Raw genomic sequence first — 195,889 nt, forward strand, 5'->3', positions numbered from 1 at the left:
TGCGCTCTTCGCCCAGACAGCCGTCCGGATCTCCCGGCGGGGTGAGGCATCGGTGGTCTCGGGGGGATTCATGCTCACGGACACCTCGCAGCCGGGTGAGGGGGCGCGCGCCGACGATGCGCTCGCATCGGTGGTCGTGCACATTCCCCGTCAGGCTCTGGCACTCGGCCCGGACCGCCTGGACGGCCTCCTCGCACGGAATCTGCCCACGGGAACCGGGGCGGGAGCGATCCTCGCCGACTTCATGAAGTCGCTGATCGCGAAGGCCCCGCACTGCCGCCCGGAGGAGCTGCGCGGGCTGGGGGCCGTCACCCTCGACCTGGTCACCATGTTTCTCGCTGGGCAGCTCGGGGACCCCGGCGCGCCGCCCGCCAAGGCCCGTGCGCGGGAGGCGCTCCGGCAGGTCCACCGCTTCATCGAGAACAACCTCGGCGACCCGTACCTGACCCCCCGGGTCATCGCGGACCGGCACAACATCTCGCTACGGCGCCTCCACGCCCTCTTCGACGAGCAGCCCCTGACCGTCTCGGCGCACATCCGCCGGAGCCGCCTGGAGCGCGCCCGCACCGATCTCGCCCGCGCGGAGCTCAGCGGCCATCCCGTCCAGGCGATCGCGGCGCGCTGGGGTTTCGCCAGCGCCACCGGGTTCAGCCGGGCGTTCCGCGAAGCCTACGGAATCACGCCCACCGAGCATCGTGCGCTGTCCTTGGAGGCCGGGCGGCGCGGCAGCGGCGGGCCCTCGGCCGCCGCGTCCCGGTAGGGCCGGTCGGGATGGGCGAGCGCCGGCAGAGGTGGGTAGACAGGGGCTTGGCCTTCTGCGAGACCCCGCTGAGGCCCTCCGTCTGTCCACCGCGTGCTGGAGCAGCATGCACCGCCGCACCCTGCTGACCGGTGGCCCGCTCGCCATCGCCGCCTACCACACCCCCGTCAGGCGCTGGCCCGCCAAGCCGACCGCCCCCTCACGCCGCGCACCGGAGGCCGAGAGGCCGGGCGCGCGGACCTCGACGAGTCGTGGCTCACCGCTGACGACGCCCGACGCTGAGACTCCAAGTCCGGCGGTGGCAACGCCATGGCCTCTTCCGTCTCCGACGTGCTGCCGAACCGCGCAGCCCCGCTCCTATGCGGCACCTACACCGCGAAAACCGGCTCCGACCTGTTCTCCGCCACCGCCGGACTCGCCCGCGTCGCCGCGCGGGCCACCGTCGACATGGGCCACCACAACACGGCCCAGCAGCACTTCATCCAGGCCCTACGCCTGGCCCGCTCAGCCGACGCCGTCCAGACCGGTGCCTACGTCCTGGCCACCCTGAGCCTGCACGCTACCTCCTGGGCCGCCTCACCGAGGCCGTCGACATGACCGAAGGCGCCTACGAGCAGGGCAAACACCATGCCGTTGCCGGTGGCGCTCGTAGACGGTTTTCCGCGGCCCGTAGCGTTCAAGCAGGTCACGCCACTGCACCCCGGTTCGCACCCGGTGCAGGATGCCGTTGGCCCTGACGATGATCGCGCCACCGCCCGCAGCGGTTGTTGCCCGTGGGCAGGAGCGGCTCCAGACGTCGCCACTCCGCCACTGTCAGATCCCCCCCGGCCAGTCGCGCAAGAGCCGACGAACCCGTGGGCGACACGGGTACGGTCAGCACCTGCGATGCCACCACGCCGACTCCGGGTCTTCCATCGGCTCGTGATGCGTTCGCCTGAGGAGCACCGCGTCCAGGCGCTCGACCTGCACCCGAAGTTCGCCGGCGGCGCTTGGCGGAAGCATGAACAGAGCATCTTGCAGCTTGTCCCGGGCCCAACCCTCACCGCAGCAGGGGCAGGTGAACTCTGCCTCCCATCGTCTCCACCGGCGCCTCGTGCCGTAGACGCGCACGGACCACACGCTCAGCGCCACCGCCACGATGCCCGGAGACAATCGCTCCCGTTCGAGCACACGGACAGCTGCATTCGCCGCTCCCGACAGACCTGGGACATCGCGATACCGCACCCAGGGTCTACCCCAGCCGCGTTCCCGCGGCCGAAGTGAAGCTGGTCTTCTACGAGGCACGGCCCCTTCGGAGATAAGTCATGGCGGCATCCTCCCACAATCCATGATCGGCGGGACAGAACCCAACTCGTTGTGACGTTCATAGATCTCGCTGCCGAAGCCCGGCCGCCGCCGTACCCCGCCCTTGGCCAGCCACTCGGGCGGCACGGTGTCCGGGGAGTCCTCGACCCGGCGCAGGGGGAACTCCCGCAGGCCCGGGGGCAGGGCGTAGGTGCCGGACTCCGGCAGCCTCAATATCCGGGTAAAACGGATCTGCGCCTCTTCACCAAGGAACAGTGCATTTCTATCGACCCGCACCAAACATGTCACCTCGGACGTCCCTCTTTATGCCGTTCAGAGATGTAATCGCCGGAGAAACGCCGGTCGAGCCGAATCGTTACCTCAAGTTTTGCCAAGATCGAGTGACACCGCGGCGGCAGAATTCTTAGCTTCCTCGTACACGCGTCTTGACGCTTCTACGTACCCCGCGGTCCACGCGCACCGGCGATCCCGCTCCGCGTCCCGCGTCCCGAGGAAAGAGTTGCAACATGAAGGTCCCCAAGGCTGGTGCGATGGCCGCTGTGATCGGCCTCGCCCTGACCGCCACCGGCTGCGGCGGCGACGAAGGACCCAAGGGGACCCTCTCCATCGGCATCGCCTTCGACCAGCCCGGTATCGGCCTGCGCGAGGCCGGGGGCACCTTCTCCGGCTTCGACGTGGACGTCTCCAGGTACATCGCCAAGGAACTCGGCTACAAGCCGGAGCAGATCGAGTTCAAGCGGGTCGACAGCTCCGAACGCGAGCTGCTGCTCCAGTACAACGAGGTCAAGTTCGTCGCCTCGACCTACTCGATCAACGACCAGCGCCGGGAGAAGGTCGACTTCGCGGGCCCGTACTTCACGGCCCACCAGGACCTGCTCGTCCGCGGCGACGACGCCACGATCACCAAGGCCGAGGACCTCAACAACAAGAAGCTCTGCTCCACCACCGGCTCCACCTCGGCGCAGAACGTCAAGCAGAAGCTGGCGCCGAAGGCCAGCCTGCTCGAGCTCGACGGCTACTCGGAGTGCGTGATCGCCCTCCAGGACGGCCTGATCGACGCCATGACCACGGACAACGCGATCCTGGCCGGTTACGCCGCCCAGAAGGGCAACACGGGCAAGTTCCGCCTCGTCGGGCTGAACCTGAGCAACGAGAGCTACGGCATCGGCATCAAGAAGGGCAACCGGGATCTGCGCGCCAAGATCAACGCCGCGCTCAAGAAGATGGTCCAGGACGGCTCCTGGGACGCGGCCGTGAAGAAGAACTTCGGCCAGGCCAACTTCAAGCACGACCCCGCCCCGCAGCTCACCTCCGCGAGCAGCTGACGCCGCCACGTCCCGGGCGCGGCAGGAGGGAACATGCCCCCCTGCCGCGCCCAGGTCAGGTCGCCGGCGCTTGTCTGCCAGCCGGCACCTGAGGAACCCCCGCGTCCATGCCGGGTGGGGCGACTTCTCGGCACTGGCCCGAGACGTCCTGCCGCAGACGTTGTCGTTCGTGGCTGCGGGCTCCGGTGCCCATGAGCCGGGTGCAGAAGGCGCGGGCCTGGGAGACCGGCGCCGGACCCACGCTCAGGGGGGTCTGGAGCCGCCTTCTGCCGGCCCGCGCTTCGCGACCGAATGCGCGCGAAGACCAAGCGCGGACGACGCGTCTGACGCCGTGAAGGTATCCCGTGCGTAAGGTCGTGACATCGGCGTTCGCGGGCGACGGCACTGAACTCGTGAGCGAGGTCACGGGCGGTGGCCAGGTGGGGGCAGGCGTCCAGAACCCTCGCCGGCCGGGCCTTCATTAGGATCCGGCCCTATGACCAGTGATCTCGGGTTCACGTGCGCATGCTGCGGGACCCACCACCCTGAGCTGCCGATGAACTACACGGCCGAGGCCCCGGCCGTGTGGGATTCGGCCTTTGCCGACGCCGACGACTGCTCGCTCTCGTCGGACCAGTGCGTGATCCGCGCGCAGCACTACTTCGTCAAGGGCCTGATCGAGATACCGGTCATCGACAGCGATGAGGTGTTCTCCTGGGGTGTGTGGGTCTCGCTGAGTCGAGAGAATTTCTCCCGGGCCGCGGAGCTGTGGGAAAGCCCCGGCCGGGAGTCCGAGAAGCCGTACTTCGGCTGGCTCACCACCGGCCTGCCGGTCTACCCGGCCACAACCCTCAACCTGAAGACCTACGTCCACACCCGCCCGGCGGGTGAGCGCCCCTTCGGCGAGCGCACAGGCATCACCCTGGACCGCGTGCGGGAGATCGCGGCGTCTGTGCTCCACGCCGGCGACGGCGCGCAGCTGTGACGGCCGGCAGCCCGGTGTCGCCCATCCCGGTCGGGCCCGCCGGCCTGAACGCCAGGGCCCGGCGCTTCGTCGAGGTGGCGGGCATCCGCGTCCCAGGCCAGGACATCCGGCGACACCGCGAGGCGTGGATCGGGCACGGTGTCCCCGCTCCGGAAGTCGATCGGGTCACCGCCTTCCAGGACCGCTGGGGCGGCCTCGCCCTGCCGCCGGCCCCGTTCTACGAGGGTGGCCCCCACATCCTGGACGCCAACTGCCCCGAGTGGATGCCCGGCCAGGGCTGGTCGTTCGAGGCGGGGGATTGCCGGGTCTCCATGGCCTATAGGTTCATGATCGGTCCCGACGGGGCGTTCGGCATCGACGCCTACCGCTGGACACCCCTGCACGCCGACACTGACGGCTGGGTGGAATCCCTGGCGCTCGCCGACCACGCCCGCCGCTGGGCCAGAACCGTCACACGGATCAAGGGCAAGGCGGTCGAGGCCCTGGACCTCGGTGGCTTTGAGCCCGTGCATGAAGTGCGGGGAGTGACCGACAACTGGTGGCGGGGCGAGGACTCCCTCATCGCCGTGTACCGGGGTGAGGCCGTCGGCCTTGACGCCCCGCAATGCCTCGAAGCCCACATCTACAGCGGCCTCGACGGGTGGGGCCTCCACGGCGGCTGACCCGTAGGGCCGCATCTCGAACGTGCCAAGCTTCGGACGCTGTGCGGCGATACCAGGGGTCAGACGGTCGGCGGGCTCAGGCGTTCCACCACTCGTCAGTGCCAGACCCGACCTCGTAGTGCCACCATCCCTCTGTCTGCCCCCGCGCCAGGAGAGTCTTGATCCCGGCGAAGTCCGCACCCGCCGGTGCGGTGAAGGCCACCATGGGAAAGTCCTCGCTGAAGACCTCGCCTCCGAGCTCGAACGCTGAAAGGCGCTGACACACCGCCTTCGGATTGCGTCCCAGGGGACCGGTGGGCACAGGCACCACACGGATCGTGCAGTTGCCGGACGCACTGACCCGCCCGACAGCCCAGTGGATGCCGTCGGCGTCGGTCTGGTATCGCACTACATCACCCTCGGCGACCCCATCCTGGAGAAACGGGATGTTCCGCACACACGCCGTGTCATCGCCGAGCGGCATCGCCCACAGACCCTCGGTGTCCTGGGGGAACCATCCCTCACGAGGGACGAACCGGAACCAGATCTTGATCTTCTCAACCGCGTTCTCCATGACGGCCATCATGCGCCGACCGCCGACGAGGCCTCGCATCGGGTCCGAGCTGGAGATCAACCTCGGCCGTCACCGAGCTCAGGTGCCCAGGATGCAGGTGTCCGTACCTGCAACTGAGGGGGCCGCTGCCTTCGTCGAACAAAGCCAGGAGGCGCTTTCTGAGGGGGAAGACTGTGGGACCCCAGACCATGGCTGCTATTGCGGCAATCGTCGGTACGTGCACAGGCATGCTGGGCGCACTCGGAGCTGCACGGCTGAACGGCACCATGCAACGCCGCTCACAGCACGAGCACTGGCGCCGAGATGGACGGCGGCAGGCGTACGCGGCGTTCGTGGAGGCTGCCGTCGATTACAGCGAGGCGATCGGCACCGTCCAAGCGAATGGTGGAGCACTCGGCAACCACCACGGACCGGAAGCCGAAGCCCTCTGTCGGCGAGTCGATGAGATGCGCCCTGCCGTGAGCAAGGCATTGGCACTGGTCCTGGTGGAGGGCCCGGAGGAGGTGGCCCACGCCGCCCACCAGGCGGTGCGCACTATGACGGCCTGGGCATGTGTGGCCGGGGTGTATCCGCCTCAGCACCCCCTTGCAGGGTCTCGCTCCGTACGGTCAGTGTTTCGCGACGGCCTGACCGACGTGGGTGAACTGTCCGACACGGCTTGGGAACGGATTCGCGAGTTCGAGACACAGGCCCGGACAGCACTGGACCATCCGTTACCTGTCAGGTAGCGAGCTCGGTCCAGCCCGCCCGCACGCGCCATGTCCGACGCACAACCCGACAGATCTCGCGCTCATCCGCTATCTGTAGTGGCGAGCGGGTGTGCCGACGGCGTGGTCGGCGGTCGGCCATTCGTCGCTCAGGGGTGTGGGCCCAGGGGTCCCCAAGGAAGGGACGTCGAGCACGGCTCCGTCGAAGGTCCCGGGCTCGATGGCCCCACCACAGCCCGGACGTCGAACGGACCTCCCGCGAACGAGGCCAGATCCGCCCGTCTGCCAGAGCCCGGCACATTGCGACGTCGGATCGGTCCGCCAGTCCCCCACACGACGCCATCCCACCGTCGAATGGACAGACGTTTGATCATGGGTGATCCGGACGATGCGACGCTGCCCAGCATCCAGGGCGCTGCGTGCCGTAAACGATCCCGAGGTCCGCGCTCAAGCCGGGGGAAGACCCCGCAGACGTCCTGACAGGTCAGGGTGTGGGCGAGGCCTCGGTAAGCAGCATCCAGTCTCGGACCGTCTCCTGGTGCGAGCCGCTCGCCGTGCTCGCCGCCACTGCTTCACCGTCCTCGGCGGAACACGGCATCTCCCCTCGGGTGAGAAGGGTGAGCGGCCACGCCGGGCCCTCGCCGGCCGGCTCTCCGTCGAAGGCCACCCAGTGCCAGGGGCCGTCGAATCGCCATGCCCGGCCGAAGCTGTCGGCGACTTCGTCGCCCACCTGGAGAGACGCGTAGGGACGCATCAGCAGCTCGAAGGTGAAGGGGATCCCGTCGCCGGGGTGAATGGTGTAGCCGGAGCCGTCGAGGTGGCTCGCGTCCGGGAACTCGCGATAGGACAGTCCTCGGGGCAGGACGGTCACCGTCCGGGTGGGGCGCGGCAGCCAGACCGTCTCCAGCGGGGGATCATGGTGGTCGACAGCCGTTACGTGCACCACGGTGGGCGGCACTCCGACCCGACAGAGGTCTCCGGCCTTCAGCTGTTCGGGCGAAGGGTCCGTCCGGAACAGTTCAGGCCCCACTTCAGACGCGGTACCTCGGCCGCTGTCCACGCCGAGGGCAACGACCCCGTTCCACTGCCCGAACTCGTTGTCGCCGTCGATCTCCCACCACGGCCATCGCACCGACACGTAATCCCACGTGACACCCTGCTCGACCCTGGTAACCGTGAAGGGGCACGCGACCGACAACACGTCACCGACCCGGAAGTCCCCCTCATCCATCATTCGGCCAGGGTAGACGGGTCCCTTCGACGGCCCACGAGGGCCTGCCAGCCGGGGCCATATCGAGCCCGGGGGGCTCCGCCACGGAAAACCCCGGGGCACCTTCCAAGGGTTCGCCCTCCGAAGGAATCGGCCCGTCAGGGGGAAACCCGGCCGGTCAGGTTGGTCTCCCCGCCCCCGACCGGGACCGCTGCGCGCCGTCACCCGCCTCGCCTTGGGCCGGTGGCGGTCACTGTCCGGGCAGGGTGAGGTCGGCGGCGTCGAGCGGGGTGGGGCTCCAGGTGGTCTCTTCGTGGTGGCCGCCGCCAGGTGGGGGTGCCAGGTTGAGAGCGGCCGCGGCGCACGCTGTGGTGAGGCGGTGCCACAAGGGGGCGTCGCGGATCATGGTGTGGTGGCCGCCGGGCATGCGGATGCCCAGGACGCGGGCACCGGCCGCGTGAGCGCGGGCGAGGTGGTTCCAGGTGCCGGTGGCGGAGGTGATCCGGTCGGCCTCGTCGTGGAGGGCCAGGATCGTGCGGTCTGCGAGGTGGGCGACGGGCTCGCCGGGCGGGCACCACGGGGCCAGGGCGACGACGCCCCGGACATGGGGGTCGGCGGCGGCGCGCAGTGCCGCTCTGGCGCCCATGGAATGCCCGACGAGTACCACGGGCAGCGGCCCGGCAACGCGCCGCAGTTCTTCCAGGGCGTGTCCGGTGTCCTGGACGGGGTCGGCCCGGTGCCCGTTCCAGCCGCGTAGCCGATAGCGGACGGAGGCGATGAGAACGTCCTCGAGCAGGGGGTCTCGGTTCAGCGCGCGGGCGAAGAGACGCATGCGCAGTCCGGGCAGGTTGAGCAGGGGTGGTGGTGCGAGGGAGTCGGCGCGGCCGCCGTGCAGGACGAGGATCGCCGCGGAGGCGGGCAGGGAGAGGGGCCGCGGCAGCTGGAGGGCGCGGTGGTCCCCTGGGCCGTCGGAGACGTGCCCTCTCATCTCGTGCCCTTGGCCGGCGCGGGCTTCTTCGGGGGCAGCGGCAGGAAGCCGCTGGTGCGTGCGGCGTATGCGGCGTAGCCGGGGCGGTCGGCCATGTGTTTCTCCAGGAGGCGTTTGCCACTGCCGACGGTCAGCAGCAGGGTCATGAGGACCGGGGACGGAAGGACGGCAAGGGCCGGCTGCCAGGCGGTGCAGGCCAGGAGGTACAGCCCCCACCAGACGAGGCTGTCGCCGAAGTAGTTGGGGTGCCTCGTCCAGGCCCACAGGCCCTGGTCCATGATGCGTCCGCGGTGGGAGGGGTCCTGCTTGAAGCGTGCCAGCTGGTGGTCGCCGACGGCCTCGAAGCAGAGCCCGAGGGCCCAGACCGCGATCCCGCAGAAGGTCAGGGCGTTCAGGGGCACGGAGCTGTAGGAGGCGGCCTGCACGGGCAGGGAGATCAGCCAGACCAGGGCCGCCTGCGCGAGGTAGACGGTGCGCAGGGCGTACCGGGTGCGGTTGCCGCGGGCCTTGTCCAGGAGGGCGGTGTAGCGCGGGTCCTCGCCGTGGCCGCGGGAGCGCCGGGCGATGTGCGCGGCCAGCCGCAGCCCCCAGACGGCGGTGGCCGCGCACACGAGCAGCCGCCGCCAGTCGTCGCCGTGTCCGGCGGAAAGGAGCCAGGTGGCGAGGGCGACGGCGGTGAAAGCGAGGCCCCAGGCGATGTCGACGATGCGGTGCAGCCTTCGGCGGACGGCCACGGCGAAGGTGGCGAGGAGCACCGCTCCCGCCACGGCGGCGGTGACGGCGAGGTTGAGGCCGAGGGCACCCCAGTCGGTGCCGGTCATGCCGGGCTCTGGGCGGTGTACCAGGGGGCGGGGGTGGCCGGCATGGCGGAGTTTCCCTCACGGGTGGGGCGTACGGCGAGGATCTGGTCGACCCCCATACGGCGTTCCGCGAAGGCGAGGGAAGCGCCGGCCAGGTAGAGGCGCCACACCCGGCCGGTGGTCTCCCCCACCAAGGCACGGACCTCGTCCCAGCGGTCTTCGAGGGTGGCGCGCCAGGCGTCGATGGTGGTGGTGTAGTGCTCGCGCAGGGATTCGGTGGCACGGACCTCCAGTCCGGCGTCCTCCAGCAGGTCGACGGTCCGGCCGACGGGGCGCATGTGCATGTCGGGGGCGATGTACGTCTCGATGAAGGCTCCGCCACCGGGTGCGTGGGCGCCCCGGGACATCTGCTGGATCAGCAGCCGGCCCCCGGGGCGCAGCGCGTCGTGCAGCTTCGTGGCGAACGCGGGGTATGCGGCGTCGCCGACGTGTTCGCCCATCTCGATCGCGGCGGCCGCGTCGTAACCGCCGCCGTCGATGTGCCGCCAGTGCAGCAGCCGGACGTCGACGAGGTCGGCCACGCCCTCGCGTGCGGCCCGTTCGGTGACGAAGTCGCGCTGTGCCCGGGAGAGGGTGACGGCGGTGACGCGTGCCTCGTGCTCGCGGGCGGCGTGGACGGTGAGGGAGCCCCAGCCGCAGCCGACGTCGAGCAGCCGGTCCCCGGCACGCAGTCCGAGCTTGCGGCAGACCAGTTCGAGTTTGTCCCGCTGGGCGTCGGCGAGGGTGTACGCGGGGTCGTCGGGCCGGGTCCAGTAGGCGCAGGAGTACGCCATGGACGGGTCGAGGAGGAGGGCGTAGAAGTCGTTCGACAGGTCGTAGTGGTGGCTGATCGCGGCACGGTCGCGGGAGGCGCTGTGCGGGGGGCCGCTCAGCCGGGCCCGCCCGTGCGGGCGCGGCGGGGGCGGACCGGCGGCGCCGAGGCGTACGGCCAGTGCGGCGGCCGCTGCCATGCCCGCGGGCCGGGGGCGGGCTGCGGGCCGGTCGCGGACGGTCCGGCCGGCCTGGGAGAGGGCGTGGACGAGGTCGCCTTCGACGTCGAGGTCACCGGTGACGTACGCCTCGGCCAGGCCGAGTTCGCCCGGCTGCCACAGCAGACGGCGCAGCGCTCGGGGTGAGCGGAGCGTGACGAGGGGGGCGTCGGCGGGTCCCGTACGGCTGCCGTCCCAGGCACGGATGCGGACGGGGAGGGGGCCGGGGAGGACGTGGCCGAGGAGCTGGGCGAGTCGGTCGGCGGCGGGCCTCACGGTCGGGTCCCTTCGGTGAGGAGGAGCTGGCGCACGTCGAGGTAGCCGGAGCGGAATCCGGCTTCGGAGTAGGCGAGGTAGAACTCCCACATGCGCTGGAAGACGGTGTCGAAGCCGAGGGCAGTGACGGCGGGGCGGTGGGCGGCGAACCGCTGCCTCCACAGGCGCAGGGTTTCCGCGTAGTGGGCGCCGTAGCCGTCGTCGGCGACCGTGCGCAGGCCGGCGGCCTCGGAGTGCTGGGCGATGGCCTCGCGGGAGGGGATCAGCCCGCCGGGGAAGACGTACTTGCTGATGAAGGTGTGGGTGGCGGCGGTGTGCAGCATCTGCTCGTGGCCCATGGTGATGGACTGCAAGGCGATGCGGCCGCCGGGGGCGAGGGCGCGGCGCAGCGCGGTGAAGTAGGAAGGCCAGTACTCGGCGCCGACCGCCTCGATCATCTCGACGCTGATCACGGCGTCGTGGCGGCCCTCGGCGTCGCGGTAGTCGCGGAGCTGGACGTCGACCCGGTCGGAGAGTCCGGCGGCGGAGACGCGGGCGCGGGCGAGGTCGGCCTGTTCGGCGGAAAGCGTCAGGGTGGTGACGTGGGCGCCACGGGTGGCGGCTCGCAGGGCGAGTTCGCCCCAGCCGGTGCCGATCTCCAGCAGCCGGGTGCCCTCGCCCACCCGGGCGAGGTCCAGGAGGCGGTCGATCTTGCGGTGCTGGGCTTCGGGGAGGGCGGCGAAGCGGGCGGGGAAGGCGGTGAAGAGTGCGGAGGAGTAGGAGAGGGTGGGGTCGAGGAAGGCGGAGAACAGGTCGTTCGACAGGTCGTAGTGGCGCTGGATGTTCTCGCGGGCGCCGGCGCGGGTGTTGCGGTCGGCGGCCGGGCGGCGCGAGACCCACAGGCCGCGCAGCCGGCGCAGCGGGGCGGGTACGAGCTCGTCGACGTGCTCGGCGAGGACGGTCAGGACGCCGGCCAGGTCGTCGCTGTCCCATTCCCCGGCCATGTAGGACTCGCCGAACCCGATCAGGCCGTCGCGGCCGATGCGCCGGTGGAGGGCGTCCGGGTCGTGGAGGGTCAGCAGCGGGCCGGCGCCGGCGCCGGATGGCGTGGTCAGGCCGAGGCGGTCCAGGGCGCGGCCCACGAGGTGGCGGGCGATGGCGGTCCGGACGGCTCCGGCCGACGGCGGGCGGGCCACGTCGGCCCAGCGCTCCGCGTCGGCCTCGGTGCGGCGGACGGCGCTGGGACCGCTGGTGCGGGCCCTCCGTCGGCGGGACTCGGTCTGCGGGGGGATCCCGACGGCGCGGCCCGGGGGCCGGGTGCGGCCGGGGGACGTGGTGGCGGGCTGGGTCACGACGGCGTGCCTTCCTGCGGGGTGGACCGGGGACGGGGGTGGACGGGCAGACCGCGCAGCAGCAGGGCGATGCCGTGGCGGCGGATGCCGGCCCAGACGGCGGCGGTCGACCACGGCCTGCGAAGCGCGGCGGACAACAGGGCGGGGACGGTGGCGGGACGCCGGCGGCCCCGGACGACGGCGGTGAAGGCGCGGCCTTCAGCGAGGTCGAGATGGACGGTGAGCCGTAGCCCGTCTCCGGGCAGCGGCAGCCGCATCCGGTAGCCGCCCTCGACCGCGAAGAAGGGCGAGACGTAGAACTCCTTGTCGGCCGTTGCCTCGCCGCTCTCGTCCGTGCGCAGCAGGTAGCAGTGGCGCTGCCCGTAGGTGTTGTGGACCTCGGCCACGACGCAGACGAGGGCGCCGGAGCGGTCGTGGCACCAGAACACGCTGAGCGGGTTGAAGACGAAGCCGAACACGCGGGCGTGCGCCAGCATGATGACGCGCCCGCCGTGCAGGTCGATGCCGCGGGCGGCGAGGTAGGCGTCGAGCCGGGCACGGATGGTGCCGCCCTCGCCGGTGAAGTGGTCGCGGGCGTCGAAGTGGGCGAGCGGTCGTACCGGGCGGGGCAGCACCGGCAGCCGGTCGAGGTCCACGCACCACAGGTAGGTGCGGTGCCGGAAGGAGTGGCGCAGCGGGGTGGTGCGCGTGTGGGTGATCACGCAGTCGTAGAGCGCCGCCGTGGGCGGCCCAGCGGCCTGCGGTCCAGCGGCCTGCGGGGCTGCGGGCGCCGTGGGTGCGGCGGGCGCCGTGGGTGCGGCGGGTCGCGCGGGCCGGGTCACCAGCGCGCTCCCAGGGAGTGGGCGGCAGCGGCGCCGGAGCGGCAGCCGTCCTCGTGGAAGCCCCAGCCGTGCCAGGCCCCCGCGTACGCGGTGACCCCGTCGTTCAGGCGGGGCAGCTGCTTGTGCGCCGCGACGGAGGCGGGGGTGTACACCGGGTGCTCGTAGACCATCCGCTCTACGACGCGGTCGGCGGCGATGCCGTCGTCCGCACCCAGGGTGACGATGTAGTCGGCCCCGTCGGGCAGGTGCTGGAGGCGCCGCATGTCGTAGCTGACGCGCACGGGTTCCGTGGAGGGGTCGCAGCCGGTCATCCGGTAGTTCCAGCAGGCGCGGGCCCGGGGCGAGCGGGGCAGGACGGCGGTGTCGGTGTGCAGCACGGTGGGGTTGCGGGAGTACGTGAACGCGCCCAGGAGCCGCTTCTCGTCGGCGGTGGGGTCGGCGAGCAGGCGCAGGGCCTGGTCGGGGTGGGTGGCGATGACGAGGGCGTCGAAGGCTTCGGTGTCACCGTCGCCGGTGGTGACCAGTGCGCCGCGGCCGGCGCGCCGGACCGTCTCGACCGGGCTGGAGGTGCGGACGCGCTGGATGTGCTTGGCGGCGGCGGTGACGTAGGCGGCGGAGCCGCCGGTGACGGTCTTCCACTGCGGTGAGCCCGTGACGGACAGCAGGCCGTGGTGGTGCAGGAACGTGAACAGGTAGGCGGCCGGGTAGGACAGGGCGGTCCGTGCGGGGCAGGACCACACCGCGGCGACCAGCGGCAGAGCGAAGTGGCTGACGAAGTAGGGGGAGAATCCGCCCTTGCGCAGGAAGTCCCCGAACGTGAGGCCCAAGCGGGCCCCGCGGGCCAGGAGACGGCGGGCGCTGCGGTGGAAGACCGGTACCTCGGCCAGCAGCCGCAGGTGCCGTCCCCGTAGCGCGGCCCGCGAGGCGAACAGGGCGGCAGGGCCGCGGGCGCCCGCGTACTCCAGGCCGCAGCCGTCGCAGCGGACCGACATGCTCATCTCGGCGTCCTGCGTACCGATGTCCAACTCGCGGAAGAGCCGGAGCAGGGTGGGGTAGGTGCGCTCGTTGTGGACGATGAACCCCGAATCCACGGCTACCGCGCCCCCGTCGGGGGCCGGCAGGTCGCGGGTGTGGGCGTGACCGCCGAGCCGCCCGTCGGCCTCGTACAGGGTGACCTCGTAGGAGGAGGCGAGGACGTAGGCGGCGGTCAGGCCCGCCACCCCGCCTCCCACGACGGCCGCTTTCCGCAGTTCCACCACAACCGCTCCCGCCACTCGACACGCCGCCCGACTGCTGCGCTTCACCTGTACTTCGCAGCGGCCGGGCGACCGGATTGGAGGAGATCCTCGGGGCGGACCCTTCGTGGTCGTCGAGCCCTCCCGGGCTGATGCCCCACACGCCGGCAGGCGGCGCGGCGTCCCCGGCGGACGGTGTGGCTGGGCGGGTCAGGCGGGTCAGGCGGGAAGGGTCATCAGGAGCAGTGGGTCGGTGGTGGGGTGGGGGGAGCCTCCGGCGGGTTCCAGGGTCAGCCCGACGGCCCCGGCACCGGTGGGGTCGCCGGCGAGGATGACGGTGCCGTCGTGGTCGATGAGTCCGGCGGGGCGCATGGTGCCGTCGTGGTCGAGCCATAGCTGGTAGGTCTTTCCGGCTCCGGGTGCCGGGAGGTTGGCGGCGGTGAAGACGGCCTTGTTCTGACGGGCGGAGGCGACCACCGTGGTCAGCGCGCCGTTGGCGGCTCGTCCGTGGACGGTGCGCGCGTCGGGGGCGGCCAGAACCGTGCTGATCGTGTCGAGTTGCCGCTGAGCTTGGCGGGCCCGGGCCTTGAGGTCCTGTCCGTTCTGCGTCTGCCACACGGCGATTCCGCCGAGTACGGCGGCGGCCACACTGGCGGCCAGCGCCAGGGGCAGGGCCCGCCGGGTCAGGAGGCCGCCGAACGCGGGCGCGTGGGAGGCGGGGGCGGGGGCGGGTACACGCGGCGGTAGTTGGCGAACCCCGTCGATGGCGGCCATGACCTGGGTCTTCGCCGAGGGCGGGGGCGGTTGGGAGACGGCTGCCGCCAGGCGGGCGGCGGTCGTCTGGAACTCGGCGGCTTCCTGCCGGCAGGCCTCGCAGGACTGAAGGTGGGCGTCGAAGGCGCGTCGTTCGTCGTCTTCGAGTGCCCCGAGGGCGTAGGCGGCGGCGAGGGTATGGGCGTCGGCGGCGTGGTGTTTCATGTGGTCACCCCCATGCAGTCGCGGAGCCGGATGAGCCCGTCGCGCATGCGTGTCTTGATGGTGGGCAGCGGCGTACGCAGGGCTTCGGCGACTTCACGGTAGGTCAGCCCCCGGTAGTAGGCCAGGGTGACCGCCTGGCGTTGGAGTTCGGTCAGGCCGCGCAGGCAGCGGCGGACCTGCTCGGCCTCCAGGCGTGTCTCGACCTGTTCGGCGACCTCGTCGAAGGCGGTGGTGTGCTCGCGGGCGGCCTGGGCCTGCTCCCGGTCGGCGGCCGCCTGGGCGGAGCGGACCCGGTCCACCGCCCGCCGGTGGGCGATGGTCGCCGCCCAGGTGGTGACGGAACCGGCTTCGGGGCGGTAGCGGGCGCCCTGGCGCCACAGGTCGATCATGACCTCCTGGGCGACCTCCTCGGACTGCGCCCGGTCGCGCACGACCCTGAGGACGATTCCGAAGATCATCGGGGCGAGGACGTCGTAGAGGACGGAGAAGGCCTCTTTGTCGCCGTGGGCGACGCGTCGCATGACGTCGTTGAGGTCGCCGTGGGCAGGTTCCGCGGGACTGCTGCCGTGGAAGGGGATCGGTTGGTTCACCTGCGGGGCTCCGGCAGTGGTGAGAAGGCGAAAGGGCCTCCGGGGGTGGCCGTCGGGGGGCGGGGCGTCCATCGCATGCCGGTCCTCGTGTCGTCACTCGTGCGGGGCCGTGCCGCCCGCGCGGGACGGTCCGGCCTTGGCAGACCTGTAGGTGTGTCGCCCTTTCTTCGTAGCCGACGCGGCTGCGGATGGGAGGCCACTTCATCACCCGCACGAGCCGGGTTTGACCCATTGGAGGGAACCCGGCCCCTTGGGGCAAGCCGGTGGGAAAGCGGCGGCGAAGACCGGGTGTGTGGGATCCGGAAGGCGTTCACGCGGCCCCTCACCGGCGACGCTGCTGAACCCGTCCTTCGGAACACCTGCATGAACGCCTGACCGTCTGACGCGGGCACAGCCCCGGTCCGGCGCCTCACGACGGGGAGGCGCCGGACCGGTGACCCGACCCGCTGCGGTGCCGGGCGCGTACCTGGGGACGCGCCGCGTGCGATGCCGCTGCCGGCCGGGTCGGCTGCGGGTGGCTGGCGGCACAGCCACCCGCAGCCCCCTTCCTGTCATTCGGCCTGCCCGGCGAGAACCGCGATGACCTGCTCACCGCTGCCCGACCGGCTGACGAACAGGTCCGCGCCAAGAGCCCGGACGATCTTCAGCCCGCGGCCAGCCGGCCCGATCCGCCGCACCCCGCCACCCGGGCGTCGACTGCCATCGCGCGGCGAGCGTCGGTCTGCCCGTCGCCCGCCTCGATCGAGGACCGCAGAGCGGGGCCTTCACTCTTTCGGGGTCGGACCAATCCGCCGGATGGATGCTGCCGAATCGGGGGTGTGAGCAGCTTCCGCAGGATCCTCTCCCGCAGCGCCCTTGGCGCGCTGGCCGGACTTCTGGCCGCGTTCACGGCCCTGTCCGTGGCCGAGCTGGTCGCCGGCGCGCGGCCCGCCGCTGGACCGGTGACGGTGGTGGGCGGGGCGGTCGTCGACCGCACACCGGCGGCGGTGAAGGACTTCGCGATCCGCACGTTCGGGGAAAGCGACAAGTTCGTTCTCCAGCTGGGCATCCTCGCTGTCGTCGCCGTTCTCGCCGTCGGTCTGGGCGTGCTCAGCCTCTCTCATCGGCGGACAGGGGCCGCAGGCGTGCTCCTGTTCGGGGTCCTCGGCTCCGCAGCGGCCCTCAGCCGCCCCGACTCCGCCGGCATCGGTGACGCACTCCCCTCGATCGCCGGAGCCCTCACAGGGGCACTCGCCCTGTACATCCTCGCGGCGAAAGCCATCCCCGTCCCCGCCCCCGCCGGTGCGGACGGCGAGGGGGCCGGGATGTGGAGCAGGCGCGGTTTCCTCGCCGCGGCCGGTGTGACCGCTGTAGCGGCGGCCTCGGCGGGAGCACTGGGCCGGTTCCTCACCGGCCGGCAGGGCCAGGGGGCCGTCGCCTCCCGCGAGAGCCTCATCCTTCCGGCTCCTGCCTCCGCAGCCCCGGCGCTACCGCGCGGAGTTCAGCTGAAGGCCGCCGGGATCAGTGCCTTCACCACCCCGAACGCCGACTTCTACCGCGTCGACACCGCGCTGACCGTTCCCCGGGTCGACGCGGCCACCTGGCGCCTGCGCATCCACGGCGAAGGGGTCACCCGGCCCCGTACCTACAGCCTCGACCAGCTTCTGGCCCGCCCCCTGATCGAACGCGACATCACATTGACCTGCGTCTCCAACGAGGTCGGCGGCCCCTACATCGGCACGGCCCGCTGGCTCGGCGTCCCCCTCGCAGACCTCCTCCGGGAAGCCGGAGTCCGGCGCCCGTCCCAAGGGGGCCAGGCGGACCAGCTCGTGGCCCGCTCCGTGGACGGGATGACCCTCGGATCCCCGGTCGAGGACGTCATGGACGGCCGGGACGCCATGCTCGCCGTCGGTATGAACGGCCAACCCCTGCCCTTCGACCACGGCTTCCCCGTCCGGATGCTCGTCCCCGGCCTCTACGGGTACGTGTCGGCCTGCAAGTGGATCACCGAGATCGAGCTCACCACCTTCGACGCCTACGACCCCTACTGGGTCAAGCGGAACTGGGCCCGGAAGGCGCCCGTCAAGACGCAGGCACGCATCGACACCCCCAAACCGTTCGCCCGACCGGCCGCCGGCCCCGTCGCCCTCGCCGGCGTCGCCTGGGCCCAGCATCGCGGCATCACCCGCGTCGAAGTCCGCGTTGACGACGGCCCGTGGCAGGACGCCGACCTCGCCCCCCAGGCCACCGTGGACACCTGGCGCCAGTGGTCCTTCCCCTGGACGGCCACACCAGGCGGACACACGGTCACCGTCCGCGCCACCGACGGCACCGGTCAGGTGCAGACCGAGCGGCGCGCGCGGACCATCCCCGACGGAGCGAGCGGCTGGCACAGCGTCTTCGTCACCGTCACCTAGACCACCCGGGCGGACGGCCGTAGGGCCGTGTCCCGGGCAGCACGACCAGCTACCCCAACACCCCATGGAAGACCACGAGGAGCAATCGATCATGAACAGCCTGAAGATCCGCCGTACCGCGATCGCCGTCGCCGCAGCCGCCCTGCTGCCCTTCTCCCTGGCCGCGTGTTCCGACTCCGGCAGCGACGCCAAGGCCTCCCCCACCGCGGCCGCCGGCGACCAGGCCAAGACCGGTGAGAGCGCCCCCGCCGGTGACGCGATGACCGGCGGCCAGCCCTTCGGCCCGGCCTGTGCCGGCGTTCCCAAGGACGGCGCCGGCTCGTTCGACGGCATGGCCAAGGACCCCGTCGCCACCGCCGCCTCGAACAACCCGGCCCTGTCCACCCTGGTGGCCGCGGTCAAGCGGGCCGGCCTGGTGGACACCCTGAACAACGCCAAGGACATCACCGTCTTCGCCCCGACCAACGACGCCTTCGCGAAGATCCCGAAGGCCGACCTCGACAAGGTCCTCGCCGACAAGGCCACCCTGACGAAGATCCTCACCTACCACGTCGTGGGCCAGAAGCTCACTCCCAAGCAGCTGGAGAACGGCAGCTTCGAGACCCTCGAGAAGGGTGTGGTCACCACGGCGGGCTCCGGGGAGTCCTACAAGGTCAACGGCACGTCCAACGTGGTCTGCGGCAACGTCAAGACCGCCAACGCCAACGTGTACATCGTCGACACCGTCCTGATGCCCAAGTAACCCGTACCAGGGGCGCGATCCGCCACGGCCGACCGCTGTGGGCGGGCGTGGCACGCCACCTCGCCCGTCGCTGAGCTGGGAGGTCACCGAAGTGGAGGCCCCGGGACGTCATGGCACCCGGGGCCGTCGCGTTGTCCTCCGGAGCCTTGAGTGGGGCAGCCGGGCGCAGTATCAGGTCCCCTGGGGGCGCTGGAGTCCCTGGAGGAGGAGGGCGATCAGGCGTCTGGGGTCGTAGCGGGGGTCGTCGTCGCGTCCGATGCAGAGGTTGCCGATGCCCCGCATCAGCTCGTAGGGCTGCGTGCCGGGCCTGATGTCGCCCGCCTCGACCGCGGCGTCGAGCAGTTGGGCGCAGACGGGCAGCAGTCGGTCGAGGAAGTAGGCGTGCAGCGCGGCGAAGCGGTCGCTGTCGGACTGCAGGGCGTCGGCGAGGCCGTGCTTGGTGACCAGGAAGTCGACGAAGAGGTCGGTCCATTGGCGGAGTGCGTCGAGTGGGGAGTCGGCGCCGGCCAGCAGGTCCGGGCCGGCTTCGGCGCACGCCTCGATCTGATGCCGGTACACGGCGGTCACGAGGTCGGCCCGGGTCGGGAAGTGACGGTAGATCGTGGCCATCCCCACTCCTGCCCGGGCCGCGATCTGCCGGATCGGTGCGTCGACGCCGGAGGTGGCGAACACCTCGGCGGCTGCGGTGAGCACCGTCTCCCGGTTGCGCTGAGCGTCGGCCCGCTTGCTGCGGGACGGCGACTCCCCTCCAGGGCCCTCGGCGGCCATCACGTTCTCTCCTTCGACACCGGTTGACAAAACGGAGCAGCGCTCCGGATAGTAAATGGAGCAGCGCTCCGTTTCAGCTTAGCCGAACGGACACCCCTGACCGCCTTGCCCACCCGCCGACGGCACGAGCCCAGCGGGCGGCAGGCGCCACCGAAAGGGAACCCACACCGTGAGCACATCCCCCACCGCCGACGCCTTGGGCACGCCCGTTCCGGTCCTGTCCTTCAGCCCCGTAGTCCTGGCCGTGCCCGGACGTCCCGTCGAGCTCCAGGTGCGCGTCTCCGCACCCGTCACCGGCACCGGCCTTCCCGTCATCCTCCTCTCCCACGGCCACGGCCCCTCGAACAACCTCTCCTCGCTCAACGGCTACGCGCCGCTCGCCGACTTCTGGGCGGCACACGGATTCGTCGTCATCCAGCCCACCCACCTCACCTCCAGGACACTGACCGACCTGGTCGCGGACGCACCCGGAGCACCCGACTTCTGGCGCTCCCGCGCCGAGGACATGACCCACGTCCTCGACCGGCTCGAGGTGATCGAGAACGCCGTGCCGCAGCTCGCCGGGCGGATCGACCCCACCAAGGTCGCCCTCGCCGGACACTCGCTCGGCGGCTTCACCGCCGCCCTCCTGCTGGGCGCCGGACTCACCGACCCCGACACCGGGAACCTGGTACACCTCCTCGAGCCGCGCATCAAGGCGGGCGTACTGCTCGCCCCGCCCGGCAGGGGCGGCGGTGTCTTCAACGGACCCATGGCCGCGCACTGGCCGGTCATCGGGGCAGTCGACTTCTCCACCATGACCGCACCCGCGCTGGTCGTCACCGGCGACAAGGACGACCCCCGCCACTTCACGGACATGGGCCCGGACTGGCACGCCGACCCCTACACCCTCGCCCCGGGCCCCAAGACCCTGCTCACCCTGTTCGACGCGGAGCACGGACTCGGCGGGATCGCCGGATACGACGCAGCCGAGACAACCGACGAAAACCCCGAGCGAGTCGCCGCCCTCGCCCGGCTCACCGCGGCATACCTGCGCACCCGGCTCCACCCCGGCGACAACGCCTGGCAGACCACGCACGAGGCACTGACGACCGGACCCAACCCGGTAGGACGAGTCGAATCCAAGTAAGTCCCCTGCCGCGCCGGCCTGAAGGGCGAAGGGGTCACGGCATCCGGTGGGCCTTGGGCGCCTCGTCCGCTTGCCTGGCCTGTGTGTGGATCCCGATCGCACTGTCACCGGTTCGGCGCATGACCACCCTCGGAACCACACACACCGAGGCCGGCCGCCCCGTCCTGGCACGATCGGCACCGCCGGGGCCCCGGTCGGGGTACTGACCTCTCTACCTGGCGGTTCAGGGGCGCCAGTCGGCTTCCAGGTCATGGGAACCGGTCTTGGTGAGCTGGGTCAGTGCGGTGCCGTCGGCCCGTACGAGGTAGAGGTGTTCGGGGTCCGCGTCGTCGGTGCCGCCTCTGGTGAAGACCAAAGTGCTGCCGTCCGGGGACCAGGAGGGGTACTTGTCGTTGAAACGCGCCGAGGTGACGCGGTGGAGTCCGGTGCCGTCGGGGCGGACGACGTAGAGGTGGGCGAAGCCGGAGGCGTCCACGCGGCTGAAGGCGATCCGGCCGCCGTGCGATGCCCAGTCGGGCGTCCCGTCGTGGGAACCGGGGCCGGTGACCGCCGTCTGGGCCAGGGTGGACAGCCGGATCTTCATCAGCCTGCTGTTGCCGGCCGCGTCCGCGCGGCTGAACGCCAGGTACTTGCCGTCCGGGGACCACGTCGGATGGAGGTCGTCGTCGGCGGTGTGGGTGAGCCGGGTGGCGGAAGTGCCGTCGATGCCGGCCACGTAGATCTCGCGCTGGGTGCCGACCGGCTTGGCGTAGGCGAGCCGCTTTCCGTCCGGGGACCACGCCGGGTCGGAGGCACCCTTGGTGCCGGGGACGGCCTTCAGGTCGCTGCCCGTGGCGCTCATCGTCCAGATGCCGTCGATGGCGCCGCCGGCTCCGTAGCGGACGAAGGCCACTCGTTTGCCGTCCGGGGACCAGCTCGGCATCACGTCACTGACGGTGGAGGTGTGGGTGAGTTTGACGGTCGCGCCACCGCTGGGAGAGATCGCGTAGAGGTCTTCCGTGGGCGCGGCGGCGGTGTAGCGGGCGAAGATGATCCGGTGGTCCCCCGCCGCCCCCGCGTCTCCCGCGGCACCGAGGGTCAGGGGTACGGCCATGGCCAGCACGGTGGCGGTCACCGCCGCCCAGCGGCGCCGCGGTGTGCGGGTGGAACGGTTCGCGCTGCGTACGCCGGTCTCCTCGGTCCCCGGAGTCCTTCCTGCGGTTCTGCCTTCGCCGGTGCGGTGTTGATGACGTCTCAAGGTATCCACCCGATCCCTCCCTACGGCCTGCTGCCGGCCGCTGCAGCCCGTAACGTCCCACTGATGGGGCTCGGGGGGAAGCGAGGGCACCCGGCGGTGCGCGCCCTGTGACATGTTCCGTACACCGCTGTCACACTCTTCGACATCGCCTACGACAGGGTCGACAGCCTGTGCGACGGGCGGGCGCGTTGCCGGGATCGGCTCGTCACCGACGCACACGGCCTCCCCTGCGGCCGTGGGGACTGAGCGCGCCACCTGGGCCCGCTGGCCGACGGTCTGAGCGGGGCATGATTCCGGAGCGCTCGAAGTAGCGGGCGCTAGTGTTCGAGCGTGATGAACGGGATGAAGCTGGGAACAGAGGCAGCCCGCCTCCTTGCGGCTGCCGACTGCTGCGAGATCGAACGGGGTCTGAGCGACGCCGAGTTCCGACGTATTGAGCGGGAGTACGGCTTTGAGTTCGCCGACGACCACCGTGCCTTTCTGGCCGCTGGTCTGCCGGTCAGCGAGCCGCCCGAGGAGGGTGCCACCTGGGAAAACCCTTGGCCGGACTGGCGCCATGGCGAGCCGGAGGCGATCCGGCAGCAGCTGGACTGGCCGGTCGAGGGCATCGTTCTGGCAGTCCAGCACGGGTACTGGCACTCGGCGTGGGGCCAGCGTCCAGCAGATCCCGACGACGCCTTGGCGGAGGCCCGGGCCTTGTTGGCGCGGGTGCCCAAGCTCGTTCCTGTGTACGCTCACCGGTTCCTACCCGCCGGTGCCGGCTCGTACGGACATCCGGTCCTGTCGATCTGGGGCACCGACATCATCTGCTACGGCACTGACCTGCTCGACTACGTGAACCACGAGTTCGACGACTTCGCCGCCCACACCCCCGACAACTGGCGGCCACAGGCAACCGTCGGCTTCTGGCGGGACTTCCTTTCGAGCATCTGACAAAGACCCGAGTGGTCCGTCTCGATCGACGTACCCACGGACCGCCCGCCCGGGCAGTCCGACCCGCCAGCTACGGCAGCCCAGGGAGACCGGTCGGGACGAAGGCAATCCATGCCACGTGATGCCGATTCCTCCACCGGCCTCAGTCGGGGCGCAGACCAGGACACCGGCCGGCGGACGACCGGAACGCCCGCCCCCCCTGCCGATCGGGCACGGTCCGATGACGGTGACAGGCCTTGACCCCGACCTTTCATGACGGCACGTCGGTTCGTCTGGCGGGGCGCTTCGGTTCTTCGGCCTGATGGCCAGCACGTCTGCGGACCGGCTGTGGCGCCGGGCGGGCGCCGGCGCCCTGACACGCGACGCGTCGGCACGCCCACCCCTGCGTCGACGGGGTCGCCCAACACGTTGCTTGCCGAACGCGGCCCCGCTGCCCGCCGCCGGGCGGGATCCCCGCCGACGCCGTTCTTACCTCACCCATAGGCGCCGGTCGGGTACACGTTCCGGGTGTCCGCCAGGCACCCGGAACGAGAAGGTCACGGACCGTCCTTACAGGGCAACGGCTACCTGACGCCCGTCTCTCCACGCTCCCAGACGCGGAAGGCCAGCCACCGATGACACCGTGCGCACTCCGACCACTCGGCGACCTCCAGGTCGTCGTTGCAGCCGTGGACGAGCTCGGTATAGGTCAAGCGCGGCGTGTCCTCCCCGCACTGCGGGCATGCCGCGACGCGACCGCCAGACGTCATCGCCGTCCCCTCCCACCGGGTCGTCCGGCGATCAGGAGGCAGGCGAGTGCCGGCAGCGGCCATTCCCCCTGGAGAGCGGCCACCTGAGCCGAGGGGGACATCACCAGCACGATGCCCAGCACCAGCGTGGCCACGAAGGCCACGCTCATACACGGCAGGTCTATCCTGAAGTTGACGAGCACGAGGATCTCCTTGTGTTTGAGCAGAAGGCCGGCCGCTCCCTGCTTCCGCCCAGAAGCACCAGGGGGCGGCCATGGCCTTTGTCGTAAGGCCTCACGATGCGGGCCTACGGTCCAGCGCTTCGAAAGGTCACATGGAGGAGGCGCCTCCTTCCTCTTGTCGACGCGGGCCGCCGCCGACGACGACCGCTGCCCAGAGTCTGGAGCCAGGTCCACCTGAGGACAACGGCTGGGAGACGCGCGTAGAACACACCGGACGAAGGAGAACACTCCCAAACGCTGGCGAAGCCCTGTAGCGCTGACGAACAATGACGAACCGACAGTGCCGTTCTGTGTCATTCACGGGGGTGGACATATGCCTGGCCAGCGAACTTCGCCGGAGCCGCCGGATGCCCAACTCGCTTTCGCCGCTGAGCTGCGCGAACTTCGACGGCGGACCTACAAGAAGCCGACCGAGGAAGCGTTCGCCCGGAAGATGGGGTGCGGTCGCAGCACCGTCTCGGCGATCCTGAACGGTCGGCGATTCCCGAACTGGGAGCACACGGCGGCCTTCGTCGAGGCATGCGGTACGGATCCGTCGAAGTGGCGGGAGCGATGGCTCCAGGCGAACCGGCAGATCGAGGAAGCCGCCAAGGGCCACCCCTCCCCCTTGGCGCAGTTGCCGTTCATCAGCAAACCGGAGGCCAATGGGGACGCCCTGCTGGCTGCGCACTGGTACCGGAACAACCGCGAGTTCTACGAGGCGGCTTCCGCGCGTGCCCAACAGGCCCGCTCAGAGATCCGGGTCACGTACACGCGCCGGTACCCGCCCACTCAGTACACGACCCCGGCCTCCGCTGAATACTTCAGGACCATCTTGAACTGGGCCAGCGAAGACAGTGACGACGAGCGCAGCGTACGGCGCATCATCGGCATCCCCGAACGTGACGGCGCACCTGACGGTGACATGCTCTCCTGGGCTCGCCAGCACTACGAGGACAGCAAGCACATCCTCACCTACGAGGCGAGCGTGTTGCGGTGGACCGCGGCGGCTGACGGTCTGAACATGGCGCTGATCGACGACAGCGTGGTGTTCTTGGCGTTCTCCGGAGGGCCGCGTCAGAAGTTGAACGGCTTCAGTGTCGAGGACCCCACGTTCATGACCTACTTCGCCGCGTACTTCGACCAGCTTTGGGCCGCTCTCCAGCCCCTGGGGACTTACCTCAGCGCAGTAGACGGCAGCCGCACCGACAAGCCTGGCGGGTAGGTCACGCGCGGCGGCGGGACTCGGGCGAGGCGTTCGCGAGCTGCGGGGGCCAGGACGTGGTTGGGGTGGTGGGAGTTGGCCAGGGTGAACTGCCGCAGGGGTCTGAAGTGGGCGTAGACGGGGCTGCCCCAGGGTACGTGGGTCGGGGTGAAACAGCGGTGACCGTGCTCGCGTGAGACCGCTGCTGACTGCTCCGGGCGGCCGCACGGGCTGGAGCTGAGGGGTGGCCGTCTGTTATGGCCGCTCGGCTTCTGCTGGCGTTGAGGGCAGGTTGTACCACTTCGAGGCGTACGAAGGGACCGGGGCCCACATGCTCGACCCGCGCTAGTGGGGGGTGGGCAGAGGGGTGGTGTGTTCCCAGGTGTCTCGATCACGGCAGGGGTCAGGTGGGGGACCTCGCTGGGCCCGGTGAGGCCGGAGCTGGGGGCTCCGGCATACGCTTACAGCACTGATGAGGGAGGACAGTGGAGCTCACCACGCCGGTTCCGGAGCGAAAGCTTGGGCCGTATCCGTTGGATGAGGACGGAATCGCGTCCCTGCTTGCCCGCTATGCCTTCGGTGACTCCTGCCTGCGCCGCGTCATCCTTGATCAGGAGTACGGTGCCCGGGCAACACGGGGCCGGGCCGTCCGGCTCGTGATCGATGCCAGGGTGGTCAGCGATGAGCTGCGCTGGGAGCCCGTGTGCCTGGATCTTGTGGACGTGCGGCGGTTTCGCATCGACGAGAGCGTCGGGTTCAGCTGGGTGCTGTACGACCCACCGCAATTCACACACTTCGATGGACTGTTGCAGGTTGATCTTTGCGCCGAACGCTTCGACGGTCCACCACCCGTGAGTTCCGAGGAAGTCTTCGAGGGGTCGGAGCTGGTCTTCGCGGCAGCCGGCGGCACCTGGAGTGCCCTGCATCCGTGGGCTCAGTGAGACTGCTCTCCAGGGCCTGCGTCGGGTATCCGACGCTGACATAGGCGAGCCACTTCGCGGCGTCCGCCCCGCCGCGGCCGGAATTCCTGCACCAGCAGCACGTGCGTGACCTTGCAACCCGGACAGCGCGTACGGAGTGGCCGCAGAAACAGCCGCGCCCACAGATCACCCCGGATCGACCGCGGCCTGCCATGACACCACGGCGCCAGAACCTCACCGCAGGACGGACACGTCGACCGGCCGAGCCACACCCGAGCCACGATCAGCACCGAGATCCTCCACCTGGCCTGCAACGATCGGCCGGAACCTCTCCAGACGGGCCAGTATGTATGTTCGGATCGCCCGGTTGGCGGCCTCCACCGGAAGACGACCTCACCTCGCCACCGTGCCTTCATCTGATAGCAGCGATGATGCCCCCGTGGCGACAAACCTTGAACTCTTCGCGGACTATCACCAGATCCACGTCATGGACGAGGAATCCGAAGGCGACTTCGGGGACGTATGGACCGACCAGACCATCCTGGACGGGCTCGGCGTCACCGACGGCGCTCTGGCCATCGGCACCGCCGTCAACGTCACCGTGGCAGTCAGCGTCCATGTCCTCGCGGAACGGCCCCACGATGACAGGGACAACTTTGATCACGTCGTCGAGGCCAGCCTCCACCTGGCTTCGGGACGCCTCGTCGTGATGGGCTGCACCGACTACCTCCCCGACGCGGCACGCTTCGCCATGCCCGCCGACTGGATTCGGGTACGAGCCTCCCGGCGGAACCTCGCTGCTGCCGTCGATGCGGACATCGACTCGTATGAGTCACCCGAGACCGCCGAGCAGCTCCGCCTGCAGGCCTGGCCCGCTCTGTTCTCCCCGCCGCACATCATCAAGCGGTGGGTACGGCCCGAGATGTAGTCGGCCCTCGCGCGTCGGCTCTTCGGGCACACCGTGTCGTCGCACACCAAAGAACATCCCGGAGATCCGGCCCTTACACGAACGTCGCCACCGCGACGGTCGCCAAGCCGAGGTTCCCGTTCATGCAGAACATAGCTCGATGGGCTGCGGCGCGCGCTGACGCGTGAGGCCAGTGCCGGACTCCGCGCCGCAGTAAGACCGCCACGGTGCGTCGGACGTCGTCCATCGCCTCGCGCAGCATGACCGTGGTATCCCGGGCGCGGGCGACGGTTGAGCGGCGGCCGCAACGGTTCGACCGTGCTCCTGGTCCCGGTCGTGCTCGCCCACGCCTCCGTCGTCCTCCGCGCCGGTGGGCCGCATCAGGGCGTGTGGAATGTCCTCAGGTAGGTGATCTCGACCATGTGGCAACTGACTTCGACAACCCGGCCCATCGGCTTCGCGGCCCGGACGGATCAATCACTTTCCCCCTCGTAGACCTGGCTGGACTACCCGAGAGGGGTGATCCACAGTCGTACGCTGCCGTCGGCTCCGGTGGTGGCGAGGAGCTGGCCGTCCGGGGAAAACGCGACTCCGGTACTGCTCCCACGGTGGCCGGTAAAGACCGTAGCCGGTCTACGCGATACGGCTTCCCAGAGTCGTACGGTGCCGTCGGCTCCGGTGGTGGCGAGGAGCCGGCCGTCGGGGGAAAACGCCAGCCCGGTGCTGCCGCCGGGGTGGCCGGTGTGGTGACGGTGCGCGGCCACCGGTCTATGGGTTCCGGTTTCCCACAGTCGCACGGTGCCGTTCGCTCCTGTGGCCGCGAGGTGCTTGCCGTCGGAGGAGAACGCCAGCCCCGTACTGCCGCCGGGGTGGGAAGCGAGGGCGGCGGTCACTTCTTTGGCGAAGGGGTCCCAAAGCACCAGTTCGTCGTCCGGGCCGGTGGTGGCGAGGAGCTGGCCGTCGGAGGAGAAGGCCACCACGCCGCTGCCTCCGGAGCGACCGATGTAGTGGCTGAGCACGTCCCCGACCAAGGTGTCCCACAGGAGGACCTCGCCGCTGCTTGCGACGGTGGCGAAGTGCCGGTTGTCAGGGCAGAACGCGATCCCGATGATGTCCAGGGAATCCCCGATGAAGGTGATGGCATCGCTCACGGGGTCCCACAGCCGCAACCCTCCGTCCCCGCTGGTGGCCACGAGGAGCCGGCCGTCGGGGGAGAACGCCACCCGCGATATGCCGCGGGCGCGCCAGTCGTGGCTGGTGATCAGTTCGTGAGCGATGGGGTCCCACACCCGTACGGTGCCGTCCACGCCGGTGGTGAGGAGAAGCCGGCCGTCGGGGGAGAACGACACTCCGACGCTGCCTCCGGTGTGGCCGAAAAGGGGCTCCAGGTCGAAATACTCACCCCGTCCCAGCGCGCTGAGGACGACACGGGCGGCCATGCCCCGTAAGGCGACGACCTGCCGCAGGCTGGCGATCTCCGCAGGGCCGGGGTGCGAAGTGCCGGCTTCGTCGGACGCAGGCTCGTCGGCGGACCCCGTGTTCCCCTCGCCTGCGGGGAGGTTCCGCTCCGCTGTCGGGCTGCCGGTAACCGTCGTGCCAGCCACAGCGTCGCGACGGTTGACAACCGACGTCTTCCCGTCGAGCTTGCCCCGGTCCTGGAGGACTTTGAGCCGGCCCCACCGGGACTTCCACTCAGCGAGCCGTGGGTCGCTGAGGGAGGGGAGCGGCCCCCGCTCCGTGTCGAAAGCGAGCAGAGTCCGGACCAGAGCCACGAGGAAGTCGATGCTCGGCAGGTACTCGCCGGCCATCACGCTGCCGATCCCGGTGACGGAGAGAGGTCTGCCCACCGGGGCACGTCTGCTGATTCTCCGGTAGGAGGGATGGCCTTGCTCGATCCGTAGAGCCCGCAGGGCCTCCGCTAACGCCGCCAGCGCCTGATCGAAGTCCTCGTCCTCCCTGTCCCTGCTCCCGTTCGCCACTTCGCCCCCCCTGACGTCCCCGACCTCGTGTCGGAGCAACGGTAGAGCCGCTCCACCGGAAACTGCCGGACTATCCCGGAAACCGCCGGACGTTCGAGCGGATTCCGCCGCGCGGACCGGCCTTTCACGGCGGCGATCGGCTTTCCCCGGGTTTGTCCGCCCAGTGGTGGATCCGGCCAGCGACTGAGCTGAGCTGGAGCCATGACGGAAAACACGAGCGACTCTGCCGACCGCTCCACCTCCACCTCCACCTCCACCTCCACCTCCACCTCCACCTCCACCGGGAGCGTGCCGTTCCTCGCCGCGCGCACTGCCCTCGTCCTTCTTGCCGCAGTCTTCATCGGGATCGTCGTCGGTGGCCTGAGCTTCCTCAGCGGCGCCTCGACGGCCGGCGCCGTGCTGGCCGGTCTGACCGCCTTCGGCGCGACCGTGCCGGTGTTGCACAAGCTGATCAGCTGAGCCCCGAGAGCCACACATGGGGCGGGAGGGACGGTTATCCGTCCCTCCCGCCACGAGATCCGGGCCGAACCCGCCGCCTGAGCCGGGCGGTCGCACCGGGGCTCGTGGGTCTGTCACGCTGATCCACGACGGCGGGCGCAGACCTCCCGCCGCACGATGCGAGGGGGCCGGGTGGCGGGGTTCGAGCGGGAGCCGGCGGAGGTGCGGATACCCAAGAGGGCGCTGGACGCCTTCGCCGCAGCGCTGAGCGTGCGCACGGTGGCGATGCGGACCTGGCCCGACGGCATCGAGTGGATGTACCCGGTGGGCACGTGGGACGAGGCGCACCTGGAGGTGGCGCTCGTGCCCGGCGGCGAGGAGGTGTGGCTGCGGATGTCCACCGACCGCCCCAGCGTCGCCGTGTGGACCATCGAGCAGTGGTGGGCCTTCGCCCGGGAGCTGCCCGGCGCGACGCCGCCGCAGGGATGAGACGCGAGAGCGAGCATCCGGGAGCGGCCGTGGCGTGGCCAGGGAACCGGCCGCACCGCGCGTGTGTTGGCGGCCGACGTTTCCGGATCGGTGTGCTCCGTCCCTCGGTCGTGCGCAGGACGTCGAACTGGCGGCGGCGGCAGTGAGTTTGACGGTGTGCCATACGCCGTAGGGTGGGGCATCGTGATGAACGGCAGCGACGACATACTGACCCCGCTCAGCCCCCTCGACCCGCGCGAGGCCTCCGGCTACCGGCTGCTCGCCCGGCTCGGTGAGGGTGGGATGGGCACCGTGTACCTCTCCCGCACTCGGGGCGGGCAGCCGGTGGCGTTCAAGGTGATCCGCCGCGAGTACGGCCAGGACCCTGACTTCCGGCGCCGCTTCGAGCAGGAGGTGCGGGCGGCGCGCCGGGTGCAGGGCTACCACCTGGTGCCGGTCGTCGACCACGACACGACGGGGCCGCTCCCCTGGATCGCCTCGGCCTTCGTTCCCGGGCTCACGCTGGCGGACGTGCTCGCCTCCTTCGGCCCCCTCCCCCTACCCGCCGTCTTCCAGCTGGTCGGCTGTGCGGCCAGGGCGCTGGGTTCCATCCACGCGGCGGAGGTCGTTCACCGTGACCTCAAGCCGGCCAACATCCTGCTCGGCTCGACCGGCCCGTACGTCATCGACTTCGGCATCGCGCGGGCGGCCGAGAGCACACAGCTGACGCACAGCGGCGGCATCGTCGGCACCCCGCAGTACATGTCGCCCGAACAGGCCCTGGGCGAGCCCGTCACCGCGGCCGCCGACGTGTTCTCCCTCGGCCTGATCGCGGCGGTCGCGGCGACCGGCCGGCACCCGTACGGGGAGGGCGGGGCGACCGCCCTCGCCGTGCGGATCGCCAACACCGGGCGGGCGGCGCCCGATCTCAGCGAGTACCCGGCCGCGCTGCGGACCCTGCTGGAACGCTGCCTCGCCGCCGAGCCCGCGGCGCGCATCACGACGGACGAGCTGGCCGTGCTGTGCGAACGGGCTGCGGGGCGGCCGCTGCGCGCGTTCGACGGCTGGCTGCCGGCGCCGCTCATGGAGCGCATCGCCCGCCGGGAGGCGGCCGCCGCCCGCCCTCCGGAGCCCACGCCGACCCCGACCCGGCCCGATGCCGACGCCCACTGGTCGGGGCAGTCCACGGTGACGGCCCCGCCGAGGCGCGGACCGGCCCACCCCCCGCAGCCGGCACAAGCCCCCTCTGCGCGATCTGCCCCGGGGGTGCGCCCCGTCGTGCTGGCCGCGGGCCTCGCGGTGGCCGTGGCCCTCACCGCGGTCGTGACCCGGGCGATCGTCAGCCCCGACGGCGGCGCGGGCGCCTCCGGCGGGTCCCAGACGGACCGCAAGCCCACGGGGGCGTCGGCCCCCGCCTCCCCGGCGGCCTCCGGCTCCCCGTCCAAGCAGGCCGCGTACACACTCGTCTTTGAGGACAAGCCCCTCACCCTGCGCGCACCGGCCTTCAACACCGGCACGCACGTCGACCTGGACGCACCGAAGCTGTTCCCCGACGGCAAGATCGGCGTGACCGACGGAATGGAACTCACCTATCAGGACTGGGGCGACGCCGACCTGAGGTTCCTCACTCCCATGGGCAAGAGCGGCGGCACCACGCCCGAGGCGTGCAGGACCGGTGTGGACACCGACACCCTGCCGGCCGCACTCCCCCGCAAGGACCTGAACCTGGGCACGCCCCTCGCCAAGGGCACCGTGTTGTGCACCGTCACCAGCGAGGGCAACCTGGCGATGCTGCGGATCACCGACGTCGTGCCGCCCGCCAAGGGGGGCGGCCTGTCCTCCGACATGCCCGACTACGTCACCACCCTGACCCTCTGGAAGATCTCCAAGTAGGCCCGAGCGCGGCGTGTGCGGCGTGCGCGCGCAGGCGTGTCTCCCGCAGCAACATGGTGTTCACCGCACGGCGCGCCCGGGGTAACAACCGCTTCCTAGCGTGGCCGACCGCAGCGCAGCGCTGGCACCCACCCCCACCGGGAGGCGTCGCACATGAGCACCACCGAGTCACCGTCATCCCAGACCGTGCCGGACCCGGCGAGGACCGCTCCCGACCAGGCGGTCAAGGAGACGCTGGAGGACTACACCCTCCGTTTCGCACCGCGCGGTTACCGCCGCTGGACGCCCATGGTGGTGGCCACCACGGCCCTCGGCGGCATCGCCTACATGGCCGACTTCTCCATCGGAGCCGGCATCGGCCTGGCCCACGGCACCGGCAACGCCCTCGTGGCCATCGCCGTCGCCGCGGTCGTCATCTTCGTCACCGGCTTCCCCCTGGCCTACTACGGCGCGCGCTACAACATCGACCTCGACCTCATCACCCGCGGCTCCGGCTTCGGGTACTACGGTTCGGTCCTCACCGGCATCATCTTCGCCAGCTTCACCTTCATCTTCTTCGCCCTCGAAGGCTCGATCATGGCCCAGGGCCTCAAGCTCGGCCTCGGCCTGCCGCTGTGGCTCGGTTACGCCGTCTCCACCCTCATGGTGATCCCGCTGGTCGTATACGGCATGAAGGCGCTCAGCAGGCTCCAGGTGTGGACCACCCCGATCTGGCTGCTGCTCATGGTCGGCCCGCTGGTCTACCTGGTCGCCGAGGACCCCGGCACGGTCGGCCGGTTCCTGTCCTACGCCGGTACGGACGGCGACGGCGCCGTCAACGCCGCCTCCGTCATGCTCGGAGCGGGCGTGTGCCTGTCCCTGATCGCGCAGATCGGCGAACAGATCGACTACCTGCGCTTCATGCCGCCCAGGACCGAGGCGAACAGGCGCGCCTGGTGGACCGCGGTGGTGCTGGCCGGCCCCGGGTGGGTGCTGCTCGGTGCGCTCAAGCAGGCCATCGGCGTCTTCCTCGCCGTCTACGTCCTCGCCGAGGCCGGACCGGCCGCCGCGCCCGAGCCCATCCGGCAGTTCCGCGGCGCCTTCGACGCGATGATGCCGCCCTGGGCCGTCGTCCCACTGGCCGTGCTCCTGGTGGTCATCAGCCAGATCAAGATCAACGTGACGAACGCCTACTCCGGCTCGCTGGCCTGGACGAACGCCTTCACCCGCGTCACCCGGCACTACCCCGGCCGCATGGTCTTCGTCCTGGTCAACCTCGCCTTCGCGCTCGCCCTGATGGAAGCCGACATGTTCAGCTTCCTGAGCGGCGTCCTGGGCTTCTACTCGAACTGCGCGATCGCCTGGGTGGTCACCGTCGCCACCGACATCGGCATCAACAAGTACGTGCTGAAGCTGTCCCCGCTCCGGCCTGAGTTCCGCCGGGGCATGCTCCACGCGGTCAACCCGGTCGGCGTCGTGTCCTTCCTCTCCGCCTCCGGCCTGTCGATCGCCCTGTACTTCCACCTCTTCGGCGACGGCCTCCAGCCGTACTCGCCCGTGGCCGCGGCCGTCATCGCCTTCATCGCCACCCCACTGGTGGCCGTCGTCACCAAGGGCCGCTACTACCTGCGCCGCGCCGACGACGGCATCGCCGAGCCCCTGCTGGACACCGACGGCAACCCGAGCGCGGTCACCCTCGACTGCCACGTCTGCCACCAGCGCTACGAGCGCCCCGACCTCACGGCCTGCTTCGCCCATGCCGCGGTCGTCTGCTCCCTGTGCCTGAGCACCGACAAGACCGGCGAACACGTCCTCCCGGCCACCGTGTAGGGCGCACCCGGTCTGCGACGCGGGCCCGGCCGAAGAGCCGTCGTGGGGCTTCTAGAAGGGTTCGGCGGTCCTCAGGAGGTACTGCGGCAGGTAGGGGGACTCCACGCGGATGGCCCAGCCCCGGCGGCGGGCGTGGCAGGTCAGGGCGAGGACGTCGAGGTCGATGGAGACGTCGGGGCCGTCGGCCCGGTCGGCGACCTGGTGGTAGGCGCGGTGGGCTTCGAGCGCGTCGGCCAGGGCGAGGTTGAAGCTCTCCTCGTCGCCTTCCACGAGCTGCGACAGCAGCACGGCCGGCGGCAACGCGATGCCCCAGTCCTTGGCCTTCTCGGCCTCCTCCAGCGCCCGCCGCGCGGCCGCTTCGGGGTCGGCGCCCTTCAGGTAGGCGTGGAGCGCTTGGCGGTACGCGGTGAACGCGGATCCGTCCGCGCCGGCGAAGGCGGGACCGGTGAGGACCAGGGGAGCGAGGTCCTCGCGCACGCCGGTGGTCAGGGCGAAGGCGGTGGCCATCTGCCAGTACCCGGCGCCGGCTTCCCTGCCCCGCTTGGCGGGGTAGCGCAGGGTGCGGCCGCCGATGGACACCTCGACCTCGGTGTCCGGCTCCGCCAGCGCGATGCGGAACAGGGCCGCCCCCATCTGGGAGGCCAGCCGGAGAGTGGCGAGCTGGGCGTCCGCGAGGTCGCCGGGATTCCCCGCCCGCCACTGGAACAGGCGCTGCTGGTCCGCCAGCAAGCCGGCCAGCTGCCCGACGGCGAGGGGCTTGCCGTCGACGGCGGTGAACGCTTCGTGGAGGCGCTCCTCGTACATGACCTCGATCCGCTGGATCCCCTCCCGCTCGCAGGCCGGCCGTTCCACCACGAGCGGGCCTGCGGCGAGCGCGGCGACGGCGTCCGGCCGCCGGTTCCGGCCGAACCCCGCGACCCGAGGTCCCCGCGACGACTCGAAACCGGTGACCAGGGCGTGCGGGAGGTAGTCGCTGCTGACGGCCGGCGCCCAGCCCAGCGTGCGGTACGCGAGGGCGGCCAGCGCGATCGGGACGAGCGGGAGGAGGCTGCGCGGGGAGGTCGTCGAGCCGTGCAGGGCGGCGTGCCGGGTCAGGAGGCCGGCCAGCGCCGCGTCGAAGGCGTCCCGGTCCTCGGCCGCCAGGGCGCGCAGGGCCTGGAGCGCCACGCCGTCCGGCCCGTCCAGGAGGGGTTCGCCGGTCTCCTCGGCTCGGGTCCGGATCCGCCCCAGGGCCGCGTCGACGGCGGCGAGCTTGGCCTGGGCGCTCGGCGGGTACGCGCTGCCCTCGTCGCCGGTGTCGTCCAGGACCACGGCCGTCAGCCCGGTGGCGAGCTCGCCGACGGGGATTCCCTCCGTCCGCCCGGCGAACTTCCGCCGGGCGAAATGGAAGGCCTCGCCGTGCCACTTCGCCCTGTCCCGGAGCACCGACAGGCACAGTGCGTCGATCCACTCCCCCGGTGTGACGCTCTCCTCGGGGGCGCCGTCACCGGGTTCGTAGCTCATGCCGAAGTTCACGTAGGCCAGGAAGACGTCGAACGTGCAGTGCGGGTGGTACGCGGCATAGGCGACCGCACCGGCCGCGGCTTCGCAGGCGTCCTTGAGGGCGGCCTCGGCCTCCGGGGTGTCGAGGCCGGGTGTGCCGACGGACACGGCGCCCAGGTAGTCGAGGAACTCCTCCGAGATCGACCGCCATGCGTACGTGTCCATCCGCCCGGCCTTCGCCATGGAGTGGACCTGCCGTCCGACGCGGTTCGTGAAGTCCTCGCGCGCCGCCGACACGGCGGCCCCGCTCACCTGGTGACGCTCTATTCGCACTGCCCCAGCTCCTTGATCGAATCTCCGCTACAGCCTAGGGGCACGGGCGGGCTGTCACGGGGTCGCGGTACCGAGGTTTTCTCCGGGCTCGTCGGGGCTCGTCAAGAAGCGTATTTGTGGGACTTTCGGGGCCGTCCGGCGGTCGCGGACAGTGGCCTCACGTCGTCGTTGATCGACCGATCCGACTGAGGAGACTGACCACCGCATGGCCACTCACGACCGCCGGCCGCTGCCGCTCACCCCGCCGCAGAACGGCGTCTGGTTCGCACAGCAACTCGACCCCACCCGCCTCGACTACACCATCGCCGAGTACCTGGAGATCCGCGGGGCGGTGGATCCGGAGCTGCTCGCCGAGGCGGTGCGCACGATGGTGGCCGGAACCGAGACGCTGTGCGTCCGCTTCGCCGAGGTGGACGGGGTGGTGCGGCAGATACCCGCCGGGCCGCCGCCGCTGCGGATGGAGACGGCCGACGTCGGCGACCACCCGGATCCGGACGCCGAGTGCGAGCGGCTGATGCGCGCCGAGCTGGCCCGGCCGACGGACCTGGCGTCCGGGGACGTGTGCCGGTACCTCCTGGTGCGGACCGGTCCGGCGGCGTACCGCTGGATGCAGGGCTACCACCACCTCGTCGCGGACGGGGTCACCGGCTCGATCCTCGCGCGGCGGACCGCGCAGGTGTACTCGGCGCTGGTCGCGGGCGAGCCCGTGCCGGCCGTCGAGAGCGCGCCGTGGCAGCGGATCGTGGCCGAGGAGGAGGAGTACGCGGACTCGGAGCGGTGCGCGCGGGACCGGGAGTTCTGGCGGGCCCGGCTGGACGGGGCCCCCGAGCCCGTCTCCTTCACCGGCAGCGTCCCGGCGCCCGCCTCGGGTACGACGGTGCGGGTGAGCGGCGACCTCGACCCCGCCGACGCCCGCGTCCTGCGCGAGGCGGCCCGCCGGCACGGCACGCGCTGGTCGGCGCTGGTGATGGCGGCGGCCGCCGCCCACCTGCACCGGGCGGGCGGTACGGAGGACGTGGTGCTGGGTCTGCCGGTCACCGGCCGCACCACCCCGGACGCCCGCCGGACGCCCGGCATGTTCTCCAAGGTGCTGCCGCTGCGGCTGACGGTCACCGCGGAGACGACGGTCGGCGAGCTGGTGCGCGGCACCTCGGCCGGTATCAAGGAGGCCCTGCGCCACCAGCGGTACCGCATCGAGGAGTTCACCGGGAGCGGACCCCGGCTGTGGGACGCGGCCGTCAACCTGATGTCCTTCGACTACGAGCTGTCCTTCGCCGGGGCTCCCGCCTCCGCGCACAACCTCTCGGTCGGCCCGGTGGAGCACGTCTCGCTCAACGTCTACGACCGCGGCGGCGACAGCCCGCTGACCGTGCAGGCCGAGGGCGACGCCGCCGACGTCGACCGCGTTGAACTCGACGCGCTGCGGGTGCGGTTCACCCGGTTCCTGGTCGCCCTCGCCTCGGCCGGGGACGAGGCCCGGGTCGGCTCGCTGCCCTTCCTGACCTCCGAGGACGAGGAGCGGCTCGCCGTGTTCGCGGAGGGCGGCGCCGGCCCCGTGGCAGGGGACGCGTCGCTGCACACGCTCTTCGAGGAGGTGGCGGCGCGCACCCCCGAGCGGGCCGCCGTGGTCTGCGCCGGCCAGGAGGTCACCTACCGGGAGCTCGACGTCTGGGCCGAGGACATCGCGGACCGGCTGCGGACGGCCGTCGGACCCGGCACCCCCGTCGGCGTCTGCGTGGAGCGCTCCCCGGCGATGGTCGCGGCCCTGCTCGGCGTCCTGAAGGCGGGCGGCTGCTACGTACCGCTCGACCCCGGCCTGCCGGCCGAGCGCATCGCGTACATCGTGCGCGACGCCGGGCTGCGCACGGTCGTCGCCGGGCCGGGCGGTCGCGACCGGCTGCCGCACGACCTGACGGGCGTGGTCGACGCGAGCGCGCCGGCCGAAGGGCCGCGCTCCGGCCGGAGGTCCGTGCCGGTGCCGGGCGCGTCCGCCGCGTACCTGCTGTACACGTCGGGCAGTACGGGCGAGCCGAAGGGCGTCGTCGTCCCGCACGCGGCGGCCGTGGACTTCGTACGCGGCCACCTCGCGCTGTGCGGCGCGGGCGACGGGCCCGGTGGGTCCGGGCGCACGGAACGGTTCCTCGGGTTCGCCTCGCTGTCGTTCGACGTGTCGGTCCTGGACGTCTTCGGTTCCCTGCTGAGCGGTTCCACCCTGGTCCTGGCCACCGACGCCGAGCGGGTCGACGTCGACCGGCTCCAGGCGCTGCTCGCCGGGCAGGCGGTGACGGTCGCCGACCTGCCGCCCGCCCTCCTGCCGCTGCTGGATCCGGCGGGCCTGCCGGCGCTGCGGTTCCTGTCCACGGGTGGTGAGGCCCCGTCCGGGGACGCCGTGGACCGCTGGGCGACGGACGGCCGCGAGGTCTGGAACGCGTACGGGCCCACCGAGGCGGCCGTGTCCGTGACCATGCACCGGGTGGCCGCGCCCTCGCACGGCCGGATCCCGCCGATCGGGCGCCCGATGGTCAACCACCGTGCGTACGTGGTCGACCGGGGGCTGCGGCTGCTGCCGCCGGGAGCGACCGGCGAGCTCTGCGTGGCCGGTGCGGGTCTCGCCCACGGGTACGCGGGGCGGCCCGCCATGACCGCCGACCGTTTCGTGCCGGACCCCTTCTCCGGTGTGCCCGGTGCGCGGATGTACCGGACGGGCGACCTCGTGCGCTGGACGGCGGGGGGCGAACTGGAGTTCGTGGGGCGGGTGGACCGCCAGGTCAAGATCAACGGTCACCGGATCGAACTGGGCGAGATCGAGGCGGTGCTCGGCCGGCAGCCCTCGGTCGGGCAGGCCGCGGTCGTCGTGCACGCCCCCGCGGGCGGAGCCCGCCGGCTCGTCGCCTTCGTGGCACCGCCGGCCGACGGCGGCCCGGTGCCCGCACCGGACGCGCTGGCGGAGGAGCTGGGCCGCATCCTGCCGGGCTACATGGTGCCCCGTACCTTCGTGGCGGTGGACCGGCTGCCCCTCACCCCGGGCGGGAAGGTCGACCGCGCGCGGCTGCGCGTCCCCGAGGCCACGGCCCGTCCGGAGCGTCCCGAGCGGGCGTACGGCGCCACCGAGCTGGCGCTCGCGGAGCTGTTCTCCGAAGCCCTCGGCACCACCGCGACCCCGGACGACAACTTCTTCGAGCTCGGCGGCGACAGCATCACCGCCCTCGGCCTGACCAGCCGGGCGCGGGCCCGGGGCTTCTCCTTCACCCTGCGCGAGGTGTTCGCGCACAAGACCCCGGCGGCCCTCGCCGCAGCCGTCGGCGAGCCCGGCCACGGGACCCCGGCGGCCACCGCCGGTCCGGCCGTCGCGGAGTGCGGTCCGCTCCCCGCGACACCGGTCATGCGCTGGCTGCTCGACGGGCCCGGGCCCTTCGGCCGGTTCAGCCAGTCCATGGTGCTGACCCTGCCCGAGGGCGCGGACGACGCGACGCTCGTACGGGTACTGCAGTCGGTCGTGGACCGGCACGGGGCGCTGCGCCTGGGCGTGACCGCCGGCCCGGAGGGCCCGCTGTGCACGGTCGGCGAGCCCGGTTCGGTCGACGTGGCCCGGCTGTACCGCACCGTCGACGTGGCCGGATCGGACGAGTCCGCCCGCGCCGCCGTCATGGCGGAGGCGGCCCGGGAGGCGGCCGGAGAGCTGGACCCCGAGGCCTCGGTGATGCTCCGGGCCGTGCGCTTCGACACCGGTGGGGCGGCGCCGGACCGGCTGCTGCTGTGCGTGCACCACCTGGCGGTGGACGGGGTGTCGTGGCGGATCCTGGCGGCCGACCTGGCCACGGCCTGGGAGGCCGCCGTCGCCGGGCGTCCGCTTCCCGCCCCGGACGGGGAGGTCTCCTTCCGTGCCTGGGCCCACCATCTCGAACTCCAGGCGGGCTCCCCGGAGGTGCGGGCCGAGCTCCCCTTCTGGCGCTCGACGCTGGAGGGCTCCGGGGAGGCCCCGGACCCGCGGGAGCCCTGGCAGCGGATCCCCGACCCGGTGCGGGACACCGCCGGTGCCACGCGCACGCTGACGCTCGGCCTGCCCGCCGAGGTCGCCGGCCCGCTGCTGGCCGGGGTGCCCGGCGCGCTGCGCACCGGCCCGGCCGAGGTGCTGCTCGCGGGGCTGGTCCTCGCGGCCCACCGGCTGCGCTTCCCCGGCAGTGCCCCCGGGTCGCTGCTGGTCGACCTGGAGGGCCACGGCCGCGTCGACCGCACCGGCCGGCACGACCTGGCGCGCACCGTGGGCTGGTTCACCACCCAGTACCCGGTCCGGTTCGACCTGGCCGGCCTCGACCTGGACGCGGCTTCCCGGGGCGGTGACGCGCTGGCCGAACTGGTCGCGCGGGTCCACTCGACGGTCGCCTCCGTCCCGGACCACGGCACGGGCTTCGGGCTGCTGAGCCGGCTCGATCCGCGCAGCGCCGAGGAACTGTCCGCCCTCCCGCGCCCCCGGATCCTGTTCAACTACCTGGGCAGGTTCGCCGGCGGCGACGAGGCGCCCTGGAGCCCTGCCCCCGAGGCGGGCGGCCTGCGGGCCGAGGTGGACCCGGCGATGCCCGTCGAGCACGCCCTGCAGATCGACGCCATGGCCGTGGACGGCGCCGGCGGTCCCGCCTTCACCGCGGTCGTCACCCATCCCGCGGAGCTGCTGACCGAGGCCGAGGCGGACGCCCTGGTGTCGGCCTGGGGCGAGGCCCTGCGCCTGCTGGCCGGCTGGACGGGCGCCGCCCGGCCGCGCCGCCTCACCCCCCGTGACCTGCCGCTGGTCCGGCTGACGCAGCCGGAGACGGACGCCCTGGCCGCGCGCTACGCCGGGCTCTGCGACGTGCTGCCGCTCTCGCCGCTCCAGGAGGGGCTCTTCTTCCACTCCGCCTTCGACACGGGGGCGATGGACGCCTACACCGGCCAGATCGTCCTGACCCTGGAGGGCGCCCTGGACGAGGACACCCTGCGGGCGTCCTGCGACCGGCTGCTGCGCCGCCACAGCGCGCTGCGTTCCGCCTTCACCGACCAGGGTCTGGACGGGCCGGCGCAGGTCGTCGTCGAGTCCGTCGAGGTGCCGTGGGAGGCCGTGGACCTGGGCGGACTCGGTTCCGCCGACCGGGAGCGGGAGTGGCGGCGGCTGCTCGCGGCGGACCGGGCCCGGCGCTTCGACCTGGAGCGGCCGCCGCTGGTGCGCTTCACCCTGGTCCGGTTCGGCGCGGCCGAGCACCGCCTCGTCATGACGAACCACCACATCGTCTGGGACGGCTGGTCCTCGGCGGTGCTGCTGCGCGAACTGCTCACCGGATACGCCGGACAGGCCTCGGGCGCCGGGTCCGGCGCGGTGGCGGAAGCGGTCCCGTACCGCTCGCACCTGGACTGGCTGGCCCGCCGGGACGACGGCGCCGCCGAGACCGCGTGGAGGACCGCGCTGGCCGGGCTGGAGGAGCCCACCCTGCTGGGCGCGGCCGATCCCAACCGGATCGACGCGCTGCCCGAGCGGGTCGCGGTGGAGCTGCCGGCCGAGCTGACGGCCCGGCTCACCGCGCGGGCCCGCAGCGCGGGCGTGACCCTCAACAGCGTGGTCCAGGGCGTCTGGGCGATGCTGCTGGGCCGGGTGACCGGGCGGGACGACGTGGTGTTCGGCGGGACCGTCTCCGGGCGCACCGCCGACGTCGCGGGCATCGAGGACATGGTCGGGCTGCTGATCAACACCCTGCCCGTGCGGTTCCGGATCCGCGAGGACGAGCCGCTGCTGGCCGCCCTCGGCCGGTTCCAGGACGAGCAGGCCGAACTGATGGACCACCAGCACGCCGGACTCGCCGGCATCCAGCGGGCGGCCGGGCTGGGCGCCCTCTTCGACACCACGGTCGTCGTCGAGAACTACCCGCTCGACCTGGAGTCGATGCGGGAGCTGGCCGGCGGACCGCGACTGACCGGGGTGGAGGGCTCGGACGCCACCCACTACACCGTCAACCTCATCGTGCTGCCCGGGGAGCGGCTGCGGCTGCACCTCGACCACCGCATGGACGTCCTCGACGCGCGGACGGCGCGCAGCCTGGGCGAGGCGCTGGAGCGGCTGCTCACGGCCGTCGCCGACGCCCCCGACACCGCGGTCGGGGAGGTGGACCTGCTGTCCGCGGAGCAGCACCGGCTGATCCGGGAGTGGAACGGCACCGCCGTGCCGGTCCCCGACACCACTCTGGTGGAACTGTTCGAGCGGCAGGTGGCCCGGACGCCGGACGCCCCGGCGACCGTCTTCCGGGGCGAGCACCTGACGTACGGGGAGCTCGACGCCCGGGCCGAGCGGCTGGCCCGGGCCCTGCGCGCCCGGGGCGCCGGCGCGGAGAAGATCGTCGCGGTCGCCCTGCACCGCTCCACCGAGATGGTGGTCTCGCTGCTGGCCGTGCTGAAGGCGGGGGCCGCCTACCTTCCGGTGGACCCCTCGCTGCCGGCGGACCGGATCGCGTACCTGCTGTCCGACGCCGGGCCGGTGCTGCTGCTCGCGGACGACGCGGTGGCGGCGACGCTGCCGGTCCCGGCGGACCTGCCCCGGCTGGATCCGCGGGCCGTCCACGACGGGGACCCCGGTGCGGCGGGGCCGGGGCCGCTGCCCGGGCACCCCGCGTACGTGATCTACACGTCCGGGTCGACGGGGCGGCCCAAGGCCGTCGTCGTGGAGCACTCGGCCATCGTCAACCGGCTGCTGTGGATGCAGGACCGGTACCGGCTGGGTGCGGACGACCGGGTGCTGCAGAAGACCCCGTTCGGCTTCGACGTGTCGGTGTGGGAGTTCTTCTGGCCGCTGATCACCGGCGCGGCCCTGGTGGTCGCCGAGCCCGGCGGGCACAAGGATCCCGCCTACCTGAGCCGGGTGATCCAGGAGGAGTCGGTCACCACCGTCCACTTCGTCCCCTCCATGCTGGCGGCGTTCGTCGAGGATCCCGGGGCGGGCCGCTGCCGGTCGCTGCGGCGGGTCGTGTGCAGTGGCGAGGCCCTGCCGGAGGAGCTGAAGAACCGGTTCCTCGATGTGCTCGACGTGCCCCTGCACAACCTGTACGGGCCCACGGAGGCGGCCGTGGACGTCACGCACTGGGACTGCCGCCGCGAGGACGCCGGGCCCGTGCCCATCGGCCGGCCGATCTGGAACACCTCGCTGTACGTGCTCGACCCGCGCGGCCGGCCCGTCCCGGTGGGGGTCGCCGGGGAGCTGTTCCTGGCGGGGGCGGGCCTGGCCCGTGGCTACCTGCGGCGCCCGGCGCTGACCGCGGAGCGCTTCCCGCTGGACCCGTTCGGCCCGCCGGGCTCGCGCATGTACCGCACCGGTGACCTGGCCCGCCACCGGGCCGACGGCTCGGTGGAGTACCTGGGCCGCACCGACGACCAGGTGAAGATCCACGGCTTCCGGATCGAACTCGGTGAGATCGAGACGGCGCTGGGCCACCTCGACGGCGTCGGCCGGGCCGCGGTCGTGGTCCGCGAGGACGTCCCGGGCGAGCGCAGGCTCGTCGGGTACGTCGTCCCGGAGGCCGGGGCGGACCCGGCCCCGGACACCGAGGCGATGCGCGCCGAACTGGCCCGCTCCCTTCCGGAGTACATGGTGCCGGTGCTGGTCGTCGTGGACGGGCTGCCCGTCACACCGAACGGCAAGCTCGACCGCAGGGCGCTCCCGGCTCCCGCCGCGCCCGCCGCCACCGGGTACGAGCCGCCCGCCGGGGAGACCGAGGAACTGGTCGCCATGGTGTGGGCCTCCGTCCTGGACGCGCCGCGGATCGGCCGCCACGACGACTTCTTCGCCCTCGGGGGGCACTCGCTGAGCGCCACCCGGGTGGCGGCCCGGCTGCGCCAGTCCCTCGGCCTGGACCTGCCCCTGCACACCCTCTTCGAGCAGCGGACCGTCGCCGCCCTCGCCGTCGCCGTCGAAACGGTGCTGCTGGCCGATCTGGAGGCCGAACCGGCCCCGTTCGCCGACGCCGACGCCGTTCCTTCCCTCGTACTTCAAGGAGAGACCTCGTGACCACCCAGGAGAGCATGCCGGCCGCCGGCACGGACAGCCGCCTGGCCGCCGCCCGTGAGCTGCTGCGCCGCCGGGTGCGCGCCGCGCTGGACGAGACGGCGGCCGGTCCGGCCGCCGCGCCGGCGCCGGTGCCCGCTCCGGCGGCCGGCGGGCCGGGCGCCGAGCCCGTCGCCTCGTTCGCCCAGGAGCGGATGTGGCTGGTGGACCGGATGGCGGACGGCACCCCCGGCTACGCGATCCCCGAGGTCGTACGGCTGCGCGGCCGCCTCCACCCGGAGCCGCTGCGCCGCGCCCTGACGGCCGTCGTGGCCCGTCACGCACCGCTGCGGACCGTCTTCGAGGAGCGCGACGGCGCCCCGCACCCGGTGGTCCTGCCCGCCCCGGAGGCCGTCCCGCTGCCGGTGCTGGACCTGGGCGACGCCCCCCTCGCGGAACTGGAGGAGCGGGCCCACGGCCTGGCCCGGGAGGAGGTCCGCAGACCCTTCGACCTCGCGGCCGGCCCGCTGCTGCGCGCCCTGCTGATCCGGCTCGGCGCCGAGGACCACCTGCTGGTGCTGGTGGTCCACCACATCGCCACCGACGGCTGGTCCATGGGCCTGCTGTGGCGTGAGCTGTCCGAGGGTTACGCGGCCCTGATCGCGGGGCGGCCCCTGGCGCAGGCGCCGCTGCCGCTGGACTACCAGGGGTACGCCCGTGCCCAGCGCGACCGGTTCGCGAGCGGCGCGATGGACGGCCGGCTGCGCTGGTGGGAGAAGTCCCTGGCGGGGCTGGAGGCTCTCGATCTGCCCGCGGACCGGCCCCGGCCGACCCGTCGCAGCGGCGACGGCGCGAGCCTGGAGTTCACCCTCGACGCCCGCCTCACCACCCGGCTGCGCGGGATCGCCGAGGGCGCCGGCGCCACCCTCTTCATGACGCTCCTGGCCGGTTTCCAGGCCACCCTGGCCCGCTACGCGGGCAGCACGGACATCGCCGTCGGCACTCCGGTGGCCGGGCGCGACCGGGTGGAACTGGAGCCCCTGGTCGGGTTCTTCGTCAACACCGTGGTGCTGCGCGCCGACCTGTCGGGCGAGGTGGGCTTCCGTGAGCTGCTCGGCCGGGTCCGCCGGGCGACGGTGGACGCGTACGACCACCAGGAGGTGCCCTTCGACCGGCTGGTGGAGCACCTGAGCCCCGAGCGGGTCGGCGACCGCAACCCGCTCGTGCAGGTGATGTTCGCGTCGGCGCAGGACGAGACGGCCGGGCTGCGACTGCCGGGACTGGACGCCCGGGCCGAGCGGATGGACTTCGGCGGTTCCCTCTTCGACCTGAGCGTCTTCGTCTCCGAGGGCGCCGAGACCTGCTCCGGCTCGCTGGTCTTCGACACCGACCTGTTCGACCGGGCCACGGCCGAACTCGTCCTCGGCCACTACCTGGAGCTGCTGTCCTCCGCCGCCGAGGAGCCCGACCGTCCCCTGGCCGAGCTGCTGCCCTCCGCCCCGACCGTGGCCCGGATCGCGGCCGGGGGGCACGGCACGGCCCGCCCGGACCTGGCCCCGGTCTCCCTGGTGGAGCTGTTCGCCGAGCAGGTCCGGCGCACCCCCGGCGCCGAGGCCGTGGTCTGCGGCGCCGACCGTCTGAGCTTCGCCGAACTCGACTCCCGGTCCGACCTGCTGGCGGCCCGGCTGGCCGCCGCCGGGGTGGAGCGCGAAACCCCGGTCGCCCTGCTGATGGAGCGCTCGGTCCACCTCCCGGTGGCGATCCTGGCCGTCCTGAAGGCCGGCGGACTCTACGTCCCGCTCGGCGAGGGGTTCCCCGTCGCCCGGCTGCACTGGATGCTGGAGCGGACCGGCGCCCGCCTGCTGCTCGCCGATCCCGCGACGGCCGGCCACGAGGCCGTCCGCACCTCGCCCGTTCCGGTGCTCGACGCGACGGCCCCGGCGGACGGGGATACGTCCGCCGCACCGGCCCCGTACCCGACGTGCTCCCCGGACCAGCTGGCGTACGTGATGTACACCTCCGGTTCCACGGGCGAGCCCAAGGGCATCGGCGTCACCCACGCCAATGTCGCGGCGCTCGCCCGTGACACCGCCTTCGGCGCCGCGCACCGACGGGTGCTGGCCCACTCCCCGCTGTCGTTCGACGCCTCGACGTACGAGCTGTGGGTACCCCTGCTGTCCGGCGGGCTGGTGGTCGTGGCACCGCCCGGCCGGGTGGACACCGCCGCCCTGGCCCGGCTGGTGGAGGAACACCGGATCACCTCGATGTTCCTCACGGCCGCCCTGTTCAACCTGGTGGTCGAGGAGTGCGTGGAGCTGCTGACCCGGGTGCGGGAGGTGTGGACGGGCGGCGAGGCCGCCTCCCCGCACTCCTTCGCCCGTGCCCTGGAGCAGGCTCCGGACACCGTCCTCGTCAACGCCTACGGGCCCACCGAGACCACCACCTTCGCCACGCGCCACCGGCTGGACCCCCGCGCCGGCGCCGTCGTGGACGGCCGGGTCCCCATCGGCACCGCCCTGGACGACACCCGCCTGTACGTCCTGGACGGGCGCGGCCGCCCGGTGCCGCAGGGCGCCGTCGGCGAACTGTGCGTCGGCGGTACCGGCGTGGCCCGCGGCTACCTCGGCCGGCCCGGCCTGACCGCACGGCAGTTCACCCCCGACCCGTACGGCGCCCCGGGCGCCCGCATGTACCGCACGGGCGACCTGGCCCGGCGGCGCCCCGACGGCACCGTCGACTACCTCGGCCGGAGCGACCAGCAGGTCAAGATCCGCGGCCACCGGATCGAGCCGGGCGAGATCGAGGCCGAACTGGTGCGCGGCCCGCAGGTCGGACACGCCGCGGTGGTGGTCCGCGAGGACACCCCCGGCGAGCAGCGTCTGGTCGCCTACGTGGTGCCCTCGGAGGGGCAGGTGGCGGACCCGGCGGAGCTGCGCCGGGCGCTCGCCGAACGGCTGCCCGCGTACATGCTGCCCTCGGCGATCGTCACGCTCGCCGCGCTGCCGGTGACACCGAACGGCAAGCTGGACCGGCGCGCGCTGCCCGCGCCCCCCGAGGAGGGGCTGCTCCGGGCCGAGTTCGCGGCGCCGGCGACCGCGACCGAGGAGCTCGCCGCGGCCGTGTGGGGCGAGGTGCTGGGCACCGGGCGGATCGGCCGTCACGACGACTTCTTCGCCCTGGGCGGCCACTCGCTGCGGGCCACGCGCGCCGTGTCCCGGCTCGGCGCCCGGCTGGGCACGGGCGTGCCGCTGCGGCTGCTGTTCGAGCACCCCACGCTGGAGCGGTTCGCGGCGGCGCTGGACGCCCTGCGCGGCGACGGCCCCGGCGCCGCCGCTCCGGCGGCGGCCCCCGTCACCGCGATCGGCGCCCGGCCGGCCGGGGAGAGCGCGCCGCTGTCGTTCGCGCAGCAGCGGCTGTGGTTCCTGGACCAGCTCCAGCCCGGCCGGCCCGACTACAACATCCCCGTCGCGGCCCGGCTGCGGGGCCCGCTGGACGCCGACGCGCTGGACGCCGCGCTGTGCGCGGTGGTGACCCGGCACGAGGTGCTGCGCTCGCGGATCACCGAGGGCCCCTCGGGCCCCGTCCAGATCGTGGAGGCGCCGGAGGTCTTCGTCCCCGTCCGCACCGACCTGGGGGACCTGCCCCGCGAGGAGGCCCGTTCACGGGCGCTCGGCCTGGCCCACGCCGACGCCGCCGCCCCCTTCGACCTGGGCGCGGCGCCCCTGCTGCGGGCCCGCGTGGTGCAGGTCGCGGACGACGAGCACCTCCTCGTCCTGGTCCTGCACCACACCGTCGGCGACGGCTGGTCGATGCCGGTGCTGTGGCGGGAGCTGTCCGGGGCCTACGCGGCCCTGCGCCTCGGGGAGCGTCCGGTGCTGCCGGAACTGCCGGTGCAGTACGGGGACTTCGCGTACTGGCAGCAGCGCCGGCTGGCGGACGGCGAGGCCGACGCGGGCATCGCGCACTGGCGGGCGGCCCTCGGCGGGCTCCCGGCCCTGGAGCTGCCCACCGACCGGCCGCGGCCGCAGGTGCGCTCCGGTGCGGGTGACGCCTTCGTCTTCGAGGTCCCGGCCGAGCTCGCCCAGCGGCTCGGGGCGCTGGCCCGGGAGCGCGGCGCCACCCTGTTCATGGTGCTGCTGGCCGGTTTCCAGGCGGTGCTGGCCCGCTACACGGGTCAGGCCGACATCGCGGTGGGCTCGCCCATCGCGGGTCGCGACCGCACCGAACTGGAGCCGCTCGTCGGCTTCTTCGTGAACACCCTCGTGCTGCGCACCGACCTGTCGGGCGACCCGGCCTTCGGTGAGCTGCTGGGGCGGGTGCGCCGGACCGCGCTGGCCGCGTACGAGCACCAGGACGTCCCGTTCGACCGGCTGGTGGAGGAGCTGCGGCCGGAGCGCGACCTCAGCCGCAACCCGCTGTTCGACGTGCTGTTCCAGCTGCATCCCGAGCAGCTCGCGGCCCTGCCGCTGGAGGGGGTGGAGGTCGAGAGCCTCGACACCTCCAACGGGACGGCCAAGTTCGACCTCAGTCTGGCGATGACCGAGCACCCCGGCGGTCTGACCGGCACCGTGCAGTACGCGACGGACCTGTTCGACCGGGCCACCGTCGAGCGGTTCGGCGCGCACTACCTGCGGCTGCTGGCCGGTGCGGCCGAGACCCCCGACGCACCGCTGTCCCGGCTGGACGTGCTGTCCCCGCAGGAGCACGCCGCCCTGCTCGGCGAGGAGTGCGCGCCCCGGACGGACGGGCCGGCGGCGCGGACCCTGCACTCCCTGGTGGCGGAGCAGGCCCGGCTGCGGCCGGACGCCCCGGCCGTGACCTGCGAGGGCCGCACCCTCGGTTACGCGGAGCTCGACGCGGCCGCCAACCGGCTGGCCCACCGCCTGAGGGAGCTCGGCACCGGCCCCGAGACCCGGGTGGCGGTACTGACCGGCCGGGACCCGCGCATGCTGGTGTGCGTCCTCGCGGTGCTGAAGGCCGGCGGCGCCTACGTGCCGCTCGACGCGGGACACCCGGCCGAGCGGATCCGGACGGTCCTCGCCGGCAGCGGAGCCCACCTGGTGCTGACGGCGGGCCTGCCCGGCGGGCCGCCCGCGGGCCTGACCGGCGACGTACCGGTCCTGGACCTGGACGCCGAGCAGCACGTGGTGGACACGCTGCCCGCCACGGAGCCGCCCGTCGCGGTCTCCCCCGCGCACCTGGCCTATCTGCTGTACACCTCCGGGTCCACCGGCCGCCCCAAGGGCGTGGCCGTCACGCACGGCGCCATCACCGGCTACCTGGCCGCGCTGACCTCCACCTTCGGCCTCGGTCCCGAGGACGCGGTGCTCGCCCGTACCGCGCTGACCTTCGACCCTTCGGTGCGTGACCTGTTCGCCCCGCTGACCACCGGCGGCCGGATCGTACTGGCCTCGCAGGACGAGGCCGGGGACCCGGAGGCGCTGGCCCGGCTGCTGCACGGCGAAGGTGTGACGGCGCTGCTGTCGATCGTCCCGTCGATGCTGGAACCGCTGGTCGCCGCCGTCACCGAGCCCGCGACCGCGCTGCGGCTGGTGATGACCACCGGCGAGGCGCTGACCCCCGGCCTGGCGCGCGCCGCCCACACCCTGGGCGTGCCCGGCCGGCTGCGGCTGGTCAACCAGTACGGTCCGACGGAGTGCACGAACACCACCACGTACCACGTGGTGACGGACGCCGACATCGAGGCGGGCCGCATCCCCATCGGGCGGCCGCTGCCCGGCGCCCGGGTCCTCGTGCTCGGCGAGCACCTCGAACCGCTCCCCCGGGGCGCGATCGGTGAGCTGTTCATCGCCGGGCGCGGGGTGGCCCGCGGCTACCTGGGCGATCCGGCGCGCACCGCCGAGGCCTATCCGCCGGACCCGTACGGGCCTCCCGGAGCGCGCATGTACCGCACCGGCGACCTGGCGCGGCTGCGGTCCGACGGGGTGCTGGAGTTCCACGGCCGCCGGGACAACCAGGTCAAGGTCCGGGGTCACCGGATCGAACTGGGCGAGGTCGAGGCCGCGTTGCTGCGTCATCCGGACGTGGCCCGGGCCGTGGCCGCCGCGCACGGCGAGGGCGCCGACCGGCTGCTCGCCGGGTACGTGGTGTGGCGGGAGGGCGGCGGTGATCCGGCCGCGGTGCTGGACTTCGTCCGCGCGGCCCTGCCGGCGGCGATGGTGCCGTCCGCGCTGGTGGTGCTGGAGGCGCTGCCTCTGACCCCGAACGGGAAGACCGACCGCCGCGCGCTGCCCGCGCCCGAGGCCGGCGCGGCCGGCGGGCACCGGGCGTACGTGGCCCCGCGCACCCCGCTGGAGCGGACGGTCGCCGAGGTCTGGGAGGAGGTGCTCGGCGAGGGCCCGATCGGGGTCCGTGACCACTTCTTCGAGCGCGGCGGGCACTCCCTGCGCGCCACCCGGGTCATCTCCCGGCTGCGCGCCCTGCTGGACCTGGACATTCCGATGCAGCTGCTCTTCCGGCACCCGGTGGCCGGGGACCTGGCCCGGGCGCTGGCCTCACCGGCCGGGGCGGACGCGGCGGGAGCGCCGATCCCCGCGCTGCCCGAGGGGCCCGGCCCGCTGTCCTTCGGGCAGCAGCGGCTGTGGCTGCTGGACCGGCTCCAGCCGGGCCGGCCCGACTACAACATGCCCGGTGCCGTACGGCTGACCGGGGAACTCGACACCGCCGCCGCCCTGGGCGCGCTGACGGACGTCGTCGCCCGGCACGAGGTGCTGCGCTCCCGGATCGAGGAGACCGGGGAAGGCGGCGACGCGGGGGTCTTCGCGGCCCGTGTCGTGCCCGGTCCGGCCTCCCTGTTCGCTCCTGACTTCACCGACCTCTCGGAGCTCGGTGCGCCGGCGGCCGAGGAGCGGGCGCGGGAGCTGGCCGTGCACGACGCCGCGCAGCCCTTCGACCTGACGGCCGGGGGCCCGCTGCGGGCCCGGCTGGTGCGGATCGCGGCGCGGGAGCACCTGCTGGTGATCGTGGCCCACCACATCGCCTTCGACGGCTGGTCGGTGGGAGTGTTCTGGCGGGAGTTCTTCGCCGCCTACCGGGCCCGCACCGTCGAGGGGGCCGAGCCCCTGCCGGAACTCGCCGTCTCCTACCGTGAGTTCGCCTCCTGGCAGCGTGACCGCCTCGGCGACGCCGCCCTCGCGGACACCCTGGGGTACTGGCGCGGGCGACTCGGCGGCCTGGCCCCGCTGGACCTGCCCACCGACCGGCCCCGGCCGGCCACCCCGTCCGGGCGGGGCGAGCAGTTCTCCTTCGAGCTGCCCGAGCCGCTGCTGCGGCGGCTGCGCGACCTGGGGCGCCTGCACGACGCCACGCTGTTCATGGTGCTGCTGGCGGGCTTCCAGGCCCTGCTGGCCCGCTGGTCGGGCGGCGAGGACGTGGCCGTGGGCTCCCCCATCGCCGGCCGCGACCGCACCGAACTGGAGCCGCTCATCGGCTTCTTCGTCAACAACCTGGTGCTGCGCACCGACCTGTCCGGCGACCCGGCGTTCGGCGAGCTGCTGGACCGGGCCCGGGAGACCGCGCTGGGGGCCTACGCCCACCAGGAGGTGCCGTTCGAGCGCCTCGTGGAGGAGGTGCGGCCGGAGCGCGACCTGAGCCGCAACCCGCTGTTCCAGGTGATGCTGGTGCTCGACGAGGAGGCCGCCGCGCCGCCCGCGCCGGCCGGCCTGGACGTCGAACCGCTCTCCCTGGCCAGCGGTGCCTCGAAGTTCGACCTCTCGCTGTACTTCGTCGAGGAGGCCGGCGCGCTGCGCGGTGAGGCCGTGTTCGCCACCGACCTCTTCGACCGGGCGACCGTCGAGGGCATGACCTCGGCGCTGACCGAACTGCTCACGGCCGCGGTGGCCGATCCCACGACCCCGCTGGGCGCCCTGCCCCTGATGGGGCCGGCCGAGGAGCGCCGGATCCTGGACGAGGGCACCGGCTCCGCCGCGCCCGCCGACGGCCGGCCGCTGCCCGTGCTCGTGGGCGAGCAGGCCTCCCGTACGCCGCGCGCGGTCGCCGTGGACGACGGCGACCGGAGCCTGACGTACGCCGGGCTGTGGGAGGTCTCGGGCCGGCTGGCCCGGGAGCTAAACCGCCTCGGCGTCGGTCCGGAGTGCGCGGTGGCGGTCTGCGCGGAGCGCTCCGTGCTGCTCCCGGCGGCGCTGCTGGGCGTGCTGCGCTCCGGCGGCCTGTACGTGCCGGTGGACCCCGGCTATCCGGCGGACCGCATCGGCTACATGCTCGCGGACAGCGGCGCCCGGGTCATGGTGGTGTCGGGGCTCTCCGGCCCCGCGCAGGCCCCGGACGGGGTCGCCGTGGTGGACCTCGACGCCCTGGCCTCGGACGGGGACGCGCCGGCCGACCCCGCACCCGTGCGGCTGGAGCCGGAGCAGCTGGCGTACGCCCTCTACACCTCGGGCTCGACGGGACGTCCGAAGGGGGTCACCGTCCCGCACCGGGCGCTGGCCAACTTCACCCGGGACATGGTGCGCCGACTGGAGCTGACGGCCGGTGACACGGTCGCGGCCGTCACCACCGCCTCCTTCGACATCGCCGTGCTGGAGCTGCTGGTCCCGCTCGTGTGCGGAGCGACCGTACGGGTCGTCGACCGCGAGACCGCGCGGGACGGCATCCTGCTCGCGAAGGAGCTGGACTCGGCGCCGGTCACGGTCGTCCAGGCCACTCCGGCCACCTGGCACCAGCTGATGGAGTCGGGGTGGCGTGCACCGCACGTGCGGGCGCTGTGCGGCGGCGAGGCGCTGCCGTCGGCCCTGGCCGAGCGGATGCGTACGGCGCTGGGCACCGTCCGGAACGTGTACGGGCCGACGGAGACCACCGTCTGGTCGACGGCCCACCGCCTGTCCGGCCCCGTCGGCGACGGGCCGGTGCCGATCGGCACGGCGCTCGCCAACACCCGGCTGCACGTCCTGGACGCGCGGCTGCGCCCGGTGCCGGTGGGCGTGTTCGGCGAGCTCTACATCGGCGGTGCCGGGGTGGCCCGCGGCTACCACGGGCGGCCGGGGCTGACCGCGGACCGGTTCGTGGCCGATCCGTACGGGGCGGGCGAACGGCTGTACCGCACCGGTGACCTCGTACGCCGGCTCGCGGACGGCACCCTGGAGTACCGGGGCCGGGCCGACGGCCAGGTGAAGGTGCGCGGCCACCGCATGGAGCTCGGCGAGATCGAGTCGGCGCTCGCCCGCCACCCTCGGGTGCTGGCGGCGGCCGTGGCCGTCCACGGCACGGGGGTGGACGCCGTCCTGGCCGGCTACGTGACCTGGCGGGACGAGGAGGGCGACGTGCGCGAGCTCGGCGACTTCCTGCGCCAGGACCTTCCCGAGTACATGGTCCCGGCGGTCCTCACCGCGCTGGAGCGGCTCCCGCTCACCCCGAACGGCAAGCTCGACCGCAAGGCGCTGCCCGCGCCGTCGGCCGACGCGGCGCGCGGCGGGGGCGCGGGGCGGGTCGCCCCGCGCGACACGACCGAGCTGCGGATGGCCCGGCTGTGGGAGCAGACCCTGGGCACGGCCCCGATCGGGGTGCGTGACGACTTCTTCGCGCTCGGCGGCCACTCGCTCAAGGCGTTCGCCCTGATGGCGGCCGTGCGCCGGGAGTTCGGGGTGGAGCTGCCGCTGAACCTGGTGTTCCGCCGGCGCACCGTGGAGCTGCTGTGCGAGGCGCTGCCGGACGCGGGGGCGGCCGCCGCCAGGCTGCTGGTCCCGCTGGCCGACGGTGACCCGTCCAGGCCGCCGCTGGTCCTCGTCCACCCTCGGGGCGGCGATGTCGTCTGCTACCGGGACCTGGTGCGGGACCTGTCCGCCCGTCCCGGGGGCGACCGGCGGATCCTCGGTCTGGAGTCGGTGGGCTACAACACCGGCGAGAGGCCGCTGGAGACGGTGCCCGAGATGGCCGAGCGGTACCTGGCCGCCCTGCGCGAGGAGCAGCCGCACGGCCCGTACCTGCTGGCCGGCTGGTCGTTCGGCGGAACGGTGGCCTACGAGATGGCCGCCCGGCTGGAGGCCGCCGGCGAGGAGGTCGCCTTCCTCGGCCTGATCGACGCGGCCGCGCCGGGCGCGGCGCCCGGGAACCGGGCCGGTACGGATGCCGGGCCCGGCGATCCGGACCTGCTGCGGTACGGCCTCGCCGCCGGGATCGACGCCGGCTCGGCGCGCGAACTGGACGAGGAGGAACTGCTCGACGTCCTGGTGCGCCGGGGCCGCGCGGAGGGCACCCTCCCCCGCACCGCCCCCACGGAGGCCCTGCGCAGAGTGCTGCGGGTCGCCGAGGCGAACGGAACGGCCTCCGCCGCCTACCGCACCGACGCCGTGCTCGCCGTCGGCCTGCACCTCTTCACCGTCGACGAGCGGCACCCGGAGCTCGGGACCCCGCTGGTCGACCCGGGGGCCTGGCACGCACGCACCGCGGGCCACGTCCTGCGGGCGGCGGTCCCCGGCAACCACCACGACCTGGTGGACCCCCCGCACTGCGCGGTGCTGGCCGGGCTGCTGGCCGCGGCCCTGCCCTGCTGACCCGCTCCACCCCGCTGCACCACCCACCCTTCCGCATTCCTGATCCATCGAGGAGAACACCGTGAACGACACGTCCCCGCAGCAGTACCTGGTCGTGGCCAACGACGAGGAGCAGTACTCCCTCTGGGAGGCCGGCCGGGCCGTCCCGCTCGGCTGGCACGACCAGGGCGTACGCGGCACCAAGGAGGAGTGCCTCGCGCACATCGAGCGGGTGTGGACGGACATGCGCCCGCTCAGCCTCCGCGTGAGCATGGCCGGCTGACCCGACGATCCCCGGGCACCACGCCGCCCGGCAGACCCCACCGCGGGCTGCCGGGCGGCGCGGCGGTGCCGGAAGGAAACCCCTGATGACCAGCTCGTACCCCGGCGGCTCCGCGTCATCGCGCCGCCGCACCCCGCTGGGCGCCCTGGTGGCGGCCTCCGGGATCTCCTCACTCGGCATGGCGGCGACCCTGGTCGCCGTGCCCTGGTTCGTCCTGCACAGCACCGGCAGCGGCACCCGGACGGGTCTCGTCGCCACCGCCGAGGTGCTGGGGCTGCTGTGTTCCGCCGTGCTCGCGGGTCCGGTGGTCGACCGGCTGCCCGTCCGCGCGACCGGCGTCGGAGCGGATCTGCTGACGGCCGCGGCGATCGGCCTGATCCCGCTCCTGCACGCCTGGGACGCCCTGCCGCTGCCCGTCCTGATCGTGCTGGTCTTCCTGGTCGGGGCGGCACGCGGCCCGTCCGACACCTCCAAGCAGCTGCTCCTGCCCGGGGCGATGGAACGCGCGGGCGTCACGGCGGAGCGGGCCACCGGAGCGGTCGAGGGGGCCCGCCGGATCGGCATGATGGCGGGCGCGCCGCTGGCCGGACTGCTGATCTCGACCGTCGGCCCCGTCCGCACCCTGTTCGCCGACCTGGCGGCCCTGGCGTCGTGCGCCCTCGTCGTGGCGACCCTGGTGCCGGCTACGGCCCGTCCGCGCCCGGTCGCCCACGGGCGAGCACGCGGTTCCTATACGCGGGAACTCCGCTTCGGAATCGGCCAGTTGCGCAGGGACCGGCTGCTGGGCGCGATGGTGGGGGTCCTGATGCTGACCAATGCCCTGGACGGGGCGCTGAACGGGGTGCTCTACCCGGCGTACGGGACCGAGGTGCTGCGCAGCAGCGCTCTGTTCGGGGCGATGGTGACCGCGATGGGGGCCGGCGCGCTGCTCGGGGCGGCCCTGTACGGCTGGGCGGGGCACCGGATGCCGCGGCGCGCCGTCTTCGTCGGGGCCTTCGTCCTGGTCGGGGCGGTGCGGTGTGCCGCCTTGGCCGCCGAGCCCCGGGCGACGGTACTGCTGGCGGTGCTGGCCCTGTCCGGCATCGGGTCGGGGATCGTGGGCCCGCTGATGATGTCGGTCGCCTACGAGCGGGTGCCCGAGGCGGTACGGGGGCGGGTGTTCGGGCTGCTGGTCGCCGCCGCGCTGGCGGCGACGCCGCTGGGCATGCTCGGTGCGGGGCTGGCCCTGGACGCGGCGGGGCTGGTGCCGGCTCTGCTGGGGACGGGGGCGCTGTACCTCACGGTCACCCTGGCCCCGTTGGTGTTCCCCGTGTGGCGGGAGCTCGACAGCCGGGGCTCGGCGGAGCGCGTCGAGCGTGCGGAGCCGGCGGAGTCGGCGGAGTCGGCGGCCAAGCAGGAGTCTCCGGCCCCTGTGGGCGCGGGGATCGTGCCCGAATAGTACCTGTACGGCAGGTTTCGCGGCCCCTCACCATCGCGCCAGGCAGCTTGATGAACAGTCTGATCGATCACCGAGGGGCCTTCCGCACGGCAAGGTTGGTCCTGCACCGACCGGCGCGGACGGCCCACGAAGTGGTCCACGCCGGGACCTGACCGCTCGTACTCCTGGGGGGAACCCATGCTCAAGCGTTACGTCTTCGCCCTGTCCGTAGCCGCGTCCGCGCTGCTGCTGTCCACCGCCGGCGCCGCGCAGGCCGCCGAGGGCGACACGGCCACGACCACCGTGACGACCACCACCGGGAGCGAGGGCGGCACCACCACGCAGACGCCGCGTCACATCGTCCTGCCCGGCGGCCGGGTGGCGACGGTCGGCAACACGCCCCCCGGCGGCCGGGGCCGCGACACGGCCGACAGCTCCTGGGGCGGCTGATCCCACCGGCCCGTAGGGGCCGCCGGGAAAGGGGGGAGGGAGGATCGCGTCGCGATCCTCCCTCCCCCCTTTCCCCCTCCCGCTCCGTCAGTCGCCCTCGCTGCCGAGGCAGATGACCGCGTAGCGGGCCCGCGGTGCGCCGACGCGGCGACGCGCCCAGCCGGCCGGTACGTACAGCACCTCGCCGGGGAGCAGCCGGCACTGGAAGGACTCCGGCCCGCCGCTCTCACCGGCCCCGGTCAGCTGCCAGGTCACGGCGCCGGCGATCTGATGGATCAGCAGGTGCTCCCGGCCCCCGGCCTGCCCCGTCCAGGCGGCGTCCACACCGACGCCCGGTGCCGCCACGGCCGTCTCCACCCGGTCCAGCCGCACGGACAGGCCCGTCAGCGAGGCCAGTTCGGCGGCGAACCGGGCCACCTGCGCCGGGCACACACCTGCGCCCGTCGGGCCCGCCCCGGTGCTGTAGGCGCCCTCGGCCTCGTCGGCCTCGTCGGCTTCTTCGGCGTCGACGGTGTCGTCGACGTCACCGAACGCCGGGTTGTCGTACTCGGGCCACAGCACACCCGGTGCCCGGTCCAGGTGGACCGAGAGGAACAGGAGGATCTCCCGCAGGTGCGGGGCCTCCCGCGCCCAGGCTTCATCCGGTATGTCCATCACGTGCCCCTCTTGTTCGACGGCTCCACAGCTCCCGTCCCAGCAGCATGCGACACGCCCGCCGACCACGACAGACACGAAAAGGCGTGACACCGGGTCAGGGAAGCTGTACCGGGTCGCCGTCCGCCTCGCCCCGCGGGTCCAGCAGTCCGCGCGTGGCGGCGGCCACACCGGCCTGGAAGCGGCTGCCCGCACCCAGCTCCTGCATGATGTCGGCGATGTGACGCCGGGCGGTGCGCAGCGACATGCCCAGGCGACGGGCGATGGCCTCGTCCTTCAGCCCCGCCGCGAGCAGCCGGATGATCGTCTCGTGGATCTCCCGGGCCACCTCCTCCAGCCCCTGCCCCGCGGCGGCCGAGAACGGGGAGGCCAGGTCCCAGGTCTGGTCGAAGATGTCGCACAGGTAGGCGACGGTCGACGGCTCGCGGATCACGACGGCACCCCAACTGCCGTCGGAGACCGGTATGAAAGCCAGTTTCCGGTCGAAGGCGATGAGCCGGCCGAACAGCTCGTGCGCGGTGCGGTACTGCGCCCCCAGTGCGGAGGTGGTCGCGACGTAGGCCTGACTCGGCCCGTTGAAGCGGGCCGTGTGGTGGTAGAGGGTCCGGATCGAGATCCCCCGCTGGAGCATCGCCTCGTCCCGCCGCAGCGCCTCCTGCATCGCCTCCGGCACCCTGCTGCCACCCCCGGGCTGCGAGCTGAGCATCTCGATCGTGCAGGTGAGGGAGGCCCGGTTGAGTGCCCCGCGCACGTCCTCCAGGCTTTCCAGGACCTCCAGCGACTCCCCCGTGGAGCGGCGGCCCAGGTAGTGCGGCAGGAAGCGGCCCAGGTCCTCGCGGATCGCGCTGATCGCCCGCTGCTGCTCGCGGATCTGCGCCTCCAGAGGCGCGACGAGTTGCTGGGCGGCCGTGTCCGGCGCCACCGCGAAGGCGACCGTCGGGTCGATCGGGTTCACGTGCAGCAGACGCGCGGCGTGCAGGCGGGACACACTGCGGCGGACCTCGTCCGCCTCGCGCCCCGTCCCGGCGGCCACCACGTCCACGTCCACCGTGCGGTGTTCGAGAACCCAGCCGTAGACATCGATGTCCACATCGGCGTCCTTCGGATCCGGCGCCACGTCAGATATCCGCATTGCCCCACTCTGCCCTTTTCGCCCCTGGTCGCTTTCCTGCCAGGCACTTTGGTGAGGTGCCCGCCCCCTGGCGCCAGGATAAGCAGGACGGAAGGCTGGACCCCACGAACAGCAGCGGCTGCCCGGCCACTTCAGGTCCCGGACGTCCGAAAGCGGTGCGATCACGTCCCAAGTGACCGCACCGCCTCCGGGGCGCCGGGCCCCGCCGCTTCCCTTCCCCATCGATCCGGAACCCGGAGCCCCCATGCTGCACACCACGCCCGCCACCCGCGCGCCGGAGCTGCCCGACCTGACCCCCCGCGAGCAGGAGGTCCTCGCCTACCTCGCGCAGGGGGACACCTACCGGATGATCGCGAGCCGGATGGGGCTGAGCCCGCACACGGTCGACACCTACCTGCGCCGGCTGCGCAGCAAGACCGGCGCGGTGAACCGGACCCAGCTCACCCACCTCGCCTTCCGGATGGGCTACTGAGCCGGCCGCGCACCCGTGGCCTCGGCCCCGGCCGCCGGGGCGTCGTCCTCGAACGTGCGCATCCGCCGCAGCGGGGAGCAGAGCAGGACCATCGGGGCCGCCGACAGGGCCACCGCGCACACCCACAGCGCGTCACGCACGCCCAGGAGTTCACCGAGGAGTCCCGCCAGCAGGCCGCTCAGGGGCAGTACGCCCCACACGAGGAAGCGCATGGTGGCGGTCATCCGGCCGAGCAGGTTCGGCGGGCAGACCGTCTGCCGGTAGGTGACCTGGCAGATGTTGTACAGGGTGACCCCGGCGGACTGGACGAGCGATCCGAGCACGAACAGGCCGATCCGCCAGTCCTTGTCGGCCAGCGGGAGCAGCAGCCCGAAGGGCATGGTCACCAGCAGGGACAGCCACGTGAGCCGCGCCGCGCCGACCGCCCGGGTCACCCGGTCCGCTGCGGTGGCGGCCAGCACCGAACCGATCGTGGCCGTCGTCAGGACCCAGCCGACGGCCGCGGGCGCCAGTCCCACGGTCCGGGTCAGGAAGAGCACCTCGATGGCCATCACCGCGCTAAGGAACAGGTTCACGGCGGCCGTGTTCAGGGCGATGAGCCGCAGGATCCGGTGGCTCAGGACATAGCTCAGCCCCTCGCGGACGTCGCGCAGCAGGTGCCGGCGCGGGGCCGGTGCCGGCTTCGCCTCGCGGGCCTCGATCCGCCCCAGCAGGACCACGGAGACCAGTGAGGTGACGGCCTGGCCGGCCAGCGTCCCGGCCGCGCCCAGCAGTTGCACCAGGAAGCCGGCGATGCCGGGGCCGGCGAACTCCGCCCCCGAACGCACGGTCTCCAGCTTGGAGTTGCCCGCGATCAGGGTGTCCTTGCCGATCAGGGCCGGCAGATAGCTCTGGTCGGCGACGTCGCCGAAGAGCCGGGCGCAGCCCAGCAGCAGGGCGACCGCGTACAGCAGGGGCATCGAGTGCAGGTCCAGCAGGTAGGCCACCGGCAGCGCCGTCAGCAGGAGGGCGCGCGCGAGGTCGGCGGCCATCATCACGCGGCGTTTGCGCATCCGGTCCACCCAGGCCCCGGCGGGCAGGCCGAGCAGCAGGAACGCCGCGTGCTCGGCGGCGGACAGCAGACCCGCCTGCATCGCCGAGGCGTCGAGGGTGAGCACCGCCATCAGCGGCAGGGCCACGTACGTGATGCTGCCGCCCAGCTCGTTGCAGATGTGCGAGGACATGAAGAGACGGAAGTCCCGGCGCTGCCGGCCGCTCCCGGCCTGACCGGCCTGGACGGACTCGTCGGTGGTGACGGACACGGGTGCGTTCCTTGTCTGGTCGCGGACGGGGTCCGCGGGGTGCGGGTTCATCGGAGGGCTGGCGCCGGGAGCGCCCTGGGGTCGAGCTTGCCGCCGGGGGTGCGGGGCAGCCGCTCCATCAATGTCACCACGGCCGGTACGAGGTACGGGGGCGTCCTGGCCAGAAGATGACGGCGCAGTTCGTCCGGGGTGAGGGGGCTGCCGGCCGTGACGGCGGCCCAGGCGGCGAGCCGCGGTCCGCCCTCCGCCGCGACGGCGCGCACGACCACGTCGACGACGTCGGGGTGGGTGGCCACGACCGCCTCCACCTCCTTGAGTTCGACGCGGTGCCCCCGGATCTTGACCTGGTCGTCGGCGCGCCCGAGGAAGACGAGCGAGCCGCTGCCGGGGGCGCGGGTGACCCGGTCGCCCGTGCGGTACATGCGCTCGCCCGGGGTGCCGGCGAAGGGGTCGGCGACGAACCGCTCGGAGGTCAGGCCCGGCCGGCCGTGGTAGCCGCGCGCCAGGCAGGAACCGGCCAGGTACAGCTCGCCCGGGGCGCCGGGGGGTGCCTCGCGCAGTTCCTCGTCGAGGACGTACGCCCGTACGCCGGCCAGGGGTTCGCCGAGCGGGATCAGCTCGTCGCCGGTGAAGCGGGCGAGTTCGGCCGGGGCCGGCTCGTAGGAGGTGGCGGTGATCGTGGACTCGGTGAGGCCGTAGCAGCTGATCACCGGGGGGTGACCGGCCGCCGTCCAGCGCGTGAGGTCCGCCGTGCGGCCCGCGTCGCTGCCGATCACCACGCGGCGCAGGGCGGACGGCAGCGGCCGGGGGGCGCGCTCCAGGTCCCTGGCCCACTGCGACCAGTACGGGGTGGGCAGGTTGACGACGCTGATCCGCTGCTCGGCCAGGAACGGCTCCAGTTCGGCGGGCGAGAGGACGTTGTCCTTGACGAAGACGGCCGCGCCGCCCGTGCACCAGGTGGGCAGGGCCTCCTCCAGGCTGACGTCGAAGGCGGGGGCCGCGAACTGCAGGACCGCGTCCTGGCCCGTCAGCCCGTAGCGCTCGGCCAGGGTGGCGACCTGTGCGGCGAGTCCGGCGTGGGCGACCGCCACGGGCTTGGGCTGCCCGGTGGATCCGGAGGTGAAGAGCACGTAGGCGAGGGACCCCGGTGCGACGTCGGCGGGCGGCCCCGCCGACGTGGGGGCGGCGGTCGTGGTGGACGCCCAGAACAGCTCGGTCCCGGTGCGGCGTTGCAGCGTCGCGGCGGCGTGGGTGTCCGGGGCGACCGCGTGCCGGGTGCCGGCGGCCCGCAGCAGGGTGCGCAGCCGCTCGTCGGGGGCGTCGAGGTCCACCAGGAGCGGGGCCGCGCCGGCGTACCAGATGCCCAGCAGCCCCACCGCCCAGTGGAGGCCCCGGCGCGCCCCCAAGAGCACGGTGTCCTCCGGCCCCGCGCCGGCGGCGCGCAGCTCCTCGGCCACCGCGCGGGCCCGGCGGTCGAACTGGCGGTAGGTCAGCTCGCCCTCGGGTGCGCGGACCGCGGTGGCCCCGGGTGTGAGCCCCGCCCGGTGCGCGATGCGCAGGGGCACGGGGGTGGTCTCAGTCGGGCTCATGGTGGTGGTGTCTCCTGGGGGTGCGGGCGGGCTCTTCGCGGCGGTGTCGGACCTGGTCGGCCCGGGTGGGGCCGGTTACGCCCGCTCGCGGGAGCGGGGGCGCAGCGCGGGGCGGGCGGGGGCGGTGGCGGCCTCGGCGAGGCGGGCGGCGATGCCCGCGGGGGTGGGCGTCTCGAAGAGATCGCGGATGTTCAGCCGTACGCCGAGTTCGGTGCCGATGCGGCCGGCCAGCCGGGTGGCGAGGAGCGAGTGGCCGCCGTGGGCGAAGAAGTCGTCGTCCATGCCGGCCTCCTGGAGGCCGAGGACGGAGGCGAAGACCTCGCAGACCGTCTTCTCGGTGGGGGTGGCGGGCAGCCGTCCGGCGGGGCGGTGCACGGTGGCCGGGTCGGGGAGCGCCTTGCGGTCGAGCTTGCCGTTGACGGTGAGCGGGAAGCGGGGCAGGTGCAGGAACAGCGACGGGACCATGTAGTTGGGCAGGTTCTTGCCCAGTTCCGTGCGGACCTCCTCGGCGGTGGGGGTACCGGTGAAGTAGCAGATGAGCCGCTGCTGGCCCGCGTGGTCCCGGTCGACGGCGACGACGGCCTCACCGACGCCGGGCACGGCGCGCAGCGCGGTCTCCACCTCGCCCAGTTCGATGCGGTTGCCGCGGACCTTGACCTGGTGGTCCTGGCGGCCGAGGAAGTCGAGCTGGCCGTCGGCCCGCATCCGGGCGAGGTCGCCGGTGCGGTACATGCGGCTGCCGGGCACGGCGGAGAACGGGTCGGGGACGTAGCGCTCGCTGGAGCGGCGCGGGTCGCGCAGGTAGCCGGGGCCCACGCCGGTGCCGCCGATGAAGAGTTCGCCGGGCACACCGGGCGGTACGGGCGCGAGCGCGGCGTCCAGCAGGTAGAGGGAGTTGTTGCGCAGCGGGCGTCCGACGGGCAGCCGGCCGTGTTCCAGCTGGGCGTGCACGTCGGGGCCGATGAAGGCGTGCGTGTTGTCGTCGGAGCACTCGGTGAGGCCGTAGGCGTTGACGATCGCGGCCTGCGGGTGGCGTGCGTACCAGCGGGTGCACAGTTCGGGCGGCAGCACCTCGCCGTTGACGATGAACCAGCGCAGTTCGGGCAGGGCCGGCGGCAGCACGCCGGTGTCCCACAGGTCGACGGCGGCGCGGACGAAGGAGGGCACGGTCTCCAGGACGGTGATCCCCCGGCGGGCGGCGTCGTCGAACAGGGCGGCCGGGTCGCGGGCGGTGTCCCGGGACACCAGGTGGACCTGTCCGCCGGTGATCAGCGGCGCGAGCATCTGCCATACGGAGATGTCGAAGGTGAGCGGGGCGTTCATCACCACGCGGTCGCCGTCGCCGAGACCGAGGTCCTCGACCTTGGCCAGGAGGTGGTTGTTCATGCCCCGGCGGTGGACCATGGCGCCCTTGGGCTTGCCGGTGGAGCCCGAGGTGAAGCAGACGTAGGCGAGGGCGTCGGGTCCGCCGGCCGGTGCCGGGCGCTCGCCCGGGGCCGCGGCGGCCGCGTCGTCGATGACCAGGACGGGCAGCCCGCCGGGCACGGCGGCGGCGATCTCCTCGGCACGCGCCCGCTGCTCGGGGGCGGCCAGCAGGCGGGCGATCCCGCCGCTCGCCAGGAGGTCGGCGGTACGGGTGACGGGGCCCTCGGGGTCGAGGGGGACGTAGGCCGCGCCGGAGCCGAGGATGCCGAGCATCGCGACGGGGACGCGGGCGGTGGGCTCGCTGAGTACGGCGACCAGGTCGCCGGGGCGCACGCCGTCGGCGAGCAGGGCCAGGGCGAGGGCGTCGGCGCGGGCGACGAGGTCCGCGTAGCTCAGTTCGCGGCCGGTGTCGTCGGTGGTGGCGACGGCGTCGGGGCGGCGCCCGGCCTGCCGGCGGACGCGGTCGACGACCTCCGCGTACTCCTCGTCGCGGGCCGTGTCGTTCCATTCGACCAGGACGCGGTGGCGTTCGGCGGGCGAGAGCAGGTCCACGGTTCCCACCGGGCACGAGGGGTCGTCGGCGACGGCTTCCAGGAGCCGGGCGAGGCGTTCGATCAGGGCCTGGGCGGTGTCGCGTGCGAAGACGTCCGGCCGGTAGTCGATCTGGAGCCGCAGCCGCTCGCCGGGGATGGCGGTCAGCGAGAGGGGGTAGTGGGCGGCGTCGTACGGGTCCACTCCGGTGACCTGGAGCCCGCCCGCGCCGAGTGCGGCGAGGCCGGCCGCGTCGACCGGGTAGTTCTGGAAGGCGACGCAGGAGTCGAAGAGCTCGCCCGCTCCGGCGAGCCGCTGGATCTCGACCAGGCCCAGGTGGTGGTGGTCGATCAGGCGCGCCTGCTCGTCCTGGAGCCGCTCGAACAGGGCGACGAGGGACTCGGCCGGGTCGATCCGCACGCGGACCGGCACGGTGTTGATGCACAGGCCCACGATGTCGGCGACGCCGGGCAGTTCGGGGTCGCGGCCGCTGACGATGGCGCCGAAGACCACGTCCTCGGATCGGATCTGCCGGCCGAGCAGGAGCGCCCACGCGCCTTGGAGCAGGGTTCCGGAGGTGATCCGGTGGGCGCGGGCGAGGGCGCCGAGCCGTTCGGTGAGGGACTCGGGGAGGTAGGTCTCCACGCGGTCGGGCAGCACCGAGCCGGGCGGCGGGGACACGGGCGCGGTGCGGGTTCCGCCGGACAGGCCGTCCAGGGCGCGGGTCCAGGCGTCCTGGGCGGCGGACGTGTCGCGGCCGTGGAGCCGGCTCAGGAAGGCGGAGTAGGGGGTGACCGGGCCCAGGGGCGCGTCGTCGGCGTGGTGCAGGGCGAGGAGTTCGCGGACCAGGACCGGCCAGGACCAGCCGTCCATCACGATGTGGTGGTAGGTCAGCAGCAGCCGGTGGGACAGCGGGCCGGTGCGGACGAGGGTGAAGCGCAGCAGTGGCGGCCGGGCGAGGTCGAAGCGGGTGGCCCGGTCCTCGGCGAGGAGGGTGTCGACGGCGGCGGTGCGTTCGCTCTCGCCGAGCCCGGACAGGTCCACCTCCTGCCAGAGGGCCCGTACGCCGCGCTGGACGACCTGGGCGGGTTCGCCGGTGGCGCGGCGCAGGAAGCCGGCGCGGAGGTTGGCGTGCCGCTCCAGGACGGTGTCGGCGGCGGCGCGCAGCCGGTCCGCGTCGAGGGGGCCGTCGAGGTCGAGGAGCAGCTGGGCCACGTAGACGTCGCGTTCCTCCTCGTCGAACAGGGCGTGGAAGAGGATGCCGTCCTGGAGCGGGGACAGGGGCAGGACGTCCTCGACCAGGGAGCGGGCGGCGGGGGCCGGGGTGGTGTCGGGGGTGGCGGCAGGGGTGGACGGCGGGTGGTTCACGGTGGTGTTCCTTCGGTGGTCAGGCGGTCTGGGTGCGGCGGGCCCGGCGGACGACCGGCGGGTCCCCGGCGCCGGTGCCGGCGGCTGTGGCGGCGGGCAGGGCGGCGGCCAGTTCGGCGACGGTGGGGCCGGTGAAGAACTGGCGGATGGTGAGGGCGCCGCCGAACCGGTCCCGGACCTCGGCGAGCAGCCGGGTGGCGAGCAGGGAGTGTCCGCCGAGGTCGAAGAAGTCGTCGTGGACGCCGATGTGCGGTACGCCCAGGACCTGCTCCCAGATGGCGCACAGGGCGCGCTCGTCGTCGGTGCGCGGCTCCTGGCGGGCTCCCGTGGTGCCGGCCGTCGCCGGGTCCGGTGCGGGCAGGGCGGCCAGGTCGGTCTTGCCGTTGGCGGTGACGGGGAAGGCGCCGAGCAGGGTGAGGGTGGCGGGCACCATGTAGTCGGGCAGCCGGTCGCGCAGGTGCTCGCGCAGTTCTCCCGGACCGGGTGCGGGGGTGCCCTCGGCGGGGACGGCGTAGCCCGCGAGCGCGGGTCCGGCGGCCGTGTCCACGACGGTGACGGCGGCCTGGCCTACCGCCGGGTGGGCGGCCAGGACGTGCTCGATCTCGGCGGGTTCGATGCGCAGTCCGCGGATCTTGACCTGCCGGTCGGCGCGGCCGAGGTACTCGACCTGGCCGTCGGCGCTCCAGCGGGCCAGGTCGCCGGTGCGGTACATCCGGCTGCCCGGGGGGCCGTACGGACAGGCGAGGAAGCGTTCGGCGGTCAGCCCGGCCCGGCCGAGGTAGCCCTGGGCGAGTCCGGCGCCCGCGATGTAGAGCTCGCCGATGACGCCGGGCGCCACGAGGCCGAGCCGCTCGTCCAGGACGTGCAGCCGCGTGCCGTCGAGGGGGCGGCCGATCGGGACCTGTCCGGCGGGGGCCTCCTGGCCCGGGCCTACGGCGAAGGTCGCCGCGAAGGTGGTGGTCTCGGTGGGTCCGTAGGCGTTGGTGACGGTGGTGCGGGGGCAGGCCTCGCGGACCCGGCGGACCATGGAGGGCGAGGCGGCCTCGCCTCCGGTCATCACCTCGTGCAGGGTGCCGAGCGCGGGCAGGCAGCGGTCGGCGAGGACGTTGAAGAGGGTGGCGGTGAGGAAGGTCCCGGTGACCTTCTCCTCCGTCATCAGCCGGGCCAGCGCGTCGACGTCGAGTTCGCCGGGCGGCGCGACGACGACCAGGCCGCCGTTCAGGAGCGGCACCCACATTTCGTAGGTGGAGGCGTCGAAGGCGTGCGGGGAGCGGAACAGCACACGCTCGTGCGCGCCGCCGCGCCAGCGCCGGTCGGTGGCGAGGGCGACGACCTCGCGGTGGGAGACGGCCACGCCCTTGGGGGTGCCGGTGGAGCCGGAGGTGTACATCAGGTAGGCGAGCGCGTCGGGATGCCCGCCCGGTCCCGCGGTCGTGGCCGTCACGGCCTCGGTGGCGTGCGGTCCGTCCGGGCGCAGTACGTGGCGCGGACCCGCCGGTACGGGTTCCCCGTCCGGGACGTCGGTGACGAGGACGGCGGCCCCGGCCGCGGTGAGCACGGCCTCGGTACGGGCGCGCGGGGCCCGTGCGTCCAGCGGCAGGTAGGCGGCGCCGGCCTTGAGGATGCCCAGGCAGGCGGCGACGAGGCAGGCGGAGCGGTCCATCAGTACGGCGACGGACTCGCCCGGCCGGACGCCGAGGGCGCGCAGCCGTCCGGCGATCCGCTCGGCCCGGGCGTCGAGTTCGCCGTACGTGGTCTCCCGGCCGGCGCAGAGCACGGCGGGCCGGTCCGGGTGGGCGGCGGCCCGCTCCTCGAAGGCGCCGTGGACGGTCCGGGCGTCGGGGGCGACGGGCGCGCCCTGCCAGTGCTCCAGCAGGTCGGCCCGCTCCCCCGGCAGCAGGACGTCGAGTGCGGACAGGGGGACGCCGGGCTCGCGGACGACGGCGCCGATGAGGTGGACGAGACGGTCCAGCAGGCGCCGGGCCGTGGCCCCGTCGAACAGGTCGCTCGCGTACTCCAGCCCGAGGGCCAGGCCCAGGGGTTGCCCGGTGGCCGGGTCGTGGAGCTCCTCCACCTCCAGGGTGAGGTCGAACTTGGCGGTGTCGGTGCGCACCGCCTCCACCTCGGCCCTCAGACCCGCGAAGGCGGGGGCCTGCGGCTCGCCGCGCTGGGCGGAGACGGCGACCTGGAAGAGCGGGTGGCGGGCGGGCGAGCGGGCCGGGTTGAGGCGTTCGACCAGCGATTCGAAGGGCAGTTCCTGGTGGGCGTACGTCTCCAGGGCGGCGGTGCGCACCCGGCCCAGCAGCTCCGTGAAGGTGGGGTCGCCCGAGGTGTCGGCGCGCACGATCAGGGTGTTGACGAAGAGGCCCACGAGGTCGGTGAGGGCTTCGTCGTCGCGGCCGTCGACGGGGCAGCCGAGCGGCAGGTCGGTGCCGGCGCCGAGGCGGGTGAGCAGGGCCGCGAAGGCGGCCTGGACGGCCATGAACGGGGTGGCGCGGGCGCCTTGGGCCAGCGCGGCCAGTCCGGCGTGGGCGGCGGCGCCGGTCCGTGCCTCCACCAGTGCGCCCCGGTGGCCGGCCACGGCGGGGCGCGGCCGGTCGGCGGGCAGGGCCAGTTCCTCGGGCAGGCCGTCGAGGACGGCCGCCCAGTGGGTGAGCAGCCGGCCGTGCAGGGAGTCGGGGTCCTGGGCCGGGCCGAGGAGTTCGCGCTGCCACAGCGCGTAGTCCGGGTACTGGACGGGCAGTTCGGGCCACTCGGGCGGCCGGCCGGCGCACCGGGCGGTGTAGGCGGCGGCGAGGTCGCGGACGAGGATGTTCACGGAGTGGCCGTCGCCCGCGATGTGGTGCAGGACCAGGAGCAGGTAGTGGTCCTCGGCGCCGTCGGTGAACAGGTCGGCGCGCAGCGGTGGTTCGGCGCGGAGGTCGAAGGGCCGGGCCGAGGCCTCCTCGGCCCGCCGGGCGCGTTCGGCGGGCGGGCATGCGGTGACGGTGAGCACCGGGGCGGCGTCCGCGGGGTCCAGGACCCGCTGGTGGGGGCGGCCCGCCTCCTCGGGGAAGACGGTGCGCAGCGCCTCGTGGCGGCCGCTCACGTCCGCGAGCGCGGCGCGCAGGGCCGGGCGGTCGAGGGCGCCGCGCAGCCGCAGTCCGACGGGGATGTGGTAGAGGGCGCCGTCGGCGCCGTCCCGGGCGTGGAACCACAGCCGCTGCTGGGCGTGGGACAGAGGGATCACAGCAGGGCTCCGAGCTGGGATTCGAAGGTGTCGAGGTCGGCCTGGCTGACCCGGGCGAGGGAGACGTCGGAGGGGGTCAGCCGGCCGGCGTCGGGGCGGGCGGCGTGGGTGACGACGGCGCGCAGCATGGTGAACCACTCCCGCGCGAGGTCGCGGACCCACGGGCCGGGGAGGGCGTTGCCCGCCCAGGTCCAGGTGGCGCTGAGGGTGAGGCCGTCCGGGCCCTCGTGGGCGGCCGCGTTGACCTCCACCGCGTGGGCCATCGGGAGGCCTTCGTCGGCGTCGTCGAGGGCGAAGTCGTGGCCGGGCGCGGCGTCCCAGGGGGCGTCGCCGCCCATCGGGAACCGGCCGAGGTAGTTGAAGCCGATCTGGGGGATGCCGCGGGCGGCGAGACCGGTTCCGGTACGGGAGTTGAGGTGGCGCAGCAGCCCGAAGCCGATGCCCTTGTCGGGTACGGCGCGCAGTTCCTCCTTGACCAGCCGCAGGGCGGCGCCGACCGCGGGTCCGCCCAGGCGGGCCTCGTCGAGGTCGGGGCGGCCGAGGGCGAGGCGGACGGGGAAGACGGTGGTGAACCAGCCGACGGTGCGGGAGAGGTCGGTGCCGTCGGCGACGTCCTCCCGGCCGTGGCCCTCGACGTCGATGAGGACGGCGCCCTCCTCGTCCGCCCCGTCCGCCCCTTCGGCGGCGCGCCGGGCGAGCACGGCGAGGGCCAGGGCGGTCAGCAGCACGTCGTTGACGGTGCCGTTGACGAGGCCGGGCACGGTGGTGAGCAGGGGGCCCGCCAGGTCCGGCCCGAGGGTCAGGGTGAGGGTGTTCTCCGGGCTCTCGGGGTCGAGGCCGCCGGGCGGGCGGACGCCGGCCAGGGGCTGGGGGGCCTCGCGCAGGGCGGCGGCCCAGCGCTCGGCCTCGGCGGTCCGGCGGCCGGAGGTGGCCTCCGCGCGCAGCAGGTCGGCCCAGTGCGCGAAGGGGGTCGCCGCCGGCTCCAGGGCGGGCTCGCGGCCCTCGGTGAGGGCCGTCCAGCAGGTGCGCAGGTCGTCCTGGAGGATCCGCCAGGAGACGCCGTCGACGACGAGGTGGTGGATGACGAGCGCGAGCCGTCCCTGGTGTCCGGGTCCCCGGTCCAGGAGTACGGCGCGCAGCATGTGGCCGTCGCGCGGCGAGAGCAGGCGCCGCGCGGTCCGTATCCGCTCCCGGGTCAGGGCGGGGAGGTCCGCCTCGTCGGTCCGGCGGGCGTCCACGTGCTCCAGCAGGTCCGCCGCGGCGACGGTGCCCGCGGGTGGTACGACGGGTTCGGCGCCGGTGGCACCGATCCCGTCGGGCAGCCTCAGGCGGAGCATCTCGTGGGTGTCCAGGAGGGCCTGGACGGTGCGTTCGGCGTCGGCCGTCCCGAAGCCCGGCGGGGTGCGCAGGACGAGCGACTGGTTGTAGGTGTCGACGGGACCGCCGAGTCCGGCGAGCCACCCCATGATGGGGGTGGGTGCCAGCGGGCCCAGCCGGCGCGGGGGCGTGATCGGTCCGGTGTCCTCGCTCCCCGGGGCCCGGGTGCGGGCGGTGGCGGCGAGGGCGCTGACGCTCTCCGCGCGGAGCACGTCGCGGGTACGGACGACCAGGCCGGCCGCGCGGGCACGGCTGACGACCTGGATCGCCTGGATGCTGTCGCCGCCCAGCCCGGTGAAGCTGTCGCCCGCGTCGACCCCGGCGCGGCCGAGGACCTCGGCGAAGAGGGTGCGCAGGGTCCGTACGGGGTCGGGTGCGGCCGGGTGCCCGGTGCGGTGGACGGGCTCAGCCACGGGGCGCGTCCCCGGCGAGGGCGGCCACCAGGGAGGCGGGGCGCATGTCGGTCCAGACCCGCTCGACGTGGTCGAGGCAGGCCTGGCGGCCGTCGGGGCCGTGTACGACGGTCCAGCCGGCGGGGACGGGGTGGGTGGCGGGCCACAGGGAGTGCTGGAGCTCGTCGTTGCGGACCACGACGTAGGAGGCGTTGTCGTTCTCGAAGGGGTTGCTCATGGCGGTTCACCTTTCGGTTCGGGTGCGGCCGTACGGGTCGTACGGCGCGTCGTCGGGACGGGTGCGGCGGAGGGTCAGGGGCGGGGCGCGGCCTCGATGTCGAGGTGGACCAGGGCGCGCGCCGCGTCGAGGGCGGCGTGCACGCCTGCGGGCTCCGGATGGCGGGCGATCACGTGCCCGAGCCGGTCGGAGGCGCTGCGGGGCCTGCGTACGGGAGTGCCGGGGGCGGCGGTGACCAGGACCGATGCGACTCCCTCGACGGCCGCCGCGGCCTCGGCGCCGTGGACGGCCGTCAGGGTGCCGTCGGTGCCGGCGAGGAGGAACTGGATCCCGGCGTGGCCGCCGTCCTCGGCCTTGAGGTGCGGGGGCAGGCCGAGGGCGGCGCGCAGCTGCGCGTCGAGGAGGTCGACGCCGGTGGCGATCCTGATCAGTTCGGGGATCATGCCGCCGGCCGGGCGCGGGTTGATCTCGACGAGGGCGGGCCCCTCGGCGGTCAGTTTGACCTCGGTGTGGGTGGCGCCCAGCCGGATCCCGGCCGCGTCCAGGGCCGCCGTCACCGTGTCGGTGATCGACTGGGCGGTGGCGGCGGGCAGCGGGGCGGGGAAGAGGTGGCGGTGCTCGACGAAGTGCGGGCCGGCGGTCACGGACTTGGCGGTGATGCCCACGCACACGGCCTGCCCGTCGCCGCTGAACATCTCGACGCTGTACTCCGGCCCGTCCAGGTACTCCTCGACGAGGACGGTGCGGGCGGTGGGCATGCCCCGCACGTTGGTGTCGATCGCGAGGATCCGCTCGATCTGGGCGCGGACCTCGGCTTCGTCGGCGCAGAGCAGGACGTTGGTGGAGCCGGAGTCGTCGGCCGGCTTGACCACGCAGGGCAGTCCGGTGCGGGCGACGGCGGCCGCGGCTGCGGCCGGCTCGCGGACGAGGGCGTACCGGGGCTGGCGGACGCCCGCGGCCCGCAGCCGCTCGCGCAGGGCGGACTTGTCGCGGCAGACGGCCACCGCCTCGGGCGCGTTGCCGGGCAGGCCGAGCCACCGGGCGATCCGGGCGGCGGCCGGTACGTAGAAGTCGCTGGTGGTGGTGACCCCGGCGATCTCCTCGCGGCGGAACCGCTCCTGTACGGCGGCGCGCAGGGCGGCGTCGGAGTTGGTGTCGCAGCGGACCACCTCGGCGCCGGTCTCACCGAGGCCCCGGTAGCGGTCGGGTTCGCCGGTCAGCAGGACGGGTACGGTGCCCAGGGCGCGTGCCCGCTCCAGTGCGACCATGCCGGTGCCGGTGGTGTTGGACTCCACGAACAGCAGGTGCCGGCCGATCCCGGCGGGCGGGCTGTAGGCGACGGTGGACCAGGTGCGGGCGGTCCCGCCGGGTCCGAGGGCGGCCGGCGCGGGGGCGGTGGGCACCTCGCGCAGCCGGTTCGCGTCCCAGTGCTCGTCGTTGTAGACGGTGTCGGCGTAGCGGTCGCCGCGGTCGGGGAGGATGCCGACGATCCGGGTGCCGGGTTCGGCGCGGTCGGCGAGGCCGGTGAGGACCCGGTAGACGGAGCCCGAGGTGTTGCCGCCGAAGATCTGCTGCTCGCGGGCGAGGTCCCAGGTCGCGGCGAAGGCCTCGTGGTCGTTGAGCCAGTGCACCTCGTCGACGAGGGTGCGGTCGAGGTTCTTGGGCAGCAGGCTGTTGCCCAGCCCGCTCTGCAGGCGTTGCGGTACGTCGGGCTGGCCGAAGAGGGCGCTGCCCACGCAGTCGACGCCGACGACGTGCAGGGCGGGCAGCCGCTCGCGCAGCGCCCGGGCGGTGCCGCACAGGGAGCCGCCGCTGCCGACGGCTCCGACGAGGGTGTCGAACCGGCCGAGGTCCGCCAGGAGTTCACCGGCGAGGGTGCGGTAGGCGCCGGGGTTGTCGGGGTTGGTGTACTGCTGCGGCCAGAAGGCGCCGGGCAGTTCGCTTTGCAGCTCCGCGAGCCGCTCCAGGCGGGCGCTCTGCCAGCCGTGGCTGGTCATCGCCTCGACGATGTGCACCCGGCAGCCCAGGGCGCGGAGTTTGGCGAGGGTGACGGGGTCGATCCGCGGGTCGGTGACGATGTGCACCTCGTGGCCCAGCGAGCGGCCGACGAGGGCGACGCCGAGGGCCATGGTGCCCGAGGAGCTCTCGATGACGGGGTCGCCCGGCTTCAGGGTGCCCAGCCGCCGGGCCTCCAGGAGGATGTTACGGGCGACGCGGTCCTTCATCGCGAACAGGTTCTGCAGTTCCAGTTTGGCGTAGACCTCCACGCCCCGGGCCTCGCCCAGCCGCAGCCGGACCAGCGGGGTTCCGCCGATCGCGTCCGTGACGGTGTCGAACAGCATGCTCAGATCTCCAGCTCGGTGGGGTGGGCGGGTGCGGCCTGCGGAATCCAGCTGTCGTCGGCGCCGAGGGAGCGGTGTACGGACACCTCGCCGCCGAGGGCGGCGCAGCCGGCCCGGATGTGTTCGGTCTTGCCGGCGAGGGCGGGGTCGTCCGCCTCCAGGAGGACGCCGAGCATGGTGCCGCTGTGGGCGAGGACCAGGCCCAGCCCGTCGGCCTCGCGGCACAGGGCGCGCAGCCGCTCGAAGCCGGCGCGCCGGCGGCGGCGGGCGTTCATCTCGGCGCTGCGGGTGGCGACGGCACCGACCTCGGCGAGGTCGCCTCTGGCCACGGCGTCGGTGAGCCGGTCCAGCAGGCGTGCGTACTCCTCCCGGTCGGCGGCGCCGATGGGCCGGGCTCCCCGGTTGTGCGCCACGGTGTCGACCTGGCCGCCCTCGTCGTGGGCGACGACGGCGAGGGGCGGCAGCACCCCGAGGCGGCGGCCGAGGCGCACCTCCCGGTGGTGGAAGGCGACGATCTCGTCGTACATGACCCCGTCGGCCGGTTCGATGCCCCGCAGGAAGTCCTCCGTCTCGGCCGGGGTGAAGGAGCGCCCGTGGGCTGCCCCGACGGCCCGTACCGTGGCGACCAGGTCGGCGGAGGAACTGGCGAGGCCCTTGCCCTCGGGCAGGTCCCCGGCGATCTCCAGCAGGCCGCCGCCCGCCGCGTCGAGGGCGGCCAGGACGGCCTCGGCGACACGGCGCGACTTGGCCTTGTGCGCCGGGCGCACCCGGACCTCGCGGCGGCCGGGCTCGGGGTGGAACACGGCGGTGGCCCAGCGGGCGAGGGGGAAGGTGACCAGGAAGTCCCCCTGCGGGTGGGGCAGGGCGCCCTGGAGCAGTTCGCCGAAGGTGCCGAAGGCGCTGCCGGAGCCGGGGCCGGCGGGGACGGCGCTCGCCCCGGCGACGGTGTCAGTGGGCGCGCTGTACGCGGGTGCGGGTGCCATCGCCGTCCTCCTCGTCGGTCGTGTCGCCGGGCGCTCCGTACAGGGCGCGGTCGCCCTCCTCGGCGCCCGCACGGAGCGCGGCGGCGCGCGCCCGCCAGTCGGCGCGCAGGTGTTCGTACGTCTCCTGCTGGCCGCGCAGGACCGCGCGGACGGCGTCGGGGCGGGCTGACCCGGCGGACACCATGCGCTCCAGGCCCCGGTCGACGTCGAAGGCCTCGGCGAGGAGCCGGGCGGGGTCGGCGAGGGTGATGCCGTGTCCGGCGGCCGCCTCGGCCAGCAGGGCGGGTTCCCCCGGGGCGGGGGCGGCGCCCGCCGTCGCGGCGAGGACGACGTACTTCCCGGCGACGACCTGGGCGGTGCGCCAGGGCACCCCTTCGGTGAGGCAGAGGGCGTTGGCGAGGCTGAAGCCGCCGAGGAACTCGCGCTCGCACACCTGGCGCATGCGGTCGGCGCGGAAGGTCAGCCTGCGCAGGACCTCGGTGAGGAGGCGGACGGTGCCGTGGGCCGAGTCGAAGGCGTTCAGCAGGTGGGTGCCGGCTTCCTTGGACACCTCGACGAGGTTGCAGAAGGGGGTGTTGCGCTGGCCCAGGAGCACGTCGAAGTGGAAGGCCGTCAGGTGGGCGGTGCGGCCCCGGATGCGCTCCAGGACCGGATAGTTCTTCTTCTGCGGCATGGCGGAGGAGATGCCGGACAGTTCGTCGGGCAGTTCGATGAACCCGTACTCGCTGCCGCCCCAGGTGAGCAGGTCGGTGGTGAAACGGCTCAGCGCGGTCCCCAGCAGGCTCAGTTCCGCCGTCAGTTCGGCGCTCCAGCGGCGCGAGGCCACGGCGGTCAGGGCATGGGGCTGCGGCCGGGAGAAGCCGAGCAGCCGGGCCATCCGGTCGCGGTCCCAGGGGAGTTCCTGGCCGGCCATGGCGCCGGCGCCGAGCGGGCAGGCGTCGATGCCGTCGTAGGCGTTCAGCAGCCGGGCGTGGGTGTGCAGCAGGTGCTCGGAGAGTGCGGCGAGGTGGAAGCCGGGGGTGATGATCTGGGCGGCCTGGAAGTGGGTGTACCCCGGCATGGGCAGGTCGCAGGTCTTCTGAGCCAGCTCGTGTACGACCGAGCCGAGTTCGAGGAGCGCGCTGGCGAAGCGGGCGAGCTGGTCGCGGCCGTACATCACCTGGGCGCAGGCCTGGAGGTCGTTGCGGCTGCGGTCGGCGTGCCAGTGCGTGACCGGGGCGGGCAGGCCCGCCTCGACGTGCCGTTCGAGGGCGAAGGCGATGTCCGACATGTTGGCGCCGGGCTGCGCGCTGAGGGTGCCGGATCCGACGGCGTCCAGCAGGGCGGCGATCCGGTGGGCCTCCTCGGCGGTGATGAGGTCCATGCGGACGTACTCGGCGGCCAGGGTCTTCTCGATGGCGACGTAGTGGCGCAGCAGGTGGCGGGACTCGAACACGAACTGGGGGGCTAGCACTTCGTCGTGGAGGAGTTCGGCGGGACCGCCGCGGATCCGGCCGCTCAGCTCGGGGGCGGCCCCTGGGGTGTCAGTCGTCACGTGGTGTGTTCCGTTTCCTGTTCTGGGGCGGGGCGCGTCGGCGCATGCCTGATCGACGCGCGGCGCGGGAAGGGGGGACGGGTGCCCCGGGCGGGCCGGGGCACCCGGTCAGCGGTGGCCGGCCCCGGCGAGGGCGGTGCGCAGCAGGGCGGCGGCCGCGGTGCTGTGCGGCGGCCGCATCAGCCCGTAGTGGTCGGTGGCGGCGTCGTGGCGGGTGAGGTGGGTGAGGCCCGCCTCGGCCCGGACCGCCCATCGGTCGGCGGCGTGCTCCCGGGCCCCGGTCCCGCTCTGGAGGAAGAGGACCGGGCAGGGGGCGGCCGGGGGCTCGTACGCGGCGGCGGCCCGGATCCCGGTGCGGAAGACCGCGTAGTGCCGGGCGAGGTCGCGGGGGTCCAGGCCGGGGGCGAAGCCCTCGCGTTCCACGTGCCCGGCGAGGGCGGCGAGCCGGGCGGGGGTGCCGGCGGCGCTCCGCAGGGCGCTGCGCAGCACGGACAGGCTCTCGTCGGTCGGGTCGAACCCGGCGGAGCGGGCCAGGTCCCCGTGGAACCACTCCAGCAGCTCGTTCTCGTCGTCGGGGACGTGGCCGGGCTCCGGATAGCCGGTGTCCAGCAGCGCGAGGGTCGCCACCTCCTGTCCGGCGGCCCGCAGTTGGACCGCCATCTCGTAGGCGAGGAGCCCGCCGAAGGACCATCCGGCCAGGTGGTAGGGGCCGGTGGGGCGGGTCCGGCGCAGGGCCTCCAGGTGGGCGGCGGCCAGCTCCTCGACGGTGGCGTCGGGGGCCGCCGCGGGGTCGGTCAGCCCGGGCGCCGTCAGGCCGAACACCGGGCGTTCGGTGCCCAGTTCGGCGGCCAGGGGGCGGTAGCACAAGACGTTCCCGCCGATCGGGTGGACGAGGAAGAGCGGGTCGAGGGTGCCTTCGGGCCGGAGGCGGACCACCGGGTCCGGGGCGACGGCGACGTGCCGGCCCCGCAGCAGCGCGGCCTGCCGGGCGACGGTCGGGTGCTCCAGGACGGCCGAGACGCCGAGGCGTTCGCCGAAGGCCTGGTTGATCCGGCCGATCAGCCGCAGGGCGTCGATGGAGTGCCCGCCGGATTCGAAGAAGTCGTCGTGGACGCCGACCGGGCCGGCGTCCAGGAGCTGCTCCCAGATCCCGGCGAGGCGGGATTCGAGGGCGTCGCGGGGCGGGGTCGGCTCCACACCGCCGCGCAGGTCGGCGGGGTCCGGGTCGGGCAGGGCGGCGCGGTCCAGCTTGCCGTTGGCGGTCAGCGGGAGGTCCGTCAGGCACACCCAGGCGGAGGGGACCATGTACTCGGGGAGCCGCTCCCGGGCGTGGGCGGCGAGTGCGCCCGGGTCGGGGGCCGGTGCGGCGTCCGGGCCGGCCGCCTCGGGGACGAAGTAGCCGACGAGGCGTTCGCCCCGGGGCAGGACCGCGCAGTCGCGCACGCCGGGATGTTCGGCGAGGACGGCCTCGATCTCCCCGGGCTCGACGCGGAATCCGCGGATCTTGAGCTGGTGGTCGGTGCGGCCCGCGTACTCCAGGGCTCCGTCGGGGCGGTGCCGGGCCAGGTCGCCGGTCCGGTAGAGGCGCCGGGTGGTGCCGTCCGGGCCGGTGTGCTCGATGAAGCGCTCGGCCGTCAGCTCGGGTCGTCCGTGGTAGCCGTCGGCGAGGCCGACGCCTTCGAGGAAGAGCTCACCGGTGACGCCGAGGGGGACCTCGGCCAGGCGGCGGTCCAGGACGTGGGTGCGCATGTTGGCGATGGGGCGGCCGATGGGCACGGTGTCGCCGCCGTCCGGCCGGCACTGCCAGGAGGTGACGTCGACGGCGGCCTCGGTGGGCCCGTAGAGGTTGTGCAGTTCCACGCCGGGCAGCCGCTCGAAGAACCTGCGCTGGACCTCGTACGGCAGGGCCTCGCCGCTGCACACCACCCGGGTGAGGCCGGCCGCGCCGGCCACGGCCGCGGGGTCGTCGAGGAAGACGCTGAGCATCGACGGGACGAAGTGCACCGTGCTGACGCCGTCGGCCCGGATCAGTGCGGCGAGGTAGCCGGGGTCGCGCTGGCCTCCGGGGCGGGCGAGGACCAGGGTGGCGCCGGTCAGCAGCGGCCAGAACAGCTCCCACACGGAGACGTCGAAGGTGTACGGGGTCTTGTGCAGCACCCGCTCCCCCGGGGTCAGGCCGTAGGCGTCCTGCATCCACAGCAGCCTGTTGGCGATGGCGCGGTGCGAGACCACGACCCCCTTGGGCTTGCCGGTGGATCCCGAGGTGAAGATCATGTACGCCGGGTCGGAGGGCTCGGGCGCCCCGGCAGGAACCGCCGTGCCGGTCGCGGCCGCGTCCGGCCCCAGGACGGTGACCCCGGAGCCTTCCAGCCGCTCCGCCCACGCGCCCTCGGTGACCACCAGGCCGATGCCGGATTCGGCGAGCAGGGACCGTACGCGCGGCGCCGGGTGCTCCGGGTCCAGCGGGACGTAGGCGGCTCCGGACTTGAGGACGGCGAGGAGTACGACGGGCAGGGCCAGGGAGCGTTCCAGCAGCAGGCCCACGAACGTGCCGGGGCCGGCGCCCCGCTCGCGCAGGGCCGCGCACAGCCGCTCGGCCTCGGTGTCGAGGGTGCGGTAGGTCAGCTCGGCGCCCTCGAAGCGGACGGCGGGGGCGTCGGGGGTCCGGTCGCGCTGCGCGTCGATCAGCCGGGTCAGGACGTGCGGCTGCGGGTAGTCGACGGCGGTGCGGTTCCAGTCGGCGTAGCGGCGGTGTTCGGCCTCGGGCAGCAGGTCGGCGGTGGTGCAGTCGCGCTCGGGGGTCTCGGCCAGGTCGCGCAGGGCTGCCGTGTAGGAGGCGTGCGCGCTCGCCATCTGCTCCTCGGAGAACTGGACCGCGTCGTAGCGCAGGCCGAGTTCGAGCAGGGCGCCGTCGGGGCTGCGGGAGAACTCCGCGCCGAAGGCGAAGTCGGTGCCGGCCTCTCCGGTCTCCTCCAGCACGGTGAACGTGCCGTCGGCCGGCCCGTCCCGCTCCACGTGGAAGTGGGTGTAGTTGAAGAAGGTCTCGAAGAGCGGGCCGCCCCCGGCCAGGCGCTGGATCTCGGCGAGCGGGAAGCGGCGGTGCGCGTGCAGTTCCGCCTCCAGAGCGGCGACGTGCCCGACGAGGCCGCGCCAGCTGAGCCCGGTGACCGTGACGCTCAGCGGCAGGGTGTTCAGGAAGACGCCGACGACCTTGTCGCCGTCGGTCTCCTCGGCACGGCCGTTGTGGACCACTCCGGTGGTGACCGCGTCGCCGCCGGCCAGCAGGGCCATGACCCTCAGGTGGGCGGCGAGCAAAACGGTGCGCAGCGGTACGGCGCACGCTGCGGCCAGGCTGGTGAGCCGGGCGTGCAGGTCCTCGGGCAGGGGCGCGAGGTACCAGGACATCCGGGCGGGTCCGCCGGTCGCCGCCGGGCGGGCCAGCCGGGTGGCGGGGGCGGCGGCGGCCTTGCCGGTCCAGAAGGCGCGCTGCCCGGGGTCGGCCAGCGCGGCCCGTTCGAGTGCGACGAAGGAGGCGAACCGGGAGCGGGGGCCGGCTTGCGGGGAGGGGCCGTCCGCCGGGGTCCGGGCGGCGAGCGCCTCGGTGTAGCAGGTGGCGAGTTCGGTGAGGAGCGAACGTTCGCTCCAGCCGTCGAGGACGGCGTGGTGCTCGGCGACGAAGAGCTGGAGCCGGGTGTCGGAGAGCCGTTGGACGTGGAAGCGGATCAGCGGGGGCCGGTCCCAGTCGAAGGGCCGGTCGCGCTCGGCGGCGTAGCGGGCGGCGACGGCGGTGCGCTGGGCCTCGGCGTCGAGGCCGTGCAGGTCCTCGAAGGTGAGCTCCGGGCGGGCGCCGTGGTGGACGAGTTGGAGGGGCTCGGTGAATCCGTGCGGGTCGAAGGAGGTGCGCAGCATCTCGTGCCGGGCCGCGAGGACCTCAACGGTGGTCCGCCAGGCGTCCTCGGAGAAGGGCGCTTCGATCAGGTAGGAGGCCACGTTGTGGTAGACGCGTCCGCCGGCGGACGGCAGGTCGCTGTGGTAGAGCATCCCGGCCTGGAGCCGGGTCATCGGGTAGGCGTCCTCCAGCCCCTCGGGCAGGGCGGCGCGGTCGGTGGGGGTCAGGAGTGCGAACGGCTCGTACGGGGCAACGGCTGCGGCCGCGGCCCGGTCCCGCGGGGTGACGTGCGGGGCGAGGGCGCGCGCGGTCTGTCGGCTCATGAGATCGGCGACGGTGAGGTCGAGGCCTCGTTCGCGGATGCGGGCGAGCACCTGGAGGGAGCGGATGGAGTCTCCGCCGAGTGCGAACCAGTTGTCCAGGGCGCCGACCCGTTCGTGCCCGAGGACCTGGGCGAAGACCTCGGTGAGCGCGGTCTCGACCGGCCCTCGGGGTGCCTCGTAGGCGGCGGTGGGGGTGCGGGCGGCCGAGCCGGGGGCGGGCAGCCGGCGCCGGTCGGTCTTGCCGTTGGCGGTCAGCGGGAAGGCGGGCAGGGTGACGAACGCGCCGGGGATCATGTAGCCGGGCAGCCGCCGGGCGAGGTGCTCGCGCATCTCCTCGACGGTGGGGCCCGCCCCGCCCGCCCCGTCGTCGGCCCCGGTCACGGCCAGGTAGCCGACCAGGACGTCGTTCCCCGCGGGATCCGGGGCGACGAGTGCGACCGCGGCGTCGACCAGGGGGTGGGCGGCCAGGGCGGCCTCGACCTCGCCGAGTTCGATCCGGAAGCCGCGCAGCTTGACCTGGTGGTCGATGCGGCCGAGGTACTCCAGGTCCCCGTCGGGCAGGGCCCGCGCCAGGTCTCCGGTGCGGTAGAGCCGCTCGGCCTCCGCGAGCCCGGCGGGCCCGTCGGCGACACCGTCGGCGACTCCGGTGGGGAAGCGCTCGGCGGTGAGTTCGGGCCGGCGCAGGTAGCCGCGGGCCAGGCCCGCTCCGGCGACGTACAGCTCCCCGACGGCGCCGCGCGGGACGGTCCGGCCGCGCGCGTCGAGCAGGTGCAGGCGCAGGTCGGGGATGGGCACGCCGATGACGCTGCCGCGGCCCTCCCCGGCGTCGCGGGCGGTCAGCGGCCGGTAGGTGACGTGCACGGTCGTCTCGGTGATGCCGTACATGTTGACCAGGCGGGGTGCGGTGTCGCCGTGCCGGGCGAACCATCCGGCGAGGGCGGCGACGTCGAGTGCTTCCCCGCCGAAGACGACGTGGCGCAGGGCGAGCCCGGAGCCGGCCGGTCCGGCCGTGCGGTGGTGTTCCTCGTCGGCGCGGGCCAGCTGGTAGAAGGCGGAGGGGGTCTGGTTGAGGACGGTGACCCGTTCGGCGCGCAGCAGCCGGTGGAACTCCTCGGGCGAGCGGCTGGTCGCGTACGGGACCACGACGAGGCGGCCGCCGTGGGCGAGGGCTCCCCACAGCTCCCAGACGGAGAAGTCGAAGGCGATGGAGTGGAAGAGGGTCCACACGTCGTCGGGGCCGAAGCCGAACCAGTGGTCGGTGGCGGAGAACAGCCGGGTGACGTTGGCGTGGGGCACCAGGGTGCCCTTGGGCAGGCCGGTGGACCCGGAGGTGTAGATGACGTAGGCCAGGTGGTCCGGGGTGACGCCGGTGTCGGGGGCGGTGTCCGGTTGGGCGGCCAGGAGCGGGGCGTCGGCGAGCAGGTCGACGGTGCGCAGGCCGGGGGCGTCCCAGAGGGCCCGGGTCCCGGTGGTGCCGACGACGTGCTCCAGGCGGGCGTCCTGGACGATGTGGCCCAGCCGCTCGGGCGGGTTGTCGGGGTCGAGCGGCAGGTAGGCACCGCCGGCCTTGAGGATGCCGAGCAGAGCGACGACGAGGTCGGCGGAGCGGGGCAGGCACAGCCCGACGAGGGTGTCGGGGCCCACGCCGAGGGCGCGCAGGCGGTGCGCGAGCCGGTTGGCGCGGGTGTCGAGCTCGCGGTAGGTGAGGGAGGTGCCCTCGTGGACGAGGGCGACGGCGTCGGGGGTGCGGGCGGCGTGTCCGGCGAAGATCTCGTGGACGCACGTCCGCTCGCCCGGGGTGTCCGGGAGGGCGGCGCGGTCCGGGAGCGGCGAGCCGATGCCGGTCCGCTCGTCGGCCGACAGCATCGGCAGTGCGCTGACCGGCAGCCCGGGGTTCTCGGTGGCGGCGTCCAGGAGGCGGGCGAAGTGCCGGCCGAACTGCCCGATGGTGGCGGCGTCGAACAGGTCCGCCCGGTACTCCAGCCGGCAGCCGAGCGCGCCGCCGGTGCGTATCACGTCGAAGGTCAGGTCGAACTTGGCGGTTCCGGCCGGTCCTTCGAGCAGCGTGGCCCTCGGGCCGGGCAGGCCCTCGGTCATGCCGTCCTCGTCGTGCAGCCCGAACATGACCTGGAAGAGGGCGGCCTCCTCACCGCTACGTCCGGCGGCGATCCGGTCGACGACGCGTTCGAAGGGCAGGTCCTGGTGGTCCTGGGCGTCGAGCACGGTGTCCCGTACGCGCTCCAGGTGGACCCGGAAGGCGGGGTCGTCGGACAGGTCGGCGCGGATCACCAGCGTGTTGACGAACAGGCCGACGGTGTCCTGGAACTCCTTGCGGCCCCGGACCGCCACCGGCGTCCCGACGCGTACGTCGTCGGTGCCGGTGTAGCGGCCCAGCACGATCTGGAAGGCCGCCAGCATCAGCGTGTACGGGGTGCTGTGGGTGTCGCGGCACAGGCGCTCCATCCGGGCGAGCACCGGGGCCGGCACCTCGAAGGAGTGCAGCGCCGCCGCGCCGCGGGCCGCTCCGGCGGCGGGCCGGCCGTCGCGGGGCAGGGGCGCGTCGGGGAGTTCGCCGTCCAGCTGCTTCTCCCAGTAGGCGAGCTGGCGTTGGGCGGCGGGGCCGCGGAGCCACTCCTCCTGCCAGTCGGAGAAGTCGGCGTACTGGTACTCGGGGGCCTGCGGGGCGGTGCCGCCGGGCCCGTCGACGTACTGGGCGTACGCGGTGAGGAGTTCGCGGGCGAGGATCCCGACGGACCAGCCGTCGGCGACGATGTGGTGCATGGCGAGCGCGAGGACCGCGCCCTCGGGTGTGTGCAGCAGGGCCGCCCGGAAGAGCGGTCCGGACTCCAGGTCGAAGGGCCGGTGGTGTTCGGCGGCCATCCACTCCTCGACGTCCCCGGCTCCGCGCGCCGTGGCGCAGGACCAGACGAGCGAGGCCTCGGTGTCGATGTGCTGCCACAGCTCGCCGTCCCGCAGGACGAAGCGGGTGCGCAGCGCCTCGTGCCGGTCGACCAGACCCTGGGCGCAGGCGCGGAGCGCGGCCTCGTCCACCGGGCCTTCGAGGCCGTAGAAGACGGGCATGTGGTAGGTCGGCCTGCCCTCCTCCAGCTGCTGGAGGAAGTACATCCGCTGCTGCGCTCCCGACGCGCGGAACGCGCTGAACGACGGTTCGTGACTGGCCAAGACGACTCCCTCGGCGCCGCACCGGTGACCGGCCCGCGACGTATGCTCCGCTTGCTTGCCAGGCCAGCCTAGGAACAGCGTCGATTCGGGTGAAGTCGCCTGTTTCCGGTCCCCGGTTCACGTGACACGAGCTGTGGACGACGACGCCCTCGTCGCCCTCGACGCGCAGGTCGGCCCGCCAGGCCGGGGCGTGGGCCGCAGGGGCCCGGTAGCCGTCCTGCCGCGTGAGGGAGTGCCGGACATCGACCGGCGGGGCTGGGGCTGGTGGGCGGTCGAGATCATCGACAGCGGGGAGTTCATCGGCTTCACCGGCCTGGATCCGGTGGAAGAGGCCATGCCCTTCACAGGCGTGGAGGCAGGATGGCGCCTGGCCCGCTCGGCATGGGGCCACGGCTACGCGACCGAGGCGGCCCGAGCCGGAATGACCCGCGACCCGGCCGACGACTTCGACGACCCCACCATGCCACCCGGCCCCCTGCGCCCGCAGCGTCGTCTACCGCCTCCCCCACCACAGGTACCAGAGCACCTGACCCGCGACGGGCAGCGGTCTGCCGGCCCACCCCCGTTCACGGGGTCCAGTACTGGGCGAGGGCTCCTTCTCGGTAGGGGGCGGGGCTGACGCTGAGGTCACCGGCGAAGGGGCGGTCCAGGACGAAGACCAGGAGGAGGCTGAAGCCGACGAGAGCGGCGACGGAGGCGACGAAAAGGATCTGGACCAGCAGCTTGCGCAGACCGTAGAGGAACGTGAGCGGGATCAGGACCAGCGCACCGCCGAAGGCCAAGGCCTGGAGCAGCGGCGGGAGTTCCCGGCGTGCCATGGTGATGCGGGCGCGGCGTTGTGAGGCGACGTCGTTGAGGTGGTCGGCGGCCTGTTCGTAGAAGACCTGCTCCGCCTGTGTTTGGGGAACGTACGTCTGGAGCGTGCGGAACGCGTCCTGGAGATGGGCTTCCGTGGCTCCGTAGCTGGGGTTCCCCGCGCGCATGCGAGGCCATTGGTCCTCGACGACGGCATGGACGTAACCGCTCACGGCCGAATCGACACGGACGCGCACCGGTTCGGGGAACGCCGCGGCGTCGCGGGTGATGAGCGCTGCGCTGGTGGCCTCGTTGGCGACGATGGTCTGCGCTTGCTCCATCTGTGTCCACAGGGTCACGATCACGAAGGCGAGGATGATCCCGTAGATGGCGCCGAACATGCCCAGGGTCACACCGACCATGTCGTTGTGCTCGCCACCGGCCAGCGACGGGTGTCTGCGGCGCAGCAACACACTGCCGGCGACAGCCAGGAGAACGGTTCCGCCGACCGCGACCAGGGCCAGTGTGAAGGTGCTGAAGTGATTGAGCAGCCAGAGCGACATGTGGGTGGATTCTAGGACCGCCGGATTCCGGGAAATCGCGGTTCACGCCCCCTCCCAGGTATACGCGCCGATCTTCACACCACCGAGTGAAGCGCGCATCCACGTGCCGGGCGAGCGCAGGCGACCGCGCACCGGTGAGACTTCGGGCAGCTGCTCTCGGCCCCGGACCCGCAGCGCCCTCTGCTCCGGCCGCCCGGCCGCCGCAGGTACACATCGCGGCGATGTGGCCCCGGCACGCCGCAGCCCCGCTACAAGCCGAACACGGCGCGGGCAGGCCCCCTGGCCCCAAGTGGCCCGGGGGCCTGCCCGCTTCGGGTGCCGGCCTGGTTCCCCGGCGCGGCCACGACCACCTGATCCGGTCGCACCCCGCGCCCCTCGGCTGCCGGGGGCGGCCGCGGCCCAGCCCCGCGTGGCGCGCCACCTGTGCCCACCGCGCCCGGTCACCGCCGGGGGCGTTGTGCTGACGTGGCGGCGCTGGCGCGCAGGTCTTCCAGGGCGTCGTGCACATGGATCGCCCGGCGCCACACCGCCCACGCGGCGGCCTCGGCGGCGAGAGCGTCCAACGCGTGGCCCTCGGCGGGCGTGACGTGGGCGCCGGGGCGGGAGCCGTGCAGGGAGATCATGCCCATGCAGTGCCCGTCCGGGCCGATCCACGGGGTGCTGTGGACGGCTCGGCTGCCGGCCTCGAGCATCGCCTGCCGTGAGGCCGGCGTGAACAGGGCGCTGGCCGCCACGTCCGCGACACACACCCTGCGCGCCAGATGCCGCGCGTGGGCGCAAGCGGTGCCGTCGGTGTCGACCTCGGCGAAGTACGTGGCGAACTCCGCCGGCAGGCCCTCCAGCGCCACGAGGACCAACTGGCCGGTGGTCGCGTTCACCAGCTGGACGTCGCCGCACCCGCTGCCGCACAGCTCCAGGCCGCGTACCAGGATCCGGCCGGGGATACCGGGGTCAGTGGCCAGTGCGCCGGTCAACGGCAGGTCGGGGGCGCGCGGCAGCGGGGGGACGGTGGCATCGGGGCCGGGTCGCCACCAGGTGTCGACGATGGGCTGGGCCAGCATCCGCACCGCCACCTCGTGGCGGTCGGCAGCGGCCCGCAGCAACTGCCGGGCCCGACGTGGGCTGCCCAGGCCGTAGAGCTGGGTGAGGACACCCTCAGCCAGCGGTACCACCGGGTCCACCATCATCGATCTCACGGCAAGGCTCTCAGAAGCCCCCTCTCAGCCTACGGCGAGCCGCCCCGCGCGCACACCCGCGTGGCCGGCACCGGCCCGGAGAGGGCCTCGGGTTCAGGTCTGGTGAAACCCGAATTGCAAATCGTACAATTCGGGCATGGAGCCGGTGGGGCCTCGGACCAGCTGGACGTTCGTCACGCATCACGCCCGGATCCTCGCCATGATCCTCAAGGATCCGGAGATGCGGTTGCGGGACATGGCCGAGACGTGCCGGATCACCGAGCGGGCGGCCCAGGCCATCGTCACGGACCTGGAGAGCGCCGGGTATCTGACCCGGGTACGCAACGGCCGCCGCAACCTCTACGACGTCACGCCCGGGACCCTCTTGCGCCACCCCGCCGAGGGCGGTCGCGAGGTCGCGGACCTCCTCCACCTGCTGGCCGGCCCGGCCCCTCGGGCCGGACGGCACCCCTCCCCGGACGGTGCCCCCCGTGAGCGCGGCGACAGCGGCTGATCCGCGGACCGCGCCCCCTCTCTCCCCCGAAAGGCCTTACCCGGCTTTGGGCCGCGAAGGGAGCAAGGCCATGACCTGCCAGCCCGAACGCGTCGCCGTGGTCTTCGAATCAGGCCCCCAAAGGGTCTTGGCCCAGGTCAGCGGCGAGATCGACATGGACGAAGCCGCCGGCCTGCGCGAAGAACTCACCGCAGCCCTGAACGCCAGCGGCACCGGCCTCGACATCGACCTGGCCGGCGTCACCTTCTGCGACAGCTCCGGCCTGCACGTCCTGCTGGAGGTGGACCAGCGGGCCCGCGCGGACGGGAAAACCGTCGTCCTGACCGCGCTCAGCCGGCCGGTGGCCCGCCTGCTGCACGTGTGCGGAGTCGAGGGTGTGCTCACCGTCCGCGCCCCTGTCCTGTGGGTGAAACACCGCCGCTACGGTCCGACCGTGCACCTGACCCCCGTCGGCCGGCTCGACGAGAGCACCGGACTGGCTCTGGAGGAGGCGACGGCCGCTCTCGAGGGGGTGGACGTGGTGGCCTGCGACATGCAGGAACTGGCCCTCCTCGACGTCACGGGCCTGCACGCTCTGATCGGCGTCGCGCGTCGGCTGGACGCGCGGGGCATCGCGTTCTTCGTCTACAACTGGCAGCCCCAGCCGCGCGGGCTCCTGGATCTGGTCGATCAGCAGAACCCGCGGGCCGAGCGCCCCACCCGGCTGCTGCGCCGGCTCCAGGACTTCGCCGCCGCCGCCCGGACGGCCGGAGCGGCCAAAGCCGCCGACGCGTCCCGGACCGGGCCGGGATCCGGCCCCGGCCCCGGCCCCGGCCCCGGCAGGCCCGGACGTCTGCTGCGGCATATCTGAGACGCCCCCGCCACCGTGCCTGCCCGGCCACGCGGGGCGGCACCGGCCACGCGGGCGGCGGGGTGTCCGGTGTCGGTGTCGGTGTCGGTACCGCCCAGGTCAGGGCGCCGGCGCAAGGACGTCCTGCGGTGTCAGGGCCCTGCGGACGAGGGCGTCGGCGACGTCGGCGGGCCGCTGGTGGTGGACGGCCGCGTAGGCCCGCAGCCTCTGTGCGGCTTCGGCGGGGGTGATGGCGGCGCTGGCGGCGAGCATGCCGGAGGCGATGTCCAGAACGGCCTTCGCGGAGAGGGCCGCCTGGGTGTGGGTGACGATGTCGTACGGCCGCAGCGGCTCGCGGCTCCAGGTCAGCACGGACGTCGTGGCCACGAGGGCCAGCGCCTGAAGGAGGCGGGCGTCCTGCGGCGGGATGGAAGTGGGGGTGCGGGCGAGGAGGTTGAGGGCGCCGATGGTCTCGCCTCGCAGCCGGAGGGGGAAGCTGTGGGCGGCCTCGAAGCCGGCCGCCAGGGCGAGCGGGGCGAAGACGGGCCAGCGGTCCTCGCTCGCGGTCAGGTCGTCGGCGTGGACGGGCTCGCCGGTGTTGTAGGCGTCGATGCAGGGGCCTTCGTCGGCCTGGGCCTGGAACATCTCGGTGATCTCGACCCGCTCCTCGGTGACGACCGCCGACTGCAGACGGCCGCGGGCGTTGACGAGCATCACACCGGCCGCGTCCAGGGCGGTGAGGTGTACGCAGTGGTCGGCCAGGCGGCGCAGGAGGGTGAGGGGGTCCACGTCGTCGGCGAGGGTGTCGGTGAGGCTGACGAATGCCTCGGTGATCGCCTGTTCGCGGTTCATGTGCGTCGTCACCGTCTTCTGCCTAGTCATCGAACCTGACCCTTCCGGCCAGGACCTCACGCGCCGCTTCGGTGACGCTCTGCCCCTGGGTGAAGGCATGGGCCCGCAGCCGGGCCAGGGCCTGCTGCGGGTTCAGATCGAGGAGGACCATGATCATGCCGGTGGCCTGGTGGACCTCCTCGTGGTCGCTCTCGGCGGCCTCCAGCCAGGCCGCCTCCACACCGGGGGGTTCCTGGGCCTGGAGGACGAGCAGGGCGGTGGTGACCGCGTCGGCCGCCGGGAAGGCGAAGGACCGGTCCCGCTCGGAGAGCGGACCGGGCCGGTCGCGGTAGAGGTCGAGGGTCCCCACCGCCAGGCCGGCAGCCTGCAGGGGCAGCGAGAACACCGCCCGCACCCCCAGGGCGACGGCCTGTTGCGCGAAGACCGGCCAGCGGCGCGCGTCCGCGCCACCGGTCAGATCCGCCGCCAGGACCGGTGCCGCGAGGGCCAGGGCCGTCTGGCAGGGGCCGTCGCCGAGGGTGTACTGGGTTTCGGCCAGCTGGGCTGCCACCGGATCGCTGGACCACCACACCATCTGGGCCTCGGTGTCGCCGCTCAGGGAGACCGACGCGCCGGTCACATCCAGCAGGTCCACGCACGCCCGGCACAGCGCGGCCGGGGCGTCGATGCCGGCGGTACCCGCCAGCGAGTCCGCCAGCGCCCGCGAGAGCCGCTTGAGGTCCTCGCCGCCGAACGGCGCACCCGCCTCCTCCGGGAACGCGGAATCCACGGGCACCTCACCTCCCACCAGCAACCGCCCCGGCCTCCATTCTGACCCAGCGGATCCCCTCCGGGCACCCCGCGACACCGCAGGCCCGCAGCGGTCGAGACCGCGGGCCGCAACGGTCAGGAACAGGGGTGCGCCCGGCTTCGGGCCTGCCGGATCCCGGCCGCCTGACCGGCCAGCGCCCGCCCGGCCACGGCCCGGCGAAGCCGGCGGACCGGAGCCGCCTCATCCCCTGCTCCCGCCAAGCCGGCGCCGGGCGGTCCCGTACGCAGCACCGGGACGCCGGGCGGGCCTCCCCTGCCGGAACCGGGACCCGGGGTGGTGCCAGGGGCGGGGGCGAGGATGACCACGGTGACTTCCCGCCCGGCCGCCCACGCGTCGACCGAGGCCAACGCCTCCCCCAGAGCCGGATCAGGTGCGCAGTCGAGGTCCAGGACGACCGAGTCGACGCCCGCGCCCAGCCGTGTCAGCGCCGAGGCGAGAGCGTCCCCGGCTGCGGCGTGGCCGAAGGGGTGGGAGGGGTCCGGGCGCGCGCAGAGGGTCACCACCGCTACGGATCCGTAGAGATGGACCTGCACCACGTAGGACTGCACAGTGGGCTCCCCCTCACGCGGGGTACCGGCCCTGCAAGCAATCGAAGGCAGCTGCGCTGCGGCTGCCCGGGACGCGGCCGCAGCTGGAAGGGGGCCGCGTTCATGTCCGGCGTCAAAGGCCGGCAGCACCAGCTGCATGCCCGTATCCGCCCGCGATCGAAGGCGGAGCCCAAGCGGCGGAACCAGAACGGTCCATCACCTCCACCATCCCACATCTCAACCGGACGGATACCGAACCGCTCGAAGCGGGCGGGCCCGGGGCGCCGCCCCTCGTAGGTGACGGTGCCGATCCCCTCCGGCCCGTGAGGACGAGCGGCACGGTCACTCCATGTCACGGTAGCTGGGGTGGGTCAGTGCGCCGGGGTGAAGACATCTCCGCTGGTCAGTGCAGTCTGGCGGGCTGTTGACCGGCGTGTCGCCGGGGGCTGGAGGACGGTTCCGATTGCGGGACGTAACGGAATGCGGTGAGTGGTAGGGGGCGTCTACCCGCCCCGGGCCGACTCCGGCCACACCCACAGCCACACCCAACCCACACCCACACCCACACACATCACCGAACAGGAGCGAGCCGTTGCACCGCATCACCCGCTATTCCGTTCCCGCCGCCCTCTGCGTCACCCTGCTGACCGCGTCACCGGGCATCGCCGCCGCCGCCAGCGGTCCCGAGCAGCCGCCCACCAGCGTCACGGGACAGGCCGTCCCCGGCAGTGACGCGCTGCTCGCACAGATTCACTCGCTCGGCGCTGCCGCCGGGATGCTGGAACCCGTCACGGATCTGCTCTCGGCGGTACTGAAGTCGCCGGACGGAAAGGTGTCGGCGGCCGAACTGGCCGCGGTCAAGACGAGGATCGAGCCCGCGTTCGCCAACCTGAAGAAGTCCGTCCCCGCCGCACAGACCCCGGCGAAGCCCGTCGTCAACACCCCCGCGAAGCCCGCGGACCCGCCGGCCGACCCGGCCGCCAAGCCCCCGGTCGCGGAGCCGGCTGACCCGGTGGCAAAGCCGCCGGTGGCGGAGCCCGTGAAGCCGGCAGACCCCGTCGCGAAGCCCCCGGTGGCCCAGCCTCCGGTCGCGGAGCCGCCGGTGGCCCAGCCGCCCGTCGCCCAGCCCCCGGTCGCTCAGCCCCCGGTCGCGGAGCCCGTGAAGCCCGCTGAGCCGGTTGCGAAGCCCCCGGCCGCCGAGCCCGTGAAGCCGCCGGCCGTGCTTCCGGCGCTCGCCCCCAAGTCCGCCCGTGCCGACCAGGCTTCCGCCGCGATCGACAAGCTCAAGGGCTCCGTCGACGGCCTGCTGACCGTCGCCGAGAAGGGCGCCCCCACGGCCGACGCCAAGGCCAAGGCCACCACGGTCCTGACCGACCTCAGCACCGCCCTGACCGCCCTGCTCAACGCCCAGAAGGCCCCCACCGACTGAGCGCGCTCCCCCACCGAGCCGTCCCCGTGAACCACGTGCGGGGTCGGCCGGGCGGTCATCGGGTACGACCGCCAAGCCCACACCGGAGCCGTCGCCGTCTGCCCCTCCCCGCTCGCTGAACGCGCTCGCGGTGAACGTGACCGCCGGCGGCGACCGGCTCCTGGCTCCGGCCCTGGTGCCTGGCCCAGGCCGAAGCCGGCCAAGCCGGCGCAGGGAGCGGCCAGCGTGGTCACCACTTGCCGCATCACAGCGGACGGGTTCGTCGGCGACCGCATCTCTGCCCCACCGCGACGGTGCGAGCGAACATATCCGGCCCAGCCCAACGGTCCGGCCTCGTCCAAAGTGTCCGGTGTGGCCTGACCCGTGCGCGCCCCCGGGCATGCGCCGTCGCCGGGCGGGGCCGCCACCTTGGCGCGGCCCCGCCCGGCGACAGGGGTGGGGTGGGGTCAGACCTGGCCGCGCCACTGCCCGGTCGGGGCGCCTCGGTCTTCGATGAAGTGCTTGAACCGCTTCAGGTCGCCCTTGACCTGCCGGTCGACGAACCCGAACTTGTCCGCGATGTTCTCCGCCATCCCCTCGGGATCGAAGTCCATCATGAACGTCACCTCGGTATGGGCGGGGTCGATGGGGCGGAACGTCACCAGCCCTGACTGCTCCGTCTCACCGCCGACCGTCACCCAGGCGATCTTCGTGTCCGGGATCTGCTCGATGATCTCCGCGTCGAACTCCCGCTGCACCCCGGCGATCTTCGTCACCCAGTGAGTGAGCGTGTCCGTTCGCTGCTCGATCCGCTCGACACCGTCCATGAACTGCGGGAACGACTCGAACTGCGTCCACTGGTCATAGGCGGCACGGACCGGAACATCGACCTCGATGGACTCCTTGACCTGCGACATACCGATTTCCTCCTGACGTCAGATACCTCTGCGACCGAGCCGACCTCTGACGTCGGCCGACCCCGGCATGGGGACTCCTCACACATGCCCCCGCCGCCGCAGCTGCCCTGCAAGGCAGCGATGCACGCCTCGATCGAGCTGACTTTCACCACCGGCCGGCTCACCACGCCCGCCCACCCGGCCAAGCAACCAGCGCGAGGTCGGATTGCCCGGCGCAACGGGCCGCCAGAGCGCTCCCGCGCACCCCGGCGCACCGGATGTCACCCGGACGGCGGCTTGCGACGGCGCCGGGACGCGCCCTGCTCGTCCGTTCGGAGCAGTCTGGGCCCGTAGGGGTTGTTCATCGCGTTCTGACCGCTGCCTTCGGGAGGCGCGCCATGGTGGTGACCGCTGTGTTCCTGCCGGTGCTGGTCGTGTTCATGCTGTTCGGGCTGGATGCCCTGGAGAACGCCCTCTTTCCCGGGCAGGCGGAACGGTCAAGCACCGAACGGGAAGACCTCTGAACCTCGCTCCCCGGCACTCCAGTCCCCGACCATGCCTGCGGACGCCCGTGGAGTGCCCGGTGGATGTGCGGCGGGTGATCGAGGACCCGGCCAGGGAGGCCGAACGGCAGATCCCCGACCACACCTGACCCTCACGGCCTCCGACCGCGCCCTCGCCGCGAAAGCCGCGGCCGGATCCCATGCAACGGCGGGCCGGCCCACACCCAGCACGCCACCACCGCGCATTCGTGATGGTCGACGTCCACGCTCTGCCGGAGTTCCGCCGCCTGGTCGAAGAACGCGCCCACCGTGCACACGGCCTGCCAGAGGGCCACAGGTGACCTGTCTGCACCAGACACCCTGCGTCTGTCAGCGGCACCGCCCGCCTCGTGACCGAACCGCGCAGACAGGCGGCCGGGGCTGCGTGATCCGCTCCAGTCGTCGACACAGGCCCGGCGTAGCGACGACAGCCCACCCCCGTGGGGCGGGATTCCAGGTACCGCTGCGGGCCCGCTCGGGGCGCGGGCCGCGTGCCGGGGGTGGCGGGCTGGAGGGTACGCGGGCGGGTGAAAAGCCGGGGCGGGGCTGGAGCGGTCGGCGTGCGGCCGGTGGTGGCCGGGCCGACGATGGTGCGCGTACCCGTCCCCGTCCCGGTCCCCGTCCTGGAGTCTCCCGTGCTGCAACGCGCCCTGAAGAAGGACCGCACCGCCGTCACCGTCATCCTTCCCGCCGACATCCCGCCCAGCCCGGTCAGCGTCGTCGGCGACTTCAACGACCGGCAGCCCGGCGTTCACCCCCTCACACCCCGCAAGGACGGCAAACGCGCCCTCACCGTCGAACCGCCGGGCGGAAGTGCCCACTCCTTCCGCTACCTCGCCGCAGGTGATTACTGGTTCAACGACGAGAGCGCCGACGACCAGGACGGCCCCAACAGCCTCCACTACAGCGACGCCACCACTGGTGTGTCACCGGCGCCGCCCCTGTGCACCGGTTGAAGGGCGGACCGGCCACATGCAGGAGCGCGACGTCCGAGGATGTCGTTCAAGCGCTCACCACACGAAACCGGACGTGCCGCGTGAGGTGCTGAAGGACCCCCGTGCCCCGTGAGGCCCGCATTCTCCCGTACGCGTTCCCGGGTTTCCTCGCAACGTGGCCTGGTCTCGCTCTGCCGGGTGGCCCCGATTGCCGTCACCGTCGAGGGAGGATCGGTCGAGAGAAAGGCACGTCTTGGCAACATCCGCAATGCCCTCACCGCGCGACACCCTCATCACTTGGCAAGGACGCGTACTGCTCCGGTTCGTCGCAGTCGTGCAAGGCAAACTCGCTCGCCATCGCTTCCGGCCGGATGTCGCGCTGCGCAACGCCTCCATGCGGGCGGCCCACAGGCGCGGCGTGACAAAGTCGGACTTGATGCGCGTCACCGGGCTGTCTGCACAGACCGTCGCCAAGGCCCTGGCGGGCAAACCGACGGACCAGTAAGCCCACGGGAGCGGAGCGGTCGACGTAGGGGGAGTTGGGAGGCCGCCGTCCGTTCAGGGTGTTGCCGCCGCCGCTGGAGGTGGTGGCGGCACATCGCCCTGGTCGGGGTCGTGGCGGAACTCCCAGTCGTAGGGGCCCGCCCATGGAGGAGGTGGCCGGGGTCCGGCGGCGTCACTGGGCGCTCGCTGAAGGCCGGACCACGATCTCGTTGACGTCGACCTCCGGGGGCTGGGAGACGGCGTAGGCGATCGCGTCCGCGATGGCGCCGGCCGGTATGGCGACCTTGCGGTAGCTGCGCATGGCCTCCCGGGCGGCTGCGTCCGTGATGTGGTCGGCGAGTTCGGACGCGGTCACGCCCGGGGAGACGACTGTCACCCGGACGTCGCCCGCGGACTCCTTGCGCAGGCCCTCGCTGATAGCGCGGACGGCGAACTTGGTGGCGCAGTACACGGCGGCGGTGGGCGTGACCTCGTAGGCCCCGACCGACGCGACGTTCACGATGTGGCCACCGCCCTGGGCGCGCATCACCGGGAGGGCCGCGGCGATCCCGTGGAGCACCCCGCGCAGGTTCACGTCGATCATCCGGTCCCATTCCCGGGTCCGGGCCTCCTCCAGCGGCGAGAGCGGCATGATCCCGGCGTTGTTGACGAGTACGTCCACCCGGCCGTAGAGGTCGCGGGCAGCGCGGACGAAATCCCGCACGTCGGCGGCCTCGGTGACGTCCAGCCGGCGGCCCGCCGCCGTGCCGCCCAGGGCGGTGATCTCCGCCGCGAGCGCTTCGAGACGCTCGGTGCGGCGTGCTCCCAGGAGCAGGCTGTGGCCGTCGGCTGCGAGCCGGCGGGCGGTCGCCTCACCGATCCCGCTGCTCGCTCCGGTGACGGCGATGACTTTCGTCGTGGGGGTGCTCATATCCGGCTCCTTGCCTCGGTAGGGCACCGAGTCTGGGCCGGGGTCCGGCTGCCGCCCAGGCCGCGAGGTGCCTGGGTGTGGCACACCCAGGCACCTGCTGCGGCCGACGGCCTAGCGTGGGGCCGTGAGCGACAACCTTTTGGGAGACTTCCTCCGTGCGCGCCGCGCCGCCGTCCGGCCCGGGGACGTCGGCATGGCACGCCATGGGATGCGCCGGGTGGCGGGGCTGCGTCGCGAGGAAGTCGCCGTGCTGGCAGGGGTGAACGCCGACTACTACACCCGGCTCGAACAGGGGCGCGAGCGGCGTCCCTCGGCGCAGGTGGTGGAGGCACTGGGCCGCGCCCTGCTGATGGACGCCGACAGCGTGGCGCACCTGCACCGGCTCGCCGGCAGCGTGCCGGGCCGTGCCAACCCGTCCGCCTCCCCCGGCCGGGTGAGTCCCGCTCTGCGCGCGCTGATCGACGGCTACTGCGACACCCCGGCGTTCGTCACCGGCCCCGCGCTCGACGTGCTGGCCGCCAACGCCCTTGCCGAAGCCCTGTACTCCCCCTTCGGCCGGGCCGACAACCTGGCCGAGATGGTGTTCCTGGACCCGGCCGGCCGAAGCTTCCACAGCCGGTGGGACCGGACGGCCGAGGCCGTCGTGGGCCATCTCCGCGAAGCGGAAGGCCTGGAGCCCGACAACCGGCGTCTGCGTGCCCTCGTGGGCGGACTGAGCGAACGCAGCGCGGACTTCGCCCGGCTGTGGAACACGCACACCGTGCGCGGCAAGACGCGCGCGGCCAAGCACTTCCTCCACCCCGACGTCGGAGACCTGCACTTGACCTACCACGCCTTCGACGTACGCGAAGCCCCCGGCCAGCAGCTGATCGTCTACCACGCCGACCCCGGCAGCCCGAGCACCGAGGCCCTCCGCCTGCTCGGCTCGATGCACGCACGACCGACCGGACGGCCCCCGGAAGCGATGAGCAGGGCGGCCAGGGGCACCCGCTCTCGTGAGGAAGAGCTGGGCACTTCCGGTTGCGTCTAGCGGGCGCGGAGCCGGGCAGCACGGAGCACGCCGAGGTACTCGCGCAGCCTCACGTGGTGGACGGCCATGGAGCGGGACGGGGCTACGGGCAGCGCCTGCGCGCGGCTGATCTCGGCGTGCGGCCGCGTGTGACGGGCGGCTTCCGCCGTGCAGGGCACAGGGCCCTCATCACCGGCGACCTATGCGAGGACAGCCCGCTCGGCCGCCACGGCGGCCACACGTGCAGCGGATCGCGCGGCCGGGGTGGGCGTGGGGGGGGCGGCTAAGCCAGCGCATACCGCGCCGGGCTGGTCGGCGGTGTGGCCGCTCCCGTGGCGGACGATGCTGCCCTCGTCGGCGAGGAGGTCGCGGACGAGGTCGGCGAGGTTGCCGGGGTGAAAGTCGCAGGGTGCTCACTGGCCTGCCGTGACCCGGGTGCGGTCCGTGGCGCCTCCGAGCGAGTTCGGCTCTGCCGACCAGCGGGCGGCCGCCCCGGCCCCGCGCGACCGCGGACGCCGGGACCGGGGCGGCCTGCACATGGCTCCCCGCCTTCCGGTCACTCACTCCCGCGCCGACACCGCGTGGCTTCGTTCACTCCGCAGCGGTGAACACGTGCTCGGCCGGTGGGCCGACCAGCAGTCCCGGACCGGCCGCGAGCGCCTCCGTCAGATGCGGGCTCGACAAGTGCGCCTCGAACGCAGCGCGGTCCTCCCACTCCTCGAACACCAGCCACGCACTCGGGTCGCCGGGATGGACGTACGCCTGGTAGCTGATGTTGCCCGGCTCAGCCCGCGACGGCGCGACCAAGGACAGGGCCTGCTCCCGGACCTTGCCCTCGGCGCCAGGGGCCGCCTTGAGCAGAGCAATCGCGGTGACCTTGGGCATGGTGCGCTCCGTTCGACGCGTACTTCCGGGACGCGCGAGTCTATGTCCGCGCGCCGTACATCACCATGCGCTTCCGTTCGTACCCGCGCCGCCAGCTCAGCCGCCAACCGTGGCAGCGGCCACCCGGCGTTGCGGCTGTTCGTGCGGCTTGAGGCCGGAGGACGCGGGCGAGCAACTCCCCGGCACGAGGCGGCGTTACGGGTACGCCGGACCACGGCCTGACCGCCGACCACGCACAGGCCGGCCCACGGTCCGGTTCACCTGTGCGGACACCTCCAGCCGACGACAGACTTTCGTTGAACAGGTCCCGGGGTCTCAGGCGTCGTGGAAGGCCACGGGTACTGCTCGCTTCGTGGCCCATGGGCTCCCCTCATACTGACGACCATGACGTCAACGGTCCCGCCCGAGCCGAAGCGCGCGTCCTTGACGGTGGCCGGGCGTCGCCTGTCCTTCCTCGACTTCGGCGGTCCGGGTCGTCCTCTACTCGCCCTCCACGGGCACTTCGCAGAAGGCCGCACCTTCGCGCACCTGGCCCGGGATCTGAGGAACTCCTGGCGGATCATCGCGCTCGACCAGCGTGGGCACGGCCTCTCCGACAGGTCTCCCGATTTCTCCCGCGCCGGCTACGTCGAGGACGCCGCGGCGGTACTGCGGCATCTGGGGCTCCACCGGGTGGCCGTACTCGGCCACCCCCTGGGCGGCGTGAACGCCTACCAGCTCGCGGCGCGGTTCCCCGGACTTGTGAACGCGCTCATCGTCGAGGACATCGGCGCCGAGGTCGATGGCGACGTGTCCTTCAGCCTGGCCTGGCCGCACCGGGCAGCGACCCGGGCCGAACTGTTGGAAGGACTCGGCACCTCAGCGCGATACCTCATAGGAGCCGTCCGTGAGTATCCCGATGGATGGGGCCTTGCCTTCGACCCGAAGGATATGAATGCCTCGCAGCAGGAGCTCAACGGGGACCACTGGAACGACTGGATCTCCAGCGACTGCCCAGCCTTGCTCGTCCGCGGCAGCCGGAGCACAGTGCTCAGCGCGGAACACGCGAAGGACATGGCGACGCGGCGCCGCCACACCCAGCTCACGGAACTTCCCGCTGGACACACCGTCCACGAGACCGTCCCAGACGAGTTCGCCGCAGCTGTCAACGAGTTCCTCGGTTCGCTGACGAGGCCTTCAGCCGGTAACCCCACGCAACGGACCGGCCCAAGACGGGTGCCGAAGTCTGGCAGGTGGTGGAGGTAGGCGCCGACTGCGTCAGCGTCGGGGAGGTGGCGCCTGGACGGGTCAGTGGTCGCCCGTGTGCGGGCGCACGGGACGGGGCAGTGGCTGATGCCAGTCGCCCAGGCTCGTGACGAGAAACCGGCGGGCGAGAAGACGTACGTCGCCCCACACCGAATCTGTGTCCAGGGCGTTGTTCCAGAGGCCGACGCGGCCGGTGGAATCGATCTCGCCGAGGCGGCGGCCGATGGCCCGAAGATTGCGCAGATCCTCGGGCTCGAAGGCTCCGCGCTCGGCGAGTCCTTCGGAGGCGCGGCAAAGGAGCTCCACCTCTTCGACGACGTCCTTCGTTTCCAGCTCACGTTCGCCCAACCAGGCAAGTTGATCCTGGGTTTCGGCTGCCATGAGGGCCATCAGGCGCAGCGTCCACGTGTGCAGGCGCACGTCGCCGAGCTGGTTCATACATGCATGATCGCACTTGGTTCCCGCAACCACGTTCCATGGCAGGCGGGGCGACGGCCGCGACGGGCCGCACCGACAGATGGCGGCCGCACCCCTGAGCTCGCCAACGAACCTGAGCGGTGTGCGGCGTCCGGCTGAGATCGCGGCAGGCACCCCGGGCGTACCCCTGGGGCAGATGCCGGGTGTTACGCCGCATCACGAAAGTCCCCAGGCATGCATCTGTCTGCCGTCGGCGGGCGGACTGCCGCCATCGCTACCGCTACCGATACCGCCGAAGCCTCAAACGGATAGCTCATCCGCATGTGTGCTACCGTCCAGCTAAGCGGATGATCTATCCGGTTGATTGCTGAGGCGGAGGGGTGCATGAAGAAGACAGCAGTGGTCACGGCCGGAACAGGGGGCATCGGCCTGGAGACGGCGCTGGGGCTGGCCGGCGCCGGGTTCGCGGTCACGGTGGTCGGGCGCGACGCCGGACGGGGAGCCAGAGCCGTCGAGCGGATCAACGCGAACGGCCCGGCGCATCCGGCCCGGTTCCTGTCCGCGGACCTCGCCTCGCTCGACCAGGTACGTGCGCTCGCCCGGACGATCGCGGCCGACCACGCCACCTCGGGCGAACCGCTCACGGTGCTGGTCAACAACGTCGGGGCGATGTTCGCCGAGCGTCAGACCCTGGGCGGTGTCGAGGCGTCGTTCGTCGTCAACCACCTCTCGCCCTACCTGCTGACCGAACTGCTGCTGCCCACGCTCACGGCCGGTGCGCCGAGCAGGATCGTGAACGTGACGTCGGGCGCGGTCACCGTGGCCAAGCGCGTGTTCGACGCCGTCGAGCCGCCGGGCGGCTACTACGGCTTCCACTGGTACGGTCGCGCCAAGCTCGCCAACCTGGCCTACACGCTGGACCTGGCAGACCGGCTGGACGGCACCGGCGTCTCGGTCTTCGCCGCCGATCCCGGAGGGGCCGCGACCGACATGACCAACGGCACCATGACCGACCCGAAGATCGTCTCGCCCGCCCTGCGAGTGCTGTGGCCCCTGGTGCGCCGCACCTTCGAACGCTCGACCTCGGGTCCGGCGTCCGCCGCAGCCAGGCCCTCCATCGCGGCGGCCACCGACGAGACGCTGACGGGCCGAACCGGCATCGTCATCGGCGCCCAGGCGCACCCGGTCGCCCCGCACCGGGCGGCGGCCGACCGCCGCGTCGCCGAGGCCGTACGCCGGCTCAGCGAACGGCACGCGCCGCTCCCCCCGCCTGAGCGTCGTTCGCGCGGCACGGCGCGGGGCGGCGGGTACCCGGCGGGCGGCGGAATCATCCGGATGAACCATCCGATTAGGATGGCCTCATGACGACGCCTCTACGCAAGGACGCGGCCCGCAACTGGCAGCGGATCGTCTCCGTCGCCCGCGACCTGGTCGACGAGGGCACCCCGTTGCAGCTCAACGACGTCGCGCGCCGGGCCGGGCTCGGCGTCGGCACCGTCTACCGTCACTTCGCCACACCCGAGGCGCTGCTGGAGACCGTCGCCGCGCCGTGCCTGGAAGCCCTGGCCGCCCACGGCCAGCAGGCGCTGACCGATCCCGACCCCTGGCGCAGCCTGACGGGCTTCCTCTTCCACACCGTCGAGGCGCAGGTCACCGACGCCGCCCTGCCCCCCGTCGCCGCCGCCGCCACGGACGCCGTGCCGCGCACCACGGAACTCAAGAAGTCCCTGGCGTCGACCGGCGCCACCCTCCTCGCCCGGGCCCGCGACGCCGAAGTCGTCCGCCCCGACCTCACCGCCGCCGACCTCGTCCCGCTCATGTGCGGCATCGCCCACGCCGTGGGCGTCCACGGCGGCACCCCGGCCGATCGGGTCGACACCGCACACCGCTACCTCGCCACCCTCCTCGAAGGCGTGCGCACCACACCACCGAGCGCGTAAGCGACCCGCCCCACGGTGTACCGGCGGCCTCCGTGGGTCACTGGCGTGGTCATGGCGGTCCGTCGAGGGCCCGCCCGCATTGATCGGAATGGCCGCACCATGGGACGATGCCGTCCATGACGAACCAGCGAAAGGGCTATGGCGCGTAGACGGCCAGGCCAGGTGCGCGCCAAGCTTGGCGCAGGCTCCGCCCGGGGCACGGCAGGAAGATCGTTTCTGGGGTCTCGGCGCGTGCACAGAGCGAGATTGCCACGTTCGAGGATTCACACGTGTGGCCAGGAGCCATCGCCGACGCGATGGCTCGGTGGGCCGGCACCGTTCACGGGTCCGCCCGTACGCTGACGGAACCACAGGCCCGCGGCTGCGGAGTTGAAGCGTGCTGTCCCTCTGACGCCCATCCGCGAGAGATGCTGAGCCTCGGACAGGGGGATGCCGCGTAGACGCCCCTCCGCCGTCCGGCCGGAATCCGGATCATGCCTGCGGTGCGGCAGCAGGCAGGACTACTGCGAACGCTTCGACGCGGCGCTGTGCGTGGTGTGCGACGAATGGCGCGAAGGCGTCTGCGGTGATGGTGCTTCCGCTTGCACGTATTGCCGACGACGGCCCGAACGACCGAGCTTCGCCTGGGAACACGGCGGCGGAGAAGCCGTCTTGCGCCGGGCGGCCCGGCTGGCCAACCGTCGATCGCTCTGGTCCTCGCGGAGGGGCCAGGTGACTGATGGGTGAGAGGGGTCGTGACGGTGGAACCGGCCGGTCCGCCGCGCTCCTGAGCGGCCCCCAACGCGGCGGGGACAAGTCCTGGCTAGTTCTGCGGGGCTTGGTGCAGGGCGGTGGTCCAGGTGGTGATGGCCGCGTCGTCGGCCGGGCGGGGGTCGGCGTCGTAGAGCTGGGCCACTCCTTCCTCGGGACGGGTGGCGGGGTTGGTGGCCCACATGTAGGTCTGGCCCACGAGGTATTTGTGTTCGGTCTCGTCGCTCTGGCTGACCAGCATCTCCCCTGCCGCGCTGCCCTTGAGGACGCGGTCGACCCGTACGCGGTAGGCGTCGGAGGGGAGGCCTTCGACGGTGCGCCGGCCGAGGTCTTCCAGGACGGTGCCGGTGAACACGGCGGTGGCCTCGGGGGCCACCAGGGCCGGGTCGGTGGTGTCGAAGGCGTGGACGGACTCGCTCGTGGCGTGTGCGGCGCGGTACTGGTTCCAGCCGAGCCAGGCACCGCCGGCCAGGGCTGCCGCAGCGCCGGCCGAAGCGGCGGCGACGAGGACTTTGTTCATGGTCATCCCCACAGCTGGTGGTAGGCGGTGCGGTCGGTGTTGGTGATCTGGTCGATGCCGGCACGTGCCGCTTCCCCGTTGTCGGTCCACATGATGGAGGCGACTCGGGTGCTCTTGTGGCAGAAGCCGAGGGCGTGGCCGAGTTCGTGGGTGGCGACGCGCCGGCGGTGCGCGGTGGTGCCGCGGGTGCCGCCGTCGTCGAGGTAGAAGCGGTTCATGGTGATGCTGTCGGTACCCGGCAGGCCGGTCCAGCGGGCCAGGACGTTCTTCCAGTCGCCGCCGCTGGAGCGGGTGTCGTTCCATTCCAGGTCGGCGATTTCCGAGGCGGTGTCCGGGTGGAAGGTGACCTTCTTGAGGTTGCCGCTCGTCCACTGGCCGACCGCGTAGGCGCGGGCGTCGTCGAAGACGGTCTCGTCCTCCCAGGCGATCACCCCTTGGTCGACGGACGACCGCCCGCGGGAGTCCTGTCCGGACGGCACGCACGTCTGCGGCGCCTGCTTGAGGGTCGGTCCGGGGTGCGGTAACGACAGCAGGACCGAGGCCACCGTGGCTGCCGCGAGGCCGATGGAGGAGTATGCCACTCCCGGAACATACCCTCTGCGATCACGCGAACACAAAGAGTGCCGTCCACGGGGATGCGGGGAGGGCGAGGAAGGGGCGCCACGGTTCTCACCGTCGCCTCCGGTGGGCGGCCGGGCCGCATCCGGGGTGGGGATGACGGCCGCCCGTTCGCCGCCCTGCCCGGATGCCCGTTATTCGACGGGCTTCCGCGCCGCCGCCACGATCCTCTCCAGCGCCGAGGCGTGCCGCTGGAACGCCTGGCGCCCGTGCGGGGTGAGGCGTAGGTGCATGTGCCGCCCTGTACGGCTCCGGGTCTTTCGGACCTCGACATACCCCGCGTCCGTCAGCGCGGTGACCTGCTTGGACAGGGCCGAGTCGCTGGTGCCCACCGCGTCCCGGACGAAACCGAAATCCACCCAGTCGGCCGGGGCCAGCAGTGCGACGACCGAGAGCCGTGCCGGAACGTGCAGGAACTCGTCGAAGTCGGGGTCCATCAGCCATGCCCCTTCCTGCGGATCACGTTCTCGGCGAACGGGCGCAAGGCGTACGAGGCGCCCACCGCGACCAGTGCGGTGGCGGCCGCGGCCAGTGTGTGCCGCGCCGGCAGGCCGAGGAAGTAGGCGGTGATCGCCATCGCCCAGAAGAACGCGAGGAGGGCCATCCCCGCGACCGCGTAGAACAGCGCCTCCGGAGCGGCGAGTTTGCGGCGGACGGCGGCCCGGCGCTGGTGCACGTACAGCCCACCCAGCGCCAGGGCGTTGCCCCCCAGGACCGCGGCCGTGTTCCACGGGTTCGGCAGATCGAAGGACGAGCACACGGCGAACAGGCCGAGCGCCGAAACGATCAGATAGGGACGGGAGTAGGCGTGCCGCATGTACGCGTCGTACGTCTGCTCCTGACGGTGCTGTATGGCGTTGAGGGCGGTCTGGGCGTCATGCGGGGTCATGGGTGGCGTCCGTGGTCGTCGATTTCCGAGTACTTTCCCATGAGGAAAGTAGCAGGTTCTTTCCTGGACGGAAAGAACCTGGGGAGATGGCGCGCCCTGACGGCCGGCCCGGCGCGCGGCCGCTGGGCCGTCGATCGGCCGACCGAGGCGTGACACCGCCGGGAGCGCGGCCGTTGGGCAGGCCGACGGCTTGAAGTGGGGTGGGTGAAGAGCATCTCGCGCATCCCTCCGCAGGCCCTCGCCCGCCTCCCGCCTACGGGCCGCCCAGCGCTCGTTCCCTCCACCCGGAAAGCGATCCCCATGACCTTCAGCAGCACCACCCGGCCTCTGCGACTGGGTACCCGCCCGAGTCCCATGGCCATGGAGCAGACCGGCCGTTTCGCCCGGGCCCTGCGCCTGCGCCACCCGGACCTCGAGCTCGACATCGTGGAGATCACCTCCGAGGGTGACCAGCACCGGGGGCCGCTCGCGGAGATCGGCGGGAAGGGCGCGTTCACCCGCCGTGCCGACCGGTACCTCCTCGACGGCAGGGTGGACGCGACGATCGCCTGCGCCAAGGACCTGCCCGGCCCCCACGACCGCGCCACCGGGATCACGGTCGGCGCGGTGCTGCCCCGTGAGGACGTCCGCGACGTCCTCGTCCTGCCCGCCGGTCACGCTCCCGCCACCCTGGAGCAGCTGCCGCCCGGCACCCGCGTCGCGACCAGCGCACCCCGCCGGGCCGCCCTCCTCAAGGCGCTCCACCCCCACCTCGTCCCCGTACCGGTGCGCGGGAACGCCGACACCCGCCTGAACGCGCTCGACGCCGGGACCCTGGGCGCTGACGCCATCATCGTCGCCCTGGCCGGCCTGCGCCGCCTCGGTCTCACCGACCGCGTCTCCCGGATCCTGGACCCCGCGGTGTGGCTCCCGGCCGCGGGCGCCGGCATCGTCGTCATCGAGCACCGCACCGACGACCCCGCCACCGCCGGCCTCCTCGCCCCCGTCACCCACACCCCGACCCGCGTCCTCCTCGACGCCGAGCGCGCCGCCCTCGCCGCCCTGCGGGGCGGTTGCCTGACCGCGGCCTCCGTCCACGCCACCCTCGACGAGGCCACCGGGAGCCTCACGGTGCACGCGGTCGTCCTCGATCCGGCCGGGGGCGCTCCGCTGCGCTCGGTGACCACCGGCCCGGCGGCAGACCCGGCCGCCGTCGGGCACCGCGCGGGAGTGCGGCTGCTGGACGAGGGCGCCGCCCGCCTGCTGGCGGTACGGCCGTGAGCGGACCGGCCCCGACCGGGCCGTGCTGGTGCCCGACGGGACGGCCGGTCGCCGGCCGTCGCGTCGGGCACCGGGGCCTGGATCACCGCGTGGACGTAGGACAACGGCCCACGCCTTCCCCCAGGTTCCCCCGTACTGCGACCAAGAGATGCCGAGCGGTACGCGCGCGGTCGGCCGTTTCCTCGAAACCCGCCGGGGCGGGCACCGCTTAGGGTGGGTGTCGGCAGTGCCCATCGACCGGCTCGGAGATGCCATGACCCTGCGGATGAAGTTGAGCGCGATAACGCTCGACTGTCCTGACCCACTGGCGCTGGCGGCGTTCTACGAGCAGGCCACCGGACTTGAACCCCACCCGAAGTCGGACGCCGACTTCGCCGGTCTGAACCGTGAGGACGGACTCTTCATCGGCTTCCAACGGGTTGCCGGCCACCGGGCGCCGACCTGGCCCGACCCGGCCGTTCCCCAGCAGCTTCACCTCTGCTTCGAGGTCACGGACCTGGACGAGGCGGAGGCCCGGTTGCTGGAACTCGGCGCGGGCAGGCCGGAACACCAGCCCGAGCGGGACCGGTGGCGGGTCCTCACCGACCCGGCCGGGCACCCCTTCTGCATCGCCAGGGGCTGACCGGGCGGGCACCGGGACTACCCGGGGAGGAGATCTCCGGCTTCGAGCGCCCGGCTCAGGACGGCGGAGATCTCTTCGGGGAGGAGGTTCAGAGCGGCGAGGGCGTCGGTGGTGAGGGGGACTTCCTCGAGGAGGTACTCGCCGCGGTCGTCTCGTGCGAACTCGGGCCCGGTGCGGTCGTCGAAGTTCCACGTCCCGACGCGGGCGAGGTAGAAGAACTCGGTTTCCCCCTTGGGGTTTTCCGCCGTGTGGAGCAGGCGGACGATCTGCGCGTCGGCGGCGATCTCCTCGCGGACCTCGCGCAGCAGTGCGTCCTCGAGGGACGCGTCGGTCTCCTCGACGCCGCCTCCGACGATGACCCGGTAGGGGGCGATGCCGGGGCGGATCCGCTTGATGACGAGCATGGTCTCGTGCGGGGTGATCAGGACGGCACGGACGCGCTGCTTCACGGGGGCTTCCTCCGGTCGTGGTCGGCTGGTGACAGCCTGTCGTACGTGACCAGCGGCGTCCACCTCGGCCCGGTCGCCCCGGTGCTCGTCCGCGACGGGGAGACGCCTGTCCTCGTGGCCGCGTCGCAGGTGGGAGCCGGTGGGGGCAGCGGGTGATGTCCGAGGCGCGTGCGATGATCCATCGATTCCGGCCTGCCAGGCGGCCTGCCGGGGATCCGCGGAGCGGCGTGCAGCCGGCGGACAGGCAACAGAGCGTGCAAAGGGTGGGGAAATGAAGAGCAGAACGACGACCGGTCTCGTCGCGGTGGTGGCCGTCGTGGCGGGGACGGCGGGCTGTTCCGCCGCGACGGTGGCGCGGAAGGCCGCGGACGAGTCGGCCGAGACGGTGGTCCAGGCGCTGTCCCACGTCTCGGACGAGGCCTCGAAGGCGGGCTCGGCCGAGATCAGCGCCACCATGGCCGGCCCGGCGACCGGTGGCAAGACGGTGACCATGAAGGGCCTCTACTCGTGGGGCGACGGCGGTCTGGCCATGGAGACGGCGATGCCGGCCAAGGACGTCCGGATGGAGCACCTGGTCAAGGACGGCACGGTCACCGTGCGCCTCGTGAACGGCTCCTACTACTACCGGGTCGACCCCGTGGACAGTGGCCCGTACGCGGGCAAGTCCTGGCTGAAGGTCGAGGCGGCCGCGGTCGTCGGCGAGCAGGGCGCGGCCGGTATGGCCCAGGGGCAGGGTGACCCGACGGCCGGTCTCAAGGGCCTGAAGTACGCCAAGGACGCCGCCTGGGTGGGCGTGGAGAGCGTCAACGGGAAGAACACCAAGCACTACCGGGCGTCGATCCCCGCGGCCAAGATGGGCTCCGCCGCCGACGACATGCGCAAGACCCTCGGGCTTTCCGGCGACGTGGTCATGGACGTGTGGCTGGACGAGAAGGGCGCCCCGGCCCGGCTGAACCAGGTCATCGGGACGACCAGCATATCGCTCGACTTCCTGTCGTTCGGAGGCACGCGGACCGTCGAGGTCCCGCCCGCGGCCGACGTCGCGGACCTGACCGCGGTCTACAGGGAGCAGAAGGAGGGCAAGGCGGCCTGAGGGCCCGTCCGGGCGCGAGGGTGACGATCGGATCCCGGCGGGAGCCGGGGCTACCCTGATTCCGGTCCGTACGTCAGAGGGCGGGGATGGCGGGGGTTGGGAACGTGACGTTGCGGGACGATGATCCGCGCGCGGTCGGCGGCTACCGGCTGGAGGGCCGGCTCGGCGAGGGCGGGATGGGCGTGGTCTACCGCGCGCGGTCGCTGTCGGGGCGGGAGGTCGCCGTGAAGGTCATCCGGCCGGAGCTGGCCGGTGACCCGGCGTTCCGGCAGCGGTTCCGCCGGGAGGTGGCGGCCGCCCGGCAGGTGAGCGGGGCGTTCACCGCGCCGGTGGTGGACGCGGACGCCGACGCGGAGGCGCCGTGGCTGGCCACCCTGTTCGTGACGGGGCCCTCGCTCGCCGAACGGGTGCAGGGGCGGGGCCCGTTGCCGGCGGCCGAGGTGTGGAGGCTGGCGGCCGGGCTGGTGGAGGCGCTGCGGGACATCCACCGGGTGGGGCTGGTGCACCGGGACCTGAAGCCGGGCAACGTGCTGCTCGCACCGGACGGCCCCCGGGTCATCGACTTCGGCATCGCGCGGGCCGTGACCGGCGCCGACGCGGAGGCGACGGCGCTGACCAGGACCGGCGTGGCGATCGGTACGCCGCCGTTCATGGCGCCGGAACAGTTCCGGCAGGGTGAGGTGGGACCGGCCGCGGACGTGTTCGCCCTCGGCTCGGTCCTGGTCCACGCCGCCACCGGCCACAACCCGTTCAACGGCGGCGACTTCCACGCCGTGAGCTTCCAGGTGGTCTACGAGGCCCCGGACCTGACGGGCCTGCCCCCGGAGCTGGCCCCGCTCGTCGAATCCTGCCTGGCCAAGGCCCCCTCGGCGCGCCCCACCCTCCCCGAGCTCCTCACCCTCCTGGCGGCAGGGCCGTCCCCGGCGGGCGGAACCGGCGCTTCCGCCGCACCGGCTCCGTCGGCCGGCGCCGCCTTCCCGGTCCCGCCGGCCGGCGTGGCCCAGGCGCCCGACGGTGTCTTCGGGCCCCCGCCCGTGATCACCGCGGCTCCGCCGCCGGCGCCCGTCGGGGCGGGCGTGCCGCCCCTGCCCGGCGGGCCCGAGCCGGCACGGGACGCGGAACCTGTGGACCGGGACCGGGACCAGGACCGGGAGTCGGAGCGGGACCAGGACCAGGACCGGAAGCAGGAGCAGGCTCAGGCCCGGGAGAAGCTCGACTGGCTGAGGCGGGAGGTCGAGGCGCCCCGGCGCCGGCGGCGGATCAGGGTCGCCGTGGCCGTGGCGGCCGTGCTGGCCATGGGCGTTGGCGGGATCGCGGCCTGGCAGCAGTTGCGGGACGGCGGTGAGGGGGGCCACGGCTCCGCCCGGGCCTCCGGAGGCGCGAGCTCCGGTGCGAGCGCCCCCGCCTGTGGGCCCGACGGGGCGGTCAGAGCCGCCGGGGCAGGTTCCTTCAAGGTGGCCATGGACCACTGGGCGGCCGGTTACCAGACGGCCTGCCCCCGCGCCCGGGCCGACTACGCGCCCATCGGGACCGGCGCCGGAATCCAGCAGTTCAAGGACGGCTCGGCCGACTTCGCCGTGGTGGACCGGCTCCTGACGACGGACCAGGCCGCGGCGGCCGCCGCCCGGTGCCCCGGTGGGAAGCCGGTCCAGCTGCCGATCGGCGTACTGCCCGTGGCCGTCGTCGTCAACCTGCCGGGCGTGGACGCGCTCACCCTGGACCCGTCCACCCTCGCCCGGATCTTCCGCGGCCAGATCACTCGCTGGAACCATCCGGAGATCGTGGCCGTCAACCCCGGCCGGCTGCTGCCGGACACGGCGATCCGTGTGGTCACCCCGACCGGTGAGTCCTCCACGACGCTCGCCTTCACCCAGTACCTCTCCAAGGTCGTCCCCACCGAGTGGGGGAGCATCCCGCAGTCCTCGCTGGCCGCCGTCAACGGGGGCCCGGGGGTGTCGAGCGCGCTCGTGGCCCAGTCGGTCAAGCAGACGGCCGGGGCCGTCTCGTTCACCTGGTCGGGGGGCGAGGCCACGGGCCTGACCACGGTCCGGCTGGCGACGGGTGCTCCCGAGCCGGTGGACGTCGGCACGGATTCGGCCACCAAGGCGGTGGCCACCGCCCAGATCACCGGCACCGGGGCCGATCTCGCCCTGGAGCCGGACTTCACCACCAAGGCCGCGGGCGCCTATCCGATCGTGCAGATCGGGTACGCCGTGCTGTGCGACCGGGGTAACGACGGCGCCGCCCTGGCCCGTGCGCGGCCCTTCCTCGGCTCCGTCGTCGCCGAAGGCGACGGGGCCGAGCAGAGCGGCTACGGCAAGCTGCCGCCCGCCCTCGCGGAGAAGGTCCGCACGAACCTCGCCACCCTCGGCTGAGCGCGGGGCGCCGGGCGCGGGAGCCGCGCGGCCGGCACCGCTTCCACCACCTCGACCGGCCAGCTGGCCGAGGTGAGCGAGTGGCTGCATCCGTTCGAGCACCACTGGAGGCAGCGACTTCGGGCGGCCCTGACCGATCCCGAGCTGCACGCCCGCTGGTGGGCGGCCGGTGACATCAAGCCGGTCGTCGGACACCGGCGCGACCCTCGCCGAAGCCGCCTGACGCCGGGCGGGCCGGGCCGGTGGCGTGTTCGCCGGTGTTCGTCTTCGTCCCCGCGAGCCCCGGCGAACGCCGACTCCGCGACATTCGACCACGCCAACACCCGCCGGATTCCGGGAGCTTGTCGTGACCGTCGCCGTCGTCCTCCTCACCACCGCACTCGTCATCGTCCTCGCCCTGCTGGCCGGCGCCGCCGCGGGCAAGCTCGCCCGCGTGGACGGCGCCACCTACCCCGCCGCCCTCACCCGCGCCGCCACCGCCTTCGCCGCCGTCATCACGCTCGCCACCCTCCTGACCACGGCCCTCACCTCCCTGTTCAACTGAGCCGAGCTCCGCGCCGCGCGGACACCGACGAGAGCCGGAGGAGGTGTGTTCGCCGCGGCCCGGCCGGGGATGATGAACACCTGCGAACACGCGGGGCGAGAGGGCCGGTCACGTGAACGGTGGGGACGGGGAGCACGGCGCGGCGATCGTCGAGCTGCGGAGGCGACTGGACGACGGCCTGGCTCTGGCCGGATTGACGAAGACCCAGCTCGCGGCCCGGGCCGGGCTGGGGCGCACGACGGTGCAGGAGGCGTTCGGCGCGCAGGCGCCGGTGCCCTCGGCCGCCACCATCGCCGCGCTGGCGGACGCGCTGGGCCTCCCTGAGGCCCCGCTGCTGGCTCTGCGCCGGTCCGCGGCCGGGACCGGGGTGACGCGGGGGGACGCCGGACTCCTCGGCAAGCCGATCGGTGACTGGGACCCGCATCACCTGGAGGTCCACCCCTCCGGACCCGGCGTCGGCCGCACCCCGGTCCCGGTGCTCTCGGGCTACGTGGCCCGGGAGCACGACCGCGTACTCGCCGACGCGGTCCGGGCGGCCGGCTCGGGCCGACCCCAGATGGTGGTGCTCGTCGGCTCGTCCTCGACGGGCAAGACGCGAGCGTGCTGGGAGGCCGTACAGCCGTTGGCGGAACGGGCATGGCGGCTGTGGCACCCGTTCAACCCGACGAGGGCGGACGCCGCGCTCGAAGACCTCGCCCGCGTCGGGCCGCGCACGGTCGTGTGGCTGAACGAGGCGCAGCACTACCTGGGCGACGCCCGTCGGGGAGAGCGGATCGCGGCAGCCGTCCACGAGCTCCTCACCGCCGCGGACCGCGGACCCATCCTCGTACTGGGGACCCTGTGGCCCGAGTACGCGCGCCGGTACACGGCCTCGCCAGCTCCCGGGGCGCCGGATCCCCACAGCAGGGTCAGGGAGCTGCTGGCGGGCCGCCTCGTCACGGTGCCGGACGCCTTCGACGCGCGGGCGTTGCAGGAGGCGGCCGTACGCGCGAAGGCGGGCGACAGGCTGCTGTCCGAGGCGCTCGGCCGGACCCAGACCAGCGGCCGGGTGGCCCAGGACCTCGCGGGAGCCCCACTGCTGCTCCACCGCTACCTGACGGCGAGCCCCGGTGCCAGGGCGCTGGTCGAGGCGGCCATGGACGCGCGGCGCCTGGGCGTGGGGCTCCATCTGCCCCAGGACTTCCTGACCGCCGCTGCCGTCGACTACCTCGGCCAGGAGGACTACGACGACCTTCACAACTGCCCCGACTGGAAGCGGCCGGCCCTGGCCGAACTCGCGGAGCCGGTCCACGGCAAGCAGGCCCCGCTGCGGTCCACGGGGCCCCGGCCCGGCCGGCGCGCACCCGCAGCGGGGTCCGATCCCGCCGAAGCGGACGCGGGCGGCCCGATGTTGCGGCTCGCCGACTACCTGGAGCAGTACGGTCGCAGCGCCCGGCGCCGGCTCTGTCCCCCGGCATCGTTCTGGGACGCCGCCCACGCCCACCTCAGCGACGCCGACGACCTCGACGCCCTGGCCCGGCGCGCCCGCGTCCGCCACCGCCTCCAGTGGGCCCATCACCTGCGTCTTCGCGCGGACCTCGCCGCCGCCGGCGCCGCGCCCACGGCTCCTGGGCCGACGGCGCCTGTGGACGATCACCCGCATGAACCGCAGGCCGTCGTGGTGGAGCAGGCGCCGGCGGCCGGGGTCCGGGAGGTGTCCGGCGTGCAGGTGCCCATGGCCCTCCACGTGAGGGGGATCTGGCGGGCGGAGGCCGGGGACAGGGCGGAGGCGGAGCGGCTCTTCCGGCGGGCGGCGGAGGGCGGCCACCTGGAGGCGCTCGGAGACCTGGCCCTGCTGCGGGAGGAGGCGGGGGATCCACACGGCGCGGAGACGCTCGCGCGCGAGGCAGCAGCGGCCGGCCACACGGAGGCACTGCGGCGGCTGGTGGAGCTCCGTGAGTGCGGCGGGGACCATCCGACGGCACAGGCCCTGGCGTGCGCGCTGGCCGACGCCGGATCACCCGATCCCCTGTGCGAGCTGGCCGCCCGACGCCAGGAGGCGGGTGACACGGCGGCTGCGGGGCGTCTCTTCCGGCACGCCGCCGACGCGGGCCACGTCCGTGCGGTCCACCTGCTGGCCTTGCTGGTCGAGCGGGCCGGTGACCGGACGGAGGCCGAGGTGCTGGCGCGGCGGGCCGCCGACGGGGGCGCCGTCGAGGCGCTGTTCGACCTGGCCGTCCTGCGGGCCTCGACGGGAGACGCCGCGCGTACCGAGTCCCTGTTCCAGCAGGCCGCGGATGCCGGTCACGCCAAGGCGACGCGGGCCCTGGTCGTTCTGTGGGAGCGGGCCGGCCGCCGCGCGGAAGCGGAGGCCCTCGCACGGCGGACGGCCCGGGCCGGTCGTCCCGGGGCGCTGCGGGACTTGGCGGTGCTGCGAGCGAGGACAGGGGGCCTGGCCGACGCGGAACCCCTCTTCCTCGCCGCCGTCGACGCCGGCCACCCCGATGCCCTGCGGGAACTGGTCCGGTGGCGGGACGAGAACGGAGACGGCTCCGGTGCCGAAGACCTCGCCCGTCAGGCCGTCCACACCGACCTCAGCACGTTTCACCCCCTGCACGAACTGGCGCGCTGGCGGGACAGGAACGGCGTCCGGAGCGACAGCGAGCCGCTCTACCGCGAAGCCGCATGCCTCGGGGACGCGGACGCGCTGCTGGATCTCGCCGTGTCGAGGGAGCGTGCCGGGTGCCACGGCGATGCCGAGGACCTGTACCGCGAGGCGGCGGACGCGGGCAGTGTCGACGCCCTGCGCGTCCTGTGGCTCCGGCGCGAGGAACGGGGTGACCGGCGGGGGGCCGACGCCCTCTGCCGCGAAGCCGCGGATGCCGGCCAGGCGCCGCTCTTCGCTCTCGACTCACGGTGGCCGTCCGGGCTGGACCCCGACGGCACGCTGACCCCGCAGTGGAACCCGGGAGTCTGAGGCGGGGCCCCGGGACATCGCGCCCCGGGGCCTTCGCCCATGTGCCTGCGTCGGTTCAGCCGATGATCCGGACCGACTGCGGGCCGCCGATATGGGACCGCCCCTCCCCCGGGCCGATGGTGGTGACGCGGGTCGCGCAGGTGGTTCCGAGGTAGATGGTCATCCTCTTGTTCGTCTTGTTCTCGATCTCTTCCGCCCGGGCCTGGAGAGCGAGACAGACGTTGTCCGGCGGGTCGGTGATCCGGAACTCGTTTTGGTGGACGTCGAAATACTGAATCGTTCCCGTGGCTGCCTGAGCACTGGCGGCCAGACCGGTGGCGAGCACAGCCGCCGTACCGACGGTGAGGCCGATCTCGCCGAAGCGTGCGAGCACGTTGCGGATATTCATAAGGCATCCGTTCCCTGATGAAGGATGTTCGGGCGGCTCAACGCTCACATGCCGGCTCTGGTCCCGACAGCCCATTCACTCGTACGCGGCAAGGTGAATCGTTTGGCCATTCCCCCCAATGGGTCGCGCGAGCCGCAACGAAGGCGATGTCGATTCCGCGCCAGGGCCGGCTGCCGGTGCGGCCCCGTGCGTGGCTGCGGGCCCAACTCCCCGCAGCAAGAACTCAGTTGAACGAGTGACGCGAGCGAGTACCCTGATCATGAAACGTTCGGAGATCAACAAGTTCTCCGGATGCACGATGCCATCGAACGAACGGGGGGACATCCTCGTATGTCCAAGAACATCGCCGCACGCGCCGCCGCGGCCGCCGGCAGCCTCGCCCTGGCCGCCACCGGAGTGCTCGTCGGCGCCGGTACGGCCTCCGCCGGCTCCAACGGGCAGCAGATCGCCTACACGGACCACGCGACGCCCGGCTACCGGCACTCGATCGAGCTCTACGGCTACAACAACAACGGCGAGGAGAGCCTCGGCTGTTTCAACATCAACTCGGGCGGCACCACCTACATCTCCGGCTGGTGGTGGCGGGGAGACCTCACGGTGAAGGCGTACAACAGCTACAACTGCCAGAACGGCTACAGCTGGGGCACCCACGTCTCCGTCCCGTACTCCCAGAGCGGCGACTGGACCTACGTCACCGGCTACTAGAGCCGGCCCGGGCGGCTGCATGACCACCACCCGTGGCGGTCATGCTGTAATCGCCGGATGGCGAAGATCGAATCAGAGCTGATACGGCGCTGGCTGAACGGCTGGACCGTGGCCCGCTCCCTGCCCGAGGCCGAGCCCGTCGGGTCCGGCGGGGACGGGCTGCGGTCGGAGTGCGGCCAACCCGGCCGTGAAGTCGAGGTGTTCGCGCTTCGGGCGGACGAGGATCCCGAGTCCTTGGCACGGCTGGCGGCGGCCGTCGCCGCCGCGAGGCAGACCACCTGGCTGACGGTACCCACGCTGCGCCCAGGCGCCGTCGAAGCCGTCGTCAGCGCCGCCGGACTGGAGTTGCTGCGCCGGTCCGAATGGTTCATGACGACCGATCTGACCGAGCACCCGCAGCTCGCGCCCGCCGCGCCGTACGAGCGTGAGGTCCGCACGGAAGGACCGGTCACGGTCGTCTCCCTCCACGCCCTCGCCGGAGAGGTCGCGGCGCGGGGCGCCATCGCCGTGGTCGGCGCCGACGCGGTCGCCGACCGCATCGAGACGAACCCGGCGCACCGCCGTCGCGGCCTGGGCCGCGCCATGATGAGCGCTCTGGCGGAGGCCGCGGTGGCCCAGGGTGCCCGTACCGGCCTCCTCATCGCCAGTGAGGAAGGCCAGCGCCTCTACTCCTCCCTCGGCTGGCACCACGCAGCCGACGTCCTGATCGCCCGGGGGCCGGCGGTTCCCCTCAGCCGCTGAGGCAGTCACCCCGTGTCACGGTAGCTGAGGCGGGTCAGTGCGCCGGGGTGAAGGCATCACCACTGGTCAGGATGGCCTTTCGGGCAGTTGACCGGCGTGTCGCCGGGGGACGGGAGGCGGCTCCGATTGCGGCGCGTGACGGTGTGGAGGTGAGCGGTAAGGGACATCCCCCCGAACAGGAGCGAGCCGTTGCACCGCATCACGCGCTATTCCGTTCCCGCCGCCCTCTGCGTGACCCTGCTGACCGCGTCACCGGGTATCGCTGCCGCCGCCCGAGGACCTGAACAACCGCCCCTCAGCGTCACGGGACAAGCCGTCCCCGGCAGTGACGCGCTGCTCACACAGGTTCAGACGCTGGGCGCTGCCGGCGCCTTGCTGGAACCCGTCACCGATCTGCTCACGGCGGTGCTCAAGTCGCCGGACGGAAAGGTACCGGCGGCTGAACTGGCCGCGGTCAAGACGAGGATCGAGCCCGCGTTCGCCAACCTGAGGAAGTCCGTCCCCACCGCGCAGACCCCCGCGAAGCCGGCCGACCCGGTGGCGAAGCCTCCGGTCGCGGAACCCGCCAAGCCGGCAGAACCCGTGGCCCAGCCTCCCGTCGCACAGCCTCCGGCCGCGAAACCCCCGGTCGCCGTGCCCGTGAAGCCGCCCGCCGTGCTTACGGCGGCCGTCCCCAAGTCCGGCCGCGTCGACCAGGCTTCCGCCGCGATCGACAAGCTCAAGGGCTCCGTCGACGGCCTGCTGACCGTCGCCGAGAAGGGCACCCCCACGGCCGGCGCCAAGGCCACCACGGTCCTGACCGACCTCAGCACCGCCCTGACCGCCCTGCTCAACGCCCAGAAGGCCCCCACCGACTGAGCGCGCTCCCCCACCGAGCCGTCCCCGCCTCCTTCGGACGCCGGGGACGGCTCACGTGCGCCCGCAGCACCGCCACGGCCTGACTCTTTCCGCAGGTCATGCGAGACTGCGCCATGCGCATTTCAAGATCATTGGCGGTGGCCGCTGGGCTGGTGATGGGGCTGGCCCTCCTCAACACGCACGTGGCGGAAGCCGTTGACGACCCCGTGGCGGTCACGGCCACGTTCAACGACCCGGCCGGCACCGCGGCCCAGCAGGACGCGATACGGAACCAGCTGATCTCGCTGGTCAACCGGGCGCCCGCAGGTTCGGAGATCAACGGTTCCATCTATCTGATCACCGACGGCGGAGTGCGCGGCGCCCTGGTCGCGGCCAGACAGCGCGGGGTCAAGGTCAAGGTCATCGTGGACGGGGACGCCGTCCCGGACATCGACCCGAAGAGCGGCAAGGCCACCGGGTCCGAGTATTCCGCTCTCGCCGCGCCCGGCGGCCTCGGCACCGATCTGACCGCGGACTCCTGGGTGATGGCGTGCCCGGCGAACCGCGGCTGCATCGGCAATCGCGACCTCGGGGGCGGCGACGACGGCGCGATCAACCACAACAAGTTCTTCCTGTTCTCCAAGGTCGGGGCGACGGAGAACGTGGTCTTCCAGACCTCGGCGAACCTCACCACCAGCCAGCGCCGCAACCTCTACAACAACGCGGTCACCCTCCCCGACAACGGGTCCGGCCTCTACGCGGCCTACCGGTCCTACTGGCAGGACCTGCGGAGCTACGGGTCCTCCGGCACGGGCCTGGCCCACTATTACAAGACCCAGGACTCCGGCCCGTACAAGACGTACTTCTTCCCGCGCCAGGAGAAGGCGGGCACCACGTACGCCACCGACCCCAGTACGGACACCGTCGTCTCCCTGCTGGGCAACGTCGACTGCGCCGGCGGGACCAGCCGGATCCGGATCGGCATGTACGCCTTCACCCGTCCGCAGGTGGCCGACCGGCTGGTCCAGCTCCAGGCCGCGGGATGCCAGGTGGAGCTGCTGCACAACGGTGAGGACGGCAACCTCGGCACCGCCGTTCAGAACACGATCGCCGGCAGGCTCGGCTACATCGGCCGCTGCGCGGGCACCGCGACGGACGCCGGCGGAGCCTCGCGCCCGATCGGCATCCACTCGAAGTACCTGCTCATCGAGGGCGGTTACCTGGGAGTCCCGAACCGCAAGCTGGTCTTCACGGGAAGCCAGAACTACACCTTCCCCAACCTCCGCTCGCACGACGAAACACTGCTGAAGATCGACGATCCGGCGGTCTACGACGCGTTCAAGTCGAACTTCGAGAGCATCAAGGCCGGACCCCACTGCACCGGCTGGCTCCAGAACCCGGTCATCGCCCCCGGTGGGAAGACCGAGGCCCTCGTCCAGACCGACACCAGCCTCTACCAGGGCATCCGTCTCCCCGACGGCTCCTGGACCGGTTTCACCGACGTCCAGTCCAAGGCCGGAGACATCCACGGGGTCCGCACGGCCGCGGCTGCCGGCATCAACGACGACACCCACGTCGTCGCCCTCGGTGGCGACGGTCTCATCCACCACACCATCCGCAGGGGCGACGGTACCTGGGCGAACTTCGGTGACGTCGGCGCCGTCGCGGGCGTCCTCGGCAACGTCACGCAGGTCTCCGCCGTCTCCATCGGCACCGACCTCCACGTCGTAGCCGTCGCCGACGGCAAGGCCTTCCACACCATCCGCAACGCCGCCGGGCAGTGGGCCCCCTTCGGCGACGTCGCCGGTGCCGTCGGCCCGATCGGCACCGTGAGCACCGCTGCCACCGCCGGCGTCGGCGTCGGCGGCGAGCTCCAGCTCATCGCCGTCAGCGGCGGCAAGGCCTTCCACACCATCCGCAACACCGCCGGGCAGTGGAGCGAGTGGGGTGACGTCGCCGGTGCGGCCGGTGCCACCGGCCCCATCGGCTCCGTGAGCATGGCGGGCACCGGCGGCGACGCGCAGGTCGTCATCGCCACCGACAACGGCACCCGTCAGTTCCACACCGTCCGCAACGCGGACCGGACCTGGACCGCCTTCGCTGACCTGAAGGACCGCCTCGGAACGGTCACCGTCAGGTCGCTGGGCGCCGCCCACGTCGACGGCGAACTCCAGCTCACCGCCACGACCTCCGACGACAGGCTCCTCCACGTCATCCGGCACGCCGACCGCACCTGGTCACCGGCGACCGCGGTCACCCTCCAGGGCGTCACCGGAACCCTGGGGACCACCTCCCTCGCCGGCACGCTCTAGGCGTAGCGGCCAGCGCCGTCTCGAAGGAGGCCCGCCGCCCGGGAGGGGGCGGCGGGCCGAGGGGCGCGGAGGGGCGGACGGGGCGGTCAGAAGCCGCAGTTGGTCACCCACTTGTGGGAGGAGATCCGGTCGTTCCACTCCCACGGAATGTTGCCCGCCGAGCCGTTCGGGGCGCAGGTCGAGGCCCCGCCGTAGTTGATGTCCTCGTAGACGCGGACGTCGCCCAGCGCGCCCGAGTAGCCGTTGTTCCACCAGGACGAGGCCCGGTCGTTCATGTTGTAGTTGTTCCCGGCGCCGCAGGTGCGCCAGTCGGAGTCGTTGCCGCTCCAGCCGCAGGCCGGACCGCCCCGGTTGGTGTCCGCCCACACCCAGTAGTTGCCGTCGGCCGCCACGCCGGAGGCCTCGGCCGGAGCGGCGGCGGCGGTGGCGGTGGCGGTGCCCAGCGCGGGGCCGGCCAGCAGGGGCAGGGCGAGGGCGCAGGCCAGCATCGTCGCACGGAACTTATTCACGGGAACCTCCGGATGGTGTCGGTCGGTCGTACTGGGACACGACGCGCTCCGCGGTCGGGAGCGCGGCGTTCTGGAGCCGGTGGCCGAGGGTGATGTCGTCCTGGTGACGCGAGCGGACTTCCTCCCCGTAGGCACGGTCCAGAGTCTGGGAGACCCGGCCCAGCGCGGTGCTGGTCGCACAGGTCGCTTCGGTGACCGCGAGGGCGGTCTCGGCGGCGTCCGCCCGGTCCGGCGGGAGCTCCTCGGCGAGGGCGGCCGCCGCCTGCCGGGAGTCCGCCGGGGAGGCGTAGGGCCGGCCCGCCTCCTTCATGCAGGCCGCCCACCGGCCGACCGCCTCCGCGTACCGGGCGTCGCGGCGCACCCGGTCCTCCTGGACGGGCCGCAGGTTCATCGTGACGACCTTGACGCGGAACCAGGCGGCCAGATCCCCGTAGAGGGTCCGCTGCGCCCCGGCGATGCACCCGTCGGTGCTGGCCGTCAGGGTCATGCCGGTGGGCGCGGTGGCCGACAGGCCGGTCGGGGAGGCGCCCATCAGCGCGGTCCGGGCGGCCGCGCGCTCGCGGGCCGGAAGCCGGTGGAAGTAGAGCTGGTTGGGGTCGGCGGCCCGGGCCTCGGCGGCGGCCCGTTCCGCCCGCCCGCCGTAGCCGTGGGCGCGGGCCCAGTCCACGTCGTCCACTCCGTACGGGAACGAGCGCGCGGCCTCCTCCTGCCGGACGGGCTCGGTGACGGCGTACGTGAAACCCCGCGCCGCCATGCAGCGGCTGATCAGGATCTGCTCGGCCCGGGCCAGGACGCGGGACTGGCCGGCGGTCGGCTCCGCCGCGGAGGCGCGCCCGGCCGCCGGGGCCCGTTCCGTGGCCGGTACCCGTTCCGCCGCCGGTACCCGTTCCGCCGCCGGTACCCGGTCCGCCGCCGGGGCCCGCTCCCGCTCGGGTGCCCCTCCGGCCGCGCAGCCGGCCAGGGCCAGCACCGTCGTCAGAGCCACCGCCACCGGGGCCGTTCGTGCTCGCCTCATCCGTCCCGACCCCCTCCGAGGTGTGGGCGCCGCCCTGCGCGGCCCGCCGTCCGACACAGGTGTAGCCGCTCCGCGTTGTTCGCCGTCGGCGGCCTGGAACTGAACAAACAATTGCTGAACAATCCACCCCGGCAGGTCGAAAACGGGCTCGGGGGAAGGGGCGTGGCATGGCACGCAGGGAACGTCCGCTGGAAGGGGAGGACGGGCCTCTGCTGGAGTTCGCCACCGCCTTGCGCCGGCTGCGTCACGAGGCCGGCTCGCCCCCTTACCGCGACCTGGCCGAGCGCGCCCACTACTCCGTCGCCACCCTGTCCGGCGCCGCCGCCGGGCGCCGGCTGCCCAGCCTGGACGTGACCCTCGCCTATGTCCGCGCCTGCGGCGGGAACGCGGCCGCGTGGGAACGCCGCTGGCACGCGGTGGCCGTGGAACTCGCGGCGGACGGAGCCGGCCCGGGGCCCGCCGGGGCCGCCGCACCGGGGTCGCCGGCCGCACAGGGGGTCCCGTACGTCGGCCTCGCGCCCTTCCGGACCGAGGACGCGTCCCTCTTCTTCGGCCGCGAACGTCTCGTGGAGGACCTCTTCGACGCCCTGACCCGGCACCGGGTGGTCGCCCTCGTCGGCGCCTCCGGGGCCGGCAAGTCCTCCCTCCTGCACGCGGGCCTGCTGCCCCGGCTGCACGCCGACACCCCGGCCCGCGTCGTCACCGTCCTCACCCCGGGCCCGCACCCCCTGGACCGTGCCCGCCGGGCCTTCGCCGCGCGCCCCGAGCCCGGCACCGAGCCCGGCACCGACCTCGCCGCCGGCGCCGCCGCCGGCCCCGGTACGGCCGAACGGGTGGTTGTCGTGGACCAGTTCGAGGAGGTCTTCACCGTCTGCGCCGACCCCGACGAGCGCTCCCGGTTCGTCACCGAACTCATCGGCGCCGCCCGCCGTCCCGGTTCCGGCTGCCGGGTGGTCCTCGGCGTGCGCGCCGACTTCTACGCCCACTGCACCCGCCACCCCGAACTCGTCGACGTGCTCCGCGAAGCCCAGGTCGTCGTCGGCCCGATGAGCGCCGCCGAACTGCGCCGGGCCGTCGTGGAACCCGCCCGCCGGACCGGACTCACCGTCGAGGGGAGCCTCCAGGCCACCCTCGTCGCCCACGCGCACGGCCAGATCGGTGTCCTGCCCCTGCTCTCCCACTCCCTGCTGGAGACCTGGCGGCGCCGCCGGGGCGCGGCCCTCACCCTGGACGGGTTCCACGCCGCCGGCGGGTTCGAGGGAGCCCTCGCCCAGTCCGCCGAAGCCCTGTACGACTCCCTCTCCGCCTCCCAGCAGGGCCTGGCCCGGCAGGTCTTCGTCCACCTCATCGCCCTCGGCGAGGGCACCGAGGACACCAAGCGGCCCGTCGACCGGGCCGAACTGGGCGAGGACGCCGACACCCACACCGTCCTCGCCCGGGCCGCATCCCTGCGCCTGCTCACCCTCGGCGACGGTGCCGTGGAACTCACCCACGAGGCCCTCATCCGGGCCTGGCCCCGGCTGCGCGGCTGGCTCACCGACGACCGCGAACGGCTGCGCCGCCACCGCCAGCTCGGCGACGCCACCCGCGCCTGGGAGGCCGTGGGCCGTGACCCGGGGGCCCTGCTGCGCGGTGCCCCGCTCGCCCTGGCCCGCGAGCTCACCGCCGGCGGGGGCCCGGTCCTGACCGCCGCCGAAGCGGAGTTCCTGGCCGCGGGCACCGCCGCCGAGGCCGCCGCCGGGGACCGGGCCCGGCGCCGCACCCGCCGGCTGCGGCTGCTGGTCGGCGCGCTCGCCTGCCTCGTCGTGGTGGCCGCCGTCGCCACGGGCAGCGCCGTACGGGCCGAGGACGAGGTCACCCGCCAGCGCAACGACGCGGTCGCCCGGAACCTCGCCGAGACCTCCGCCGGCGTGGCCGCGGCCGAACCGGGCCTCGCGGTACAGCTGGGCCTGACGGCCTACCGGCTCTCGCCGACGCCCCGGACCCGCGACGGCCTGCTGTCCGCGCTGATGACCTCGCTGCCCGCGCACGCCAAGGAGGTCGTCGCCGTCGCCTACCGCCCGGACGGCCGCCAGCTCGCCACCGCGAGCGGGGACCGCACCGCCCGGCTGTGGCGGACCCGGGACGTCGGCCGGCCCGACCCCGTGGCCACCCTCGGCGGCGAGGGTGCCCCCCTGCGCGCCCTCGCCTACCGCCCTGACGGGCACACCCTGGCCACGGCCGCGTCCGACGGCGCGGTCCGGCTCTGGGACGTCACCGACCCCGCCCACCCCGGCGTCGCGGCCGTGCTGCCCGCGCGGGAGACCGACGTACGCGCCCTCGCCTTCAGCCCCGACGGCCGCACCCTGGCCACCGCCGGTGCGGGCGGCGGCGTCCGCCTGTGGGACGTCACCGACCCCGCCGGTCCCGCCGAGACGGCGGCGGTCCCCGGACACCGGGACGCCGTCCGCGCCGTGGCCTTCAGCCCGGACGGCCGGACCCTCGCCACCGGCGGCGAGGACACCACCGTCCGGCTGACCGACGTCGGCGACCGCACCCGGCCCCGGCCGCTGGCGGTCGTCGGCGGGCACGACACCGCCGTGTTCTCCGTGGCGTTCGCCCCCGACGGCCGCACCCTCGCCACCGCCTCCGGCGGCCGGACCCCGATCCGCCTGTGGGACCTGGCCGAACCGCGCGGACCCGTTCCGCTCGCCACCCTGACCGGGCACACCGACGTCGTGGGCGCGGTGGCCTTCGGCCCGGACGGGCGCATCCTCGCCAGCGCGAGCGACGACCGGACGGTCCGGCTGTGGGGCGTGGCCCGCGGTTCCCGCCCCGCCCCGCTCGCCACCCTGACCGGCCACGTCACCGCCGTCGGCTCCGTCGCCTTCTCCCCCGACGGGACCGTTCTGGCCTCGGGCGGCTACGACAGCACGCTCCGGCTGGCCGCGACCGACCTCGACGGAGCCCTCGCCGGGGCCTGCGCGCACACCGGCCCGCGGATCACGCGCGCGCAGTGGGCCTCGTACCTGCCCTATCTGGACTACTCACCGCCGTGCAGCGGCCTCGAAGGCCCCTGAACCCCTACGGTTCGTCACGCCTCCGCGCCGTCGGGAGCCGCCCTCCGCTTCTCCTGGACGGAGACCGCTGGGACCGAGGCCGCCGAAACGGTCACGATCCCGCCGGTCGAGGACGCGTTGGACGCCCACGCGGCGGACTCCGCCACCTTCTCCGGCGACGACGATTCCCGAGCTGTCAGGGCAGCTGGCCGGTCGGGGCCGTCAGCCGGGCTCGGGCCGCGGCTCTCACCTCGGCCGTCTCCATCGGATCGTCGCGCAGTACGGCGATCCGGTCGAGGGTGTCCGGGCTCGCGGGTGCCGAGGTGATCCCCAGCAGCCGGGTCGTTTCCTCACAGTCCCAGAGGGCCTCGGCGTACACGTGCTCCAGGCCGTCTCCGTCGATCGCGGCGAGTGCCTCCAGGTACGCGGCCCGCTCATACGAGTGCGGGGTGTGCAGCCAGAAGGACCGCAGGTAGGGGACCGCCCCGGCCGCGGCGGGTCCGAACCTGGCCAGGCGCCGGGCCGTCCGGTCGGGGCCGCACCACGCCCTCGCTGTCCACTGTTCCGCCAGCTCGTTGACGAGCCCCGGCAGAACCTCGGGGCCCGCATGGTCGGCCAGGACGTCCGCACCCAGCTGGGCGAGACAGGGTGGGCCCTCCTGTGCCCAGCCGTGCGCGGCCGGCACAGCGAGGGCGCCCAGGCGCTCCACGTTCCGCCTGAGCAGGGGCAAGGGCCGGCGGCCGTCCGACGTGCCCAGCGAGGGAACCAGCGGGATGAGCCCCTCGGCAGGCTCTCGGCCTTTGAGGGCTCGCAGCGCGTCGAACCTCATGGCCTCCTCCGTGCGCGTGTCGGCGAGCAGAGCGAGGAGTTCCGCGGTGCTGAGCCCGGCCAGTGAGGGCCGCGTCACGCACGGACGGGTCTGGACCTCGATGCCGAACCGCGTCCACGGCTCGGAGCACCAGGGAAGCTCCGCTTCGGCACCGATGCGGGCCCGTGCCACCTCATCGAGGTCCTCCCACCACTCCGGCGGCCAGGCGGCTGACAGCGACTCCAGTACGAGGACCCAGTGTTCGCCTTCGCGGACGTACGCCCGGAGCCCTTCCCTGGCGTCGGCCGATCCCGCGAGCGCGAGCAGTTCCAGCACCTCGCAGGCCCGCAGGCAGGCCTCCTCGTCCCCCGCCAGCTGGTCGACGACCGGCATCGGGGACAGGTCCAGATCAACGGCCAGCCGCGCCAGGTACAGAGACCGTTCATCGGTCTGGTCCCACCGCCGGTCATGGCGGATCCCCTCATACACGAACACGGCGGATCGCCGCGGGTCCCGCAGCGCCCGCACCGCGCCCAGGCCACGCCCCCGTTGCAGCAGGCCCTCGACGGAGTCGGGGCGGGCGTATGACATCTCGTACTCATCGCTCATCACCCGGCACCCTGCCCGACCGGGCACCGATCCGCCAGGCGATATCGGTGTGGAGTCACCGTGAAGGAGAGGACCACTCAGGCGTACTCGACCGCCTGCGGTCAGCCCCGGGCGACGCCGTGCCACGGACGAGTGATCATGGGTGGCTGCCCGGGGCGCCGCCCCCGGGGCGCGTGAGATGTGGAGAACGCTGGGGTCGTGGCGCTCTGGATGCTCAACCACCTCAGTACCCTCAGCCTCGCACTGATCGTGGTCGGCGGGATCGTCGCCCTCTCCCTCCTCGGCAGCGTCCTCCTGCGCCGCAGGTATCCCTCGCTCGCCCGAGGTGAGCACAACGAGATGGTCGGCGTGGTCCTCGGGGTCTTCGGCGCGATCTACGGCATCATCCTCGCCTTCGTCGTGGTCACCCTGTGGACGCAGCTGGAGACCACGCAGTCCGTGGTCTCCGCCGAGGCCACCGATCTCGCGTTGATCGTCCGCGACGCGCGCGTCTTCCCCCAGGAGGCCCAGACCAGGGTCGACCAGGCCGTCTCCGACTACGTCCGCGCCGTCGTGGAGGAGTCCTGGCCCCGCATGCGACAGGGTCAGGGCGACTTCGACGCGACGGAATCCCAGATGCGCGCGATGTTCGACGCCCTCCAGGCCTACGAGCCCCAGACCGCGAAGGAACAGGCCTTCTACGGCGAGATGGTCAGCCGCCTCAACGACGTCTCCTCGCAGCGCCGGGCCCGGATCTCCACCGCCTCCACCCAACTCCCCGTACTGCTTCAGGCCCTCGCCTACGGCGGCGCGCTGGTTCTGATCCCGCTCACCTTCCTGTACGGCATGAAGCGCATGCGGATGCAGTTGCTCTTCGTCGCGGCCGTCTCCGGGCTGATCGGCTTCACCCTGCTGCTCGTCATCGTCCTCGACCGTCCCTTCGCCGGGGACCTGAGCGTGAGCCCGGCCGCCTATACGCAAGGGGCGCTGGAGCGCTTCTGGTACGGGTAGGGGCGGGGCCCGGCCGGCCTGTGGGAGTGGCGCGCGTGCGGTCGCCGGGGCCGGAGGGTCAGTCGCGGGGGGCCGGGGTCATCGGGGGGTTGAGGCGGGCGAAGCCCTCCTGGCGCTCGTAGGGGAAGTACGGGTACGGCGCCGGCCGGTGGCTGGCGGCGTCGAGGCGGGCCATCTGCAGGGGGGTCAGTTCCCAGCCGACGGCGCCGATGTTCTGCCGCAGCTGCTGCTCGTCGCGCGCGCCGATGAGGACGGTGGAGACGGTCGGGCGGCGCAGCAGCCAGTTGATGGCCACCTGGGGGATGGTCCGGCCCGTCTCCTGTGCGACCTCGTCAAGGGCGTCGACCACGTCGTAGAGGTGGGCGTCCTCCACCGGCGGGCCGTAGTCGGCGGTGGCGTGCAGCCGGCTCGCGGCGGGCAGCGGGCGGCCACGGCGGAGCTTGCCGGTGAGGCGGCCCCAGCCCAGGGGGCTCCACACGATCGCACCGACGCCCTGGTCGCGGCCGAGGGGCATCAGCTCCCACTCGTAGTCGCGGCCGACGAGGGAGTAGTAGACCTGGTGGGCCGCGTAGCGGGGGAAACCGTGCCGGTCGGCGGCGGAGAGGGACTTCATCAGCTGCCAGCCGGCGAAGTTGGAGACCCCGGTGTAGCGGACCTTGCCGGAGCGGACGAGCTCGTCGAGGGTGGACACCACCTCCTCGACGGGGGTGGCGGCGTCGAACCCGTGGAGCTGGAAGAGGTCGATGCGGTCGGTGCCGAGGCGGCGCAGGGCGTCCTCGACCGCCGCGATGAGGCGGGAGCGTGAGGTGCCGTAGTCGCCGGGGCCGTCACCGGTCGGCAGCCCCGCCTTGGTGGAGATGAGCACCTGGTCGCGGCGGCCCTTGACGGCCTGGCCGAGGACCTCCTCCGAGGCGCCCGCCGAATACACGTCGGCGGTGTCGAAGAGGGTGATGCCGGCGTCGAGGCAGATGTCGACGAGCCGGCGCGCCTCCCGGGCGTCCGTGCTGCCCCAGGCGCCGAAGACCGGTCCCCGGCCGCCGAAGGTGCCGGCGCCGAAGCCGAGGACGGGAACCTTCAAGCCGGACGCACCGAGCTGCCTGTATTCCATGACGGACTCCTCCCACGAGTGGTAACGGGATCGCAGACCCGTTAAGGTGCGACCAACGTAACAGTTGATCGCCATTAATGGAACCAGGGACCCGTTATGACGTTGTGGAGTGATGCCCCGATGCCGGCCGAAGGCGCGCGGGACGTCGGGGACGCAGGGGGCGCGGGGGGCGCGGGGGGCGGGGCGGCCGAGCCCGGGACCGTGCGCCCCGGGGGCCGGACGGCCCGGGTTCGGGCCGCCGTGCTGGAGGCGGCCGGGGACATGCTGGCCGAGCAGGGCTTCCACGGCCTGGACCTCGCCGAGGTGGCCCGGCGGGCCGAGGTCGGCAAGACCACCGTGTACCGGCGCTGGGGCACGGTGGCCGGTCTGGTCGCCGACCTGCTGACGGACATGGCCGAGCAGTCCCTCCCGCGTACCGACACCGGCTCACTGGAGGAGGACCTGCTGGCCAACGCCCACCTCGTCCGGCGCACGCTGACGGACCCGCGCCAGGGCCCCCTGTTCAAAGCCGTCATCGCGGCCGCCACGGGCGACGCCCGGACGGCCGAGGCCCTGCACCGCTTCTACGAGGTCCGGGTCGCGCAATGGGCGCCGTGCGTCCAGGAGGCCGTCGCACGGGGCGAGTTGCCCGTGGGCACCGACGCCGCCGAGGTGGTGCGCGCCGTCTCAGCCCCCCTGTACTACAGGCTGCTGACGACGGACGCCCCGCTCGACGAGGCGGCGGCCCGGCGGGCGGCCGGGGCCACGGTGGCGGCGGCCCGCGCGGGGGCCTTCGTACCCACCCCGTGAACCCCCGGCCCGAGGCCCGCCCCGAGGCCGCTCGGGGCCGGAGGTCGGCCCTCAGCCGTTCGCGGCCCCGCTGCGGGACCGTGCGGACCAGGCGGCCGACAGGCGGTCGACCAGTTCCGCCGAGGTCTGCGCCGGGAAGGCACAGGGGAGGCGGATGTGGTCGTCGTGGGCGCCCGTCGGATCCATGGCGTCGCCCGGAATGACCTCCGCTCCGTGACGCAGCGCCACCTGGGCGTAGACGCGGGCGTCCGTGCCCGGGGGCAGCCGGATCCACAGGGCGGAACCGCCGCGCGGTTCCTGCCAGCTCCACTGCGGAAGCCGGTCGCCGAGGAGCCGGGTCATGGTGGCGAGCTGCTCGCGGCGGAGGCGGGCCCGCTCGGGGGCGAGGGCCGGGAGCGCGGGGAGCAGCCGGGCGGCGAGGGCCTGGTCCAGGAGCGGGCTGCCGAGGTCGCCGAGTGCCTTGAGCCGTGCCAGGCGGGCCACGACGTCCCGGGGTGCGCGGATCCAGCCGATCCGCAGACCGCCCCACACGGCCTTGGTCAGCGAACCCACGGTCAGCACGGTTCCCCGGGCCGAGTGCGCGGCGATCGGCGGGGGAACCTCGCCGGGGGCGAGGGCCGCCTCGTGGGCGCTGTCCTCCAGGACGGGGACGCCGTGTTCGGCGGCGAGCTCGGCCACCCGGCGACGGCGTCCGGCGGACATCAGGACGCCCGTGGGGTTGTGGTAGGTCGGCATGAGGTAGAGCAGCGCGGGCCGTTGTACGGCGAGCGCGGTGGCGAGCCGGTCGATGCGGACCCCGTCGGAGTCGACGGGGACGCCGACCAGCCGGGCGCCGGCGGCTCTGAAGACGTCCAGGCAGCCCGGCCATCCCGGTGATTCCACCAGGGCGGTGGACCCGCGCCCGAGGTACAGCTGGGCGCTCAGGGCGACGGCCTGGGTGGCGCCCGTGGTCACCACCACCTGCTCGGGCACGGTCGGCAGTCCGTGCCGGGTGTGGTGGGCGGCGACCGCCTCCCGCAGCGCGGGCAGCCCGGCGGGGTGGTAGCCCGCGTCGCGGAGCAGCCCGGGCAGGTCCTCCCGTACCAGGTCGAGCAGGGCCCGGCCCAGATCCGGACCGCCGCCCTCGGCCGCCCGCCCCAGCGAGATCAGGTCCGGCGGTCGCGTGATCAGCCGCTGGACCACGGCGGTGGCCCGACCCCCGCGCACGCGCCCGTCCACCGGCACCCGGCGGCCGGCCGCCGCTGCCGACACCCGTGTGCCGCTGCCCCGGCGCGTCTCGACCAGGCCCGACCCGCGCAGTGCGTCGAAGGCGGCGACCACCGTCGCCCGGCTGAGCGAGAGGGCGTCGGCGAGCCGCCGCTCGGACGGCAGGCGGTCGCCGGCGCGCAGGTCCCCGGACCGCACGGCCCGGCCGAACGCCTCGGTGAGCCGCCGGTAGAGCGGCCCGTCACCCGAACTCCAGTCGCCCAGCAGGTCGATCAGCCCGTCCGGCCCGATCACTTCACGGTTGCGGTCCACGTTCCCCTCCATCGGCGCGGAAGCACGGGCTCCCGTGCCGCGAGGCTAACCGCATGCCCTCCACCGGATGCGGTGGCCCGGTTCACGGGTCACCGCGGCCGGGGCGGGGCCGGCGGTCGCCCGGATGATCGAGCTGCTGCCCAGCGCCCTCAGGCCGACTGCCGCCCGTCAACGCGTTCAGGTCGTCGTGATGGGCTTGCCGTCGTACTGGCCGCCCGTGCACATCCACAGGCCCGCAGCGGAGTCGTACACCACCCTTCCGGCACCGTCCGCCACGCACTCCGGTCCGGTGACGGCCGGTACGACGGCCGGTACGACGGCCTGCGCGACGGGGACGGCGGCTCCGAAAGCGGCCAGCAGGAGGGCGGCGGTGAATCCGAGAAGCCGGGTACGCATGGCAGCTCCTGGGGGGGACGAGCGACACCGACACGTCACCACCAGCTTCACCCCGCCCCGCGAGGGACGCACCCTGGCGCGGCGGGGCCCGGCGTACACACTCCGGGGTCATCGGCCTCCCGCTGCCGCCTGCGGCATCGTGTGCAGCAGTTCGAGCCGGCGCTGTACGGCTTCCGTCGCGCCCGGCCGCTGTCCGGGGACCCGGCGGCGCAGCGAAACCAGGCCGGGTCCCAGTGCCCGGGCCGTCGCCGCGTCCCGGACGGCCTGCCACTGGTGGTGGGCCCGGTCCACGGCGGCCTCGACCTCCAGGGCGTCCGGGGCCTGGTGGCGGGTGAGGCGCGCGTCGGCCGCCGCCATCCACAGCTCGCAGCTGCGCGCCGCGTCGCCGGCGAGGTGAGCGAGGTCGGCGCGGACCTCCAGCCAGTGCGTCGCCTGGGCGGATCCCGGACCGTACGTCCGCACCGTCCAGCCCTCCCAACTCGCGGCGAGCGCCTCGGCCTGGTCGTGGCGCCCCGCCCGCGCGGCGGCGAGGATCGACGGAAGGGGATCCTCCTCCGCGCTCGTGGCGGGGGCAGCCGGGGCCGGGCGTGCCGGGGCGGATGCCGCGAGGGGGTCCACCGCGAGGAGCAGCGCCCGGTCGTCGACGACGTGGGCTGCGGCCTTCGCGTGCAGTTCGGCCAGCGGCGGGGTCAGGCCGCTGCGCCAGACACCGGCCACGGCCTGGAGGTAGGCGGGGACGGCGACCCGGTTTCGGGGCAGCGCAGGGGTGATCCGTCCGTGGAGCGATATCCCCTGGCCGAGGGTCAGCCCCTCCGTGCGGAGGCTCTGCCACGTGTCGGCCGTCGCCACCAGATCGACCAGGACGGTCGTCGTGCCCGGGCGCCGGGTCTTCAGCTCGCTCGCCAGCCAGGACCACGGCAGGCCGGTGTAGCGCAGGGTGGCCGGCGTCGTGCGGGCGAGAGCCAGATGGATCGCGCGCTGCCTGGTGTCGAGGTGGAGCTGGCCCGCGAGGATCAGCGTCAGAGGGCCCTCAGTGGCCGCGGCGGCGCGGACGCGGGTGAGGACCGTCTGCTGGTCCACCGGGTCGGCGAGTTCGACGATGGTCCCGGAGCTCGTGCGGGTCAGCGACGCGGGTGGACAGGCCGCCAGGGTGGGCAGAACCCGGGTGGCGTCGATCAACCGGCCCTTGCCGACCGGAGCGGCGGCGAGCAGCAGCGCGGTCCCTGGTGCAGTCATGATCACACCAGTACCGTACGCCCAATCCCCCGGGCCCGGCGGGCGGCATGGTCCGCGCCACCACCGGGACCGGCTCCCGCGCGACCTTCCGGCCCTGGCGGCGGGCGAGGGTTCCGGGGCCCCGGACGGGCTTCCTACCCTTGTGCCAGAAGGCCGTTCTCCATCGCGACGACCACCGCGCGGGTGCGGTCGCCGACGTCGAGCTTGGCGAAGATCCGCAGCAGGTGCGTCTTGACCGTGGCCTCTCCGATGAACAGCCGTCTGCCGATCTCGGCGTTGGACAGCCCGTCCGCGACGGCGCGCAGCACCTCGCTCTCGCGGGCGGTGAGCGCCACCCGCGCGGGCCGCCGCATCCGGGCGACCAACTGCTGTGCCACGCGCGGAGCGAGGACCGTCTCCCCACGGGACGCGGCGTGGATGGCGTCCACGAGCTGCTCGCGGGTGGCGTCCTTGAGCAGGTAACCGGTCGCGCCGGCCTCGACCGCCCGTTCGATCTCGGTGTCGGTGTCGTACGTGGTGAGGATCAGCACCCGGGTCCGCGGGTGCGCGGCGGTGATCGCGGCGGTGGCGCCCACCCCGTCCAGTACGGGCATGCGCAGGTCGAGGAGAGCCACGTCGGGCTGGAGGCGGGCGACGAGTGCGACGGCGGCGGCGCCGTCCGCCGCCTCGCCGACGATCTCCAGACTCGGCTCCGCGGACAGCAGGGCGACCAGTCCGGCGCGCATCACCGTGTGATCGTCCGCCGTGATCACGCGCAGGCGGCCCGCGCCGCCGCCCCGGCCATCTGAGGTGCCCTTAGCCGCTGTGCTCACATCGTCTCCCCGTCGTACGCCGGTATGAGGACCAGGACGCGGGTGCCGTCCCCGGCCGAGCTGGTGACGGTCAGCTCCCCGCCGAACTCCTCCAGCCGGCGCCGCATCCCGTTCAGCCCGAAGCCGCGGGACGCGCCGACGGCGAACCCGCGGCCGTCGTCCGTGACCTCCAGCTCGATGGCGCCCGGCCGACGGGCCAGGACCACGGAGACCGTGGACGCCGCCGCGTGCTTGCGGACGTTGGCCAGCGACTCCTGCGTGCAGCGCAGCAGCGCGACGCGGGTCGGCTGGTCGCAGTCCACCTCGGCCAGCTCCGCCTCCACCGTCAGCCCGGTGTCCTCGGCGAACCGGTCGAGGGTGCGGCGCAGGGTCGCGGCCACCGAGCCGGCGGCGGTCCCGCCGGCCGGGCCGGACCCGACCAGTACCCGGGCCTCGGCCAGATTCTCGCGGGCCGTCCGCTCGATGGAGCTCAACTGCCGGGTGCTGCGCTCCGGGTCGGCGGCCAGCCCGGAGCGGGCCGCCTCCGCCAGGACGATGATCGAGGCGAAGCCCTGGGCGAGCGTGTCGTGGATCTCCCGGGCCATCCGTTCGCGCTCCTCCGCCGCGCCCTGCCGCTTCTGCGCCTCGGCCAGTTCGGTCCGGGCGTCGGCCAGCTGGGCGCGCAGCCGGGCCCGTTCGTCCCGCAGCTCCAGCGCCCTGGGCGTGACCAGGACGGCCACGGCGCTGACGGCGTACACGCCGATGGAGGAGACCGAGTTGCCGGCCAGGCCCGCCACGCTCCACCCTTCCCGCAGCGTCCCGCCGGCGCTGACCGCGACCGCCGCGAGGCCGCTGGAGGCGAGCGCGGAGCGCGGACCGTTCGCGTAGACCACGAACTGCGGGAGGAGCACGAAGTAGAGGGCCCCGAAGCCGTCGCGCATCCAGGACAGCGCTCCGAGGCTGACGACCAGCAGCCCCAGGTAGGCGTACCCGGTCCGGACCGGAGCGTCCCCCCGCCGGCGGCGCACCAGGACGTTCGCGGCGCCGAGCGCGGCCATCAGCGCGAGCGACCCGTAGGCCTGCGGGGCGGGCACGTCCGCGAAGAGGGTGATCACGCAGAGCAGGGCCGTGATCGCCCAGCCGAGGAGTTCCCAGCCGTGCAGCAGCCAGATCCAGTACGGGTCGCCACGCTGCGGTCGTCGCATCACGATCATCAGCGTACGGGGAAGGTCAACTCGCCTGCCGCGCCGCCTCCTTCGGCGCCCGCCGCGCCGGCCGCCGGGCGGGGCGCGGCGGCGGGACGCCGGGGCCACCAGGCGCGCTCGCCGAGGAGCAGGAGCGCGGCGGGGAGGATCAGCAGCCGGATGACGACCGTGTCGAGCAGGACGGCGAGGGCCAGGCAGAACCCCATCTGCTTCATCTCGGTGAGGTGCAGTGCGACGAAGGCGCTGAAGACGGTGACCATCACGACGGCGGCGCCGGTGACCACCTTCGCGGAGGCGCCGAGGCCGTGGAGGACCGCCTCGCGCGTGGGCAGGCCCGTTTCGCGGGCTTCCTTGATCCGGCTGATGACGAACATCTGGTAGTCCGTGGAGAGGCCGAAGAGGATGACGAGGAGGAACAGGGGGACGCGGGAGGCGATGGCGCCGAGCGAGTCGAAGCGGAGCAGGTCCTCGGCCCAGGTGCCCTGGAAGACCAGGACGAGCGCGCCGAGCGCGGCTGCGGCGGACAGCAGGTTGAGCAGGACGCCGAGGAGCGCGACGACCGCGGAGCGGAACGCGACGGCCATGGTGAGGAAGGACAGCAGGAGCAGGGCGCCGACGACCAGGGGAAGCGTGGCGCGCTCGTCGGCGACGTAGTCCTGACTGCGGGCGACGTCGCCGGTGACGGCACTCTCCACTCCGTCAAGGGCGCCGACGGTGGCCGGCAGCAGGCCCGTACGGATCCGGTCGAGCGAGGAGATGGCCTCGGGGGCGGGCGCGTGGTGGGGCACGGCCAGTACGAGGACGTGGACGCGCTGGTCGGGGGAGCTGAGCAGCCGGGGTGCGGTGTCGGCGGCGAACAGCGGGTCGGCCTGGGCGCGCCGGCCGAGTTCGGTCAGGGCCCGGCGGACGTCGTCGGCCCGGTCGGGAGCGGCGCGTACCACCACGTCGTGTTCGACGAGGAGTTCGGGGAAGGCGGCGGTGAGCCGGTCGTAGACGCGCATGGCCGGGAGGGCGCGGGAGAAGGTGTCCTTGCCCGGGTCCACCAGCTTCATGCCGAGGGCGGGCGCGGCGAGCGCGAGCAGGAACAGGACGGAGGCGGTGAGGGTGACCACCGGGTGCCTGCGGGCGGGGGCGAGGAGGGCCGTCAGGATGCGGCCGTTGCCGTGGGCGTCCCTGTTCCCGCTCTTGCCCTTGCCTTTCAGGACGTACGGGCGACGGCCCTTCGCGGTCGCCTGCGTGCTCCTCCCCTCCCGCCGCTCCGCCCGCTGCCCGGTCTTGACCAGCAGGGCGGGCAGCACGGTGATCGAACTGACCATGGCCACGGCGACGACCAGGATGGTGCCGGTGGCGAGCGAGGAGAAGATGACGTCCGTGGCGAGGTAGAGGGTCGCGGTCGACGCGATCACGGCGAGGCCGGAGGTGACGATCGTCCGGCCGGCGGTGGCCGCCGCCAGCTCCACCAGGGCCTCGGGGCCGAGGCGTCCGGCGGCCCGGACCCGTTCCTCGCGTTCCCGCTTGAGGTAGAAGAGGGTGTAGTCGACGCCGACCGCGAGGCCGATGAGCAGGATCAGATTGGTGCCGACGCCCGCGTCGGGCAGGACGTGCGAGACGGCCATCGACAGGCCGAGCGCGGCGGCGATCGACGTGAGCGCCAGGACCAGCGGCACCGCCGCCATCACCACGGAACCGAAGACGAGCAGGAGGGTGACGACGGTGACCGGCAGCGTGATGCGTTCGGAGAGCGCGAGGTCCTCGGCGCGCTGGTCGTTGACGCCCTTGCTGATCGAGGGCGGTCCGGTCTCCTCCACCACCACCCCGGGATGCGTCGCGGCGGTCTGCGCGGTCTGCTCCAGCAGCGGGCCGACGTTCTTCCTGCCGTCCAGCTCGGGGCCGTGCAGGACGACACGGATCCGCAGGGCGGTGCCGTCCGCGGAGCGCGCCGGCTGCCCCACCTCGGCCACCTCGGGCAGCTTCGCCATCCGGGTCCGGACGTCACGGGCCGCGGAATCGGCCGCGGCACCGTCCAGCGGGCCGGACCGGGCGCGGATCAGGACGTGTTCGACGGGCCGGCGTTGCAGACCGCCGTCCGTGGCGATGGCCTCGGCCCGGCCCGCCTCGCCGACCCGGAAGTCCTCGGCGGTCGCGGCGCGGTCGCCGAGCGCGATGCCGGTACCCAGGCAGAGGGCGACGAACAGGAACCAGGCGACGATCGCGCGCCAGGGGTGCCGGGCGCTCCAGCGTGCGGTGGCTACGGGAAGATCTCTCATGTACGGAATGCTGGCCGCGGGCGCCCCACGGCCGGCAGCCTCGACCGGTGGAACCGGTTGTCCACCACCCGGTGGACAAGAGGCCCGCTCCCGGGCGGACTCGGGGGCCCGGCCCGGCGTCCGGCTCAGGTTCCGGGGAGGATACGGCGCGTTTCGTAGGCCCACATCGCGATCTCGACCCGGTTGCGGGCGCCGAGTTTGGCCATGAGGCTGGCCAGATGCGTCTTCACCGTGCTGAGGCTGATGTGGAGTGCGTCGGCGATCTCGGTGTTGGTCAGCCCGCGCGCGACGGCGAGGAGCACCTGCTCCTCGCGGGCGGTGACGGGGGAGACCGGCTGGGCCACGGGCCGGCCGGCGGGCAGGTCCGCGAATGCCTGGAGCAGACGGACGGTGACGCTGGGCGCGATGAGCGCCTCGCCGTCGGACGCCGAGCGTACGGCCTGCGCCAGAAGGTCGGGTCCCGTGTCCTTGAGGAGGAATCCGCGGGCGCCGGCGCGCAGTGAGCCGTAGACGTACTCGTCGAGGTCGAACGTGGTGATGACGACCACGGCCAGCGGGTCGGCGACGCCCGGGCCGGCGAGCAGCCGGGTGGCCTCGAGCCCGTCGAGTACGGGCATGCGGATGTCGAACAGGCAGACGTCGGGGCGCAGTTCGCGGGCCAGGCGGACCGCTTCCCGCCCGTCGGCGGCCTCGCCGACCACCTCGATGCCGGGCTGGGCGTTCAGGATGATCCGCAACCCGGTGCGGATGATCGTCTGGTCGTCAGCGACGAGGACGCGTACGGGCACCGCTCTCGCTCCTCGCTCTCGGCAGTTCGGCTTCGACGTGCCAGCCCCGGTCGGTACCGGTACCCGGTCCGGCTCGTAGGGTGCCGCCGAGCAGGGTGGCGCGCTCGCGCAGTCCGGTGAGCCCGTATCCGTCGCGGCCCCGGCCGGTGCGCCGGCCGTCGTCGCGCACGCTCACCCGTACCGTGTGCCGTTGCGCGGCGACCCGGACGACGAGCTCGGTCGCGTCGACCGCATGGCGCAGCGCGTTGGTCACCGACTCCTGCACGATCCGGTAGACGGCCGCGTCCACGGCCGGGGACAGGGCGTCCAGTTCGCCGTCGAGCTCCAGGCCGACCCTGAGGCGCCCACCGGGGATGCGCACCAGCCGCTCCAGATCCGCGACTCCGGCAGGGGGCGCCAGCTCGGCGCCGACCCCGCGGTCGCGCAGCGCCGCGACCATGGCGCGCATCTCCTCCAGCGTGCGCGCCCCTTCCTCCTCGACCCCCTCCAGCGCCTCGACGGCGGCGGACGGGTCGGTGCCCGCGAGCACCCGGCCCGCCTGGGCGATGATCACCATGGCCGACACGTGGTGGGCCACCGTGTCGTGCAGTTCCCGGGCGAGCTGCTCGCGCTCGCGGGAGCGCACCTGCTCCAGCTGCCGCTCGCGAGCGGTCCCCCGGAACCGCACGGCAGCCCCGACCACGCCGGGCAGCAGCAGGAAGACCAAGCCCACGGCCTTTTCGACGACCGGGGTGTCGTCCATGAGGACACACAGCGTGCCGACCGCGAGGATCACCGTGACGCCCAGCACGATCTCGCGTCCCGATCCCCACCGGGGCAGCGCGTACACCAGCAGGAGCACGACCGCGCCGGCGGTGTACAGGCCGACGGGCTCGCGGGGTGCGGCGACGAGCGGGGCCACCGCAAGCAGGAGCACCGAGCCGAACGCCAGGGTCACCGTCGCCAGCGGGCGGGTGCGGCGCCACAGGGGCAGCAGGCACAGCCATACGGCGAACACCACCGCCACCGGCCGCCACACGACGTTCTCGCGCAGGATGGCCTCCAGCGCCACACCGGCAAGGCCGGCGGCGAGCAGCGCCCAGTCCCGCCACACCCGCGCGGGCGCGTCGGGCGGCTGGGGTTCGGTCCAGAGGGTTCGCAGGTCTTCTCGCAGCACGTACTCAGCCTAGGGACCGCGCCGTGCCGCGCATCGGCCGAAAGGACGGGTCGTCACTCCGACTTGGGGCCGACGGATCCGCGGCCCACGGGCCGATGCCGCGGAGCGCCGTGGCGACGAGTCTCGGCACCGGTGGCCGTACAAGGACGGCCGACAAGGTGGTTGGAGGACCCGATGCTCTCGAAAGCCCTGTTGCGCCTGGGCGCAGGCGCCGCCCGCCATCCCCGGCGGGTGATCGCGGCATGGCTGGTCGCCGCCACGCTCGCCGTCCTCGCCGCCGTCGCCTTCGGCGGGCGGACCTCGGACTCGATGACCGCTCCGGGACTCGACTCCCAGCGGGCCGCGGAATTGATCGAGCGGGCCGACACCGGCCAGGAGGGGATGACCGCCCAAGTGGTCGTCACCCCCCGCGACGGCGGTGCGACGTTCTTCGACGACGACGGCGCGCGCACGGCTCTCACGCGGCTGCGGACCGAGGTGCAGCGGCTGCCGCACGTGCTCGGCACGAGCGACCCGGCGGGGGCACTCGACGCCGGCGGGGACACCGCCGTGCGCGGCGGCCTGGTCTCGGCCGACGGACGGATCGCGGTCGTCCGGGTGCAGTATCCCGACCAGAGCCGGCTGTCGGCCGAGGACCTCAAGGCCCTTGTCGATCTCGGTGACCGGCTGCGCGCCGAACTGCCCCTGCGCGTCGAGATGGGCGGGAGCCTCTTCTACGCGTTCTCCGACCCCGACGGCGGCGTGAGCGAGCTGATCGGCCTCCTCGCCGCGGCCGCGATCCTGTTCCTGGCGTTCGGTTCGCTCGTCGCCGCCGCGCTGCCGATCGGCATGGCGGTCTTCGGGCTGACCGTCGGGGTCGCCACGATGACGGTACTGGCGGGGGTGACGGACGTCCCGACCTTCGCTCCCGTCCTGGGCAGCATGGTCGGGCTCGGAGTGGGCATCGACTACGCGCTGTTCGTACTCGCCAGGCACCGGGAGTACCTCGCGTGCGGGCTCGATCCCCACGAGGCGGCGGGGCGGGCGGTGGCCACGGCGGGGCGGCCGGTGGTCTTCGCCGGTGGCACCGTCGTCGTGTCGATCCTCGGCATGGCGGTCGCGAACGTGCCGTTCATGACGGTGGGCGGGCTCGCCGTCTCGATCGTCGTCCTGACCATGGTGCTCGCGTCGGTGACGCTTCTGCCGGCCTTCCTCGGCGCGGCCGGCGCGCGCCTTGCCCGGGCCGGCCGGATCGTCCGGGCGCTGCGGAGCGGGAAGCCGGGCCGACTGGCACGGCGGCGGGACACTGAGGCGGGCGCGGCTCCCGCCGTCGGCTGGCGGCGCTGGATCGGGCACGTCAGCCGGCACCCGGTGCCGTACGCGATCGGCGCGGCGGGGCTGCTGCTGACCGCGACGCTGCCCGTGCTCGGGTTGCGCGTCGGCCTGCCCGACGACGGCTCACTGCCCCCGAGCCGTACCGAGCGCCGCGCCTACGACCTCGTCGCGGAGGGGTTCGGCCCGGGCACCAACGGTCCCCTCGTCATCGCCGCCGACCCCGCCGGTGATCCGGGAGTGCTGGACCGGCTCGTCGGGGCGGTCGCGGCGGATCCGGGCATCGCGTCCGTCGCGCCGGCGTACGTCGATCCGGCCACCGGCATCGCGACCCTGGTGGTGTTCCCGACCACCGGTCCTCAGGACAAGGCCACGGCCGGCACCATCGCCCGGCTGCGCACCGGCGTGCTGCCCACGGCGGTCGGGCACGGTCCGGCCAGGGCCCACGTCGGCGGCGCCGCCGCGAGCCTGTCCGACGTGGGCCGGCGCACCAGCCGGCGCCTGCCGGCGTTCGTCACCGCCGTGCTGGCGATGTCGTTCCTGCTGCTGATGCTGGTCTTCCGCTCGGTACTCGTACCGCTCAAGGCGGTACTGCTGAATCTGCTGAGCATCGGCGCGGCCTACGGCATCATGGTCGCGGTCTTCCAGTGGGGCTGGGGAGGCGCACTCATCGGGCTGGAGGCGACGGTTCCGATTGTGTCGTTCATCCCGATGTTCCTCTTCGCCATCCTGTTCGGCCTGTCCATGGACTACGAGGTGTTCCTCCTCTCCCGGGTACGCGAGGAGTACCTGCGCACCGGCGACAACCGCACGGCGATCGTCGAGGGCGTCTCACGCACCGCCCGGATCATCACCTCGGCCGCCCTCATCATGGTGGCGGTCTTCCTGTCCTTCGCCGTCGCCGACGACCCCTCCAGCAAGATGTTCGGGCTCGGCCTGGCCACCGCGATCCTCATCGACGCCACGGTCGTACGCATGGTGCTGGTACCGGCGACCATGACGCTCCTCGGCCGGGCCAACTGGTGGCTGCCGAAGTGGCTGGACCGGCTGCTTCCCCGCGGCCCGTTCGGCGCGAGCACCGACGACACCGTCCACGGGTGAGGCCCCGCGCCCACGGCCGGTGCGTTCACCTACGGCCGCGTCACGGGGAGGTCAGCTGCCAGGGACCCCAGCCGCCGCCCGGTGCCGATTGCCGGATCTCCCACGTGCGGTCCCTGTTCCACTCCCGTGCCGTCACGTGCAGCCTGCCGTCGGGCAGTTGCTCGACCGTGCTGGGCTGGCTCAGGCCCACGCCCGCGTCCGGCACCACGCCCATGGACTGGACCGGACCCCAGCCGGCGGACGCGTCCTGCTGATGGCGCAGTTCCATCGAGCCGGCCCCGTACGCCCCGGAGGCGAAGGCGTCGATACTGCCGTCCCGCTCCTTGAACAGCACGACACCGCCGTGGTACGGGGTCGGGGCGAGGCCGAAGGGGTCCACCGCGCTCCAGCCGCCGGCGGCGCCGGCGTCCTCCACCGTGTGGCAGAACGAACCGTAGGTGGAGAAGAGCAGTTCCAGCTTGCCCGCCGAGTTCTCGATCGCCGTCACGGCGTAACTCTTCGGACCCACGGTCGCCGCGCTCACCCGCTGCCACGCCCCGTACGCGCCGCCGGGGCCGTTCTGCTCACGATGCCAGACGAAGGGCAGGCCCCCCGTCGCGGTGGCGTCGTAGAAGAGCTGGAACTGCGCGGTCCGGCCATCCGCACGCTCCACCGACAGCAACGTGCCGGCCACCGGCGAACTCGCCAGGCCCCTGGCGCCGGTGTCCGTGGAGCACACGGCCGTGGTCTGCGCCGCCGCCGTGGGGGCCACCGCGACCCCGGTGCACGTCAGCGCCACCGCGACCGCACCCCGCGCACACCCCCGGACCCACCTGTCCCGTACACCCCGCCGGAGTGTTCTCATTAGTCCCCCGCCCTCCAGACCGGCCCGTGCGGCCGCAGGACATCTTCCTGAGGTGAGGGGGTTCGCGCCAGCGCGCACATTCGGCCAATCACGATGATCCGGTCACGTGCCGTCCCGGTGGGGCATGCCGATCCGCCGAGCTCAGCCGTCGCGCGGCGGGCGCCGGTCGGGCGGCAGCCGCCGGGTGATCCGGTCGAACAGGTCCGTCAGGGGCTCGGCGACGTCCTGGCCGAACTCGGTCAGCCCATAGGTGACCTGGGGTGGGGTCGTCGGCCCGAGCATCTTCTCGCTGATGCCCTGAATGCTGAACATGATGGTGGTGACCGGGGCTACCGGGAACGTGGGCCGGCCCTTGACGCGGGCCCTGGCCGAGGCGGGCGTGGAGGTGACGGCGGTGTCGCGGCACGCGGCGGCGGTACCGGACGGGGTCCGGCACGTGCCGGCCGACCTGACCGAGCCGCAGGGTCTGGCCGCCGTGCTGGAGGGGGCCGAGGCGGTCTTCCTCCTGCTCTCCGGCGACCTGCACGCCCCTGACGCCAGGCCGTCCGACGTGATCCGCCTTGGCCTGGGCGGAGTCCGTGCGCACGCGGGGGACGGTCGCCGCGCCCTTCGGCGATGTGGGGGTTCCGGTCGTGGACCCGGCGGACATCGCCGAGGTCGCGGCGGTCTGCCTGCTGGACGACCGGCATGCGGGCGGGGTCTTCGAGCTGACCGGGCCCGAGGGGGTCACGCCGCGCCGGCAGGCCGGAGCCATCGCGGCCGCGCTCGGAGTGCCGGTGCGGTTCCACGAACTGACCCGCGAGGAGGCCAAGGCCGCCATGACCCCGTTCGTGCCGCCGGAGCTCGCGGACGACACGCTGGACATCATCGGTGCTCCGAACGCCGCCGAACTGCGGATCAGCCCCGACGTTCAGCAGGTCCTCGGCCGGGGGCCGCGGCCCTTCAGCGACTGGGTCGCCCGCAACATCGCCGCTTTTCGCTGAGCCGGGGCCGGGGCCGGGGCCGGGGCCGGGCTGAGGAACCTACCGCTCCCGTTCCCTCGGCCGCCGCTCCGCGAGCTGTCGTGCGAGGCGGAGCAGGTCCGCCAGCTGCAGCACGCGTCCGCCGGACCCGGGGAGGGGAACGTGGAGCGGCCGTGTCCAGTGGGCGGGGATCGCCTCCAGCCCGTAGTACGCCCCGGCGAGACTTCCGGTCACCGCGGCGACGGTGTCCGTGTCTCCGCCGAGGTCGATCGCCGCGCGCAGCGCGTCTTCGAAGCCGGCCGTGGTGCGCAGGGCCCAGACGGCGGAGCCCAGGCAGGGCCAGACGGCGCCGTTGAACTCGGTCGCCCGGTCGGGCTCCCAGTCGGGCGCGAGGACGGTGGCATAGCGGTCGCGGTGGTCCGGGTGGACGAGGGCCAGGACGTCCCGGAGCGCCGTGAGGGGGGCGGTGCCCTCGAGCGTGACGCGGATGAGTTCGTGGAAGATCGCGGTGCCTTCCCAGGCCGCGGGGTCGCCGTGGGTGAGGGCGGCGATGCGGCGGGCCGCGTCCATCGTGGCGTCCCGGCCGGCGGCGGCGAAGTAGACCGCGGAGGTCGACGCCCGCATCAAGGAGCCGTTTCCCGCCGCGCGCCGGTTGATCTGGAAGTGGAGTGCGGCGGCGAGGTCCCAGGGCATGCCGTTGGTGAGGACGTCCTCGGTCTGCAGGCCGATGTCCTTCGGTTCTGACGCCGCCCACCGCTGGAAGCGGGCGAAGACGTCCGGCAGGTCCAGTCCGCCCCGCTCCAGCAGCGACTCCCCGACCAGGACGGCCATCTGTGTGTCGTCCGTGGCTTCGCCGGGGTCCCAGCCACCGCCCCCGCACATCTCGCCGCCGCCACCGGGCGCGGGGAACCGTGCGGAGAAGGCTCCCCGGGGACCGAACTCGAAGGGGCCGCCCAGGGCGTCACCCACCGCCGCTCCGACGACCGCGCCGGCGGCCCGTTGCATTCGATCCATCCGCGCAGGGTATGCGCTCCGGCTCGGTGGCCGCGCGGGCTGTCGCTTTGGCTTTGGCTTTGGCTCCTCGGCCGGAGCGGACGCCACAATGGGACCATGGGTTCCCCGATCACGATCTTCAGGCTGTTCCGCCACGAGCCGTGCGGGCGTGAGCTGCTCGTGCGCGTGGAGCGGCCGGCCGCCTCCAACGCCGACCAGGGTGCCCTGGACGCCGCCGACCGCATCGCCGACGTGGCGGCCGAGCGCCTGCGCGCCTGGTGGCAGCAGCGGCACTTGCGGCCCGTGTGCGCGCACCCGCACACGTCGGGTGTGATCGCCGAGATGCAGGAGGACCCGGTCGGCCCGGACCTGTTCGGGGACGGCCACCGCACGCTCGCGTTGTGGGTGGCGCAGACGAAGTACGGTGCCCCGTGGGCGGTCTTCGGAACCGCCGCGAGCGAAGCGGAGTTCTGGCAGCAGGTCCGGCTCGACGACTGCCTGCTCGGCCTCGGCCCGTTGGCGCCGGGCGAGTTGCACCACGTCGATTTCCTCACCGACCGGGACGCCCCCACGCTCACGCGGCCCTGACGGACCGTCCGGCCGTCGTGCAGGCCGAGGAGCTGTGGTCCCTGGAGCGGGGCGCCGGCCCGTGGTTCTCCGGCAGAGCCGTCGGCGTGCGGGATCACTCGGGTGCCCGGCACGGCTACGCGGAACTTCCTCGTGGTGTTCTCGCACACTCGGGAGAGCGCCGCGCGGGGTGGCGTGGTGTGCGAGGGAGCGGCCGGTGGATGTGCGACGACGTACCGTGCTGGCGGCGCTGCCGGCCGCAGGGCTGGTGCCCGGTTCGAACGCCGTGGCCGCGCCGGGCCGGAGGGCCGGTGTCGTGGCGGGTCCCCGGCCGCAGGCCTCGCTGCTCGGGCAGGAGATCCGGCGGCTGCCCACGTCCCGCAGGGTGGTGGCGCTCACCTTCAACGCCGCGTGGGACGAGAGCGGCCTCGCGGCGGTCCTGGAGGAGCTGCGCCGGCGGAAGGCGCCCGCCACGTTCTTCCCCACGGGCAGGTACGCCGAGGCCCGTCCGGCGGCGGTGCGGGCGATGGCCGAGGCCGGACACGGACTGGGCAACCACTCGTACAGCCACCCGTACTTCGACGGCCTCAGCACCCGGGAGCGGGCACGGGAGGTCCGCAGGGCGGACACGGCGATCCGTACGGCGTCCGGGGTGGAGCCCCTGCCGTTCTTCCGGTTCCCGTACAGCTCCACGACGGAGGATTCGGTCGCGGACGTCAACGAGCTGGGCTACGCGGCCATCGAGTTCACCGACGACACGAACGGCTACCTGGGGCCGGACGGAGGCATGACCGTGGACCTGGTCGTACGCAGGGCGATCGGCTCTCTGGGGCCCGGGGCCGTCCTGCAGATGCACGTCGGGAGCAGCGCGGGCGACGGGGTGGTGCTCGACGCCCAGGCCCTGCCGCGGATCATCGACGCCGTCGTGGAGGAGGGCTACACGGTCGTCGACCTGCGCGAGTTCCTCGCGGCGTCGTAGGGCCTGTAGTCAAACTCCCGTCTGCCCCACGACGCCTGGCACGCGCTCTCGCCGCACCGGGCGAAAGCCAAGTACGTCCAGTACGCGGGCTTCCGCCCGGCACACCGAGAGCACGCACCAGACGCCGCGGGGCCGCCCTCCGGGCAACGACGGGAGTTTGACGACAGGCCCTAGCCGCGCGGCGCCACCGGGCCGGGAGCGATGGGGCGGCCACCGCTCCCGGCCCTTCCGGGTGCGCGCTCGTTACATCGGCTCGGGGAAGATGTCGCTGATGCTCCAGGCGGCGCTGAAGCAGGGCGGGAAGGAAAGGGACTCCGGCTCGGTGTCCAGTGCCTGCAGCGCGAGGATCTGGCTCATGGGTGCTCTCCGTCTTCTTCTCGGGATTCGGGATGGTGTCGGTCGGGTACCGCGAACCTCGGCACGGGGCTGTCCGCCGCCGTGCCCAGGCGTTCATGGGGCGTCCGCCCGGCGCCGTCAGCGGGCTGCCGGGATCCCCGGACGCGTGGGGTGGGGCTCCGTCAGGAGCGGGCCGGCCAGCAGGCGGTGCAGGGCCAGCAGGACACCGGCGCCGCCACTGGACAGGTCGGAGGTGAACCGCTGCGAACCCGCTCCGAGGAAGCGGACCCCGCGGCGGTACGGGACGGCGTACTTCAGCAGGCCGGTCGCGGCGCGGACGGCGTCCTCGCGGGCGGCGTCCGTGCCGGTGAGCTCGGCGTGCCCGGTCAGGAACCAGGTCAGTCCGGCCAGTCCCCGGTACAGGCCCGCCTCCTTCGTGGCACGGGAGACCCGGACGCCGGCGACCAGTCTCGGCAGCGCCGCCGCGCAGCGCTCGTCCGGCGCCGTGGCCGCGTAGCGGGTGAGCACCGCCGCGACCCCGGCCGCGCCCGTGGCCAGGTACGGCATGGCCCGGGTGTGGCGCGCGTCGTCGGAGACCGACAGGGCGCCGTCGTCCAGCGGGAAGGTGCGGTCCAGCTCCTGGTGGAGCAGCAGGCGGCCCGCCTCCAGCCAGCGGGCCTCGCCGGTGTCGCGCGCCAGGCGGTGCAGGAAGAGGGCGAGACCCGAGCGGCCGTGGAGCAGGCCGCGGGCGTCGTGCTCGCCGAGGGCGGCTTGCAGGTCGGGGGTGCGCAGCAGCTCCCCGCCGACGGCGGCGGCCCGCTCCAGGTGGTGGCCGTCGCCGGTCAGCCGGTACAGGCCGAGCCAGCCCAGGCCCACCCCGGCCCGCCCGCCGGCCAGCGTGGCGCAGGAGGCGGTGAGCGGGTGGCCGTCGGCGTCCCGGAGCAGGTCGACGGCCTCGTCCAGCAGGCCGAGGCCGGCCAGTACCCCGGCGACGCCGGCGGAGCCGACGAGCAGGCCGGGCGGCAGGGTGTCGCGCAGCGCCAGCGTGTCGCGGCGCAGCCGCTCGCGGATCCCGTCCGGCACCGCGACGCCGGCGCGGTGCAGGGCGTACACCACTCCGGCCGTGCCGTAGGCCAGGCACACGTTGTTGGTGCGGAACGCCTCGGGCGAGGGCGGGAAGGCCCACTCGGGCCGGTCCGGGTCGGCCGTCTCCAGCAGCCCCGCGGCCACCTCCCCGGCCAGCCGGGCCAGGCGGCCGCGCGGGTCGGCCTCCGGCCCGGCGTGGGAGGGCGGGCGGCCGGGACCGTCCTGGTCCCGCGTCCGGCCCCGCGCCGGGTGGAAGGCGGTCGCCCGCTGCCACAGGTCCTGCGGCGGCGCCACGTCCGCCAGGTCGCGGCGCAGCAGCGGCAGGTTGCCGGGTGCGTGCTCGGCGGTCTCGTTGAACGGGGCGAGGAAGGAGAGGGCGACCGCCGACATGCCGTACCGGTCCCGCAGCAGCGGATCGGCGCCGTCCCGGAGCAGGCCTGGCGGTGGGGTGAACCCCGGGGTGCCGATCTTGGAGGGGGCGTCGGACAGGGACGAGGCCGCCTCGAAGTCCACCAGCCGGACCCCGCCCGACGGTGTGACCATGACGTTGCCCAGGCTGAGGTCGCCGAAGCGGTAGCCGGCGGCGTGCAGCCGGGCGAGCGCGTCGTCCAGCCCGGCGAGCAGGTGCCGGCACGCCTCGTAGTACGCGGCGACCGACTCCGGCGTGCGGTCGGCACGGGCCAGCGGGGAGGACCGGCTCAACCAGCCCACCAGCGGCTGCCCCTCGACGTACTCGGTGACGAGGAAGTCGTGCTCCCACTCCGTGAAGTGCTCCAGCGGCTCCGGCGCCACCCCGGGGGCGGCCGCGTGCAGCTCGCCCAGCACGCGGTGCTCGTGCCGCAGCCGCTGCTGCGCGTCGCTCCCGTCGAAGACCAGGCCGTTGTGGGCGCGGGCCTCCTTGAGGAAGACAGTGCGGCCGGTCCGCCGGTCCCGCGCCTGATAGGTGCCGCCGGCGTTGCTCAGGCGCACCGCGCGGGTCACCTCGTAGTCGCGGATCAGGATCGGCCCGGCGTGCGGCTGTTCCTCCTGCCCGACGAAGGGGTCCGTGATCCCCGCGGGCAGCTGGAAGGCGGGCCGGCGCTGGTCCACGACGTCACGGCCGGAGCCGTCGCGGACCAGCCCCTCACGGGTGCCGTCGGCCCGCAGCCGGCTGCGGGAGCCGAAGGAGCCGTAGCGGTAGTGGACCGTCCGTGAGTCGCGGAAGCGCCGGTCGGTGAGGATGTACGGCCCCTCCTCCCCGTCGAGCGCGTCGCGCAGGCGCTCCAGCAGCCGGTGTGCCGTCTCGGTGTCCGGCGGGTAGACGGCGCAGAACTTGCCGGACTGGGCCCGCCCGGCGTGTTTGTGGTGGAGGAACAGGAAGAACAGCCGGGCGCTCAGATGCTTGAAGGGCACGCCTTCGTCGAAGCAGACGCCGGCGACCGTGTCGAGCACGTGCTGCGCCCGGTCCAGTCGTGCCGACACGTGGATCTTCCAGCCCTCCTCGGCGAGCCCGGTGCGCTGACCGGCCCAGACCGTCCAGATGCCCTGGGCGGTGCCGTGCAGGCCGGGCGGCACCTCGCCGGGAGCGAAGCGCGGCCCGGGGTCGGCCACGCTGGTCAGCGGCAGGTAGTACTCCCGGTCCGCGAGCGCTTCGGCGAAGCCTTCGAGCACGGGATCTCCTCACAGGGTGGTGAAGGCGGTGATGACGGGGGGCGGCCCCGTGGGTCGTACCGGACGCTAGGACCGGCGGGTATGGAAACGGTTCGGCGGCGCCATGCGACCGGTATCGGGCGGGAGCGGCCCCTCCCGCCCGGCGCCGTGGCGGGGCACCCGTGTGGGCCCGCTTGAGGCCGGGTGGAGTGGGGGTGGAAAACATGGGGGTCTCTTCCCCATGTGGTGGGGGCACCCCCCGTACCAGGATCGGGCGTGGCCCGGAGCGGTGGGCCGGGGTCGAGGAGGGACGATGATGGCTGGGCAGGGGTCGGCGGGGACCGCGCTGTCGGCGGTCGAGCGGTGGTGGGAGGCCGGGCTCGTCGGCGGCGGCACCGGTGAAGGGCGGCCCGACTGGGCCGCGTTCGCCGAGGAGGCGTCCCGCCTGGCGCCCGAGCGGGCCGTGGCCCCCGAGGGGGACCACCCGGGGCTGAGCGGTTTCGAGTGGGTCCTGCGGCCCTTCACCCTCCGCGCGGGTGACCGGCTGGAGCGGGGGCTGTCCGGGCGGGTGCGCGGACTCGTGGACGTGGCCGCGGTACGGGAGGACCTGGAGCGGCACCTGGGCGCGCGGCTGGCCCGGGCGGCGGCGCGGACGCTGGTGCTGGAGCTGTACGAGGCGCGGAGCGCCGGACTGCTCGACGGGGACGACACGCGGGCCCGGTTCCGGGACTTCCTGGGGCGTACCGCCTCCCGGCGCGGTCTGGCGGCCCTGCTGGCCGGCCGCCCGGTGCTGGCGCGGATCCTGGGGCGGGCTGCGCTCGACGCGGCGGACGCCGTCGCGGAGGCGCTGGAGCGGTTCGCGGACGACCACGCCCGGCTGACCGCCGGTCTCCTGGCGGGGTCCGGCGGGGGCGTGCTGGTGGGCGTCGAGCCGGGCGCCGGGGACGGCCACCGGGGCGGACGGAGCGTGATGCTGCTGCGCTTCGCCGACGGGAGCCGGCTGGTGTACAAGCCGCGGCCGCTCTCCGCGCACCGCCACTTCAACGACCTCGTCGCCTGGTTCAACGGGCTGCCCGGCTCCGTGGACCTCCGTACGCTGCGGCTGCTCGACCGGGGCGCGTACGGGTGGGTGGAGTTCGTCGTCGCGGGGCCCTGTGCCTCCGTCGGGGAGGTCGAGACGTTCTACCGCCGCCAGGGGGCGCTGCTGGCGCTGCTGCACCTGATCGACGGGACCGACCTGCACCACGAGAACCTGATCGCCGTCGGCGCGCACCCGGTGCTGGTCGACGTGGAGACCCTGTTCCACCCGAGGCTGCCGGGCACCGCCACGGAGGACCCCGCCGCCCGCGCACTCCACGACTCGGTGTACCGCGTCGGGTTGCTGCCCCAGCTGTTCGTGGGCGACCACAGTGCCCTGGACATGTCCGCGGTCGGCGGCGGCCGCGCGGCGGTGTCGCCCGTCGCCCGGGCGGACTGGGCCGACGCCGGCACCGACCGGATGCGCCTGGTGCGCAGGGCCGGGACGTTCGCCGAATCCGCCAACCGGCCACGCCTCGCGGGCGGGGAGCCCATCGAACCGACGGCCCACGTCGAGGCGCTGTGCGCCGGATTCCGCGACGGGTACACGGCGATCGGCGCGGCCAGGGAGGAACTGCTGCACGAAACGGCCTTGCTGGAGGCGTTCGCCGAGGACGAAGTGCGGGTGGTGGTACGCCCCACCTGGGTGTACGCCACGCTGCTCGACGAGTCGACCCACCCCGGTCTGCTGAAGGACGCGGGCGAGCGCCAGCGGGTTCTGGAGACCCTGCGGACCGACGTGTTCGGGACGGTCCCCGCGCCCGGCCTGGTCGACGACGAGATCGCCCAGCTCTGGGCGGGGGACGTACCGCTGTTCACCGCCCGTCCGGGCCGGGACCGCCTGTGGGGCACGGCGGAGCGGCCGTCGGCCGGCCGCTTGGACCGGTCCGGGATCGCCCGGGTCACCGGGAGGCTCGCCGCCCTGGACACGGTCGACCGCCAGGACCAGGAGTGGATCGTGCGGGCCGCGATGGCGACGGCCTCCCGCGCGCCCGCGCACCGGCCCGCCGAGGACCGGCGCACCCGTACGGCGGAGCGTGCCCCCGAGCCGGAGCGGCTGCTGTCGGCGGCCCGGTCCGTCGGGGACCGGCTGGTCTCCCTCGCGTACCGCGAAGGACCGCGCAGCAACTGGATCGGCCTGGAGCTCCTGGACGACCGTTACTGGCGGGTCGGTCCGATGCCGGCCGACCTGGCCGGCGGGTACACCGGGCCGGCCCTGTTCCTGGCCCAGTTGGCGGCGCTCACCGGGGCCGGGCACTACGCGGAGGTGGCCCGTACGGCCCTGGCGCCGGTGCCCGGGCTGCTCGACGCGCTGAGCGGCCGGCCCGAGGACGTCCGCGCGGTGGGTTCGGGGGCCTTCTCCGGCCTCGGCGGCATCGCGTACGCGCTCGCCGGGACGGCGCGGCTGCTGGACGATCCGGAGGTCGGCTCCTGGGCGTCGGCCGCGCTGCGGCTGGCGGGTGCGGCGGCCGCGTCCGAGAGGGAGCACGGGGTGGGCGCGGGCGTCGCGGGCGGGCTCGTCGCGCTGCTGGCCGCCCACCGGGCCGGGGCCGGTGCCGGGGACGAGGGGCGGCAGATCCGGCGGTCCGCGCGGACCTGCGCGGACCGGTTGACCGCCGTGGATCCCACGGCGGGCGGGCGGGGCTTCACGACGGGCGCCGCCGGGCTCGGATGGGCCCTGCTGCGGTTCGCCGAGGCCGAGGCCGAGTCTGCGACGGGGTCCGGGGGCGGGGCGGCCGGGGACAGGGCGGCCGGGGACGGTGAGCGGTACCGGCTGGCGGGTCTGTCCGCGCTGCGGGCGGCCGTGGGCGGGGAGCCTGCCGACGGGTCCGGGGGCGAGGCCCGCGCCTCGGCCTGGTGCCGGGGGCGCGCCGGCATCGCGCTCGCGGTGCTGGACGCGCCGGGCGCCCTGGACGACCCGCACCTCGCGGCCTGGTCCCGCAGGACCGTCGAGGCTCTGGGCCGGGACAGGCCGGCCGCCGACGACGGCCTGTGCCACGGCGAGGCCGGACTGTGCGAACTCCTGGGCCACGGCGCCGTCCCGGAGGCACGCCCGCACTGGATCCGCCGGGCCGGGGCACTCCTCGCCTCCGTCGAGGAGACCGGCGCCCGCTGCGGCGCCCCGGACGGGGTCCCGCATCCCGGCCTGCTGACCGGGCTGGCGGGGATCGGGCACGGACTCCTCCGGGCGGGGTTCCCGGAACGGGTGCCGTCCGTGCTCCTCCTGCACCCGGCCTGAGGGCCCCTCCGGCATCACGTACCGCCGCCGTCCGGGGCGCGCTCCACGGGCACGCCGACCGCACGACCGGACCCACCGCACCACCGCAGCACCGCACGGCTCAGCACGACCACCACTCCCCCGGATACGAAGGACGGATGAGGACCATGCAGATCAACGACTCGGTGACGTACGCCGACGGCGGCACCGGCGCGGAGACCGCGGCCCACGACCACCCGGTGGGCGAGGTGACGCTCGGGGCGGGCGGGCTGCTGGGGCTGCGCAGCCAGCTGCTCAGAACGACGGACTCCGACGCCGGCGCCCTCACCGGGTGGACCACCGGTTCCCACTGGTTCTGAGGGAAGGGCCGACGGATCGGGCAACGGCCGGGATTCTCCCGGCCTTTGCCGTGCCCAAACAAGATCAAGTAGCCTTCGCCCATGCGCGCGACGTCGTCGGTCACCGTGGGGCGGGACTCCGAGATCCGGCTGCTGGACGAGGCCCTGGAGAGCGTCAGGACGGGTGCCGGACGGGCGGTGTTCCTCCTCGGCGAGGCGGGGATCGGCAAGTCCCGGCTGGCCGGTGAGTCCGCCCTGCGCGCGTACGGCCGGGGCATGCCGGTGCTGCGCGGCCGCGCCACCTCCACCGGGCTCGTCGTGCCCTTCCGGCCGCTGGTCGAGGCGCTCGCCTCGCGGTTCCGGGCGGCGGGCGCCCCGGACGACCCCGAACTCCAGCCCTACCGGCCCGCGTTGGCCGGGCTCGTGCCGGAGTGGCGGACCGGCGCGGCGGCGCCCGGATACGCGATCTCCCTGGTCGAACTGGCCGAGGCGCTGCTCAGGCTGCTCGCGGTGCTCGGCCGCGAGTGCGGCTGCGTGATGCTGCTGGAGGACCTGCACGACTCCGACACCGAGACGATCGCCGTCGTCGAGTACATCGTGGACAACGTGGCGCAGCTGCCGGTCCTGCTGGTCGGCACGCTCCGGCCGGGCCCCGGCCCGGCGCTGGACCTCGCGCTCGCCGCCGAACTGCGCAACACGGCGGCGCTGAGGGAGCTGGGGCCGCTGGACGAGGCCGCCGTGCAGGACATGGCGGCGGCGTGTCTGGACGCCGGACCGGGTGAGGTGCCGCCGGCCGCGCACCGCCATCTCGCGCAGTGGGCGGGCGGCAACCCGTACCTGGTGGAGGTGCTCCTGGCCGACCTGCTGGACACGGGACGGCTGAGCCGGGACGACGGCGGGTGGCGGCTCGCGGAGCACGCCGGTGCGCCGGTGCCGGCGGGTGCGGTCCGCAGCTGGGCGCGCCGGCTGGACCGGCTCGACGAACCCGTGCGCGAACTGCTGCTCGTCGCGGCGACGCTCGGCGGCCGGTTCTCCGTCGGGGCGCTGCGGGCGGTGACCGGCCTCGACGACCGGGCGCTGTTCGCCCACCTCCGGTCGGCCTCCGAGGTGGGGATCATCGCCCCGGACGGGGCCGCCCACGACCACTACACCTTCCGCCACGCCCTGACGGCCGACGCCCTCAGGGCCTCGCTGCCACCGGCCGAGCAGGCCGCGCTGGCCCGGCGCGCGGCCTCGGCCATCGAGGAGTCCGCCTGCGAACTCACCGGCGAGAAGCGCCAGTTGCTGGCGACCCTGCTGCTGGCGGCGGGCGACGAGGTGGCGGCGTCCCGGCAGTTCGCCCAGGTCGGGCGGCAGATGCTCGACGCCGGCGCGTCGGGTTCGGCCGCCGTGCTGCTGGAGCGCGCGCGGGGGCTCGCGGCCGACGAGGACCGGGACGGGGTCACCGTGCAGCTGGCGATCGCCCAGGCCGAGTCCGGGCGGCTCGTCGAGGCGGCCGCACTGCTCGACGACCTTCCGCCGGCGCCCGCCGGATCGCGCACCGCGGAGGAACGGGCCCAGGCGCACACGCAGGTCGCGTGGGCCGCGACCATGGCCGAGCAGCAGGAGGTGGCGCGGCGGCGGATCCGGGCGGCGCGGGCCCTGCTCGGAGCCGCCCCGCGCCCGGAGCAGGAGGCGGCGCTCGCGGTCGTCGAGGGCCATCTCGCGCTGCTGCCGGAGCCGGACGGCCGGGCCGGCGGGGACGACCGGGCCGGCGGCGAAGGCCGGGCCGGCGGCGACGGACGCGGGCGGCTGGAGGAGGCGGAACGTTCCGCCCGGTCCGCCGCGCTCACCGCGGAGCAGCGCGGCCGGCCCGTGGTGGCCTGCCAGGCATGGCAGCTGCTGGCCATGCTGTCGCGGGAGCGCGGGTTCGACGAGGCCGACGCCTGCCTGGAACGGATGCTGGCGGTCGCCGAGCAGCACCGCCTCGCGGTGTACCGGGCGGAGGCGCTGGTGCGGCTCGGCACCAACGCGTTCATGCGGACCGGTGAGGCGACCCGGCTGGAGACCGCCCGCGCGGCGGCCCACGAACTCGGTTCGCTGGCCCTGCTCCAGGCCGTCGACGGGTTCCTCGCCATGCAGAGCGTGCTGGGCGGCCGGTGGGACCGGGCGCGGGGGATCGTCGAGCGGTCGGTGGAGGCCAGCGCCCGCCTTCAGAACCTGTCGACGCACCGCTACCTGCTGCTCGTCGACGCCACGCTCGCCGCCCACCAGGGGCGGGCCCGCGAGCAGGAACGCGCCCTGCTCCGGTTCCGCCGGGCCGGTGGTGAGGAGTCCATGCTCGTGCCCCTCCAGCGCGGACTGTGCCAGGCCGTGGGCGCGCTGATGGGCGAGGACCGCGGCCGGGCGAAGAGCGAGCTCGACGCGGCGCTGGCCTGGGAGCGGGAGCACCCGAGCTTCTTCTACCTCAGCGGCCGGTACGGGCTCGGCCCGCTGCTGCGGATCCTTGACGGCGAGGACGGCGGGCCGCAGGCGTACCGGGAGGCGCTGGCCTCACCGGGCGGGCAGCTGGCCTGGAACCGGATGTTCCTCGATATGGCGGAGGCGGTGCTGCGCGGCCGGGACGGCGACCCGGACGGCGCGCTGCGCGCCGTGGAGCGGGCCGGCCGCGCGGCGGCGGTGTTCCCGCAGGCCTGGCACCTCGCGCTGCGGCTGACCGCCGAGGCGGCGCTCGCCGACGCGTGGGGTGAGCCGGTGTCCTGGCTGCGGACCGCCGAGGAGTACTTCCACGAGGCGGGCGTGCCGGCGGTGGCCGGGGCCTGCCGGGCCGTCCTGCGGCATGCCGGGGCCAGCGTCCGCCAGCGCCGGGGCGGCCGGGAGCGGATCCCCGCCGGCCTGCGCGCCGCGGGCGTCACGCCGCGCGAGTACGAGGTGTTCGTGCTGCTCGCGGAGCGGCCGGGCAACCAGCGGATCGCCCAGCGCCTGTCCATCTCGCCCCGCACGGTGGAGAAGCACATGGCGAGCCTGATGACCAAGACCGGCTCCGCCGACCGGGCGGCCCTCTGCGCCCTGTCCGCGGAGTGCGCGGACGGCCCCTAGCGGGGCGGGCGGACGCGTGCGGGGCATGGGGGACGGAGCCCGCCAATGTGGGGGTCCCGCCCCCTGTATGGGGGTCCGGTCCCCCATGACGGGGTCACGGCCGGCGGGACTCTGCGGGGCCGGCACCGATGTGGGACGGGGGGTGGGCCTCGGATCATCGAGGGGACCGACCCGCTCCCGCCCCCCCCCGGAGGTTCGCCCGATGCCGCGTCCGTTCGCGCAGCCCGAAGCCGCACCCGGCACGCTCAGGTTCTCCGTCCTCGGCCCGCTCACGGTCCACCGGGACGGCCGGGCGCTGCCGCTCGGCCCGTTGAAGCAGCGGGTCGTGCTGGCTGCCCTGCTCGGCTCCGCCAACAGCCCGGTTTCCGTGGACGCGTTGACCGACGCGGTCTGGCAGGAGGACCCCCCGCGCACCGCGCGCAAGAACCTCCAGGTGTACGTGAGCGCCCTGCGCACCCTGCTCGGCGACGACGATCCGCTCCGGCCGCGGCTGACCCACACGGGCGGGGGGTACGTGCTGCGCGTCGCGGAGGACGAGCTCGACCTCCTGCGGTTCCGCTCCCTGGTGCGCGAGGCCGAGACGCAGGCGCCCCGCCAGACCGCCCGGCTGCTGCGCCAGGCCCTCGATCTGTGGCAGGGGCCGCCGCTGGGCGAGGACCTGCGGCAGTCGCCCCGGCTGGCCGAGGAGGCCGAGCGGCTGGAGCTGCGCCGTCTGACCGCCTACGAGGGCTGGGCGGAGGCGGAGCTGGAGCTCGGCGGCGCGCCGGCGGTGGCCGAGGTGCTGCGCGACCTGGTGGAGCGCCACCCGCTGCGCGAGCGGCTGCGGTCCGCCTGGATGTGCGCCCTGAGCGCGGCCGGCCGGCAGGCCGAGGCACTGGCGGCGTACGACGACTACCGCCAGCTGCTGGCCCGGGAACTGGGCCTGGAGCCGGGCGGCGCCATGGCGGCCCGCTACCGCAGGATCCTCGCCGGGGAGGACGGGGCCCGGGCGGGCGCGGCCGCGCGCCGGCCGGCCGCCCGGCCGCCGGCCGTCCTGCCTCCCGACCTCGTCGACTTCACCGGACACGGCGGCGAACTGCGCGATCTCGTCGGCTTCCTGGAGGACGACGGGGCCGGCCGCGTCGTCCTGCTGTCGGGCCCCGCCGGGTCCGGGAAGACCACCCTCGCCGTACGCGCCGCCCACCTGCTCGGCGACCGGTTCCCCGACGGGCGGATCCATGTCTGTCTGCGGGGCGGGGACGGCCGTCCCCGCCCGTTGCCGGTGGTGCTCGCGGAGCTCGGTGAACGGGTCGGCCGGAGCGGCCCCTTCGGGCCCGAGGCATGGCGGGAGTGGCTGGCGGAGCACCGCGTCCTGGTGGTCCTGGACGACGTGCCCGACGAGGGCGCGGTGCGGCCGCTGCTCCCGCACGGCGGGCGGGCCAGGGTGCTGCTCACCGCGCGCGGCCAGCTGGGCGGTCTGGCGCCCGTGCACCGGATCCCCGTCCCGCCGCTCGGCACCGCCGAGTCGGTGCAGCTGCTCACGGGGCTCATAGGCCAGGGCCGGGTGCGGGCCGACCGGGAGTCCGCCCTGCGCATCGTGCGCGCCTGCGGCGGCTCACCGCTGGCGGTCCGGGTGAGCGGGATGCGGCTCGCGGTCCTGCGCCACCTGCCGCTGCGGGAGTTCGCGGACCGGCTCACCGACCCGGCGGGAGCGCTGGACGAACTGACCTCCGGGGACGTGTCCGTCCGGCGGTGGCTGGCCCACGGCTGGGAGGCGCTGCCGCAGGAGTGGGGCCGGGACGCGGGACGACTGGCCGCGGGCACCGGAGAGGGCCCGTTCGGCCTGACCGAGGCGGCGGAGGCCCTCGGCTGCGACGAACGGCACGCCGTACGGGTGGTGGAGGCGCTCATCGACGCCGGGATGGTGACCTCGCCCTGCGGCGAGGTCACCGCCCACGCGGCGCAGTACGAACTGCCGCACCTGGTACGGCTCTACGCGCGCGCCTGCGGACTCGGCACCCCCGTCCTGACCCCGGGCTGAGGGCGCTTTCCGACAGCCTGGCGGCCGGGGACGGCCGGGGCTCAAGGGGAGGGTTCCCCGTCGTCGTGGGCGATGACCTCGGCGGCCGCCTTCCGCTCGGGTGCCCGCTCCGGCCGCCCGGCGGCGGCCTTTCCGGCACTCTCCGTGCCGGGAAGGGCGGCCCACGCGAAGACGCCCGCCAGGAGGATGACCAGCCCCGCCACGGCGATGACCGTGTCGACGGGGCCGAACCGGAGCGGCCCGAGCGAGCCGTCGACGCCCCGGAGCGCGGACCCGGCGAGCCAGCCGGACAGGGCGGCGGAGAGGATCGACGCCAGCCTCGTCACCGGGTAGAACACGGCCACCACCCGGCCCCGGTACTCCGGGGGCGCCGCCGCGAGCAGCAGCGGTGACATCGCGGTGTTCAGCAGGGTGAGGGGAACGGTGAACACGAAGAGCAGGGCGACACCGGCCGGGAAGCCGGTCTGCCGGGAGTAGGCGATCAGCAGCACACCGCTCACCAGCAGGCTGATCCAGGTGGTCCTGCGCGCCCCGAGCCACTGGACCGTCCGGCCCCCGCTCAGTGCCCCCGTGATGCCGCCCGCGCCCATCGCCATGCCCAGGTATCCGTAGAGGTGGGCGTCCGCGTGGAGGTTGCCGGTGGCGAAGAAGACGTTGAGGGTGCCCAGCGCCCCCATCCCGAACTGCCCGATGACGGTGAGCAGGAGCAGCGCCACCAGGAACCTGCTGCCCGCGAAGAAGCGCAGCCCGTCCGCGAACTCCCTTACCCAGGCGCCCCGTTGCCGGGCTGCGGGCTTGCGCGCGGCGCCCGCCGGGGCGGAGACCGGGCGGGCCTCGCGCACGCGGACGGAGCGGATCGCGGCGTAGGACACCGCGTACGAGAGGCCGTTGAGGAGCAGGGCCCACTGGAGTCCGGCGGTGAACAGCAGCGGCGCGGCGAGGGGCGGGCCGATGATCCAGGCCGTCTCGCCGGTCGCCTGCCCGATGCCGGCCGCCCGGGCCCGGTCGGCGTCCCCGGTCACCAGGTCCGCGAGGACCGCGAAGCGCGCCGGGGAGAAGAACTGGCCGGCCGCGTTGAGCAGGAGGACGGTCACGTAGATCAGGGCGAGCCAGACACCGGTCGGCAGGGTGCCGTCCGGCAGCAGGGTGAGGGCCGTCAGTACGGCCACCAGGGCGCCGCGCAGCACCTCGGAGCGCAGCATCGTGGCCCGCTTGTCCCAGCGGTCGACGAAGACGCCCGCGAGCGGACCGATGACCAGGACGGAGACGCCCGAGGCCATCACGATCCCGCCGACGGCCACCGGCGCCCACGGCTCGTCCTTGGCCAGCACGGTCGCCACCCACAGCACCAGCGTGGTGTTGAAGACGGCGTCCCCGACGGACGAGACGGCCTGCCCGGCCCAGAGCCGGGTGTAGTCGCGGTTGATCAGGGTCAGGCGCGGCCTCATGAGGGCCTCGGCGAGGAGACGACCAGCGCCGTGAGGGCGGTGACCAGCGTCGTGTGGTACGCCTTCGCGAAGAACTCGCCGGCCGGGGCCGACGGGTGCGCCGCCAGCGCGGCCGACCGCCCCGGGATCGCCCCGTCGGGCCGCTGGGCCCGTACCAGGCACTCGACGGCCTCGGCCGCGGCGGGCGTGTCCAGCGGATCGCTCCCCAGGATGTACCGGGTGAGGACCAGCTCCGCGAGCAGGTCCCACCGGTCGTGCGCGACACAGTGGCGCAGCAGCCGGTCGGCCAGGTCCCGGGCGTGCGCCAGGGCCCCTCCGTCCAGTCCGGGGGCGGTCCGGCCGAAGTCGCCGAGGTAGAAGGCGGTGTGCGTCAGGGCGTACGCCTGCGGCTCGGTGAGCGGCGCCCCGTCCCGCGCCTGCTCCTCCCCCGGCCCGGCGGCGCGGTACGCGACGAGCGGGCTGAGCGGGAGGAGCGCGGCGTACGGCTCGACGGTGTGGCGGGCACCGGCCTTGTCGGCGTAGTGGCGGATCTCGATGCGCTGGTAGGCGGACTTCCCGCGCGGTGAGAGGAAACCGGGGTCGAGTTCCGCCAGTGCCGCCCGGACCGGTCCGGCGTCGATGCGGTCGGGGGCCAGGGCGGCGTAGATCAGCCGGTAGGTGGAGGCGTACGCCGGGACCTCGGCGAACAGCTTCGGGAGGTCCGGGTCCTGCCAGAGCTTGCGGACCAGGGCGTGTGCCCGGGCCAGTGCCTCCGGGGGGCCGGGCAGCCGCGCGGCGCAGTGGCACAGCAGCGCCAGTTCCAGCGTCGCCTTCGCCTTGGCGAGGGCCGTCGGCTGGGCGCTCGCGGAGAACGGGTCGAAGTGGTCCAGGTTTTCGCCCAGCCAGCCGAGCGCGCCGGCGGCGAGCCGCTCCAGGGGGGAGGACATGGCTACAGGCGCCCCGTCTCTTGCAGGTAGTCGAGCAGGGCCGTGTCGACGGAGTCGCGGAACCTCGCGAGCGTCCGCGCGTCCTCGTCGTAGCGGTAGAGGTCCTGGCAGGCGATCCAGCGGTCGCGGGTCTCCTCGCCCGGGCGGTAGCCGTCGGTGACCGTGCCGACTTCCCAGTCGGGCTTGCCCGCCGTCTCCCAGCAGCTGGCCAGGGTGCCGTCCGCGCTGACCACGGCGCCGTAGCGGCCGTCGGTGTGGCCGCAGGTGACGCACGTCTGGCGGGCGCCGGGGCGGCCGACGACGAAGCCGAGGTCGAGCGCCCTTCGCTGCCACCGGGCGAAGGCGGCCGGGAGTTCACCGGTGTGCAGCAGGCTGTTGCTGTAGCCGACGCCCACGTCGCCGATCCGGGCGAAGTACAGGGTGCACCGGCCGGGGTCGAGCGCGCCGGCGAGCCGGTCGATCAGGGCGTCCACGCCGTGGAAGGTCTCCTGGGAGACGTTCACCCGCAGCATCCACTGGAGCGGCGTGGCCTCGGTGGCCTGGGCGATGTTGCCGACGATCTTGTCGAAGGTGGCGCCGCCGTCTGCCCGGCCGATCCGGATCCGGTCGTGGTCGGCGCGGTCGCCGTCGAAGGTGACCTGGACGGAGGTCAGCCCGCGGTCGGTGAGCTTGCGGGCGAGGGACGGGGTGAGCAGGGTGGCGTTGGAGATCATCCAGGCCGTGGTCGGCGCGATCTCCGCGGCCCGCTCCAGCAGTTCCAGGCAGCCGCGCGGGTTGAGCAGGGGCTCTCCGCCGAAGAGCAGGATCCTGAGCTTCTCCAGGCCGGCGGCGGCCATCTGCCGCTCGGTGAAGCCGAGGATGTCGGTGATGGTCTCCGAGGTGAGGCGGGTGCGGCCGATGCGGGGCGGCCGGCTGCCGCCCGCCTCGTCCTGGGCGGTGTTCTGGAAGCAGTACCCGCAGCCCAGGTTGCAGTGGGTGCTGGTCAGGACGGTCAGCGCGTAGGCGTTGACCCGGCCGGGGGTCAGCATGCCGGTCTCGTGCAGCCGCCGCCGCGCCTCGGGGCGCAGGCCCCCCTCGGGGGTGACGTGCCGGTCGCGGAGGCGGGCGACCCCGCCGGGACCCAGGAACCACCAGTTCCGCTCGCCCTTCAGGAGGCGGGCGCCGTCGGGGAGGGCCGGGGGGTTCCAGGCGGCCGTGTCCGGCGCCGCCGGGTCGGTGGCCGTCGCGAGCCTCACGGGGAGGCCGATGCTCACTGCTTGGTCGATGCTCACAGGGTCTCCCGTAGGGCCGTTGCCGCCGTCAGGGCGGGTTCTCTGGTCCGGCCGCTTGTGACGACCAGCGTCATCAGCGCCACGACGAGGGTCACTTTGTAGGACTTGCGGAAGTACGCGACGGGCGTGGCGTCCGCCGGGACCCGCTCGGCGGCGGAGCGTCCGGGGATCGCCCCGTCAGGGGCCTGGGCCGCGGCGAGCATCCGCAGGCCCGCCGCACCGGAGGCGGTGCGCAGTGGATCCGCGCCCAGGCAGTACTGGGCGAGCATCAGCTTCGGCACGACGTCCCAGTCGCCGAGCCCCACGCAGTGGTCCGTCAGGCGTTCCACCACGCGCAGGGCCCGCTCCCGCTCGTCCGCGGGGAGCGGGAGTTCGCGCAGGCCGAAGTCGCTGAGGTAGAAGAGGGTGTGCGCGACCTTGCAGGCGTCCAGGTCGGCCACGGGCAGCGGGCCGGCGAGAGGGAGCGGACTCGCCTCGTACAGCTCCCCGTACGGGGCGAACTCGTGCTCGATGCCGGCGAGATCGGAGTAGAAGCGGGCTTCCAGGTGCACGAACGGCGGCTTGCGGCCCGGCGCCAGGTAGCCGTCGGCCGCCAGCCGGTCCAGCAGGGCACGGGGCGCACCGGTGGCCGGCCCGCCGGGTGCCAGCGCCGCGTACATGAGCGCGAACTGGCCCGCGCGGCCTCCGTCGAGGGCGAGGAGCCGCGTGAAGCCGGGTCGCCGCCAGACCTGTTCGACCACCCTGGTCACCTCGGCCAGGGCGGGGTCGGCGGGTTGGCACTTCTCCCAGTGGCGGCGGAGCAGCGCGAGCTGCAGGAGGGCCTTCGCGCGGGGGATCTCCGGTAGCTCGGCGTGTGCCGCGGGTGAGTCGAGGTAGGCCGCGTGGAGCCGTATCCACCGCTGCGTGCCCGCCGCCAGGCTGGTCACGGCCTCGTCCAGGCCTGTTGATCGCGTACTCATGGTTCTCCTTCGACGAAGCGGACGCCTGGGCGGCGGGCCGGGCCCGGCGGGAACGGCCGGGTCCGGCGGGAACGGCCTAGGCGGCGGTGGCGCGGGCCGGGGGCGGGGTGGTGGCCCCGGGCCGGGGAGCGGTGGCCGCCCCGGCCACCCGCTCGACGGCGTCGGCCGCGCGTGCCGCACTGTCCGTCGCGGCCAGCCTGCCGCCGAGCACCTGGGCGCGGGCCCGCAGGCCGTCGTCCCGCCACGCGGACTCCAGGAGCGCCGAGGCCTGCCCGGAGGGGCTCTTCGGGAAGTGCACGGCCACACCGGCCCGCACGCAGGCGCCGGTGAGCAGGGGCTGTTCCGAGCCGTTGGGCGAGAGCGCGAGGGGCCGGCCGCGCAGCAGCGCGGCCAGCACGGGCGCCGAGGTGCCGCTGCTCAGCACGAGGCCGGCGCGGTCGACGAGCGGGCCCATCCAGCGCTTGCGGACCGGCAGGATGTCGGCGCCCGGGGCGGGCTGCGGGTCGGTCGAGCGGCCCTGCTCGACCACGGCCTGGAACGGGCCGTCGGTGAAGGCCTCGTTGAGCCGCGGCCACAGGGTCCTGCCCTCGAAGAAGCGGCCGAGATGGACGTAGACGACGGGCTTGCCGTTGCGGGCCAGGTGGTCGTCGATCTCCTCGACCTCCGCCGGGTCGGGCGCCGGCTCCCAGGACAGCGGCCCCACGTGCTGGATCCGCTCGGGCAGTACCGCACCCGGGTACTCCAGCTCCGGGTCCCCGCGCAGCAGCAGCGCGTCGCCCAGCAGCGGTTCGTCCCCCCACCGGGGGGCGCGCCCCGCCAGGCCGGCCTCCTCCCGGAGGTCGGTGTAGAGCCCCAGGCAGCCTTCGGTCCGGCTCCGCCGGGTCCGGCCCAGGTGCGGCTCGTCGTCGCCGCCGGACCGGTAGTCCCACAGGTGCGCCGCGAGCCCGACCACCACGACGGGGAGGTCCAGCGTCTCGGCGGCGAGCAGGGCGCCGGTGCAGAGTACGGAGGTGACCAGCAGGTCGGCCCCGGCCTCGCGGGCCGCGCGTACGGTCGCGCGGTACTGCGCCGCGCCGCGCGGTCCCCACCAGGTGGCGGAGAACGCCCGGTGGCCGCCGAAGTCCTCGGCCGCCGCGAAGGGCAGTCCGGCGTCGGCGGCGACGGGCGCCGCGGTGGACCGGCCCAGCACGCTGACGTGGTGGCCCCGGCGCCGTAGTTCACGGCCGGCCGCGATCGCCGGGTAGAGGTAGCCGCCGTCACTGAGCGGGCAGAGAAGGATGTTCACGGTGTGCCGCTCCTCGGTGGGCGGTTGCGGTGCCGGGGTGGCCGCGGGCCCCCGGCCCCGGCAGGATCTGCCGGGAGCCGGGGGCCCGCGCGGTGCTCAGCCTCGATGAAGCGATGTCACATCTCGTGCGAGTTGTTGATGACGCAGCCGCCGCCGTCGGAGATGCCGTCCTCGCTGTGGGCGACGACCTCGATGTCCTCGTTCTCGGTCTCGGCCTCGGGGTTGATGTTCTCGCTCATGTTCTTCTCCTTCGGTTCGTCGGCGTCGTTCCGCCGTCTGAGAAGAAAGTTAGGAACCCGGGGTACGGGAACGCCTGGCCACCGGTTCGGCGCCGGTATACGCCCAGGCCGGGGACGCGGTACGCCCCGGATGCGCCGCCGCACGGCCTGCCGCGCCCGGCCCTTTGGCCGTGCTGACCTGCGGATGTACCGATCACCAGGCGTTCGTGAACCGGAAGTCTGCCGTGCGTGGGCACGATCCGGGCCATGCCCGCGCGCGACCCGTGTGCGCGGTTCGAGCTATGGAGGATCAGACGTGGAGCTCGCGGAGCTCATCGGCCTGCGGCCGGTGCCCTGTGGCGGCCTGCTGGTGGCACTCACCCGCCGCTGTCCCATGAGCTGCGCGCACTGCTCCACCGGCTCCTCCATGGCGGCCGCCGAGGAGCCCGACGCCGGGCACCTGCTGCGCTTCCTCGGCTCCTTCGGCACCGAGGACCGCCCCGAGGTGGTCATGCTGACCGGCGGCGAACCGCTGCTGCTGCCGGAGCTGGCCGCCCGCCTGGCCGGTGTGGCCCGCGCCGCGGGCTCCCGCGTGGCCCTGCTCAGCGGGATGTTCTTCGCCCGTGAGGGACGCGTCCCGGACCGGATCATGCGGGCCGTCACGGCCCTGGACCACTTCTCGGCGAGCATGGACGTCCACCACGAGCGCGAGGTCCCCCGCGCGCAGGTGCTGCGCGCCCTGCGGGCCGTGCTCGACGCCGGGATCCCCGCCAGCGTCCACCTCACCGGCACCGGACCCGACGACCCGTACCTCGCGGACGCCGTCGCGGACGTCCGCCGCGCGTTCGCCGGCCGGGTGCCCCTGCTCGTCAACGAGGTACGGCCGCTCGGCCGCGCCGCCGGCCTCGTCCGGGAGACGCCGGCCGGACCGGACGGCTCCCGGGCGACCCCCTGCACCCTCGCGGCCTGGCCGGTCGTCGCGTTCGACGGGACCGTGGCCGCCTGCTGCAACCAGTGGACGGTCGACCGCCGCCCCGTTCCCCCGCACCTGCGGCTCGGGCACATCGCGGAGGACGACTGGCAGGCCGTCCGTGAACGCTCCCTCGGCTCCCCCGTGCTGCGCATGCTGCGCTCCGTCGGCCCCCAGCGGCTGCACGCCCGCCACGCGAGCGCGCCCGCCCCGGCCGGCTACTGCCGCAGCTGCCACGCACTCGCCGACCGCCCCGAGGTCCTCGCGGGCGCCGCCCGCGACGCCGGCGGCCGGGTCGGCGAACTCCTCGACCGGCTCACCACCCGCCAGCAGCTCGCCGCCGGCCCCGCCGACCTGGTCCGCCGCATGGGCTGCGCCCGCTACGCGCACCTGGTCGAGGCGGTCCCCGGGCGGGAGGAGAGCGGCCGATGACCGCCACCCCGTCCCTCGCGCTCAGGACCAAACTCTCGCCCACCGCCACCGCCCTGGCGGCCGCGGCCGCGGTCCTCTGGAGACCGGAGGGGCTGCGAGAGCGCTACCCGCGCTACCTGGCGGCCATGTACCCGCTCGTACGGGCGTCGGTGCCCCTGCTGGAACGGGCCGCCGAACGGTGCGCCGAACGGGACGACCCCGCCTCCCGGCGCCTCGCGGCGTACTACCGGCGCCACGCCGGGGAGGAACGCGACCACGACACCTGGCTGCTCGAGGACCTCGCCGCCGCTGGCGCCGGGCCGTCCGCCGTCCCGCACCCCGTCGTCGTCGAGCTCGCCGGGGCGCAGTACTACCGCATCGAGCACGAGCACCCCGTCGCGCTGCTCGGCTACATCGCGGTCCTGGAGGGCAACGCCCCCGGGCCCCGGCTCGCCAGCCGCCTCGCCGAGGTCACCGGACTCCCCGGCAGCGCGTTCCGCACGGTCAGGGAGCACGCCGCGCTCGACGGCGGTCACCTCGACGACCTGTACCGGGTGCTCGACGCGCTCGCACCGCCACCGGACGGCCAGACCGCCGTGTCCGTCAGCGCGCTGCACACGGCGAACCTGCTCACCCGGCTCTTCCTCTCCCTCGCCGCCGACCCCGGAGGACACCCGTGACCGACGACACCGTGCCGCACGACGACGCGCCGGCCGAGCCCACCCTGGAGGCGCTGGCCGCCGCGGGGTTCGACCTCGACGCCCTCAGCGAGGAGCAGTTCGAGGTCCTGCGCACGCTGGACCCGCAGGAGGTGGCCCTGCTCGTCGACATCAGGGGGCGGCTCGACGCGGCCGCCCCCGAGGTGCAGGCCCATGCCGACGTGGCGGGCGGCGCCCTCTTCTGACCCCGCCGCACCGCCGCCCCGTCCACCGGAGGAACCCGCCCATGCCCTGCACCTCGTGCCGGAGCGCTCTGCCGCCAGGTGCCCGGTTCTGCCCCTTCTGCGGCAGCCCGTGCGCCCCCGGGCCGGTCACGGCCAAGCCGACCGGCCGCAAGGTGGTGACCGTCCTCTTCTGCGACCTGGTGGGCTCCACGGCGCTCTCGGGCGCACTCGACGCGGAGACCCTGCGCTCGGTGACGCTGCGCTGGTTCGACCTGATGCGGTTGCGGATCGAGGAGCAGGGCGGCACCGTCGAGAAGTTCATCGGGGACGCCGTGATGGCCGTCTTCGGCGTGCCGGCCGTACGGGAGGACGACGCCCGCCGGGCGGTCGCCGCCGCCCTGGCCATGCGCGAGGCCCTGGCCGGGCTCAACGACCGGCTGGAGCAGGGCGTCGGCGTACGGCTGGACATGCGCATCGGCCTCAACACCGGGCAGGCCGTGACGGGTTCGGCCACCCTGCGTCAGGCGATGGTCTCCGGCGAGGTGGTCAACGTCGCCGCACGCCTGGAGCAGAACGCCGCCGCCGGGGAGATCCTCATCGGACCGGACACCCTCGCGGCCGCCGGGCCGGGCGTCCGGACGGCGCGGACCGGCCCGCTGCTGCTCAAGGGCAAGAGCGACCGGGTCGCCGCCCACCGCCTGCTCGGGCTGGACGAGGAGGAGGGCCCGGACGCGCTGCGCCGCTTCGACCTCGCGTTCATCGGCCGCACCCGCGAACTCGGCCTGCTCGACCGGGCGTGGGACCGGGTGGTGCGCACCCGCCGGGCCGGTCGCGTGGTGGTCGGCGGGGAGGCCGGGCAGGGCAAGACCCGGCTCGTGCGCGAATGGCTCCGCCGGGCCGCGGCCGCCGCCCCCTCGTCCGGCGGCCCCCGGTACGGCGCCGGGCGCTGCCGGGACCGCGGCGAACAGCCCAGCCTCGGGCCGCTCGCCGAAGCCGTGGCCGACCTGCTGCGCGGCGGCGGCCCGGCCCTGCCCTCGCCCGAACTGGACCTGCTCCACCAGGGCCTGCTCCTCAACGGAACGCCCCACCCGTCACCGGCGGACACCTGCGCCGCGCTCGCCAAGGTCCTGGCCCGGCTGGCCGAAGCGCGCCCCGTGGTCCTGGTCGTCGACGACTGCCACTGGGCCGCGCGGCCCCTCTTCGACGCCCTCGACCGGCTGCTGCGGGCCCTCACCGACGCACCCGTCCTGATCGTCCTGCTCACCCGCCCCCCGCTCTTCGACGTCCGGCCCGAACTGGCCCTGGACGCCGTCCCGCTGGGCGGGCTCTCCGACACCGAGGCCCAGCTCCTGGCGGCCGAGCTGACGGGGGGCACGGCGCACGGCGAGCCGCTCGGCCCCCTGGTCCTGGCACGGGTGGGCGGGAACCCGCTGCACCTGGAGCAGTTGCTGGCAGCGGGCGACCCCCTCGACGCGGACAGCGTCCCGCTCCCGCTCCAGGCCCTGATCGGCGCCCGGATCGACGCCCTCGACCCGCCCGAGCACCAGGCCCTGAGCCTGGCGTCCGTCCTGGGCGGCGACTTCACCGCCGGCGAACTCACGGCGCTCGCCGCGGATCCCGCCCCGGCGTGGACCGGGTCCGAGCTCCGCCCCCTGCTGCACCGGCTGGTCCGGCACCGTCTGATCCGGCCGGACGGCGGGGCGTTCCGCTTCGCCGGGGGGCTGATCCAGGAGGTCGTCTACGCCAGCCAGTCCAAGCAGGACCGGGCCGACCGGCACGAACGGGCGGCCCGGCTGGACTCCGTCCGCCGGCGGGGCGGCGCGGCCGTCGGCGGCCATCTGGAACGGGCGTACCGGTACCGGGTCGAGCTCGGCGCCCAGGACGCGCACACCGACGGGCTGCGCCGGGGCGCCGCCGACGCGCTCGCCGAGGCCGGGCGGCTGGCGCTGGCCCACGCCGACCCCGTCTGGGCGGCCGACGTCCTGGCCAGGGCCACCGCCCGGTACCTTCCGGGCGAGCCGGGAAGCACGGCGGCCCGCCGACGGCTCGGCCAGACACTGCTGGACCTGGGGCGCGGCCCGGAGGGCAGGGCCCTTCTCGAAGAGGTACTGGCCGAGGCCCGGACCGGCGGCGGGGACCCGGTGGAGACCGCGCACGCCCGCCTCGCCCTGGCCTCGGCCGGCCGGTCCACGGGCGTGCGGGAAACACCGGCGGAGGCCGCCGGCGCCACCCTGCCGGTCTTCGCGGCGGCCGGCGACCACCTCGGCCAGGCCAGGGCCCGCCTGCGGCTCGCCCAGCGGGCCCAGGAACAGGGCCGGCACCGGGAGGCGGAGCGGCTGCTCGCCGGCGCGCTGGACCACGCGGTACGCGCCGACGCCGAGCCGGAGCGGGCCGCGGCCCTCGGCGCGCTGGGGGTCACGCTCTGGCGCGGCCCCCAGCCGGTCGCCGACGCGGTGGCCCGTTGCCGCGCGCTCCTCGCCGACCAGGGGGCCGGCCGCCGGGCCGTCCGGCTGACGCTCAACTGCCCGCTGGCGGTGGTGCTGGCCCTCCACGACGACCGCGACGGCGCCCTGGCCTGCCTCGCGGAGGCCGGGCACCTCGCCGAGCGGCTCGGCTACGCCGAGGCCGACGCCTTCCTGCCGATCTTCACCGCGACCGTGGCCGCCCTGACCGGCCGCCGCGAGGAAGCGCTCCTGAGCCTGGAACGGGCCGCCGCCGCCGCGCGGGAGCTGGGCGCGACGGCGTTGCTGCGCAGTGCCTTGCTGGACGCCGCCCGCATCCGGCTGGACCTCGGAGACTGGCGCGCCGCCCACGGCACCCTCGCGGAGCTGGACGGGGAGCGGGGACGGCCGGCCCGGCCGCGCGCCGAGTCCGCGGACCTCGACGGGCTGCGCGCCCGCATCGCCGCCGCCCGGGGGCAGGCCTCGGCCGCCACCCGGCTGGCCGCCCGGGCGCTCGCCACCGCCGCCCGGACCGACTCGCCGGTCGTACGGGGCACCGCCGCGCTCGACCTCGCCCGTACCGACCTCGCACTGGACCGCCCGGCCGCCGCGGCCTCGGCTGCGACGCGCGCCCGCCGGCACTTCGCGGCGAAGGGCCACCTCCCCGCCGTACGCCAGGCCGACGCCGTGCTCTCCCGTTGCCCCAGCCGCTCACCCTGGCACGGCCCCGCCCTCGCACGGGCCACCGGAGCCGGAAAGGAAACACCACGATGACCACCGCGCAGCAGCCGGCGCCCGCACTCACCTGGGGCCTGCGGGGGCGGGGCCCCGCGGACGTACCCGTGGAGGCCGACGGACCACCGGGCCCGCCCGAGGCGGGCCTCCTCGGCGGCACCGGACGCGGCGTCCGCGTCTGCGTCGTCGATTCCGGCGTCGAACGTGACCACCCCATGGTCGGGCCGGTCGACCGGTCGTGGCGGGTCTTCAAGGACGGGGACGGGATCCACGTCGAGGAGACGCGGGAGGGCGACCTCTGCGGTCACGGCACCGCCTGCGCCGGCATCATCCGGCGCACCGCACCGGACTGCGAGCTCTCCAGCATCCGGGTGCTGGGCGACCGGTTCTCCGGCAGCGGCGACGTCCTCCTCGAAGGAATCAGGTGGGCCGTCCGCCAGCGGTTCGACGTGGTGAACCTCAGCCTGTCCACCACCCACGAGCGCTTCGTGGACGAGCTGCGCCGGCTGGCCGACGAGGCGTACTTCCAGCGGACCGTGATCGTCGCCTCCGCGCACAACACGCGGGTGGAGAGCTTCCCCTGGCGCTTCTCCTCGGTGATCTCGGTCGGCAGCCACCAGGAGGACGACCCCGACCTCCACCTCTACAACCCCGAGCCCCCGGTGGAGTTCTTCGCCCCGGGCCAGAAGGTCCAGGTGGCGTGGCTCGGCGGCACGTCGATCCGCAGCTCCGGCAACAGCTACGCCACCCCGTTCATCGCGGGGCTCTGCGCGCGGATCCTGTCGAGCAGCCCCCGGCTGACGCCGTTCCAGCTGAAGAACGCCCTGTACCTGTCCGCAGCCAACGTCCGTGTCCACGAGCGCCGGTAACGGCCGCCGCCGGAAGGGAAGTCCCATGACTCAGACGATCGCCCCCGCCGTGCCCGCGGTACCCCGGCCGGATCCGGCCGTGGCGGAGCTCCTGCGGTCGGTGGTGGACACCGCACGCGCCATCTTCGGCGCGCAGGCGAGCTCCATCCTGCTCCTGGACGTCCCGGCGGACGAGCTCGTCTTCGAGGCGGTCTCCGGGCAGGGCCAGGAGTTCCTGGTGGGCCGCCGGTTCCCGGCGGGCCGCGGGATCGCCGGCTGGGTGGCCGCCTCGGGGGAGCCGATGGTGGTCGACGACCTCCGCGCCAGCACGTCCTTCGACCGGGACATCGCCGAGTCCACCGGCTACGTCCCGAACGCGCTCATGGCCGCCCCCCTGATCCGCGGGGAGCGGGTCCTCGGCGTCCTGGAGGTGCTCGACCCGTCCCCGCAGGCCCGCTCCGGCCTGCCGGAACTGGACCTGCTGGGCCTCTTCGCCCGCCAGGCCGCCGTCGCCCTGCACGTCCTGACCACCCGCGCACCCGAGCCTGCCCGGGAGACCCCCTCGCGCACCGAACTCCTGAACCTGCTCTCGCAGGCCCGCACCCTCCTCGGGGAGTGACGGGGACGCGGCCGGGGATCCGGGCCCTCAGCCCGAACCGGCGACCAGCGCCTCGCCGAGGGGGGTGCGCCGGTAGAGCACCGACCGTCCGGACCGGGCGCGGACGAGCAGGCCCGCGCCGCGCAGGATGGCGAGGTGGTCCCCCACCGCGCCGGGTGCCATGGCCAGGGTCCGGGCGAGGTGGCTGGTGCTGGCCGGGGCGTCCAGTGCCACCAGGAGCCGGGCCCGGGCCCGGCCGACCAGGGCGGTCAGCGCGTCCGGTCGGGGGGCGGTCTCCTGTTCGCCCCACAGGGCGGCGGTGCCGCAGGCCGAGTAGATCAAGGTCCTGGGCCAGGGGGCTTCGGTGTGGGCGGCGAGGTGCCCGACGAAGACCGAGGGGATCAGCAGGAGCCCGTCGCCGGCGAGGCGGACGGTGCCGCCCCGGAGGAAGCCGATCTCGATGCCGCCGGCGCGCCAGGCGATGCCCGGGTGCATGCTCTCGATGGCCGTGGCCCAGCCGTGTTCGCCGATCACGCCCACCCGGTGCACGACGTCGCGCTCACAGAGCGCGCGCAGTCGCGGCCAGTCCGCGGCGAGCAGCTCGTGCCAGGCCCGGTCCATGGCCTCGGCGATCCTGGGGACGGCGTCGGGCGAGTCCAGCACCGCGCGTACGCGGGGATCACGGGCGGACGGCCCGGTCGCGGTGGCGGCGATCTCGTGGCGGGCCGCTTCCAGCGGGGTGGACCGGATCACGGCCAGGTCCTCCGCCCACGTCTGGCTGAGGCCGCGCGGGGGCGGGGCGACGAAGTCCGGTCCGCCGTGCCGGGTCTGGAGGGCGAGGGCGGCGTCCAGTTCGGTCTCGCGGCGAAGCCGTTCGAAGGCCGGCATGAACCGGGTGGCCCAGGCGCGCGGCAGTGGCCGGTCGTGGCCGGCGAGCGAGCGCAGCAGCAGGCAGAGGTCCATCGCGGGTGACAGTGCGAAGCGGCTGCGCAGCAGGTCCTCGACGGAGGTTTCGAAGCGGAGCACCCGGCCATGCTACCGCCGGACGTCCGCTCCGATTCGTCCAGCGACGAATCACTGGTGAGCGGCGCGGACGCACGGCGAGGCTGGGCGCCATGACCCCCACCACCGCAACCACGCAGGTCGGCCACCGTGCCACCTACCGGGAGGTGCTCGCCGAGCCGCGGTTCCGGCTGCTCTTCTCGACCCGCACCGTCGCGATCACGGCGGGCTCGCTGCGGATCACCACGTTCTCGGTGCTGGTCTTCGCGGCCACCGGCTCCCCGCTGCTCAGCGCACTGGCCTTCGGCACCGGCTTTCTCCCGCAGTTGTTCGGCTCGCTGCTGCTGGGCTCACTGGCCGACCGGCTGCCGCCCCGCGCGCTCATCGCCGGCGGCTACGCCCTGGAGGGCGCCGCCGCCCTGCTGCTCGCCCTGGTGCGGATGCCGATCGCGGCGAGCCTCGGTGTCATGGCACTGGTCGCCCTCGCCGCACCGGTGTGCGGCGGCGCGTCGAGCCTGCTGGTCGCGCGGTGGCTGGAGGGCGACGCCTACGTACTGGGCCGTTCGCTGAACAACATCGCCTCCAGCGGCGCGCAGTTGTCCGGTCTGGCGCTGGGCGGTGCGGTCGTCGCGGCGGTCGGCCCGCACCGCGGGCTCGCGGTGAGCGCGGCGCTCTACCTCGGCTGCGCGCTCGCCGTCCGCGTCCGGCTGCCCCGGCTGGCGCCGGGAGGGGCCGGCGGCGCGCCCGGCCGTGCCCGGGGCGACGGCGGGCCCGTCCGGGCGAGCCTGCACGGCGCCGGACTGCTGCTGCGCGGACGTACGGTGCGACGGCTGGTGCTGGCCCAGTGGCTGCCACCCGCGTTCGTGGCGGGCGCGGAAGGGCTGATCGTCGCCTACGCGGGAGAACGCCACTTCGCGCCCGGCTCGTACGCGGTGCTGATGGGCTGTCTGCCGGTCGGCATGCTCGTCGGCGACCTGCTGGTGGGCCGGCTGCTCCGGCCGCCCGCCCGGGAACGGCTGGTGGTCCCGTTGGCCGCACTGACGGGCCTGCCGCTGGCCGGCTTCGCAGCCGGGCCCGGAGTGGGCGTCTCCTCCTGTCTGCTGCTGCTCTGCGGCGCCGGGTTCGCCTACGGTCTCGGCCTGCAACGGCCGTTCCTGGACGCGCTGCCGCAGGACGGCCAGGGCCAGGCCTTCGGCCTGCTCGGCTCCGGCAGCATGACGCTCCAGGGCGTCGGACCCGTCTGCTTCGGCTCGGTGGCCGCCGGCACCGGAACGGGCGGCGCGATCGCCCTGGCCGGCGGCGCGGCGGCACTCACCGCCGGCTGGATCCTCACCTGGCACCCGCCCGCCTCCCACGCCTCCCTGACAGACGATCATTCCCGTTAGCTCCCGCAACCACGAACAGCCCATGGAAGGCTCATGCCACATGATCGATGAATTCGCGAAGAACGACCTGCACGGGAGACTGCGGCGGGACCGCGAGGCCCTGCTCTGGAAACTCGACGGCCTGTCCGAATACGACGCCCGCCGGCCGTTGACGGCGACCGGGACCAACCTCCTCGGCCTGGTCAAACACGTGGCCACCGTCGAGGCCAGGTACTTCGGCGAGGTCTTCGGCCGCCCGTCGCCCGAACCGCTCCCCCGGTGGCAGGACTCCGACGGCAGCGACCAGTGGGCGGCCGAGGACGAGACCCGCGACCAGATCATCGGGTTCTACCGGCGCACGTGGGAACACTCGGACGCGACGATCGACGAGCTCCCCCTCGACGCCCCCGGCCACGTGCCGTGGTGGCCGGAGCCCTCCCCCAACACGAACCTGTTCGCCGTCATGGTCCACGTCCTCACCGAGTCCATCCGCCACACCGGGCACGCCGACATCCTGCGCGAGGGCCTGGACGGCCGGACCGGGCTGCGCGCCGAACACGAGCAGCGGATCGACGAGGAGGCCCGCGCGGCCCACCGCGCGAGGATCGAGCAGGCCGCCCGGGCGGCCGCCGGCGGCCGGCACTGAGGGCGTCACGGGGTGCCGGCCGGTGACGGCCGCGCCGCCGACAGCGGCTCGGCGATGTCCTCCAGCGAGCGGCGCTCCGCCTTGACCGCCAGGAACGCCGCCACCAGGCCGGCGCCGCACATCAGTGCGGCGCCGATCCGGAAGGCGAGTGCGGTGTCACCGACCGCGCCCGACGCGGTGAGGTCGGCGAAGACCAGCGGGCCGCTGATCCCGCCGGCGGCCGTACCGAGGGCGTAGAAGAACGCGATGGCCATGGCGCGGGTCTCCATGGGGAAGATCTCGGAGACGGTCAGGTACGCGCTGGAGGCGCCGGCGGAGGCGAAGAACAGGACCGCGCACCAGCAGGCCGTCAGGGTCGTCGCCGTCAGCACGCCCCGGCCGAACAGCCATGCCGTCCCGAACAGGAGCAGGCCGGAGAGCAGGTAGGTGGAGGAGATCATGATGCGGCGTCCGACCGTGTCGAACAGCCTGCCGAGCAGCAGGGGGCCGAGGAGGTTGCCGGCGGCGATGACGGCGAAGTAGTAGCCGGTGCGGCCCGTCGGTACGCCGAAGAACGTGGTGAGGATGACGCCGAAGCCGAAGGTGACGGCGTTGTACAGGAACGCCTGGCCGACGAAGAGCGCCAGACCGAGGCAGGCGCGGCGCGGATAGCGCGCGAACACGGTCCCGGCGATCAGTCCGAAGCCGATGCTCCGGCGCTGGTGGATGGTGATCTCCCCGGCGGGCGGCGGGAGAGGCTCGCCCTTCTCCCGTTCGATCCCCCGCTCGACGGCGGACACCAGCTCCTCGGCCTGCTCCCCCCTGCCGTGGATGAGCTGCCATCGCGGACTCTCCGGAACGTGGCGGCGGACGAGGAGGATGACCAGGCCGAGGACGACTCCGAGGCCGAAACTGATCCGCCAGCCGAGGTTCGGCGGGAAGAGACCGGTGTCGAGCATCAGGATGGACAGCAGGGCACCGCCGATCGCGCCCAGCCAGTAGGTGCCGTTGATGACGAGGTCCACCCGGCCCCGGTACAGCGACGGGATCAGCTCGTCGATCGCCGAGTTGATGGCCGCGTACTCCCCGCCGATGCCGAAGCCGGTGAGGAACCGGAAGAGGAAGAACCACCAGGACTCGAAGGAGAGGGCCGTCATCGCGGTCGCTCCCAGGTAGACCGCCAGGGTGACCAGGAAGAGCCTCTTGCGGCCGTAGCGGTCCGTCAGCCACCCGAAGAAGAGGGCCCCGGAGCAGGCGCCCGTCACGTAGAGGGCGGCGGCCACGCCTGTGACCTGGGCGGCGGTGATGTCGAGGCCGCTGCCCGCCTCGGCCAGGCGGCCGGCGACGTTGCCGACGACGGTCACCTCGAGCCCGTCGAGGATCCAGACGGTGCCGAGGCCGATCACCACCATCCAGTGCCACCGGGACCAGGGCAGGCGGTCCAGGCGGGCCGGGACGGCCGTGGTGACGGTGCCCGTGGCGGTCGGCGGCGCGGACGCCGACGCCGACGGCACGGCGGCGGACGACGCACCGGATCCGGATTCAGCTGTCATGTTTCCGCGGTTCCCTCCTCCTCGGCGTTCCCCCCGCCCTCCCGTATGCCCGAGATCCGGCCCCGGCACCGTCAGACGGTGCCGAGAACCAGATCGGCGCGCGGGCGGCCCAGGGCGACGAGCCGGGCGTTGGGCTCGTCCGAGCGGGCCACCCAGGAACGCGCGTGGTCCGGGTCCTTGCCGTGCCTGACGTGACGGGCGATCAGCCGGTCCAGGCGCAGGGGCTCGGGCGGGTCGAGGTACCAGGCCTCGTCCAGCAGCGGCCGTACCGAGGCCCACTCCCCCGCGTCGTGCAGGAGGTAGTTCCCCTCGGTGATCACCAGCGGTACGCCGGGGGCGACGGGGATGCTGCCCGCGATCGGCTCCTCCAGCGAGCGGTCGAAGGCGGGCGCGTACACCGTGTGCCCCTGCCGCGGCGCGCGCAGCCGCCGTAGCAGGGCCACGTAGCCGGCGGCGTCGAAGGTGTCGGGGGCGCCCTTGCGGTCGGCGCGGCCCATGCGGTCCAGCACGGCCTGCGCGAGGTGGAAGCCGTCCATCGGGACCACGACCGCCCGCTGCGGCCCGAGCGCCTCCGCGATCCGGGCGGCCAGTGTCGACTTCCCGGCCCCGGGGGGCCCGGCGATGCCCAGCAGCCGCCGCCCGCCCGTGGCGGCCAGGACCCCGGCCCTCGTCACCGCTTCCCGTTCAGGTCCCGTCGTACGCATCCGCCCATCCTGCCCCAGGAACCACCCTCCGGCGGTGCGGGAGGCCGGGGTCAGTGGGTGGCGAGTTCCTCGATCTGTTTCGCCAGCTCTGCGGTGGGGGTGTGGATGCGGCCCAGTTCCTCGTGCCGGTCCATGCCGAGCTGCTCGACCGTGTCCTTGACGGCCTCGTCGGAGACGGGGACGTCGTCGGGGGCGGAGCGGGTTTCGTAGCGCATGGTGATGCCGGCCGAGGGGGCGGTGGGATGCGTCTGCTCGTGGGGTACGGGCCTGTAGTGCGTGATGTCCCCGTCGTCCGCGGCTTCGAGCTGGCCGATCTGGCTCGCCCAGTGGCCGGCGTCGCGCATCTCGCCACGGCGCAGGTGCAGGAGGTAGAGGCACAGGGCGCCGGTGGGGTTGCCGGCTCCGGCGGCGAACTGCCACCAGAACTGGGCGCCGTCCTCGACGTGGGCGAGGTCCAGGAGGCAGGCGAAGGCGAGGGCTCCGCCCGGGTCGCGTGCCTCCTGGAACCGGGCGATGTGGTCGGCCGCCCCGGTGCTGGTGATGACGTTCTGGGACAGGGCCCACAGCTGGTGGGCGGCCTGTTCGTGCAGGGCCGCGGGCCGGCTCGCCGGGGCGGCGGGGGCCGTGGGCGGTCCGGCCAGGAGGTGGCTCCAGCGGGCCTCGGTGAGGTGGGCGATCAGGCGTTCGCGTGCGGCTTCGAGGTGGGCGGGCGTGTAGTCGCCCTGGAAGACCCTGGCGCGGGCCAGCAGTTCGTCAACCGTGCGGGGGGTGTGGGGCACGGACTCATCACTCCTCATCTTCTATGCCCAGTTCGATGTCCAGGCCCATTTCCTTGGCGATCCTTCGGCGTGCGCTGCAGCGCAGGGTGCGGACGGTGGCAGGGGTGATCCCCATCGTGTCGGCGGTCTGCTTGGTGGTGTACTTCAGGGCGTAGCACAGGACCATGACATCGAACTGCCGCTCCGGAAGGCGGTCCATCGCCGCATAGAGTCCGATGCTGTGCTCAAGCTCGTCCATCTGTGCCCGGAACTGTTCGCGGAAGTCGCGCAGGACCGCGGAGGTCGCGGCGCGAGTGGCGCGGTCGAACGCCATCGTCGCGCTGGCCGCCGGCTCACGGCCGCTGATGATGAGCTCGTCGGCGACCAGCAGCTTGTGCTGCGCCCAGGCGTAGGCGGCCATGTTGGGCTGTGCCGTCAGGTGGGCCCATATCGCGGCGAGGTGGACGAAGGTGGCGTGGACGGCGCTCGCGGCCTCCTTCTCGTCGCCGAGCAGCACGCGGGCGTACTCCAGGTAGGGCTTGTGGTTGAGGGCGAGGAAGGCCCAGTACGCGTGGGGCATGACCTGGCTGGGTTCGCGTGTGCCGGCGGAGTCGGCGGGCGGCTGCTCCGTCACGACCGGCTCCCCTCGTCCAGCGCCTCGGGGCGAGCCGCTTCCCGCTGTTCGACCAGACTCGCCGCTCCCACTCGGACGCCGGCGCCCAGGAGCCGCCGCAGCAGGGACCGCACGTCGGGAGCGAAGGCGCGTCCTGCGGCGGCCAGGGCCAGCGCCAGGCTGGCCACGTCGTGGTTCATCACAGGGTGGTGGTCCATTCATGCTTGAAGGGGGTGAGTGCCGTTTCCCCAAGCGGCTCTCCGAGTGCGGTTGCTCTCGTGGAACAGCAAAGCGCGCCGACTAGGCCGTTCGTGGAGACGGCGGCCGACCAAAATTCTTCAACTCTCAGTTACTCGCCGGTCGCTCAAATCCCGTACTGGTGTTCACAGTTACCCTCCTTTGAGGGTCCTGCCCCATTTGGCGCCACGACCGCACCCCTGACCTGCGTCAATGGCGCATCCTGCGAACGTTCGCGTTCTCTTTGCTGAACGGAAGATGGACGCGACGCCCATCGGCGGCTGTGACGCAGACCACAGGGCGCGAAACGGCGGCGCCGCACGGCCCGCGCCGGCGCGCCGGGCATGCCCCGGCCGGGGAGCACGGCCGGTCCCCCGGACGTTGGACGTTGCAGGGAACGATCTCTTTGTACACACTGCACTACCGGGCGAGGAGGAGGAGCCGATGAGCGCGGCCCAGGAGGCACGGCGATGGCCGGACGAGGTCAGTGTCGACAACGCGAGGACGACGCTGCTCCAGCTCCTCGCGCGAGCGGGGGTCCCCGCCGGTGACGCGCGCCAGCTGATCGGGCTCGTCGAGGCGGGTGTGCTGGCCCTCGCGCACGCGGAGCTCGGCGGCGCCGGCCGGACCGTTCCCGGGGACAAGGGCGAGGAGTACCGCTCAGGCTGGCTCGACGGCGCCGAGGCCCTCCTGGAGGACCTCGGCGCCGTCGCCGAGCGGACACTGGCCGGCGTCACGGGGCCGGAGGGGGACCACGGCGGGGCGGGCGGGCACCCTCGGGCCCGGCGCATGGAGGTGGAGCGGGCCAAGGTCGCGGTCACCCCCCTCTACCTGTCGTTCACCGCGGCTTCGGAGCTGGACCCGGAGGTGACCGAGGAGGTGCTCGTCGCCGTCCTCGGGACGATGAGCCCCCGGCAGCGGGCCGGCTACGCCGGACGGCTGACGGAGTTCGCCGCACTCCATCACAGCCGGCTGGAGCGGCTGTTCGCGGCGTTCGGACCGGCCGGCGCCACCGCGATGCACGGCCGCTACTCGCTCCTGCACTCCGTGACGAGCATCGCCGTACTGGAACGGCTCCTCGCCTCCCCCGGGGCGCTGCGGGAGCAGTGGGAAGCCGCGGAGCTGCCGCCCGCGTGGCTCGACGGGCTGACGACCGCCTGGACCGCCCAGGCCTGAGCGCGCGCCGTCTCGCCGAGTGACCCGGCGGGGCCTACCGGGACGGGTCGGTCAGCGACTTCGACAGGCCTTCGGTCAGCCACTGGTGCGCCACCGTCATGTTCAGCCCCCGGCCGCCGGTCACCGTGTCGACCAGGCCCCAGTAGCGTTCCAGGCGGGGATCGAACCCCGAGGAGCGCGACGCCAGGCCGTGCAGGAAGGCGCGGAAGGCCGGTGTGTCGAGCTCCCGCCGTGCCCCTGCGTGCGCGGAGACGAACGCGTCGACCGCCGCCCCGGCGTGGGGCGGCCGTCCCGCGAACACCGCGGCGGCCGTCAGGGCGGCGGCCTCGTCCAGCTCCGCGTAGAGCGCCGGGGCGCAGCGCATCTCCTCCTCGTGGTCCTGCGTCCAGCGGGTGAAGCGGGGCGTGGAGATGAGCAGGTGGAGTTCGGCGTAGGCCAGCGCGGTGTCCGGCCCGGGGTCGTTCGGCGGCTCCGGGGAGAGCATGGCGACCATGCTCTCCAGGCGGCGGCGGGGCATGGTCCCGGACAGCTCGCGGAACCAGTGGCCGGTGAGGGCGAGGTGCGCCTGCGGGAGCCGCTGGACCCGGGAGAGGATCTCCAGCCGGTGCAGCCGCTCCTCGCTCGGGCAGTCGTCCAGGGCCTGGAGCGTGGCCTGCCTCCAGCGCAGCTCGACGAGTCGTTCCTGCACCGTCTCCAGCTCGGTCTCCACCAGCTCGTGCAGGGAGCACTCGCCCGTCACCACCCGTGTCAGGGTCGCGATCGGAGTGTCCAGCGCGCGCAGCCGGCGTATGAGCCGGATCCGCTCCCACGCCTCGGGTCCGTAGCGGCGGTGCCCGCCCGCGCTGCGGGCGGCGACGGGCAGCAGACCGCTGTCGGAGTAGTAGCGAAGGGTCTTGACGGGGACCCCTGTTCCGTCGGCGAGTTCACCGATACTCCACGTGGTCTGCGTCACAGCCCCTTGAACCTCCAGTGCGCGGGAGGTCCTAGCGTAAGCCGCAACCGAGCCCGGCCGTCCGCCCGTCGGCCACGGGCCGGTCCCCGCGCGGCACATGCCGCCCCCTGCGATACGAGAACGGCGGATACGTATGCCTCCGACCACGCCACCAGGGAGTCGACGCCACAGAGGCGGACTCGTCACGGCACTCCTCGCCCTGCTCTGCGCCCTCGCGAGCCTCGTGTCGATGACGGCCTCGCCGGCCGCCGCCCTTCCGGCGGCGGACCGGAGCGGTCCCGTCGTACGGACCGATCACGGACCGGTACGCGGTACGGCGCACGGCTCGTACGCCACCTTCGAGGGCGTGCCCTACGCCGCCGCGCCCGTCGGCCGCCTGCGCTGGCGGCCCCCAGCACCCGCCGCCGCGTGGCACGGCGTCCGGGACGCGAGGACGGCGGCCCCGCGCTGCGTGCAGATGCCGGCCCCGGGTACGCCCGCGGGCACGGTGACCGGGGCGGAGGACTGTCTGTACCTCAACGTCACGACGCCCACTCCGGCGCGGCCCGCGGCCGGGCGGCCCGTGCTGGTGTGGCTGCACGGTGGCGCCTTCCTGGGGGGCTCCGGCGGTGACTACGACGCGCGGCGGCTCGCGGTCCGGGGTGGCGCCGTCGTCGTCACCGTCAACTACCGGCTGGGGATCTTCGGCTACTTCGGACACCCCGGCCTGGGCTCCGCCCCGCCGTTCGGCCTGGCGGACCAGCAGGCCGCCCTGCGCTGGGTCCAGGCCAACGCCGCGTACTTCGGCGGGGATCCGGCCCGGGTCACCCTGGTCGGCGAGTCCGCGGGCGCCCTCGGCATCTGCGCGCACCTCACCTCTCCGACGGCGGCCGGGCTCTTCCAGCGGGCCGTGCTCCAGAGCGGCTCCTGCTCCATGTCCTTCCCGCGCGGCGCCCTCGGGCCCGGCTCACCGGCGTACGAGCCCTTCGCCGCGCAGCACGACGTACAGACGGCCGGTGCGCAGGCCGCCCGGCGGCTGGGCTGCACGGCGGAGCGCGACGAGGAGGTGGTGGCCTGTCTGCGCGGACAGAGCACGGACCGCCTCGCCACCGCCGAGCTGATGCAGTCCTTCAACCGGCCCGCGTACGGAAACGCGCTGCTGCCGACGGCGCCGGCCGAGGCGCTGAAGGCGGGACGCTTCCACCGGGTCCCGCTGATCCAGGGGACCGATCGCGACGAGATGCGCCTCTTCGTCGGCCTGTCCCTCGCCGCCTTCCCGATCCGCACCGAGGACGAGTACCGCGCCCGTCTGACGGACGCCTTCGGGAGCGCGGCCGCGGCCGTCGAGGCCCAGTACCCGGCGGCGGGCCACCCCACGCCCGCGCTGGCCTGGGCCGCAGTGCTCACGGACCGGTCGCTGGCGTGCACCACGCTGGCCGACGGCCGGACCGTCGCCGCCCACGCGCCGGGCCTCCCCCGCTACGGCTACGAGTTCGGCGAGCCGGAACCGCCCGTACCCGCCGGCCTGCCGCGGAACCCGGACTTCCGCTACGGCGCGGCGCACGGTTTCGAGCTGCCGTTCCTGTTCCCCTCCGTACCGACCGAACAACCCCTGACCGAGGCCCAGAGTGCCCTGTCCGACCGGATGGTGGACTACTGGACGGACTTCGCGCGCACCGGCGGCCCGAACGGCTCCGGGGGCCCGCTCTGGCCGGCCCTCAGCTCCTCGGGTCCCCGCGACCAGCCGGTGCAGTCCCTGGCCTCCGGACCCGGAGGCATCCGCCCCGTCGACGCGGACTCCGCGCACCACTGCCCGTTCTGGGACGCCGTCGGCCGGACCGGCTGAGCCGGGACGCCCGGGTCGCCCCCGCTCCCCGCCGGCTGCCGGGACGCCGGGGCGGCGGGGCCGGTCAGTCCAGGAGTTCGACGTATCCGTCGGTTCCGTGCACGCGGATCCGCTGCCCGTCCCGGATCAGCCGGGTGGCCCGGGCGACGCCCACGACGGCCGGCAGGCCGTACTCCCGGGCGATCACCGCGCCATGGGTCATGAGCCCGCCCACTTCCGTCACCATGCCCGCGATGCCGACGAACAGCGGCGACCAGCTGGGGTCCGTGAAGACGGTGACCAGGATGTCGCCGGCCTCGAGGTCGGCGTCCGCCATGTGGCGGACGACCCGGGCCCGTCCCTCGACGGTCCCGGCGGAAACGGGCAGGCCGACGAGGGCGCCGGCCGGCGCGTCGTCGCGCCGGTAGGACCCGGTGAGGGCCTCGCCGTCCGAGGTGAGGACGCGGGGCGGTGTGAGCGCCCCGTACGAGCGGAAGGCGTCCTTGCGCCGCTGGATGAGCCGGTCGTCGGCCCGGTGCGAGCGTACGAGGTCGTGCAGCTCCCCGAACGTGAGGTAGAAGACGTCCTCCCGCTCGGCGAGCACGCCGGCCCGTACGAGCCGCTCGGCCTCCGCCATCAGGGCCCGCTTGTAGACGAGGAAGCGGCTGACGATGCCGTACTTCGGGTACTCGCGGTACCCGATGAAGGTTCTGACCCGGTCGGTCATCCGCTTGGTCTCGTCGGCCTTCCGTTCCCCGTCCGGCAGGGCCCGCAGGCGGGTCAGCACCTCCCGCTCCTTCTCCCGCGCCGTCCGCAGGCCCTGCTCGAAGCGCCGCCGGGCGGCGCCCGGCCCGAAGTTCCGGACGTTGTCGAGGATCAGGGGCACGAGCGTGGCGGGGCGCTCGCGCCAGCGCGGTCGCGTGATGTCGATCTCTCCGACGCAGCGCATGCCGTACCGGCCGAGGTAGGCCTCGATGGCCTCGCGCGCTGCGGGTCCGCCCGCGAGCTCGCCCAGGGCGTCGAGGAAGCCGTCGTCCTCGACGTCCTCCAGGAACGCCACCACCTCCGGCCACGGGCGGATCACGTCCGCGACGTCGAGCAGCGCCAGCCCCATCTCCGACGTGACGTTGCCCGGGGCGGACAGCGTCAGCGTGTCGGCGGCGTTCTTCTCGCCCAGCCACTCCCGCAGGTGGTCGTTGAGCCACCAGGTGGCCTCCATCCCCGCCATGACGGCCTGGAGGCTCCGCGGATCGCCGAGGAGCCGCTTGTGCTCCTGGAAGGCGTCCAGCAGGAAGTCGAACAGCTCCGGTCCGGTCTTCGTCCGGACGTCCCGCTCCAGGGTGGCGAGGGACTGCCGGCTGCGCTCGATCAGCTCGGTGACGACGGCCGGATCGGTCGCGAGCGGGGCGGGCGCGCGGTGGGCCGGCGGCCCGCCGGGAGCGGCGCCGACGGGCTCGGGCGGCGGGGGGAGGAAGCCGTCGCGGTCGAGGACGCTCTCCAGAGCGTCCCTGACCAGGGGATCGCCCCGCCCGATGACGTCCAGGAGGCCGGCGCGAGTCGCGGGCGAGGCCAGGCGCCGGGTGACGTCGACGAACAGCCGGCCGCCGGCCTCGTGCATCGGCGCCATGGCCGTCAGCTGCCAGACGGAGAGCCCCAGGGGCTTCATGGGGTCGGTCATCATCTGCTGGTGGCCGACGGAGACGTAGACGCGGTTCTCGGACGCGCCGCTCTCAGGGCTGCCCCCGGGATCGGGGACGGGAACGGGCTCGGGGACGGGGAAGAGCGTCGTGATCGGCCGGCTCTGAACCACGTGGAAGTCGCCGTCGGCCAGGCACCATTCGATGTCCTGGGGGCACCCGAAGTGTTCTTCGATCCGCCGCCCGAGCCGGACGAGCCGGACGGCCTGCGCGTCCGTGAGCGCCGGCCGCCCCCGCCGAGCCACGTCGACCTCCACCTCCTGTGTACCGCCGCCTGCCCGGGCGTGGACGGCACGCTCCTTGGCGGCGATCGTCCTGGCGACGACCGCGCCGTCCCGCACCGTGAAGACGTCCGGGTTCACCAGGCCGGACACCAGGGCCTCGCCGAGGCCGAAGCCCGCCTCCACGGTGGCGGCCTTCCGGTCGCCCGTGAGGGGGTCGGCGGTGAACAGGACACCGGCCGCCTGCGGGAGGACCATCCGCTGCACGATCACGGCCATGTGGACCGTACGGTGGTCGATGCCGTTGCTCCGGCGGTACGACACGGCCCGCTCGGTGAACAGCGAGGACCAGCACCGGCTGACGTGCCGGATGACGGCCGCCGGCCCCACGAGGTTCAGGTAGGTGTCCTGCTGGCCCGCGAAGGAAGCGGACGGCATATCCTCCGCCGTCGCGCTGGACCGGACGGCCCAGGCGGCCCGCTCGCCGGACCGGGCGAGCTCGTCGGCGATCCGCCCCACGAGCCCGGCCGGGACGGGGACGCCCGCGATGGCCCGGCGAACCTCCTCGCTGAGCGTGCGGACGGCCTCCCGGTCGCGCGGGTCCAGGCGCCCCAGCCGGTCGATCCCGTCCTCGACGGACGGTGCTTCGCGCAGGATCCGCCGGAAGGCGTCCGTCGTCACGCAGAAGCCCTCCGGGACGCGTACGCCCTCGATCCGCGACAGCCCGCCCAGGTGCGCGGCCTTGCCGCCGACCACGGCGACCTGCGCGGGGCCGGCCTCTCGGAGATCCATCACGTACCGTTCGCTCACCGCTGTCCCACCTCCCCACTTTTTCGCGATCCGTTGGCTCCGGCCGCTGATTCTGCGCGGGGACGGGGGCCTTGCCGCAAGCCCCCCACCGCGCTATAGCTTGGAAAGGGAGGGACGTGCCCGCGCTGAGGCCTGCGATGGCGCAGCCCGGCACGCGGTCCGCAGAGGGATCCTCACTCGGCCGGGGCGGTCGCGTGGGACAGCGCCACTCCGCCGATGATCAGGGCGAGGGCGAGGAGGCGGCCCGGGGTCACCGGGTCCTTGTGGAGCACGATGCCCAACGTGATGGCGCCCGCCGCCCCGATTCCGGTGAAGACGGCGTAGGCCGTGCCGACCGGGAGGCCCTTCATCGCCGTGGACAGCAGGTAGACGGCGACGGCGGCGAGCGCGAAGCAGAGCAGCGTGGGCAGCGGGCGCGTGAAGCCGGCCGTCGGCTTGATGCTCTGCGACCAGGCGACCTCCACCAGCCCGGCGGCGATGAGGAGGAGCCAGCTCACAGGAAGACCCCTGCCGTGCGGGCGGCCGCCTGCCGCGCGGCGGTGCGCACGGCCTCCCGGCCGAAGGACTGGCGGCGGGCGCAGGCGTCAAGGTGCGGCAGCGTGGTCATGCGGGGCCCCCTCGGTGACGGCCGGAACAGTATCCGGACACGGCGTCCAGTTATACCGGACGAAGCACTCAACCGGACAAGCTGTCCGCTTATTCCGGTAGGCTGGGGCGCCATGGAGACGAGGGAACGCGCGGACGCCGCCCGCAACCGGGCCAAGGTGCTCACCGCCGCCGCCGGGCTGTTCGCCGCCGGAGATCCGCGGTCGGTCACGATGGAGGACGTCGCCCGGGCGGCCGGCATCGGCCGGGGCACGCTCTACCGCCGCTACCCGGACGTCACGTCCATCGCGGCGGCCCTCCTCGACGAGCACGAACGCCGCCTGCAGGAAGAGCTGTTGCGCGGCGCTCCCCCGCTGGGCCCCGGCGCACCGCCGCTGGAGCGGCTCACCGCGTTCTACGCCGCCATGGTCGACCTGCTGGAGACCCACGGCCATCTGGCGCTGGCCGCCGAGACCGGGGAGAAGCGCTTCACCATCGGGGCGTACGGCTTCTGGCGCGCCCATGTCCTCGTCCTGCTGCGCGAGTCCGGCAGCCCGGACCCGGAGGCGCTGGTGGACGGCCTGCTCGCGCCGCTGGCACCGGAGGTGTTCCTCCGGCAGCGCGCACAGGGGGTGGCACCGGACCGGATCAAGGCGGCGCTGGGGCGGCTGGCGAGCGGGCTGCGGGCCGGCTGAACGGCCGCGCGGGCGCCGGGGCCGCCGGCGGCGGCCAGGACCGGTCAGCCGGCGCGGGCCCACGGACGGGCGGGGGCCCGCACCGTTCGGTGCGGGCCCCACCGCTGCCGCCTCAGGGCGGACCGGCCGCGGCTACCAGCGGTACCAGCGCCCGCCGCCGGTCCTCGGCCGGGCGACGAACCCGAGGAGCCAGATCACCAGCACGGCGATCGCGACCCACCAGAGGACCTTCAGTGCGAAGCCGGCCCCGAACAGGATCAGGGCGAGCAGGAGAACGAGGAGCAGGGGAACCATGACTATCACCTCCGGGCTCGCACATGCCCCCGGAACCCCCGCGCATGCGCGCCCGTCCGAAGGGCCCGGCGGCGGGGCGCCGTACGGGCGTCACCACTCGGGGTGGACCTCGTGGCTGTCGTAGCGTTCGCCCGAGGCCGACTGCCAGGGGCGGAAGCGGCCGGGGCCGCTGCGTTCGCCGGTGTAGCGGACCGCTTCACCGGTCTCGTCCGTGACGACGACCGCTCCGGCCTTCTGGGCGCTGCGCAGGGCATGGGTCCAGTGCCGGCCGCGGTGGCCGGTGCGGTAGTCGGGGATCTTGCACTGGGACATCGGTGTCACCGCCTCGTCGTGTTCCCGGCGCCGGGCGCGCCGCCGGGTCAGGGCGGCGCGGTGCGGCGCGGGCCGGACTGACCGTTCTACCCGGAATGCGCCGGTTCGAACGTCGGAGGAGGCCGCCAGGGGCCGGCACCGGCCAGGGAGCGGTCAGGACGGTCCCGGGGCGGGTCAGGGGCGGTAGAGGTTCCAGCGTCCCAGGCGGGCGAGCTCGCGGCGGGCCGCCGCTTCCGAGAGGCCGAGCGCGACGGCCGCCTGCTCCGGGGTGGCGTCGTCCTGGGTGGCGCGGGCGGCCCAGTAGCCGGCCGCGCCGGCGGCGCTCTCGATCCGGCGGACCGCCCGGACGGCGGCCAGGGGCGATGAGGCGGCGAGTTTGCCGACCTCGGCCTCCAGCTGGTCCAGCAGGGCGGTGATCGCCTCCGGCAGCGGGATCGTGGCCGCTTCGACCGTGGCCGTGTGGCCGTCCCAGTCGTCACAGCACTCGTCCGCCTGCTCCCCTCCGGCGTCCTCCAGGTCCCGCTCGCCGATCGCCTCCCAGTCCAGGCGGTGCTCCGGGCCGCTCCACCCGCACGAGCACATCCCGCGCAGGGCGGCCGCGCGCGGGATGTGCGCGAAGTGGCCGTCGTAGACGGACCAGTGCGACGTCTGGTGCACGTCCGATCCCGACCCGGTGTCGAAGACGGCCGGCGGCGGGACCGTGCCGTCGGCGACCAGCACACCGACCCAGCCCTCGTGGGAGGTGCCGAACTCCTCCGTCGTCCACGTCTCTCGGTCGTACGCCATGCCCGCTCCCCACTTTCCGCGTAGTGGCCCGCCCCGGTCGGCCGGGGCGGGCCCGGTCCTGCTACCCGTCGACGGCGTCGGTCACGCGCAGCCAGCCGTCCAGGTCCGCGATCCGGGCCTCCAGCGCGGGCCGCATGACCGTCGCGCTGGAGACGCCGAGGGCCAGGCGCAGCGGCGGGTTGGGGCTGTCGACCGCGGTCCGGATGCCCGTGGCGATCCGTGCCGCGGCGGAGAACGCGGAGGCCGGCAGCTCTCCGATGCCCTTCTGGACCTCGCGCACGGTCGGGTCGTAGTCGCCCAGGCCGGCGGCGACGTCGAGGTTGGCGAGGAAGGGGGTCGCGGTCAGCCCGGGCTGGATGACCGTGACCTTGATGCCGAGCGGCGTGACCTCGGCCACGAGCGCGTCCGACAGCCCCTCGACCGCGTGCTTGGTGGCGGCCAGCAGGCCCACGCCGGCGTGGGCCGACTGCCCGTAGACCGACGAGCCCTGGAGGATGTGCCCGGACCGCTGGGCGCGGAGCACCGGCAGCGTCGCGCGGAGCACGTTGAGCACGCCGAAGACGTTGGTGTCGAACACCGCGCGGGCCTGCGCGTCGGAGGCCTCCTCGACGGCTCCGAACAGTCCGTATCCCGCGTTGTTCGCCACGACGTCGATACGGCCGAACCGCGCGACCGCGCCTTCCACGGCGTCCCGGACGGCCCGCTCCTCGCGTACGTCCGCCGGGACGAGGAGGAGGCGCTCACCGTGCGCGCCGGCCAGTTCGTCCAGCGGGGAGGTGTCGCGGGCGAGGGCGGCGACGTTCTCGCCGTTCTCCAGTGCCTGGAGCGTCAGTTCGCGGCCGATGCCGGACGTCGCGCCGGTGATCAGCCAGGTGCGGAGGTGGGACTGGTGGGTGAATGTCTTGTTCATGTTGCGACCGTAAGTCGTTAGCTCGCAACACGTCAACCCTGTCCTGGCTGAGCGTTGCCCACTAGACGGGTTAGCGGCGGGCTGATGTACCGTGAGCAGATGACGAGTACGGCAGCCGGATCGCCCAGACCCAGTCCGCGCACGATCACGCCGACGGTGGAGACCGTCCTCGCGTACGTGAACACGCGCGCGGACGGGTCGGGCCGCCGCGAGCTGTTCGAGAACGCGGACTCGTTCGCGGCGTGGCTGGCGGAGCACGACGAGTTCGGCGGCGAGAGCGTGGTGACCGACGCCGACGCCGCGGTCGCGCGCGAGCTGCGCGACGCCCTGGTGACCGTGCTGCTCGCGCACTCCGGCGACGAGGAGAGCCTGGGTGAACCGTTGCTGCGCGCCGAGCGGCACCTGCGGCGCGTGGGTGCGCTCTACCCGCTGGCGACGGTGGTCACGGCCGGCGGCGTGGAGCTGACCTCGCCGCAGACGGGGGTGCCGCGCGTGTTCGGGACCGTGCTGGCGGCGGTGACGACCTTCGCGCAGACCGGCGACTGGGGGCGCGTCAAGGCGTGCCGCAACCCCCCGTGCCATTTCGGTTTCTTCGACCGCACCCGCAACGGAGGAGGGCTGTACTGCAGCACCGGCTGCGGCTCCCAGGTGTCCATGCGCAAGCACCGCCAACGCCAGCGTCACGGTGGCGGCGCACCGTCCGGGGAGTGAGGCGACGGCCCGGGCGACGATACGTCGCCGCCGGGCCGGTCAGGCGTGCGGACCGCCGTCGCGCCGGCTCACAGCCAGCCGTTGCGCTGGGCCTGGAGGGCCATCTGGAAGCGGTTCTCGGCGCCCAGGCGGGTCATCAGGATCTGGAGCCGGCGGAAGAAGGTACGGCGGCTGATGCCCAGTTCGCGGGCGATGACCTCGTCGGCCGCGCCGCCCGCGAGCAGGCGGAGCAGCCGGCGGTCGGCCGGCGGCAGGCCGGCCGGGCGGGTGGCCCGGCCGTGGAACGGCAGGGCCTGCCGCCAGGTCTGCTCGAACAGGGCGATCAGTGCCGAGAGCAGGCCGCACGGCTGCACCACCAGCGTCGTGTTGTGCACGTCGGACTCCCTGATCGACAGGGACACCAGCGCGTACGCCTCGTCGATGATCAGCAGTTTGACCGGCACCGTCGGCGCCACCCGGGCCTGCTCGCCCGCCTCGATGCACGGCTCGACGGCCGTCTCCAGCCGTCCGGGCGTCTCCAGTGACGCCTTCGAGTAGACGACCCGCTGCGTCACTCCGCGGGCGAGGGTCGCCAGCGCGTCGTCGAGCGCTTCGGTCTGCGGGAAGTAGGGCGGCGATTCGAGCTGGCGGATCTGCTCGCGGGCGCTGGCCCAGGCCTGGCGGAGCCTCGGCCCGACGGCGTCGCCGGTGACCACTTCGACGAGGTTGTCGTCGTGTGCCGTGAGCCGCCGGCGGCGGAACGATTCGAACGCGCCGCCCACGGCGATGCGGGAGGCCTCCAGCTCCGCCGCGCGGCGCCTGGCGAGGATCTCCAGTCCGGCGGCGGGCGGGACCGGCGCCACCACGTCCACGCCCTCCCCGGCGGCGCCGGCCAGCCCGGCGTCTACCAGCTCGCCGTACGCCGCGGCGAACCCGGTGCCCTCCAGCCCGGCCGCCCGCCCGATCTCGGCGAGCGGCGCGGGGGCCAGTTCCAGGAGCGCCAGGTACACGCGGCACGCCGCGGGGCCGACCCCCAGCATCCGCAGGGCCTCGTCCAGTCTCGCGTTCGCCATGCACCGCATTATCGACGGCCGCGCGGGCGCGGGTGGCCGATCGGTGCCACTGGCACGACCGGGCCTCCGGGGGCGCGCCCGCGCAGTACCGTCCGGGAGTCGCCGGGGCCCCTCGGCGGTCGAACCCGTCCGGAAGAAGGAGCACGACGTGGCGAACGCCCGGAAGAACGGCCTCTACTCGGAGATCTCCGGGGAACTGTCCGCGCTCATGAAGACGGGATGGGCGGACACCGAACAGCACGGCCTCGCGCTCGACGAGCAGGCCCCGTACGCGGCCGGCCGCCGCGCCGCGCTCTCCGGGCTCTTCCCCGGCGAGCGGCTGGTGGTCCCGTCCGGCAACCTCAAGACCCGTTCGAACGACGACCCCTACCCGTTCCGCCCGTACTCCGGCTACGTCCACCTGACCGGGGACCGGGCCCGCGACGGCGCGCTCGTCCTCGAACCCCGCCCGGACGGCGGCCACGACGCGTACTGCTACCTGCTGCCGCGCGACGGCCGGGACAGCGACGAGTTCTGGCTGGGCTACACCGCCGAGCTGTGGATGGGCCGCCGCCGCTCCCTCGCCGAGTCGGAGCGCGTCCTCGGGCTGTCCTGCCGTGACGTCCGCACGGCGGCGGCCGACCTGGCCGCCGCGCACGGCGTGCCCACCCGGATCGTCCGCGGCGTCGACCCGGCGCTGGAGGCCGCGGTCACCACCGACGCCGGCCGCGACGCCGAACTGGAGGAGGCGCTGAGCGGGCTTCGCCTCGTCAAGGACGAGTGGGAGATCGGCGAGATGCGCAAGGCGGTCGACTCCACCGTGCGCGGTTTCACCGACTGCGTCGGCGAGCTCTCCCGGGCGGTCGCCTCCTCAGAGCGGTGGATCGAGGGCACCTTCTTCCGCCGGGCGCGGCTGGAGGGCAACTCCGTCGGGTACGGCTCCATCTGCGCCGCGGGCGACCACGCGACGATCATGCACTGGACCGACAACGACGGCCCGGTACGCCCCGGCGACCTGCTCCTGCTCGACGCCGGCGTGGAGACCCACACCCTCTACACCGCCGACGTCACCCGCACCCTGCCCGTCAGCGGCACGTTCACGCCGGTGCAGCGGACGGTGTACGACGCGGTGTACGAGGCCCAGGAGGCGGGCTTCGCCGCCGTGAAGCCGGGAGCCGCGTACCGCGACTTCCACGTGGCGGCGCAGCGGTACCTGGCGGAGAAGCTCGTCGAGTGGGGCTTCATCGAGGGCCCGGCGGACCGCGCCTACGAGCTCGGCCTGCAGCGCCGGTTCACCATGGCCGGCACCGGTCACATGCTGGGGCTGGACGTCCACGACTGCGCCCAGGCCCGCACGGAGGAGTACGTCGAGGGCGTGCTGGAGCCGGGCATGGTGCTCACGGTGGAGCCGGGCCTGTACTTCCAGCCGGACGACCTCACGGTGCCCGAGGAGTGGCGCGGGATCGGCGTCCGGATCGAGGACGACCTGCTGGTGACGGCCGACGGGCACGAGAACCTGTCCGCCGGTCTGCCGCGCTCGGCGGACGAGGTCGAGGCGTGGATGGCCCGCGTGGCGGGCTGACCGCTCGCCGGCGGGAGGCCGCCGGCCTCAGTGGCCGGCGGCGCCTCAGTGGCCGGCGGCGGCCTTGACCACCGCGACCGCCGTTCCGATCGCCGCGTCGATGACCCCGGCGAGGAGCGCGAGGGCCGTTCCGCCGCCCATCCGGACCCCGCCGTAGCAGCCCCACGCGAACAGGGTGGCGACGTTGACCCCGGCCGCCGTGTACAGCGCCGTCTTCAGCTCCATCGCGCCCAGTTCCGAGACGCCGATCAGGAGGAGCGGGCCCACCGCCGACAGGAGCAGGGGGCTGCTGACGAAGAGCATGGTCCGCAGGTCCCGCCCCCGGGCGAGGGCGCCGTGCGTGACGCGGTGGGCCTGCTGGTCGGCGACGAACGCGGCCAGCCACAGGCCCGCCGCGGCGGTCGCGACCGTGGCCGCGGCCCCGGCGGCGTCCGGATGGCCGGTGCCCGCGAGACCGATGACGACGGAGATCATGGTGATCGTCGCGTAGAGCCGCTCCTTGAGGTGCGCCGCAGCCGTCGCCGTACCCACCACGTCCACCACACGTTCCGCCACGGGCTCCACCGTAGGGCGCGGCCGGGGCAGGCCGGCGGAGCGGCGCCATACGGACGTCCCGCGCCGCGCCGGCGTCAGCCGTCCGCCGCCCCGGACGGCCGAGCGTGACCCTCTTCAGCTCAGCAGCCGGTCCCGGACCAGCTCCATCACCTCGGCGCGGCTGCGGGTGCCGTGGTCGGCCGCGATGAAGTACTCGCCGATCCGTACGGAGCAGACGAGCATGCAGCGGACCTCGACCTCGGCCTCGTCGGGGCAGAAGGCGCTGAACAGCGAACGCAGGTAGTCCATGCGACGGTTGTCCACGCGCCTCAGCCGCTGCGCGACGGACGCGTCGCGCCGGGCCCAGTCGCGGACCGCGAGCTCGGCCTCGACGCCCCGCGTCGGCCCTTCGGCGGCCGAGGCGATCGCGAACAGCCGCTCCAGCTTGGCGCGGGGCTCTCCGCCCGCGCTCTCGACCTGTTCGATCACGGCCTCGGCGACCGCGTGCTCCCAGGTGTCGAGCATCTCCCCCAGCAGCGCGTCCCGGTTGCGGAAATAGCCGTAGAAGCCGCCTTTGCTGACCCCGAGCGCCTGTGCCAGCGGTTCGATCCGCACGGCCTCGGGGCCGCCGGAGGCCAGGGCCCGCATGCCCTCCTCGATCCACTTGCCGCGTGGTGTGCGGGTCACGCCCACGATCTTCCTCCCTCGCACCCACCCGTCTATACGGTGCCGTATAGACGGGTGTAGCCTTTTTCTATACGGCATCGTATAGACAGGGGAACGCCCGTGAGACTCCCGAAATCCGCGCACACCTCCCGTCCCTGGCGCATCCATGAGATCACCGGCGACTTCCGCGTCGAGGACGTCTGGGAGCTGCCGACGCCCGGCGGTCCCGACGATCTGGCCCTGCTCGTCGACCAGTTCGCGCACGGCTCGGGCGACCCCGTTCCCTCGCCCGTGGCACGGGCCCTCTTCGCGATCCGCTGGAAGCTCGGCGCCCTGTTCGGCTGGGACGAGCCCTCCGGCGGCATCGGCGGCCGGGTGGACTCCCTGCGCGACCGGCTCCCGGCCGACCTGCGGGAAGGCCCCCGGGGGCCGGACGCCACGTCCGTTCCGTTCACCTCCGTCTTCCTGACGCACGACGAATGGGCGGCGGAAACGGCCAACCGGACCGTGCACGGGGTGCTGCACATCGGCTGGGTCCCGGACGGGGCCGGGGGCCATCACGGCCGGATGGCGGTGCTCGTGAAACCGAACGGCCGGCTCGGCGCCCTGTACATGCTGGGCATCAAACCCCTCCGCCACCTCGGCGTGTACCCGGCGCTGATCCGCGCCATCGGGCGCGACTGGGAGAAGGGCGCCGCCGCCCGCCGGGCGGGCGCACACGGAACGGGGGTGGGAGAACTCGGCTGACAGATCATCCGCGACATGCATATGATGCCGCCGATGAACACCTACTCCGCTACCGGATTGGGGGAATCGTCCACGCAAGGTGAGTGCTGATGGCGACTCACTTCGTGGAACCGATTCCCGCCCGCCTGCTCATGTGGCAACGCGTACGCGAGTACGCCGTGCCACCGTCCATGATCGAGAACGCGACGGCGCGCCGAGCCGTCGGTGACTGGGCGGGGGCCTGCGCCGCCGCCCGGATCGACGTCGATCTCGATCTGCGCGCCGTGCGCGACCGCCACGGCACCGACCTCACCTCCCGCCTGCGGGCCGATCTGCGCCGTCTGGCGCCCGATCTGCTGCGCTGGCACATGCCCCGCACCGCCCCGGACGGACGTCTGCGGCCCGGCCTCACCCTCTGCCTGGCACGCTACGGGGCCCACGGCCGGACCACGCCGCAGCTCGTGGTGCGGACACCGCCCGCCTGGGCGGACGCGGGCCAGCGGATGACGCTGGCGCTCTGGGAAGGGCCCCGGGACCCCGCACCCGCGCTCCATCCCCACCCCCGCCCCGACCGCCGCTTCCGGCTCGACCTGCACCGGCACCTCTGGGACGCCACGCGCGGCCCCGAGCTGGCCGTGCGGTGCGGGGACGGCGTGGAGTGGCGCGGGACGGGGGACGACGGGCCCCCGCACCCGCCGGAGCACTGGACCGCCGAGGCCGAGCTGCTGCTACGGGCCGACGGCCACGCGCCTCGCGGGCCGTTCACCGTGCGGTTCGGTACCCGCAGCCACGGCTTCTACGAGCTCGTCGCCCCCGACGACGGCCACGCCCCCGTGCTGCGGCCGCTGCGGGAGGTGCCGTCGGCGCGGGCGCGAGCGGAGCTGCCGGTGCTGCCGGAGGCCGCGGCGAGGCCCCTGCCCGACCTGGAGCTGCTCCGGGCCGGCCTGCTGCGGGCCGACCGGCTGCACCCGCTGGTCGCGGACGCGCTGTCGGCACGGGATGCCGTACGGCCGTCCGTTCCCGGGCCGGCGCGGGACCACGGCCCGGACGCCTCCCGAGGTACGGACCCGCACCGGGTCGACTGCCTCGGGGAGGTCCACCGGATCGCGCTGCGGGACGGGACGCTGACGGCGGTCGACCACGAGCCGGCCCAACTGGCCCGTGAGGAACTGCTCATGGCACTCGGCGGCCCCGGCCTGCCCTGTCTGCGGGCGATCGACACGGTCCACCGCAGCCCCGAGGCCCTGCCCGCGGTCCGCGAGCGGCTCGGCCACGGCGACGTGACCGGCGCCCTGGCCGTGGTCGAAGGGCTCCTCGGCCCCGGCGCGCTGCTGCGCGAAGGGCCCCTGCGGGACGCCCTGGAGGCGGCGGTGGCGGGCCGCCTCGACGACGGGCTCTTCCGCTCGGGTCTGGTGCCCGTGCATCCCGCTGCCCTCGTGGCGGACGTCGCAGGCCGCCGGCCACGGCTCGACCGCCGCCTGCCCCTGGTGCTGCGCCGGAAGCGGGGCAGCCGTACCCGCCCCCGGACCGGCCTCCGGGACTGACGGCCGGTCACGGCCCGTACAGACCCTCTCCCTTGCCCTCGTCGCCGGCGGCGGCGACCGGACGGATCTCCCGTCCCCGAAACCCACACAGGTGATGCCCCATGTCCTCCAGCACCCTCCTGCCCACCCTCCCCTGCCTTTCGGAAGCCGGGGACCGGTCCCAACTCTCCCTCGCCGGTGACCTCCTGACGCTCCTGCGGACCACGACCACCGAGCCGCGCGCCGACGAGCAGCTGGAGGCCCTGACCCTGGCCGTGGCCGCGGACCTGCCGGTCCTGCTCTGGGGCGAGCCCGGTATCGGGAAGACCGCCGCGCTGACCCAGCTCGCCGCCTCCCTGGACCTGCCCCTGACCACCGTGATCGCCAGCGTCCACGAGCCGACCGACTTCTCCGGCCTGCCCGTTCTGGGGGAGAACCCGGCCGAGAACGGGGTGCCGATGGCTCCCCCGCAGTGGGCCGTGGAACTGGTCCGCGCCGGACGGGGGCTGCTCTTCCTCGACGAGCTGTCCACCGCCACGCCCGCCGTCCAGGCCGCGCTGCTGCGCGTCGTACTGGAGCGGAGGGTCGGCGCGCTGCAACTGCCGCCCGGCGTGCGGATCGTGGCGGCGGCCAATCCGCGCGCCTCGGCGGCGGACGGCTGGGAGCTGAGCCCGCCCCTGGCCAACCGTTTCGTGCACCTGTACTGGGTGCACGACCGCGAGGTGGTGGTGCGCGGCCTCGGCGGGGTCTGGCCGCGCGCGGAGCTGCCCCGGCTGGACCCGGCGGCGCTGACCGGGGCGGTGGCGTTCGCCCGTCGCGCGGTCTGCGGCTTCCTGGCCGCCCGGCCCACGCTGATCCACCGGCTGCCGACGACCGAGACCCGGCGCGGCGGCGCGTGGCCCTCGCCCCGCAGCTGGGAGGCCGCGATGACGCTGCTCGCCTTCGGCACGGCCGCCGCCGTCTCCCGTGACGTGCTGGCGCTGCTGGTCAGGGGCGCGGTCGGCGACGGTCCCGGCCTCGAACTGCTCGCGCACATCGACCGGATGGAGCTGCCCGACCCGGACTCCCTGCTGGCCGATCCGGCCGCCGCCGAACTGCCGGAACGCGGAGACCTGCGCCAGGCGGCCCTCGAAGGCGTGGTGGCCGCCGTCGGGGCGCGTCCGGAACGCGAGCGGTGGGAGGCCGCCTGGGCGGTCCTCGTCCGGGCGTTGGAGACCGGAGCCCCGGACCTGCTGGTCGGTCCGGCGAAGGCGCTCGCCGCGCTCCGGCGCGACGGCTGGGAGGTTCCGGAGGCGGTGGAGCGGATCGCCTCGGTGGTCGGACTGTCCCAGCGGGCGGAGAACTCGGTGGCCCGCTGGGCGAAGGCCGCCCGCGGGAGCGGCACGGGTGTGCGCCGATGACCACCCCCGCAGACCCGCGCCCGCACCCGCGTCCGATGGCCCCTCCTCCGCGTCCGCGCCCGATGGCCCCTCCCCCGCCCCCGCGTCCCGTGCGCGCGGCGGTCCCGGGCCCGCCCTCCGGCGGCCCCGCGGTCCCGCTGGACACGGAGAAGCTGCTGGCCGCCCGGCTGCACGCGGCCACGGTCCGCCCCTACCTCGCCGGGGCGCTGTTCGCGCTGCACGTGGTTGAGGACCGGTCGGTGCCCACCATGGCGGTGGACGCCCACTGGCGCTGCTACGTCTCCCCGTCCTTCGTGGCGCGCACCCCGCTGGAGCAGCTGGCGGGCGTGTGGGTGCACGAGGTCTCCCACCTGCTGCGGGACCACCACGAGCGCGGCGAGCGGTACGCGCGCGAGCACGGGGAGGAGGGGCCCGGGCAGCGGCTGCGGCAGAACATCGCCGCCGACTTCGAGATCAACGACGACATCTACGGCGACGGGCTGCCCATGCCCGCCGGGGCCGTTCGGCCGGCCTTGGCCGGTTTGCCCGAGGGGCTCTTGATGGAGGAGTACCTGCGCGGCTTCTCGATGATCGACCACACTCCGCAACTGGCCTGGCTGGACTGCGGCAGTGGCGCGGACGGCTGGACGCGTCCCTGGGAGCTGGGACCGGAGGGCGCGCACGGACTGAGCCGGCAGCAGCGGGACGCGGTGCGCTTCCGGGTGGCCGAGGCGATCACCGGCCGGCCCGGGGACGCGCCGGAGGGCTGGCGGCGGTGGGCGGACGAGGCCTTCCATCCGCCGCAGCCGTGGCGGCAGTTGCTGGGTGCGGCGGTCCGTGCGGCCGCCGGCGGGCCGGGGGTGGGTGAGGACCACAGCTATCGGCGGCCGTCCCGGCGTTCCGCCGGGGTGCCCGGTGTCGTTCTTCCCAGCCTGCGGCGGATGCCGCCCCGGGTGTGCGTGGTGATCGACACCTCCGGGTCGGTCAGTGACGCCGAACTCGGGACGGCGCTGCTGGAGGTCGCGGCGATCTCACGGGCGGTGGGCGGCCGCCGCGATCTGGTCTCGGTGATCTCCTGCGACGCGGCGGCGGGGGTGGCCGCACCGCTGTGCCGGGCCGAGAACCTGGAGCTGATCGGGGGCGGCGGCACGGACCTCCGGTCGGGTTTCGCCCGGGCGCTGCGCTGCCGCCCCCGGCCGGACGTGATCGTGGCCCTGACGGACGGGCAGACGCCCTGGCCCTCCGCCCAGCCGTCCTGCCGCACGGTCGTCGGCCTCTTCCCCCGCCCCGCCCCCGCGGACGACGAGGAGGACCCGGACTACGTCCCCACCCTGCCCCCGTGGGCCCGCGTCGTCCACCTGGGCTGACCGGTCTGAGGCGGCGCCACGCCATCCTGCCCCGGCGGCCGCCGCCTTCCCGCCCGTGCGGCCGGGGGACGTCGTCTTCCGCCGACTCCCGCACGACCATGGGAACTTGCACCACTCATCAGTAACATCCGACCGGCCAGTGACACGCCGCCCGAGAATCCGCCCCGAAAGGGTCTCCCGCATGCGCCGGTCCTCCCGTTTCGCCCCCGTCGCCCTCGCCGTGGCAGCGCTCCTGCTCGGAGCCCTGCCCGCGCAGGCCCAGGCCCACCCCGACCGCTCCCCCGGCCGCGCCCCCGACCGGGTCACGGTCGGTGACCGTACCTTCATCGCCGACGGCCAGGGCCGCGCGTTGCAGTGGCGCGGATTCAACCTCGCCGACAAGAGCGGCCGGGGCGCCGACGCGTTCTCCGGCATCCACGAGAGCGACCTCAGGGACATGTCCGCCCGGGGCTTCAACCTCGCGCGCCTCGCCTTCTTCTGGGACGACCTCGAACCCGCCCCGGGCCACTACGACCGCGGTTACCTCGCCAGGATGCGGCGCATCCTCGACTGGGCCGACCGGTACCACGTCAAGGTCATCCTCGATGCCCACCAGGACGTCTACGGCCCGCACTTCGGCTCCCGCGGCGTTCCCGGCTGGGCCACCCGCGACGAGGGTCTGCCGTTCACGCCGATACCCGAGGACTGGTTCTCCGAGTACTTCGAGCCGTCCGTGCAGGCCGCCTTCGACCACCTGTACAAGGACGCCGACCTCCGTGCCGCGCACGCCCGCATGTGGATGACGGTCGCCTCAGCCCTGGGCCGCCACCCGGCGCTGCTCGGCTACGACCTGATGAACGAGCCGTTCGCGAAGTTCCTCGAGGGCGAGGACCTCCCCGCCGCAGCGGCCCGATTCGAGGCGGGCGAGCTCACCGAGATGTGGAACCGCCTCGCGCGGGCGGTCCGCCTGGTCGACGACGCGTCGTGGGTGTTCGTCGAACCCACCGTCATCGTCGGGCTCGGCGTCCCCACGCGCATGGGACGCATCGACGACCCGCACGCCGGGTACGCCCCGCACTTCTACGAGACCGCGATGGAGACCGGCGGCGACTACGACCCCGACGGCACCTTCATCCCCGCCTACGAGGCCGCGATCAGCGACTACCCGGCCCGCAACCGCATGCCGGTGATCGTCGGGGAGTGGGGCGGCAACCCGTACGTTCCGCACGCGCGCCGGTTCGTCACCGATATGACCGCCGCGCTGGACCGCTTCTCCAGCGGCTGGACGTGGTGGCAGTGGTGCCGGGGCGGCGGCTACTGCTTCCTCGACCGGACGGGGGCGGCGAAGCCCGAGGCCCGGCTGCTCGCCCAGCCCTACGCGCAGGCGGTCGCGGGTGACCCGCTCGGCTTCGCGTACGACCCGGCCACCAGCACCTACAGCCTCACCTTCCGCACCCGCGAGGGCGCCGGGGGGCCCACCCGGATCACCGTGCCCCGGGACGCCTACCCGAACGGCTACCGCGTCACGGTCCAGGGCGGCGACTCCAGCTGGGAGGGACGCGGACAGACCGTCTCCGTGAACACCCGCGGCCGCGCCGGAACCACGTACACGGTCACGGTCAGCCCCCGATAGCCGTCCCCGCCCTCACCGCGCACCTGACCTGGCCGACGGTCACCACGTGGTCAGGAGGAGGGTCACCAGCCCGCCTGCGGTGAGTGCGGTCCCCAGGACCGTGAACACCCTGTACGCCGTCGTGGAGTCCCAGCCCTGGATCGCGAAGCGGCTGGGGTCCTCCAGGTCGTACCGGAGCGTGACCGAGTTCCCGACCGGGATGCGTGGGGTGCCGCGGCCGAGCCTGGAGGAGTGCTCGCACGCGCGGCCGTCGCGGGTCGTCCAGGCTATGACCGGGTGGTGATACGTGGCGCCGTCGTGGTCATCCCGGGTGCGGTATCGCACGACCCGCCCCACCGCCGTGACACCCGTACGACGGAGCTCCCCGGCGAGGCGGAGTCCGTGGACCCCGAAGCCGAGGAAGATCACCCCGATCAGCAGGGGTACGAGCGAGAAGAGCTGTTCACGTTCCATGTGGTGTTCGACGCGCGGGGGTGAGCATCGGTTGCCGCGCCGGGGATCCCCCCCGGCCGGACCGCCCGAGGCGTGGTCGATGATGAGGCACCTGTCCCCGGCACCAGTTTGAGAGGCCATGACCGACTACTTGAGAGCCGTCATCGACATGATCGGCCCGTCGAATGACTTCCGGCCCGACGCTGCCGCCTGGCTGCGACTGGAAGGAGAGCTGGGGCGGTCGCTGCCCGAGGACTTCAAGGCGATCGCCGACAGGTACGGGGCCTGTCAGATCAACCATCACCTCAACCTGCTACGACCGACGGACGGCTGGTGGGATCTCGGGACGTGGATGCGGCAGATCTCCCGGCTCTGGTCACAGGAGAAGGTGGTGCAGCAGGACGTGGAGCCCCGTCTCGACCCCCGCGTCATCTTCGGCCTTCCCGAGATCACCTTCGGGTCGGCCCAGGGCCTCATCCCCCTCGCCGGCACCGACCAGGGCCACCTCGTCTTTCTGGCTCCCCAAGCCCACGGAGTCCCTGACGGGATCGCCGTCATGAACAGGGAGGGCGAGTGGGCCGGCTACGCGCTCTCCTTCGCCGAATGGCTGTACCGCTACCTGGCCGGTGAGGAGATGTTCGGTGGGGACAGCGCCGTGTTCTATCCCGGTCCCGTGCATCGCGAACACTTCCCCGCGGGACCGGGACAGGGGTCACGTGTGGTCCACGGTCCGCCACGAGGCATGGCGGACTCGGCCGTCGGGCCTGCGCCGGCCCGCTCGGAGCGGCCGCGCCCCTGACTTGGTGCGGCGGCGAGAAGAAGGACGCCCCGGGCGCGGGGTCAGGCGTCTCCGAGGGCCAGTTTGATGCCGAAGCCGACGAGTACCGTGCCGGTGATCGCGTCGATGGCCCGCCGCACCGAGCCGCGGTTCAGCCACCTGCGGACGAGGCGGGTGCCCCAGATCAGCGCGCTGAACCAGATCAGCCCCTCCAGGTCGTGGACGGCCGCCAGGACAACCCCCATGAGGAGATGCGGGGCGCCGCTGGGGATGAACTGGGGCAGCATCGCCATGTAGAAGACGCCGTTCTTCGGGTTCAGCAGGCTGGTGCCCAGCCCCCGCGCCCAGCACCGTGCCCAGGTCGACTCCGGGGACGCGGCTCCCGTCTGGTCGGCGGCGTGCTCCGGCACCGGCCGGCCGCGATCCTTGAGCGTCCGGCGGAGCATGCCGATCCCCAGCCACCCGAGGTATGCGGCGCCGGCCACGCGCAGCACGTCGTACAGCAGACGGGAGGCCGTGAGCACCGCCGAGGCACCGGCCGCCGCGGCCACACCCCACACGAGCACGCCGCACAGGATCCCCACCGCCGTCGCGAAGGCCCGCCGCCGGCCCAGGGTGAGGGCGGAACGGAGCACCAGCGCGGTGTCCAGTCCCGGCATGACGGTCAGCATGCCCGCCACCACGGCGAAGGAGGCGAGCGCAGAGGAAACGGTCATGCGGCCATCCTGGAGCCGCAGTCGTGATCTCGTCCAACGCGGTCTGCTTCACCGCGCATCAGCAACACTGATGGAACCGCTCGCCGGCCCGGTAGCAGGGCGGCCTGAGGGGTGCAACGGGCGGGAGGTACAGGTCCGTTCGCGGCCTGTGGGCCGTCACACCATTCTCGGACGGCGGCGGCCGCCCCTACGGTTGCGGACACCCGGCGAGGCGTTCACCCGGGCGGACGGCCGGTTCGGGCGCGCCACCACGACCGGCGGCCCCGCACACGCCGAAGGGATCACCGGCCGGGGTGTGCCGCCCGGTCCGCCCTGGGCCGCCCGCCGCCCCCGGTCACCGACCCATCGGAGGTATCCCGTGCACCGACGACCCCGACCGCGGCGCGTGTCACGCCCCGGCGCGCTGCGCAGGGCCGTCGCGGCGGCG

153 protein-coding genes and 5 pseudogenes (1 of these 158 only partly in view) are annotated in these 195,889 nt (G+C 73.8%); 72 read left to right on the forward strand and 86 right to left on the reverse strand.

Annotated elements, in window-relative coordinates; translation table 11 throughout:
- Both ABT403_RS12230 and ABT403_RS12235 read left to right on the forward strand, forming a co-directional pair.
- A protein-coding gene (locus tag ABT403_RS12230; RefSeq protein ID WP_344158817.1) for a helix-turn-helix domain-containing protein crosses the window boundary here: on the forward strand, positions 1–760 show its 3' portion. It extends 254 nt beyond the left edge of the window; 760 of the gene's 1,014 nt are visible here — the last part of the coding sequence; its start codon lies off the left edge, out of view; its stop codon occupies positions 758–760.
- A 294-nt stretch (positions 761–1,054) separates the two neighbouring features.
- Positions 1,055–1,357 (forward strand): annotated as a pseudogene (locus ABT403_RS12235) (NsdA family TPR-like regulatory protein); the annotation flags it as partial.
- 45 nt (positions 1,358–1,402) lie between these two features.
- Here the strand turns inward: ABT403_RS12235 and ABT403_RS12240 are convergent.
- Together ABT403_RS12240 and ABT403_RS12245 are read right to left on the reverse strand one after the other, a co-directional pair.
- Positions 1,403–1,592 (reverse strand): annotated as a pseudogene (locus tag ABT403_RS12240) (transposase); the annotation flags it as partial.
- Positions 1,593–2,158: 566 nt separating this feature from the next.
- Positions 2,159–2,353 (reverse strand): annotated as a pseudogene (locus ABT403_RS12245) (hypothetical protein); the annotation flags it as partial.
- Positions 2,354–2,571: 218 nt separating this feature from the next.
- Between ABT403_RS12245 and ABT403_RS12250 the strand changes: the two are divergent.
- The 3 genes from ABT403_RS12250 (at position 2,572) to ABT403_RS12260 (ending at position 5,016) form a co-directional block, all read left to right on the forward strand.
- The gene (locus ABT403_RS12250; RefSeq protein WP_344158813.1) at positions 2,572–3,390 is read left to right on the forward strand and encodes a glutamate ABC transporter substrate-binding protein; all 819 of its coding nucleotides are present in this window, start codon (positions 2,572–2,574) and stop codon (positions 3,388–3,390) included.
- A 535-nt stretch (positions 3,391–3,925) separates the two neighbouring features.
- Positions 3,926–4,354 (forward strand): DUF2199 domain-containing protein, encoded by a 429-nt coding sequence (locus tag ABT403_RS12255; RefSeq protein WP_344159002.1) that lies wholly within the window; start codon positions 3,926–3,928, stop codon positions 4,352–4,354.
- The gene (locus ABT403_RS12260) at positions 4,351–5,016 is read left to right on the forward strand and encodes a hypothetical protein (RefSeq protein WP_344158811.1); all 666 of its coding nucleotides are present in this window, start codon (positions 4,351–4,353) and stop codon (positions 5,014–5,016) included. The genes ABT403_RS12255 and ABT403_RS12260 overlap by 4 nt, the downstream gene beginning before the upstream one ends.
- A gap of 76 nt (positions 5,017–5,092) precedes the next feature.
- Here ABT403_RS12260 and ABT403_RS12265 read toward each other — a convergent pair whose 3' ends face one another.
- The 10 genes from ABT403_RS12265 to sigK all read right to left on the reverse strand — a co-directional run bounded on the left by ABT403_RS12265 (position 5,093) and on the right by sigK (position 15,533).
- On the reverse strand, positions 5,093–5,569 hold the full coding sequence (locus tag ABT403_RS12265; RefSeq protein WP_344158809.1) for a DUF4265 domain-containing protein: 477 nt from the start codon (positions 5,567–5,569) through the stop codon (positions 5,093–5,095).
- Between the two features lie 1,191 nt (positions 5,570–6,760).
- Positions 6,761–7,510, reverse strand: coding sequence for a hypothetical protein (locus ABT403_RS12270; RefSeq protein WP_344158805.1), 750 nt, complete (start codon positions 7,508–7,510; stop codon positions 6,761–6,763).
- A 226-nt stretch (positions 7,511–7,736) separates the two neighbouring features.
- Positions 7,737–8,474, reverse strand: a complete 738-nt coding sequence (locus tag ABT403_RS12275; protein WP_344158803.1) for an alpha/beta fold hydrolase — start codon at positions 8,472–8,474, stop codon at positions 7,737–7,739.
- Positions 8,471–9,295 (reverse strand): DUF1295 domain-containing protein, encoded by an 825-nt coding sequence (locus ABT403_RS12280; RefSeq protein ID WP_344158801.1) that lies wholly within the window; start codon positions 9,293–9,295, stop codon positions 8,471–8,473. Before ABT403_RS12280 ends, ABT403_RS12275 begins: the two co-directional genes overlap by 4 nt.
- Positions 9,292–10,578, reverse strand: coding sequence for a class I SAM-dependent methyltransferase (locus ABT403_RS12285; RefSeq protein WP_344158799.1), 1,287 nt, complete (start codon positions 10,576–10,578; stop codon positions 9,292–9,294). The genes ABT403_RS12280 and ABT403_RS12285 overlap by 4 nt, the downstream gene beginning before the upstream one ends.
- Positions 10,575–11,909, reverse strand: coding sequence for a class I SAM-dependent methyltransferase (locus tag ABT403_RS12290; RefSeq protein ID WP_344158797.1), 1,335 nt, complete (start codon positions 11,907–11,909; stop codon positions 10,575–10,577). Before ABT403_RS12290 ends, ABT403_RS12285 begins: the two co-directional genes overlap by 4 nt.
- Positions 11,906–12,610, reverse strand: a complete 705-nt coding sequence (locus ABT403_RS12295) for a DUF1365 domain-containing protein (RefSeq protein ID WP_344159000.1) — start codon at positions 12,608–12,610, stop codon at positions 11,906–11,908. The genes ABT403_RS12290 and ABT403_RS12295 overlap by 4 nt, the downstream gene beginning before the upstream one ends.
- Before the next feature lie 116 nt (positions 12,611–12,726).
- The gene (locus tag ABT403_RS12300) at positions 12,727–13,980 is read right to left on the reverse strand and encodes an NAD(P)/FAD-dependent oxidoreductase (RefSeq protein WP_344158998.1); all 1,254 of its coding nucleotides are present in this window, start codon (positions 13,978–13,980) and stop codon (positions 12,727–12,729) included.
- A gap of 204 nt (positions 13,981–14,184) precedes the next feature.
- On the reverse strand, positions 14,185–14,943 hold the full coding sequence (locus tag ABT403_RS12305) for an anti-sigma factor (protein ID WP_344158795.1): 759 nt from the start codon (positions 14,941–14,943) through the stop codon (positions 14,185–14,187).
- A complete protein-coding gene (sigK, locus tag ABT403_RS12310) occupies positions 14,940–15,533 on the reverse strand; it encodes an ECF RNA polymerase sigma factor SigK (protein WP_425580187.1) in 594 nt (197 codons plus the stop codon). The genes ABT403_RS12305 and sigK overlap by 4 nt, the downstream gene beginning before the upstream one ends.
- Positions 15,534–16,342: 809 nt before the next feature.
- Here sigK and ABT403_RS12315 point away from each other — a divergent pair.
- Both ABT403_RS12315 and ABT403_RS12320 read left to right on the forward strand, forming a co-directional pair.
- Positions 16,343–17,929: a molybdopterin-dependent oxidoreductase gene (locus tag ABT403_RS12315; RefSeq protein ID WP_344158996.1), complete on the forward strand. Its 1,587-nt coding sequence runs from the start codon at positions 16,343–16,345 to the stop codon at positions 17,927–17,929.
- Between the two features lie 91 nt (positions 17,930–18,020).
- On the forward strand, positions 18,021–18,671 hold the full coding sequence (locus ABT403_RS12320) for a fasciclin domain-containing protein (protein WP_344158791.1): 651 nt from the start codon (positions 18,021–18,023) through the stop codon (positions 18,669–18,671).
- Between the two features lie 171 nt (positions 18,672–18,842).
- Here ABT403_RS12320 and ABT403_RS12325 read toward each other — a convergent pair whose 3' ends face one another.
- Positions 18,843–19,439 (reverse strand): TetR/AcrR family transcriptional regulator, encoded by a 597-nt coding sequence (locus ABT403_RS12325; protein ID WP_344158790.1) that lies wholly within the window; start codon positions 19,437–19,439, stop codon positions 18,843–18,845.
- A 169-nt stretch (positions 19,440–19,608) separates the two neighbouring features.
- On the opposite strand from ABT403_RS12325, the gene ABT403_RS12330 reads away from it, so the two are divergent.
- Positions 19,609–20,568: an alpha/beta hydrolase family protein gene (locus ABT403_RS12330; RefSeq protein WP_344158789.1), complete on the forward strand. Its 960-nt coding sequence runs from the start codon at positions 19,609–19,611 to the stop codon at positions 20,566–20,568.
- A gap of 223 nt (positions 20,569–20,791) precedes the next feature.
- Here the strand turns inward: ABT403_RS12330 and ABT403_RS12335 are convergent, their stop codons facing one another.
- On the reverse strand, positions 20,792–21,661 hold the full coding sequence (locus tag ABT403_RS12335) for a beta-propeller domain-containing protein (protein ID WP_344158787.1): 870 nt from the start codon (positions 21,659–21,661) through the stop codon (positions 20,792–20,794).
- A 477-nt stretch (positions 21,662–22,138) separates the two neighbouring features.
- On the opposite strand from ABT403_RS12335, the gene ABT403_RS12340 reads away from it, so the two are divergent.
- Entirely contained in the window at positions 22,139–22,738 is a 600-nt protein-coding gene (locus ABT403_RS12340; protein WP_344158785.1) for a hypothetical protein, read from the forward strand.
- 563 nt (positions 22,739–23,301) lie between these two features.
- Here ABT403_RS12340 and ABT403_RS12345 read toward each other — a convergent pair.
- Positions 23,302–23,430, reverse strand: coding sequence for a hypothetical protein (locus ABT403_RS12345; RefSeq protein WP_344158783.1), 129 nt, complete (start codon positions 23,428–23,430; stop codon positions 23,302–23,304).
- 53 nt (positions 23,431–23,483) lie between these two features.
- Positions 23,484–23,669: a hypothetical protein gene (locus ABT403_RS12350; RefSeq protein WP_344158781.1), complete on the reverse strand. Its 186-nt coding sequence runs from the start codon at positions 23,667–23,669 to the stop codon at positions 23,484–23,486.
- Positions 23,670–24,021: 352 nt separating this feature from the next.
- Here ABT403_RS12350 and ABT403_RS12355 point away from each other — a divergent pair, with 352 nt between their 5' ends.
- From ABT403_RS12355 to ABT403_RS12370, 3 genes are all read left to right on the forward strand, one after another.
- Entirely contained in the window at positions 24,022–24,912 is an 891-nt protein-coding gene (locus ABT403_RS12355) for a helix-turn-helix domain-containing protein (protein ID WP_344158779.1), read from the forward strand.
- A gap of 464 nt (positions 24,913–25,376) precedes the next feature.
- Positions 25,377–25,832 carry a hypothetical protein gene (locus ABT403_RS12365; RefSeq protein ID WP_344158777.1) on the forward strand — a complete coding sequence of 152 codons (456 nt, stop codon included), beginning with the start codon at positions 25,377–25,379 and terminating at the stop codon, positions 25,830–25,832.
- 418 nt (positions 25,833–26,250) lie between these two features.
- Positions 26,251–26,739: a hypothetical protein gene (locus ABT403_RS12370; RefSeq protein WP_344158775.1), complete on the forward strand. Its 489-nt coding sequence runs from the start codon at positions 26,251–26,253 to the stop codon at positions 26,737–26,739.
- A 485-nt stretch (positions 26,740–27,224) separates the two neighbouring features.
- Here the strand turns inward: ABT403_RS12370 and ABT403_RS12375 are convergent, their stop codons facing one another.
- The gene (locus tag ABT403_RS12375) at positions 27,225–28,736 is read right to left on the reverse strand and encodes a WD40 repeat domain-containing protein (RefSeq protein WP_344158773.1); all 1,512 of its coding nucleotides are present in this window, start codon (positions 28,734–28,736) and stop codon (positions 27,225–27,227) included.
- Between the two features lie 162 nt (positions 28,737–28,898).
- Between ABT403_RS12375 and ABT403_RS12380 the strand changes: the two genes are divergently transcribed.
- The 4 genes from ABT403_RS12380 to ABT403_RS12395 all read left to right on the forward strand — a co-directional run bounded on the left by ABT403_RS12380 (position 28,899) and on the right by ABT403_RS12395 (position 33,305).
- Entirely contained in the window at positions 28,899–29,156 is a 258-nt protein-coding gene (locus tag ABT403_RS12380) for a hypothetical protein (RefSeq protein ID WP_344158771.1), read from the forward strand.
- 171 nt (positions 29,157–29,327) lie between these two features.
- Positions 29,328–29,624, forward strand: a complete 297-nt coding sequence (locus ABT403_RS12385) for a hypothetical protein (RefSeq protein ID WP_344158769.1) — start codon at positions 29,328–29,330, stop codon at positions 29,622–29,624.
- Between the two features lie 186 nt (positions 29,625–29,810).
- Positions 29,811–31,496: a serine/threonine-protein kinase gene (locus ABT403_RS12390; protein WP_344158767.1), complete on the forward strand. Its 1,686-nt coding sequence runs from the start codon at positions 29,811–29,813 to the stop codon at positions 31,494–31,496.
- 153 nt (positions 31,497–31,649) lie between these two features.
- Positions 31,650–33,305, forward strand: a complete 1,656-nt coding sequence (locus ABT403_RS12395; protein ID WP_344158765.1) for a purine-cytosine permease family protein — start codon at positions 31,650–31,652, stop codon at positions 33,303–33,305.
- 51 nt (positions 33,306–33,356) lie between these two features.
- On the opposite strand, the gene ABT403_RS12400 is transcribed toward ABT403_RS12395, so the two are convergent.
- Positions 33,357–35,099 (reverse strand): immunity 49 family protein, encoded by a 1,743-nt coding sequence (locus ABT403_RS12400; RefSeq protein ID WP_344158994.1) that lies wholly within the window; start codon positions 35,097–35,099, stop codon positions 33,357–33,359.
- A 226-nt stretch (positions 35,100–35,325) separates the two neighbouring features.
- Between ABT403_RS12400 and ABT403_RS12405 the strand changes: the two genes are divergently transcribed.
- The 5 genes from ABT403_RS12405 to ABT403_RS12425 all read left to right on the forward strand — a co-directional run bounded on the left by ABT403_RS12405 (position 35,326) and on the right by ABT403_RS12425 (position 55,774).
- A complete protein-coding gene (locus ABT403_RS12405) occupies positions 35,326–43,140 on the forward strand; it encodes a non-ribosomal peptide synthetase (RefSeq protein ID WP_344158763.1) in 7,815 nt (2,604 codons plus the stop codon).
- Positions 43,137–53,645, forward strand: a complete 10,509-nt coding sequence (locus ABT403_RS12410) for a non-ribosomal peptide synthetase (RefSeq protein ID WP_344158761.1) — start codon at positions 43,137–43,139, stop codon at positions 53,643–53,645. Before ABT403_RS12405 ends, ABT403_RS12410 begins: the two co-directional genes overlap by 4 nt.
- 61 nt (positions 53,646–53,706) lie before the next feature.
- The gene (locus ABT403_RS12415; protein WP_344158759.1) at positions 53,707–53,907 is read left to right on the forward strand and encodes an MbtH family protein; all 201 of its coding nucleotides are present in this window, start codon (positions 53,707–53,709) and stop codon (positions 53,905–53,907) included.
- A gap of 85 nt (positions 53,908–53,992) precedes the next feature.
- A complete protein-coding gene (locus tag ABT403_RS12420) occupies positions 53,993–55,345 on the forward strand; it encodes an MFS transporter (RefSeq protein WP_344158757.1) in 1,353 nt (450 codons plus the stop codon).
- Positions 55,346–55,522: 177 nt separating this feature from the next.
- Entirely contained in the window at positions 55,523–55,774 is a 252-nt protein-coding gene (locus ABT403_RS12425) for a hypothetical protein (protein WP_344158755.1), read from the forward strand.
- An 87-nt stretch (positions 55,775–55,861) separates the two neighbouring features.
- Here the strand turns inward: ABT403_RS12425 and ABT403_RS12430 are convergent, their stop codons facing one another.
- Entirely contained in the window at positions 55,862–56,428 is a 567-nt protein-coding gene (locus tag ABT403_RS12430) for a hypothetical protein (RefSeq protein ID WP_344158753.1), read from the reverse strand.
- 97 nt (positions 56,429–56,525) lie between these two features.
- Positions 56,526–57,560, reverse strand: coding sequence for a response regulator transcription factor (locus tag ABT403_RS12435; protein WP_344158751.1), 1,035 nt, complete (start codon positions 57,558–57,560; stop codon positions 56,526–56,528).
- A gap of 244 nt (positions 57,561–57,804) precedes the next feature.
- Between ABT403_RS12435 and ABT403_RS12440 the strand changes: the two genes are divergently transcribed.
- A complete protein-coding gene (locus tag ABT403_RS12440) occupies positions 57,805–58,032 on the forward strand; it encodes a response regulator transcription factor (RefSeq protein ID WP_344158749.1) in 228 nt (75 codons plus the stop codon).
- Here the strand turns inward: ABT403_RS12440 and ABT403_RS12445 are convergent.
- The 10 genes from ABT403_RS12445 to ABT403_RS12490 all read right to left on the reverse strand — a co-directional run bounded on the left by ABT403_RS12445 (position 58,026) and on the right by ABT403_RS12490 (position 81,736).
- Positions 58,026–59,333 carry an MFS transporter gene (locus ABT403_RS12445; protein ID WP_344158747.1) on the reverse strand — a complete coding sequence of 436 codons (1,308 nt, stop codon included), beginning with the start codon at positions 59,331–59,333 and terminating at the stop codon, positions 58,026–58,028. The two genes, ABT403_RS12440 and ABT403_RS12445, sit on opposite strands and share 7 nt — an antisense overlap.
- Positions 59,334–59,380: 47 nt before the next feature.
- Positions 59,381–60,922 carry an amino acid adenylation domain-containing protein gene (locus ABT403_RS12450; RefSeq protein ID WP_344158745.1) on the reverse strand — a complete coding sequence of 514 codons (1,542 nt, stop codon included), beginning with the start codon at positions 60,920–60,922 and terminating at the stop codon, positions 59,381–59,383.
- Between the two features lie 75 nt (positions 60,923–60,997).
- Positions 60,998–64,246 carry a non-ribosomal peptide synthetase gene (locus tag ABT403_RS12455; RefSeq protein ID WP_344158743.1) on the reverse strand — a complete coding sequence of 1,083 codons (3,249 nt, stop codon included), beginning with the start codon at positions 64,244–64,246 and terminating at the stop codon, positions 60,998–61,000.
- Positions 64,247–64,265: 19 nt separating this feature from the next.
- The gene (locus ABT403_RS12460; RefSeq protein ID WP_344158741.1) at positions 64,266–67,475 is read right to left on the reverse strand and encodes a non-ribosomal peptide synthetase; all 3,210 of its coding nucleotides are present in this window, start codon (positions 67,473–67,475) and stop codon (positions 64,266–64,268) included.
- Positions 67,472–69,265: a condensation domain-containing protein gene (locus ABT403_RS12465; protein WP_344158739.1), complete on the reverse strand. Its 1,794-nt coding sequence runs from the start codon at positions 69,263–69,265 to the stop codon at positions 67,472–67,474. Before ABT403_RS12465 ends, ABT403_RS12460 begins: the two co-directional genes overlap by 4 nt.
- A complete protein-coding gene (locus tag ABT403_RS12470; protein ID WP_344158737.1) occupies positions 69,258–69,482 on the reverse strand; it encodes an MbtH family protein in 225 nt (74 codons plus the stop codon). Before ABT403_RS12470 ends, ABT403_RS12465 begins: the two co-directional genes overlap by 8 nt.
- Before the next feature lie 74 nt (positions 69,483–69,556).
- Positions 69,557–71,824: a pyridoxal-phosphate dependent enzyme gene (locus ABT403_RS12475; protein ID WP_344158735.1), complete on the reverse strand. Its 2,268-nt coding sequence runs from the start codon at positions 71,822–71,824 to the stop codon at positions 69,557–69,559.
- A gap of 2 nt (positions 71,825–71,826) precedes the next feature.
- Positions 71,827–72,807 (reverse strand): GHMP family kinase ATP-binding protein, encoded by a 981-nt coding sequence (locus ABT403_RS12480; protein WP_344158733.1) that lies wholly within the window; start codon positions 72,805–72,807, stop codon positions 71,827–71,829.
- A complete protein-coding gene (locus tag ABT403_RS12485; protein WP_344158731.1) occupies positions 72,773–74,341 on the reverse strand; it encodes an argininosuccinate lyase in 1,569 nt (522 codons plus the stop codon). The genes ABT403_RS12480 and ABT403_RS12485 overlap by 35 nt, the downstream gene beginning before the upstream one ends.
- Positions 74,342–74,449: 108 nt before the next feature.
- A complete protein-coding gene (locus ABT403_RS12490) occupies positions 74,450–81,736 on the reverse strand; it encodes a non-ribosomal peptide synthetase (RefSeq protein WP_344158729.1) in 7,287 nt (2,428 codons plus the stop codon).
- 232 nt (positions 81,737–81,968) lie between these two features.
- On the opposite strand from ABT403_RS12490, the gene ABT403_RS12495 reads away from it, so the two are divergent.
- Entirely contained in the window at positions 81,969–82,355 is a 387-nt protein-coding gene (locus ABT403_RS12495) for a GNAT family N-acetyltransferase (protein WP_502966008.1), read from the forward strand.
- On the opposite strand, the gene ABT403_RS12500 is transcribed toward ABT403_RS12495, so the two are convergent.
- Both ABT403_RS12500 and ABT403_RS12505 read right to left on the reverse strand, forming a co-directional pair.
- A complete protein-coding gene (locus ABT403_RS12500) occupies positions 82,303–83,094 on the reverse strand; it encodes a bestrophin-like domain (RefSeq protein ID WP_344158727.1) in 792 nt (263 codons plus the stop codon). The genes ABT403_RS12495 and ABT403_RS12500 overlap by 53 nt on opposite strands.
- Positions 83,095–83,534: 440 nt before the next feature.
- On the reverse strand, positions 83,535–84,281 hold the full coding sequence (locus tag ABT403_RS12505; protein ID WP_344158992.1) for a GAF domain-containing protein: 747 nt from the start codon (positions 84,279–84,281) through the stop codon (positions 83,535–83,537).
- A gap of 145 nt (positions 84,282–84,426) precedes the next feature.
- Here ABT403_RS12505 and ABT403_RS12510 point away from each other — a divergent pair, with 145 nt between their 5' ends.
- Positions 84,427–84,783, forward strand: coding sequence for a winged helix-turn-helix transcriptional regulator (locus tag ABT403_RS12510; RefSeq protein WP_344158725.1), 357 nt, complete (start codon positions 84,427–84,429; stop codon positions 84,781–84,783).
- A gap of 70 nt (positions 84,784–84,853) precedes the next feature.
- Positions 84,854–85,633 (forward strand): STAS domain-containing protein, encoded by a 780-nt coding sequence (locus ABT403_RS12515; RefSeq protein ID WP_344158723.1) that lies wholly within the window; start codon positions 84,854–84,856, stop codon positions 85,631–85,633.
- 99 nt (positions 85,634–85,732) lie between these two features.
- Here ABT403_RS12515 and ABT403_RS12520 read toward each other — a convergent pair whose 3' ends face one another.
- From ABT403_RS12520 to ABT403_RS12530, 3 genes are all read right to left on the reverse strand, one after another.
- Positions 85,733–86,494 carry a GAF and ANTAR domain-containing protein gene (locus ABT403_RS12520; RefSeq protein WP_344158721.1) on the reverse strand — a complete coding sequence of 254 codons (762 nt, stop codon included), beginning with the start codon at positions 86,492–86,494 and terminating at the stop codon, positions 85,733–85,735.
- The gene (locus tag ABT403_RS12525; RefSeq protein ID WP_344158719.1) at positions 86,487–87,233 is read right to left on the reverse strand and encodes a GAF and ANTAR domain-containing protein; all 747 of its coding nucleotides are present in this window, start codon (positions 87,231–87,233) and stop codon (positions 86,487–86,489) included. Before ABT403_RS12525 ends, ABT403_RS12520 begins: the two co-directional genes overlap by 8 nt.
- A 116-nt stretch (positions 87,234–87,349) precedes the next feature.
- Positions 87,350–87,823: a hypothetical protein gene (locus tag ABT403_RS12530; RefSeq protein WP_344158717.1), complete on the reverse strand. Its 474-nt coding sequence runs from the start codon at positions 87,821–87,823 to the stop codon at positions 87,350–87,352.
- Positions 87,824–88,394: 571 nt separating this feature from the next.
- On the opposite strand from ABT403_RS12530, the gene ABT403_RS12535 reads away from it, so the two are divergent.
- Positions 88,395–89,231, forward strand: a complete 837-nt coding sequence (locus tag ABT403_RS12535; protein WP_344158715.1) for a hypothetical protein — start codon at positions 88,395–88,397, stop codon at positions 89,229–89,231.
- A 446-nt stretch (positions 89,232–89,677) separates the two neighbouring features.
- Here the strand turns inward: ABT403_RS12535 and ABT403_RS12540 are convergent, their stop codons facing one another.
- Positions 89,678–90,127, reverse strand: a complete 450-nt coding sequence (locus ABT403_RS12540) for an SRPBCC family protein (protein WP_344158713.1) — start codon at positions 90,125–90,127, stop codon at positions 89,678–89,680.
- Positions 90,128–90,504: 377 nt separating this feature from the next.
- Here ABT403_RS12540 and ABT403_RS12545 point away from each other — a divergent pair, with 377 nt between their 5' ends.
- Entirely contained in the window at positions 90,505–90,630 is a 126-nt protein-coding gene (locus tag ABT403_RS12545; RefSeq protein WP_344158711.1) for a hypothetical protein, read from the forward strand.
- Between the two features lie 578 nt (positions 90,631–91,208).
- Positions 91,209–91,604: an early set domain-containing protein gene (locus ABT403_RS12550; RefSeq protein WP_344158709.1), complete on the forward strand. Its 396-nt coding sequence runs from the start codon at positions 91,209–91,211 to the stop codon at positions 91,602–91,604.
- Between the two features lie 655 nt (positions 91,605–92,259).
- Here ABT403_RS12550 and ABT403_RS12555 read toward each other — a convergent pair.
- Positions 92,260–92,997 (reverse strand): SDR family oxidoreductase, encoded by a 738-nt coding sequence (locus tag ABT403_RS12555; RefSeq protein WP_344158707.1) that lies wholly within the window; start codon positions 92,995–92,997, stop codon positions 92,260–92,262.
- Between the two features lie 124 nt (positions 92,998–93,121).
- Here ABT403_RS12555 and ABT403_RS12560 point away from each other — a divergent pair, with 124 nt between their 5' ends.
- The gene (locus ABT403_RS12560; RefSeq protein WP_344158705.1) at positions 93,122–94,027 is read left to right on the forward strand and encodes a helix-turn-helix transcriptional regulator; all 906 of its coding nucleotides are present in this window, start codon (positions 93,122–93,124) and stop codon (positions 94,025–94,027) included.
- Here the strand turns inward: ABT403_RS12560 and ABT403_RS12565 are convergent.
- Both ABT403_RS12565 and ABT403_RS12570 read right to left on the reverse strand, forming a co-directional pair.
- A complete protein-coding gene (locus tag ABT403_RS12565; RefSeq protein WP_344158703.1) occupies positions 94,024–94,185 on the reverse strand; it encodes a hypothetical protein in 162 nt (53 codons plus the stop codon). The genes ABT403_RS12560 and ABT403_RS12565 overlap by 4 nt on opposite strands.
- Positions 94,186–94,597: 412 nt before the next feature.
- Positions 94,598–94,891: a putative quinol monooxygenase gene (locus tag ABT403_RS12570; protein WP_344158700.1), complete on the reverse strand. Its 294-nt coding sequence runs from the start codon at positions 94,889–94,891 to the stop codon at positions 94,598–94,600.
- 384 nt (positions 94,892–95,275) lie between these two features.
- On the opposite strand from ABT403_RS12570, the gene ABT403_RS12575 reads away from it, so the two are divergent.
- The gene (locus ABT403_RS12575; protein ID WP_344158698.1) at positions 95,276–96,136 is read left to right on the forward strand and encodes an alpha/beta fold hydrolase; all 861 of its coding nucleotides are present in this window, start codon (positions 95,276–95,278) and stop codon (positions 96,134–96,136) included.
- Between the two features lie 42 nt (positions 96,137–96,178).
- On the opposite strand, the gene ABT403_RS12580 is transcribed toward ABT403_RS12575, so the two are convergent.
- A complete protein-coding gene (locus ABT403_RS12580; RefSeq protein WP_344158696.1) occupies positions 96,179–96,574 on the reverse strand; it encodes a hypothetical protein in 396 nt (131 codons plus the stop codon).
- 363 nt (positions 96,575–96,937) lie between these two features.
- Between ABT403_RS12580 and ABT403_RS12585 the strand changes: the two genes are divergently transcribed.
- Entirely contained in the window at positions 96,938–97,918 is a 981-nt protein-coding gene (locus tag ABT403_RS12585; RefSeq protein WP_344158694.1) for an SDR family NAD(P)-dependent oxidoreductase, read from the forward strand.
- Positions 97,915–98,493, forward strand: a complete 579-nt coding sequence (locus ABT403_RS12590) for a TetR/AcrR family transcriptional regulator (RefSeq protein WP_344158692.1) — start codon at positions 97,915–97,917, stop codon at positions 98,491–98,493. The genes ABT403_RS12585 and ABT403_RS12590 overlap by 4 nt, the downstream gene beginning before the upstream one ends.
- Positions 98,494–99,295: 802 nt before the next feature.
- Here the strand turns inward: ABT403_RS12590 and ABT403_RS12595 are convergent.
- The 4 genes from ABT403_RS12595 to ABT403_RS12610 form a co-directional block, all read right to left on the reverse strand.
- Entirely contained in the window at positions 99,296–99,769 is a 474-nt protein-coding gene (locus ABT403_RS12595) for a hypothetical protein (RefSeq protein ID WP_344158690.1), read from the reverse strand.
- Positions 99,766–100,344 (reverse strand): matrixin family metalloprotease, encoded by a 579-nt coding sequence (locus ABT403_RS12600; RefSeq protein ID WP_344158688.1) that lies wholly within the window; start codon positions 100,342–100,344, stop codon positions 99,766–99,768. The genes ABT403_RS12595 and ABT403_RS12600 overlap by 4 nt, the downstream gene beginning before the upstream one ends.
- A 171-nt stretch (positions 100,345–100,515) precedes the next feature.
- Positions 100,516–100,818 carry a winged helix-turn-helix domain-containing protein gene (locus tag ABT403_RS12605; RefSeq protein ID WP_344158686.1) on the reverse strand — a complete coding sequence of 101 codons (303 nt, stop codon included), beginning with the start codon at positions 100,816–100,818 and terminating at the stop codon, positions 100,516–100,518.
- A complete protein-coding gene (locus ABT403_RS12610) occupies positions 100,818–101,270 on the reverse strand; it encodes a hypothetical protein (protein ID WP_344158684.1) in 453 nt (150 codons plus the stop codon). The genes ABT403_RS12605 and ABT403_RS12610 overlap by 1 nt, the downstream gene beginning before the upstream one ends.
- 300 nt (positions 101,271–101,570) lie before the next feature.
- On the opposite strand from ABT403_RS12610, the gene hemC reads away from it, so the two are divergent.
- The gene (gene hemC / locus ABT403_RS12615; RefSeq protein WP_344158682.1) at positions 101,571–102,530 is read left to right on the forward strand and encodes a hydroxymethylbilane synthase; all 960 of its coding nucleotides are present in this window, start codon (positions 101,571–101,573) and stop codon (positions 102,528–102,530) included.
- Between the two features lie 253 nt (positions 102,531–102,783).
- Complete coding sequence (locus tag ABT403_RS12620; protein ID WP_344158680.1) at positions 102,784–103,152, forward strand: VOC family protein; 369 nt, start codon at positions 102,784–102,786, stop codon at positions 103,150–103,152.
- 17 nt (positions 103,153–103,169) lie between these two features.
- On the opposite strand, the gene ABT403_RS12625 is transcribed toward ABT403_RS12620, so the two are convergent.
- The gene (locus ABT403_RS12625; RefSeq protein ID WP_344158678.1) at positions 103,170–103,601 is read right to left on the reverse strand and encodes an NUDIX hydrolase; all 432 of its coding nucleotides are present in this window, start codon (positions 103,599–103,601) and stop codon (positions 103,170–103,172) included.
- A 271-nt stretch (positions 103,602–103,872) separates the two neighbouring features.
- On the opposite strand from ABT403_RS12625, the gene ABT403_RS12630 reads away from it, so the two are divergent.
- The 4 genes from ABT403_RS12630 to ABT403_RS12645 all read left to right on the forward strand — a co-directional run bounded on the left by ABT403_RS12630 (position 103,873) and on the right by ABT403_RS12645 (position 110,569).
- Entirely contained in the window at positions 103,873–104,694 is an 822-nt protein-coding gene (locus ABT403_RS12630) for an SCO4651 family lipoprotein (RefSeq protein ID WP_344158676.1), read from the forward strand.
- A 104-nt stretch (positions 104,695–104,798) separates the two neighbouring features.
- Entirely contained in the window at positions 104,799–107,069 is a 2,271-nt protein-coding gene (locus ABT403_RS12635; protein WP_425580185.1) for a serine/threonine-protein kinase, read from the forward strand.
- Positions 107,070–107,415: 346 nt separating this feature from the next.
- Entirely contained in the window at positions 107,416–107,613 is a 198-nt protein-coding gene (locus ABT403_RS12640) for a hypothetical protein (protein WP_344158674.1), read from the forward strand.
- Positions 107,614–107,725: 112 nt separating this feature from the next.
- Positions 107,726–110,569: a helix-turn-helix domain-containing protein gene (locus tag ABT403_RS12645; protein ID WP_344158672.1), complete on the forward strand. Its 2,844-nt coding sequence runs from the start codon at positions 107,726–107,728 to the stop codon at positions 110,567–110,569.
- Between the two features lie 55 nt (positions 110,570–110,624).
- Here the strand turns inward: ABT403_RS12645 and ABT403_RS12650 are convergent, their stop codons facing one another.
- A complete protein-coding gene (locus tag ABT403_RS12650) occupies positions 110,625–110,957 on the reverse strand; it encodes a hypothetical protein (protein WP_344158670.1) in 333 nt (110 codons plus the stop codon).
- 330 nt (positions 110,958–111,287) lie between these two features.
- Here ABT403_RS12650 and ABT403_RS12655 point away from each other — a divergent pair, with 330 nt between their 5' ends.
- The 4 genes from ABT403_RS12655 to ABT403_RS12670 all read left to right on the forward strand — a co-directional run bounded on the left by ABT403_RS12655 (position 111,288) and on the right by ABT403_RS12670 (position 115,552).
- Complete coding sequence (locus tag ABT403_RS12655) at positions 111,288–111,662, forward strand: hypothetical protein (RefSeq protein ID WP_344158669.1); 375 nt, start codon at positions 111,288–111,290, stop codon at positions 111,660–111,662.
- A gap of 57 nt (positions 111,663–111,719) precedes the next feature.
- Positions 111,720–112,403, forward strand: coding sequence for a GNAT family N-acetyltransferase (locus tag ABT403_RS12660; protein WP_344158668.1), 684 nt, complete (start codon positions 111,720–111,722; stop codon positions 112,401–112,403).
- Between the two features lie 189 nt (positions 112,404–112,592).
- Positions 112,593–113,261, forward strand: a complete 669-nt coding sequence (locus ABT403_RS12665; protein ID WP_344158667.1) for a hypothetical protein — start codon at positions 112,593–112,595, stop codon at positions 113,259–113,261.
- 137 nt (positions 113,262–113,398) lie between these two features.
- Complete coding sequence (locus tag ABT403_RS12670; RefSeq protein WP_344158665.1) at positions 113,399–115,552, forward strand: phospholipase D-like domain-containing protein; 2,154 nt, start codon at positions 113,399–113,401, stop codon at positions 115,550–115,552.
- An 86-nt stretch (positions 115,553–115,638) separates the two neighbouring features.
- Here ABT403_RS12670 and ABT403_RS12675 read toward each other — a convergent pair whose 3' ends face one another.
- Together ABT403_RS12675 and ABT403_RS12680 are read right to left on the reverse strand one after the other, a co-directional pair.
- On the reverse strand, positions 115,639–116,061 hold the full coding sequence (locus ABT403_RS12675) for a peptidase inhibitor family I36 protein (RefSeq protein WP_344158663.1): 423 nt from the start codon (positions 116,059–116,061) through the stop codon (positions 115,639–115,641).
- Positions 116,054–117,076, reverse strand: coding sequence for a hypothetical protein (locus tag ABT403_RS12680; protein ID WP_344158661.1), 1,023 nt, complete (start codon positions 117,074–117,076; stop codon positions 116,054–116,056). Before ABT403_RS12680 ends, ABT403_RS12675 begins: the two co-directional genes overlap by 8 nt.
- Positions 117,077–117,243: 167 nt before the next feature.
- Here ABT403_RS12680 and ABT403_RS12685 point away from each other — a divergent pair, with 167 nt between their 5' ends.
- On the forward strand, positions 117,244–120,135 hold the full coding sequence (locus tag ABT403_RS12685) for an nSTAND1 domain-containing NTPase (RefSeq protein WP_344158659.1): 2,892 nt from the start codon (positions 117,244–117,246) through the stop codon (positions 120,133–120,135).
- Positions 120,136–120,310: 175 nt separating this feature from the next.
- Here ABT403_RS12685 and ABT403_RS12690 read toward each other — a convergent pair whose 3' ends face one another.
- The gene (locus ABT403_RS12690; RefSeq protein ID WP_344158657.1) at positions 120,311–121,531 is read right to left on the reverse strand and encodes a hypothetical protein; all 1,221 of its coding nucleotides are present in this window, start codon (positions 121,529–121,531) and stop codon (positions 120,311–120,313) included.
- Between the two features lie 198 nt (positions 121,532–121,729).
- On the opposite strand from ABT403_RS12690, the gene ABT403_RS12695 reads away from it, so the two are divergent.
- Positions 121,730–122,521 carry a bestrophin-like domain gene (locus tag ABT403_RS12695; RefSeq protein WP_344158655.1) on the forward strand — a complete coding sequence of 264 codons (792 nt, stop codon included), beginning with the start codon at positions 121,730–121,732 and terminating at the stop codon, positions 122,519–122,521.
- Between the two features lie 58 nt (positions 122,522–122,579).
- On the opposite strand, the gene ABT403_RS12700 is transcribed toward ABT403_RS12695, so the two are convergent.
- Complete coding sequence (locus tag ABT403_RS12700; protein ID WP_344158653.1) at positions 122,580–123,629, reverse strand: aldo/keto reductase; 1,050 nt, start codon at positions 123,627–123,629, stop codon at positions 122,580–122,582.
- A gap of 120 nt (positions 123,630–123,749) precedes the next feature.
- Here ABT403_RS12700 and ABT403_RS12705 point away from each other — a divergent pair, with 120 nt between their 5' ends.
- Entirely contained in the window at positions 123,750–124,418 is a 669-nt protein-coding gene (locus ABT403_RS12705) for a TetR/AcrR family transcriptional regulator (RefSeq protein ID WP_344158651.1), read from the forward strand.
- A gap of 51 nt (positions 124,419–124,469) precedes the next feature.
- On the opposite strand, the gene ABT403_RS12710 is transcribed toward ABT403_RS12705, so the two are convergent.
- From ABT403_RS12710 to ABT403_RS12745, 8 genes are all read right to left on the reverse strand, one after another.
- The gene (locus tag ABT403_RS12710) at positions 124,470–125,936 is read right to left on the reverse strand and encodes an aminotransferase-like domain-containing protein (protein ID WP_344158649.1); all 1,467 of its coding nucleotides are present in this window, start codon (positions 125,934–125,936) and stop codon (positions 124,470–124,472) included.
- Between the two features lie 177 nt (positions 125,937–126,113).
- Positions 126,114–126,332 carry a hypothetical protein gene (locus ABT403_RS12715; RefSeq protein ID WP_344158647.1) on the reverse strand — a complete coding sequence of 73 codons (219 nt, stop codon included), beginning with the start codon at positions 126,330–126,332 and terminating at the stop codon, positions 126,114–126,116.
- Between the two features lie 108 nt (positions 126,333–126,440).
- The gene (locus ABT403_RS12720; RefSeq protein WP_344158645.1) at positions 126,441–127,568 is read right to left on the reverse strand and encodes a hypothetical protein; all 1,128 of its coding nucleotides are present in this window, start codon (positions 127,566–127,568) and stop codon (positions 126,441–126,443) included.
- Between the two features lie 134 nt (positions 127,569–127,702).
- On the reverse strand, positions 127,703–128,293 hold the full coding sequence (locus ABT403_RS12725) for a response regulator (protein WP_425580195.1): 591 nt from the start codon (positions 128,291–128,293) through the stop codon (positions 127,703–127,705).
- An 83-nt stretch (positions 128,294–128,376) separates the two neighbouring features.
- Positions 128,377–129,567 carry a sensor histidine kinase gene (locus tag ABT403_RS12730; protein ID WP_344158641.1) on the reverse strand — a complete coding sequence of 397 codons (1,191 nt, stop codon included), beginning with the start codon at positions 129,565–129,567 and terminating at the stop codon, positions 128,377–128,379.
- A gap of 5 nt (positions 129,568–129,572) precedes the next feature.
- On the reverse strand, positions 129,573–131,831 hold the full coding sequence (locus tag ABT403_RS12735) for an MMPL family transporter (RefSeq protein ID WP_344158639.1): 2,259 nt from the start codon (positions 131,829–131,831) through the stop codon (positions 129,573–129,575).
- Between the two features lie 125 nt (positions 131,832–131,956).
- Positions 131,957–132,619 carry a response regulator gene (locus ABT403_RS12740; protein WP_344158637.1) on the reverse strand — a complete coding sequence of 221 codons (663 nt, stop codon included), beginning with the start codon at positions 132,617–132,619 and terminating at the stop codon, positions 131,957–131,959.
- Complete coding sequence (locus ABT403_RS12745) at positions 132,594–133,775, reverse strand: sensor histidine kinase (RefSeq protein ID WP_344158635.1); 1,182 nt, start codon at positions 133,773–133,775, stop codon at positions 132,594–132,596. The genes ABT403_RS12740 and ABT403_RS12745 overlap by 26 nt, the downstream gene beginning before the upstream one ends.
- A 174-nt stretch (positions 133,776–133,949) precedes the next feature.
- Between ABT403_RS12745 and ABT403_RS12750 the strand changes: the two genes are divergently transcribed.
- Positions 133,950–136,187: an MMPL family transporter gene (locus tag ABT403_RS12750; RefSeq protein WP_344158633.1), complete on the forward strand. Its 2,238-nt coding sequence runs from the start codon at positions 133,950–133,952 to the stop codon at positions 136,185–136,187.
- A 40-nt stretch (positions 136,188–136,227) separates the two neighbouring features.
- Here the strand turns inward: ABT403_RS12750 and ABT403_RS12755 are convergent, their stop codons facing one another.
- Together ABT403_RS12755 and ABT403_RS12760 are read right to left on the reverse strand one after the other, a co-directional pair.
- Positions 136,228–136,965, reverse strand: a complete 738-nt coding sequence (locus ABT403_RS12755; RefSeq protein ID WP_344158631.1) for a DUF8189 domain-containing protein — start codon at positions 136,963–136,965, stop codon at positions 136,228–136,230.
- Between the two features lie 207 nt (positions 136,966–137,172).
- Positions 137,173–137,337: pseudogene (locus ABT403_RS12760) on the reverse strand (winged helix-turn-helix transcriptional regulator); the annotation flags it as partial.
- 4 nt (positions 137,338–137,341) lie between these two features.
- Here ABT403_RS12760 and ABT403_RS12765 point away from each other — a divergent pair.
- Positions 137,342–138,014 (forward strand): annotated as a pseudogene (locus ABT403_RS12765) (SDR family oxidoreductase).
- Between the two features lie 39 nt (positions 138,015–138,053).
- Here the strand turns inward: ABT403_RS12765 and ABT403_RS12770 are convergent.
- Positions 138,054–139,007, reverse strand: a complete 954-nt coding sequence (locus ABT403_RS12770) for an ADP-ribosylglycohydrolase family protein (RefSeq protein ID WP_344158629.1) — start codon at positions 139,005–139,007, stop codon at positions 138,054–138,056.
- 96 nt (positions 139,008–139,103) lie between these two features.
- On the opposite strand from ABT403_RS12770, the gene ABT403_RS12775 reads away from it, so the two are divergent.
- Together ABT403_RS12775 and ABT403_RS12780 are read left to right on the forward strand one after the other, a co-directional pair.
- The gene (locus ABT403_RS12775) at positions 139,104–139,574 is read left to right on the forward strand and encodes a hypothetical protein (RefSeq protein WP_344158627.1); all 471 of its coding nucleotides are present in this window, start codon (positions 139,104–139,106) and stop codon (positions 139,572–139,574) included.
- A 196-nt stretch (positions 139,575–139,770) separates the two neighbouring features.
- On the forward strand, positions 139,771–140,532 hold the full coding sequence (locus ABT403_RS12780) for a polysaccharide deacetylase family protein (protein ID WP_344158625.1): 762 nt from the start codon (positions 139,771–139,773) through the stop codon (positions 140,530–140,532).
- 474 nt (positions 140,533–141,006) lie between these two features.
- Here the strand turns inward: ABT403_RS12780 and lanKC are convergent, their stop codons facing one another.
- Positions 141,007–143,604 (reverse strand): class III lanthionine synthetase LanKC, encoded by a 2,598-nt coding sequence (gene lanKC / locus ABT403_RS12785; protein ID WP_344158623.1) that lies wholly within the window; start codon positions 143,602–143,604, stop codon positions 141,007–141,009.
- 295 nt (positions 143,605–143,899) lie between these two features.
- Here lanKC and ABT403_RS12790 point away from each other — a divergent pair, with 295 nt between their 5' ends.
- From ABT403_RS12790 to ABT403_RS12805, 4 genes are all read left to right on the forward strand, one after another.
- Positions 143,900–146,899 carry a type 2 lanthipeptide synthetase LanM family protein gene (locus ABT403_RS12790; protein ID WP_425580184.1) on the forward strand — a complete coding sequence of 1,000 codons (3,000 nt, stop codon included), beginning with the start codon at positions 143,900–143,902 and terminating at the stop codon, positions 146,897–146,899.
- Positions 146,900–147,036: 137 nt separating this feature from the next.
- Positions 147,037–147,237 carry a hypothetical protein gene (locus ABT403_RS12795; RefSeq protein WP_344158619.1) on the forward strand — a complete coding sequence of 67 codons (201 nt, stop codon included), beginning with the start codon at positions 147,037–147,039 and terminating at the stop codon, positions 147,235–147,237.
- A gap of 81 nt (positions 147,238–147,318) precedes the next feature.
- Entirely contained in the window at positions 147,319–150,294 is a 2,976-nt protein-coding gene (locus ABT403_RS12800) for a helix-turn-helix transcriptional regulator (RefSeq protein WP_344158617.1), read from the forward strand.
- A 202-nt stretch (positions 150,295–150,496) separates the two neighbouring features.
- Complete coding sequence (locus tag ABT403_RS12805) at positions 150,497–152,314, forward strand: AfsR/SARP family transcriptional regulator (RefSeq protein ID WP_344158615.1); 1,818 nt, start codon at positions 150,497–150,499, stop codon at positions 152,312–152,314.
- A 41-nt stretch (positions 152,315–152,355) separates the two neighbouring features.
- Here the strand turns inward: ABT403_RS12805 and ABT403_RS12810 are convergent, their stop codons facing one another.
- From ABT403_RS12810 to ABT403_RS12835, 6 genes are all read right to left on the reverse strand, one after another.
- The gene (locus tag ABT403_RS12810; RefSeq protein ID WP_344158613.1) at positions 152,356–153,762 is read right to left on the reverse strand and encodes an MFS transporter; all 1,407 of its coding nucleotides are present in this window, start codon (positions 153,760–153,762) and stop codon (positions 152,356–152,358) included.
- Positions 153,759–154,688 (reverse strand): DUF6895 family protein, encoded by a 930-nt coding sequence (locus ABT403_RS12815; RefSeq protein WP_344158611.1) that lies wholly within the window; start codon positions 154,686–154,688, stop codon positions 153,759–153,761. Before ABT403_RS12815 ends, ABT403_RS12810 begins: the two co-directional genes overlap by 4 nt.
- Positions 154,689–154,690: 2 nt before the next feature.
- Positions 154,691–155,959 carry a radical SAM protein gene (locus tag ABT403_RS12820; protein WP_344158609.1) on the reverse strand — a complete coding sequence of 423 codons (1,269 nt, stop codon included), beginning with the start codon at positions 155,957–155,959 and terminating at the stop codon, positions 154,691–154,693.
- Positions 155,956–156,918, reverse strand: a complete 963-nt coding sequence (locus ABT403_RS12825) for a DUF6895 family protein (RefSeq protein ID WP_344158607.1) — start codon at positions 156,916–156,918, stop codon at positions 155,956–155,958. Before ABT403_RS12825 ends, ABT403_RS12820 begins: the two co-directional genes overlap by 4 nt.
- Positions 156,919–156,994: 76 nt before the next feature.
- Positions 156,995–158,203, reverse strand: coding sequence for a glycosyltransferase (locus tag ABT403_RS12830; RefSeq protein WP_344158605.1), 1,209 nt, complete (start codon positions 158,201–158,203; stop codon positions 156,995–156,997).
- A gap of 116 nt (positions 158,204–158,319) precedes the next feature.
- Positions 158,320–158,442, reverse strand: a complete 123-nt coding sequence (locus tag ABT403_RS12835; protein ID WP_344158603.1) for a hypothetical protein — start codon at positions 158,440–158,442, stop codon at positions 158,320–158,322.
- 295 nt (positions 158,443–158,737) lie between these two features.
- Here ABT403_RS12835 and ABT403_RS12840 point away from each other — a divergent pair, with 295 nt between their 5' ends.
- The 6 genes from ABT403_RS12840 to ABT403_RS12865 are packed head-to-tail and all read left to right on the forward strand — an operon-like array spanning position 158,738 to position 165,328.
- Positions 158,738–159,823 (forward strand): radical SAM protein, encoded by a 1,086-nt coding sequence (locus tag ABT403_RS12840; protein ID WP_344158601.1) that lies wholly within the window; start codon positions 158,738–158,740, stop codon positions 159,821–159,823.
- Entirely contained in the window at positions 159,820–160,482 is a 663-nt protein-coding gene (locus ABT403_RS12845) for an iron-containing redox enzyme family protein (RefSeq protein ID WP_344158599.1), read from the forward strand. The genes ABT403_RS12840 and ABT403_RS12845 overlap by 4 nt, the downstream gene beginning before the upstream one ends.
- Entirely contained in the window at positions 160,479–160,706 is a 228-nt protein-coding gene (locus ABT403_RS12850; RefSeq protein ID WP_344158597.1) for an aroma-sacti cluster domain-containing protein, read from the forward strand. The genes ABT403_RS12845 and ABT403_RS12850 overlap by 4 nt, the downstream gene beginning before the upstream one ends.
- A 41-nt stretch (positions 160,707–160,747) precedes the next feature.
- Entirely contained in the window at positions 160,748–163,900 is a 3,153-nt protein-coding gene (locus tag ABT403_RS12855) for an AAA family ATPase (RefSeq protein WP_344158596.1), read from the forward strand.
- Complete coding sequence (locus ABT403_RS12860) at positions 163,897–164,730, forward strand: S8 family peptidase (protein ID WP_344158595.1); 834 nt, start codon at positions 163,897–163,899, stop codon at positions 164,728–164,730. The genes ABT403_RS12855 and ABT403_RS12860 overlap by 4 nt, the downstream gene beginning before the upstream one ends.
- Positions 164,731–164,755: 25 nt before the next feature.
- Positions 164,756–165,328, forward strand: a complete 573-nt coding sequence (locus tag ABT403_RS12865; protein ID WP_344158594.1) for a GAF domain-containing protein — start codon at positions 164,756–164,758, stop codon at positions 165,326–165,328.
- A gap of 27 nt (positions 165,329–165,355) precedes the next feature.
- Here ABT403_RS12865 and ABT403_RS12870 read toward each other — a convergent pair whose 3' ends face one another.
- Positions 165,356–166,333 (reverse strand): ArsR/SmtB family transcription factor, encoded by a 978-nt coding sequence (locus tag ABT403_RS12870; RefSeq protein WP_344158593.1) that lies wholly within the window; start codon positions 166,331–166,333, stop codon positions 165,356–165,358.
- A gap of 89 nt (positions 166,334–166,422) precedes the next feature.
- Here ABT403_RS12870 and ABT403_RS12875 point away from each other — a divergent pair, with 89 nt between their 5' ends.
- Positions 166,423–167,694, forward strand: coding sequence for an MFS transporter (locus ABT403_RS12875; RefSeq protein ID WP_344158591.1), 1,272 nt, complete (start codon positions 166,423–166,425; stop codon positions 167,692–167,694).
- 40 nt (positions 167,695–167,734) lie between these two features.
- Positions 167,735–168,319 (forward strand): DinB family protein, encoded by a 585-nt coding sequence (locus ABT403_RS12880; RefSeq protein ID WP_344158589.1) that lies wholly within the window; start codon positions 167,735–167,737, stop codon positions 168,317–168,319.
- A 5-nt stretch (positions 168,320–168,324) separates the two neighbouring features.
- On the opposite strand, the gene ABT403_RS12885 is transcribed toward ABT403_RS12880, so the two are convergent.
- From ABT403_RS12885 to ABT403_RS12905, 5 genes are all read right to left on the reverse strand, one after another.
- The gene (locus tag ABT403_RS12885; protein ID WP_344158587.1) at positions 168,325–169,851 is read right to left on the reverse strand and encodes an MFS transporter; all 1,527 of its coding nucleotides are present in this window, start codon (positions 169,849–169,851) and stop codon (positions 168,325–168,327) included.
- A 71-nt stretch (positions 169,852–169,922) separates the two neighbouring features.
- Positions 169,923–170,555, reverse strand: coding sequence for a nucleoside/nucleotide kinase family protein (locus ABT403_RS12890; protein ID WP_344158585.1), 633 nt, complete (start codon positions 170,553–170,555; stop codon positions 169,923–169,925).
- A gap of 50 nt (positions 170,556–170,605) precedes the next feature.
- Positions 170,606–171,334, reverse strand: a complete 729-nt coding sequence (locus ABT403_RS12895; protein ID WP_344158583.1) for a hypothetical protein — start codon at positions 171,332–171,334, stop codon at positions 170,606–170,608.
- A gap of 7 nt (positions 171,335–171,341) precedes the next feature.
- Positions 171,342–171,947, reverse strand: a complete 606-nt coding sequence (locus ABT403_RS12900; protein ID WP_344158581.1) for a sigma-70 family RNA polymerase sigma factor — start codon at positions 171,945–171,947, stop codon at positions 171,342–171,344.
- Positions 171,944–172,126 carry a hypothetical protein gene (locus ABT403_RS12905; RefSeq protein ID WP_344158579.1) on the reverse strand — a complete coding sequence of 61 codons (183 nt, stop codon included), beginning with the start codon at positions 172,124–172,126 and terminating at the stop codon, positions 171,944–171,946. The genes ABT403_RS12900 and ABT403_RS12905 overlap by 4 nt, the downstream gene beginning before the upstream one ends.
- A 481-nt stretch (positions 172,127–172,607) precedes the next feature.
- Between ABT403_RS12905 and ABT403_RS12910 the strand changes: the two genes are divergently transcribed.
- The gene (locus ABT403_RS12910; protein ID WP_344158577.1) at positions 172,608–173,339 is read left to right on the forward strand and encodes a hypothetical protein; all 732 of its coding nucleotides are present in this window, start codon (positions 172,608–172,610) and stop codon (positions 173,337–173,339) included.
- A 34-nt stretch (positions 173,340–173,373) separates the two neighbouring features.
- Here the strand turns inward: ABT403_RS12910 and ABT403_RS12915 are convergent, their stop codons facing one another.
- A complete protein-coding gene (locus ABT403_RS12915; protein WP_344158575.1) occupies positions 173,374–174,291 on the reverse strand; it encodes a helix-turn-helix domain-containing protein in 918 nt (305 codons plus the stop codon).
- A 229-nt stretch (positions 174,292–174,520) separates the two neighbouring features.
- Here ABT403_RS12915 and ABT403_RS12920 point away from each other — a divergent pair, with 229 nt between their 5' ends.
- Entirely contained in the window at positions 174,521–176,116 is a 1,596-nt protein-coding gene (locus tag ABT403_RS12920) for a carboxylesterase/lipase family protein (RefSeq protein ID WP_344158573.1), read from the forward strand.
- Positions 176,117–176,180: 64 nt separating this feature from the next.
- Here the strand turns inward: ABT403_RS12920 and rph are convergent, their stop codons facing one another.
- Together rph and ABT403_RS12930 are read right to left on the reverse strand one after the other, a co-directional pair.
- Entirely contained in the window at positions 176,181–178,823 is a 2,643-nt protein-coding gene (gene rph / locus ABT403_RS12925; protein WP_344158571.1) for a rifamycin-inactivating phosphotransferase, read from the reverse strand.
- A gap of 173 nt (positions 178,824–178,996) precedes the next feature.
- The gene (locus tag ABT403_RS12930) at positions 178,997–179,320 is read right to left on the reverse strand and encodes a DMT family transporter (RefSeq protein ID WP_344158569.1); all 324 of its coding nucleotides are present in this window, start codon (positions 179,318–179,320) and stop codon (positions 178,997–178,999) included.
- Positions 179,321–179,542: 222 nt separating this feature from the next.
- Between ABT403_RS12930 and ABT403_RS12935 the strand changes: the two genes are divergently transcribed.
- Positions 179,543–180,103, forward strand: coding sequence for a TetR/AcrR family transcriptional regulator (locus ABT403_RS12935; RefSeq protein WP_344158567.1), 561 nt, complete (start codon positions 179,543–179,545; stop codon positions 180,101–180,103).
- Positions 180,104–180,235: 132 nt separating this feature from the next.
- Here the strand turns inward: ABT403_RS12935 and ABT403_RS12940 are convergent, their stop codons facing one another.
- From ABT403_RS12940 to ABT403_RS12955, 4 genes are all read right to left on the reverse strand, one after another.
- Positions 180,236–180,397, reverse strand: a complete 162-nt coding sequence (locus tag ABT403_RS12940) for a hypothetical protein (RefSeq protein ID WP_045948029.1) — start codon at positions 180,395–180,397, stop codon at positions 180,236–180,238.
- Between the two features lie 90 nt (positions 180,398–180,487).
- Positions 180,488–180,709, reverse strand: a complete 222-nt coding sequence (locus ABT403_RS12945; RefSeq protein ID WP_344158563.1) for a hypothetical protein — start codon at positions 180,707–180,709, stop codon at positions 180,488–180,490.
- 174 nt (positions 180,710–180,883) lie between these two features.
- Positions 180,884–181,495, reverse strand: a complete 612-nt coding sequence (locus ABT403_RS12950; protein WP_344158561.1) for a hypothetical protein — start codon at positions 181,493–181,495, stop codon at positions 180,884–180,886.
- A 61-nt stretch (positions 181,496–181,556) separates the two neighbouring features.
- Positions 181,557–182,405: an SDR family NAD(P)-dependent oxidoreductase gene (locus ABT403_RS12955; RefSeq protein WP_344158559.1), complete on the reverse strand. Its 849-nt coding sequence runs from the start codon at positions 182,403–182,405 to the stop codon at positions 181,557–181,559.
- 99 nt (positions 182,406–182,504) lie between these two features.
- Between ABT403_RS12955 and ABT403_RS12960 the strand changes: the two genes are divergently transcribed.
- Positions 182,505–183,116 carry a CGNR zinc finger domain-containing protein gene (locus ABT403_RS12960; protein ID WP_344158557.1) on the forward strand — a complete coding sequence of 204 codons (612 nt, stop codon included), beginning with the start codon at positions 182,505–182,507 and terminating at the stop codon, positions 183,114–183,116.
- A 68-nt stretch (positions 183,117–183,184) separates the two neighbouring features.
- Here ABT403_RS12960 and ABT403_RS12965 read toward each other — a convergent pair whose 3' ends face one another.
- Positions 183,185–184,168, reverse strand: coding sequence for a helix-turn-helix transcriptional regulator (locus tag ABT403_RS12965; RefSeq protein WP_344158555.1), 984 nt, complete (start codon positions 184,166–184,168; stop codon positions 183,185–183,187).
- 148 nt (positions 184,169–184,316) lie between these two features.
- Here ABT403_RS12965 and ABT403_RS12970 point away from each other — a divergent pair, with 148 nt between their 5' ends.
- Positions 184,317–185,729, forward strand: a complete 1,413-nt coding sequence (locus ABT403_RS12970; RefSeq protein WP_344158553.1) for an aminopeptidase P family protein — start codon at positions 184,317–184,319, stop codon at positions 185,727–185,729.
- Between the two features lie 45 nt (positions 185,730–185,774).
- Here ABT403_RS12970 and ABT403_RS12975 read toward each other — a convergent pair whose 3' ends face one another.
- On the reverse strand, positions 185,775–186,284 hold the full coding sequence (locus ABT403_RS12975) for a hypothetical protein (protein WP_344158551.1): 510 nt from the start codon (positions 186,282–186,284) through the stop codon (positions 185,775–185,777).
- Positions 186,285–186,398: 114 nt separating this feature from the next.
- Positions 186,399–186,956, reverse strand: coding sequence for a TetR/AcrR family transcriptional regulator (locus tag ABT403_RS12980; RefSeq protein ID WP_344158549.1), 558 nt, complete (start codon positions 186,954–186,956; stop codon positions 186,399–186,401).
- Positions 186,957–187,049: 93 nt separating this feature from the next.
- Between ABT403_RS12980 and ABT403_RS12985 the strand changes: the two genes are divergently transcribed.
- The 5 genes from ABT403_RS12985 (at position 187,050) to ABT403_RS13005 (ending at position 193,536) form a co-directional block, all read left to right on the forward strand.
- A complete protein-coding gene (locus tag ABT403_RS12985) occupies positions 187,050–187,676 on the forward strand; it encodes a DUF2867 domain-containing protein (RefSeq protein WP_344158547.1) in 627 nt (208 codons plus the stop codon).
- A gap of 89 nt (positions 187,677–187,765) precedes the next feature.
- Positions 187,766–189,199, forward strand: a complete 1,434-nt coding sequence (locus ABT403_RS12990; protein WP_344158545.1) for a thioesterase domain-containing protein — start codon at positions 187,766–187,768, stop codon at positions 189,197–189,199.
- Between the two features lie 101 nt (positions 189,200–189,300).
- Complete coding sequence (locus tag ABT403_RS12995) at positions 189,301–190,578, forward strand: AAA family ATPase (protein ID WP_344158543.1); 1,278 nt, start codon at positions 189,301–189,303, stop codon at positions 190,576–190,578.
- Entirely contained in the window at positions 190,575–191,924 is a 1,350-nt protein-coding gene (locus tag ABT403_RS13000; RefSeq protein ID WP_344158541.1) for a vWA domain-containing protein, read from the forward strand. Before ABT403_RS12995 ends, ABT403_RS13000 begins: the two co-directional genes overlap by 4 nt.
- Positions 191,925–192,105: 181 nt before the next feature.
- The gene (locus ABT403_RS13005; protein ID WP_344158539.1) at positions 192,106–193,536 is read left to right on the forward strand and encodes a cellulase family glycosylhydrolase; all 1,431 of its coding nucleotides are present in this window, start codon (positions 192,106–192,108) and stop codon (positions 193,534–193,536) included.
- A gap of 39 nt (positions 193,537–193,575) precedes the next feature.
- Here ABT403_RS13005 and ABT403_RS13010 read toward each other — a convergent pair whose 3' ends face one another.
- Positions 193,576–193,989, reverse strand: coding sequence for a DUF3592 domain-containing protein (locus ABT403_RS13010; protein ID WP_344158537.1), 414 nt, complete (start codon positions 193,987–193,989; stop codon positions 193,576–193,578).
- A 118-nt stretch (positions 193,990–194,107) separates the two neighbouring features.
- Between ABT403_RS13010 and ABT403_RS13015 the strand changes: the two genes are divergently transcribed.
- Positions 194,108–194,767, forward strand: a complete 660-nt coding sequence (locus tag ABT403_RS13015; protein ID WP_344158535.1) for an SMI1/KNR4 family protein — start codon at positions 194,108–194,110, stop codon at positions 194,765–194,767.
- A 41-nt stretch (positions 194,768–194,808) separates the two neighbouring features.
- Here ABT403_RS13015 and ABT403_RS13020 read toward each other — a convergent pair whose 3' ends face one another.
- Positions 194,809–195,462 carry a LysE family translocator gene (locus ABT403_RS13020; protein ID WP_344158533.1) on the reverse strand — a complete coding sequence of 218 codons (654 nt, stop codon included), beginning with the start codon at positions 195,460–195,462 and terminating at the stop codon, positions 194,809–194,811.
- Between the last annotated feature and the right edge of the window lie 427 nt (positions 195,463–195,889).

Source organism: Streptomyces sp. NPDC000075, assembly GCF_040301925.1.
GTDB classification, from domain to species: domain Bacteria; phylum Actinomycetota; class Actinomycetes; order Streptomycetales; family Streptomycetaceae; genus Streptomyces; species Streptomyces polychromogenes.

Excerpts from the sequence above, each read along its gene's own strand:
- ABT403_RS12510 (WP_344158725.1), top strand. The coding sequence starts at position 84,427 with ATGGAGCCGGTGGGGCCTCGGACCAGCTGGACGTTCGTCACGCATCAC.
- ABT403_RS12320 (WP_344158791.1), top strand. The coding sequence starts at position 18,021 with ATGAACAGCCTGAAGATCCGCCGTACCGCGATCGCCGTCGCCGCAGCC.
- ABT403_RS12425 (WP_344158755.1), top strand. The coding sequence starts at position 55,523 with ATGCTCAAGCGTTACGTCTTCGCCCTGTCCGTAGCCGCGTCCGCGCTG.
- ABT403_RS12420 (WP_344158757.1), top strand. The coding sequence starts at position 53,993 with ATGACCAGCTCGTACCCCGGCGGCTCCGCGTCATCGCGCCGCCGCACC.
- ABT403_RS12770 (WP_344158629.1), bottom strand. The coding sequence starts at position 139,007 with ATGGATCGAATGCAACGGGCCGCCGGCGCGGTCGTCGGAGCGGCGGTG.
- ABT403_RS12865 (WP_344158594.1), top strand. The coding sequence starts at position 164,756 with ATGACTCAGACGATCGCCCCCGCCGTGCCCGCGGTACCCCGGCCGGAT.
- ABT403_RS12680 (WP_344158661.1), bottom strand. The coding sequence starts at position 117,076 with ATGAGGCGAGCACGAACGGCCCCGGTGGCGGTGGCTCTGACGACGGTG.
- ABT403_RS12800 (WP_344158617.1), top strand. The coding sequence starts at position 147,319 with ATGCGCGCGACGTCGTCGGTCACCGTGGGGCGGGACTCCGAGATCCGG.
- ABT403_RS12430 (WP_344158753.1), bottom strand. The coding sequence starts at position 56,428 with ATGGACATACCGGATGAAGCCTGGGCGCGGGAGGCCCCGCACCTGCGG.
- ABT403_RS12905 (WP_344158579.1), bottom strand. The coding sequence starts at position 172,126 with ATGAACCACGACGTGGCCAGCCTGGCGCTGGCCCTGGCCGCCGCAGGA.
- ABT403_RS12650 (WP_344158670.1), bottom strand. The coding sequence starts at position 110,957 with ATGAATATCCGCAACGTGCTCGCACGCTTCGGCGAGATCGGCCTCACC.
- ABT403_RS12585 (WP_344158694.1), top strand. The coding sequence starts at position 96,938 with ATGAAGAAGACAGCAGTGGTCACGGCCGGAACAGGGGGCATCGGCCTG.
- ABT403_RS12965 (WP_344158555.1), bottom strand. The coding sequence starts at position 184,168 with ATGGCGAACGCGAGACTGGACGAGGCCCTGCGGATGCTGGGGGTCGGC.
- ABT403_RS12720 (WP_344158645.1), bottom strand. The coding sequence starts at position 127,568 with ATGACTGCACCAGGGACCGCGCTGCTGCTCGCCGCCGCTCCGGTCGGC.
- ABT403_RS13000 (WP_344158541.1), top strand. The coding sequence starts at position 190,575 with ATGACCACCCCCGCAGACCCGCGCCCGCACCCGCGTCCGATGGCCCCT.
- ABT403_RS12950 (WP_344158561.1), bottom strand. The coding sequence starts at position 181,495 with ATGGCGTACGACCGAGAGACGTGGACGACGGAGGAGTTCGGCACCTCC.
- ABT403_RS12605 (WP_344158686.1), bottom strand. The coding sequence starts at position 100,818 with ATGGACCCCGACTTCGACGAGTTCCTGCACGTTCCGGCACGGCTCTCG.
- ABT403_RS12620 (WP_344158680.1), top strand. The coding sequence starts at position 102,784 with ATGACCCTGCGGATGAAGTTGAGCGCGATAACGCTCGACTGTCCTGAC.
- ABT403_RS13020 (WP_344158533.1), bottom strand. The coding sequence starts at position 195,462 with ATGACCGTTTCCTCTGCGCTCGCCTCCTTCGCCGTGGTGGCGGGCATG.
- ABT403_RS12945 (WP_344158563.1), bottom strand. The coding sequence starts at position 180,709 with ATGTCCCAGTGCAAGATCCCCGACTACCGCACCGGCCACCGCGGCCGG.
- ABT403_RS12610 (WP_344158684.1), bottom strand. The coding sequence starts at position 101,270 with ATGACCCCGCATGACGCCCAGACCGCCCTCAACGCCATACAGCACCGT.
- ABT403_RS13010 (WP_344158537.1), bottom strand. The coding sequence starts at position 193,989 with ATGGAACGTGAACAGCTCTTCTCGCTCGTACCCCTGCTGATCGGGGTG.
- hemC (WP_344158682.1), top strand. The coding sequence starts at position 101,571 with ATGACCTTCAGCAGCACCACCCGGCCTCTGCGACTGGGTACCCGCCCG.
- ABT403_RS12475 (WP_344158735.1), bottom strand. The coding sequence starts at position 71,824 with ATGCTGTTCGACACCGTCACGGACGCGATCGGCGGAACCCCGCTGGTC.
- ABT403_RS12520 (WP_344158721.1), bottom strand. The coding sequence starts at position 86,494 with ATGACTAGGCAGAAGACGGTGACGACGCACATGAACCGCGAACAGGCG.
- ABT403_RS12570 (WP_344158700.1), bottom strand. The coding sequence starts at position 94,891 with ATGCCCAAGGTCACCGCGATTGCTCTGCTCAAGGCGGCCCCTGGCGCC.
- ABT403_RS12575 (WP_344158698.1), top strand. The coding sequence starts at position 95,276 with ATGACGTCAACGGTCCCGCCCGAGCCGAAGCGCGCGTCCTTGACGGTG.
- ABT403_RS12255 (WP_344159002.1), top strand. The coding sequence starts at position 3,926 with ATGAACTACACGGCCGAGGCCCCGGCCGTGTGGGATTCGGCCTTTGCC.
- ABT403_RS12515 (WP_344158723.1), top strand. The coding sequence starts at position 84,854 with ATGACCTGCCAGCCCGAACGCGTCGCCGTGGTCTTCGAATCAGGCCCC.
- ABT403_RS13005 (WP_344158539.1), top strand. The coding sequence starts at position 192,106 with ATGCGCCGGTCCTCCCGTTTCGCCCCCGTCGCCCTCGCCGTGGCAGCG.
- ABT403_RS12855 (WP_344158596.1), top strand. The coding sequence starts at position 160,748 with ATGCCCTGCACCTCGTGCCGGAGCGCTCTGCCGCCAGGTGCCCGGTTC.
- ABT403_RS12990 (WP_344158545.1), top strand. The coding sequence starts at position 187,766 with ATGGCGACTCACTTCGTGGAACCGATTCCCGCCCGCCTGCTCATGTGG.
- ABT403_RS12825 (WP_344158607.1), bottom strand. The coding sequence starts at position 156,918 with ATGAGTACGCGATCAACAGGCCTGGACGAGGCCGTGACCAGCCTGGCG.
- ABT403_RS12470 (WP_344158737.1), bottom strand. The coding sequence starts at position 69,482 with ATGAGCAACCCCTTCGAGAACGACAACGCCTCCTACGTCGTGGTCCGC.
- ABT403_RS12705 (WP_344158651.1), top strand. The coding sequence starts at position 123,750 with ATGCCGGCCGAAGGCGCGCGGGACGTCGGGGACGCAGGGGGCGCGGGG.
- ABT403_RS12920 (WP_344158573.1), top strand. The coding sequence starts at position 174,521 with ATGACGGCCTCGCCGGCCGCCGCCCTTCCGGCGGCGGACCGGAGCGGT.
- ABT403_RS12580 (WP_344158696.1), bottom strand. The coding sequence starts at position 96,574 with ATGAACCAGCTCGGCGACGTGCGCCTGCACACGTGGACGCTGCGCCTG.
- ABT403_RS12935 (WP_344158567.1), top strand. The coding sequence starts at position 179,543 with ATGGAGACGAGGGAACGCGCGGACGCCGCCCGCAACCGGGCCAAGGTG.
- ABT403_RS12690 (WP_344158657.1), bottom strand. The coding sequence starts at position 121,531 with ATGAGCGATGAGTACGAGATGTCATACGCCCGCCCCGACTCCGTCGAG.
- ABT403_RS12940 (WP_045948029.1), bottom strand. The coding sequence starts at position 180,397 with ATGGTTCCCCTGCTCCTCGTTCTCCTGCTCGCCCTGATCCTGTTCGGG.
- ABT403_RS12750 (WP_344158633.1), top strand. The coding sequence starts at position 133,950 with ATGCTCTCGAAAGCCCTGTTGCGCCTGGGCGCAGGCGCCGCCCGCCAT.
- ABT403_RS12660 (WP_344158668.1), top strand. The coding sequence starts at position 111,720 with ATGGCGAAGATCGAATCAGAGCTGATACGGCGCTGGCTGAACGGCTGG.
- ABT403_RS12860 (WP_344158595.1), top strand. The coding sequence starts at position 163,897 with ATGACCACCGCGCAGCAGCCGGCGCCCGCACTCACCTGGGGCCTGCGG.
- ABT403_RS12960 (WP_344158557.1), top strand. The coding sequence starts at position 182,505 with ATGACGAGTACGGCAGCCGGATCGCCCAGACCCAGTCCGCGCACGATC.
- ABT403_RS12735 (WP_344158639.1), bottom strand. The coding sequence starts at position 131,831 with ATGAGAGATCTTCCCGTAGCCACCGCACGCTGGAGCGCCCGGCACCCC.
- ABT403_RS12505 (WP_344158992.1), bottom strand. The coding sequence starts at position 84,281 with ATGATGGTGGACCCGGTGGTACCGCTGGCTGAGGGTGTCCTCACCCAG.
- ABT403_RS12805 (WP_344158615.1), top strand. The coding sequence starts at position 150,497 with ATGCCGCGTCCGTTCGCGCAGCCCGAAGCCGCACCCGGCACGCTCAGG.
- ABT403_RS12955 (WP_344158559.1), bottom strand. The coding sequence starts at position 182,405 with ATGAACAAGACATTCACCCACCAGTCCCACCTCCGCACCTGGCTGATC.
- ABT403_RS12590 (WP_344158692.1), top strand. The coding sequence starts at position 97,915 with ATGACGACGCCTCTACGCAAGGACGCGGCCCGCAACTGGCAGCGGATC.
- ABT403_RS12265 (WP_344158809.1), bottom strand. The coding sequence starts at position 5,569 with ATGGAGAACGCGGTTGAGAAGATCAAGATCTGGTTCCGGTTCGTCCCT.
- ABT403_RS12480 (WP_344158733.1), bottom strand. The coding sequence starts at position 72,807 with ATGGCACCCGCACCCGCGTACAGCGCGCCCACTGACACCGTCGCCGGG.
- ABT403_RS12845 (WP_344158599.1), top strand. The coding sequence starts at position 159,820 with ATGACCGCCACCCCGTCCCTCGCGCTCAGGACCAAACTCTCGCCCACC.
- ABT403_RS12700 (WP_344158653.1), bottom strand. The coding sequence starts at position 123,629 with ATGGAATACAGGCAGCTCGGTGCGTCCGGCTTGAAGGTTCCCGTCCTC.
- ABT403_RS12875 (WP_344158591.1), top strand. The coding sequence starts at position 166,423 with ATGACCCCCACCACCGCAACCACGCAGGTCGGCCACCGTGCCACCTAC.
- ABT403_RS12380 (WP_344158771.1), top strand. The coding sequence starts at position 28,899 with ATGACGGAAAACACGAGCGACTCTGCCGACCGCTCCACCTCCACCTCC.
- ABT403_RS12995 (WP_344158543.1), top strand. The coding sequence starts at position 189,301 with ATGTCCTCCAGCACCCTCCTGCCCACCCTCCCCTGCCTTTCGGAAGCC.
- ABT403_RS13015 (WP_344158535.1), top strand. The coding sequence starts at position 194,108 with ATGACCGACTACTTGAGAGCCGTCATCGACATGATCGGCCCGTCGAAT.
- ABT403_RS12355 (WP_344158779.1), top strand. The coding sequence starts at position 24,022 with ATGCCTGGCCAGCGAACTTCGCCGGAGCCGCCGGATGCCCAACTCGCT.
- ABT403_RS12395 (WP_344158765.1), top strand. The coding sequence starts at position 31,650 with ATGAGCACCACCGAGTCACCGTCATCCCAGACCGTGCCGGACCCGGCG.
- ABT403_RS12270 (WP_344158805.1), bottom strand. The coding sequence starts at position 7,510 with ATGATGGATGAGGGGGACTTCCGGGTCGGTGACGTGTTGTCGGTCGCG.
- ABT403_RS12390 (WP_344158767.1), top strand. The coding sequence starts at position 29,811 with ATGAACGGCAGCGACGACATACTGACCCCGCTCAGCCCCCTCGACCCG.
- ABT403_RS12815 (WP_344158611.1), bottom strand. The coding sequence starts at position 154,688 with ATGTCCTCCCCCCTGGAGCGGCTCGCCGCCGGCGCGCTCGGCTGGCTG.
- ABT403_RS12890 (WP_344158585.1), bottom strand. The coding sequence starts at position 170,555 with ATGCGTACGACGGGACCTGAACGGGAAGCGGTGACGAGGGCCGGGGTC.
- ABT403_RS12835 (WP_344158603.1), bottom strand. The coding sequence starts at position 158,442 with ATGAGCGAGAACATCAACCCCGAGGCCGAGACCGAGAACGAGGACATC.
- ABT403_RS12440 (WP_344158749.1), top strand. The coding sequence starts at position 57,805 with ATGCTGCACACCACGCCCGCCACCCGCGCGCCGGAGCTGCCCGACCTG.
- ABT403_RS12775 (WP_344158627.1), top strand. The coding sequence starts at position 139,104 with ATGGGTTCCCCGATCACGATCTTCAGGCTGTTCCGCCACGAGCCGTGC.
- ABT403_RS12340 (WP_344158785.1), top strand. The coding sequence starts at position 22,139 with ATGAACGGGATGAAGCTGGGAACAGAGGCAGCCCGCCTCCTTGCGGCT.
- ABT403_RS12435 (WP_344158751.1), bottom strand. The coding sequence starts at position 57,560 with ATGCGGATATCTGACGTGGCGCCGGATCCGAAGGACGCCGATGTGGAC.
- ABT403_RS12910 (WP_344158577.1), top strand. The coding sequence starts at position 172,608 with ATGAGCGCGGCCCAGGAGGCACGGCGATGGCCGGACGAGGTCAGTGTC.
- ABT403_RS12715 (WP_344158647.1), bottom strand. The coding sequence starts at position 126,332 with ATGCGTACCCGGCTTCTCGGATTCACCGCCGCCCTCCTGCTGGCCGCT.
- ABT403_RS12280 (WP_344158801.1), bottom strand. The coding sequence starts at position 9,295 with ATGACCGGCACCGACTGGGGTGCCCTCGGCCTCAACCTCGCCGTCACC.
- ABT403_RS12540 (WP_344158713.1), bottom strand. The coding sequence starts at position 90,127 with ATGTCGCAGGTCAAGGAGTCCATCGAGGTCGATGTTCCGGTCCGTGCC.
- ABT403_RS12790 (WP_425580184.1), top strand. The coding sequence starts at position 143,900 with ATGGCTGGGCAGGGGTCGGCGGGGACCGCGCTGTCGGCGGTCGAGCGG.
- ABT403_RS12405 (WP_344158763.1), top strand. The coding sequence starts at position 35,326 with ATGGCCACTCACGACCGCCGGCCGCTGCCGCTCACCCCGCCGCAGAAC.
- ABT403_RS12885 (WP_344158587.1), bottom strand. The coding sequence starts at position 169,851 with ATGACAGCTGAATCCGGATCCGGTGCGTCGTCCGCCGCCGTGCCGTCG.
- ABT403_RS12545 (WP_344158711.1), top strand. The coding sequence starts at position 90,505 with ATGGTGGTGACCGCTGTGTTCCTGCCGGTGCTGGTCGTGTTCATGCTG.
- ABT403_RS12325 (WP_344158790.1), bottom strand. The coding sequence starts at position 19,439 with ATGGCCGCCGAGGGCCCTGGAGGGGAGTCGCCGTCCCGCAGCAAGCGG.
- ABT403_RS12500 (WP_344158727.1), bottom strand. The coding sequence starts at position 83,094 with ATGTCGCTCTGGCTGCTCAATCACTTCAGCACCTTCACACTGGCCCTG.
- ABT403_RS12555 (WP_344158707.1), bottom strand. The coding sequence starts at position 92,997 with ATGAGCACCCCCACGACGAAAGTCATCGCCGTCACCGGAGCGAGCAGC.
- ABT403_RS12795 (WP_344158619.1), top strand. The coding sequence starts at position 147,037 with ATGAGGACCATGCAGATCAACGACTCGGTGACGTACGCCGACGGCGGC.
- ABT403_RS12725 (WP_425580195.1), bottom strand. The coding sequence starts at position 128,293 with ATGCGCGCCGGACTGGTCGCCCTGCTGTCCGCGGAGCCGAGTCTGGAG.
- ABT403_RS12685 (WP_344158659.1), top strand. The coding sequence starts at position 117,244 with ATGGCACGCAGGGAACGTCCGCTGGAAGGGGAGGACGGGCCTCTGCTG.
- ABT403_RS12810 (WP_344158613.1), bottom strand. The coding sequence starts at position 153,762 with ATGAGGCCGCGCCTGACCCTGATCAACCGCGACTACACCCGGCTCTGG.
- ABT403_RS12305 (WP_344158795.1), bottom strand. The coding sequence starts at position 14,943 with ATGAAACACCACGCCGCCGACGCCCATACCCTCGCCGCCGCCTACGCC.
- ABT403_RS12595 (WP_344158690.1), bottom strand. The coding sequence starts at position 99,769 with ATGACCATGAACAAAGTCCTCGTCGCCGCCGCTTCGGCCGGCGCTGCG.
- ABT403_RS12250 (WP_344158813.1), top strand. The coding sequence starts at position 2,572 with ATGAAGGTCCCCAAGGCTGGTGCGATGGCCGCTGTGATCGGCCTCGCC.
- ABT403_RS12275 (WP_344158803.1), bottom strand. The coding sequence starts at position 8,474 with ATGAGAGGGCACGTCTCCGACGGCCCAGGGGACCACCGCGCCCTCCAG.
- ABT403_RS12450 (WP_344158745.1), bottom strand. The coding sequence starts at position 60,922 with ATGAGCCCGACTGAGACCACCCCCGTGCCCCTGCGCATCGCGCACCGG.
- ABT403_RS12655 (WP_344158669.1), top strand. The coding sequence starts at position 111,288 with ATGTCCAAGAACATCGCCGCACGCGCCGCCGCGGCCGCCGGCAGCCTC.
- ABT403_RS12335 (WP_344158787.1), bottom strand. The coding sequence starts at position 21,661 with ATGGCCGTACCCCTGACCCTCGGTGCCGCGGGAGACGCGGGGGCGGCG.
- ABT403_RS12630 (WP_344158676.1), top strand. The coding sequence starts at position 103,873 with ATGAAGAGCAGAACGACGACCGGTCTCGTCGCGGTGGTGGCCGTCGTG.
- ABT403_RS12880 (WP_344158589.1), top strand. The coding sequence starts at position 167,735 with ATGATCGATGAATTCGCGAAGAACGACCTGCACGGGAGACTGCGGCGG.